Source organism: Streptococcus sp. HMSC034E12 (genome assembly GCF_001835915.1).
GTDB lineage: Bacteria > Bacillota > Bacilli > Lactobacillales > Streptococcaceae > Streptococcus > Streptococcus vaginalis.
In genome coordinates this window covers 10,696-220,560 of sequence record NZ_KV826430.1, presented here as the reverse complement: position 1 = coordinate 220,560, position 209,865 = coordinate 10,696, and the positions used below count along the sequence as shown (strand labels likewise).

The 209,865-nt window shown below is 38.7% G+C and carries 200 protein-coding genes, 3 tRNA genes, 13 pseudogenes and 2 other annotated features; of the genes and pseudogenes, 180 read left to right on the top strand and 36 right to left on the bottom strand.

What is annotated here, in order from left to right:
* Positions 1 to 232: 232 nt before the first annotated feature.
* The 34 genes and pseudogenes from HMPREF2574_RS02205 to HMPREF2574_RS02045 all read left to right on the top strand — a co-directional run bounded on the left by HMPREF2574_RS02205 (position 233) and on the right by HMPREF2574_RS02045 (position 30,930).
* On the top strand, positions 233 to 682 hold the full coding sequence (locus HMPREF2574_RS02205) for a Panacea domain-containing protein (protein WP_070812141.1): 450 nt from the start codon (positions 233 to 235) through the stop codon (positions 680 to 682).
* Between the two features lie 5 nt (positions 683 to 687).
* Complete coding sequence (locus HMPREF2574_RS02200) at positions 688 to 1,065, top strand: MAG6450 family protein (protein ID WP_070812140.1); 378 nt, start codon at positions 688 to 690, stop codon at positions 1,063 to 1,065.
* Between the two features lie 163 nt (positions 1,066 to 1,228).
* Positions 1,229 to 1,360 carry a hypothetical protein gene (locus HMPREF2574_RS10760; RefSeq protein WP_257374128.1) on the top strand — a complete coding sequence of 44 codons (132 nt, stop codon included), beginning with the start codon at positions 1,229 to 1,231 and terminating at the stop codon, positions 1,358 to 1,360.
* Between the two features lie 154 nt (positions 1,361 to 1,514).
* A complete protein-coding gene (locus HMPREF2574_RS02195) occupies positions 1,515 to 1,694 on the top strand; it encodes a hypothetical protein (protein WP_039677487.1) in 180 nt (59 codons plus the stop codon).
* Positions 1,695 to 2,203: 509 nt separating this feature from the next.
* Positions 2,204 to 2,291 (top strand) — tRNA-Ser (locus HMPREF2574_RS02190).
* Positions 2,292 to 2,441: 150 nt separating this feature from the next.
* Entirely contained in the window at positions 2,442 to 2,822 is a 381-nt protein-coding gene (locus HMPREF2574_RS02185) for a CidA/LrgA family protein (protein ID WP_024051884.1), read from the top strand.
* The gene (locus tag HMPREF2574_RS02180; RefSeq protein ID WP_024051883.1) at positions 2,815 to 3,510 is read left to right on the top strand and encodes an LrgB family protein; all 696 of its coding nucleotides are present in this window, start codon (positions 2,815 to 2,817) and stop codon (positions 3,508 to 3,510) included. The genes HMPREF2574_RS02185 and HMPREF2574_RS02180 overlap by 8 nt, the downstream gene beginning before the upstream one ends.
* A gap of 117 nt (positions 3,511 to 3,627) precedes the next feature.
* Positions 3,628 to 4,140 (top strand): adenine phosphoribosyltransferase, encoded by a 513-nt coding sequence (locus tag HMPREF2574_RS02175; RefSeq protein WP_049513622.1) that lies wholly within the window; start codon positions 3,628 to 3,630, stop codon positions 4,138 to 4,140.
* A 99-nt stretch (positions 4,141 to 4,239) separates the two neighbouring features.
* Positions 4,240 to 5,185: pseudogene (gene metA, locus HMPREF2574_RS02170) on the top strand (homoserine O-succinyltransferase).
* An 8-nt stretch (positions 5,186 to 5,193) separates the two neighbouring features.
* Positions 5,194 to 5,868: a DnaD domain-containing protein gene (locus HMPREF2574_RS02165; protein WP_003025231.1), complete on the top strand. Its 675-nt coding sequence runs from the start codon at positions 5,194 to 5,196 to the stop codon at positions 5,866 to 5,868.
* Between the two features lie 93 nt (positions 5,869 to 5,961).
* A complete protein-coding gene (locus HMPREF2574_RS02160) occupies positions 5,962 to 6,651 on the top strand; it encodes a tRNA (adenine(22)-N(1))-methyltransferase (RefSeq protein WP_070811249.1) in 690 nt (229 codons plus the stop codon).
* Positions 6,638 to 7,435, top strand: a complete 798-nt coding sequence (locus HMPREF2574_RS02155; RefSeq protein WP_024051879.1) for a Nif3-like dinuclear metal center hexameric protein — start codon at positions 6,638 to 6,640, stop codon at positions 7,433 to 7,435. The genes HMPREF2574_RS02160 and HMPREF2574_RS02155 overlap by 14 nt, the downstream gene beginning before the upstream one ends.
* A 12-nt stretch (positions 7,436 to 7,447) precedes the next feature.
* Entirely contained in the window at positions 7,448 to 8,545 is a 1,098-nt protein-coding gene (locus tag HMPREF2574_RS02150; RefSeq protein ID WP_070812139.1) for an NAD(P)/FAD-dependent oxidoreductase, read from the top strand.
* A complete protein-coding gene (locus HMPREF2574_RS02145) occupies positions 8,546 to 9,022 on the top strand; it encodes an 8-oxo-dGTP diphosphatase (RefSeq protein ID WP_070812138.1) in 477 nt (158 codons plus the stop codon).
* 18 nt (positions 9,023 to 9,040) lie between these two features.
* A pseudogene (locus HMPREF2574_RS02140) lies at positions 9,041 to 9,812 on the top strand (ZIP family metal transporter).
* Positions 9,813 to 10,014: 202 nt separating this feature from the next.
* The gene (gene rfbA / locus HMPREF2574_RS02135) at positions 10,015 to 10,884 is read left to right on the top strand and encodes a glucose-1-phosphate thymidylyltransferase RfbA (RefSeq protein WP_003025214.1); all 870 of its coding nucleotides are present in this window, start codon (positions 10,015 to 10,017) and stop codon (positions 10,882 to 10,884) included.
* Between the two features lie 3 nt (positions 10,885 to 10,887).
* A complete protein-coding gene (locus tag HMPREF2574_RS02130) occupies positions 10,888 to 11,481 on the top strand; it encodes a dTDP-4-dehydrorhamnose 3,5-epimerase family protein (RefSeq protein ID WP_024051876.1) in 594 nt (197 codons plus the stop codon).
* Positions 11,482 to 11,511: 30 nt separating this feature from the next.
* Positions 11,512 to 12,558 carry a dTDP-glucose 4,6-dehydratase gene (gene rfbB / locus HMPREF2574_RS02125; RefSeq protein WP_070812137.1) on the top strand — a complete coding sequence of 349 codons (1,047 nt, stop codon included), beginning with the start codon at positions 11,512 to 11,514 and terminating at the stop codon, positions 12,556 to 12,558.
* A gap of 36 nt (positions 12,559 to 12,594) precedes the next feature.
* Entirely contained in the window at positions 12,595 to 13,614 is a 1,020-nt protein-coding gene (galE, locus tag HMPREF2574_RS02120; protein ID WP_024051874.1) for a UDP-glucose 4-epimerase GalE, read from the top strand.
* A gap of 320 nt (positions 13,615 to 13,934) precedes the next feature.
* Positions 13,935 to 14,523 (top strand): annotated as a pseudogene (locus HMPREF2574_RS02115) (class I SAM-dependent methyltransferase).
* Between the two features lie 118 nt (positions 14,524 to 14,641).
* Positions 14,642 to 15,337 (top strand): glycosyltransferase family 2 protein, encoded by a 696-nt coding sequence (locus HMPREF2574_RS02110; protein ID WP_003025201.1) that lies wholly within the window; start codon positions 14,642 to 14,644, stop codon positions 15,335 to 15,337.
* A gap of 7 nt (positions 15,338 to 15,344) precedes the next feature.
* Entirely contained in the window at positions 15,345 to 15,686 is a 342-nt protein-coding gene (locus HMPREF2574_RS02105; RefSeq protein ID WP_003025200.1) for a DUF2304 domain-containing protein, read from the top strand.
* Positions 15,670 to 16,938: a lipopolysaccharide biosynthesis protein gene (locus HMPREF2574_RS02100; protein WP_142350179.1), complete on the top strand. Its 1,269-nt coding sequence runs from the start codon at positions 15,670 to 15,672 to the stop codon at positions 16,936 to 16,938. The genes HMPREF2574_RS02105 and HMPREF2574_RS02100 overlap by 17 nt, the downstream gene beginning before the upstream one ends.
* 2 nt (positions 16,939 to 16,940) lie before the next feature.
* The gene (locus HMPREF2574_RS02095) at positions 16,941 to 17,954 is read left to right on the top strand and encodes a glycosyltransferase family 2 protein (RefSeq protein ID WP_070812136.1); all 1,014 of its coding nucleotides are present in this window, start codon (positions 16,941 to 16,943) and stop codon (positions 17,952 to 17,954) included.
* Positions 17,955 to 18,090: 136 nt separating this feature from the next.
* Positions 18,091 to 19,512, top strand: a complete 1,422-nt coding sequence (locus HMPREF2574_RS02090) for a DUF2142 domain-containing protein (protein WP_070812135.1) — start codon at positions 18,091 to 18,093, stop codon at positions 19,510 to 19,512.
* 162 nt (positions 19,513 to 19,674) lie between these two features.
* Positions 19,675 to 20,601 (top strand): glycosyltransferase family 2 protein, encoded by a 927-nt coding sequence (locus HMPREF2574_RS02085; RefSeq protein WP_070584187.1) that lies wholly within the window; start codon positions 19,675 to 19,677, stop codon positions 20,599 to 20,601.
* 75 nt (positions 20,602 to 20,676) lie between these two features.
* The gene (gene rfbD, locus HMPREF2574_RS02080; protein WP_070812134.1) at positions 20,677 to 21,528 is read left to right on the top strand and encodes a dTDP-4-dehydrorhamnose reductase; all 852 of its coding nucleotides are present in this window, start codon (positions 20,677 to 20,679) and stop codon (positions 21,526 to 21,528) included.
* Positions 21,529 to 21,635: 107 nt separating this feature from the next.
* Positions 21,636 to 22,784, top strand: coding sequence for a beta 1-4 rhamnosyltransferase Cps2T (gene cps2T / locus HMPREF2574_RS02075; protein WP_024051867.1), 1,149 nt, complete (start codon positions 21,636 to 21,638; stop codon positions 22,782 to 22,784).
* Positions 22,781 to 23,716 (top strand): glycosyltransferase family 2 protein, encoded by a 936-nt coding sequence (locus tag HMPREF2574_RS02070; protein ID WP_070584181.1) that lies wholly within the window; start codon positions 22,781 to 22,783, stop codon positions 23,714 to 23,716. Before cps2T ends, HMPREF2574_RS02070 begins: the two co-directional genes overlap by 4 nt.
* 2 nt (positions 23,717 to 23,718) lie before the next feature.
* Complete coding sequence (locus tag HMPREF2574_RS02065) at positions 23,719 to 24,525, top strand: ABC transporter permease (RefSeq protein WP_003040405.1); 807 nt, start codon at positions 23,719 to 23,721, stop codon at positions 24,523 to 24,525.
* Positions 24,525 to 25,745 (top strand): ABC transporter ATP-binding protein, encoded by a 1,221-nt coding sequence (locus HMPREF2574_RS02060; RefSeq protein ID WP_003040182.1) that lies wholly within the window; start codon positions 24,525 to 24,527, stop codon positions 25,743 to 25,745. The genes HMPREF2574_RS02065 and HMPREF2574_RS02060 overlap by 1 nt, the downstream gene beginning before the upstream one ends.
* A gap of 24 nt (positions 25,746 to 25,769) precedes the next feature.
* Entirely contained in the window at positions 25,770 to 27,521 is a 1,752-nt protein-coding gene (locus HMPREF2574_RS02055) for a glycosyltransferase family 4 protein (RefSeq protein ID WP_024051865.1), read from the top strand.
* Positions 27,518 to 29,284: a rhamnan synthesis F family protein gene (locus HMPREF2574_RS02050; RefSeq protein ID WP_070241617.1), complete on the top strand. Its 1,767-nt coding sequence runs from the start codon at positions 27,518 to 27,520 to the stop codon at positions 29,282 to 29,284. Before HMPREF2574_RS02055 ends, HMPREF2574_RS02050 begins: the two co-directional genes overlap by 4 nt.
* Entirely contained in the window at positions 29,281 to 30,930 is a 1,650-nt protein-coding gene (locus tag HMPREF2574_RS02045) for an LTA synthase family protein (protein WP_024051863.1), read from the top strand. The genes HMPREF2574_RS02050 and HMPREF2574_RS02045 overlap by 4 nt, the downstream gene beginning before the upstream one ends.
* 457 nt (positions 30,931 to 31,387) lie before the next feature.
* Here the strand turns inward: HMPREF2574_RS02045 and HMPREF2574_RS02040 are convergent, their stop codons facing one another.
* The gene (locus HMPREF2574_RS02040; RefSeq protein WP_070812133.1) at positions 31,388 to 32,470 is read right to left on the bottom strand and encodes a M24 family metallopeptidase; all 1,083 of its coding nucleotides are present in this window, start codon (positions 32,468 to 32,470) and stop codon (positions 31,388 to 31,390) included.
* Between the two features lie 265 nt (positions 32,471 to 32,735).
* On the opposite strand from HMPREF2574_RS02040, the gene ccpA reads away from it, so the two are divergent.
* From ccpA to ftsY, 13 genes and pseudogenes are all read left to right on the top strand, one after another.
* On the top strand, positions 32,736 to 33,740 hold the full coding sequence (gene ccpA / locus HMPREF2574_RS02035) for a catabolite control protein A (RefSeq protein WP_024051861.1): 1,005 nt from the start codon (positions 32,736 to 32,738) through the stop codon (positions 33,738 to 33,740).
* A 92-nt stretch (positions 33,741 to 33,832) separates the two neighbouring features.
* Positions 33,833 to 34,831 carry an LTA glycolipid anchor biosynthesis glycosyltransferase, IagA/BgsA family gene (locus HMPREF2574_RS02030; RefSeq protein ID WP_024051860.1) on the top strand — a complete coding sequence of 333 codons (999 nt, stop codon included), beginning with the start codon at positions 33,833 to 33,835 and terminating at the stop codon, positions 34,829 to 34,831.
* A gap of 1 nt (position 34,832) precedes the next feature.
* Positions 34,833 to 36,146 (top strand): glycosyltransferase family 4 protein, encoded by a 1,314-nt coding sequence (locus HMPREF2574_RS02025; RefSeq protein WP_024051859.1) that lies wholly within the window; start codon positions 34,833 to 34,835, stop codon positions 36,144 to 36,146.
* A 26-nt stretch (positions 36,147 to 36,172) separates the two neighbouring features.
* Entirely contained in the window at positions 36,173 to 36,514 is a 342-nt protein-coding gene (locus HMPREF2574_RS02020; RefSeq protein WP_070812132.1) for a hypothetical protein, read from the top strand.
* Positions 36,515 to 36,794: 280 nt separating this feature from the next.
* Entirely contained in the window at positions 36,795 to 37,496 is a 702-nt protein-coding gene (gene yycF, locus HMPREF2574_RS02015) for a response regulator YycF (RefSeq protein WP_003025150.1), read from the top strand.
* On the top strand, positions 37,489 to 38,841 hold the full coding sequence (vicK, locus tag HMPREF2574_RS02010) for a cell wall metabolism sensor histidine kinase VicK (RefSeq protein WP_003032751.1): 1,353 nt from the start codon (positions 37,489 to 37,491) through the stop codon (positions 38,839 to 38,841). The genes yycF and vicK overlap by 8 nt, the downstream gene beginning before the upstream one ends.
* Before the next feature lies 1 nt (position 38,842).
* On the top strand, positions 38,843 to 39,646 hold the full coding sequence (locus tag HMPREF2574_RS02005; protein WP_024051857.1) for an MBL fold metallo-hydrolase: 804 nt from the start codon (positions 38,843 to 38,845) through the stop codon (positions 39,644 to 39,646).
* Between the two features lie 33 nt (positions 39,647 to 39,679).
* Positions 39,680 to 39,994: pseudogene (locus HMPREF2574_RS02000) on the top strand (YbaN family protein).
* Positions 39,995 to 40,374: 380 nt separating this feature from the next.
* The gene (rnc, locus tag HMPREF2574_RS01995) at positions 40,375 to 41,073 is read left to right on the top strand and encodes a ribonuclease III (RefSeq protein WP_003025140.1); all 699 of its coding nucleotides are present in this window, start codon (positions 40,375 to 40,377) and stop codon (positions 41,071 to 41,073) included.
* Positions 41,064 to 44,597, top strand: coding sequence for a chromosome segregation protein SMC (gene smc, locus HMPREF2574_RS01990; RefSeq protein ID WP_070812131.1), 3,534 nt, complete (start codon positions 41,064 to 41,066; stop codon positions 44,595 to 44,597). Before rnc ends, smc begins: the two co-directional genes overlap by 10 nt.
* Before the next feature lies 1 nt (position 44,598).
* Positions 44,599 to 45,393, top strand: coding sequence for a Cof-type HAD-IIB family hydrolase (locus tag HMPREF2574_RS01985; protein ID WP_070584162.1), 795 nt, complete (start codon positions 44,599 to 44,601; stop codon positions 45,391 to 45,393).
* Positions 45,393 to 46,205 carry a Cof-type HAD-IIB family hydrolase gene (locus HMPREF2574_RS01980; protein ID WP_024051845.1) on the top strand — a complete coding sequence of 271 codons (813 nt, stop codon included), beginning with the start codon at positions 45,393 to 45,395 and terminating at the stop codon, positions 46,203 to 46,205. The genes HMPREF2574_RS01985 and HMPREF2574_RS01980 overlap by 1 nt, the downstream gene beginning before the upstream one ends.
* A gap of 12 nt (positions 46,206 to 46,217) precedes the next feature.
* A complete protein-coding gene (gene ftsY / locus HMPREF2574_RS01975; protein ID WP_070241628.1) occupies positions 46,218 to 47,705 on the top strand; it encodes a signal recognition particle-docking protein FtsY in 1,488 nt (495 codons plus the stop codon).
* 47 nt (positions 47,706 to 47,752) lie between these two features.
* Here the strand turns inward: ftsY and zwf are convergent, their stop codons facing one another.
* The 5 genes from zwf to HMPREF2574_RS10520 all read right to left on the bottom strand — a co-directional run bounded on the left by zwf (position 47,753) and on the right by HMPREF2574_RS10520 (position 52,621).
* Positions 47,753 to 49,240, bottom strand: a complete 1,488-nt coding sequence (gene zwf, locus HMPREF2574_RS01970) for a glucose-6-phosphate dehydrogenase (RefSeq protein WP_024051843.1) — start codon at positions 49,238 to 49,240, stop codon at positions 47,753 to 47,755.
* A gap of 47 nt (positions 49,241 to 49,287) precedes the next feature.
* Positions 49,288 to 50,652, bottom strand: coding sequence for an MFS transporter (locus tag HMPREF2574_RS01965; protein ID WP_024051842.1), 1,365 nt, complete (start codon positions 50,650 to 50,652; stop codon positions 49,288 to 49,290).
* Between the two features lie 114 nt (positions 50,653 to 50,766).
* Entirely contained in the window at positions 50,767 to 51,582 is an 816-nt protein-coding gene (locus HMPREF2574_RS01960; protein WP_070812130.1) for a TIGR03943 family putative permease subunit, read from the bottom strand.
* The gene (locus HMPREF2574_RS01955) at positions 51,579 to 52,484 is read right to left on the bottom strand and encodes a permease (RefSeq protein ID WP_070584158.1); all 906 of its coding nucleotides are present in this window, start codon (positions 52,482 to 52,484) and stop codon (positions 51,579 to 51,581) included. Before HMPREF2574_RS01955 ends, HMPREF2574_RS01960 begins: the two co-directional genes overlap by 4 nt.
* A complete protein-coding gene (locus tag HMPREF2574_RS10520; RefSeq protein WP_006270662.1) occupies positions 52,481 to 52,621 on the bottom strand; it encodes an SPJ_0845 family protein in 141 nt (46 codons plus the stop codon). The genes HMPREF2574_RS01955 and HMPREF2574_RS10520 overlap by 4 nt, the downstream gene beginning before the upstream one ends.
* Positions 52,622 to 52,850: 229 nt before the next feature.
* Here HMPREF2574_RS10520 and HMPREF2574_RS01950 point away from each other — a divergent pair, with 229 nt between their 5' ends.
* From HMPREF2574_RS01950 to HMPREF2574_RS01915, 8 genes are all read left to right on the top strand, one after another.
* A complete protein-coding gene (locus tag HMPREF2574_RS01950; protein WP_070812129.1) occupies positions 52,851 to 54,980 on the top strand; it encodes a Tex family protein in 2,130 nt (709 codons plus the stop codon).
* Positions 54,967 to 55,416, top strand: a complete 450-nt coding sequence (locus HMPREF2574_RS01945; RefSeq protein WP_024051838.1) for a SprT family protein — start codon at positions 54,967 to 54,969, stop codon at positions 55,414 to 55,416. Before HMPREF2574_RS01950 ends, HMPREF2574_RS01945 begins: the two co-directional genes overlap by 14 nt.
* A 104-nt stretch (positions 55,417 to 55,520) precedes the next feature.
* The gene (locus HMPREF2574_RS01940) at positions 55,521 to 55,793 is read left to right on the top strand and encodes a PspC domain-containing protein (protein WP_042754025.1); all 273 of its coding nucleotides are present in this window, start codon (positions 55,521 to 55,523) and stop codon (positions 55,791 to 55,793) included.
* Positions 55,794 to 55,843: 50 nt separating this feature from the next.
* Positions 55,844 to 56,365: an NUDIX hydrolase gene (locus HMPREF2574_RS01935; protein WP_070241633.1), complete on the top strand. Its 522-nt coding sequence runs from the start codon at positions 55,844 to 55,846 to the stop codon at positions 56,363 to 56,365.
* A gap of 117 nt (positions 56,366 to 56,482) precedes the next feature.
* Positions 56,483 to 57,415 carry an HPr(Ser) kinase/phosphatase gene (gene hprK / locus HMPREF2574_RS01930; RefSeq protein ID WP_024051835.1) on the top strand — a complete coding sequence of 311 codons (933 nt, stop codon included), beginning with the start codon at positions 56,483 to 56,485 and terminating at the stop codon, positions 57,413 to 57,415.
* The gene (gene lgt / locus HMPREF2574_RS01925; RefSeq protein WP_024051834.1) at positions 57,408 to 58,181 is read left to right on the top strand and encodes a prolipoprotein diacylglyceryl transferase; all 774 of its coding nucleotides are present in this window, start codon (positions 57,408 to 57,410) and stop codon (positions 58,179 to 58,181) included. Before hprK ends, lgt begins: the two co-directional genes overlap by 8 nt.
* A gap of 18 nt (positions 58,182 to 58,199) precedes the next feature.
* Complete coding sequence (locus HMPREF2574_RS01920; protein WP_024051833.1) at positions 58,200 to 58,583, top strand: DUF948 domain-containing protein; 384 nt, start codon at positions 58,200 to 58,202, stop codon at positions 58,581 to 58,583.
* A gap of 15 nt (positions 58,584 to 58,598) precedes the next feature.
* Positions 58,599 to 59,069 carry a YtxH domain-containing protein gene (locus HMPREF2574_RS01915; protein ID WP_024051832.1) on the top strand — a complete coding sequence of 157 codons (471 nt, stop codon included), beginning with the start codon at positions 58,599 to 58,601 and terminating at the stop codon, positions 59,067 to 59,069.
* A 104-nt stretch (positions 59,070 to 59,173) separates the two neighbouring features.
* Here the strand turns inward: HMPREF2574_RS01915 and HMPREF2574_RS01910 are convergent, their stop codons facing one another.
* Positions 59,174 to 59,467 (bottom strand): DUF3270 domain-containing protein, encoded by a 294-nt coding sequence (locus HMPREF2574_RS01910; protein ID WP_003032701.1) that lies wholly within the window; start codon positions 59,465 to 59,467, stop codon positions 59,174 to 59,176.
* A gap of 138 nt (positions 59,468 to 59,605) precedes the next feature.
* Here HMPREF2574_RS01910 and HMPREF2574_RS01905 point away from each other — a divergent pair, with 138 nt between their 5' ends.
* From HMPREF2574_RS01905 to HMPREF2574_RS01875, 7 genes and pseudogenes are all read left to right on the top strand, one after another.
* Positions 59,606 to 60,535 (top strand): peptidase U32 family protein, encoded by a 930-nt coding sequence (locus HMPREF2574_RS01905; RefSeq protein WP_024051831.1) that lies wholly within the window; start codon positions 59,606 to 59,608, stop codon positions 60,533 to 60,535.
* Between the two features lie 130 nt (positions 60,536 to 60,665).
* Positions 60,666 to 61,952, top strand: a complete 1,287-nt coding sequence (locus tag HMPREF2574_RS01900) for a peptidase U32 family protein (RefSeq protein WP_024051830.1) — start codon at positions 60,666 to 60,668, stop codon at positions 61,950 to 61,952.
* A 698-nt stretch (positions 61,953 to 62,650) separates the two neighbouring features.
* On the top strand, positions 62,651 to 64,312 hold the full coding sequence (locus HMPREF2574_RS01895; RefSeq protein ID WP_024051829.1) for a ribonuclease J: 1,662 nt from the start codon (positions 62,651 to 62,653) through the stop codon (positions 64,310 to 64,312).
* Between the two features lie 96 nt (positions 64,313 to 64,408).
* A complete protein-coding gene (locus tag HMPREF2574_RS01890; RefSeq protein WP_024051828.1) occupies positions 64,409 to 65,200 on the top strand; it encodes an alpha/beta hydrolase in 792 nt (263 codons plus the stop codon).
* A 144-nt stretch (positions 65,201 to 65,344) separates the two neighbouring features.
* A pseudogene (locus tag HMPREF2574_RS01885) lies at positions 65,345 to 66,049 on the top strand (matrixin family metalloprotease).
* 1 nt (position 66,050) lies between these two features.
* Positions 66,051 to 66,416, top strand: a pseudogene (locus HMPREF2574_RS01880) (hypothetical protein).
* 74 nt (positions 66,417 to 66,490) lie between these two features.
* Positions 66,491 to 68,389 carry an ABC-F family ATP-binding cassette domain-containing protein gene (locus HMPREF2574_RS01875; RefSeq protein WP_070584152.1) on the top strand — a complete coding sequence of 633 codons (1,899 nt, stop codon included), beginning with the start codon at positions 66,491 to 66,493 and terminating at the stop codon, positions 68,387 to 68,389.
* A 365-nt stretch (positions 68,390 to 68,754) separates the two neighbouring features.
* On the opposite strand, the gene HMPREF2574_RS01870 is transcribed toward HMPREF2574_RS01875, so the two are convergent.
* Genes HMPREF2574_RS01870 through murT form a run of 3 tightly spaced genes read right to left on the bottom strand, consistent with a single transcriptional unit; the run spans position 68,755 to position 71,160 of the window.
* Positions 68,755 to 69,003: a LapA family protein gene (locus HMPREF2574_RS01870; protein ID WP_070812128.1), complete on the bottom strand. Its 249-nt coding sequence runs from the start codon at positions 69,001 to 69,003 to the stop codon at positions 68,755 to 68,757.
* A 28-nt stretch (positions 69,004 to 69,031) separates the two neighbouring features.
* On the bottom strand, positions 69,032 to 69,817 hold the full coding sequence (gene gatD, locus HMPREF2574_RS01865) for a lipid II isoglutaminyl synthase subunit GatD (RefSeq protein WP_024051821.1): 786 nt from the start codon (positions 69,815 to 69,817) through the stop codon (positions 69,032 to 69,034).
* Positions 69,817 to 71,160 carry a lipid II isoglutaminyl synthase subunit MurT gene (gene murT / locus HMPREF2574_RS01860; RefSeq protein WP_042753988.1) on the bottom strand — a complete coding sequence of 448 codons (1,344 nt, stop codon included), beginning with the start codon at positions 71,158 to 71,160 and terminating at the stop codon, positions 69,817 to 69,819. The genes gatD and murT overlap by 1 nt, the downstream gene beginning before the upstream one ends.
* Before the next feature lie 106 nt (positions 71,161 to 71,266).
* On the opposite strand from murT, the gene cdaA reads away from it, so the two are divergent.
* From cdaA to HMPREF2574_RS01830, 6 genes are all read left to right on the top strand, one after another.
* A complete protein-coding gene (gene cdaA, locus HMPREF2574_RS01855; RefSeq protein WP_024051819.1) occupies positions 71,267 to 72,124 on the top strand; it encodes a diadenylate cyclase CdaA in 858 nt (285 codons plus the stop codon).
* A complete protein-coding gene (locus tag HMPREF2574_RS01850; RefSeq protein WP_070812127.1) occupies positions 72,111 to 72,839 on the top strand; it encodes a CdaR family protein in 729 nt (242 codons plus the stop codon). Before cdaA ends, HMPREF2574_RS01850 begins: the two co-directional genes overlap by 14 nt.
* Before the next feature lie 24 nt (positions 72,840 to 72,863).
* Entirely contained in the window at positions 72,864 to 74,216 is a 1,353-nt protein-coding gene (glmM, locus tag HMPREF2574_RS01845; RefSeq protein WP_070812126.1) for a phosphoglucosamine mutase, read from the top strand.
* 108 nt (positions 74,217 to 74,324) lie between these two features.
* Positions 74,325 to 74,975 carry a phosphoserine phosphatase SerB gene (gene serB, locus HMPREF2574_RS01840; protein ID WP_024051817.1) on the top strand — a complete coding sequence of 217 codons (651 nt, stop codon included), beginning with the start codon at positions 74,325 to 74,327 and terminating at the stop codon, positions 74,973 to 74,975.
* 3 nt (positions 74,976 to 74,978) lie between these two features.
* Positions 74,979 to 76,091, top strand: a complete 1,113-nt coding sequence (locus HMPREF2574_RS01835; protein WP_024051816.1) for a glycerate kinase — start codon at positions 74,979 to 74,981, stop codon at positions 76,089 to 76,091.
* 215 nt (positions 76,092 to 76,306) lie between these two features.
* Positions 76,307 to 76,801 carry an EbsA family protein gene (locus HMPREF2574_RS01830; protein ID WP_070812125.1) on the top strand — a complete coding sequence of 165 codons (495 nt, stop codon included), beginning with the start codon at positions 76,307 to 76,309 and terminating at the stop codon, positions 76,799 to 76,801.
* Here HMPREF2574_RS01830 and HMPREF2574_RS01825 read toward each other — a convergent pair.
* Positions 76,788 to 76,985: a ferredoxin gene (locus HMPREF2574_RS01825; RefSeq protein ID WP_106079221.1), complete on the bottom strand. Its 198-nt coding sequence runs from the start codon at positions 76,983 to 76,985 to the stop codon at positions 76,788 to 76,790. The two genes, HMPREF2574_RS01830 and HMPREF2574_RS01825, sit on opposite strands and share 14 nt — an antisense overlap.
* Before the next feature lie 45 nt (positions 76,986 to 77,030).
* Between HMPREF2574_RS01825 and HMPREF2574_RS01820 the strand changes: the two genes are divergently transcribed.
* The 7 genes from HMPREF2574_RS01820 to HMPREF2574_RS01790 all read left to right on the top strand — a co-directional run bounded on the left by HMPREF2574_RS01820 (position 77,031) and on the right by HMPREF2574_RS01790 (position 81,625).
* Positions 77,031 to 77,480, top strand: coding sequence for an SAG1386/EF1546 family surface-associated protein (locus tag HMPREF2574_RS01820; RefSeq protein ID WP_070812124.1), 450 nt, complete (start codon positions 77,031 to 77,033; stop codon positions 77,478 to 77,480).
* Between the two features lie 9 nt (positions 77,481 to 77,489).
* Complete coding sequence (gene cmk, locus HMPREF2574_RS01815; protein ID WP_024051813.1) at positions 77,490 to 78,167, top strand: (d)CMP kinase; 678 nt, start codon at positions 77,490 to 77,492, stop codon at positions 78,165 to 78,167.
* Positions 78,168 to 78,193: 26 nt separating this feature from the next.
* Positions 78,194 to 78,323: a sequence feature (ribosomal protein L20 leader region), on the top strand.
* Positions 78,324 to 78,338: 15 nt separating this feature from the next.
* The gene (gene infC, locus HMPREF2574_RS01810; RefSeq protein WP_003025051.1) at positions 78,339 to 78,869 is read left to right on the top strand and encodes a translation initiation factor IF-3; all 531 of its coding nucleotides are present in this window, start codon (positions 78,339 to 78,341) and stop codon (positions 78,867 to 78,869) included.
* A gap of 33 nt (positions 78,870 to 78,902) precedes the next feature.
* A complete protein-coding gene (gene rpmI, locus HMPREF2574_RS01805) occupies positions 78,903 to 79,103 on the top strand; it encodes a 50S ribosomal protein L35 (RefSeq protein WP_003025048.1) in 201 nt (66 codons plus the stop codon).
* Between the two features lie 46 nt (positions 79,104 to 79,149).
* On the top strand, positions 79,150 to 79,509 hold the full coding sequence (rplT, locus tag HMPREF2574_RS01800) for a 50S ribosomal protein L20 (protein WP_070812123.1): 360 nt from the start codon (positions 79,150 to 79,152) through the stop codon (positions 79,507 to 79,509).
* A 263-nt stretch (positions 79,510 to 79,772) separates the two neighbouring features.
* On the top strand, positions 79,773 to 80,159 hold the full coding sequence (locus tag HMPREF2574_RS01795) for a lactoylglutathione lyase (RefSeq protein WP_021001558.1): 387 nt from the start codon (positions 79,773 to 79,775) through the stop codon (positions 80,157 to 80,159).
* Between the two features lie 101 nt (positions 80,160 to 80,260).
* Positions 80,261 to 81,625 carry a polysaccharide deacetylase family protein gene (locus HMPREF2574_RS01790; RefSeq protein WP_042753984.1) on the top strand — a complete coding sequence of 455 codons (1,365 nt, stop codon included), beginning with the start codon at positions 80,261 to 80,263 and terminating at the stop codon, positions 81,623 to 81,625.
* A 52-nt stretch (positions 81,626 to 81,677) separates the two neighbouring features.
* On the opposite strand, the gene HMPREF2574_RS01785 is transcribed toward HMPREF2574_RS01790, so the two are convergent.
* Together HMPREF2574_RS01785 and HMPREF2574_RS01780 are read right to left on the bottom strand one after the other, a co-directional pair.
* Positions 81,678 to 82,763, bottom strand: coding sequence for a DEAD/DEAH box helicase (locus HMPREF2574_RS01785; RefSeq protein ID WP_024051810.1), 1,086 nt, complete (start codon positions 82,761 to 82,763; stop codon positions 81,678 to 81,680).
* Positions 82,750 to 83,739: a Gfo/Idh/MocA family protein gene (locus tag HMPREF2574_RS01780; protein ID WP_024051809.1), complete on the bottom strand. Its 990-nt coding sequence runs from the start codon at positions 83,737 to 83,739 to the stop codon at positions 82,750 to 82,752. Before HMPREF2574_RS01780 ends, HMPREF2574_RS01785 begins: the two co-directional genes overlap by 14 nt.
* A 104-nt stretch (positions 83,740 to 83,843) precedes the next feature.
* On the opposite strand from HMPREF2574_RS01780, the gene udk reads away from it, so the two are divergent.
* A complete protein-coding gene (gene udk / locus HMPREF2574_RS01775; RefSeq protein ID WP_003032866.1) occupies positions 83,844 to 84,479 on the top strand; it encodes a uridine kinase in 636 nt (211 codons plus the stop codon).
* Positions 84,480 to 84,518: 39 nt separating this feature from the next.
* Positions 84,519 to 85,199, top strand: a pseudogene (locus HMPREF2574_RS01770) (YoaK family protein).
* 59 nt (positions 85,200 to 85,258) lie between these two features.
* On the opposite strand, the gene pepT reads toward HMPREF2574_RS01770, so the two are convergent.
* Both pepT and HMPREF2574_RS01760 read right to left on the bottom strand, forming a co-directional pair.
* Positions 85,259 to 86,482 (bottom strand): peptidase T, encoded by a 1,224-nt coding sequence (gene pepT / locus HMPREF2574_RS01765; protein WP_024051806.1) that lies wholly within the window; start codon positions 86,480 to 86,482, stop codon positions 85,259 to 85,261.
* A gap of 132 nt (positions 86,483 to 86,614) precedes the next feature.
* Entirely contained in the window at positions 86,615 to 87,430 is an 816-nt protein-coding gene (locus HMPREF2574_RS01760) for a Cof-type HAD-IIB family hydrolase (RefSeq protein WP_070812122.1), read from the bottom strand.
* A gap of 136 nt (positions 87,431 to 87,566) precedes the next feature.
* On the opposite strand from HMPREF2574_RS01760, the gene lepA reads away from it, so the two are divergent.
* The 7 genes and pseudogenes from lepA to HMPREF2574_RS01725 all read left to right on the top strand — a co-directional run bounded on the left by lepA (position 87,567) and on the right by HMPREF2574_RS01725 (position 95,158).
* Positions 87,567 to 89,390 carry a translation elongation factor 4 gene (gene lepA / locus HMPREF2574_RS01755; protein WP_070812121.1) on the top strand — a complete coding sequence of 608 codons (1,824 nt, stop codon included), beginning with the start codon at positions 87,567 to 87,569 and terminating at the stop codon, positions 89,388 to 89,390.
* 109 nt (positions 89,391 to 89,499) lie between these two features.
* Positions 89,500 to 90,129, top strand: a pseudogene (locus tag HMPREF2574_RS01750) (hypothetical protein).
* 247 nt (positions 90,130 to 90,376) lie between these two features.
* Positions 90,377 to 91,279, top strand: a complete 903-nt coding sequence (murB, locus tag HMPREF2574_RS01745) for a UDP-N-acetylmuramate dehydrogenase (protein WP_070812120.1) — start codon at positions 90,377 to 90,379, stop codon at positions 91,277 to 91,279.
* A gap of 97 nt (positions 91,280 to 91,376) precedes the next feature.
* Positions 91,377 to 92,534 (top strand): ABC transporter ATP-binding protein, encoded by a 1,158-nt coding sequence (locus HMPREF2574_RS01740; protein ID WP_021001568.1) that lies wholly within the window; start codon positions 91,377 to 91,379, stop codon positions 92,532 to 92,534.
* Positions 92,515 to 93,321, top strand: coding sequence for an ABC transporter permease (locus HMPREF2574_RS01735; RefSeq protein WP_024051800.1), 807 nt, complete (start codon positions 92,515 to 92,517; stop codon positions 93,319 to 93,321). Before HMPREF2574_RS01740 ends, HMPREF2574_RS01735 begins: the two co-directional genes overlap by 20 nt.
* Positions 93,318 to 94,091, top strand: a complete 774-nt coding sequence (locus tag HMPREF2574_RS01730; protein ID WP_022525953.1) for an ABC transporter permease — start codon at positions 93,318 to 93,320, stop codon at positions 94,089 to 94,091. Before HMPREF2574_RS01735 ends, HMPREF2574_RS01730 begins: the two co-directional genes overlap by 4 nt.
* Complete coding sequence (locus HMPREF2574_RS01725) at positions 94,088 to 95,158, top strand: ABC transporter substrate-binding protein (RefSeq protein ID WP_024051798.1); 1,071 nt, start codon at positions 94,088 to 94,090, stop codon at positions 95,156 to 95,158. Before HMPREF2574_RS01730 ends, HMPREF2574_RS01725 begins: the two co-directional genes overlap by 4 nt.
* A 243-nt stretch (positions 95,159 to 95,401) precedes the next feature.
* On the opposite strand, the gene HMPREF2574_RS01720 is transcribed toward HMPREF2574_RS01725, so the two are convergent.
* Together HMPREF2574_RS01720 and ppdK are read right to left on the bottom strand one after the other, a co-directional pair.
* A complete protein-coding gene (locus tag HMPREF2574_RS01720) occupies positions 95,402 to 95,830 on the bottom strand; it encodes a DUF6556 family protein (protein WP_003034958.1) in 429 nt (142 codons plus the stop codon).
* Positions 95,831 to 96,028: 198 nt separating this feature from the next.
* Positions 96,029 to 98,638: a pyruvate, phosphate dikinase gene (gene ppdK, locus HMPREF2574_RS01715; RefSeq protein WP_070812119.1), complete on the bottom strand. Its 2,610-nt coding sequence runs from the start codon at positions 98,636 to 98,638 to the stop codon at positions 96,029 to 96,031.
* Between the two features lie 181 nt (positions 98,639 to 98,819).
* Between ppdK and HMPREF2574_RS01710 the strand changes: the two genes are divergently transcribed.
* The 14 genes and pseudogenes from HMPREF2574_RS01710 (at position 98,820) to HMPREF2574_RS01655 (ending at position 114,142) form a co-directional block, all read left to right on the top strand.
* Positions 98,820 to 99,449, top strand: a complete 630-nt coding sequence (locus tag HMPREF2574_RS01710; protein WP_070812118.1) for a CBS domain-containing protein — start codon at positions 98,820 to 98,822, stop codon at positions 99,447 to 99,449.
* Between the two features lie 13 nt (positions 99,450 to 99,462).
* The gene (locus HMPREF2574_RS01705) at positions 99,463 to 100,281 is read left to right on the top strand and encodes a pyruvate, water dikinase regulatory protein (RefSeq protein WP_070812117.1); all 819 of its coding nucleotides are present in this window, start codon (positions 99,463 to 99,465) and stop codon (positions 100,279 to 100,281) included.
* A gap of 42 nt (positions 100,282 to 100,323) precedes the next feature.
* Positions 100,324 to 102,243: a fructose-bisphosphatase class III gene (locus tag HMPREF2574_RS01700; RefSeq protein WP_070812116.1), complete on the top strand. Its 1,920-nt coding sequence runs from the start codon at positions 100,324 to 100,326 to the stop codon at positions 102,241 to 102,243.
* Between the two features lie 112 nt (positions 102,244 to 102,355).
* A complete protein-coding gene (locus HMPREF2574_RS01695; RefSeq protein WP_070812115.1) occupies positions 102,356 to 103,498 on the top strand; it encodes a cysteine desulfurase family protein in 1,143 nt (380 codons plus the stop codon).
* Positions 103,499 to 103,501: 3 nt separating this feature from the next.
* Positions 103,502 to 104,716: a tRNA uracil 4-sulfurtransferase ThiI gene (gene thiI, locus HMPREF2574_RS01690; protein ID WP_024051793.1), complete on the top strand. Its 1,215-nt coding sequence runs from the start codon at positions 103,502 to 103,504 to the stop codon at positions 104,714 to 104,716.
* Between the two features lie 135 nt (positions 104,717 to 104,851).
* Positions 104,852 to 104,923: a sequence feature (ribosomal protein L21 leader region), on the top strand.
* A 34-nt stretch (positions 104,924 to 104,957) separates the two neighbouring features.
* Positions 104,958 to 105,272, top strand: coding sequence for a 50S ribosomal protein L21 (gene rplU, locus HMPREF2574_RS01685; RefSeq protein ID WP_003035040.1), 315 nt, complete (start codon positions 104,958 to 104,960; stop codon positions 105,270 to 105,272).
* A gap of 16 nt (positions 105,273 to 105,288) precedes the next feature.
* The gene (locus tag HMPREF2574_RS01680) at positions 105,289 to 105,633 is read left to right on the top strand and encodes a ribosomal-processing cysteine protease Prp (protein WP_003032850.1); all 345 of its coding nucleotides are present in this window, start codon (positions 105,289 to 105,291) and stop codon (positions 105,631 to 105,633) included.
* Positions 105,634 to 105,650: 17 nt separating this feature from the next.
* On the top strand, positions 105,651 to 105,944 hold the full coding sequence (rpmA, locus tag HMPREF2574_RS01675) for a 50S ribosomal protein L27 (protein ID WP_003032879.1): 294 nt from the start codon (positions 105,651 to 105,653) through the stop codon (positions 105,942 to 105,944).
* Between the two features lie 478 nt (positions 105,945 to 106,422).
* Positions 106,423 to 108,750, top strand: a complete 2,328-nt coding sequence (locus tag HMPREF2574_RS11025) for a mucin-binding protein (protein ID WP_306806736.1) — start codon at positions 106,423 to 106,425, stop codon at positions 108,748 to 108,750.
* 3 nt (positions 108,751 to 108,753) lie between these two features.
* Positions 108,754 to 108,942 (top strand): annotated as a pseudogene (locus HMPREF2574_RS10745) (hypothetical protein); the annotation flags it as partial.
* 63 nt (positions 108,943 to 109,005) lie between these two features.
* Positions 109,006 to 111,681: a mucin-binding protein gene (locus HMPREF2574_RS10740; protein ID WP_257374117.1), complete on the top strand. Its 2,676-nt coding sequence runs from the start codon at positions 109,006 to 109,008 to the stop codon at positions 111,679 to 111,681.
* A gap of 191 nt (positions 111,682 to 111,872) precedes the next feature.
* Positions 111,873 to 112,178, top strand: coding sequence for a rhodanese-like domain-containing protein (locus tag HMPREF2574_RS01665; protein ID WP_003024970.1), 306 nt, complete (start codon positions 111,873 to 111,875; stop codon positions 112,176 to 112,178).
* A gap of 22 nt (positions 112,179 to 112,200) precedes the next feature.
* Positions 112,201 to 113,856, top strand: coding sequence for an FAD-dependent oxidoreductase (locus HMPREF2574_RS01660; RefSeq protein WP_070812114.1), 1,656 nt, complete (start codon positions 112,201 to 112,203; stop codon positions 113,854 to 113,856).
* Positions 113,846 to 114,142 (top strand): annotated as a pseudogene (locus tag HMPREF2574_RS01655) (rhodanese-like domain-containing protein). Before HMPREF2574_RS01660 ends, HMPREF2574_RS01655 begins: the two are co-directional and overlap by 11 nt.
* A 135-nt stretch (positions 114,143 to 114,277) precedes the next feature.
* Here HMPREF2574_RS01655 and HMPREF2574_RS01650 read toward each other — a convergent pair.
* Both HMPREF2574_RS01650 and HMPREF2574_RS01645 read right to left on the bottom strand, forming a co-directional pair.
* Positions 114,278 to 114,766, bottom strand: a complete 489-nt coding sequence (locus HMPREF2574_RS01650) for a prolyl-tRNA synthetase associated domain-containing protein (protein WP_024051785.1) — start codon at positions 114,764 to 114,766, stop codon at positions 114,278 to 114,280.
* Positions 114,767 to 115,339: 573 nt separating this feature from the next.
* A complete protein-coding gene (locus tag HMPREF2574_RS01645) occupies positions 115,340 to 115,597 on the bottom strand; it encodes a metal-sensitive transcriptional regulator (RefSeq protein ID WP_024051784.1) in 258 nt (85 codons plus the stop codon).
* A gap of 172 nt (positions 115,598 to 115,769) precedes the next feature.
* On the opposite strand from HMPREF2574_RS01645, the gene HMPREF2574_RS01640 reads away from it, so the two are divergent.
* The 14 genes from HMPREF2574_RS01640 (at position 115,770) to HMPREF2574_RS10720 (ending at position 126,298) form a co-directional block, all read left to right on the top strand.
* Complete coding sequence (locus tag HMPREF2574_RS01640; protein ID WP_024051783.1) at positions 115,770 to 116,210, top strand: hypothetical protein; 441 nt, start codon at positions 115,770 to 115,772, stop codon at positions 116,208 to 116,210.
* 151 nt (positions 116,211 to 116,361) lie between these two features.
* On the top strand, positions 116,362 to 117,270 hold the full coding sequence (locus HMPREF2574_RS01635) for a LysR family transcriptional regulator (RefSeq protein ID WP_024051782.1): 909 nt from the start codon (positions 116,362 to 116,364) through the stop codon (positions 117,268 to 117,270).
* The gene (lspA, locus tag HMPREF2574_RS01630) at positions 117,267 to 117,728 is read left to right on the top strand and encodes a signal peptidase II (RefSeq protein ID WP_024051781.1); all 462 of its coding nucleotides are present in this window, start codon (positions 117,267 to 117,269) and stop codon (positions 117,726 to 117,728) included. The genes HMPREF2574_RS01635 and lspA overlap by 4 nt, the downstream gene beginning before the upstream one ends.
* Entirely contained in the window at positions 117,718 to 118,614 is an 897-nt protein-coding gene (locus HMPREF2574_RS01625; RefSeq protein ID WP_024051780.1) for an RluA family pseudouridine synthase, read from the top strand. The genes lspA and HMPREF2574_RS01625 overlap by 11 nt, the downstream gene beginning before the upstream one ends.
* 154 nt (positions 118,615 to 118,768) lie before the next feature.
* On the top strand, positions 118,769 to 119,632 hold the full coding sequence (locus HMPREF2574_RS01620; protein ID WP_070812113.1) for an IS982 family transposase: 864 nt from the start codon (positions 118,769 to 118,771) through the stop codon (positions 119,630 to 119,632).
* A 32-nt stretch (positions 119,633 to 119,664) separates the two neighbouring features.
* The gene (gene proB / locus HMPREF2574_RS01615; RefSeq protein ID WP_024052296.1) at positions 119,665 to 120,774 is read left to right on the top strand and encodes a glutamate 5-kinase; all 1,110 of its coding nucleotides are present in this window, start codon (positions 119,665 to 119,667) and stop codon (positions 120,772 to 120,774) included.
* Positions 120,775 to 120,787: 13 nt separating this feature from the next.
* Positions 120,788 to 122,050 carry a glutamate-5-semialdehyde dehydrogenase gene (locus HMPREF2574_RS01610; RefSeq protein ID WP_024052295.1) on the top strand — a complete coding sequence of 421 codons (1,263 nt, stop codon included), beginning with the start codon at positions 120,788 to 120,790 and terminating at the stop codon, positions 122,048 to 122,050.
* Positions 122,051 to 122,054: 4 nt separating this feature from the next.
* Complete coding sequence (gene proC / locus HMPREF2574_RS01605; RefSeq protein WP_024052294.1) at positions 122,055 to 122,849, top strand: pyrroline-5-carboxylate reductase; 795 nt, start codon at positions 122,055 to 122,057, stop codon at positions 122,847 to 122,849.
* 324 nt (positions 122,850 to 123,173) lie between these two features.
* Positions 123,174 to 123,509 carry a zinc ribbon domain-containing protein YjdM gene (locus tag HMPREF2574_RS01600; RefSeq protein ID WP_003032271.1) on the top strand — a complete coding sequence of 112 codons (336 nt, stop codon included), beginning with the start codon at positions 123,174 to 123,176 and terminating at the stop codon, positions 123,507 to 123,509.
* 8 nt (positions 123,510 to 123,517) lie between these two features.
* Positions 123,518 to 124,159: a Pr6Pr family membrane protein gene (locus HMPREF2574_RS01595; RefSeq protein WP_070812112.1), complete on the top strand. Its 642-nt coding sequence runs from the start codon at positions 123,518 to 123,520 to the stop codon at positions 124,157 to 124,159.
* Positions 124,160 to 124,303: 144 nt separating this feature from the next.
* A complete protein-coding gene (locus HMPREF2574_RS10735) occupies positions 124,304 to 124,657 on the top strand; it encodes a pneumococcal-type histidine triad protein (RefSeq protein ID WP_224783953.1) in 354 nt (117 codons plus the stop codon).
* A 66-nt stretch (positions 124,658 to 124,723) separates the two neighbouring features.
* Positions 124,724 to 124,999 (top strand): pneumococcal-type histidine triad protein, encoded by a 276-nt coding sequence (locus tag HMPREF2574_RS10730; RefSeq protein WP_224783683.1) that lies wholly within the window; start codon positions 124,724 to 124,726, stop codon positions 124,997 to 124,999.
* A gap of 3 nt (positions 125,000 to 125,002) precedes the next feature.
* Positions 125,003 to 125,317, top strand: a complete 315-nt coding sequence (locus tag HMPREF2574_RS10725) for a hypothetical protein (RefSeq protein WP_024052290.1) — start codon at positions 125,003 to 125,005, stop codon at positions 125,315 to 125,317.
* Positions 125,318 to 125,350: 33 nt separating this feature from the next.
* A complete protein-coding gene (locus HMPREF2574_RS10720; RefSeq protein WP_257374115.1) occupies positions 125,351 to 126,298 on the top strand; it encodes a leucine-rich repeat domain-containing protein in 948 nt (315 codons plus the stop codon).
* 203 nt (positions 126,299 to 126,501) lie between these two features.
* On the opposite strand, the gene HMPREF2574_RS10715 is transcribed toward HMPREF2574_RS10720, so the two are convergent.
* The gene (locus tag HMPREF2574_RS10715) at positions 126,502 to 127,023 is read right to left on the bottom strand and encodes a hypothetical protein (protein ID WP_257374114.1); all 522 of its coding nucleotides are present in this window, start codon (positions 127,021 to 127,023) and stop codon (positions 126,502 to 126,504) included.
* 42 nt (positions 127,024 to 127,065) lie between these two features.
* Here HMPREF2574_RS10715 and HMPREF2574_RS10710 point away from each other — a divergent pair, with 42 nt between their 5' ends.
* Positions 127,066 to 127,251: a hypothetical protein gene (locus tag HMPREF2574_RS10710; protein WP_191620755.1), complete on the top strand. Its 186-nt coding sequence runs from the start codon at positions 127,066 to 127,068 to the stop codon at positions 127,249 to 127,251.
* Between the two features lie 10 nt (positions 127,252 to 127,261).
* On the opposite strand, the gene HMPREF2574_RS10705 is transcribed toward HMPREF2574_RS10710, so the two are convergent.
* Entirely contained in the window at positions 127,262 to 127,960 is a 699-nt protein-coding gene (locus HMPREF2574_RS10705; RefSeq protein WP_224784187.1) for a helix-turn-helix domain-containing protein, read from the bottom strand.
* Positions 127,961 to 128,348: 388 nt separating this feature from the next.
* Between HMPREF2574_RS10705 and HMPREF2574_RS01580 the strand changes: the two genes are divergently transcribed.
* From HMPREF2574_RS01580 to HMPREF2574_RS01540, 10 genes are all read left to right on the top strand, one after another.
* Entirely contained in the window at positions 128,349 to 128,615 is a 267-nt protein-coding gene (locus HMPREF2574_RS01580) for a chorismate mutase (protein WP_024052284.1), read from the top strand.
* 14 nt (positions 128,616 to 128,629) lie between these two features.
* Entirely contained in the window at positions 128,630 to 129,847 is a 1,218-nt protein-coding gene (locus HMPREF2574_RS01575; RefSeq protein ID WP_070812111.1) for a voltage-gated chloride channel family protein, read from the top strand.
* An 85-nt stretch (positions 129,848 to 129,932) separates the two neighbouring features.
* Positions 129,933 to 130,772, top strand: coding sequence for a thymidylate synthase (locus HMPREF2574_RS01570; protein ID WP_024052282.1), 840 nt, complete (start codon positions 129,933 to 129,935; stop codon positions 130,770 to 130,772).
* Positions 130,773 to 130,956: 184 nt separating this feature from the next.
* Positions 130,957 to 131,469 carry a dihydrofolate reductase gene (locus HMPREF2574_RS01565; protein ID WP_070812110.1) on the top strand — a complete coding sequence of 171 codons (513 nt, stop codon included), beginning with the start codon at positions 130,957 to 130,959 and terminating at the stop codon, positions 131,467 to 131,469.
* A complete protein-coding gene (locus HMPREF2574_RS10360) occupies positions 131,469 to 131,642 on the top strand; it encodes a hypothetical protein (RefSeq protein WP_003024903.1) in 174 nt (57 codons plus the stop codon). Before HMPREF2574_RS01565 ends, HMPREF2574_RS10360 begins: the two co-directional genes overlap by 1 nt.
* 38 nt (positions 131,643 to 131,680) lie before the next feature.
* A complete protein-coding gene (gene clpX / locus HMPREF2574_RS01560) occupies positions 131,681 to 132,913 on the top strand; it encodes an ATP-dependent Clp protease ATP-binding subunit ClpX (RefSeq protein ID WP_024052280.1) in 1,233 nt (410 codons plus the stop codon).
* Positions 132,914 to 132,924: 11 nt separating this feature from the next.
* Positions 132,925 to 133,512, top strand: coding sequence for a ribosome biogenesis GTP-binding protein YihA/YsxC (yihA, locus tag HMPREF2574_RS01555; protein WP_003024895.1), 588 nt, complete (start codon positions 132,925 to 132,927; stop codon positions 133,510 to 133,512).
* A gap of 180 nt (positions 133,513 to 133,692) precedes the next feature.
* The gene (locus HMPREF2574_RS01550; protein WP_003024892.1) at positions 133,693 to 134,400 is read left to right on the top strand and encodes a glucosaminidase domain-containing protein; all 708 of its coding nucleotides are present in this window, start codon (positions 133,693 to 133,695) and stop codon (positions 134,398 to 134,400) included.
* Between the two features lie 182 nt (positions 134,401 to 134,582).
* On the top strand, positions 134,583 to 136,328 hold the full coding sequence (locus HMPREF2574_RS01545; protein ID WP_070812109.1) for an ABC transporter ATP-binding protein: 1,746 nt from the start codon (positions 134,583 to 134,585) through the stop codon (positions 136,326 to 136,328).
* A complete protein-coding gene (locus HMPREF2574_RS01540; RefSeq protein ID WP_070812108.1) occupies positions 136,309 to 138,057 on the top strand; it encodes an ABC transporter ATP-binding protein in 1,749 nt (582 codons plus the stop codon). The genes HMPREF2574_RS01545 and HMPREF2574_RS01540 overlap by 20 nt, the downstream gene beginning before the upstream one ends.
* 20 nt (positions 138,058 to 138,077) lie before the next feature.
* Here HMPREF2574_RS01540 and HMPREF2574_RS01535 read toward each other — a convergent pair whose 3' ends face one another.
* The 3 genes from HMPREF2574_RS01535 to HMPREF2574_RS01525 all read right to left on the bottom strand — a co-directional run bounded on the left by HMPREF2574_RS01535 (position 138,078) and on the right by HMPREF2574_RS01525 (position 142,958).
* Complete coding sequence (locus HMPREF2574_RS01535) at positions 138,078 to 139,613, bottom strand: ATP-binding cassette domain-containing protein (RefSeq protein ID WP_070812107.1); 1,536 nt, start codon at positions 139,611 to 139,613, stop codon at positions 138,078 to 138,080.
* Positions 139,614 to 140,034: 421 nt separating this feature from the next.
* Positions 140,035 to 140,775 carry an amino acid ABC transporter ATP-binding protein gene (locus HMPREF2574_RS01530; protein WP_070241651.1) on the bottom strand — a complete coding sequence of 247 codons (741 nt, stop codon included), beginning with the start codon at positions 140,773 to 140,775 and terminating at the stop codon, positions 140,035 to 140,037.
* The gene (locus HMPREF2574_RS01525) at positions 140,775 to 142,958 is read right to left on the bottom strand and encodes an ABC transporter substrate-binding protein/permease (protein ID WP_024052274.1); all 2,184 of its coding nucleotides are present in this window, start codon (positions 142,956 to 142,958) and stop codon (positions 140,775 to 140,777) included. The genes HMPREF2574_RS01530 and HMPREF2574_RS01525 overlap by 1 nt, the downstream gene beginning before the upstream one ends.
* A gap of 162 nt (positions 142,959 to 143,120) precedes the next feature.
* Between HMPREF2574_RS01525 and HMPREF2574_RS01520 the strand changes: the two genes are divergently transcribed.
* From HMPREF2574_RS01520 to HMPREF2574_RS01395, 26 genes are all read left to right on the top strand, one after another.
* Positions 143,121 to 144,080: a CPBP family intramembrane glutamic endopeptidase gene (locus tag HMPREF2574_RS01520; protein WP_070812106.1), complete on the top strand. Its 960-nt coding sequence runs from the start codon at positions 143,121 to 143,123 to the stop codon at positions 144,078 to 144,080.
* 90 nt (positions 144,081 to 144,170) lie between these two features.
* The gene (uvrB, locus tag HMPREF2574_RS01515; protein ID WP_070812105.1) at positions 144,171 to 146,159 is read left to right on the top strand and encodes an excinuclease ABC subunit UvrB; all 1,989 of its coding nucleotides are present in this window, start codon (positions 144,171 to 144,173) and stop codon (positions 146,157 to 146,159) included.
* 30 nt (positions 146,160 to 146,189) lie between these two features.
* Positions 146,190 to 146,735, top strand: coding sequence for a DUF1697 domain-containing protein (locus HMPREF2574_RS01510; RefSeq protein ID WP_070812104.1), 546 nt, complete (start codon positions 146,190 to 146,192; stop codon positions 146,733 to 146,735).
* Positions 146,736 to 146,864: 129 nt separating this feature from the next.
* Positions 146,865 to 147,608: an ABC transporter ATP-binding protein gene (locus HMPREF2574_RS01505; protein WP_070241647.1), complete on the top strand. Its 744-nt coding sequence runs from the start codon at positions 146,865 to 146,867 to the stop codon at positions 147,606 to 147,608.
* Positions 147,598 to 149,238 carry a hypothetical protein gene (locus tag HMPREF2574_RS01500; RefSeq protein WP_070812103.1) on the top strand — a complete coding sequence of 547 codons (1,641 nt, stop codon included), beginning with the start codon at positions 147,598 to 147,600 and terminating at the stop codon, positions 149,236 to 149,238. The genes HMPREF2574_RS01505 and HMPREF2574_RS01500 overlap by 11 nt, the downstream gene beginning before the upstream one ends.
* A 125-nt stretch (positions 149,239 to 149,363) precedes the next feature.
* The gene (gene hemW, locus HMPREF2574_RS01495) at positions 149,364 to 150,494 is read left to right on the top strand and encodes a radical SAM family heme chaperone HemW (RefSeq protein WP_070812102.1); all 1,131 of its coding nucleotides are present in this window, start codon (positions 149,364 to 149,366) and stop codon (positions 150,492 to 150,494) included.
* Positions 150,495 to 150,497: 3 nt separating this feature from the next.
* On the top strand, positions 150,498 to 151,229 hold the full coding sequence (locus HMPREF2574_RS01490) for an acyl-[acyl-carrier-protein] thioesterase (protein ID WP_070812101.1): 732 nt from the start codon (positions 150,498 to 150,500) through the stop codon (positions 151,227 to 151,229).
* 22 nt (positions 151,230 to 151,251) lie between these two features.
* Positions 151,252 to 152,025: a TIGR01457 family HAD-type hydrolase gene (locus HMPREF2574_RS01485; RefSeq protein WP_070812100.1), complete on the top strand. Its 774-nt coding sequence runs from the start codon at positions 151,252 to 151,254 to the stop codon at positions 152,023 to 152,025.
* Entirely contained in the window at positions 152,015 to 152,653 is a 639-nt protein-coding gene (locus HMPREF2574_RS01480; protein ID WP_024052265.1) for a TIGR01906 family membrane protein, read from the top strand. The genes HMPREF2574_RS01485 and HMPREF2574_RS01480 overlap by 11 nt, the downstream gene beginning before the upstream one ends.
* Positions 152,653 to 153,603: a CPBP family intramembrane glutamic endopeptidase gene (locus HMPREF2574_RS01475; RefSeq protein ID WP_083312986.1), complete on the top strand. Its 951-nt coding sequence runs from the start codon at positions 152,653 to 152,655 to the stop codon at positions 153,601 to 153,603. The genes HMPREF2574_RS01480 and HMPREF2574_RS01475 overlap by 1 nt, the downstream gene beginning before the upstream one ends.
* A 78-nt stretch (positions 153,604 to 153,681) precedes the next feature.
* Positions 153,682 to 154,104: a nucleoside-diphosphate kinase gene (gene ndk, locus HMPREF2574_RS01470; protein ID WP_021001604.1), complete on the top strand. Its 423-nt coding sequence runs from the start codon at positions 153,682 to 153,684 to the stop codon at positions 154,102 to 154,104.
* A gap of 151 nt (positions 154,105 to 154,255) precedes the next feature.
* Positions 154,256 to 155,146, top strand: a complete 891-nt coding sequence (gene rapZ / locus HMPREF2574_RS01465) for an RNase adapter RapZ (RefSeq protein ID WP_024052263.1) — start codon at positions 154,256 to 154,258, stop codon at positions 155,144 to 155,146.
* Positions 155,143 to 156,120: a YvcK family protein gene (locus tag HMPREF2574_RS01460; RefSeq protein ID WP_070812098.1), complete on the top strand. Its 978-nt coding sequence runs from the start codon at positions 155,143 to 155,145 to the stop codon at positions 156,118 to 156,120. The genes rapZ and HMPREF2574_RS01460 overlap by 4 nt, the downstream gene beginning before the upstream one ends.
* Positions 156,117 to 157,028, top strand: coding sequence for a DNA-binding protein WhiA (whiA, locus tag HMPREF2574_RS01455; RefSeq protein WP_024052261.1), 912 nt, complete (start codon positions 156,117 to 156,119; stop codon positions 157,026 to 157,028). The genes HMPREF2574_RS01460 and whiA overlap by 4 nt, the downstream gene beginning before the upstream one ends.
* Positions 157,029 to 157,309: 281 nt before the next feature.
* Complete coding sequence (gene pyrR / locus HMPREF2574_RS01450) at positions 157,310 to 157,831, top strand: bifunctional pyr operon transcriptional regulator/uracil phosphoribosyltransferase PyrR (protein WP_024052260.1); 522 nt, start codon at positions 157,310 to 157,312, stop codon at positions 157,829 to 157,831.
* Positions 157,832 to 157,835: 4 nt separating this feature from the next.
* Positions 157,836 to 159,104: a uracil-xanthine permease family protein gene (locus tag HMPREF2574_RS01445; RefSeq protein ID WP_024052259.1), complete on the top strand. Its 1,269-nt coding sequence runs from the start codon at positions 157,836 to 157,838 to the stop codon at positions 159,102 to 159,104.
* A 58-nt stretch (positions 159,105 to 159,162) separates the two neighbouring features.
* Positions 159,163 to 160,086 carry an aspartate carbamoyltransferase catalytic subunit gene (locus HMPREF2574_RS01440; protein ID WP_070812097.1) on the top strand — a complete coding sequence of 308 codons (924 nt, stop codon included), beginning with the start codon at positions 159,163 to 159,165 and terminating at the stop codon, positions 160,084 to 160,086.
* Positions 160,087 to 160,124: 38 nt separating this feature from the next.
* Positions 160,125 to 161,213 carry a carbamoyl phosphate synthase small subunit gene (locus HMPREF2574_RS01435; RefSeq protein WP_024052257.1) on the top strand — a complete coding sequence of 363 codons (1,089 nt, stop codon included), beginning with the start codon at positions 160,125 to 160,127 and terminating at the stop codon, positions 161,211 to 161,213.
* Between the two features lie 28 nt (positions 161,214 to 161,241).
* On the top strand, positions 161,242 to 164,421 hold the full coding sequence (gene carB, locus HMPREF2574_RS01430; protein ID WP_070812096.1) for a carbamoyl-phosphate synthase large subunit: 3,180 nt from the start codon (positions 161,242 to 161,244) through the stop codon (positions 164,419 to 164,421).
* 106 nt (positions 164,422 to 164,527) lie between these two features.
* Positions 164,528 to 165,487: an ROK family glucokinase gene (locus HMPREF2574_RS01425; protein WP_070812095.1), complete on the top strand. Its 960-nt coding sequence runs from the start codon at positions 164,528 to 164,530 to the stop codon at positions 165,485 to 165,487.
* A gap of 151 nt (positions 165,488 to 165,638) precedes the next feature.
* Entirely contained in the window at positions 165,639 to 165,986 is a 348-nt protein-coding gene (gene rplS, locus HMPREF2574_RS01420; RefSeq protein WP_003024326.1) for a 50S ribosomal protein L19, read from the top strand.
* A 39-nt stretch (positions 165,987 to 166,025) separates the two neighbouring features.
* A tRNA-Arg gene (locus HMPREF2574_RS01415) sits at positions 166,026 to 166,097 on the top strand.
* Positions 166,098 to 166,227: 130 nt separating this feature from the next.
* Entirely contained in the window at positions 166,228 to 166,971 is a 744-nt protein-coding gene (locus HMPREF2574_RS01410) for an alpha/beta fold hydrolase (protein ID WP_070812094.1), read from the top strand.
* Between the two features lie 347 nt (positions 166,972 to 167,318).
* Positions 167,319 to 167,777, top strand: coding sequence for a hypothetical protein (locus HMPREF2574_RS01405; RefSeq protein ID WP_070812093.1), 459 nt, complete (start codon positions 167,319 to 167,321; stop codon positions 167,775 to 167,777).
* A 274-nt stretch (positions 167,778 to 168,051) separates the two neighbouring features.
* Entirely contained in the window at positions 168,052 to 168,726 is a 675-nt protein-coding gene (locus HMPREF2574_RS01400) for a response regulator transcription factor (protein WP_003024352.1), read from the top strand.
* Complete coding sequence (locus HMPREF2574_RS01395) at positions 168,716 to 170,062, top strand: sensor histidine kinase (protein WP_070812092.1); 1,347 nt, start codon at positions 168,716 to 168,718, stop codon at positions 170,060 to 170,062. Before HMPREF2574_RS01400 ends, HMPREF2574_RS01395 begins: the two co-directional genes overlap by 11 nt.
* A 433-nt stretch (positions 170,063 to 170,495) precedes the next feature.
* Here the strand turns inward: HMPREF2574_RS01395 and HMPREF2574_RS01390 are convergent, their stop codons facing one another.
* Positions 170,496 to 171,944, bottom strand: a complete 1,449-nt coding sequence (locus HMPREF2574_RS01390) for an alpha-amylase (RefSeq protein WP_070812091.1) — start codon at positions 171,942 to 171,944, stop codon at positions 170,496 to 170,498.
* Positions 171,945 to 172,120: 176 nt separating this feature from the next.
* On the opposite strand from HMPREF2574_RS01390, the gene HMPREF2574_RS01385 reads away from it, so the two are divergent.
* Complete coding sequence (locus HMPREF2574_RS01385; RefSeq protein WP_070583910.1) at positions 172,121 to 173,734, top strand: M20/M25/M40 family metallo-hydrolase; 1,614 nt, start codon at positions 172,121 to 172,123, stop codon at positions 173,732 to 173,734.
* Between the two features lie 48 nt (positions 173,735 to 173,782).
* Here the strand turns inward: HMPREF2574_RS01385 and HMPREF2574_RS01380 are convergent, their stop codons facing one another.
* The 3 genes from HMPREF2574_RS01380 to coaA are packed head-to-tail and all read right to left on the bottom strand — an operon-like array spanning position 173,783 to position 175,581.
* On the bottom strand, positions 173,783 to 174,319 hold the full coding sequence (locus HMPREF2574_RS01380) for a DNA topology modulation protein (RefSeq protein ID WP_070812090.1): 537 nt from the start codon (positions 174,317 to 174,319) through the stop codon (positions 173,783 to 173,785).
* 36 nt (positions 174,320 to 174,355) lie between these two features.
* A complete protein-coding gene (gene rpsT / locus HMPREF2574_RS01375) occupies positions 174,356 to 174,607 on the bottom strand; it encodes a 30S ribosomal protein S20 (protein WP_020999623.1) in 252 nt (83 codons plus the stop codon).
* A 53-nt stretch (positions 174,608 to 174,660) separates the two neighbouring features.
* Entirely contained in the window at positions 174,661 to 175,581 is a 921-nt protein-coding gene (gene coaA, locus HMPREF2574_RS01370) for a type I pantothenate kinase (protein ID WP_070812089.1), read from the bottom strand.
* Positions 175,582 to 175,673: 92 nt separating this feature from the next.
* Between coaA and HMPREF2574_RS01365 the strand changes: the two genes are divergently transcribed.
* The 8 genes from HMPREF2574_RS01365 to HMPREF2574_RS01330 all read left to right on the top strand — a co-directional run bounded on the left by HMPREF2574_RS01365 (position 175,674) and on the right by HMPREF2574_RS01330 (position 183,413).
* Positions 175,674 to 176,267, top strand: coding sequence for a class I SAM-dependent methyltransferase (locus HMPREF2574_RS01365; RefSeq protein WP_024052206.1), 594 nt, complete (start codon positions 175,674 to 175,676; stop codon positions 176,265 to 176,267).
* Positions 176,264 to 177,541 carry a pyrimidine-nucleoside phosphorylase gene (locus HMPREF2574_RS01360; protein WP_070812088.1) on the top strand — a complete coding sequence of 426 codons (1,278 nt, stop codon included), beginning with the start codon at positions 176,264 to 176,266 and terminating at the stop codon, positions 177,539 to 177,541. Before HMPREF2574_RS01365 ends, HMPREF2574_RS01360 begins: the two co-directional genes overlap by 4 nt.
* An 18-nt stretch (positions 177,542 to 177,559) precedes the next feature.
* Positions 177,560 to 178,222 (top strand): deoxyribose-phosphate aldolase, encoded by a 663-nt coding sequence (gene deoC / locus HMPREF2574_RS01355; RefSeq protein WP_070583908.1) that lies wholly within the window; start codon positions 177,560 to 177,562, stop codon positions 178,220 to 178,222.
* Positions 178,209 to 178,598 (top strand): cytidine deaminase, encoded by a 390-nt coding sequence (locus HMPREF2574_RS01350; RefSeq protein ID WP_024052203.1) that lies wholly within the window; start codon positions 178,209 to 178,211, stop codon positions 178,596 to 178,598. Before deoC ends, HMPREF2574_RS01350 begins: the two co-directional genes overlap by 14 nt.
* A 72-nt stretch (positions 178,599 to 178,670) precedes the next feature.
* Positions 178,671 to 179,726, top strand: coding sequence for a BMP family lipoprotein (locus HMPREF2574_RS01345; protein ID WP_070812087.1), 1,056 nt, complete (start codon positions 178,671 to 178,673; stop codon positions 179,724 to 179,726).
* Positions 179,727 to 179,862: 136 nt separating this feature from the next.
* Positions 179,863 to 181,398 (top strand): ABC transporter ATP-binding protein, encoded by a 1,536-nt coding sequence (locus HMPREF2574_RS01340; protein ID WP_003024370.1) that lies wholly within the window; start codon positions 179,863 to 179,865, stop codon positions 181,396 to 181,398.
* Positions 181,391 to 182,455: an ABC transporter permease gene (locus HMPREF2574_RS01335; protein WP_070241643.1), complete on the top strand. Its 1,065-nt coding sequence runs from the start codon at positions 181,391 to 181,393 to the stop codon at positions 182,453 to 182,455. Before HMPREF2574_RS01340 ends, HMPREF2574_RS01335 begins: the two co-directional genes overlap by 8 nt.
* 1 nt (position 182,456) lies before the next feature.
* The gene (locus HMPREF2574_RS01330; protein WP_003024372.1) at positions 182,457 to 183,413 is read left to right on the top strand and encodes an ABC transporter permease; all 957 of its coding nucleotides are present in this window, start codon (positions 182,457 to 182,459) and stop codon (positions 183,411 to 183,413) included.
* A 110-nt stretch (positions 183,414 to 183,523) separates the two neighbouring features.
* Here the strand turns inward: HMPREF2574_RS01330 and HMPREF2574_RS01325 are convergent, their stop codons facing one another.
* Together HMPREF2574_RS01325 and HMPREF2574_RS01320 are read right to left on the bottom strand one after the other, a co-directional pair.
* Positions 183,524 to 184,171 carry a PAQR family membrane homeostasis protein TrhA gene (locus HMPREF2574_RS01325; protein ID WP_024051674.1) on the bottom strand — a complete coding sequence of 216 codons (648 nt, stop codon included), beginning with the start codon at positions 184,169 to 184,171 and terminating at the stop codon, positions 183,524 to 183,526.
* Positions 184,155 to 184,613, bottom strand: a complete 459-nt coding sequence (locus HMPREF2574_RS01320; RefSeq protein ID WP_024051673.1) for a DUF1836 domain-containing protein — start codon at positions 184,611 to 184,613, stop codon at positions 184,155 to 184,157. Before HMPREF2574_RS01320 ends, HMPREF2574_RS01325 begins: the two co-directional genes overlap by 17 nt.
* 113 nt (positions 184,614 to 184,726) lie before the next feature.
* Here HMPREF2574_RS01320 and yaaA point away from each other — a divergent pair, with 113 nt between their 5' ends.
* On the top strand, positions 184,727 to 185,458 hold the full coding sequence (gene yaaA / locus HMPREF2574_RS01315; protein WP_024051672.1) for a peroxide stress protein YaaA: 732 nt from the start codon (positions 184,727 to 184,729) through the stop codon (positions 185,456 to 185,458).
* Between the two features lie 42 nt (positions 185,459 to 185,500).
* On the opposite strand, the gene HMPREF2574_RS01310 is transcribed toward yaaA, so the two are convergent.
* Entirely contained in the window at positions 185,501 to 186,052 is a 552-nt protein-coding gene (locus HMPREF2574_RS01310; RefSeq protein WP_070812086.1) for an NADPH-dependent FMN reductase, read from the bottom strand.
* Positions 186,053 to 186,118: 66 nt separating this feature from the next.
* On the bottom strand, positions 186,119 to 186,565 hold the full coding sequence (locus tag HMPREF2574_RS01305) for a MarR family winged helix-turn-helix transcriptional regulator (protein ID WP_070812085.1): 447 nt from the start codon (positions 186,563 to 186,565) through the stop codon (positions 186,119 to 186,121).
* Positions 186,566 to 186,649: 84 nt separating this feature from the next.
* Here HMPREF2574_RS01305 and HMPREF2574_RS01300 point away from each other — a divergent pair, with 84 nt between their 5' ends.
* From HMPREF2574_RS01300 to HMPREF2574_RS01275, 6 genes and pseudogenes are all read left to right on the top strand, one after another.
* Positions 186,650 to 187,138 (top strand): cell wall elongation regulator TseB-like domain-containing protein, encoded by a 489-nt coding sequence (locus HMPREF2574_RS01300; protein WP_024051669.1) that lies wholly within the window; start codon positions 186,650 to 186,652, stop codon positions 187,136 to 187,138.
* Positions 187,135 to 188,313: a pyridoxal phosphate-dependent aminotransferase gene (locus HMPREF2574_RS01295; RefSeq protein WP_070583904.1), complete on the top strand. Its 1,179-nt coding sequence runs from the start codon at positions 187,135 to 187,137 to the stop codon at positions 188,311 to 188,313. The genes HMPREF2574_RS01300 and HMPREF2574_RS01295 overlap by 4 nt, the downstream gene beginning before the upstream one ends.
* Before the next feature lie 48 nt (positions 188,314 to 188,361).
* Positions 188,362 to 188,508: pseudogene (locus tag HMPREF2574_RS10645) on the top strand (glyoxalase); the annotation flags it as partial.
* A gap of 19 nt (positions 188,509 to 188,527) precedes the next feature.
* Complete coding sequence (gene asnS / locus HMPREF2574_RS01285; protein WP_024051666.1) at positions 188,528 to 189,874, top strand: asparagine--tRNA ligase; 1,347 nt, start codon at positions 188,528 to 188,530, stop codon at positions 189,872 to 189,874.
* A gap of 110 nt (positions 189,875 to 189,984) precedes the next feature.
* Positions 189,985 to 191,178, top strand: coding sequence for an MFS transporter (locus tag HMPREF2574_RS01280; protein WP_024051665.1), 1,194 nt, complete (start codon positions 189,985 to 189,987; stop codon positions 191,176 to 191,178).
* Between the two features lie 237 nt (positions 191,179 to 191,415).
* Entirely contained in the window at positions 191,416 to 192,165 is a 750-nt protein-coding gene (locus tag HMPREF2574_RS01275) for a PHP domain-containing protein (protein ID WP_024051664.1), read from the top strand.
* 85 nt (positions 192,166 to 192,250) lie between these two features.
* Here HMPREF2574_RS01275 and HMPREF2574_RS01270 read toward each other — a convergent pair whose 3' ends face one another.
* Both HMPREF2574_RS01270 and HMPREF2574_RS01265 read right to left on the bottom strand, forming a co-directional pair.
* Positions 192,251 to 192,574 (bottom strand): nuclear transport factor 2 family protein, encoded by a 324-nt coding sequence (locus HMPREF2574_RS01270; RefSeq protein WP_024051663.1) that lies wholly within the window; start codon positions 192,572 to 192,574, stop codon positions 192,251 to 192,253.
* Positions 192,575 to 192,585: 11 nt separating this feature from the next.
* Complete coding sequence (locus HMPREF2574_RS01265; protein WP_042753938.1) at positions 192,586 to 193,038, bottom strand: DUF1694 domain-containing protein; 453 nt, start codon at positions 193,036 to 193,038, stop codon at positions 192,586 to 192,588.
* A gap of 174 nt (positions 193,039 to 193,212) precedes the next feature.
* On the opposite strand from HMPREF2574_RS01265, the gene eno reads away from it, so the two are divergent.
* The 4 genes and pseudogenes from eno to HMPREF2574_RS01245 all read left to right on the top strand — a co-directional run bounded on the left by eno (position 193,213) and on the right by HMPREF2574_RS01245 (position 196,814).
* The gene (gene eno / locus HMPREF2574_RS01260; RefSeq protein ID WP_003029634.1) at positions 193,213 to 194,517 is read left to right on the top strand and encodes a surface-displayed alpha-enolase; all 1,305 of its coding nucleotides are present in this window, start codon (positions 193,213 to 193,215) and stop codon (positions 194,515 to 194,517) included.
* A 78-nt stretch (positions 194,518 to 194,595) separates the two neighbouring features.
* Positions 194,596 to 195,336, top strand: a complete 741-nt coding sequence (locus HMPREF2574_RS01255) for an NAD-dependent protein deacylase (RefSeq protein WP_024051661.1) — start codon at positions 194,596 to 194,598, stop codon at positions 195,334 to 195,336.
* 132 nt (positions 195,337 to 195,468) lie between these two features.
* Positions 195,469 to 196,142: pseudogene (locus HMPREF2574_RS01250) on the top strand (SatD family protein).
* A pseudogene (locus HMPREF2574_RS01245) lies at positions 196,135 to 196,814 on the top strand (DUF3307 domain-containing protein). The pseudogenes HMPREF2574_RS01250 and HMPREF2574_RS01245 overlap by 8 nt, the downstream one beginning before the upstream one ends.
* Positions 196,815 to 196,907: 93 nt before the next feature.
* On the opposite strand, the gene HMPREF2574_RS01240 reads toward HMPREF2574_RS01245, so the two are convergent.
* Positions 196,908 to 197,753, bottom strand: a complete 846-nt coding sequence (locus HMPREF2574_RS01240; RefSeq protein WP_070812083.1) for a DegV family protein — start codon at positions 197,751 to 197,753, stop codon at positions 196,908 to 196,910.
* 133 nt (positions 197,754 to 197,886) lie between these two features.
* Between HMPREF2574_RS01240 and HMPREF2574_RS01235 the strand changes: the two genes are divergently transcribed.
* The 4 genes from HMPREF2574_RS01235 to nt5e all read left to right on the top strand — a co-directional run bounded on the left by HMPREF2574_RS01235 (position 197,887) and on the right by nt5e (position 201,934).
* Positions 197,887 to 198,471 carry a TetR/AcrR family transcriptional regulator gene (locus HMPREF2574_RS01235; RefSeq protein WP_070583900.1) on the top strand — a complete coding sequence of 195 codons (585 nt, stop codon included), beginning with the start codon at positions 197,887 to 197,889 and terminating at the stop codon, positions 198,469 to 198,471.
* Positions 198,472 to 198,488: 17 nt separating this feature from the next.
* The gene (locus tag HMPREF2574_RS01230) at positions 198,489 to 198,956 is read left to right on the top strand and encodes a deoxycytidylate deaminase (RefSeq protein WP_003024408.1); all 468 of its coding nucleotides are present in this window, start codon (positions 198,489 to 198,491) and stop codon (positions 198,954 to 198,956) included.
* A 47-nt stretch (positions 198,957 to 199,003) separates the two neighbouring features.
* Positions 199,004 to 199,639, top strand: a complete 636-nt coding sequence (locus tag HMPREF2574_RS01225) for a tetratricopeptide repeat protein (RefSeq protein WP_070241638.1) — start codon at positions 199,004 to 199,006, stop codon at positions 199,637 to 199,639.
* Between the two features lie 159 nt (positions 199,640 to 199,798).
* Entirely contained in the window at positions 199,799 to 201,934 is a 2,136-nt protein-coding gene (gene nt5e / locus HMPREF2574_RS01220) for a cell surface ecto-5'-nucleotidase Nt5e (protein WP_070812082.1), read from the top strand.
* 37 nt (positions 201,935 to 201,971) lie between these two features.
* Here the strand turns inward: nt5e and plsY are convergent, their stop codons facing one another.
* Positions 201,972 to 202,619, bottom strand: a complete 648-nt coding sequence (gene plsY, locus HMPREF2574_RS01215; RefSeq protein ID WP_024051653.1) for a glycerol-3-phosphate 1-O-acyltransferase PlsY — start codon at positions 202,617 to 202,619, stop codon at positions 201,972 to 201,974.
* Positions 202,620 to 202,801: 182 nt separating this feature from the next.
* Here plsY and parE point away from each other — a divergent pair, with 182 nt between their 5' ends.
* From parE to HMPREF2574_RS01185, 7 genes are all read left to right on the top strand, one after another.
* Positions 202,802 to 204,751, top strand: a complete 1,950-nt coding sequence (parE, locus tag HMPREF2574_RS01210; protein WP_024051652.1) for a DNA topoisomerase IV subunit B — start codon at positions 202,802 to 202,804, stop codon at positions 204,749 to 204,751.
* 11 nt (positions 204,752 to 204,762) lie between these two features.
* Positions 204,763 to 204,921 (top strand): hypothetical protein, encoded by a 159-nt coding sequence (locus HMPREF2574_RS10515; protein WP_024051651.1) that lies wholly within the window; start codon positions 204,763 to 204,765, stop codon positions 204,919 to 204,921.
* Positions 204,905 to 205,279, top strand: coding sequence for a hypothetical protein (locus HMPREF2574_RS01205; protein WP_024051650.1), 375 nt, complete (start codon positions 204,905 to 204,907; stop codon positions 205,277 to 205,279). The genes HMPREF2574_RS10515 and HMPREF2574_RS01205 overlap by 17 nt, the downstream gene beginning before the upstream one ends.
* A 429-nt stretch (positions 205,280 to 205,708) precedes the next feature.
* Positions 205,709 to 208,165, top strand: coding sequence for a DNA topoisomerase IV subunit A (gene parC, locus HMPREF2574_RS01200; protein WP_070812081.1), 2,457 nt, complete (start codon positions 205,709 to 205,711; stop codon positions 208,163 to 208,165).
* A 122-nt stretch (positions 208,166 to 208,287) separates the two neighbouring features.
* Complete coding sequence (locus HMPREF2574_RS01195; RefSeq protein WP_224784207.1) at positions 208,288 to 209,325, top strand: branched-chain amino acid aminotransferase; 1,038 nt, start codon at positions 208,288 to 208,290, stop codon at positions 209,323 to 209,325.
* A gap of 103 nt (positions 209,326 to 209,428) precedes the next feature.
* The gene (locus HMPREF2574_RS01190) at positions 209,429 to 209,659 is read left to right on the top strand and encodes a DUF2969 domain-containing protein (RefSeq protein ID WP_024051647.1); all 231 of its coding nucleotides are present in this window, start codon (positions 209,429 to 209,431) and stop codon (positions 209,657 to 209,659) included.
* A 52-nt stretch (positions 209,660 to 209,711) separates the two neighbouring features.
* Positions 209,712 to 209,792 (top strand) — tRNA-Tyr (locus HMPREF2574_RS01185).
* Positions 209,793 to 209,865 lie beyond the last annotated feature (73 nt).

Here is a 209,865-nt window from a genome sequence, read left to right as displayed (position 1 = left end):
TATTGGCGACACGTTACACTTGCAGCAAGCGGTCGAGTTTGGCTCTCCGTTTGGAGTGTTGACCATTTGTTGCATGGCTAAAATCTCTTTTTAAATAAAACAAGTAACCCCTAGCAAAAAAGCTAGGGGTTTTTATTTGCTCAAAAAAATAAATTTTTTTATATTTTATTTTAAAAATATGTTACAATTCAAATATATAATAAAAATATTATATAAAAGGAGGAGTAATAAAATGAAACGATACAGTATTTTTGATGTTTCTGAATGGTTTTTGTCTAAAGAATCAATGACTCCTAAAAAGTTACAAAAATTATCTTATTATTTCGAAGCATGGTGCCATGCATTATTTAACTGTTCACTTATAAATGACACACACTTCGAAGCATGGGTACACGGTCCTGTATCTCCAGAACTTTATAACAAGTATAAAGAATATGGTTGGAATGATATTGAAAGAATCGAAGATAACTCATCAACATTTGAGCCTAAGGCATTAGACTTATTATGGTCTGTTTGGATGACATATGGTGATAAATCGGCTAATGAATTAGAAGCTTTGACACATAGTGAGACTCCTTGGAGAAACGCTCGAAAAGGCTTGAACGAGACAGAACCTAGCGATAATGAAATTTCAGCCGAAGATATGAGAGAGTACTATCTTTCCATCTATAGTGGAGATTAATTTTTTTGAAAAACTTAACTGATAAAAAGCGGGTTTCATCTGAAAAAGGAACTCGCTTAACTAATTCTAAAAATGAAACACTTTTTAAACTCGCAATTTGCGAACAATTAGACAATAATTTTTGTTTTAAAGACTTAAAAAATCCAGATATTAAACATTTGCATAAATTTATTGATGAGACTATCGGAAAGAATTTAACGATCTCTATTGTTGATAAATTATACCTACGAACTAAAGGTCAGATACAACAAGAAATTAATGGTAGAGATGTGATACATTATGGAAAAGATAATCAACCATTTCGGATATTTGGTTATTATAATTCTGATGGATATTTTAACATTACACGCATTGATCCGAAACATAAAACACATAAGTCCTAGCTATTTAAGCTAGGGCTCTTTTTTATTTTATGTTTATGAAAACTAGCGTCTTATAGCAAGATTTCCTTCTTAAGGGCTATTTTAAAAAAGTTGATTTTTTTGAGAAAAAGTGTTGACACTCACGGTGTACCGTGATATAATATAATCAGAAAGGAGGAAAGATATGAAAATATCAGAGATTGCCGATTTAATGGTAGCAACCGGAACCCTGTTGACAGGGATTGCAAGTGTTATCATGGCAATAAAAAAAGAGCCAAAAGAACGCAAAAGGTCGAAATCTAAGCGGTTCAAGTAGGCTCTGTAGGTCAGGGGCGAAAACCCCTGCTCCTACTTTGATTATATCATATCAAACGAAAAAATGAAATATTTACCAATATTCGTACTCGTGTTCTTTGTATTTATAGTAATCCTAAAGGATAAACGAAAGTGAAATCAGAAAGAATTCCAAAATGAGAGAAGAAATCCAAAAACTACTTGAAAGTAATGAAAGTACAAGCTCAATTGCTAAAGGAGCAGAGATTCCGTGGTCAACTGTAGCTGATTTAAGAAGTGGTAAAACAAGCATGGATAAAATGACGTTATTGACTGCCGAAAAATTGTATAGCTATGCAAGAGAGGTTTTGTCATAAAAACTAAAATATTTTAAGAACTTTTCAATGATGATAGATCGATTTTTTGTGTATAAAAAATCATGAAAATAGAAATAATTACTTTGCAAAAAATAAGGTAGGAAAAACAGTCCGCCCCAAATTCGCCCCAAAATATTTTTAAAGTTAGCCTGATTTAACCTGACGGAAAATCAAAAAAGCCCGATTTTACGGGCTTTTCCTTTGGTTATCATATATATCCTCTCTAAAAGCCTGTATTATCGGCTTTTTGCTTTTTGTCACCCAAAATTTACCCAAAAAGTTAGAAAAACAAGACAGAATATTTTAGAGCCGAGCGACGGCTCTTTTTGTTTAAATGCCTTTGGGAAAGATGTTTTGAAACAGCTTGACGATTTCATCAAATATGATATACTTGTTTTACAAGTAAATGATTAAAATTTTTGTAAGGAGTCAAAAAAGGATACAACAAAGTGGGAGAATACTGATTTTATAATCTTTCAGATTCCCCCACCGGCTCCATTGTTAAATATGGAAGATTACTCAAGAGGCTTAAGAGGCTGTGTTGGAAACGCAGTAGGCGTGTGAAAGCGTGCGTGGGTTCGAATCCCATGTCTTCCGTTTTGTTACAAAACGCTCGTTAGTGGCGTTTTTTCCTTACTAGAAGATAAAATGAGTGAAGAGAACGGATTCACTCATTTATTTTTTTGAAAAATATTGAAATTTTTCTGAAAAGTAGTAGACTGTTACTAGAAAGTTTGGAGGTTTCTTGTGAAATTATACGTACAATTGATGATTATTTTTTCGATTTCTTTGATAGGAGAAGGGATTTCCTATCTTTTTCATTTGCCTATTCCAGGAAGCATTATTGGCCTCATTCTTCTTTTTTCGGCTTTGCAATTTAAAATTTTCAGATTGCGGCATGTGAGTATGGTGGGAAATTTTTTATTAGCCAATATGACGATTCTATTTTTGCCGCCAGCGGTCGGAATTATGGATAAATTTCATGTCATTGCGCCTTATCTGCTGCCGATTGTTTTGATTATTGTTGGAGCGATTGTGATCAATGTGGTTGTCATTGCCGTGGTTGTTCATTTTATCAAAAATCGCTTTGAAGGAGATTACGGAGAAGGAGAAACAAGAAATGTCTAATTTGTGGGGCAATCCTTTATTTGGTTTGGCTTTATCAATCTTTGCTTATCTGGTAGGAATGTTGATTTTTCGCAGATTTCCGCATCCTTTGACAACCCCTTTACTTCTAGCCACCATATTTGTCATTGTATTTTTAAAATTGACAGGAATTTCTTACAAGAATTACTACGTAGGCGGGGCGTATTTGAATAATCTCATTGTGCCGTCAACGGTTGCACTGGGAATTCCTTTGTATAAAACATTTCATCTCATGAAACACCATGCTAGAAGCATTTTGATTGGTACTTTTATAGCGGTAGTAGTGAATACTAGTTTTACGGCCTTGGTCGCCAAGGCTTTTGGAATGGATTTTTTCTTAGCAATTTCACTCTTTCCCAAATCAGTAACAACAGCTATGGCGGTTGGAATTACAGATAAAATGCAAGGGCTGACGATAGTGACGTTGGTAGTTGTAGTTGCAACGGGAATCTTGACAAGTGTGATCGGTCCGACTGTTTTAAAAATCTTAAAAATCAAAGATCCTGTTGCAGTAGGCTTAGCTCTTGGAGGAACGGGACATGCTGTTGGGACAGGGACAGCCTTTAAATACGGACAAGTTGCAGGAGCTATGGCTGGTCTAGCTATTGGGGTGACAGGGATTATGTATGTGATTGTCAGTCCAATTGTTGCAAGTATTATTTTAAAATAGCAAAAGACGAGAATGACTGTGCTGTGACTATTTTTTGAAAGCAAGTATGTTTTCTGCCCCATTTCCTAAAAAACATGATATAATAGAGAGTAAAAACTTTTTGATAGAAAGACAGTTATGGATTTAAAAGATTATATTGCAACCATTGAAAATTACCCACAAGAAGGGATTTTATTTCGTGACATTAGCCCATTAATGGCAGATGGGAATGCCTACAGCTATGCCATTCGTGAAATTGTCCAATATGCTACGGACAAGAAAATTGACATGATTGTCGGTCCAGAAGCGCGTGGATTTATTGTTGGATGTCCGGTAGCTTATGAGCTTGGAGTTGGTTTTGCTCCAGTACGTAAGCCTGGGAAATTGCCTCGTGAGGTTATCTCAGCTAGTTATGAAAAAGAGTATGGTGTAGATACCTTAACAATGCACGCAGACTCTATCAAGCCTGGACAACGCGTACTGATTGTTGATGACCTTCTTGCAACGGGAGGAACGGTTAAAGCAACAATTGAAATGGTTGAACGTTTAGGTGGTATCGTTGCAGGTTGCGCTTTCCTTATTGAATTGGATAAATTGAAGGGACGCGAAGCTATTGGTAACTACGATTACAAAGTTCTCATGCATTATTAAGGTATAAGTAAAAGCTATATCTTGTTGTAAAAAAAGTATAATTGAAAACTATATCTCCTTTCAGTATAATAAAAGCAGAACGTAAAAGGAGATATTTTCATGCCTATTAAAATTGATAAGAAATTACCAGCTGTTGACATTTTAAGGATCTGAGAATATCTTTGTCATGGATGATGAGCGTGCAGAACACCAAGATATTCGTCCTCTGAATATCTTGATTTTGAATTTAATGCCGCAAAAACTAGTAACAGAAACGCAGTTGTTGCGTCATTTAGCAAATATGCCATTGCAACTTCGGATTGAATTTCTTTATATGACTTCTCATACCTTCAAAACGACACATGCGGACTATATGGAGACGTTTTATAAGACTTTTGATGAGATCAAGGGTCGTTATTTTGACGGTTTGATTGTCACTGGAGCGCCAGTCGAGCATTTGCCTTTTGAAGCAGTAGATTATTGGGAAGAATTTCGACAAGTTATTGACTGGTCCAAATCGCATGTTTACTCAACGTTGCATATTTGTTGGGGAGCGCAAGCGGCTCTTTATGCTCGTTATGGCATTGCCAAACACCAGATGAAGCGCAAGTTGTCCGGTATTTATAGTCAATCCACACCAGAAAAACCAAATTTGCTGTTTCGTGGTTTTGATGATGAATACGCAGCTCCTCATTCGCAGTATACAGAAGTTCGCAAAGAGGATATTTTAAATAAGAGTAATTTGGAAATTTTAGCTTGTGGAGAAGAAGTCGATGCCTCCGTTGTGGCAAGTCGTGATCTTCGCGAAGTGTATAGCTTTGGTCATTTGGAATATGACCGCGAGACCTTGGCAAAAGAATATTTGCGTGATGTAGACGAAGGGCTGAATCCGCGTATTCCAGAAAATTATTTCAAAAATGATGACGTTACTTCAGTCCCCTGTTTACGATGGAATCTGGCTGCGGCGCTGTTTTTCAACAATTGGATTAATTATGCTGTTTATCAAGAAACACCATTTGACTGGGAAAATGCAGCAAATGACGCTTCCTTGTTTGCTTATTTATAAGAGGTGCTATGACTTATTTATCAGCGTATAAGACGGGCAATTTAGTATTGCCAACTGAGCTTCTTTTTCATTTTCATGAGATATTTGATAATAGTGATGACTTTTTGGTCTGGCAATTTTTCTATTTGCAAAATACAACGTCGCTAGAAGAGATTTCTCCTGTTCAGATTGCGGAAAGTATTGGGAAATCCGTTGCAGAGGTCAATCGCTCTATGTCAAATTTGACAGAAAAAGGATTGTTGCAATATAAAACAATTGCCCTCAATGGTGAAATTGAGGCAGTTTTTGATGCACTGCCAGCGCTTGAACGATTGGATGAAATTGTAGAGAATCACTCAAGCGTTGCGCAAGCTATTTCTCAGAATGTTTTAAAAGACTTGGTTGAGACTTTTCAGCAAGAATTAGGTCGTCTCTTGACACCGTTTGAAATCGAGGATTTAACAAAGACGATTCAAGATGACAAGACCAGTCCTGAACTTGTTACTGCTGCTCTTCGTGAAGCTGTTTTTAATGGAAAGGCAAACTGGAAATACATCCAAGCTATTTTACGGAATTGGCGCCGTGAAGGCATTACAACAGTAGCACAGGTAGAAGCGAAGCGAGAAGAGCGTGAGGCGACAAATCCACAAAATATCACTGTCTCGGATGATTTTTTGAAGGCTATGGATTTGTGGCGAGATTAAGAAATCGGAGTTTATTCTCTTGGAATAGACTCTTTTTTTAGTTCCTTAAAAATGATATACTAAGTGAAACGATTATTTTAGAAATGAGTTATCATGCAAGTAAAGAATATCTCAAAACGTTTGAGAAAAGTGGCTGGTTTTGTACCACAGGATGCCAAAATCTTGGATGTAGGAAGTGACCACGCTTATTTACCGATTTATCTAATTCAGCAGGGGAGAATTTCCTCAGCCATTGCTGGTGAAGTTGTTGAGGGACCTTATCAGTCTGCGGTGACGAATGTGGCCGATAACCACATGTCCGATAAAATTTCTGTCCGCTTGGCAAATGGTCTGGTAGCTTTTGATAAAAAAGATCAGATTGACGTTATTATCATTGCAGGGATGGGAGGACGATTGATAGCAGATATTTTAGACAATGGCAGTGCGAAATTGGCATCTGTTAAGCGTCTGATTCTTCAGCCTAACAATCGGGAAGATGAACTTCGCAGGTGGTTGTGTGGTCATGATTTTCAAATTACAGAAGAAGCTATTGTGGAAGAAAATGGGAAATTTTACGAGATAATGATAGCTGAACAGGGGCATCAAGTGTTGAATGCTGAACAAGAACGCTTCGGACCTTATCTAATGAGAGAGCAATCAGCTGTTTTTCTAGATAAATGGCAGCGAGAAGTAGACAAGCTGGAAAAAGCTTTGGCTAAAATCCCCGAGAAAAATCTAACGGAACGCTCTGCTATGTCCCAAAGAATCAAGCAAATCAAGGAGGTACTGCATGCTGGCAAGTGATGTTATTAACCGTTATGAAGCATACTGTCCTAAGGATCTGTCCATGACGGGAGATGTCTGTGGACTGCAAATTGGAACTATGAATAAGGAAGTTAAGCGAGTACTGGTAGCTTTGGATATCCGCGAGCAGACAGTTGCAGAGGCGATTGAAAAAGATGTAGATTTGATTTTGGTTAAGCACGCACCGATCTTTCGGCCTATTAAGGATTTAGTGGTAGACCGACCTCAGAATCAGATTTACATCGATCTGATTAAGCACGATATTGCAGTCTATGTCAGCCATACCAATATTGATATTGTGGATGACGGTCTCAATGACTGGTTCTGTGATCTACTAGAAATCACTGATACGGATTATCTTAGCGAAACGGTTCCTGAACACGGCATTGGTCGTATTGGCAAGATTGCACCTCAGACTTTTGGAGAATTTGCAGGCAAGGTTAAGGAAACTTTTGGTCTGGATAGTTTGCGTTTGGTGACTTATTCGGATGTGGATTTGGAGCAAATGATTGAGAAAGTGGCGATCTGTGGTGGCAGTGGTCAGTCCTTTTACAAGGAGGCTTTAGCACAGGGCGCTCAGCTTTATATTACAGGTGATATTTACTACCATACAGCACAGGATATGCTGAGCGAGGGGCTTCTAGCTTTGGATCCGGGTCACCATATAGAAGTGCTCTTTGTAGAAAAATTAGTTGAAAAATTTCAAGACTGGAAAGTAGAAGAGAGTTGGGAAGTTGAATTTTTAGCCAGTCAGGTTTCTACAAATCCGTTTAAACATATCTAAGTAGGAAATTGTATGAAAAAAGTAGCGATTATCGGAGCAGGGATTGTCGGATCGACTGCTGCTTATTATCTATCGAAAAATTCTATCTTTCAGGTGACCATTTTTGATCATGGAATAGGTCAGGCAACCAAGGCAGCAGCTGGTATTATCAGCCCATGGTTTTCCAAACGGCGTAATAAAGCGTGGTATCGTATGGCACGACTGGGAGCAGATTTTTATCTGGATTTGATAGCTGATTTACAGAAGGACGGTTTTGCAACGAAGTTTTATCAGCAAACTGGCGTCTTTTTATTGAAGAAAAAAGAGAAAAGTCTGGAGACGCTCTATGAGTTAGCAAACCAACGGCGGCATGAGTCGCAACTAATTGGTAACTTGCAGTTATTTTCACGAGCGGAAGCAATGGAGTACTTTCCGGGGCTTCAAGGTTTTGACCGGCTGCTCTATGCTTCTGGAGGAGCACGCGTGGACGGTTCTTTATTGACTCAGATTCTGCTTGCGGCTAGTGGTGCAAACCTAATCCAAAAGAAAGTAAATTTGGATATTCGAGATGATGCTTGCTGGATTAATCGTTCTTGTTTTGATCAAGTTATATTAGCAACAGGAGCGTGGTTGCCTGAGCTGTTGAAACCACTAGGTTATCAAGTGGATGTTTGTCCACAAAAAGGTCAATTACGAGATTATCAGACTGGTCTGGTGACAAATGATTATCCAGTGGTCATGCCAGAAGGAGAGCTAGATATTATTCCTTTTCAAAATGGCAAAATCAGTCTGGGCGCTACTCACGAAAATGAAATGGGCTATGATTTAAGAGTGGATCAAGACTTGCTGGATAAAATGGAACAGGAAGCTTTTTACTATTTTCCTAGCTTGTCTCAAGCAAACAGAATGAGCGAACGGGTCGGAATTCGAGCCTATACTAGTGACTTTTCTCCCTTCTTTGGTCAGGTACCAGATCTTCAGCAGGTATTTGCAGCTAGTGGCTTAGGCTCTTCTGGCTTGACGACGGGTCCTCTCATCGGATATCATTTAGCTCAGATGGTTCAGGGAAAAAGTGGCAGTTTAAATCCAGCGGATTATCCTATTGAAAGATATATTAAGAAAGAGAAATAGATGACAGAAAAAATTTTAAATTGGGTTAATATTTGTGTGAAAAAAGGGGACAAAGTTCTTTTGCTTAACCGCCAGCATGATGATTTTAAAGGCTGGATTCAACCAGGTGGGAAAGTTGAGTTTCCAGAATCTTTTTTTGAAGCAGCTGTGCGAGAGTTGAAAGAGGAAACAGGATTGATAGCTTTGAATTTACAGCTTAAAGGCATTTCAGGTTTTACCAATCCGACAAAAGCAGAGCGTTATGTCTATTATGATTTTCTATGTGAGAATTTTGAAGGAGAACTACTAACAAAATCACGAGAAGGTCAGCCAAAATGGTGGTCAATTGATGAACTGGATTCAATATCTATGCAGGCCGACATCAGAGATAGGCTTCCTTTGTACTGGCGAAAAGGCTCCTTTGAGCGGATTCACTATTGGGATGAAGAGAACCATTGCATCAAAGAAACCAAGACGATATTGTATGATGAAAGATAATGAGGAGATGAAGTTGTTATGAACTGGTTGCAGGAGCAGCCTGTGGTGCTGCAGGCTTTTTTTGGCGGGACTCTTTACATGGAGCTGCACCATTGTAGGCTCTGCGGTTGTCTTTTTCTTTAAAACAGTCAGTCGTAAGCTGCTGGATATTATGATGGGATTTGCAGCTGGTGTCATGATTGCAGCTTCATTTTGGTAGCTCTTGCAGCCTTCAATTGAGTATGCAAAAGGTAACTATGGAGTGTGGTCCTGGATGCCAGCCGCCCTTGGTTTTCTGTTGGGTGGTTTCTTCTTGCGCTTTATTGATGCGGTAGTACCTCATTTACACCTTAGCAAGAAGGATGTATCTGAGGCAGAAAGTCTGCCGGAGCACAGCCGGAATAAACTGTCCAAAACGGCCCTGCTTTTTCTGGCTATTACCATACACAATTTTCCAGAAGGCTTGGCAGTAGGAGTGACCTTTGGTGTCTTATCCAGCAATTCCAGCCCAGAAGTCTTTATCGGAGCTGTAGGTCTGGCTCTGGGAATCGGTCTCCAAAATGTGCCGGAAGGAGCAGCCTTGTCCATTCCTATACGGACAGACGGGGAATCGCGTCTTAAAGCTTTTTACTGGGGTTCAATGACGGCTATTCTACCCTATTCCCTGTCTTTTGCGGCGGGAGCTATGATTTTCGTCGTCGTGGAGGAGTTGATACCAGATTCTCAGACAAATGGCAATACAGATGTTGCAACTTTAGGTCTCATGGTGGGCTTTGTACTGATGATGGTATTGGATGTGGCTTTGAGATAGCAGATGCTTTTTTAAAATTAGGCGTCTATTTTATCAGTTTGCCTAGATAACAACAGTTCTATCTTGGCAGATTTTTGGTTCCGTTTTTAATTTTTATTAAGTATGAAAAGCCTTGAATGAAAATGCTCTCTTTCTTGAAGGATGACATCCGCTTTCAAAAATGGTAAAATAAGGAGAATACATTTAAGAGAGGAAACTCATTATGAAAGGTATTATCCTTGCAGGTGGTTCTGGTACACGTTTATATCCTTTGACTAGAGCTGCATCTAAACAACTCATGCCGGTTTATGACAAACCCATGATTTATTATCCATTGTCAACCCTCATGCTAGCTGGTATCAAGGATATCTTGATTATCTCAACACCAACAGATCTTCCTCGCTTTGAGGATTTGTTGGGTGATGGCTCGGAGTTTGGCATCAAACTTTCTTATGCTGAGCAACCAAGTCCAGATGGTTTGGCTCAAGCCTTTATTATTGGTGCCGACTTTATCGGTGATGACCATGTGGCTTTGATTTTAGGTGATAATATTTATCATGGACCAGGCCTTAGCAAAATGCTTCAAAAGGCTGCTTCAAAGGAAAAAGGAGCGACTGTTTTTGGTTACCAAGTGAAAGATCCAGAACGTTTTGGTGTGGTTGAATTTGATGACAATATGAATGCAATCTCTATTGAAGAAAAACCAGAACAACCACGTTCTAACTATGCAGTTACAGGACTTTATTTCTATGACAATGACGTAGTAGAAATTGCTAAAAATATCAAGCCTAGTCCACGTGGAGAGCTGGAAATCACTGATGTCAATAAGGCTTACTTAGACCGCGGCGATTTGTCTGTTGAGCTTATGGGACGTGGTTTTGCTTGGTTGGACACTGGTACACATGAGAGCTTGTTAGAAGCTGCTCAATACATTGAAACCGTTCAACGTATGCAAAATGTGCAAGTAGCAAACTTAGAAGAAATTGCCTACCGTATGGGTTATATTACCAAAGAACAAGTGCATGATTTGGCACAATCACTTAAAAAGAACGAATACGGTCATTACTTATTGCGCTTGATTGGAGAAGAATAAAACATGTCTGAACAATTTTTTGAAAAGAAATTAGTAGCCCGTAAGATTGAAGCCATTCCTGGCATGCTGGAATTTGATATTCCAGTACATGGAGACAATCGTGGCTGGTTCAAGGAAAACTTTCAAAAAGAAAAAATGGTGCCCCTTGGTTTTCCAGAAAGCTTTTTTGCAGAAGGTAAGCTTCAAAACAATGTCAGCTTTTCCCGCAAAAATGTGCTCCGTGGACTCCATGCAGAACCTTGGGACAAGTACATTTCTGTCGCAGATGGCGGAAAAGTTCTCGGTTCTTGGGTTGATTTGCGTGAAGGGGAAACATTCGGAAATACCTACCAAACGGTTATTGATGCCAGCAAAGGGATTTTCGTTCCTCGCGGTGTAGCAAATGGCTTTCAAGTGTTGTCAGATACGGTTTCTTATAGCTATTTGGTCAATGACTACTGGGCATTGGAATTAAAACCTAAGTATGCCTTTGTCAACTATGCTGACCCTGCTCTTGGGATTGAATGGGAAAGTCTTGATCAGGCAGAAGTTTCTGAAGCAGATAAGAATCATCCAATGCTTAAGGATGTTAAACCTTTGACCAAAGATATGTTATAATACCCTCAGAAAATAGGAGAAAATCTTTTCATGACTGAATATAAAAATATTGTAGTGACAGGTGGTGCTGGTTTTATCGGTTCTAACTTTGTTCACTATGTGTACAATAACTTTCCAGATGTGCATATCACAGTTCTGGATAAGCTAACTTATGCTGGTAATCGTGCCAACATTGAAGAAATTCTAGGCGACCGAGTGGAGTTAGTCGTTGGAGATATTGCAGATGCAGCAATTGTTGATCAAGTAGCTAAGAATGCGGATGCAATTGTTCACTATGCAGCCGAAAGTCATAATGACAATTCTCTCAAAGATCCATCCCCATTTATCTTCACCAACTTTGTAGGCACATACACACTCTTAGAAGCAGTTCGTAAATACGACATTCGTTTCCATCATGTGTCGACTGACGAAGTTTACGGAGACCTTCCTCTTCGTGAAGATCTTCCAGGTCACGGTGAAGGACTGGGTGAAAAATTCACACCAGAAACGAAGTACAATCCAAGTTCACCTTATTCTTCAACTAAGGCAGCTTCTGATTTGATTGTCAAGGCTTGGGTGCGCTCTTTCGGTGTTAAGGCCACCATCTCTAACTGTTCAAACAACTACGGACCATATCAACACATCGAAAAATTCATTCCGCGTCAGATTACCAATATCCTTTCAGGCATTCGTCCAAAACTTTATGGTGAAGGAAAGAATGTTCGTGACTGGATTCATACTAATGACCATTCATCAGGGGTTTGGACCATTCTCACAAAAGGGAAGATTGGTGAAACCTACCTAATTGGTGCAGACGGTGAGAAGAATAACAAAGAAGTGCTAGAGCTCATTCTTAAAGAAATGGGACAACCAGCTGACGCTTACGATCGTGTAACAGACCGTGCGGGTCACGACCTGCGCTATGCTATTGATGCTAGTAAGTTGCGTAATGAACTTGGCTGGAAACCTGAATTTACTAACTTTGAAGCTGGTTTGAAAGAAACTATAAAATGGTATACAGACCACCAAGATTGGTGGAAAGCTGAAAAAGAAGCTGTCGAAGCTAACTATGCTAAGACTCAAAAAGTGTTGAAATAAACTCTATTATTGAAGCATTGTCTTTAAAGGAGAATCATGAAACATAAAATTTTAGTAACAGGTGGAGCCGGATTTATCGGAACGCATACCGTTATTGAGTTAATCAATGCTGGACACGAAGTTGTTATTGTTGATAATTTAGTGAACAGCAGCAAAAAAAGTGTAGAAGTTGTAGAACAAATTGTTGGTCAAAAAATTCCATTTTATCAAGTGGACATTCGTGATAAGAAAGCCTTACTTGAAATCTTTAAAGCAGAACAACCAACAGGTGTGATTCATTTTGCAGCGTTGAAAGCAGTTGGTGAATCAACACAAATTCCATTGACTTATTACGAAAACAACATTACAGGAACATTGACATTGCTACGCGTCATGGAAGAAGTCAATTGCAAAAATATCATTTTCAGCTCTTCTGCAACTGTCTATGGAGATCCTCATACCGTTCCAATTTTAGAAGATTTTCCTCTGTCAGTCACCAATCCTTACGGACGTACAAAACTGATGATTGAAGAAATGCTGACGGATATTTACAAATCTGATGCAAACTGGAATGTTGTCTTGCTTCGGTATTTTAATCCAATTGGTGCTCATGAAAGTGGTGATTTGGGTGAAAATCCAAATGGCATTCCAAATAATCTCTTGCCATATGTGACGCAGGTTGCTGTTGGAAAATTAAAAGAAGTGCAAGTATTTGGCAATGACTATCCAACAGTTGACGGTACCGGCGTTCGTGACTATATTCACGTGGTGGATTTGGCAAAAGGACATGTGGCTGCTCTGCAAAAAATTGAAGGAACTGCTGGTCTAAATATCTATAACCTTGGTACCGGTAAAGGATACTCTGTTTTAGAAATTATCCAAAATATGGAAAAAGCAGTCGGCAAACCAATTCCTTACAAGATTGTTGACCGCCGCCCTGGTGACATTGCAACTTGCTATGCTGACTCTACCAAAGCAAAAGAAGAGCTTGGTTGGGAAGCACAATTTGATATTACGCGTATGTGTCAAGATGCTTGGCATTGGCAAAGCAAACACCCAAATGGATTTGATGACTAAATAAAAAATATGTCAAATAGTAGACGAGGCTGGGATAGTAGTTTCTCAGCCTCGCTTATTAAATAGAAATAAGCTTGATGCACAGTAGTTGATTGTTCAAAACATTGCGTTGAAGTTGCGAATAATGCTTGCGAGGTAAGGTTAATTTTGTTTCCTAGTCAAACTCGTAAGAAGTACCTAATCAGCCTTGTGGAAGTTGACCAGAATTCACTGTTCTGAGGTTTTTGCGTGATGACTTGAAAGTAAGCTTACTAAAAAAAGTAGAAAACCAGTTAAGTATTTTTTTTGAAGAATGATTTACTTTCTGTTAAACTAAAAATATGGAACATCATTTTAATCATAAGGCAGAATCATTCGATTCTCCCAAAAATATATTTATTGCTGATCTCATTCGCCAGGAAGTGGAAAAAAATAGTAGATTTTTCTGACAAGCGCATTTTGGATTTTGGCGGTGGTACAGGCTTGGTGACTCTGCCATTAGCGGCACAATCCAAGTCAGTCATGCTTGTTGATATTTCAGATAAAATGCTTGATCAAGCTCGCCTAAAAGTGGAAAAGCAAGCCATTGATAATGTTTATTTGTTACAGCAGGATTTGTTGACAAACCCATTAAATCAATTATTTGACATCATCGTGGTTAGTCGTGTTCTTCATCATATGCCAAATGTTGAGAAGACTCTAGCAATGTTTAGAAATCATCTTGTAGAGGACGGACAGCTTTTTATTGCAGATTTTGTTAAAACAGACGTAAATCATCATGGCTTTCATCTTGATGAATTGGAAGAAAACTTATCTCAGAATGGTTTTCTGCCTGTCAAATCTCAGATAATTTATAGTGCAGAGGAACTCTTTTTAGGAAATTATGCGGAGCTTTTCTTGACATTAGCACAAAATCACTCGTTTGTATGATGAGTGATTTTGGTTTGTCTTTATAGTAAATTTCTTGTTTCTTTTATGGAAATAGTAGAAAATGCCGTGTGGATATAGTATAATGGGGTTATATAATTTTTAAGGAGAATGAGATTAAGTGAAATCTTCGGATTTATTGATTATTATCCCTGCCTACAATGAAGAAGGCTCTATTGAAAATGTTGTAAATAATATTATTCAAAATTATTCACAATATGATTATGTGATTATCAATGACGGTTCAAAAGATAGAACATCAGCCATTTGCCATGCAAACAGTTATAATATTGTGGATTTGCCGGTCAATTTAGGATTGGCAGGCGCATTTCAAACAGGACTTAGATATGCTTATGAGCAAGGCTATAAAAAGGCAGTGCAGTTTGACGCAGATGGTCAACATTTGCCTGAGTATATCTCAGTTTTAGAAGCAAAAATGAACGAAGGCTATGAAATGGTTATCGGATCTCGTTTTGTGACGGAAAAGCGCGAAACGTCTTTGCGGATGATGGGGAATATTCTCATTAGCGCAGCCATTAAATTAACCACAGGAAAGACAATCAATGATCCAACTTCTGGTATGCGGATGTTTTCTGAAGGACTTATCAAAGAATTTGCTCTCAATATCAATTATGGACCTGAGCCAGATACCGTCTCATATCTAATTCGTCATGGTGTAAAAGTAGCAGAAGCCCAAGTGCGAATGGAAGAGAGACAAGCTGGTGAGAGTTATCTGACACTTTCTCGCTCTATTCAATATATGACGCATATGTTTGTATCTATCTTGATTATTCAAAATTTCAGAAAGAGAGGGTAGACATTAAATGACTATTTGGTTTCAAATTGTATTGATTTTTGTCTCTATTATGACTTGTGCCTTTATTTTACGTAGCATTCGAAAATCACAAGTTCAAATCAACGATGCTATATTTTGGGTGTTTTTCTCTTTAATTCTATTAGTATTTAGCATCTTCCCAAGTTTAGCGGAAGCAATTGCAAGTGCATTAGGAATTGTATCAGCAGTCAATTTTATCTTTTTATTTGTCATTTTCTTATTGCTCATCAATCAATTCCAACTTACTATTAAATTATCAAAATTAGATACGAAATTTAAAAATTTAGTTCAAACAATCGCACTGAGGGAGAAAGATGAAAATAAAAACTAATCCTTCTGCTAAAGAGATTTATTTTTGGAATTTATTGGGGAATTTAGCCGCTTCAGGAGTTTCTGTCCTTTATCTACTGATTGTAACAAGATTAACTTCTGCCAAAGTAGCAGACCAATTTAGCTTGGCGAATTCCATTGGGACTCTTTGGATTGTTATCGGACTTTTCCAAGTCAGAAATTATCAAGGAACGGATGTGAATCAAAAGCATTCTTTCATAGGATATTTTCAAACTAGGTTGATAACAATTTTAGCGATGTTGGTTACATTGTATCCCTATTTATATATTGTCGGAGAAGACCGTTATTCTTTTGAAACGATTTTACTGACATTTTTAATGATTTTGTATCGTATGTGGGATGCGGTATCTGATTTATTTCAAGGCTTATTTCAACAAAGAGAACGTATGGATATAGCTGGGAAAACAATGTTTTACCGTTATTCCACTAGTGTAGTTGTCCTGTTTCTTAGTATTTTGCTTTCGAAGTCTGTGATTGTAGGTTTATTTTCTTTAGTCATTTGGAATGGCATAGTTATCATTTTTTATGAAACCAGTTTTCTTAAGTATTTTGAAACGATTCAATGGAAAGAACTCTTCTCTAGGAATTACAAAAAAGATATAAAAGATATTTTTCTGGCTTGTTGGCCATTATTTGTGAATGGATTTATTTTATTATATATTTTAAACGAGCCTAAGATTATTATTGAAAAAGGCCTAAATCAAGGAGTTTTGCAGACTGGCATGCAACGTGATTTTAACATTCTTTTTATGCCTGTTTTTTTTATGAGCCTCATTATTTTAATGGTTAGACCTCTGATAACCCAAATGGCTATTTTGTGGAATCGAGAAAAGTATGCAGAATTTTCTCTAATTGTGAAAAAACTCTTGCTCTATTTATTTATAGGTGGGATAGCCGTTACGATAGTGGCTTACTTCATAGGCACCCCAATTCTTAGTTTAGTATTTGGAGTGGCATTATCACAGTACACTCTTCCTTTTGCAATTCTAATCTTTGCAGGAGTTTTATATGCCTTAGCCATTGTTTTTGAAAATATTCTAACTATTATTCGAAAACAGCACTTATTAGTAGGTTTATATATCGTTTTATTAGTTATCACTAAGTTGGTAACAGAACCATTTATTTATCATTATCATATGTTAGGTGCAGCACTCAGCTTTCTGATTGTTATGACCGCTTATTTAGTCGGTATTTTTGGTATTTATATGGTAGTTGGGAGAAAAAGGAAATAAGAATGAAATATGATTTAACTGTCATTATTCCTGTTTATAATACAGAAAAATATTTAAGAAGATGCTTAGATAGTATTGTTCATCAAGATAATTTAAAAGATTGCTCTTTACGCGTTATTTGCGTCAATGACGGGAGTACTGATCGTTCGGAAGAAATTATTAAGGAGTATGCTGCAAAATATCCATTTATCGAATTGTTTTCAAAGGAAAATGGAGGACTTGCAGATGTTCGTAATTTTGGTCTTGCTCACATTGAAGATAGTTTGTATACTGTTTCACTCGATTCAGATGATTTTTGGGAAGAATCATTTATTACAGAATTTTTAAAGGTTAAAGAGCAAGGAGCAGATATAATATTTTTTGATATTAATTTAGTAGACTTTCAAGGAAAACTTATCAATGTCCTAAGAGTTCATCCTTACTCTGAGAAATATAGTCAAAAAGAAGATTATATGGTTATAAAGCATGCTGCTTGGTCTAAAATTTGTAAAACAAGCTTGTATAATGGGATACAGTTTCCAAAAGGAAAATTATATGAAGATTTGGCAGTAATGCCATACTTAACGTCAAAATCAACTGATATTGCATATATAAAAAAACCACTAATTAATTATGTCATTAATACTCCAGGTTCAATCATGAATTCAAGCAAGTCAAATATTTTTGATATCTATGATGCTTTAGAGTATCTGTTTGCTTTATTTGGTGATGATTTTGATAAATATAAAGAAGAATTACAATATTTGGCCTTAGAACATCTATGTGTTGGTCATACCTACAGATTATTGAAATATCCAGAAGTGAAGAAGCAAGATTTTAAAGATATTATCCTCTTTATGGAAAAGTATTTTGGAAAAAATTGGGAAAAGAATAAATATATCAGACAAGGTGTACAAAAAGTAAATATTCACTCTAAACTAGCTTATGTTGTACCATTGTTTTTAAAAGTATTGAAGAATGAATGGTTTGGGTTATTGTTATTAGTTAAAAAAAAGAGTTCTAGTAATAATCAATAATTATAATAATTCTTCTAGTGTATTATTTAGAATTGGTTATAAAAACCTTAAACAATAATTGTAGATTATTATAGACCAGTAATTACCGGCTTTTTTAAGATTTTTGAATTTATTGGTAGAATAGGATAGAAAGTTAATGAAAAGAATAAAAAGATTTTTAAATATATATAATAATAAATATACCATAGCAGTTGTTGTTTTATTGTTTGCTTCATTTATTATAGGTTTGTCATCGGTTTTTTTCCGTTATCCAATGTCGTGGTTTGACGAACAAGTGCATTATGCTAGGATAATGACTTATGCAGATAACCCTTTGTCTATTACTAGAGGAAAAGTTACAAAAGATGAACAAACTTTTATCCAAAAGCCAATGGAAAAAATTGCTCGTTCATTAGGACAACCTACGACTGAAATTATTAGCTCTGATTGGCAAAAGGAATTTGATGAATTAGGTAAACATCAAGAAAGAATTTCTACTAAAGATGCAACAGCAGCTGCTATTTATACTCCGTTTGTATATGCTCCTTACATTATTGCAGCATGGATTGGAAAAGTACTGCATTTAAATGTTGTAACAACATTTCTTTTGATGAGATTATCAGGTTTTTTACTGGTATTCACAATGCTTGTATTGGCAATTAGGAAGATACCTTTTGGAAAACTTACTTTAGCAATTATAGGAAGTTTACCACCAGTTACTATTTCCTTTGCTGCTATTTCGGCGGATGAATTAAGCTATGGATTTAGTTTTTTGTTTATATCTTATGCTCTATCTCTTTATTTAAGTATAATTAAAGATAAAAAATTGAATGTTAAAGATATTTGGTTATTTATATTACTTTCATTTTGTGTTGTCCTGACTAAAATACCAGCATTTCTAATTTTAGGACTATATCTACCAATTTTATATGCAGGGTTTAAAACGAAAGCGATTAATAAAAAAGGTCTAATTACCTTGTCTGTAGTCTTATGTATTTGCGCTATCATCACTATAAGTTGGTATATGATTGTAAGAAATATGAATGGAAATGTAGAATACTATGGCCGTGAAAATGTTGACCAAGTAAGACAAATTAAATTTATGCTTTCACATCCTTTGAGAACACTGAGAATTTTTGCTGATAATGTTTTGAGCTACCCATATAATAGTATGCAATTAGGGTATTCAGATTATACAAAAACAATGTTTGTTCCAGCAGGTTTGACGTTACTTCCTTTTGCTGGTTTGGTTCTTAGTATTTTTATAAAGGATAAGGATGATGAACTTAACTTTACTGACAATCAGCTAGCAATGCTTTACAATCATGTTTCTAGATTATTATTTGTGGGGGCTATTTTATTAATATTTATCATTTTTTATCTGGAGAACTCAGAAGTAGGTTCAGATACGGTAGTAGGGCTGCAGCCAAGATATTTTTTACCATTCCTATTGTTGTTACTTCCATTTACAAATAAAACTTTGGAATATAATGCACGATTTATGACTGGATTAGTGATTATTTCGGCCTCTCCCTTAATTTATTATAGTGCAATTTTTATCTTCCAATTATTGAATTGATAAGATAATCAATTTTTAATTACCATTTTATTGATGTTGATTTTAGATTTTGTTAGTTTTTACTATTAACATCAAAATGTACAAAACTATTTAAAGTTAGGCTTTGTTCCTAACTTTTTTATTTTTATGTTAGAATATATTTAATGACATAAGGAGGCTAAAATGACAATTTCAATCATCGTTCCTTGTTTTAATGAGGAAGAGTCGCTTCCGTTGTTTTATGCGGAAATGGAAAAAAATAAATTTCAGCTAAATGATCATTTTGAATACATCTTTGTCAATGACGGCTCAAAAGATAGAACCTTAGCTATTTTACGAGAACTCAATCAGAAAAATAATAGTGTTCGTTATCTTTCTTTTTCGAGAAATTTTGGAAAAGAAGCGGCTCTGTATGCAGGTCTCAAACATGCAACTGGTGATTTAGTGACTGTCATGGATGCGGATTTGCAAGATCCTCCGGAACTTTTACTTACAATGAAATCTATGCTGGAGAAGAACCCAGATTTGGATTGTGTGGGCACGCGGCGGACAACGCGTGATGGGGAACCTCCGATTCGTAGCTTTTTTGCTAAGATGTTTTATAAATTAATCAATAGAATTAGTCAAGTTGAAATGGTGGACGGTGCGCGGGATTTTCGTCTCATGCGCCGACAAATGGTAGATGCCATTTTAGAAGTTTCTGAGTACAATCGTTTTTCCAAGGGAATATTTGCATGGGTTGGATTTAGAACGGAATATTTGGAATATAAGAATGTGGAACGAGTTGCAGGAAAAACCAGTTGGAGTTTCTGGCAATTATTGAATTATTCTTTAGAAGGGATTATCAACTTTTCAGATGCTCCTTTGACAATAGCTTTTTGGGGAGGTGCTGTTGCCTGTTTATTGGCATTCTTCCTTATCATGATTGTCATTGTTCGTACGTTGATTTTTGGCGATCCAACATCTGGCTGGCCTTCTATGGTGTCGATTATTCTTTTTCTAGGTGGTTTTCAGTTGTTGACAATTGGCATTATTGGTAAATACATTGGGAAAATTTTCATGGAAACCAAAAAAAGACCAATTTACGTGGTTAAAGAGAAGAGCGAGTAGAAAAAGCAGATTTTTTCTGCTTTTTTTGGTATAATTAAGTTCATTGAATGTTTATTGTTCAGAAAGGAATTTCAAATGATTTTAATTACAGGAGCTAATGGACAGCTTGGAACAGAACTTCGTTATCTTTTAGATGAACGCAATGAAGAGTATGTGGCAGTTGCCGTAGCAGAAATGGATATTACAAATGCCGAAATGGTAGAGAAGGTTTTTGCAGAAGTGAAGCCAAGTCTCGTCTATCACTGTGCGGCCTATACAGCTGTGGACGCAGCAGAAGATGAAGGAAAAGAGCTAGATTATGTAATCAATGTCACAGGAACTGAAAATGTTGCTAAAGCAGCAGAAAAGCATGGTGCAACACTTGTTTACATTTCTACAGACTATGTTTTTGCTGGAGATAAGCCAGTTGGGCAGGAATGGGAAGTAGATGATCAACCAGACCCTCAGACAGAATATGGTCGCACGAAGCGCATGGGAGAGGAATTGGTTGAGAAATATTCTAGCCGTTTCTACATTATCCGCACAGCTTGGGTCTTTGGAAATTATGGAAAGAACTTTGTTTTCACTATGCAGAATTTAGCGAAAACACATAAAACTCTGACTGTTGTCAATGACCAACACGGTCGTCCGACTTGGACGCGTACGTTGGCTGAATTTATGACGTACTTAGCAGAAAATCAAAAAGAATTTGGCTATTATCACTTGTCAAATGATGCCACAGAAGATACGACTTGGTTTGACTTTGCAGTAGAAATTTTAAAAGATACAGATGTCGAAGTTTTGCCAGTGGACTCTAGTAAGTTTCCAGCGAAAGCGAAGCGACCACTCAATTCTACCATGAGTCTAGCTAAAGCTAAGGCAACAGGCTTTGTCATCCCAACTTGGCAAGATGCCCTCAAGGAATTTTATAAACAAGGAAAGAAATAAGGTAGAAGCAGCCGAAAGGTTGCTTTTCTTTTCTATTTTATGTTACACAAACGATTTATAAAGTGATATAATAGATTAGATTGCAAAATCTTGAATTGAGGGAAATCATGAAACATGTATTCATCATCGGAAGTCGTGGGCTTCCTGCTAAATATGGTGGGTTTGAAACCTTTGTTGAGAAATTAGTGGAGAACCGTATATCTCCTCAAATCCAATACCATGTGGCTTGTTTATCAGATGATGAAGCTTATCATCATTTTGATTACAAAGGCGTAGATTGTTTTACGATTAAAGCACCAAAACTTGGTCCAGCTCGCGTTATTGCTTATGATATGATGGCAATTAACTATGCTTTGAAGTTAGTGAACAATCAAAAAATTGCTCAACCGATTTTCTATATTCTAGGAAATACAATCGGCGCTTTTATCGCACCTTTTGCTCGAAAAATTCACCATGCTGGTGGTATCTTTTATATCAATCCTGATGGACTTGAGTGGAAACGCGCTAAGTGGTCTAAGCCCGTTCAAAAGTACCTCAAATATTCTGAGAAAGTGATGACTAAACATGCCGATTTGGTGATTTCGGACAATCAAGGAATTGAAAGTTATATCCAGAAAGCTTATCCGTGGGCTAAAACCACCTTCATTGCCTATGGGACCGATTTGCGCTTGTCATCTTTAACTGCTCAGGATGAAAAAGTTCGACACTTTTTTGACACGTGGGCAAGTAAGGAAAAAGATTATTATTTGATTGTTGGGCGTTTTGTTCCAGAAAATAACTATGAAATCATCATTCACGAGTTTATGAAGTCACAGACGCAACGAGACTTGCTGATTGTCTGCAATCATCAAGGCAATGCTTATTTTGAAGAACTACAACAAAAAACAAATTTTGACCGAGATGAGCGGATTAAGTTTGTCGGTACTGTTTATGATCAAGATTTATTGAAGTATATTCGCAATCAAGCGTTTGCTTATATTCATGGTCATGAGGTCGGCGGCACCAATCCTGGTCTCTTAGAAGCCTTAGCTCAGACAGATTTGAATTTGGTCTTGGGTGTGGACTTTAACCGACAAGTGGCAAAAGAAACAGCTCTTTACTGGGATAAGAAAGAAAACAGCCTAGTTGATTGCATTCATCAGGTAGATAAACAGTCCGACTTTTCAGATCTAGGTCAAGCTGCGAAAGAAAACATGAAAGAACACTACACTTGGGAAAAAATTGTGGGTGAATACGAGGAATTATTTTTATCATGAAAGTGACCATTCTCATGTCCACCTACAATGGTGAACGGTTTTTAGCAGAACAGATTGAAAGTATTCGGCAGCAGACCTATACAGGCTGGCAACTGTTAATCCGAGATGATGGTTCTAAAGACAGGACGCGTGAGATTATTCAAGATTTTTGTCAAAAAGATAATCGCATTCAGTTTGTGAATCCTGATAGCGTCGAAAATCTTGGTGTTATCAAAAGTTTCTTTTATCTTTTGAAATATCAAACATCAGATGTTTACTTTTTTAGCGACCAGGATGATGTCTGGCTGCCTGAAAAAGTAGAAATGCAGCTAGAAGAAGCGATTAAACACGATACCAGTCAGCCTTTGCTGGTTTACACGGATTTAAAAGTTGTAGATCAAGAGTTAAATGTCGTACATGAAAGTATGATTCGTACACAGTCTGACCATGCAAACACGGAACTGCTCCAAGAATTAACAGAAAATACTGTTACAGGCGGCGTTTCGATGATTAACCAAGCTCTGGCTGACTTATGGGCAGGCCAAGAAGCTCATGATCTTCTCATGCATGACTGGTATTTGGCTTTGTTGGCAGCAGCTTTTGGTCATTTAGTCTATATAGACCAACCAAGTGAATTATATCGGCAACATTCCAATAATGTTTTAGGTGCAAGAACCCTCAGAAAAAGAATGCAGAATTGGATTCGCCCGCATATTCTCTTCGCAAAATATTGGAAATTGATTCAAGATAGCCAAGAACAAGCAAGGAATTTATTAGCTTTGCCTTTGGCTACTCAAAATAAAGAACTGATTGAAAATTTTGTGACAATCATGGAAGTCCCGTTTATGGAACGCTTACGTCGTCTTCAAAAATATGGTTATCGAAAGAATCGTGCCTTCCATACTTTTGTCTTTACAACACTCATTCTTACAAAATTTGCTTATAAGGAGTAATGATGGACTTATTTAGTCGAAAAAATATGATTCTCTTACGCGAGATGATTAAAACAGATTTTAAATTACGGTATCAAGGGAGCTTGATTGGGCATTTATGGTCCATTTTGAAGCCCTTGCTCTTATTTACGATTATGTATTTAGTTTTTGTGCGCTTCTTGAGATTTGATGATGGAACGCCACATTATGCTATCGGTCTTTTAATCGGTATGGTAACTTGGAATTTCTTCTCTGAAGCTACAAATATGGGGATGATGTCTATCGTTTCTCGTGGTGATTTGCTTCGGAAACTGAACTTTTCAAAAGAGATTATTGTTATTTCTTCAGTTGTTGGTGCAGCAATTAACTACTCTATTAATTTATTGGTCGTTTTCATCTTTGCTTTGGTTAATGGAGTAGCAGTATCCATTGGCTGGCTTACAGTTATTCCATTATTTGTTGAATTGATTTTATTTTCAACAGGAATCGCTTTTGTGTTGGCGACGTTATTTGTTAAATATAGAGATATTGGTCCGATTTGGGAAGTGGTGATGCAAGCAGGAATGTATGCGACACCTATTATCTACTCTCTTACCTTTATTTTGCAACGTGGTCAGGTAACAATTGCAAAACTCATGATGCTAAATCCTTTGGCACAGATTATTCAAGATTTGCGGCACTATATTGTTTTTTCAGGAAGCATGCGTGGCTGGGATTTAATTGGTCATAAAGGTGTTGCTATGGTACCCTATATTCTTCCTTTCTTTATCTTTGGAATTGGGTATTATATTTTCCACAAAAATGCTAAGAGATTCGCGGAGATTTTATAATGTCAGATAAAAAAATTGCAGTAAAAGTTGATCATGTCAGCAAGTATTTTAAACTTCCTACTGAAGCAACGCAAAGTTTACGTACCAATTTAGTCAATTATTTTAAGGGGATTAAAGGCTATACGGAACAACATGTTTTAAAAGATATTAACTTTGAGGTCGAAGAAGGTGATTTCTTTGGGATTGTTGGCCGTAATGGTTCAGGAAAGTCCACTCTTTTAAAAATCATTTCTCAAATTTATGTCCCTGAGAAAGGAAAAGTCACTGTTAATGGGAAAATGGTTTCTTTTATTGAACTTGGTGTCGGCTTTAACCCAGAATTAACTGGACGTGAAAATGTCTATATGAACGGTGCCATGCTTGGTTTTACAACAGAAGAAATTGATGCTATGTACGATGATATCGTTGATTTTGCTGAGTTACATGAATTTATGAATCAAAAACTGAAGAATTATTCAAGCGGAATGCAAGTTCGTTTGGCGTTTTCGGTCGCGATTAAAGCACAAGGTGATGTTCTCATTCTTGATGAAGTTCTTGCAGTCGGTGATGAAGCTTTCCAGAGAAAATGTAACGATTATTTCTTAGAACGAAAAAAATCTGGGAAAACAACCATTCTTGTTACGCACGACATGGGCGCTGTTAAGAAATATTGCAATAAAGCTGTTTTGATTGAGGACGGATTGATTAAGGCGATTGGAAATCCGGATGATGTTGCGAATCAATATAGCTTTGATAATGCGATTCAACCAACACAAGAAAAAGCTGCTGCTTCAGAGAATAAAACGAAACAAGTTGCATTGGTTGAAAATTTTGAAGTAAAATTGTTATCTCCAAATCAAGTAACACCAGACGATGAATTGAAGTTTGAATTTACTTTTACACAGCTTCAAGATATTGAGACTCATATTGCTATGTCGTTCGTTGATATAAACACTAATTATGGCTATTACAATGATAATTCTATGGATTTAAAAATTAGTGGAACAGGAGAAAAGAAAGTCATCTATACATGCAAACTTCCTTATTTAAATCATGCTCGTTTAAGATTGGAAGCAACCATTCGTGATTCTGACAAACGTGTTTTAGCCTTTGCCGTATCTTCAAAAGCTCCAATCGTCTTTATTGAACGGAATGATATTCCAGAGGATGACGAATCAGCACTAGATTCGGCAACAGGTTTACTTGTTAGAAATGGAAGTTGGCAAGAATCGCACACATAAAACTTTACAAAGCGAGGGCTTAATATGGTAAAGCGTATTTTATTTATCTCTCCAACTGGAACTTTAGATAATGGAGCCGAGAAATCAATAACGAATTTAATGGTTTATTTATCTGAAATAGGCTATGACATTTACAACGTCTATCCTGAAAACGGGCACCCAACTCATGCAAGTTATGAAAGCAAGCTGTCGAATGCCAATGTTCATTTATTTCCACTATCTACGATAAAATGGTGGTGGGAAGAAGCACCAGGCGATCGTCTCTTTTCTAAGGAAGAAAGGGTAATATATTATCAAAAGAATATTAAAGAAATACGAGATATTATTGTTGAGCAAGATATTGATTTAGTTATTTCTAATACAGCAAATGTTTTTCAAGGAGCTGTAGCAGCGGCCTGTGAGGATATCCCACATTTTTGGCTTATCCATGAATTTCCAGAGAGAGAATTTCAATATTATGCAAAAAAAATGAAGTTTATTTTTGAGAATTCGGATAAAGTTTTTTCTGTACGGGGAAATCTAGCCCAAAAATTAGCTGAGTTAAATAACAATCCTGCTAATTTAGAAACATTTATTCCTTATACACAATTTACAACTGAAGCTTTGGCAGAGTCCAATCAAAGAAGAATCATTTCAATTGGTGTAATAAATGAAAATAAAAATCAAATTGAGCTTCTTAAAGCATATAAAAAACTTAGGCGCAATGATATTCCCCTAATTTTTATTGGTGATTGGCAAAAAGAGACAAAAGAAGAGTGTGATGCTTATATTGAAAAATATGAATTAACTAATGTCCAATTTTGGGGTTATAATGATCAACCATGGAAAAAAGTGACAAACTCAGATATTTGTGTATGCACCTCGAAATCTGAATCCTTTTCTCTTGTTTTTGTTGAATCTATTTTAAGAGGAGTTCCTACAATAGTTTCAAATAATGATGGCTATAAATCAGCTAAAGAATATTTTCATAGCGGTACGACATATCAGTTGGGAAATATCGACTCATTGGCTGATAAGATGGCAGACTTTCTTGAAAATTTCGATATAAATAAGAATAATGCAGTTCTTGCAAGCGAGAGAGCTAAACAGCTTTATACGCTTGATAAGTGTTATGATAGTTTACTTGCAAATATAGCATCTCTTTCAACAAGAACAGAGAAATCACTACAAGCTATTAGCTCCTTGCTAGGAGAAACGTTGCCAAATCATTCCATATTGAATATAAAGAAGCAGCCTATTACGATTTTTTATGCACGGGCAGATGAAGAATTTTCGGAAACAAATAGTCTGAAATTCCCATTACAGTATGCAGATGAGCTTTATTTTCAGATTCCACATGAAGCAGCTAGATTGAGAATTGATTTATCTGAGATTCCAAATTATTATAAAAACGTTAGTCTAAAAACTTATCATAAACAAACAGAGTTGAAAATTGCCTTTACAAACGGGCTCTTGCTTTCTAATGAATTACTTTTCGGGAAAAATGATCCTCAGCTTCATTATCAGATTGATGATGTTGAGGATTCAGAATTTCTTTTTTCGTATGAAATGAAAGATATTTTTGACCCTATGAAAGAAGGTTCAGTTTTGACTGAACTTTCAGAGGCGAATGAAGTTAACCAGAAATTGCTGGAGAACATTACGGATTTGGAAGAGCGCATTCACCAGTTAGAATGTAATTATCAAGAATTAGTTCATGAACACAATGCGGTTATAGGGAGCCGACGCTGGATAATTCCGACTAAAATTATTAACTTCTTTAGGAGAAGACAATGAAACGATTATTAATTTATGTTCATTTTAACAAATACGACCATATCAGTCGACATGTATTTTACCAAATTGAACATATGCGACCTTTATTTGAAAAACTTATTTTTATTTCAAATAGTCAGTTAAGCCTATCTGAAGTGGAAAAACTTCGTGACAAAAAGCTGATTGATGAATTTATTCAACGTGAAAATACTGGCTATGATTTTGGAGCTTGGCATGATGGCATGGCTTTAGTCGGTTTTGATAAGTTGAAAGAATATGATTCAATTACCGTAATGAACGATACCTGTTTTGGTCCACTTTGGGATATGGAACCTATTTATCAAAGATATGAGTCTGATCCAGAAGTAGATTTTTGGGGAATGACAAATCATCAAGAAGTAAAACAAAGAAATCTGTTCATTAATGAGCATCTTCAATCTTATTTTATTTCTTTTAAAAAGAGACTCGTTCAGTCAACTGTATTTCAAAACTTCTGGCAATCAATTGAAAATTATATAGATGTACAAAAGGTTATTGATAATTATGAGACCCAGTACACTAAGAAATTTGTAGATGCAGGTTTTAAATACCAGACAATTTTGGATACAGTGCCTTTAAAGGATGACTTCTTCCATAGTAACTTCACAATTCATTATCCGCATGTTTTGTTGGAAAATCACGTTCCTTTTATTAAGATAAAAACGTTTGATTTAACTCAACATTTAGCCCCTTACTTACTGCAAGAGATTGAAAAGGTATCAGATTATCCGACAGAATTTATTTTATCTCACATGTCTGATATGAGTTTACCAACGCCTCCATATTTGCTTGATAGAAAAGTATTAAAAGATAATCAACTTCAGTATTCAAATCAAAAGAAAGTTGCGGTGCATCTCCATACTTATTATGTAGATCTTTTGGAAGTGTTTTTAACGGCTTTTGAAAATTTTCATTTTGATTATGATTTGTTTTTGACAACAGATTCTGAGAAAAAGAAAGCAGAAATTGAGAAGATTCTAACAGAACGTGGTAAGGTAGGCAAAGTTTATATTACTGGAAATCTCGGTCGTGATGTTATTCCGATGTTAAAACTCAAAAATGAACTATCAAAATATGATTATATTGGTCATTTTCATACGAAAAAATCTCCAGAATATCCGCATTGGGTAGGAGATTCATGGAGAAATGAACTTTTTGATATGTTAATCAAACCGGCGGATAAAATTATGGCTAGTTTGGAAAGTGATGAACGGTTAGGTTTAGTTATTGCTGATATTCCAACTTTTTTCCGTTATACAAAGATTGTTGATCCGTGGAATGAGAATAAATTTGCAGATGATATGAATTTACTCTGGGAACGAATGAATATTAAACGGTCTATAGATTTCAATCAATTAAATACATTTATCATGAGTTATGGAACCTTTATTTGGTTCAAATATGATGCTCTAAAGCCTTTATTTGATTTGAATTTGCAAGATGCTGATATTCCAGCAGAACCATTGCCTCAACATACCATTCTACATTCCATTGAGCGAATTTTAGTTTATTTAGCTTGGTCTCAACGTTATGACTATGCAATCTCTAAAAATGAGATTTATATCACTCCTTTTGTGGATAATATCGTTTTAAATATCCGTCCAGATACCCTGCCAAATACATATATAAACTTTGACAATATTGGCGGCATTAAAGGTGCTCTGAAATATATCTATCGTGGACCAGGGAGTGCTGTTAAATATATAGTGAAACGAGTGGTAGGAAAGATTAGGAATTCAAAATGAGTGATAATAAAAAAAGAAAGTCGTTGAATTTTTATTTTAAAAATAAAAGTTATCAACTTATGGTATTTAAATATCTATTTTCTATTGTAATTAGTTTTTTAGTTTTAAAGACTACACATGAATGGTCTTTTGTACTGTTTAATTTATTAGAATTAGCAATTATCTTTTCTATTTCTAATATTCTTTTAAAAAATCATAAAATAATTGGTCAAATAGTAAATAATCTTTTGTTATTACTATTTAATATTGAAGTATTAGTATTACTTTTTGGTAACAGCTTTGTTACTTTGATAATGATTAATAATTTAAGTTCCTGGGAAGCTCTTAAGGGACGAATATGGATATTTGGTTTAGGAATTATACTTTTACTTATCTTTAGCTTTTTGCCTTCTAGATATGTACAATTGAGTAGAGAAGAGAGGTCTAAGTTAGTAAATAATAGAAGTTTCAAACTATTGGTGGTGTTATTTTTAGGAGAATTGATTTGTTTGGGACTAGTTGGAGAGAAATACTCTCCAGCAAGTTCTCTATATAATTTAGGTAAAGCAGAGTATCAATATATGCAGCTTATGAAAGAAGCAAAAGAGAAAAGTGCACATGCGAAAGAAAAATTTCATAAAGATGATATAACTAATTATGTATCGAAACCTCAAGAGCTGCCTGAAAATCCAAATATTATTTTAATCTTTACGGAGGGCCTCTCTCAACATATTATAGATGATACAAGGGGCATAATGCCTAATGTTTCCAAATTACAAAAAGATTCATTAAATTTTTCTAATTATTATAATCATACCTTTGCAACTTATTGTGGAATTATAGGACAATTGTATTCAGGGTACCAGTTGAAAAATCCAGATAGTAATTATTTAGTATCTTTACAAAGTGTTTTGGCTAATAGAGGATATGCTACATCTTTTATTAATACAGAACCCAATAATAGGGAATTTTCAACTTATCTAAATAATATGAAATTTGGAAAGGTTGTAAATGGCACCATAACAAAAGGATATGATGCTACTTTTGATAAAGAGGCGTATAATGACTTGTTAAACCAAATGTCTAATCAATCTAAAGATAAACCATTTTTTATTTCAATGTATACTTTTGGTACTCATATTGGGATGGACTCAACAGCTAAGAAATTTCAAGATGGGAAAGATAGGGTTTTAAATAGATTTTATAATTTAGATGTACAGATTGGTAAGTTTATAGAAAAATTCAATCAAAGTGAGTTTGCAGATAATACTATTTTAGTTTTTACCACAGATCATGCAACTTATGTTGATGATGAATATAAAAAAGCTTTTCCAAATTTCTCTCGGTCATTAGGAAATCTTGATAAAGTTCCTTTATTCATATATCATAAAGGAGTAACTCCTAGCGATATAAATGTGCAAGGAAGAAATTCTATCAATCTTACTCCAACAATATTAGATTATTTAGATATTTCTTCTCCTAATTATTTTTTAGGAAATTCTTTATTTGCTGATAAGAGTCAAATGACTGATTTTGGAGCAACATTTATATCAGAAGTATCCTACTATAGTACAAATGAATCAAAAGTATCTGATTTTTCAAAAGAGGAATATGAAAAAATAAAAGAGAAAGTTACTGATTATTTTGCTGCATCTCGATATCCATAATACAGGAAATGACTTGTTTTTAAGATAAAGTTGATACAAAGATTTTGACTGTCACAATTACGGTAAATTAATTTTCAGATAAAATCTTAAGAGATCGTATAATAAGGGAGTAGTTTCGCGATTGTATGGAAGTGAATTATCATTTCGCTTCATCAATCTAATAGATAAAAACAACAGATAAAAAGAGGAAGAGATATTCGTGTAGGAGTATTCTTTTCCTCTTTTTGTATAAGAGCCAGAAAATTTAGAAATCATAGAATTTGATTGTTTTCGACCGAATTTGTCTATTTATTTTCCTAAGCAAAATTGGCTGAAAAGTTGGCTAATGAGTTCATAAGGAGCGGCGTTGCCTGTTATTTCACCAAGGATTTCCCATGTTCGGGTGAGATCCATTTGAGCCAAAACCAATACAGGCTTCAGTCCTTAAATCAACTATTTTAGCTTCTTTTTCAGTATTTTAATCAAAATAGAGCAGATCTTTACTTGTACTTGTAAAGACTTCAAAACCATCTTTGGTGACATGACCGCAGTCTTCAATACGAACGCCAACTTTTCCTGGAATATAAATTCCAGGCTCAACAGAGAAGCACATACCTTCTTCGATAACCATATCGTTTCCTTCCATGATAGATGGAAATTCATGTACGCTCATACCGATACCATGTCCCAGACGATGATTGAAATATTCACCATAACCGGCTTTTTCGATGACTTCGCGTGCTGCGCGGTCTACTTCATGAGCTGTTACTCCGGGTTTGATGAAGTCAAGAGCTGCCCGTTGAGCTTCAAGCGTTAGATTGTAAATGTCTTTTTTAAACTGATCTGGTTTTCCAACAGCAACTGTCCGTGTCATATCGCTGGCATAACCATTGACCATACAGCCAAGGTCAAATAGAAGCAGGGCATTGTTTTCGACTTTGTTTGCACCCGGAATGCCGTGCGGATTAGCAGCATTATCACCTGTCAAAACCATAGTCTCAAAGCTCATCTCATAGCCGAGTTGTTTGATACCAAAGTCAATTTGAGCAATAATATCTGTTTCTGTTTTATCGAGAGAAATAGTCTCAAAACCAATCTTAACAGCCTTATCTGCATATTCTCCAGCAACAAACATTTTCTTAATTTCATCGGATGATTTGATGAGACGCATACGATTGATACAAGGTGTTAAGTTTGTAAATTCAGCTTGTTCAAAAACAGTACGCAATCCATTGTATTTGGTCAAAATCAAGTTATCAAACTCAACAGCAACTTTGTGGGCACTGTCCGCTGGCAAGGCTGCTTTGATTTTTTCCCATGGATTTTCAGAATCAACATAACCCACAACCTTGAAATCAACAATCGCACTAGCGCGATCTACTTCAAGAGCTGGGACAAAGAGTAGTGGTTCATGATTTGTGAAAATAAAAAGAAACATCTGGCGTTCATGAGGGTCGCTATAAAATCCTGTTAAATAATTAATCGTTACAGGATCAGAAACCACGGCGACATATGTTTTCTCTGTTTCTAGATAAGAAATAATTTGATTTATTTTGGTCATTCTGTTACCTTCTTTCTACTCCTCTATTTTTGCAAAAAAACAAGTAAAAATCAAGAGGACAGTAAGAACTTTTTTGTCGCTTCAAAAATTTCACAGATTGGGTAGATTTTTCTTGTAAAATCATTGATAAAATTGCTAGAAATTTGCCTAAAGAACAAGATTTTTCAAAAAGTTATCAAAATGCTTGAAAGTGTTTCCAATAAGTGATAAAATGATTTTGGTAGGAATGTGAAAACGATATTTTCAATAATAGAAAGGATAATTTATGAACACAGATGATACTGTAACGATTTATGATGTCGCCCGTGAAGCGGGAGTTTCAATGGCAACCGTTAGCCGTGTGGTAAATGGAAATAAAAATGTAAAGGAAAATACAAGAAAAAAAGTTTTGGAAGTGATTGACCGCCTTGATTATCGTCCAAATGCAGTTGCTCGTGGACTTGCCAGTAAGAAAACGACAACAGTAGGAGTTGTCATTCCAAACATTACAAGCAGTTATTTTGCAACGCTTGCAAAAGGAATTGATGATATCGCAGAGATGTACAAATATAATATTGTCTTAGCCAATAGTGATGAAGATGATGACAAAGAAGTTTCTGTTGTCAATACGCTGTTCTCAAAACAAGTAGATGGTATCATTTTTATGGGCTATCATTTAACAGAAAAGATTCGCTCCGAGTTTTCTCGTTCGCGGACGCCAGTTGTGCTTGCAGGCACAGTTGATGTGGAGCATCAATTACCAAGTGTGAATATTGACAATAAGCAAGCAACCATGGATGCAGTTGAACGTCTTACGAAAAATAATCAAAAAATTGCTTTTGTAAGCGGACCTTTGGTGGATGATATCAATGGTAAGATTCGTTTAGCTGGTTACAAAGAAGCTTTGAAGAAAGCTAAACTTACTTATAGTGAAGGATTGGTTTTTGAGTCAAAATACAGCTATGATGATGGTTATCAATTAGCAGAACGGATCATTGCTTCTAAAGCTACAGCAGCTTTTGTGACTGGTGATGAGCTGGCGGCTGGGCTGTTAAATAGTTTATCAGACAAGGGTGTAAATGTACCAGAAGACTTTGAAATCATCACTAGCGATGATTCACAAGTAGCACGCTTTACTCGTCCAAATTTGACAACTATTGGTCAGCCTTTGTATGACCTTGGTGCGATTAGTATGCGCATGCTGACTAAGATTATGCACAAGGAAGAGCTAGAAGAACGCGAAGTGGTATTAGCTCATGGCCTTATTGAGCGCCGTTCAACAAGGAAGTAGGGAAGAGACCGTAAGGTCTTTTTCTTTTGCTTTTATAATGCGATGTCCCTTCTTGGTTTTATTTTTTCTATCTTTTGGGTATAATAGAAGACATGAAAGTATTACTGTATTTAGAAGGTAAAGCGGTTTTAGAAAAATCAGGCATTGGACGAGCTTTGCAACATCAGATGAAAGCCCTAGATTTGGCTGGAATTCCCTACACGACAGATCCTTCAGGAGATTATGATGTGGTTCATATCAATACCTATGGACCTAGAAGTTTGCGACTTTTGCACAAAGCAAAAAAGCAAGGAAAAAAAGTGATTATGCATGGGCATTCGACTAAAGAAGATTTTCGAAATTCTTTTATCGGGTCAAACTTTTTTGCGGAAGCCTTTGGAAAATATCTGGCTCACATGTACCAAATGGCGGATTTTATCATTACACCGTCTGAGTATTCCAAAAAGTTGATTCAGGGCTATGGCGTTACAACACCAATTGTGGCGGTTTCTAATGGGATTGACCTTCATAAATATCAAAAAGATCCACATAAAGAAGAAGTGTTTAGAAAACATTTTCATACCCAAGAAGGAGATAAGGTGGTTGTCTGTGCGGGACTTTATTTCAGACGCAAGGGAATAGAAGACTTTGTAGAGGTAGCACGCAGAATGCCAGATGTTCGCTTTATTTGGCTGGGTAGTATTAACAAGTGGATCATTCCTCGGAAAATCAGAAATCTTGTACTTTTTAATCATCCTAAAAATGTTGAATTCCCGGGTTATTTTAAAGGTGCCGTTTTTGAGGGAGCTATGAGTGGTAGCAGTCTTTTCTTTTTCCCAAGTTATGAGGAGACAGAAGGGATTGTAGTGCTAGAGGCGTTGGCTAGTCATCAACATGTCGTTTTACGGGATATTCCTGTATATGAGGGCTGGATTGATGAGCAATCAGCTGAATTGGGGCATAATGTAGATGAATTTGTAGATTCTATCCAAAAGATTTTGGATGGTAAAGTAGATAAGCGAGAAGCTGGCTATAAGGTGGCGCAGAGTCGTTCAATTGATGATGTGGCTTATAAACTTGTGGATGCTTATCAAGAAGTATTGGAGATGTAGCATGCGAATTGGTCTTTTTACGGATACGTATTTCCCTCAGGTTTCAGGGGTGGCAACTAGTATTCGCACTTTAAAAACAGAATTAGAAAAGCTTGGACATACTGTTTTTATTTTTACAACGACAGATAAAGATGTCAATCGTTATGAGGATTGGCAGATTATTCGAATTCCCAGCGTGCCGTTTTTTGCCTTTAAAGATCGGCGAATTGCTTATCGCGGTTTTTCAACGGCTTTAGAGATTGCTCGCCAATATCAATTGGATATTATTCATACCCAGACTGAATTTTCTTTGGGTTTATTAGGTGTTTGGATTGCAAAGGAGCTGCGAATTCCAGTTGTTCATACTTATCATACACAGTATGAGGATTATGTACGTTATATTGCTAAAGGCATGGTCATTCGTCCTAGCATGGTCAAATACATTGTTCGCGGTTTTATGAGTGATTTAGACGGTGTGATTTGTCCGAGCGAGATTGTTTATGACTTGCTCATGAAATACAAAGTAAAAGTAGAAAAACGTGTTATTCCTACTGGAATTGAATTGGCTAAATTTGAACGTCCAGAAATTACTAGTGAGAACATTGCTGATTTACGGGGAAAATTAGGAATTTCAAATCAAGAAACCATGTTGCTTAGCCTATCACGTGTTTCGTATGAAAAAAATATTCAGGCAGTTTTAGCTGCTCTACCGGCTGTTTTAGAAGAAAATCCAGATGTGAAATTGGTAGTGGCAGGAGATGGACCTTATTTGTCTGACTTAAAAGCGCAAGCCAAACGGTTGAATATTACGGATGCAGTGATTTTCACAGGAATGATTGCACCCAGTGAGACAGCCTTGTATTATAAAGCAGCGGATTTCTTTATTTCCGCTTCAACGAGTGAGACGCAGGGCTTGACGTATTTAGAAAGTCTAGCGAGTGGCACTCCGATTATTGCGCATGGAAATCCTTATCTAGACAATGTTATCAATGATAAAATGTTTGGAACGCTTTATTATGAAGAACGTGATTTGGCAGGAGCGATTTTGGAAGCTGTTATTGCAACACCGGATTTGGATGAGAAAAGTCTCGCTGCAAAATTATACGAAATCTCTGCTGAAAACTTTGGACGTCGTGTCTATGAATTTTATTTGGATTTAACCATTTCAAAAGATTTCAACAATGATTTATATCCGGAGGAGTCTGTTAGTAAGCGATTAGCGAAATCTGTCATTTATCTTCCCAAAAAAGCGATAGCCCTTCCTGTAAATGGATCAGCGCGAATGTTTAAAGCATCTAAACGACAAATCAAAAATATACAGAAATACCTGAAATAAAATTCCAAAACTAGCGAGGTGGGAAAATGAAATGCGATATTCCTTTTTTAGCCGTACTACTCTTTTTCTATTTGTTATTTTATGGAATTGTTTACGTGATACCGATGGACGAATTGTTACGAAAGGGGTTGGTGGTGAATAATGTTTTGATATATTCACCGCTGGCAACATTCCTTGTGGGAGCTGTCTATGCTGGACTATATGGTTTTTCTTGCCGTTTTTTGCTTTTAGCAACGCTTATGTTCTTTGTGACGATTATGATCTTTGGTGAATGGATTTTACTGTATCATGTGGCCTATTTTATCTGTTTATTGTTGGGGACGCTGTTAGGTTATAGCGTATTTCGCTGGAGAAAGACAAGTAAATGAACATCAAGCAGCTCGAACATTTGCTTCTTTAGGAAATTACTACAGTAGCAGTGAAAAGTTAAGACAGGTGTATTGCGTTTCATAGTTTTTCCTAAGAATTCAATGAATGGTCTAAGGCTTTTGTCTGGACTATTTTTTGATATAAAAGACTGTCTTTGCTGTCATATTTTTAACATATTTGTTTTAAATTTGTAAAGTAAAGAAATGATGTGTTATGAGTTGAATTGGTAAATTTTAAGAAAAATTTGGTATAATAAAAAGATAGAAAAAGGTAAATAAAATGAAAAAAATATTAGTTGTAGATGATGAGAAGCCAATCTCAGATATTATAAAGTTTAACATGGTAAAAGAAGGTTATGAAGTAGTGACAGCCTTTGACGGTCGCGAAGCGTTAGAGATGTTTGAAGCAGAACGTCCAGATATTTTGATTTTGGACTTGATGTTGCCTGAAATGGACGGCTTAGAGGTGGCGCGAACGATTCGGAAAACGAGTAATGTGCCAATCATCGTTCTTTCTGCCAAAGACAGCGAATTTGACAAAGTTATTGGTCTTGAAATCGGTGCGGATGACTATATGACAAAGCCTTTCTCTAATCGTGAGTTGCAGGCGCGTGTCAAAGCCATTTTGCGGCGGACAGATTTGACAATTGAAAATCAAGAAGCAGAAGCTGCTCCGACAGAAATTGTGATTGGAGATTTGCAGATTTTGACCGATGCTTTTGTCGTGAAAAAGCATGGCGAAGAATTGGATTTAACACACCGTGAGTTTGAATTGCTCCACCATTTGGCAACGCATATCGGACAAGTGATGACGCGTGAACATCTGCTAGAAACGGTGTGGGGTTATGATTATTTTGGAGATGTGCGGACTGTTGATGTGACAATTCGTCGTTTGAGAGAAAAGATAGAGGATATTCCTAGCCGACCAGAGTACATTTTAACGCGGCGCGGCGTTGGATATTACATGAGAAACAATGATTGATAATATTAGACAATTTATTGTATCAAAAGACTTTGTATTTGTTTTACTTATTTTAGGGTTCATCTTGGTGATTACCTTGCTTTCCTTGGAAAATAGGCGAGACAATATTCGTATTCGCCAATTGAATCAAAAAGTAAAAGATTTAATTGCAGGCAATTACTCAGAAATTTTAGATGTACAAGGTGGTCCAGAAATTACGGATATTACCAATAGTATCAATGATTTATCTGAGGTAATCCGTCTAACGCATGAAAATTTAGAGCAAGAAACTAAGCGCCTGTCGAGTATTTTATCCTATATGACAGACGGTGTTCTTGCGACCAATCGTCGTGGGCAGATTATCATGATCAATGATATGGCGACCAAGCAGTTGGGGGTCAAAGAGTCTGAAGCACGAAAGATGAATATCTTAAAACTGTTGGATATCGAAGACGAATATGACTTACGAGACTTGATTACGAAAGTTCCAGAGTTGACCATTGATTCGCAGGATGAAAATGGAGAGTTTTTAAGTTTACGTGTCCGATTTGCTTTGATTCGGCGAGAATCAGGCTTTATTTCAGGGCTGGTTGCAGTGCTACACGATACAACGGAGCAGGAAAAAGAAGAGCGTGAGCGGAGACTGTTTGTTTCGAATGTCAGTCACGAATTACGTACTCCCTTGACCAGTGTCAAGTCTTATCTGGAAGCACTAGATGAAGGTGCCTTATCAGAACCAGTCGCACCGGATTTCATCAAGGTTTCATTAGACGAGACCAATCGGATGATGCGCATGGTTTCGGACTTGCTGAGTTTGTCACGTATTGACAATGCAACCAGTCATTTGGATATTGAATTGACGAATTTTACAGCTTTTATCACCTTTATTTTGAACCGTTTTGATAAAATCAGAAGCCAGAATGATGATAAAAAGTATGAAATTATACGAGATTATCCGATTAACTCTATTTGGGTCGAAATTGATACAGATAAGATGACACAGGTGATTGATAATATTATCAACAATGCCATTAAATATTCTCCTGACGGTGGCAAGATTACGGTCAGTATGAAAACGACGGATACCCAAATGATTTTGTCGATTTCAGATGAAGGCTTAGGAATTCCTAAAAAAGATTTACCGAAAATTTTTGATAGATTTTATCGTGTAGATAAAGCGAGAAGTCGTGCACAAGGTGGGTCCGGACTGGGCTTAGCCATTGCCAAAGAGATTATCAAGCAGCATAACGGCTTTATCTGGGCAAAGAGCGAGTACGGCAAAGGTTCAACCTTTACTATTGTCCTGCCTTATGATAAGGAAGCTGTCAAAGATGATGATTGGGAAGAAGATGAATTAGAAGGGTAGCATGAACGAGAAGGGATTTAAGTACAGTATTTTAGCGTCAGGTTCTACCGGTAACTGTTTTTATTTAGAAACTCCAAAGAAGAAGTTGTTGATTGATGCGGGCTTATCTGGGAAGAAAATTACCAGCTTATTGAGTGAAATTGACCGTAAACCAGAGGAGTTGGATGCCATTTTGGTAACGCATGAGCATAAGGATCATATCCATGGTGTGGGCATTTTGGCACGGAAATATCATTTAGACATTTATGCCAATCAAGCAACATGGAATGCTATGGAAGTAGCGCTTGGGAAGATTGATGTCAGTCAGAAGCACATTTTTGAAATGGGAAAAACCAAGACATTTGGCGATATTGACATTGAAAGTTTTGGTGTTAGTCATGATGCGGTTGCACCGCAATTTTACCGACTGATGAAAGACGATAAAAGTTTTGTTCTACTGACGGATACTGGCTATGTTAGCGATCGTATGGCAGGGATTATTGAAAATGCGGACGGGTATTTGATTGAGTCCAACCATGATATTGAAATCCTTCGTAGTGGAGCTTATCCTTGGAGCCTGAAGCAGCGGATTTTATCTGACCAAGGACATTTGTCGAATGATGACGGGGCAGAAACCATGATTCGTACGTTGGGTTATCGCACTAAGAAAATCTATCTAGGGCATCTTAGCAAAGAAAATAATACCAAAGAATTAGCTCATATCACAATGGTTAATCAATTGGAACAGACTGATTTGGCGGTTGAGCATGATTTTCATATTTGTGATACATCTCCAGATACGGCAACTCCATTGACTGATATTTAGGAGAGTCAATGTGAATTTTTATTTAATCATTTCATTGCTTTCACTGCTTTGGGGGCTGCTCTTGTTGAAGCTTTCCTTTTACTGCTGTCTGTTACTTGTTTTTTATGCAGTTCTAAGCGGTTTGAATAATGGTTGTACCACACTAAGTTGTATCAAATCTATGTGGCGGACTTTCACGAAACAGGTGCCATTGCTCGGGAGCGTAAGAGAAAAATTCTTATTTCCATTTATATTCTAATGGGAATTTCTATCTTCTTTGCACCTCTTATCTGGGTGAAGTTTGCTTTAGCTACCTTAACCCTTTTTATGACGTATTATTTATTCAAAGTCATTCTAGATAAAGAATGAAAATTCATTTCATCTCTGGTGAACTTTTCCTATCAAATTCTTGGTATCGTTGGAGTATCAAGTATTTTTTGATATAATAATAGAGAATTTGTTTTCATTTTATACTCTGTGAAGATCTCTTCAAACTTCGTCGGATTTCACAGTTCGGGTGACTGTGAGAGGTGGCAAAGAAGGAAAGCGAAACTTTTGCCAACCTTGCTGTACTCTTTGTTGCTGACTTCGTTGATTACACCTGCAACTTCAAAAGCTCTACTTGAACTTTTGCTCCCCCGCAGCTTGCTTTCTAGTTCCAATTGTCTGGGAGACAGCTGGAGGTGATTGTCAAATTTTTGATGTTCATTAAGTATTAAAAGAAAAAGTTCTTCTTGAAAGGAGAAAAAATGAGAGATTTACATAAAGTTTTGAGTCAGCAATTTGGAATTGTCTTCCAAGATGAAAAGTTGCTGGAGACAGCTTTTACACACACTAGCTATGCCAATGAGCACCGCCTCTTAAACATTTCACACAATGAGCGCTTGGAATTTTTAGGAGACGCTGTTCTGCAATTATTGATTTCAGAATATCTGTATAAAAAATATCCGAAAAAACCAGAAGGGGACTTGTCAAAACTTCGCTCAACCATTGTACGTGAAGAGAGTTTGGCTGGTTTTAGTCGAGATTGCCAGTTTGATCAATTTATCAAATTAGGTCGTGGCGAAGAAAAGTCAGGTGGGCGTAATCGGGATACCATTCTTGGGGATTTATTTGAAGCCTTTTTAGGAGCTTTGTTGCTAGATAAGGGAGTGGAAGCGGTCAAAAACTTCCTGTATCAAGTCATGATTCCAAAGGTAGAAGTTGGAGACTTTGAGCAGGTGGTTGATTACAAGACCAAGCTACAAGAACTGCTCCAAGTCAATGGTGATGTCGAGATTGTCTATCAAGTCATCTCTGAGTCCGGTCCAGCTCATGCTAAAGAATTTGCTGTAGCGGTATCTGTTGATGGCAGAACGGTTGGACAAGGTCAAGGACGCTCGAAAAAATTAGCAGAGCAGGAAGCTGCTAAAAATGCATTTGAAAAGGAAAGTCATTCATGTATTTAAAAGAAATTGAAATTCAAGGTTTCAAATCTTTTGCAGATAAGACCAAGGTAATATTTGATCAGGGAGTGACAGCAGTCGTTGGACCAAATGGCTCAGGAAAGAGTAACATTACTGAAAGCCTGCGTTGGGCACTGGGAGAGTCCAGTGTTAAAAGTCTTCGTGGCGGGAAAATGCCAGATGTTATTTTTGCGGGGACTGAAACTCGCAAACCACTGAATTATGCTTCTGTTGTTGTCGTTTTGGACAATAAAGACCGTTTTATCCAGCAAGCTGCAGATGAGATTCGTGTGGAGCGTCATATTTATCGCAGTGGGGATAGCGAGTATAAAATAGACGGCAAGAAGGTACGTTTACGAGATATTCATGATTTGTTTATGGATACAGGGCTTGGGCGAGATAGTTTTTCCATTATTTCTCAAGGAAAGGTGGAAGAAATTTTCAATAGCAAGCCAGAGGAGCGCCGTGCCATTTTTGAAGAAGCGGCTGGCGTACTGAAATACAAGACGCGGCGCAAGGAGACTGAAAGTAAGCTCAGCCAAACACAAGATAATCTAGATCGGCTGGAAGACATTATTTATGAGCTCGATAGTCAAGTGAAGCCTCTTGAAAAGCAAGCTACGACAGCTAAGCAGTTTTTGAAATTGGATGAGGAACGCCGTGCTCTTTATTTGGATGTATTGATTGCTCAAATAAAGGGAAATAAAACACAGCTGAATGATACTGAAGAACGGCTTGTGGGGATTCAGCAATCTTTGTCTGCTTATTACAGCAAACGTGACCAGCTAGAGCAAGAAAATGCTCTTCTGAAAGAAAAACGCCATGATTTGCAAAAACAAATGGCAGATAACCAAGTGAGTTTGCTTGAACTAACCCGCCTCATCAGTGACTTAGAACGCCAAATCGAAGTTTCCAAATTAGAATCTAGTCAAGCTGCCAACAGTCGGAAGGAAAATGAGGAACGCCTGAAAGGATTGACAGAAAAATTAGAGGCGGTTCAAACAGAATGGCAGGGGAAAGACGAGCAGTTGATTGATTTTGATGTAAAATTGGAACGAAATCAACAAGCGATTCATAAATTAGAAGCTGAAATTGAGGCATTTTCGGATGATCCTGACCAGATGATTGAAAAATTACGTGCTGAATTTGTCCAATTGATGCAGGAAGAAGCGGACTTATCCAATGACTTAACTGCTTTAGAAAGTCGCTTAGCCAACGAATTACAATTATCTGAAAGCAAACAAGTAGAATTTGCTAAGTTAAAAGAAAATTTAAAGAATCTTCAAATCAACGAGCAAAGTCAACTGGAAGATTTAGCAACAGCTCGGCAGTCGGTTCAGCAGTTACTGACAGATTATCAGGCACAGCTAAAGCAAGTGCAAACTGTAAAAACGAATTATCAGCAAAACCAAACGGCAATGTTTGATTTAATGGATGATGTAAAAAATAAAAAGGCGCGTGTTGGTAGTTTAGAAGCTATTCTGAAAAATCACAGTCATTTCTATGCTGGGGTTAAAAGCGTTCTTCAAGAAGCAGAGTGTCTGGGCGGTATTATCGGTGCTGTTAGTGAAAAATTGAGCTTTGATTCGCATTACCAGACAGCACTTGAAATTGCACTTGGAGCAAGTAGCCAGCATATTATCGTAGAGGACGAACAAGCTGCGACACGAGCAATTGAATTTCTGAAACGCAATCGAACAGGACGGGCAACTTTTCTGCCACTGACAACGATTAAAGCGCGGCATTTACCAGATCATCATCAAGGAAGCATTGAAAAAAGCACTGGTTTTCTTGGTTTGGCTTCGTCTTTGGTGCGCTATGATAAGAGTTTGGAGCATATTTTCCAAAATTTGCTAGGTACAACAGCCATTTTTGATACGGTAGAAAATGCGCGAGCAGCCGCTCGCAAAGTTCGGTATCAAGTACGAATTGTCACGCTGGATGGAACAGAACTGCGGACAGGCGGTTCTTATGCAGGTGGCGCTAATCGAAATAACAATACGATTTTCATCAAGCCGGAGCTAGACGCTTTACAAATGGAACTTTCTGAGAAGAATGCGACTTTAGCAGAGCAAGAAAAACAAGTGGAAGATTTGCACACGCAGCTAAGCCAAGCCAACAGTCTGTTAGAAGAAATAAAAGTAAGTGGTGAGGAAGCACGATTAGCAGAGCAAAAGGCTCAAATAGCTTATGAGCAAACGCACAAACAGGTTGAAGACTTATCTGAGCTCTTAGTGCTGCAAGAAAGAGAGTTATCTCGTGAAGTTCTTCCTGATATGGCGGAGCAAAAAGAAAAGTTAGTCAATCGCCTTGCAGAAATTGAGCAAGATAAATCCGAAACAGAAGCCGAGATTGAGCAGATTAAGTCGGATAAAGATGCTGTTCAAGCACGTTTAGACAAGCTAACAGCCCGCTTATCTGAGCTTCGTTTGGCTCGTACCGAGCTGACGGGGCATCAGCGTTACGTTCAGACGGATCTCACGCGTTTGTCCAATGAAAAATCTGAATTGGACAAAGGGATTTCAACTTTACAATTTCTAATGGAGCAAAAGGAAGAAAACGCTTCAAAAGTGGATATTGCTGTTTTAGAAGAGCAATTAACACAGGCTATACAGGAAAAGACAACTTTGAACCAAGCTACCATTCGTCGTCAGTTTGAACTGGACGATTTGGAAGGGCAAGCAGAGGATCTTACTAGTCATCTGGAACAAGCCCGCCAGCAAAATGAGGATCTGATTCGCAAACAGGCAAAAGCAGAAGCTGAAAAAGATAAGATTGCAGATGTCTTGCGTCGCCTTTTGACGAATTTGACAGATGACTATCAAATATCTTTTGATGAAGCTAGTAAACAGGCTCGTCCACTAGAAAATCTTACGGTTTCTGAAACTAAGGTTAAGGACTTAGAAAAGGTTATTCGGGCTTTAGGACCAGTCAATCTTGATGCGGTAGAGCAATTTGAAGAAGTCAGTCAACGACTGCATTTCCTCAATACTCAAAGAGATGACGTACTCTCTGCGAAAAATTTGCTTTTGGAAACCATTGAAGAAATGAATGACGAAGTAAAAGAACGCTTCAAATCAACCTTTGAAGCGATTCGTGAGAGCTTCAAAGTGACTTTCAGACAGATGTTTGGTGGCGGTTCAGCGGACTTGATTTTGACCGAAGGCGACCTGTTGACTGCGGGGGTAGAAATTTCGGTTCAACCGCCCGGCAAAAAAATCCAATCACTCAATCTGATGAGCGGAGGAGAAAAGGCGCTATCAGCCTTAGCATTACTCTTCTCCATTATTCGTGTCAAGACGATACCATTTGTCATTTTGGACGAGGTGGAAGCTGCACTTGACGAAGCTAATGTCAAACGTTTTGGCGACTATCTTAATCGCTTTGACAAGGACAGCCAGTTTATTGTGGTAACACACCGTAAAGGAACGATGTCCGCAGCAGACTCTATCTATGGGGTAACCATGCAAGAGTCCGGTGTATCAAAGATTGTCTCCGTAAAATTAAAAGATTTAGAAAGTATGTAAAATGAATATAAAATTAGTTGCAACAGATATGGACGGCACCTTTTTAGATGACAAAGGGCAGTTTGATATGGTTCGACTGAAGCAGTTGTTGCTCCGTTTTAAAGAAAAGGGCATCTATTTTGCAGTAGCCAGTGGACGCAGTTTGCTGTCATTAGAAAAGCTATTTGAGGATGTGCGAGATGAGATAATTTTTATTGCTGAAAATGGCAGTCTGGTAAAATTTCACGGAGAAGATCTCTATGAAGCAACCATGTCCAAAGATTTTTATCTGTCAGCTTTTGAGAAATTGAAGACATCTCCTTTCATCAATACCAGTGAATTGCTTCTAACAGGTAAAAAGGGCTGCTATGTTTTAGAAACGGTTGATCCAGCTTATTTAGCTTTTAGTACGCATTATAATGAAAATATCCAAAAAGTAGCTCGCTTGGAGGATATTACAGATGAAATTTTCAAATTTACAACCAATTTTTCTGAAGAAACAGTAGCTGTTGGTGAGGCCTGGGTCAATGAACACGTTCCCGGTGTCAAAGCTATGACGACAGGTTATAAGTCAATTGATATTGTCCTAGACTATGTAGACAAGGGCGTTGCCATTGTCGAATTGGCGAAGAAATTAAATCTTGAAATGGATCAGGTCATGACATTTGGTGACAATTTGAATGATCTACACATGATGCAAGTAGCAGGTTATCCCATTGCCCCTGAAAATGCTCGTCCAGAGATTTTGGAAGTAGCCAAAGAGGTCATTGGGCATCATGCGGCGCATTCAGTTATGACGTATATGGAGGGCTTATAATGGCAGAGATAAAATTGATTGCCCTAGATTTAGATGGGACTTTACTGACTTCTGAGAAAAAAATTTCTGCTCGAAATTTAGCGGCGCTTAAAGCCGCTCAAGAGCAGGGAATTAAGATTGTTTTGACGACCGGTCGCCCTCTAAAAGCAATGGAGCTTTTCTTAAACGAACTGGGCGTAGCCAATCAAGAGGACGAATACACCGTTACTTTTAATGGTGGTTTGGTGCAACGCAATACAGGTGAAATTCTTGATAAAACAGTTTTTGCCTATGACGATGTGGCTCGCATTTTTGAGGAAACAGAAAAGTTAGGCTTGCCACTAGATGCGATTTGCGAAGGAACTGTCTACCAAATCCAGTCAGACCATGAATCGCTTTACCAAACTTGCAATCCTGCTTTAACATTTGAGTCGGTTTCATTTGCAGACTTATCTAGCCAACAGACTTATAATAAATGTGTAACAGCTTATGCACCAGATCCGCTTGATCGTGGCATCGCTCAACTTTCGTCCGATTTATTTGACAAATATGAAATTTTTAAGTCGCGCGATATGCTGTTAGAATGGTCTCCGAAGAATGTCCATAAAGCAAATGGCTTAGAAAAATTGATTGCTCATTTAGGAATTGAACAAAGTCAAGTCATGACTTGCGGAGATGAAGCAAATGACCTGTCTATGATAAAATGGGCAGGGCTTGGTGTAGCTATGCAAAATGCAGTAGCAGCAGTCAAAGAAGTCGCCAATGTAGTGACGCCGATGACGAATGACGAAGATGCTGTTGCTTGGGCTATAGAAAAATATGCACTGAAATAAAGGAGGGATTTAATGGGTTTATTTGATCGCCTTTTTGGTCGCCAAAAAGAAGAAAAACCAGTTGAAAATATTCCTGAAGAAGCTGTAGAAATAGTATCAGAGGATGATCAAGGCAAGAATCTAGAAAAAGTAGAAACAGCTCCTGTAGAGAATACGCAATCTGAGAATCTAGATGAACAAACATTCCAAACAGAATTGAAAGAACGTTTTGCTGAGGATGAGGCACGTCTTGAAACCATTCAAGAAAAAGTAGAAGAAATGGAGCCAAGGTTGGCTGATATAGTGGCAGATGCAGAGTCAGCTGAAAATGATTCGCAAGCTCCAGAAAATCATACATTGCAGAATGAAATGGGAACTCCACAACCTGACGAGACAGCAGCTTTTTCGCAATATACGACTCATCCAGCTGCCACAGATTTACAGTCACGTTTAGCAGAAGCTAGAAGACAGCAGGCAGAACAAGAAAATATGAGGCAGCTGAACGAAGCGAACGCATGGTCAAGCTCAGCAGAGTCAACTACGGTAGAGAAGACTATTAGCGAACCAATTGAAGCAAGTTCATTTATTCAAGAAGAAACGGTTCAGGAAAAGTATGACCGCAGTCTCAAGAAGACACGGACAGGTTTTGGAGCGCGGCTTAATGCTTTCTTTGCTAATTTTCGCTCGGTAGATGAGGAGTTTTTTGAAGAGTTAGAAGAACTCTTGATTACGAGTGACGTGGGAGTGCAAGTCGCTTCTAATCTGACAGAAGCCTTACGCCAAGAAGCTCGCCTTGAAAATGCCAAAAAGCCAGATGTCCTTCGTCGGGTCATCATTGAAAAGTTAGTAGACATCTATGAGAAAGATGGTCAATTTAACGAAAAAATCAATTTACAAGACGGTTTGACAGTCATGCTTTTTGTGGGTGTAAACGGAGTTGGGAAAACCACTTCGATTGGGAAATTGGCTTATAAATATAAGCAGGCTGGCAAGAAAGTCATGTTAGTTGCAGCAGATACTTTCCGTGCAGGAGCTGTTGCTCAGTTGGTGGAATGGGGACGTCGAGTAGATGTTCCGGTTGTGACAGGTCCAGAAAAGAGTGATCCAGCTAGCGTTGTTTATGACGGTATGGAGCGTGCAAAGGCTGAAAATGTGGATATTCTAATGATTGATACGGCCGGACGCTTGCAAAACAAAGATAACCTAATGGCAGAGTTGGAAAAAATTGGACGGATTATCAAACGGGTAGATCCAGCTGCGCCACATGAAACGTTCTTGGCACTGGATGCATCAACTGGTCAAAACGCCCTTGTTCAAGCTAAGGAATTTTCAAAAATTACGCCAGTAACAGGAATTGTCTTGACGAAAATTGATGGAACAGCGCGTGGTGGTGTTGTTCTTGCAATCCGTCAAGAGCTGGATATTCCAGTTAAACTGATTGGATTCGGAGAAAAAATTGACGATATTGGAGTATTTAACTCTGAAAACTTTATGAAAGGGCTCTTAGAGGGCTTGGTATAAGAAAAAAGACTTGCAAATGAATTGCAAGTCTTTTGTATATATTTACTTTACCCCAATCGTCCTTCTTTGCGATAGGCTTCATCTGGACGCCAGTTCCAATCAGCTTCAAATTGGTTAAGGAGTTCAAAGCTGGCTTCGGGTCCCATAGTACCTGATTTGTAATGATGAAGGGGAACTTCGTTATTTGCCCACAAGGCTTCAATACGGTCAATCAATTCCCAACTAGAGCGAACTTCGTCCCAGTGGCTAAAATTGGTTGAGTCATTGTTTAGCACATCGTAGATGAGCTTCTCATAAGGTTCTGGTGACGCACCAGAAGCTGTTGCATCTGTACGATAATCAAGTGTCAATGGAGCTAAGTTAAATTGCTCGCCCAGTTCTTTGCCATTCATACTAAGAGAAAATCCTTCAGTTGGTTGAATGTAAATCGTCAGCACATTTGGTTGAAGCGAGGAGCCGAAAATGGATTCCATTTGCTTGAAGACAATGTTGACATGGGTTCCTTTGGCAGTGAGACGTTTTCCAGTACGGAAGAAAAATGGCACCCCGCGAAATCGGTCACTATCTACAAAGAATGCACCAGAAGCAAAGGTTTCTGTGGTAGATTCTGGGGCAACATTTGGTTCACTACGATAGGAAATGTACTTTTTCCCGTCCACTTTGCCAGAAGTGTATTGACCACGAATGAAGAGCTTTTTCAAATCATTATCGGACGGCTTGTGTAAGTGCTTGAAAGCCTTAATTTTTTCAGCACGAATATCATCTTTGGTAAAAGTTTTGGGTTTGTCCATAGCAAGCAAAGACAGGAGTTGAAGTGTGTGATTTTGCACCATATCGCGCAGTGCACCTGAATGGTCGTAATAACCACCACGTTCTTCCACACCTAACTTTTCAGCAAAGGTAATCTGTACATTGTCAATATAATCACGATTCCAGACATTTTCAAAAAGAAGATTGGCAAAGCGAATGGCAAAAATACTTTGAATCATTTCTTTGCCGAGATAATGGTCAATCCGGAAAATCTGCTCTTCGTCAAATGTTGCCAACAAATCGTTGTTCAGTTTGCTAGCAGAAGCTAGGTCTGTGCCAAAAGGTTTTTCTACAATTAAGCGTTCAAATCCCTTCCCGTCCACAATTTGTTCTGATTTGAGATGTTTGGCAATCGTACCAAAAAACTGAGGAGCCATAGATAGGAAGAAAAGTTTATTGTGTTCTGCTTGATAGTGCTCATTGAGATGATTTTGTAGTTTTCTCAATTCAATATAATGCTCGGTATCTTGGACATCGTGACTTTGATAATAGAAATGGCTAGCAAATTCTTGCGCTTGTTCAGGGCTGTCTGCAAGTTCTGTGATAGACTCGACCACGACAGATTCAAAATATTCCTTGCTCCAAGGTCTGCGAGCTGTACCGATAACGGCAAAATGCTTAGACAGATTGCCAGATTTATACAATCTAAAAAGAGAAGGATAGAGTTTTCTTTTTGCCAAATCTCCACTGGCACCAAAAATTGTAATAATCACTTTTGAAGACATTTTGAACACCCATTTTCTAATATTTTATTTATTTTACCATAAATTGATTAAAATTTCTGATTTTTGATAGCTCGAAATAAAGAGTAAAAGAGATAAAAAATAAGGATAACGAGGAAGAAAAGGAGTAGAAAGACAAGATGCACACCTGTCGTAGTATCAGGAGCTTGATTGACCATGATAGCAGCAATCGCCGTTCCTAAAGCTCCAGCAAATGTTTGAGCCATTTGAAAAAGTGCTGTGGCATCTGGCGACTTCTCACGACTAATTTGTGAAACAGATAAGGCCATCGTGTTGTTGAAAGCCAGATTGCGCCCAATCGTAAAGAAAATATAAAAAAGGATGATGAGCGGTAATGTTAAGGCTTTTGTAAAGAATGCAAAAACGAAAACGGCTAAGAAAAAGAGGAGATTCCCACCATATAGAGAAAGTTTGGGTCCCTTGGTGTCATATAATTTTCCAAAGAAAGGTGCCGAAAAAGCTCCTAACATTGTTCCAGGAAGCAATGCAAAGCCAGCGGCAGAAGTAGCCTCGTGTTTTACTAAAACTAAGAAATTAGGAATCAGAAAATTGGCTGATAAATTTGAAAATTGGTAGAGAAAGAAAGGAATAATTCCTAGTAAAATAACTGGATTTTTCAAAATACGAATATCTAAAAAAGGATGCACTACCGTTAAACTTCGCCAAACGAAAAGGACAAGTGATAATAAAAAGATGATGACAAAAGTCCAATTAAAGCTACCTTCTTCTAAGCTAGAAATCATCATGATAGAAAAAGTCAGTGAAAGTGTAAGAAGCAAGAAAGAAATCCACTCAAAAGGACGTTTTTGTTTATTGGGGGTATTTTCTAAAAATAAAAATCCTAATATGAAGGAGATAATCGGAACGGGCATGATGAGTGTGTAAATCATGTGCCAGTCAAACAAGCCAATCATAAAGCCGCCATAAGTGGGACCAATCGCAGGAGCTAGGCTTATAACGAGTCCAGACAGTCCCATGTAAAATCCGATTTGGCTGCGTGGGATTCGTTCCACGATAAGGTTAAACATGAGAGGGGTAGCAATTCCTGTGGATGCTCCTTGCAGAATGCGTCCTAACATAAGTAGGGCAAAATTAGGGGCAATCATCGCAACGCCATTACCCAGCGTAAACATAGCTAGACTGGTGAATAGAATTTTACGCTCAGACCAATTGTGTGCTAGAGTGGCTCCAAGTGTAATCGTGATAGCGACAACTAGCAGATAACCTGTTGTAATCCATTGCAATGTGCCAAGGTCTGTATGAAAAACTTTCATAAGGTGCGGAAAGGTGACATTCATACTGGTTTCAGATAGAATTCCAGCAAAAGCAATGAGTGCTGTAGCGAGAATAGAGAGCAAGGTTTTCCTTGAAACGGGTTGGTTTGGATGTGACATAATACCTCCTAAAAATATAAATTTCTCTTATTTTATCATAATTACTTATAAAAGAGCATAATAGGAGACCTAGAGAAATACTTATCAGGTCTTCTTTTGCTTATTTAATGTGGTTTAAAATACGCGGTAAACATAAGGATTGCTGGGTTTTTCAACTTTCTTGAAACTATCCACTTCAAGCGTTGGCAAGCTTTGTCCTAGTTGCTTATGGTAGCGAATAGTGATTTTTCCACTCGCTCTTATCCAAGTATTATTTTCAAAATGCTCTGTATTACTAGTTGTCAGAAGTCCATAAACCCCTGAATCTGCGATACAGTGGATAATACCGAAACGGAAAAGAAACTGGCTGTTTTTATCACTTGGGTCGTTGTAGACAAAGCCAGTAAATTCTAACCGTTTCCCTGCAAATTCATCTGGATAATCATAGAGGACTTCCATGACTTCCATATAATTTTCCGTCGTAACGGAGATGACATCTTTTTTCAGATATTTTTTTGCAGCTGCCCGCATTTCCTTCTCGTAAGCACTTTTAGTAAAATAGGTACTGGTATCAGGCTTCAGGTATTGATTGGTAGTACCTTCATCAGCCTGAATGCTCTTTGAACTACCATCAGCTAGAGGAAAATGGTAGCCCTTAGCAGAAACGGTTGTAGAGTCCAAATTGACCGTTGGAAAGAAGAGAGCAACGATAAGTGGTACAACAAGAAAAGCAATGCTAGCAAATTTTGCTGAGTGGCTCGTCAAATGGCTGTGTACTTTCATTTTTTTCATCCAGACGATGAGCTGCACAATAGCTAGCACAAAAGAAAGTATCATGGAAATATATGCCAAATAAGAAAAATGCATATTGATGTATTGATTGAGCTTGCCAGAAAGTTGCAAATACATGGTGGTTTCAAAGTAACCAGCTAAAATTAGAAAACGAATCATAGCACCACCCCCACAAGCCAAGAGTAAATGACAACAACTAAACTAACAATTCCAATGAATTGCCAGATGAATCGTCCTTTGAGGTAATTTTTCATCATGAGGATATTTTTCACATCTAGCATTGGTCCAATGACGAGAAAAGCCAGAACTGGCGCTAAACCAAAGCTAGAAATGAGCGAACTGCCGATAAAGGCATCTGCTTCACTGCAAAGTGAGAGAAGAAATGCAAGCAGCATCAATAGCAAAATAGCCATAAGCGGTGTTGCACTAATGGAAGTCAGGATGCGTGTAGGCACGTAGACTTGCACTAGACTGGCAAAGAGACAACCAAAGACTAAGTAACGACCTGTATCAAAAAATTCGTCAATAGACTGCACAAACACTTGAAATACTTTCTTTGGCTGACTTAAATGGGAGAAGTCGTGTTCATGCTGAATGACTCGATTCTCTTTTTGAATAGTTGCTGTGTTGAGAAAGCCAAAGAAAATTCCTAGAATAATTGCTACAACAATAGAGCCAAGAGCTCTGAGCAAAGCCATTTTAAAGGAATTCCCGAAAGCAGAGTAAGTCGCAAAAAGAACAATGGGATTGATAACCGGCGCTGTCACCATAAAAGGTACAGCTGTGTAACTCGGTACTTTCTTTTCCAAAAAGCGATTGATAATAGGGACAATTCCACATTCGCAAGAAGGGAAAATGAAGCCAATAAAAGTACCAAAGAAAATTCGACACCATTTATTTTTAGGCAGATAGCGATAAACTTTGTCTGGTGTGATATAAACCTCTATAAAACCTGAAATAATACTCCCAATCAGCACAAAAGGTAGTGCTTCAATAATAATGGAGAGGAAAATCGCACCAGCTTGCAAAACGCTAGGTGGTAGTTGATTAAAAAAACTCATAACTTTTTAGCCTTTTGTTCTTTTTTAATCTTTTTTTCTTTTTCATCAGGAAATTCTATTTTTTCGATTTTAGGTAACGTTGCAAATTCTTCAAACATTTTATCTAAATCATCTGAACGCGTAAATTTAATAGCCATAACAGCCTCCTTTTCCTTTTTAACTATTATACTATCATTTTGAAAATTCTGGTGAAATAAAGTCAGCAGAATAAAGATTAGCTTGTGAAAGAAGGAGAGGAATGTGGTATAATGAAGAAACTATGTGTATAAGGAAAAAAATTTTTTGATAAAGTAAAATAGCCATAAACCAAGAATGAAGTAGTAATTGGATTTGGACGACTGGAAAAGGTATGATATAATATTTTTTATGGAAACAAATATTATCGAACTATCGCAAAGTTTAAAGATTAGTCAGAAGCAAATTGAAAAAGTATTGGAACTGACAGCAGAGGGCAACACGATTCCGTTTATCGCTCGTTATCGGAAAGAAATGACAGGTAATTTGGATGAGGTAGAGATTAAGGCTATTCTTGATTTGGATAAAAGTCTGACGAACCTCAGAGAGCGTAAGGCAACGGTGCTGGCAAAGATTGAAGAACAAGGAAAGCTGACGGACAAATTGCGTGCGGCCATTGAAGCAGCTGAAAAGTTGGCTGATGTGGAAGAACTTTATCTTCCTTACAAAGAAAAACGTCGGACAAAAGCTACGATTGCACGTGAAGCAGGACTTTTTCCTTTGGCACGACTCATATTACAAAATGCTGCCACTCTTCAAGAGGAAGCAACTGCCTTAACTAACGAAACATTTCCGACGGCAGAAGCAGCTCTAGCTGGAGCTGTAGATATTTTAGTGGAAGCCATTTCAGAAGATGTACAACTGCGTGCTTGGACTTATCATGAAATGCTGACAAATTCAAGCATTGTTTCAACTTTAAAAGATCAAGATTTGGACGAAAAGCAAGTGTTTCAAATCTATTATGACTTTTCCGAAAAAATCGCGGATATGCAGGGGTATCGCACCTTAGCACTGAATCGTGGTGAAAAGCTAGGTGTTCTCAAAGTTAGTTTTGAGAATAATGTAGATAAGATTATCCGCTTCTTTGAAGTGCGCTTTAAGGTCAAAAATGACTACATTCATGAAGCAATCCAGCAAGCTGTGAAAAAGAAAATCATTCCAGCTATGGAACGTCGGATTAGGGCAGAATTGACCGAGACTGCAGAAGACGGAGCCATTCAGCTCTTTTCAGATAATCTGCGAAATCTGCTCTTGATTGCGCCACTCAAAGGACGCGTGGTACTAGGATTTGACCCAGCTTTTCGGACAGGAGCAAAATTAGCAGTCGTAGATGCAACTGGAAAAATGCTGACAACTCAGGTTATCTATCCTGTTCCACCGGCAAAAGCAGCGCAAATTGAAGCTTCTAAGCAAGATTTGTCAGACTTGATTGACCAATTTGGTGTTGAAATCATTGCTATTGGGAATGGAACAGCTAGTCGTGAAAGTGAAGCATTTGTCGCTGAAGTATTGAAAACTCATCCAAACGTCAGCTATGTTATTGTCAATGAAAGCGGTGCGTCTGTTTATTCTGCTAGCGAATTGGCGCGGCATGAGTTCCCTGATTTGACCGTTGAGAAACGTTCGGCTATCTCTATCGCACGTCGACTGCAAGACCCTCTTGCAGAGCTAGTTAAAATTGACCCAAAATCAATCGGTGTCGGTCAATACCAACATGATGTGAGCCAGAAGAAATTATCTGAAAGCTTGGATTTTGTCGTAGATACCGTTGTTAACCAAGTCGGCGTTAATATCAATACCGCAAGCCCATCTCTTCTATCGCATGTGGCAGGGTTAAACAAAACGATTTCTGAAAATATTGTCAAATATCGTGAAGAAGAAGGCATGATTCGCTCGCGCGATGCCATCAAAAAAGTTCCTCGTCTGGGTGCTAAAGCATTTGAACAGGCGGCAGGGTTCTTACGAATTCCCGAAAGTGATAATGTTTTGGATAATACAGGTGTTCACCCAGAGAGTTATCCAGCTGTTGAGAAATTGTTCCAAACGCTTGCAATTACGGACTTAGATCAAGCCGCTCAAGAAAAATTGCAGTCTTTAGATGTCAAAAAAGTTGCTGCAGATTTGAACTTGGGAGAAGCTACCCTCAAGGATATCATTGCAGACTTGCTCAAGCCAGGTCGTGATATGCGTGATTCATTTGATGCACCGGTTCTGCGTCAAGATGTCCTTGATATGAAGGATTTACAAATTGGGCAAAAGTTAGAAGGCGTTGTCCGCAATGTTGTTGACTTTGGTGCTTTTGTCGATATTGGCATTCACGAAGACGGCTTGATTCACATTTCTAAGCTCAGCAACAGCTATGTCAAACATCCAAGCCAAGTAGTTTCTGTTGGTGATTTGGTAACCGTGTGGGTGGATAAGCTGGATATAGAAAGAGAAAAGGTCAATCTTTCCTTGGTGGCACCGCGTGAATCTAACTAACTATGTCAGACAAGTCTCTTTGGAAGATTTTGGCAAAGAATTTCGACATATGGCTTCTTGGAATAAGCGTCTTCGCTCAACAGGTGGACGCTTTTTTCCAAAGGATGGTCATCTTGATTTTAATCCTAGAATCTATGAACAGTTTGGTTTAGAAACTTTCCGAAAAATTGTGCGGCATGAGTTGTGCCATTATCATCTTTACTTTGAAAAGAAAGGTTATCGACATAAGGATCGAGATTTCAAGCAATTATTGAAAGCCGTGGACGGTTTGCGCTATGCCCCTACTTTATCAAGCCAATCAACTTCAAAAACGCTTGTTTATCAATGCTTGCATTGTCGTGCACAATATCATAGAAAAAGACGAATCAATACTGAGCGGTATTGCTGCGGACGTTGCCAAGGGAAGCTCATTTTTGTCAGACAATTGCAGTCTTAATGATTATTTTGACGAAACAATCAGAAATCCGCCTAAGGACGGATGGCATGATGACTGAAATGTGTTACACTAGATTCAGTATCAATGAAAGAGGCTAAATGATGATGAAAACAACATTTTATAAATTACGTCGAAATAGAGCTGTATCGGGAGTGTTAGCAGGTTTATCTGATAAATTTGGTCTAGATGTAGGGCTTGTTCGCTTTCTATTCGTTTTATTTACTGTCTCTAATTTCGGATTAGGTATTATCATTTACATCATCTTATCATCTGTAATGCCTTACAAGGAAGATGTAGAAGAAGAAATGTATGGAACAGGACCTCGTAAGCGCAAAGAAGCAGAAGCTATCAAAGAAGAAGATGGTTGGTTTTGGTGAGTGTGATGGAGCAAGCGTTTGGTTAAATATGCTAGAAAGGAGTTCGGACAATGAACTCCTTTATTTTAGGAGGAGAAGAAATGGAATATTGGGATGCATATGATGAGCAAAGAGAGCGACAAGGAGATTTTCTAAAGAGAGGTCAACCAATTGCGGAAGGGCAGTATCACCTTTGTGTCAATGTCTTCGTTCGCCATCTAGATGGGGAATTTCTCCTGATGCACCGCAGTCCAGAAAAAGAAATTCATCCTAATTATTATGAGTTTGGTGCAGGAGGAAGTGTGTTGGCTGGTGAAGATAGCATGACCGCAGCCTATCGTGAATTGCGGGAAGAAACTGGGCTAATTCCTAGAGAAATACAACTGATTGAGCAGACGACTTCACCTAAAGATCACTGTCATTTTGATTTTTATGAGGCAACCGTTACAGAAAAAGATGTGAAATATCAAGAGGGTGAAACGGATGGTCACATCTGGCTGAAACCTAGTGAACTCCGATATTTTATGAATCGTTATCCTTTATTTCAAAATCAAAAACAAATTGTAGAAAAAATGCTCCAGTCAGAGAAGTAGTAAATGCTATATATTATATATGGTTGCATCCATTTTCTTTGCAAAATCAAGGATGAAACTCTCCTTTAATCTCAAAATTTGCTATAATAGAAAAAGAAACTATCAAAGGGGAAGAATATGACTGTAAAGATCAAAGATCTATTAAAAAAAGTCAGGTTAAATGTGGTTTATGGCGACGAGAAAATGTTGGAAAGAGAAATTACGACCTCTGATATTTCCCGCCCAGGACTTGAAATGACAGGTTATTTTGACTATTACACCCCAGAGCGTATCCAGCTAATGGGCATGAAAGAATGGTCTTACTTGATGAAGATGACGTCACATAATCGCTATCAGGTTTTACGGAAAATGTTTGAACACGATACAGTTATGATTGTGGCGCGTGATTTGAAAATTCCTGATGAGATGTTAAAGGCTGCAAAGGAAAATGAAATTGTTGTTCTCAGCAGTCACACCCCAACGAGTCGTTTATCCGGTGAGATTTCAAGTTATTTGGATTCGCGTTTGGCTGAGCGAACCAGTATTCATGGGGTTTTAATGGATATTTACGGAATGGGTGTCTTGATTCAAGGAGATAGTGGAATCGGAAAAAGCGAAACTGGTTTAGAACTGGTGAAACGGGGACATCGTTTAGTTGCGGATGACCGCGTAGATATCTACGCAAAAGATGAAATGACTCTCTGGGGCGAGCCAGCGGAAATTTTGCGCCATTTACTTGAAATACGCGGTGTTGGGATTATTGATGTCATGAGCCTTTATGGAGCTAGTGCTGTCAAGGATTCATCACAGGTTCAATTGGCTGTTTATCTGGAAAATTATGATGTCAATAAAACATTTGACCGTTTGGGAAATAATGGTGAAGAGTTTGAAGTATCAGGTGTGTCCATTCCAAGGATTCGTATTCCTGTGAAAACGGGTCGCAACATTTCGGTGGTGATTGAAGCAGCAGCGATGAATTACCGTGCTAAAGAGATGGGCTTTGATGCCACGAAGACTTTTGAGGAACGCTTGACCAATCTCATTAGTGAGAATGAGGTGTCTCATGATTAATCCAATTGCATTTAAAATAGGACCTCTAAGTATTCGCTGGTATGCGATTTGTATTGTAACAGGTTTAGTTTTAGCTGTTTATCTGGCTATGCGTGAAGCGCCGCGAAAGAAAATCATTCCAGATGACATTCTTGATTTTATCCTCATTGCGTTTCCCTTAGCAATCGTTGGAGCTCGCATTTATTATGTCATTTTTGATTGGGGCTATTATGCTAAAAATTCTGCTGAGATTTTTGCCATTTGGCACGGAGGAATTGCTATCTATGGCGGTTTAATCACCGGAGCGATTGTCTTTTATTTTTTCTCACAAAGAAAGCTTATCAATACGCTAGACTTTTTAGATATTGCGGTTCCAGGAGTGATGATTGCCCAAAGTATTGGACGCTGGGGAAATTTCTTCAATCAAGAGGCTTACGGAGCGGTTGTTAAAAGTCTAAATTACTTACCAAGTTTTATGCGCAACCAAATGTACATTGATGGTCATTACCGACAACCAACTTTTCTTTATGAGTCGGTTTGGAATTTGTTAGGATTTGCTTTAGTGATGGTTGCGAGAAGAAAGAAAAATTTCCTCAAACGTGGGGAAATGACTGGATTTTATCTTATTTGGTATGGAATAGGTCGCATGGTGATTGAAGGTATGCGAACAGATAGTCTCATGTTTGCGGGCTTGCGTGTGTCGCAATGGTTGTCTGCTGTTCTAGTGGTTGCAGGAATCATTCTCGTCATTTACCAACGCAGAAAAAAAGATACCCCTTATTATTAAAAAGTTAGGAGAAGAAAAATGCTTGAAATTGCTTATAGTCTAGTTGCCCTCGCTTTGATTGCTTTGATTGTTTATACGATTTTTTTGGTTAGGAAAATCTCAAATGTCGTTGACGAAACAGAAAAAACAATTCAGGTGTTGACGACAGATGTCAATGTGACACTCTATCAAACCAATGAATTGTTAACGAAAGTGAATGTTTTAGCAGATGATATTAACGGGAAAATGACAACAATTGATCCACTTTTCACTGCAGTTGCAGATTTGTCAGAGTCAGTTTCAGATTTAAATGATTCTGCTCGTCATTTGAGTAAAAAAGCTGCTACAGCAGGTAAAAATGGAGTGAAAGCTGGTGCAACTTTATCGGCCTTACGGATGATTACAAAACTATTTAAAAAATAAGAAAGAAGGTTTATTATGGGTAAATTTTCATCTATCCTTTTAGGAACAATCTCTGGTGCGGCTGCAGCGGTATTTCTCACAAGTAAAAAAGGAAAAGAAGTGACAGCTAAGGTTTCTGATTTTATGAATGACGTCAAAGAAAATCCAGATGATTTTAAAGATCAAGTAGTACAAAAAGCCAATCATTTCTCTAATCAAGCTGCAGAAGCAGTCAACCAAGCCAAAGAAAAGGTTGAGAGCGGAGAAATTATAGGTGAAACAATTCTTGACTCTGTGAAAGAAGCAACGAAACAAGTAGTTGACTTCTCACAAGAGAAATTTCAAGAATGGAAAGAAAAAATGGAGTCAGAAGGGATTTCACCAGAAGAATTTAAAAAATCTGCTCCTGAATCATCAGAAAATGAGCCTACTTCCGAGGATATTGTCATTGATTTGACAGAAGAAAACCAAGAATCGGAAAATGAAGACAAAAAAATTGAGGACTAGCACCTCAATTTTTTTAACTTTTTAACATCGATTTTACATCACAACGAATCACAACAATTCACGACAAAAATAGTGCCTGTTTGCAAGGCGCTTTAATTTCAAAACTATTTATTTCTTTTCTGACGAATAAATGCTTGCTGCATTTTAATGCAAACTAAACTAACACCAATTGCTAAAGCAAAAGCTAAGAAAGTGTTTATTTTAATAGACAAGAATAAAAAGCTAAACAAAGCTGTCAAGATACAAAATGTAGCAATATTCACGAAAAATAGTAATTCTTTCAGATTTGGATTCGTTTTTGCTTCAGGAATGTAATCTTGATAAAGGGGATATTGTTCTTGTTCTAATTCTGGATAGGTGTAGTCCTCTTGATAGGGCTGATATTTTCTTGCAGTCATGTTCTCTCTCCTTACAGTACTCTCTTATTTTATCATGATTTTAATTAGATAAATATTACATAACAGTTACAAAAAGGCTAAAAATGCTTTTCAAATTAAAAAATAGAAGAGAAATCAAAAATATGTTATAATTTTGCTATGAAAAAGATTATCATTACAGCGACAGCTGAGAGCGTTGAACAAGTAAAAGAGCTTTTAGAAGCAGGCGTAGATCGCATTTATGTAGGTGAAAAGGAGTATGGTCTTCGGTTACCCCATACTTTTTCTTATGATGAATTGCGGCAGATTGCAGCCCTTGTACATGAGGCGGACAAAAAGTTGACAGTTGCTGTCAATGCTTTGATACATCAGGAAATGATGAATAAAATCAAGCCATTTCTTGATTTTTTAGTGGATATTCAGGCGGATTATATTACTGTGGGAGATGCCGGTGTCTTTTATGTGTTAAAACGCGATGGTTATCCGTTTAAGACGATTTATGATGCCTCGACTATGGTTGCTAGCAGTCGTCAAGTGAACTTCTGGGGGCAAAAAGCTGGCGCTTCTGAGGCTGTTTTAGCACGGGAAATTCCATCGGCAGAATTGTTTAAAATGCAGGAAGTGTTAGAAATTCCTGTTGAGATTTTGGTTTATGGTGCTAGCGTCATTCATCACTCCAAGCGTCCGCTTTTGCAAAATTATTATAATTTCACTCATATTGATGACGAAAAGAGTCGTGAGCGTGATTTATTCCTTGCAGAGCCGAGTGACCCAGATAGCCATTATTCTATTTTTGAGGACAATCATGGGACGCATATTTTTGCAAATAATGATTTGGATATGATGACGAAACTTGGAGAGTTGGTAGAACATGGCTTTACACATTGGAAATTAGAAGGGATTTATACGCCAGGACACAATTTTGTTGAAATTGCCAAACTCTTTGTGCAAGCGCGTGAGCTGATTGAGACCAATCAATTTACACATGATCAGGCTTTCCTTTTGGATGAGCAGATTCATCAATTGCATCCCCAAAATCGTTTCTTGGATACTGGATTTTATGAATATGATCCAGACCAGGTGAAATAAGGAATACAGGTGGTCGCGAGTTGTGACTGCTTGTTTAACATTCACAATCTGCTACCTTTAGTTTGCTTTCAAGCCTTTTTTGCTATAAAATAAAAAGGCTAAGTATTAGAATATGGAAAAGAGCGAGAATATGACAAAAACTTTGAAAAGACCAGAAGTTCTGGCGCCTGCTGGAACGTTGGAAAAATTAAAAGTCGCCATTCGCTATGGAGCGGATGCTGTCTACATTGGCGGACAAGCCTATGGTTTGCGCAGTCGTGCTGGAAATTTTACGTTTGAAGAAATGGAAGAGGGCGTTCAATTTGCTCGTGAACATGGCGCAAAAGTCTATGTGGCTGCGAACATGGTAACCCACGAAGGAAATGAAGAAGGAGCTGGGGAATGGTTCCGCACTTTGCGAGATATTGGCATTTCTGCCGTTATCGTATCTGACCCAGCATTGATTGCCATTGCTTGTACAGAAGCGCCAGGTTTGGAAGTACACTTGTCAACACAAGCTAGCGCAACAAACTATGAAACCTTAGAATTTTGGAAAGATTTGGGGTTGACACGTGTCGTTTTGGCGCGTGAGGTTTCTATGGAAGAACTAGCAGAAATCCGCAAACACACCGATGTGGAGATTGAAGCTTTTGTTCATGGTGCTATGTGCATTTCTTACTCAGGGCGCTGTACTTTATCTAATCATATGAGCATGCGGGATGCCAATCGTGGGGGCTGCTCTCAATCTTGCCGCTGGAAATATGATCTCTACGATATGCCCTTTGGACAAGAGCGCAAGAGCTTAAAAGGCGAAATTCCAGAAGAATTTTCTATGTCGGCTGTGGATATGTCCATGATTGACCATATTCCAGATATGATTGAAAATGGAGTAGACAGCTTGAAAATTGAAGGGCGCATGAAGTCTATTCACTATGTATCTACTGTTTCAAATTGTTACAAGGCGGCAGTAGATGCTTATCTTGAAAGTCCTGAAAAGTTTGAAGCAATCAAGCAAGATTTAGTAGATGAAATGTGGAAAGTTGCGCAACGTGAGTTGGCAACGGGATTTTACTATCATACACCAACTGAAAATGAGCAGCTTTTTGGAGCACGCCGCAAAATTCCGCAATATAAATTTGTGGCAGAAGTGGTGGCTTATGACCCTGATACGCAAACAGCGACTATTCGGCAACGAAATGTCATCAATGAGGGCGACCCAGTTGAGTTTTATGGTCCTGGTTTCCGTCATTTTGATGCAGTCATTACAGATTTATATGATTCAGATGGAAATAAAATTGATCGGGCTCCAAATCCGATGGAACTATTGACGATTTCCTTGCCATATCCGGTTTATCCAGGTGATATGGTACGCAGTCGTAAAGAAGGTTTGATAAATCTTTATAAAGAAGACGGCACAAGTGTCACAGTACGAGCATAAAAATCTACATTGAGAAGAGGTTTGAATGGTTAATTCTGCCTCTTTTCATTTGCAAAAAATATTTTAAAAATTTGGATGTAAACGCTTGCTTTTTTAAAAAAGAAGGTGTACAATATAATTAAAGAAAGATAAGAAAGGGCTGATTCCAATGGGTATCGGAACGTTCATATTTTAAATCGTTTATGATGTATTAGTTTCTATTTGCTAATTGTTTTTCTTAATTGGAGGTATTTGATAAATATTTCTGAAGATGTCATGTAGTGGTTTGTAGAATTGCATCGCGTATAAAGAACGCAAAGTAAGAATAAATAAGAATGTTATTTGATGCAGTCGGTAGAAGCTTTTTAATGATTTTCACGCTTTGGTATAAAACCGCTATTGTTTTAGATGAAAAAACTTGTTTTTGATATGTTGTGGACAAGAAAATCATTCTTTATTAAAATAACGATGGAAACATCATAAGAATCTCTTTTCAGATAATTACTTTCTGAAAGTCTATCTATCACTTATTAGCAAATAGAGACGGCTCCTAGCTTTCTGTAGGTAAACAGTAACTAGGAGTTTTTTGTATGCTCTGTTCTTTGAAAAAAATCATGAAAAGTAGTATAATAAATTGGATATGCAAAAGATTTGCAAAACTGTAATTCGACTTGGGATTCCAAGGACCGTTAGTAAGAAAAATTTGAAAAGGAGAATCAATGAGCAATATTAAATTGATTGCTTTGGGCGGTGTACGTGAAAATGGAAAAAATCTTTACATCGCTGAAGTGGATGAATCTATTTTCGTCCTGGATGTCGGATTAAAATATCCAGAAAATGAACAGCTTGGTGTGGATTTTGTTATTCCAAATATGGACTATTTGTTTGAAAATAAGGACCGTATTGCAGGGGTCTTTTTGACACACGGGCATGCAGATGCAATTGGTGCCTTGCCTTATTTACTTGCTGAAACGAAAGTTCCTGTATTTGGCTCAGAATTGACGATTGAGTTGGCTAAGTTATTTGTCAAAGGAAATGATACGGTCAAAAAGTTCAATGATTTTCATGTGATTGATGAAGACACAGAGATTGATTTTGGTGGTACGGTTGTATCTTTCTTTAAAACAACGCACTCTATTCCAGAGAGTTTAGGGATTGTTTTGAAAACGTCTGAAGGCAATATTGTTTACACAGGTGATTTCAAGTTCGACCAAACGGCTAGTCAGTCTTATGCAACAGATTTTGCTCGCTTGGCGGAAATTGGTCGTGAAGGCGTTCTAGCTCTTCTTAGTGATTCTGCAAATGCGGATAGTACGATTCAAGTGGCAAGTGAGAGCGAAGTTGCAAAAGAAATTAGCAATACGATTGGTGATTGGGAAGGGCGCGTGATTGTTGCGGCGGTTGCAAGCAATCTTTCTCGTATTCAACAGGTTTTTGAAGCTGCTGCTAGGACAGGTCGTCGTGTTGTGTTGACGGGGTTTGACATTGAAAATATCGTTCGGACGGCTATTCGCTTGAAGAAATTATCACTTGTGGATGAACGTCTGTTGATTAAACCTAAAGAAATGTCCAAGTTTGAAGATTATGAATTGATTATTTTGGAAACTGGGCGTATGGGTGAACCAATCAATGGCTTGCGCAAGATGTCTATTGGTCGTCACCGTTATGTAGAAATCAAAGAAGGCGATTTGGTTTATATTGTTACAACACCGTCTATCGCAAAAGAAGCTTTGGTGGCGCGTGTAGAAAACATGATTTACCAAGCAGGTGGTGTTGTCAAACTAATTACGCAAGATTTACGAGTGTCTGGACATGGAAATGAGCGCGATTTGCAATTGATGTTAAACCTCTTGCAGCCGAAATTCTTGTTCCCAATTCAAGGAGAATATCGTGAATTGGCAGCACATGCTAAAGCTGCAATGGCAATTGGTATGTTGCCAGAGAACATTTTTATTCCAAAACGTGGTAGCATTATGGAATATGAAAAGGGTGATTTTGTACCTTCTGGTGCGGTATCTTCTGGTGATGTCATGATTGATGGAAATGCGATTGGTGATGTCGGAAATATCGTTCTTCGTGACCGTAAAGTTCTGTCTGAAGACGGTATCTTTATCGTCGCCATTACAGTAAACCGTCGTGACAAGAAGATTATTTCCAAAGCCAAGGTTCATACGCGTGGATTTGTTTATGTCAAGAAAAGCCGTGATATTTTGCGTGAAAGTTCTGACTTAATCAATAAAACAGTGGAAGATTATCTTGCAAAAGATAACTTTGACTGGGGTGAACTGAAAGGAGCTGTACGTGATAATCTTGCGAAATACCTCTTTGAGCAAACTAAACGTCGTCCAGCGATTTTACCCGTTGTAATGGAAGTGCGTTAAGCAGGTTAAATTAGCACATTTTATATAGTGACAAAATAGTGGGGTCAGGACATTTGTTCCAACCCCTTTCTTACATTTATATGAAAAGGAGACAAAATGGCATTTTTTGAAATAGAATATCATTCAGCAGTACTAGAAATGGAGCGTCGTGTCAATGTCATCTATCCCGATGCGGATACAGTAGCTCCCAGTCAGGTAGTAGATACGGATATTCCCGTTCTTTACCTTTTGCACGGTATGGGAGGCAATGAAAATTCGTGGCGAAAACGGACGAATATTGAGCGTTTACTGCGCCATACAAATTTAATTGTCATTATGCCATCAACAGATCTTGCTTGGTACACCAACACTGCTTATGGGTTGAATTATTATGATGCCATAGCAAAAGAATTGCCTGAGGTTATGCAGCGATTCTTCCCCAATATGAGTCGGAAACGGGAGAAAACATTTATTGCAGGCCTGTCGATGGGAGGTTATGGAGCTTATAAAATAGCCTTGACGACAGATCGATTCTCTTATGCAGGGTCATTTTCAGGTGCTATTGGGCTCGGTTTGGATGATGTGGATATAGAGGAACTTCCAGGCGGAACGCTTAACTATTGGCAAGGTGTGTTTGGCGATTTGAAAGCAGCTGATGTTAAGCGACATTTTTTGACGACAATGGCAAAGAAGTCAGATAAAAAGACTAAATTTTACGCTTGGTGTGGGGAGCAAGATTTTCTCTATCAAGCAAATGAAGTAGCTGTTAAACAATTGCGCGAATGTAGCTTAGATATCACCTATCATCATAATCTGGGAAAGCACGAGTGGTATTACTGGGAAAAACAATTAGAGGAATTCCTGAAATGGCTGCCGATTGATTTTGAAGTAGAAGAGCGCTTGTCCTAAAGTTGCTTGAGAGATGCCCTTTTTGATAGGAAATTACATTTTCCTATCAGTGATTTGTTATTTCTTTTACAAGCACCCATTTTAAGAATTTTTTAAGCGAATCTCATTATACTTACTCTTTATATTTTAGATTAGGAGGAGAGTATGAGATTTCTATTTCGATTGATTTCTGGGTTATTTCGATTGCTCTGGCGATTGGTTTACACAGTTGCATTAACAGCACTCTTTTTAGTGGGAATCTTGTATATCATGAGTCCTTCTAAAAGCAATTTTTCGACAACACTTCAGTAAGATGTCAGTCAAATTTATCGATATGTAAGTGGTCAAGATAGTCAACTAGGCCTTGGACAAAATGTAAAAGACCTGACCAAACAGCTATCGGACAATCATGTTCACCAAACTTCTGGTGCACGCTGGGATAAAGCGAGTGCTACGGTTTATATTGATACACAAGATGAGATATTTCGCTCAGCTTATCAGGAAGCCATTCGTACTTGGAATCAGACAGGTGCTTTTACTTTTCAGATTGTAAATGATAAAAGTCAAGCCAATATTGTGGCTACAGAGATGAATGATGGTACGGTGAGTGCGGCAGGTGAGGCAGAATTACAAACTAATTTATTGACAAAACGCTTCACAAATGTAACGGTTCGACTAAATCGTTATTATCTATTGAATAGTCAATATGGCTACTCTTATGAGCGAATCGTAAACACAGCAGAGCATGAACTGGGACATGCGATTGGATTGGAGCACAATGAAGAAAAATCCGTCATGCAGTCCGCTGGATCGTTTTATGGTATTCAAGCAGTAGATGTTCAAGCAGTAAAGGAGTTGTATCAAGCATAAAATGATAAGAAATATGTTTAAAATCATCAGACGTTTCCCAGAGCAAGTTTTCTTGTTTGTCTTTAATTCCAGCATTTTTGCCTGGCTTTGGCAAAGTGGTTCTGATATTGCCGATCGTATCGGTGTGACAGCTGCATGACAAGAACATGTTCCGACACCCATTCAGAATTTCTTTGGTCAAAGCAGTCAAGCTGTTCAAGGATTTTTCAATCATTCAGCCGTGATGTGGCTGATTGGTTCGATGATGATTCTTTGGGTCATTCGTTTTGTAAAAGGAATCATCAAATGAGGGCTTTTTGCTTTGATTATTCTATTAGGTGTTTACCTTGTGATGCAAAATCAAGAAATTTTAAATAGTTTTAAATGAAAATGCGGTCAAAATGAACCGTATTTTTGTTTTCTAAGATAGCCGTTGGGATAGGAATCTGCTATAATAGGGTTATGATTATTTTACAAGCAAATAAGATTGAACGCTCTTTTGCAGGGGAGGTTCTTTTTGATAATATCAACCTGCAAGTGGATGAACGAGATAGAATTGCCTTAGTCGGGAAAAATGGAGCTGGGAAGTCAACCCTGCTCAAGATTTTAGTGGGTGAGGAAGAGCCTACTTCTGGTCAAATCAATAAAAAACGAGATCTTTCCCTGTCCTATCTGGCTCAGGACAGCCGCTTTGAGTCGGAGAATACCATCTATGACGAGATGTTGCATGTTTTTGATGATTTACGTCAGCAGGAGCAGCGATTACGACAGATGGAGCTGTCTATGGGGGATTTGACTGGGACGGATCTGGAAAAACTGATGACAGATTATGACCGCTTGTCAGAGAATTTCCGTCAGGCAGGCGGATTTACCTATGAAGCAGATATTCGTGCCATTCTCAATGGTTTCAAGTTTGATGAGTCCATGTGGCAGATGAAGATAGAAGAGCTTTCGGGCGGGCAGAATACTCGGCTGGCTCTAGCGAAAATGCTGTTGGAAAAGCCAGATTTATTGGTACTGGATGAGCCTACTAACCACTTGGATATAGAGACGATTGCTTGGCTAGAGAACTACTTGAGCAACTACAGTGGAGCTCTCATCATCGTCAGTCACGACCGTTATTTCCTAGACAAGGTAGCCACTGTGACGCTGGACTTGACCCAGCATTCGTTGGATCGCTATGTGGGAAATTACTCTAGTTTTGTTCAGCAAAAGGAGCAGAAGCTCTTGACAGAGGCCAAGAATTATGAAAAGCAGCAGAAGGAAATTGCTGCTTTGGAGGATTTTGTCAATCGCAATCTGGTTCGGGCATCTACAACCAAACGCGCTCAATCCAGACGCAAACAGCTGGAAAAAATGGAGTGTCTTGACAAGCCAGACAGAGGCAACCGTTCTGCTAATATGACCTTTCGCTCAGCTAAACCTTCTGGAAATGTCGTTCTGACGCTGGAAGATGCGGCTATCGGTTATGATCATCAAGTGTTGGCCGAGCCTATCAATCTGGATATTCGTAAATTTAACGCAGTAGCTATTGTCGGACCAAATGGTATTGGCAAAACAACTCTTATCAAGTCCATTGTGGGACAAATTCCTTTTATCCGTGGTCAGGAGCATCTGGGAGCAAATGTGGAGCTGGGCTACTATGACCAGACCCAAAGCCGATTGACACCGAGCAATTCAGTCTTGGACGAGCTTTGGAATGATTTTAAACTAATACCAGAAGTGGAAATCCGCAATTGTCTGGGCGCTTTCCTCTTTTCAGGTGATGATGTCAAAAAGTCTGTCAGTATGCTGTCAGGTGGGGAACGAGCGCGGCTTTTACTGGCTAAGTTGTCTATGGAAAACAAGAATTTTCTGGTGCTGGACGAGCCAACCAACCACCTAGATATTGATAGCAAAGAGGTGCTGGAGAATGCCTTGATTGACTTTGACGGTACTTTGCTCTTTGTCAGCCATGATCGCTACTTTATCAACCGGGTTGCCACGCAGATTATCGAGCTTTCTGATACTGGATCTACTCTTTATCTGGGCGATTATGACTATTATCTGGAGAAAAAAGCAGAGCTGGAAGCTTTGAGAGAGGAGAAAGCTACTGCGGCAGAGCCCGCTCAGTCTCAGCCAGTCACCAACTATCAACTCCAGAAAGAAACACAGAAAGAAGCTCGGAAATTAGCTCGCCGTTTGGAGCAGTTAGAAGCTGAAATCGAAGAGCTGGAGATGCAAACTACCGAGTTGACAACAGCTATGCAGGCAACCAATGACGCAAGCGAACTCATGGAGCTTCAGCAAAAGCTAGACCAGCTGACTGAACGACAGGAAGCTGCCATGACAGAGTGGGAAGAAGTGGCAGAACAGGTGTGAGCGAGCTATTTTTAAGTCAAGAAAGTTTGTTCGAGACGGAGAAATTCCTCCCCAAGAGTAAATACCGAACGTTTAAAATGGGAATGAGAGTTTTTTTGAGCAAAAAACCTCATCCTTCATGAAGGATGAGGTGACTTTTAAGTAATTTGCCATTTTTTACATTTCGGACGAGGAGTTTTAGGGTAAAATGGCTTTGTCCAGTTTTCGGAAGGAAGTTTTTGGAGCAAATTCCGAATATTCTCGTTTCGGACAAAGCTTTTTTGAAAAAATAATGTCGTCCGATTTTTGGACAAGAAGATTTTGATAAAAAAAGACGTATCCGAAAGTAAAATCCGAACTTTAAAAAACCAGGCTGGATTTCCAGCCTAGTTTTTATTTTTGAGTTCTTTTTTTGCTTTGGCTAATTCATTTCTGAGAGAGAAATTCTTCGGCATACTAATGAGGATAGTAGTGATAGCTCCAAGTAAGACAGAGAGTAAAATTAAGAAAATCAGTGGAATTTTAAAGCGAAAGAGAATAAAACTGACGGTGACGCTTTGCATATTAGCTAAGGACAATCCAGCGGTTAGGAGGATTGCGAGCAACAGTAAAATGTAGTTCATTCTTTCTTTCATCATTAGTCTCCTTTTGTATTTTATATCTCTATTCAAACTCTGCCTTGCTCTTGACGTCTCCGTATTCTTCTGGGACTTCTTGAGCTAGAATGTCCTCGTAGTTGGCGAGTGGAGTATCTTGGCCATATTTATTCTTCAGGGCGGTTGTCACTAGGCGATAAGCTAGATTGGCATTGCGGGATAGGATAGGACCGTGGAAGTAAGAGCCAAAGACATTCTTGTAGTGCACGCCTTCGCTTTGGTCTTCCTTGTTGTTTCCATTCCCATAAATAATTCTGCCGAGCGGTTTTTCGTCTTCAGATAGGAATGTCCGTCCTTGGTGATTTTCAAAACCATAATAGGTTTCGTCAAATTCATCGTTATGAATCTTGATGTCGCCGATGTAGCGGTTATTTTTTTGATTGAGAGTATAATGTCCCATAATTCCAAGTCCCTCAATCCGCCGACCAGAAGCTTCAATGTAGTATTGACCTAGAAGCTGAAAGCCACCACAAATAGCTAGCACTACGCCGTTATGATTGATAAATTCTTCCAAGCTATCTTTTTTTGCAGGCAGATCTCGTGCCACAATGGTCTGCTCGTAGTCTTGCCCTCCGCCGAAAAACGCCAAATCATAGTAATCTTTATCAAACTCATCTTCAAGTGATACAATATCAATCTGAACGCGAGCGCCTAGCTTTTCAGCTACATATTTGAGCATGAGAATATTACCATTATCACCATAGGTATTCATGAGATTGCCATAGAGATGGGCAATTTTTAAATAATAAGTATAATCCCGATTTTCAGGAGAAGTTAGTGATGTATAAACCATTAGTTCATCTCCTTTCTGACGACTTGATGAGAAGCCAGCAATTCGCGAAACTCTAGCATGGCGGTGTAAGTAGCTAGGATATAGGCATGCTTGGTTTCTTGGTTTTTAATTTTTTCAAAGACCTGGCTTAAATCAGCTACTTCACTGATTTGTTCAGCATTATAGCCAGTCACCCGCAAGCGTCGGGCAATCTCAGAATGACGAACCCCGCCAGCAATCATATGCGGGATATCCATGTTTAAAATCTGCTCAAAATCTGCATCCCAGATCCAGCTCGTATCGATACCGTCCGCATAATTAGCATTGAGCAGAACTGACAAGCTAAATGGATAAGGAGCTAGTTTAATCATTTCTAGAGCTTGCGTGGCTCCAACAGGATTTTTAATGAGAACTAGCGTACACTCCTTGTCGCCAATCTTGAAAGTTTCCTGACGTCCGAAAACAGCTCTGCTCTTGTCAAAACCAGTCTTGATAGTAGTCGGCTCAACTTCAAAGAATTGAGCAACGGAAACGGCAGCTAAAGCGTTGTAGATATTGTAGAGACCACCGATATTGATGTGATAGCTTTGACCGTCAATGACAAAATCCGAACTGTTGTGACGAAGACTGGTCAATTGGGTTAGTTTGTAGTCTAATTCAGGGCGCCTAAAGCCACAGTGCTCACAAATATAATCACCTAGATTGGCATAAGTGTTGAGCTTGTATTTTAGAATGTGCTGACATTTAGGACAGAGAATACCCTCCGTATTGTAATGAGCTAGTTTTGGCTCTCCTTTTTCTGTATCAAAACCATAATATTGAACCGGATTTTTGAGAGTAACAGAGTTAAACAGCGGACTGTCTCCATTTAGCAAGACGGTTGCCGTAGGAACCTTTTGAGCAGCATCCAAAATCATTTGGTAGGTCGTGTAAATTTCTCCGTAACGATCCATTTGGTCGCGGAAAATATTGGTAAAGACGAAAAGGCTCGGTTTAATGTAGTCGCAAATGCGTGAGAGGCTAGCTTCATCAATTTCCAGTACAGCGATATTCTTGCCAGATTTTCCTTTTTTTGCGGTTAGGAAAGTGGTTGTAATGCCGCTAATCATATTGGCTCCGCTGGGATTGGTCACTACTTCGTCAAAAGCGTCTTTGAGGATTCCAACTGTCAGAGCAGTAGTCAAGGTTTTCCCGTTTGTCCCTGTAATCACCACTACTTCGTAATCACGTGCTAGTGTATTTAAAATGTCGTTGTCAAATTTCAGGGCAAGTTTTCCAGGCAGAGTTGAACCACGTCCCAGTTTGCTTAAAACAAAATGGGAGGATTTCCCTGCAAGAGTGCCCAACATAGTATTTATCTTCATAAGAAATATTTTATCATAAAAAGTAAAGAAGGTTACAGAAAAATATCTTGAAAAGTGATATAATAATTAAGAATGTTTTTAGGTTGAGAAAGAGAGGACACTGGAAATGAATTTTCAGCAATTGTCCAATCTCCAATATTGGTCTAGTTTATTTTCTAGTCCTTGGAGTATTGTCATCAATATTATCGATATTGCACTAGTTGCTTGGATTTTATTTTATTTTACAAAAGCAATCGCTGGCACTAAGATTATGATTCTCGTTCGAGGGGTTTTAATTTTTGTACTGGCTCAGATTCTTGCCAATGCAATTGGTTTAACAACGGTTTCTTGGTTAATCAATCAAGTCATTACCTATGGAGTTATTGCGGCTGTTGTGATTTTTACACCTGAGATTCGTACAGGTCTGGAAAGGCTGGGGCGTGCTACCAATTTGTTTTCGACAGCACCCATTAGCTCAGAAGAAAGAATGGTGCAGGCATTTGTCAAAGCAGTGGATTATATGAGTCCGCGGAAAATTGGGGCTCTCGTTGCTATCCAAGGTAGCAGAACCTTGCAAGAATACATTGCAACAGGGATTCCTTTAGATGCCGATGTATCAGGTGAGTTGTTAATCAATATCTTCATTCCTAATACACCGCTACATGACGGAGCTGTCATTGTAAGAGACAATAAAATAGCCGTTTCTTGCGCTTATCTTCCGCTCACAGAAAACACAGGGATTTCTAAGGAATTTGGAACGCGTCATCGTGCAGCAATCGGTCTTTCAGAAGTGTCAGACGCTCTTACTTTTGTAGTGTCGGAGGAAACGGGAGGGATTTCAATTACACATAATGGAGTTTTCAAACACGATTTGACCTTAGAAGAATTTGAAGCAGAATTGCGGAAAGTGCTGATTTCAGATGAACAACCAAAATCACCATTTAGAAATCGTGTGCTAGGAGGTCGGAAACATGAAAAATCGTAAACAGATTTGGTATATCGTTTCTTCCATTTTTTTTGCTGCTGTTTTATTTATTTATGCAACAACGACAAATTATCAAAATAATTCAAGTGCTAGACAAACTACGTCTGAAACGTACACTAATACCTTGCCTAGTGTTCCAATTGACATTAAATACGATAGTGAAAAGTATTTTATTAGTGGTTTTTCATCTGAAGTATCAGTGGTGTTAACTGGTTCTAATCGTGTGACTCTTGCTAGTGAAATGCAAGAAAGTACACGAAAATTCAAGGTTGTGGCAGATTTGACAAAATCTACAGAAGGAATGAGAGAAGTACCTTTAGCAATTAAAAATTTACCAAGTGGGTTAACTGCGACTGTCACACCAGCTAAGATTACAGTGAAAGTTGGCAAGAAAGCAAGCAAGACAGTTGAAGTGAAAACAACTATCAGTTCAGCCCAGTTAGCAGATGGGTTGATGGTTGATCGCGTGACGGTTGGTGACAGTAAGGTAACTGTTACAAGTGACGAAGATACGCTGGCTAAGGTCGATCATGTAGAAGCGGTAGTGCCAACTAGTGAAAAAATATCCGCTAACTATTCAGGAAATGCCCCACTACAAGCAGTTGATGCAAATGGCACAGTTTTGCCAAGTGTGATTACTCCTTATGAGACAACCATAAAAATTACTGTTAAATCATCAAGTTCGTCTTCGAGTTCTACGAGCTCATCCAAATAAAAGTATTGAAAGGATTTTATAAAAATGGGAAAATATTTCGGAACGGACGGAGTTCGTGGAGAAGCAAATGTGGAGTTAACACCAGAGTTAGCTTTTAAATTAGGGCGTTTTGGTGGTTATGTATTAAGCCAGCATGAGAAAGATGTACCCCGTGTCTTTGTAGGACGTGACACACGTATTTCAGGAGAAATGCTGGAAAGTGCTTTAGTAGCTGGACTTCTGTCTGTTGGGATTCGTGTTTATAAGCTCGGAGTTATTGCTACACCAGGCGTTGCTTATCTGGTGAAATCTGAGAGAGCAAGTGCTGGTGTCATGATTTCAGCTAGCCACAATCCAGCACTTGACAACGGTATTAAATTCTTTGGTGGCGATGGCTATAAATTGGACGATGAGCGTGAATTGGAAATTGAAGCTCTTCTTGATGCCAAAGAAGACGATTTACCGCGTCCAAGTGCGGAAGGTTTAGGAACTCTTATGGATTATCCAGAAGGATTGCGCAAATATCAACAATATCTCGTATCTACTGGTCTTGATTTAGACGGAATGAAAGTTGCTCTTGATACAGCAAATGGTGCTGCTTCAACCAGTGCTCGTCAGGTATTTGCGGATTTGGGAGCTAGATTGACGGTCATCGGGGAAAATCCAGATGGGCTAAATATCAACTTGAATGTTGGCTCTACACATCCTGAAAAATTGCAAGAAACAGTCCGTGAATCAGGTTCAGCACTTGGTCTGGCATTTGACGGCGATAGCGATCGCTTGATTGCAGTTGATGAGAACGGTGAGATTGTCGATGGCGATAAAATCATGTATATCATTGGGAAATACCTCTCTGAAAAAGGTTTGCTTGCTCAAAATACAATTGTAACAACTGTTATGTCAAATCTTGGTTTCCATAAAGCTTTGGATCGTGAAGGCATTAACAAGGTGATTACAGCTGTTGGTGACCGCTATGTTGTAGAAGAAATGCGCAAATCTGGTTACAATTTGGGCGGTGAGCAATCTGGTCACGTAATCATCATGGATTATAATACGACGGGTGACGGTCAGCTGACAGCCGTTCAATTGACAAAAGTGATGAAAGAAACAGGTAAACCTTTGTCTGAATTAGCGTCAGAAGTAACGATTTATCCACAAAAATTGGTCAATATCCGTGTTGAAAACAGCATGAAGCACAAGGCCATGGAAGTACCTGATATTAAAGCGGTGATTGAAAAAATGGAAGCGGAAATGGCTGGCAATGGTCGTATTCTTGTTCGTCCAAGCGGAACAGAACCACTTTTACGGGTCATGGCAGAAGCACCAAGCCACGAAGAAGTAGACTATTACGTTGGTACAATTGCAGATATTGTGCGCGCTGAAATTGGTATTGAATAAAGTAAAGAAGCTCTTGTTTGTACGGCAAACGAGGCTTTTTTCTTTCTATTGCAACTTGTTTTGTCAATCAATTTTTTATATAATACAAGCAATATATGAGGTGATGATGTGAAAACAAGAGGATTATTGGTACTGGATGTAGACAGTACCTTGATTAGAGAAGAAGGAATCGATTTGCTAGGTGCTGCAGCAGGAGTTGGTGAGCAAGTCGCAGCTATTACAGAACGGGCTATGCAAGGGGAATATGATTTTGAAACGGCTCTGATAGAACGTGTGACTTTGCTCAAAGGACTTCCTGAAACAATTTTTAAACGAGTTTCTAAGAAAATTCATTTTAGCAAAGGTGCTCAAGAGTTGATAGAGGAAATGCATCAGCGTGGATACAAGGTTGGCATTGTATCAGGCGGATTTCATGAAATGGTAGACGAATTAGCCACGAAATTGAACGTAGATTATGTAAAAGCTAATCGTTTAGAAGTGAAAGATGGTAAGCTAACCGGCAAAGTTTTAGGAACAATTGTCACAAAAGAAGTCAAAAAAGCAATACTAAGACAATGGGCGGGGGAAAATAATTTGACTCTTGCTCAAACCATTGCTGTAGGAGACGGTGCCAATGACCTACCGATGATATTGACGGCAGGAATCGGGATTGCTTTTAATGCCAAGCCTTTTGTGAGAGAACAAGCGCCGTATCAAATCAATCAAACGGACTTGTATCAGGTCATAAAACTTTTGGAAGAGATAGAAAGTGAGGACTAAGCCATGCATATTTTAATTGTACCGGATTCTTTTAAAGAAAGTTTATCAGCCCAAAGTGTTGCAGAGGCTATAAAAGCAGGTTTTTCCAAGGCACTCCCTGAAGCAACATTTGACTTGCTACCCATTGGAGATGGTGGTGAGGGAACAATGGCAGCTCTAACTGCAGCCTTGCAGTTAGACACTTATACTCACATCGTAACTGGGCCTTTCGGAGAACCTGTTTCGATGAAATATGCTCGTAAAGGCGATGTGGCTCTCTTTGAAATGGCTGACTTGATTGGGTTGGCGAGTATCTCATCAGAAAAAAGAAACCCTTTGACTCTTGATACCAGAGGATTAGGAGAGTTAATTTTGTATCTAGCCAAGGAAGGTGTGCGGCAGATTTATATTGGTGTAGGGGGCTCAGCTACCAATGATGGTGGAATTGGAATGGCAGCTGGACTGGGTTATGAATTTTTTGATAAAGACAATCACCTGCTTCAAGCAAAGGGTATCTCTTTAGACCGTGTGGCTCGCATTTCAGCTGATAATGTTCCTGCAATTTTGGAAAATCTGGACATTCAGATTTTGACAGATGTCACGAATCCTCTCTGTGGTGAAAACGGCGCCACATACGTCTTTGGAGGACAAAAAGGTTTACCCGCTCTGCTATTTTCTCAAGTGGATCAGGCAATGGCAACCTTTTATAAACAAGCTAATCCAACAATCTTTTCACTGGCTGGTGCAGGTGCCGGAGGAGGAATGGCGGCTGGTCTGGTGACATTTGCGCATGGAAAAATCGTTTCAGGAATTGACACTTGTCTTAACTTGCTTGATTTTGATAATCGTGTCAAAAAGGTTGATTTAGTCATCGTGGGTGAAGGACGAATGGATCAGCAAAGTCTGGCAGGCAAAGCTCCGATTGGAGTGGCAAGAAGAACACCAAGGAATGTCCCCGTTATTGCTATTTGTGGTAGTTTAAGCGATGACTTACCTTATTTTCCGGCAGAAAACATTCAAGCTGCTTTTCCAATCATTTCTCAAGTCGAACCTCTAGCTATTACTTTAGCCAAGGCAGAAGAAAATCTCATCCGAACAGCTCAAAATATTGGAAATCTATTAAAAATGAAAATATAAGATTTAACTCTATCGGCTGAATCTTGAGAAAGTGGAATTTGACCTATTTTCATTTTCGTTGAGGCGATTATCTCTATCACATCTGCCATTTTCGACTAATTTAATAAGGGATTAGAGCTAGTATTCTTTCACTTCCTTAATTTTTTCTTTTGTTGTCCAATCTCACTCCCATTTTTCTTTTTTTTATGATAAACTATATAAGAGGGGGTGTAGACATGATAAAGATATTTGGTCAGTTGCGCTATCATTGGCAACCAGATCTTTCTCTTCTAATCATTTATTGGTCTTTATCGGTCATTCCGATTTTTATAGGTTTTGCATTTTTATTTGAGAGTTCAGAAGTTCCGTTTTTAGTTCTTTTATCTTTCTTTTTGTTCATGGTATTATTGGGGATTGGTGTACATAGATATTTTACGATATATGACAACGGGATTTTAAGAATTACTACGGCAAATCCATTTACACCTTCGAAGATTGAAATTTCAACAATTCGTAAAGTAGAAGTGACAAAAACTTCTATTACTCTTTTATTTGATGGCAAAGAAAAAGGCCGTACGTTTTGTATGCGTAAGTGGCCTAAGAAGTATTTTGTAAACGCTTTGGCTTTGAATGATCATTTTAAAGGTGAAGTTGAACTAATGGACAACTTCACCCACGTAGACTATTTTGAAACCTATTATGCTCATCCTAAAAAAACTACTCTTTCTTAAGAGCTTTTGTAGGACAGTTTTTGATAGCTTCAATAACATCAGGTGTTTCAGGAATTTCTTTTTCCAGAAGTTCATCGTCTTGATGAAATTTAACAATGCCATTGTCATGATAATCAAATAGTTCAGAATAGGTTTGGCAAAGCCCGCAGGCAATGCATCGTTCAGGAATGAGTGTCACTTTCATACTCATATTGTAATCGGAATTTGGAAAAAATACAAGGAGGAAGTCATGGCAAAGGATCCATGGGAAGAAGATATTTACGACAAGGGAGAAAAAGAATTGACGAGAAGTAAAAAAACGAGCGATGTAGCGGCCAATCGTGTGTTGACAATTTTAGCGGTTATTTTTTTCATCATGGTGATTACCATTGTAGGTATGATGATTTATTTATCAACTGGCGGAAGCAGCAAAAAAGCAGCAACACAGGGCTTTTATAATACTAAGGCTACCAGCAAACCAAGTGAAAGTTCTAGCGTTCCAGAGTCTTCTAAGGCAACAAGTGATAGCAGTCAAACGCAATCATCTGAAGGAACGCTTACTGTTCAAGCTGGAGAAGGTGAGGCGGCCATTGCTGTGCGTGCAGGGATTTCGATTGCTGAATTGGAGCGTTTGAATCCTTCTCATATGACAACAGGCGCTTGGTATGCCAATCCAGGTGATGTGGTGAAAATTCGATAGGAGTGTAGAATGAAACAAATTCAAATTGCCATTGATGGTCCGGCTTCAAGCGGAAAGTCAACGGTTGCTAAGATTATTGCGAAAGATTTCGACTACACTTACTTGGATACAGGCGCTATGTATCGTGCGGCGACGTACTTAGCTTTACAAAATGATTTATCTGCAGAAAAGTGGTCTGAAATTGTCGCATTATTAGACACTTATCCAGTTAGTTTTGGGCGTGATAAAAATGGGGAGCAGCTTGTTTTTGTTGGAGATGTAGATGTGACGCATCCGATTCGTGAAAACGAAGTGACCAACAATGTCTCTTGGGTATCTGCAATTCCAGAAGTACGAGAAAAGTTGGTGGATTTACAGCGAGAAATTGCATCTCAAGGTGGTATTGTCATGGACGGCCGTGACATTGGAACGGTTGTGCTACCTCATGCGGAATTAAAAATTTTTCTCGTAGCCTCAGTTGACGAAAGAGCTGAGCGCCGTTATAAAGAAAATCTTGAAAAAGGCATTCCGACGGACTTGGAAACTTTGAAAAAAGAAATTGCAGAGCGGGACTATAAAGACAGTCACCGAGCGGTTTCTCCTTTAAAACCAGCAGTTGATGCCATTCATTTTGATACAACGGGTATCGGAATTGCTGAAGTTGTGGCTTTTATCGAAGAAAAAGCTAAAAAAATCCTTGACAAATAATCTGAAACTTGATATTATATAAAAGTTGAGAAAAGCAGAAGTGAGAGCTTCTCGCCTTGCGACTAACGTTGTCTGGCTCTACGGATTAAGTTTCAGAGATGAAATACTATCATGTAGTGCGGGCTTGCGTTAGCAAGTCCGCTCTTGTTTTTCTCTAAAAATAAAAAAGAGGTGAAAACCATAGCAAAACAAGACTTATTCATCAATGATGAAATTCGTGTGCGTGAAGTTCGTTTGATCGGTCTTGATGGTGAGCAATTGGGCATTAAACCACTTAGCGAAGCACAAGCAATTGCTGACGATGCAAATGTGGACCTTGTTCTAATTCAACCACAAGCTAAACCGCCTGTTGCGAAAATTATGGACTACGGAAAGTTCAAATTTGAGTATCAGAAAAAACAAAAAGAACAACGCAAAAAGCAAAGTGTTGTTACCGTGAAAGAAGTTCGTCTCAGTCCAACGATTGACAAAGGTGATTTTGATACAAAACTTCGCAACGCACGCAAGTTCCTTGAAAAAGGAAATAAAGTGAAGGTTTCTATTCGCTTTAAAGGGCGGATGATTACTCACAAAGAAATCGGAGCTAAAGTATTAGCCGACTTTGCTCAAGCAACGCAAGACATTGCGATTATTGAACAAAGAGCTAAAATGGATGGACGTCAAATGTTCATGCAATTAGCACCAATCCCTGACAAAAAGTAATCTGTCAGAAGTTAGAAAAAGGAGAAAAATATCATGCCAAAACAAAAAACACACCGCGCATCAGCTAAACGTTTCAAACGTACAGGTTCTGGTGGCTTGAAACGTTTCCGTGCTTACACTTCTCACCGTTTCCACGGAAAAACTAAAAAACAACGTCGTCATCTTCGTAAAGCAGCAATGGTGCATTCAGGAGATTTCAAACGTATCAAAGCAATGCTGACAGGTCTTAAATAAGAGATTTTGTAGCAGATTATTCTAGGAAATATTGGAGGAAATATAAATGGCACGTGTTAAAGGTGGCGTTGTATCACGCAAACGTCGTAAACGTATTTTAAAATTAGCTAAAGGTTACTATGGTGCAAAACATATCTTGTTCCGTACTGCAAAAGAACAAGTAATGAATTCTTACTACTATGCATACCGTGACCGTCGTCAAAAGAAACGTGATTTCCGCAAATTGTGGATTACACGTATCAATGCGGCAGCTCGTATGAATGGTTTGTCATACTCACAATTGATGCACGGTTTGAAATTGGCTGAAATTGAAGTAAACCGTAAAATGCTGGCTGACTTGGCTATCAACGATGCAGCAGCTTTCACAGCTCTTGCAGATGCAGCTAAAGCAAAATTAGGTAAATAATGAAAATAGGCTGGGAGAATGTTTTCAGCCTTAAATCATACTGTGTCATAAAATAACGATGCAGTGGTTGATTGTTCAAAGTATAGCTTTGAAGTTGCAAGATAGAATTTGCGAAACAAGTCTCAAGACTGTTCGTTTTTCAAACTCAGCAACTTTACAGGAGTGGGATGGAACTAAATGCTATCTCACTCCTTATTTTTTTAGCTAAAACTGGAGAAAATTCGTGATTTAGGATATAATGGAAAAAAGCAAAGGAGGATGCTATGGCTTCTAAAATGTTGCATACGTGCTTGCGAGTGGAAGATCTAGAAAAATCTATTGCATTTTATGCAGATGCATTTGAATTTAAAGAATTACGGCGCAAGGACTTCCCAGAACATCAATTTACAATTGTTTATTTGGGACTTGAAGGTGATGATTATGAGTTGGAATTAACTTATAATTATGGACACGGACCTTATGTGATTGGCGATGGTTTTGCTCATGTGGCTTTGAGTACGGCTGATTTGCTACAGCTTCACGCTGAACACACTGCTAAAGGATATGAGGTTACACAGCCAAATGGACTTCCTGGAACAAAGCCGAATTATTACTTTATTAAGGATCCGGATGGTTATAAAGTTGAAGTGATTCAAGAAAAAACTTTATAAGTTTGTAAATAATTGAAAATGAAAGGCTTGAAATTATTTTAGCCTTTTTTAGTAGGTAAAGTCTTTTTTAAACGAAAGAGACGAGGTAGAAAGGTAGTGTAGTGAAAAAAATACTTCTCATTGTCCTAAATGTCGCTTTTTTAATGATTATTATTTTTGGGAGTTTTCGGATTAGAAAATTGCTACAAGAAAGAAAATTAAATCGACAAATTTCACAAGTTCTGAAAAGGACAGATACAAAATATCATTATGGTTCAGTACGAAAGCAGACAGGACGTGTAGGAAGTCAGCTCATTACGTCTTACTATCCATTAACAGAGAGCAAGCAAGATATTGGTGTTATTAAAGAGAAAATCAATGCCGATATTCAGAAATTTTCAGATAAACAAAGTCAAGTATCGCAATACGATAACCTTATTTTTTATGTGAGTCATTTTACAGAGACAAATTTTTCTGGAGTAAAGCAAGTTGACATCAAGCGAATCTCTTATCCAGTGTTAACTACGAAAGTTGGAAAGGCTAGAGAAGAGGTTTTGGACTCGCTTTACATGTCGTCTGACAATAAATTGTTTAGCTTAAATCGACTTTTTAAAAATGTTGAGCAAGCCAAAAAGTTATTGCTAGAAGAAATGCAGCAGAAAATCACCGCTCTCCATAAAACAGAAGGACAGAAGATTCTACAAGCATTTCAAACAAGAGATATCTCCCAATGGACATTCAGTTATGAAAAAGGAAAACTCAATCTATTTTATAAAAACAATGAGCGAGTTTCAAAGGTGGAAATCGCCTTACCAGCCTTATATGAGGTAATTGATGAGCATTATTTAAAGGGAGAGGATTTGGCAGCTTATCAGTCCTATCAAGCTAAAAAACAGCAAAAATTAGTAGCTTTGACGTTTGACGATGGTCCCAATGCAGCAACGACACCGCAGGCTTTGGATATTTTAGCCAAATACCATGTCAAAGGAACTTTTTTCATGTTGGGGAAAAATGTAGCTGGAAATGAGCAACTTGTCAAACGTGTTCATGATGAGGGGCATGAGATTGGCAATCATAGTTGGAGTCATCCACAATTACCAACTCTTGCTCTTGAGCAAGCAAAAAAACAGATTGAGGATACACAAGCAGCACTTCGGGCTGTTATCGGAGAGAGTCCAAAAATGATGCGTCCACCCTATGGAGCTAGCAACGATGCAATCCGAAATGCTGTTGATATGTCTTTTATCATGTGGAATGTGGATAGCTTGGATTGGAAAAATCGCAATACTGGGTCTATCATGGAGCAAGTGAAAAAGCAGACTTGTCCAGGATCAATCATTTTAATGCATGATATTCATCAAACAACCATTAATGCCTTGCCGAGTGTGATTGAATATTTGCAAAAGAATGGGTACACTTTGGTTACAGTTAGTGAACTTCTGAATCATCAATTGGAAGGACATCGGCTGTATTACGGTGCAAATTAGATAGAAAAAAAGGATAGAAATGGTTACTTCCTATCCTTTTTCTATACTCTTTTTATTTCACATAGAGTTCACGATTTTTTAAGATAATTTCTTGAACGTGGGCATATTTTTTTAGTGTTTTTAATTCTTCTGGGTGGCTGATGAATGTAATGACATAGCCCTCTTTGCCCATACGACCGGTTCGTCCGGCGCGGTGGGTATAGGTTTCAAAATCGCGAGGCAGGTCATAGTTGATGACACATTCGAGAGAATCAATGTCAATTCCTCTAGCTACCAAGTCAGTAGCAAGTAAGAGTGTAAGTTCGTCGTTTTTAAATTGCCCCAAGATGACTTTGCGGAATTTGACATTGACATCACTTGCCAGAGACACAGCTTGAATGTGACGATATTGTAGTTTTTCCTCAGCATTTCCTAAGTCTGAGAGGGCATTGAAAAAGATAAGCGCACGAAATTCTGAGACATAAGCGAGCTTTCGCAAATATTCAACTTTGTCGCGCTGTTTAACTTGCATATAAAAATGACGAATATTATCAAGTTGTTGATTTTCTGTTTTGATTTGGATTGTATTTTCAACAATTTTATCCTGCTCAAATTTAGCAGTAGCACTCATATAAATCAATTGATGTTCACGAGGTACATAGTGAATAATTTTGTCAACAAAGTGATATTGTGAATCACTAAGCAATTGATCAAATTCATCCAGAATGATTGTATCAACATTCATCATTTTGATTTTTCTTAGTTTGATGAGTTCAAAAATGCGTCCTGGCGTCCCGATGAGAATTTCAGGGCCTTTTTTTAACCGTTCAATTTGTCGTTTTTGGCTGGAGCCAGATAGAAAGAGCTGAGCTGTTAAGCCAAGTAGTTCAGCCCATGTTTTGGTGACGTCGAAAATTTGTCCAGCTAGCTCAGTATTGGGAGCCAAGATAAGTAATTGCTGGGATTTCTTAGGCTTTAGTTTTAGAAGACTAGGAAAAAGATAGGCAAGTGTTTTTCCAGTTCCGGTAGGGCTTATTCCAAGGACATTTTCACCCTCTGTAATAGGTTGAAAGAGTTGTTCTTGAATGGGAGTTAAATACTCAAAGCCAAGTTTGGTAAGTTGGTCTTGCCAACTTTGAGGGAAATTAGTTGTTGTCATGATCAGCCTCAAATCTAATACCAGCATCTTGCCGCATGCTAAACAGAGTTTTATGCACGGCAGCAGCAGCGTCTAGCCAGTTTTGGTAAATTTCTTGTTTTATCTCACCGCTCAATACTTGAGCGAATCGTTTGGCTTCTTCTGCCATGGTGTGAGAAGAGCGCACAATTTCAAGAGTCTTTTTCTCTTTATTTAAATCTTGAAAAACAGCCGAAGTAATGAATTCAATCGAATTTAAGGTCAGTGTACCGTCTGTTGTATAAATTTCAGCAGGGAAAAAACTATTGATATTTTTTCCGGTTTGGATAGTTACTTGAAATTCTGGATAGATTAAGCTTCCTACTCCATTTAGATCAACAGTATTTGGTAACTGCTGAGCGGTGTAACAGGCATTTTCTGGTGCTCCAAAAAGTCGTATGGCTGTATAGACAGGATAAATGCCTAAGTCCATTAGAGCACCGCCTGAAAATTTCGCCGAAAAGACGTTTGGCTTTTGTCCAGCTAACAGAGCTGGCATTTTGGAAGAATACTTCGCATAGGTGAAATGCGCTCCAAGAATGGTTTTGTTTTTGAGAAACTCTGAAATGACGTCAAATGATTGCTCATGATAGTTTCGAGCCGCTTCAAAAATGTACACATGTTGTTCTTGAGCTAATGCTACCAATTCAGCCCATTCTTCTGGGCGTGAGACAGCAGGCTTTTCCACAATCACATGTTTGCCTGCTAAAATAGCAGCTTTTGCTTGTGGGAAATGCAGAGAGTTGGGGCTTGCAATATAAATAATGTCTACATCACTAGTTAAAAAATCAGCCATATCTGTGTAGCAATCTACATTTTCATAATGACTGGCAAATGCTTGAGCAGCTTGTATCGTCCGTGAATACACCGTAGTCAATTGGTACTCTTTTGTAGCATGAGCAGCCTTGACAAATTGGTGAACAATGTCTCCAGTTCCAATCGTTCCGAGTTTTAACATCGTTTTCTCCTTATTTTTTATCTTGTCATTTATTTTGATTTACCTCTTTCATTATATCATGATTTGTTGTAAAATAGATAAGATGAGAAAAAATGGAGTGAATAATGCAAAATAGACCGATTATTATTGGCGTGACTGGTGGATCTGGTGGTGGAAAAACCAGTGTTTCGAGAGCTATTCTATCAAATTTTCCAAATGAAAAGATTGCTATGATTGAGCATGATTCTTATTATAAGGACCAATCTCATTTGACATTTGAAGAACGAATCAAGACCAACTATGACCATCCTTTTGCTTTTGATACAGATTTGATGATTGCGCAAATCAAGGAATTATTGGCAGGACGTCCGGTAGATATTCCGACGTATGACTATACAGCTCATACACGCAGTGATAAAACGTATCGTCAAGACCCACAGGATGTCTTTATTGTAGAAGGAATTATGGTTTTAGAGGACAAACGCTTACGTGATTTAATGGACATTAAGATTTTTGTGGATACAGATGATGATGTTCGGATCATTCGCAGGATTAAGCGAGATATGGATGAGCGTGGACGTAGTTTAGATAGTGTCATTGAGCAATATTTAGGTGTGGTAAAACCCATGTATCATCAATTTATTGAGCCTACCAAGCGCTATGCGGATGTGATTATTCCAGAAGGAGCTTCTAATACAGTGGCGATTGATTTGATTACAACGAAAATTGAAAAAATCTTGCAAGAAGCAAGAGAGCAATAGAAAGGAAGTCTAGTGAGGGAGTGCTAGACTTTTTAGGTGATGATGATAAATAATGTAAAAAGAAAAAGAGAGTTTCATTCGCACTCGAAATTTTTTGCCTGTCTGCTGACTTTTTGTGCGGGATTTATTGATGCTTATACATTTATTGAAAGAGGCGGTATATTGGTTGCGGGCCAAACAGGAAATGTTGTTTTCTTGTCAGTTGAATTGATTCATCATGAGACAAGGGAAATAGAAGTGAAGTTGGCAACGATGCTGGCTTTTATGCTAGGCATTTTTGTGCTAACTATTTTCAAAAATAACTTTGAAAATTCTTTATGGCGCTTATCCAGCATTCTCCACTGATTTTGTTTTGTGGGCTTACAGGATTTCTACCAGCAACCGTGTCTAATCTTTTCATTGTTCCGCCGATTGGTTTTTGTATGGGGTTGGTGGCAACAGCTTTTGGTGAAGTGGACGGCATTGTCTACAATAATTCTTTTATGACAGGCAATATCAAAAAAAACAATGGTAGCTTTTGGTACTTATGTGCGGACAAAAGAAAAAACTTGCTTAGCAGAAGGCATTTTCTTCGTTGCTTTATTAGGAAGTTTTGTGACAGGAGCGATTGTTTCCACTTATTTGATACAATTTTATTTGTTGAAAACAATCTGGCTCGTAGCTATTATTTTACTAGCATTTTTAACTTTTAGAATGGTGCAATACATTCGCAGAAGATAAATTAAAATTGCAACTCAGCTTTGATGAGAGTTGCAATTTTTTGATAGAGTTATGGAATGTTAGTCTTTGTAAGAAACGATACCAATAATAGTATCAACGGCGTGTTCCATTGTTTGCAGACTGACATATTCAAAGCGTCCATGCATATTTTCACCACCAGCAAAGATATTTGGTGTCGGAATGCCCATAAAGGAAATCTTTGAGCCGTCTGTTCCGCCACGAATAGGTTCGATAATCGGTTTGATGTCCAATTTTTCCATAACAGCCTTTGCAATATTGATAGGTGTCATGTCTTTTTCAATGACTTGGCGCATATTGTAGTATTGATCTTTAAGCTCTAACTGAACACGTTCGCCTCCAAGCGTTGCATTCATCTTATCGGCAATAGAGCGCATCAGTTCTTTGCGTTGCTCAAAAGTTGCTGTGTCGAAGTCACGAATGATATAACTTGCTTTTGCTTCTTCGACAGTTCCTTCTACATTCATAAGGTGGTAGAAGCCCTCGTAGCCGTCTGTCAGCTCTGGTCGAGCACCTTCTGGCAATTGATTATGAAAGTCAATGGCTAATTGCAGAGCGTTAATCATTTGTCCTTTGGCAGTGCCTGGGTGGACATTGCGTCCTTGGAAAGTAATGTCAGCTGCGGCTGCGCTAAAGGTTTCAAATTGAAGTTCTCCGAGCGGTCCACCGTCAATCGTATAAGCAAAATCCACATCGAAATCTGCCGCATCAAACTTGTCAGCTCCGATACCGATTTCTTCATCTGGACCAAAGCCAACTCGAATTTCGCAGTGTTTGATGTCAGGATGAGCTGCTAGATATTCAATTGCTGTCATAATTTCAGCAATACCTGATTTATCATCAGATCCAAGAAGAGTCGTTCCATCGGTTGTAATCAAGGTTTGTCCTTTGTATTTTTTCAAACTAGCAAAATCAGCAGGGTCAAGATTAAAACCAGACTGCCCAAGCGGAATCACTTCACCATCATAATTTTCAATAATTTGTGCATTGACACCTTCTGCGTTGAAATCTGCGGTGTCCATGTGGGAAATGAGACCAATCTTGTGTGTGAAACTTGAGTCATTTGCAGGAAGAGTACCGATAGCGTAGCCATTTGGTAAGTAGTAGACATTTTCCAAGCCGACCCGCTTCATCTCAGGGATAAGGATATTAGTCGCAAAGTCCACCTGACTCTGGGTGCTGGGAGTAGTAGCGGAGGTCTCGTCTGAGCGCGTATTTACTTTTACATAAGTCAAAAAACGTTCTAAAAGAGTAGGGTAGTTCATAAGTTCTCCTTTTTGCATAGATGTAATTAGTGTATCATATTTTGAGAGGGAAGGCTATTTACAAATAGTGAAAGAATGACAATATTCTCAATAAAAATCATGAACTTGAAAAGAATCTCATGATTCATCCTATTAGTTATTTAAAATGAGTTTTTCAATAGCTGTGGCAACACCGTTTTCATCATTGCTATCTGTAACGTAATCAGCGAGTTTTTTGACATAGTCGCTAGAATTTCCCATAGCTACACCAAAACCTGCAAACTCTAACATTTCGATGTCATTATTGGCGTCACCAAGTGCCATAATTTCTTGGGGCTTGATATCTAATCGTTGAGCTAATTCCCTAAGAGCAGTCGCTTTAGTAGTGCCTTTGGGCATGGCTTCGTAAATGACTGGTTGGGAACGAACGCCACTGAAATGCTGGCAAATCTGGCTTGCAAATTGCTTTTCAAAGGTATCTAACTCATCAGGCTGTGCTAGAAACATAGCTTGAAACATGATATTCTTGCCATTGATAGCTTCTTTGAGGCTGATTTCTGTGGGGGTTGTAAAAACAAGGCTAGCGTCATAAGTGACTAACTCACTTGGCTTTTCGTCTACTACTAAATAACGTTCTTCATCAAAAAGAGTCAATTGGGCAGGAGTTTGCTTGGAAATTTTATCCAAGTAAAGAATGTCTTCCACACTCAACTCTTTCCAAGCAACAAGCTTCCAATCCTTTGTTTGATGAGTGGAGCAGCCGTTATTGATAATGACATATTCATTATCTCCACTCAGTCCTAATTGTTCATAATAAGGTTTCACTCCGACTAGAGGGCGACCTGTACAAAGAACCAGCTTTACTCCATGTTCGACAGCTTGATGAATTGCTTGAATATGTGCCTTGGGAATTTCTTTTTGACTATTTAAAAGCGTACCGTCCATATCTAATGCGATTAGTTTAATCATAGCATTCTCGTTTCTGTAAATATATTTATTTCTATTATAGCACAAATGAAACGGGATATGGAATGCTTTTTCAAGACTGGTAAAAGTCACCTTTCTTATGTTATAATAAATAGAATACCCGAAAAGGATGAGAAAAATGAACTTAGATGAATTAAAAAAGCGGCAGGAGAAAATTCGAAATTTCTCCATTATCGCGCATATTGATCACGGTAAATCAACTTTGGCAGACAGAATCTTGGAAGCAACGGATACGGTTTCGAGTCGAGAAATGCAGGATCAGCTTTTGGATAGCATGGATTTGGAGCGGGAGCGGGGCATTACCATTAAGCTCAATGCGATTGAACTCAACTATACTGCTAAGGACGGCGAAACTTATATTTTCCACTTGATTGACACACCAGGGCATGTGGACTTTACTTATGAGGTCTCTCGTTCTTTGGCAGCTTGTGAAGGAGCTGTTTTGGTGGTTGATGCAGCACAAGGCATTGAAGCACAAACTTTAGCCAATGTCTACCTCGCCTTGGATAATGATTTAGAAATTTTGCCGGTTATCAATAAAATTGACTTGCCTGCTGCTGATCCAGAGCGAGTACGGACTGAGATTGAAGATGTCATTGGTTTGGACGCAAGCGAAGCTGTGTTGGCTTCGGCTAAAGCTGGTATCGGGATTGAAGAGATTCTAGAGCAAATCGTGGAGAAAGTTCCTGCGCCGACAGGAGATGTGACCGCTCCACTCAAAGCCCTTATTTTTGACTCGGTTTATGATGCTTATCGTGGAGTTATTCTGCAAGTACGCGTGATGGACGGAGTTGTGAAGCCAGGTGATACCATTCAGCTCATGAGCAATGGCAAGACCTTTGATGTGACTGAAGTTGGTATTTTTACTCCAAAAGCTGTTGGACGAGATTTCCTCGCAACAGGTGATGTTGGTTATATCGCAGCTTCGATCAAGACCGTTCAAGATACTCGGGTTGGCGATACGGTGACCTTAGTGGACAATCCAGCAGATGAACCACTTCATGGCTACAAGCAGATGAACCCGATGGTTTTTGCTGGACTTTATCCGATTGAGTCCAATAAATATAATGATTTGCGGGAAGCTTTGGAAAAACTTCAGCTTAATGATGCTAGTCTTCAATTTGAGCCCGAAACTTCTCAAGCTTTAGGTTTTGGCTTCCGCTGTGGCTTCTTGGGCTTGTTGCACATGGACGTCATTCAGGAGCGTTTGGAGCGTGAGTTTAATATTGATCTGATTATGACGGCACCGTCGGTTATCTACAAGGTTAATATGACAGACGGCGAATCCCTTGATGTTTCCAATCCGAGCGAATTTCCAGAACCGACCAAGATTGATTCCATTGAAGAGCCTTATGTCAAAGCACAGATTATGGTGCCGCAGGAATTTGTCGGAGCGGTGATGGAATTGGCTCAGCGTAAACGCGGTGACTTTGTGACTATGGACTATATCGATGAAAATCGAGTCAATGTCATCTACCAAATCCCGTTGGCAGAAATTGTCTTTGATTTCTTTGACAAACTAAAATCCTCAACTCGTGGTTATGCTAGCTTTGACTATGAAATCTCAGAATACCGCAAGTCGAGTCTCGTTAAAATGGATATTCTCCTTAATGGTGACAAAGTAGATGCTCTTAGCTTCATTGTTCACAAGGAATTTGCCTATGAACGCGGAAAATTGATTGTTGAAAAATTAAAGAAAATTATTCCGCGTCAGCAATTTGAAGTGCCGATTCAGGCAGCAATTGGTCAGAAAATTGTGGCACGGACAGATATCAAAGCTTTGCGCAAGAATGTCTTGGCAAAATGTTATGGTGGAGATGTTTCCCGTAAACGTAAGCTCTTGGAAAAACAAAAGGCTGGTAAGAAGCGGATGAAAGCCATCGGATCTGTTGAAGTGCCACAAGAAGCGTTCCTCAGCGTCCTCAGCATGGATGATGAGTGATATTGTACCAAAGCTATAAAGAGAGTGGAATGCTCGCTTTTCTTGTGCCGTAAAATAGTTGTGAACTTCAAATAAATATGCTGAAATAAAAATATAGAAGGAATTGGTTATGAAGAAGAAAAAGAGCTGGCTGATTTTATTTTTAGCAGTACTCCTTATCTTTACACTAGAGGCATGTAGTTCAAGCGGAGGGAATAAACCAAAATCATCACAACAGTCATCTTCGTCAAGTAAAGTATCTGCAAAAGAAAGCAGTAGCTCAAGTTCATCAAATGTTATGAAAAAAGATGTGAAGATGGAAGAAATGCAACGTGTAGGCTCAGATGATTATGGCTATATTGACATTCCAAAAAATTGGTTGAAATTTAGGGATGTTGATGGTGGCGACAGTATTCAATATACGGATGGTTCTGGCTACAATATTGTAACTATGAATGCTTACACGAAAGAAAAAGCTAAGATTCAAGAAAGAGAAGAGTTTACAGCTCAGACAATTGCCAATCGTATTTATTATAATTGGCAAAACAATAAAAATGTAAATAGAGTTTGGGGCTCAAAAGGAGCGGTTGCAGGTAACGAAGCCTATCAAGTAAATATCATCATGAAATCAGGGCAGTATCTGGTTAGTTGAATTTTCAAAAAGGACGAGAAAGTTTATCTTATTGCACTTGAAGGTAATCGAGAAACCCTAATAAAGCTTCCTCCTTATATTGAAAAGACATGGAGTTTACGTAAATAGAAAGTTTAAAAGAAACCTTTAAGAACTGAGAGAATGTGATATTCAAACTTAAATTGAAAAGAGTGAGAAGAAGTTGGTTTCTATGCAATGACAGCTTCCCCGCTCTTTTTTCATAGCTCATAAAAATCACGAATAAGGACGTACAAGCATTTTTCGGATTCGTAAGGGAAATATTTTTCTTTATTCTATCGTAAATATTTGCTAAATTTGGTATAATAGATTGAATTTTGTTTAAGAGAGAGAAAAAATGTCAACTTTAGAAATTTTAAAATCAGAATTGAACGGAATTGATATCCGTTTTGATGAACCTTTGAAACAATACACTTATACAAAAGTAGGTGGAGCTGCCGATTATCTGGTTTTTCCGCGAAATCGTTATGAATTGGCACGAGTGGTGAAATTTGCTAATCGGGAGCAGATTCCTTGGATGGTACTAGGAAATGCTAGCAATATCATCGTTCGTGATGGTGGTATTCGTGGTTTTGTGATTATGTTTGATAAATTAAATGGTGTTGCAGTGGATGGCTACACCATTGAAGCAGAAGCAGGTGCTAATCTCATCGAAACGACACACATTGCACTTCATCATAGCTTAACAGGTTTTGAGTTTGCTTGCGGGATTCCAGGGAGCATTGGCGGAGCTGTCTTTATGAATGCTGGTGCTTATGGTGGCGAAATTGCTCATATTTTACTTTCTTGTAAGGTGCTGACACGTGATGGAGAAATCAAAAATATCAGTGCACAAGATATGAAATTTGGTTATCGCCGTTCATATGTTCAACAGACAGGTGATGTGGTGATTTCTGCCAATTTTGCCTTAGCACCAGGTATGCACCGTGTGATTCGTCAAGAAATGGAACGTTTGACCCACCTTCGTCAATTGAAGCAGCCTTTAGAGTATCCTTCTTGTGGCTCTGTTTTTAAACGTCCGGTGGGGTATTTCGCAGGGCAATTGATTAGTGAAGCAAATTTAAAAGGGTACCGCATTGGTGGGGTAGAAGTTTCGACAAAACATGCAGGTTTTATGGTCAATGTTGATAATGGAACTGCAGCAGATTATGAAAATTTGATTGCACATGTGATTGAGACAGTGAAAGTTCATTCTGGTGTGACTTTGGAAAGAGAAGTCCGCATTATTGGCGAGAAATGAGTGTCTCTAGCGGCAACATTCATATTATTCTCTAAAAAAATCAGTCAGGACAAGACTTTAATCTGTCAATCTATGAAAAAGAAGGAATTTATGGCAATTGAACAAACCAATCATTGAATTTAAAAACGTATCAAAAGTTTTTGAGGATAATAATACAGTCGTCTTAAAAGACATCAATTTTGAATTAGAAGAAGGGAAGTTTTACACTCTTTTAGGTGCTTCTGGATCAGGAAAATCAACCATTCTAAATATCATCGCTGGCTTGTTGGATGCGTCCAGCGGTGATGTTTTTCTTGACGGCGTCCGAATCAACGATATTCCGACCAACAAACGTGATGTGCATACGGTGTTTCAGTCCTATGCCCTTTTTCCGCACATGACTGTTTTTGAAAATGTGGCATTTCCGTTGCGTTTGCGTAAAGTTGAAAAACAAGAAATAGAGCGACGGGTTGCAGAAGTCCTGAAAATGGTGCGTTTGGATGGTTTTGAGAAACGCTCTATTCGTAAATTGTCCGGTGGACAACGCCAACGGGTTGCTATTGCGCGTGCTATTGTCAATGAACCGCGTGTCGTTTTGCTAGATGAGCCTTTATCTGCACTGGATTTGAAGTTGCGAACAGACATGCAGTATGAATTGCGGGAATTACAGCAGCGTCTAGGGATTACTTTTGTCTTTGTCACCCATGACCAAGAAGAAGCACTGGCCATGAGCGACTGGATTTTTGTGATGAATGACGGGGAGATTGTGCAGTCAGGGACACCTGTTGATATATATGATGAACCTATCAATCACTTTGTAGCAACGTTTATCGGGGAATCCAATATTCTTCCTGGAAAGATGATTGAAGACTATTTGGTTGAATTTAATGGCAAACGATTTGAAGCCGTTGACGGAGGAATGCGTCCTAATGAGCAGGTGGAAGTCGTCATTCGTCCAGAAGATTTGCGGATTACACTTCCGGAAGAAGGAAAACTGCAAGTTAAGGTTGATACGCAGCTTTTCCGTGGCGTGCATTATGAGATTATCGCTTATGATGAATTGGGCAATGAGTGGATGATTCATTCGACTCGCAAGGCCATTGTCGGAGAAGAGATTGGGCTGGACTTTGAACCAGAAGACATTCATATCATGCGGCTTAATGAAACAGAGGAAGAGTTCGATGCTCGAATTGAAGAATATGTGGAAATGGAAGAGCAAGAAGCTGGCTTAATCAATGCCATTGAGGAGGAGCGCGATGAAGAAAACAACCTCTAATCTTTTTGTTGCTCCTTATATTCTTTGGATTTTATTATTTGTATTGGCGCCTGTTGCCATGATTGTTTGGCAGTCGTTTTTCAATATCGAAGGTCATTTCACCCTTGAAAACTACAAGACTTACTTCACTTCGCAAAATCTGACTTATCTCAAAATGAGTTTGAACTCTGTTTTATATGCGGGGATTATCACAGTTGTCACTTTAGTAATCAGTTACCCAACTGCATTTTTATTGACGCAACTAAAGCACAGACAGCTTTGGTTGATGCTCATCATCTTGCCGACCTGGGTCAATCTGCTTCTCAAAGCTTATGCTTTTATTGGGATTTTCGGACAAAATGGCTCTGTCAATCAATTTTTAAGTTTTATTGGGATAGGTGCTCAACAAATCCTGTTTACAGATTTCTCTTTTATTTTTGTAGCCAGCTATATTGAGCTGCCCTTTATGATATTGCCGATTTTTAATGTTTTAGAGGATATGGATCAAAATCTGATCAATGCTAGCTATGACCTTGGTGCCAATCGTTGGGAAACCTTCCGTCGTGTCGTTTTTCCTTTATCTATGAATGGCGTGAGAAGTGGTGTGCAGTCTGTCTTTATTCCCAGTCTCAGTCTTTTTATGCTGACGCGTTTGATCGGTGGCAATCGCGTTATTACGCTAGGTACAGCCATTGAGCAGCACTTTCTGACTACACAAAATTGGGGCATGGGCTCAACCATTGGTGTTGTCTTGATTGTAGCCATGCTCGTTATCATGTGGGCAACGAAAGAAAGGGGAGAACGATGAAAAAAACTGCTAGTATTTATTTAACAGTCGTCTTCTTAATTCTTTATTTGCCGATTTTTTATTTGATTGGCTATGCGTTTAATGCTGGCGATGATATGAGCAAGTTTACAGGCTTTAGTCTGACGCATTTTCAAAATATGTTTAGTGATACTCGCCTGATGCTCATTTTGGCACAAACTTTTTTTCTAGCTTTTCTATCTTCTTTGATTGCAACAGCAATCGGAACGTTTGGTGCCATTTATATTTATCAAGCCAAAAAGAAATACCAAGATGCCTTTTTATCGGTTAATAATATCCTTATGGTAGCGCCAGATGTCATGATTGGGGCTAGTTTCTTAATTCTTTTTACAACTATCAAATTTCAATTAGGTTTTCTATCTGTTCTGGCGAGTCATATTGCCTTTTCAATTCCTATCGTCGTCTTGATGATATTGCCACGGCTAAAAGAGATGAATGATGACATGATTAAGGCAGCCTATGATTTAGGGGCAAGCCAAGTTCAGATGTTAAAAGAAATCATGTTGCCCTATTTGACACCAGCCATTATTGCAGGGTATTTTATGGCTTTTACCTATTCCTTGGATGATTTTGCAGTAACTTTCTTTGTGACAGGAAATGGCTTCTCAACCTTGTCTGTTGAAATTTACTCGCGGGCTCGGCAAGGAATTTCGCTAGAAATCAATGCTCTTTCTGCTTTGGTATTTCTGTTTAGTATTCTTTTAGTGATTGGCTATTACTTTATTTCTCGTGAGAAGGAGGATGCGGTATGAAAAAGCTCTATTCATTTTTAATGGGCATTGTTGCCATTATCCTTGTTCTCTGGGGAGTGAGTTATCACATTGAAAGTCGGACAAAAAGTGGCTCTGGTGACAAATTGGTCATCTACAATTGGGGAGACTATATTGATCCAGAGTTGCTGACGAAGTTCACCAAGGAAACGGGCGTCCAAGTCCAATATGAAACTTTTGATTCCAACGAATCCATGTACACCAAGATTAAGCAAGGCGGGACAACTTACGATATTGCCATTCCTAGTGAATACATGATTTCTAAAATGATGTCGGAACACTTACTAGAAAAGTTGGATCATTCTCAGATTAAAGGACTAGAAAATATTGGCAAACGGTTCTTAAATCAATCATTTGATCCTAAAAATCAATACTCTATTCCTTACTTTTGGGGAACGCTAGGCATTGTCTACAACACAGAATTAGTCAAAACAGCTCCTAAGCATTGGAGTGATTTGTGGCGACCTGAATATAAAAACTCTATCATGATGATTGATGGAGCGCGCGAGGTAATGGGTGTTGGGTTAAATGCTTTAGGTTATAGCCTCAATTCTAAAAATACTAAGCAATTACAAGAAGCAGTTGATAAGCTTTATACGTTGACACCAAATATCAAAGCAATTGTAGCAGACGAAATGAAAGGCTATATGATTCAAAACAATGCGGCGATTGGCGTTAGTTTTTCAGGTGAAGCACGGCAAATGTTGGAAAAGAATGACAAGCTTCGCTATGTTGTCCCAACAGAAGCCAGCAATCTTTGGTTTGATAATATTGTCATTCCTAAAACGGTCAAAAATAAAAAAGCTGCTTATCAATTTATTAACTTTATGTTAAGACCTGAAAATGCCTATAAAAATGCTTTGTATGTTGGTTACTCAACACCTAACATGCCTGCTAAGGCGATGTTGCCAAAAGAAATTCAAGAGGACAAAGCCTTTTACCCAGATGAAGAAACAATGAAGCACTTAGAGGTCTATCAACAACTCGGCGCTAAGTGGTTGGGAATTTATAATGACTTGTATCTTCAAGTGAAAATGTATCGGAAATAATGCTCCGTGAAAATTGTTTCGAGCCTTGTTAGCCACCGGACTGTTAAAGTCTGCGGATAAAGAAACTGAGGTTTCCATCAAAAACCTTCTGGAAGCCAGTTGGAGTTGTAGGACAGGATTCACGCAGTGAATCTTATTCAGACTTTTTGATTTTCATTGAGAGTATAAAATTAAATATAAAAAATAACGGAAGTTGAGCAACTCCTAGACCTTAGTCTGATTGGTTGTCTCGCTTCCGCTTTTTTAATTGCTAGAGCTTGAAGTAGTTGTATTTGTGTCGTTGTCAGTCGTTGTGCTGCTTGTCTGGCTAGAGCTAGTGTCGCTTGATGTATTACTAGACTGCGTGGTGTCAGAACTAGCGCTACTCGTTTCTGTCTCGCCTTGACTTGCAGCTGTTGTGTCGCTAGATTTAGCCCCGTCTGTTGTTGTTTCTTTCTGAATTTCTTTGATAATAGTTGTTTGTGTCGTCTGGCTACTTTTTGTCTTGGTATCAGATTTATTATTGTTCATGAAAGTCAAGATTGTAATTGTTGCAGTGATAATCCCAAGAATACTCCCAATCGTAGCAAGGGTCTTCTGAAAAGCAGAAAGTCCTTTTTTGATATGATGACGAGTAGGCGTTTTTTCTTCTTTTGTATTTGAAGTTTTGTTTTTTCGAGAATAATTTTCCATTGTGAGTTGCTAATCTCCTTTCTCATCTCCATTATACCCTCTTTATTTAAAATTGTCTTAAAAAAATTCAAAATGTTGAAAATTCCATGTAAAGCAATTGAAAATTGATTGAAAAAATTACCTTTTACAAAAAATCAGCTCCATCCTTGTCTGTCCTGTTAGCAGATAGAAAGAGCTGATTCACTCATAAGGAAGGAACTAGAAAAGATGTGCTTGCGCAACAGCTAATCGTGCAGCAGGAACGCGATAAGGTGAGCAAGAAACATAAGTAATGCCAATCTCTTGGAAGAAAGGAATAGAAGCTGGATCTCCTCCGACTTCACCACAAATGCCAATGGGAAGTTCTGGCTTCACTTGATGAGCTTTAGAAATAGCTATTTTCATGAGCTCGCCCACTCCAGCTCGGTCAATGGTTTGGAATGGATCAAATGACATGATTTCTCCCTCTTTGTAATGCTGGATAAATTTTCCAATATCATCACGAGAAAAACCATAGGTCATTTGCGTCAAATCATTGGTACCAAAACTAAAGAAGTCTGCTTCCTCGGCTAATTGATCTGCGATGAAACAAGCGCGTGGCAGTTCAATCATTGTACCGATTTCATAAGGGAATGGCTGCATGTGATGTTTTTTGAAAATGTTATCAATATGCTGACAAAGAGATGTTTTGATTGAAACCAACTCTGCCTTTTCTGCGATTAAAGGAATCATGATTTCTGGTTTAATGACCATGCCTTCTTTTGCTAGTCTTATAGCGCTATTAAAAACGGCTTCTACCTGCATTTTATAAATTTCAGGCTGTGTAATTCCCAAGCGGCAACCACGATGTCCCAGCATTGGATTCGTTTCTTGTAGAGAAGTGATTTTCTGCGTTAGTGTATCAAGAGGTACTTGCAATTTCCCGGATAATTGCTCAATTTCCTGTTGTGTTTTTGGCAAAAATTCGTGCATAGGCGGATCTAGTAAACGGACAATCATCGGTTTATCTTGAATGGTTTGATACATCTGATAGAAATCTTCTTCTTGGAAAGCTAAAAGTGTCATTAAAGCAGACTTAGTTTCGATTTCATTCGTTGATAAAATCAATCTGCGCATTTCTAAAATCCGTTCCTCACCAAAGAACATGTGCTCTGTACGAGCCAGACCAATTCCCTTGGCACCAAATTGAACAGCTGTTTTCAAATCTTGAATGGTTTCAGCATTCGCTCGAACGGTTAGCTGTGCAATTTCATCTGCCCAAGAAAGGAACATCTGTAATTCGTCATTATTATCAATCATAGTGGTTGGAATGCTTCCAATGTAGAGTTTGCCGGAAGTGCCGTCTACAGAAAGGATGTCTCCCTCTTTTAAGGTTACCTTACTGCATACAAGTGTTTTTCCGTCTTCATTGATAGATAATTCTCCGCATCCTGCGACACAACAAGTGCCCATGCCACGAGCTACAACAGCTGCATGAGAAGTCATGCCACCGTGACTGGTCACGATTGCTTGACTAACTACCATTCCTTCAATGTCTTCGGGAGAAGTTTCTTGGCGAACCAAAATCACTTTCTTTCCAAGTGCATGAAATTCTTTGGCGCGCTCGGCAGTAAAGACAATTTCTCCTGTTGCGGCACCTGGACTAGCAGGAAGTCCCTGAGTTAAGTGATGAGCTGATGTTAAAGCTTTTTCTTCAAAAACAGGGTGAATCAGTTGGTCAATGGTAGAAGGACTGACTCGTAGGAGAGCTTCTTGCTTTGAAATCATTTTTTCGTTCACTAAATCCAAAGCAATTTTTAAGCTTGCTTTAGCCGTCCGTTTTCCGTTTCGCGTTTGCAGAATATAAAGCTTTTCTTTTTCAATGGTAAATTCAATATCCTGCATATCTTTGTAGTGTTTTTCAAGAATCTTGGCGTAGTTGCAAAAATCTTCATAGGCCTGTGGTAAGATTCGTTTAAGAGAGTCAATCGGTTCTGGAGTCCGAATACCAGCTACGACATCTTCTCCTTGGGCATTGAGGAGAAATTCCCCAAACAGATGAGGTTCACCAGTAGCAGGATTTCTGGTGAAAACAACGCCTGTGCCACTTTTTTGATCGCTATTGCCAAACACCATACTCTGAACATTGACGGCCGTACCTAAATCATGTGGAATTTGGTTCAATTCGCGGTAAACTTTAGCGCGTGGGTTGTTCCATGATTTGAATACCGCTTTGATAGCAGCGTAAAGTTGCTCTTTAGGGCTTTGTGGGAAATTTTGATAGTGTTCCTGATAGACTTCTTTATATTGTTGAATAAGTGATTGGTGTTCTTCTTTTGAAAAGTCATTGACCTTCTTATTCAATTGTTTTTCGGTTTTTTCTAAACATTGGTTGAATTCTTCTTTGGGGATGCCGTAAACGACATCAGCAAACATCTGCAATAAACGCCGATAACAATTGTAAGCGAAATTGGCATTTGTCGCATCTGCTAAAGTCTGAACACGCAAGTCATTTAGTCCAAGATTGAGAATCGTGTCCATCATACCAGGCATAGAAATTTTAGCTCCGCTACGGACAGAAACCAGTAGTAGTGAGGGTTCATTCCCCATGAAAAATTTATTTGTTTTGGTTTCTAGTTTAGTAACCGCTTTCAAAACTTCCTCTTTTAAAATAGATTCGAAAAAGGAAGGAGTTTCTAAATAACGTAGACAACTTTGAGTTGTAATTGTGAATCCCTCAGGTACAGGCAGCTCCAAATGGGTCATTTCTGCCAAATTGGCACCCTTACCACCTAGTAGTGCCTTGTCTTCAGCGCGTCCTTCTTCAAAAGAATAAATCCATTTATCCATTTTTGCCTCCAATTTATTAAATATATGTCATAATAAAAGACAAATACATTGTAATATACATCATATATATTTGTCAACAGAAAAGAATCAGTCATAAATCATTGACAATCAGAATCTATTTGTTATAATATGACACATAATGATGATTATTAAAGATTGAAGTTTTTAAAAGGAGTAACAGTTGAAATTAACAAAACGACAAAAAGAGATCGTTGAGATTGTAAAGAAAGATCAACCGATTAGCGGTGAAAAAATCTCAGAACTGTTAGATGTGTCTAGGGCAACTTTGCGCTCAGATTTATCCTTTCTAACCTTAGTAGGGATTTTAAAAGCAAGTCCGAAAGTTGGCTACACTTATGCTGGTTCGGATTTGGAAATGCTCTTTTTCTTTGATACTTTTCAGAAGAAAGTTGAAGATGTCATGACATCACCAGTATTGGTGGCGCACGATTCGTTTATTCAAGATGCCATTATTACTTTATTTATGTATGATGCAGATGTTCTCTATGTGATAGATGAAAAAAAGCAGCTACTAGGTATTTTGTCGCGAAAGGATTTGTTAAGAGCGGCGCTCAATGCCAATATTGATGTGACACCGGTAGCCGTTTGCATGACCAGAATGCCACATATAAAAACCTGCCATAAAGATTTGAATATCCTTGAAGCTGCGGCACTTTTGCAGGATTTTGCCATTGATTCCTTGCCTGTTGTGGAGGAGCAAAATGAAGGTCATATTATCGGAACAATTACGAAGTCAGCCTTGTTGGACTTTATTATCCAAGAAGCTAGAAATACAGAAGTGAATAGATAAAAAAGGAGTTTTCATGAAACAAGAGATTACCATTTACGCTATTTCTGATTCTTTGGGAGGAACATCCCAAAAATTACTGTCAGCCGTTATGGCTCAATACCCAGATTTGATTTTTAATAATAGCTATCGTTTCCCTTTTATAAATAAGGAGTCTGAATTGTTGGATATTTTGCAGGACGCTATCAAAGATGACGCAGTTGTGATTAGTACCTTAGTAGACAGTCATTTGGCAGCAACTGCGAGGGAATTTAGCAGAGTCAATCATTTGTCTTATCTGGATTTGATGAATCCATTTTTTGAAATCATCAAAGAAAAAACAGGCACGCAACCGATTGAAGTTCCGGGAGTTCTGCACAGTTTGGACACGGAATATTTCAATAAAATTTCAGCTATTGAATTTGCTGTTAAATATGATGATGGCAAGAACCCGCAAGGATTTTTGGAGTCAGATCTTGTGATTCTAGGAGTTTCTCGAACTTCCAAGACTCCGCTCAGTATCTATTTAGCTAATAAAGGTTACAAAGTGTCCAATCTTCCCTTGATTCCAGAGGTTCCGCTACCGCAAATCTTGGATAAAGTAGATAGAAGAAGAATGATTGGGCTGGTTTGTGAACCGGATAAATTGGTCAAAGTAAGAAGTAACCGTTTGGATGCGCTCGGTTTGACACAAGCTACAAGCTATACAGATGTAGAAAAAATTTATGAAGAATTGGATTATTCTAAAAAAGTATTTCAAAAATATCAAGCACATGTTATCAATATGACAGATAAATCTATTGAAGAAACGGCTTGCATCATTGAAGAACATTTAAAATCTCTGGCTTCAAAATAAGAATTAAAACCCTAAGGTGCTGTATTTAAACGAGGTGAACGAATGGAACAATACAAACGAATTTTATTAAAAGAGTTTGATTCCAAGCAAAAAGTCATTACAGAGTTAATCAATCTGGAAGCTATTTTAAATTTGCCAAAAGGGACAGAATTGTATCTTAGCGATATTCACGGTGAGTTTGAGGCTTTTGACTACATCTTAAGAACCTGTGCGGGGAATCTGAATGAAAAAATCAATGACTGCTTTAGAGAGGATTTATCAAAATCGGAAAAAGACAAGCTGACCTTGTTAATTGCTTACCCTCAGGAAGTTTTGAGTGATGGTTTTCTTTATCCTTTGCAAGACAAGAGCTGGTATGGAGAAATTATTCAAAACTTGTTGACTTTGCTAACTTTTGTGGCAGCAAAATACACTCGTTCCAAAGTGAGAAAGGCGTTGCCACCACAATATGCTTATGTGATTGAAGAATTGCTCTATACAGATCGCAATCTGCCGGATAGCAATATTTATTTTGAAACGATTCAGAACTATTTGATTGATCTAGGCGAGGCAAGTCAGTTTATTTCGGCATTAGCAAAGGTCATTCGGCAGTTAATCATTGATCATCTTCACATAGTTGGTGATATTTTTGACCGTGGGGCAGCCGCAGATAAAGTAATGAATGAAATCATAGCTTATCATTCTGTTGATATTCAGTGGGGTAACCACGACATTATCTGGATGGGGGCTTTCTTCGGCTCAAAAGAATGTCTACTCATTCTCTTACGAATAGCTGCTAGGTACGGGTATCTTTACGATATTGAGCGAGCTTATGGTCTTAATCTAAGACCACTCGTCCTCTTTGCTGAAAAGACTTATTCGGAAAATGCAAAGTTCAAACCAAAATTAGGAAAAAGAAGCGATAGCTATTCTCCTAAAGAAATCCTCCAGTTGGAAAAGGTTCACCAAGCACTAGCAATCATTCAGTTTAAATTGGAAAATCAACTGATTAAAAGGCGACCGGAGTTTGATATGGCTCAACATCTTACTCTTGATAAGATTGATTATTGGGAAGAAAGTATTCTAGTTGGAGAAAAGAAGTATTTTTTAGCTAATACTTGCTTTCAAACAATCAATCCTCAACATCCAGATCAGCTGATAGCCGAGGAAGAAGAAGTGGTTGCTAGCTTGCTGGATTCTTTCCAACATTCTCTTCAGCTCAAGAACCACATCTCTTTTCTGATGAAGAAGGGCTCCATGTATAAGATTTATAATAATCATCTCCTATTTCATGGCTGTATTCCTCTAGAAGCGTCAGGAGAATTTCAACCCTTACAGATCAATGAAATCCGCTATGCTGGTAAAGAATTGCTCGACTTTTTTGAATACCATATTCGGGAAAGTTCTAAAAATCCAGAAATTCAGAACGATTTCTCAACGGATCTTATCTGGTACTGTTGGAATGGAAAACTATCTCCCTTGTTTGGCAAGGACAAGATGACCACCCTAGAACGTTATTTTATTGAGGATAAGGAAACGCACGTTGAAAAGGAAAATCCCTATTTCTCCTATCGGAATTCTGCTAAGATTTGCAAGTTGATTTTGGAAGAATTCGGTCTCTTTTCTGAAGATTCTAGGATTGTAAATGGGCATACACCTGTAAAAAAATTGAAAGGCGAATCTCCAATCCGAGGAGAAGGCATGCTATTTGTCATTGACGGTGGGTTGTGTGAAGCCTATCAAAAGAAAACGGGTATTGCTGGTTATTCCTTGCTCAATAATTCATATGGTTTTCAAATTGTCACACACCAACCTTTTCAAAATGTGCAAAAAATGATTGAGAAGGCTGTGGATCTCTCATCCTTGAAGAAAGTGATTGAGCATGTCCGTGAGCGAACTTTGATAAAATCAACGACAATCGGGCAAAGCCTCATCGAACAACAACAGGAACTATCTGCTCTCTTGCATGAATTTTATGATTAACCTTTACGGTTCTCCAAGCCAAAACTTGGAGGGCCTTTTCATTTCAAGTTTTGCTGTTGTCCCCATTTCTTTTTCGTGTTACAATAGGAGTATCGAAATGGAGAGGTTTAAGATGATTTATTTTGACAATTCAGCAACAACCAAGCCTTACCCAGAGGCTTTGGCTAGCTATACAGAAGTTGCTTCTAAAATTTGGGGAAATCCTTCTAGTCTCCACAGTTTGGGCAATCAGGCGACCCGCTTGTTAGATGCATCTCGCAGGCAAATTGCGGGGCTTCTCGGTAAATCCTCTCAAGAGATTTTCTTTACGTCTGGCGGGACGGAAGGCGATAATTGGGTTATCAAGGGTGTGGCTTTTGAAAAAGCGCGTTATGGCAAGCATATCATTGTGTCTGCTATTGAGCATCCAGCAGTGAAAGAATCCGCTCTCTGGCTGATGCAGCAAGGCTTTGAAGTGGACTTTGCGCCTGTTGATAAAAAAGGTTTTGTAGATGTTGAAAAATTAGCTACCCTTATCCGATCGGATACGACTTTAATTTCAGTTATGGCGGTCAACAATGAAATCGGCTCTGTTCAACCAATTGCAGCTATTTCAGAACTTTTAGCGGACAAGCCAACTATTTCTTTTCATGTGGATGCGGTTCAAGCCATGGCCAAGATTCCAACGGAAAATTATTTAACTGATCGCGTAGACTTTGCAACATTTTCCAGTCATAAATTTCATGGCTTACGGGGTGTTGGTTTTGTCTATATCAAGTCTGGTAAGAAAATCAGTCCGCTGTTGAATGGTGGCGGTCAAGAATCAGACAAGCGTTCTACGACTGAAAATTTGGCGGGTATTGCAGCAACTGCAAAAGCCTTGCGCATATCTATGGAAAATTTGGAAACTTTCACCACACGAACCGCAAAAATGAAAGAGATTATCCTAGAAGAGCTAGCGAAATACCCTGATGTGACGATTTTTTCAGGAATCGATGAGTTTGCGCCCCATATCCTGACTTTTGGAATTAAAGGTGTACGAGGTGAAGTAGTGGTTCATGCTTTTGAAGAGTATGACATTTATATATCTACTACGAGTGCTTGTTCCTCTAAAGCTGGCAAACCAGCTGGAACATTAATAGCTATGGGTGTTGAAAAATCCCTAGCTCAAACGGCTGTGCGAATTAGTCTGGATGCCGATAATGACATGAGTCAGATTGAGCAATTCCTGACAACGTTTAAACTCATTTATGAAAAAACTAGAAAAGTAAGGTAAACAATGCAATATTCAGAAATTATGGTTCGTTACGGCGAGCTTTCAACCAAAGGAAAAAATCGCATGCGTTTTATTAACAAATTGAAACGCAATATGCAAGCAGTCCTCTCTGTTTACCCAGATGTGCATGTGAAAGCAGACCGAGATCGTGCACATGTCTATCTTCACGGAACGGACTATCAACCTGTTGCAGAATCGCTTAAACAAATTTTTGGGATTCAAAATTTCTCTCCGTCTTATAAGATTGAAAAATCAGTTCCTTCTTTGGTTGAAGCGGTGCAGACAATTATGAAAGAAATTTATAAAGAGGGGATGACTTTCAAGATTGCCAGCAAACGCAGTGACCACAATTTTGAATTGGATAGTCGTGAATTGAACCAGGCCTTGGGGAATGCGGTCTTTGATGCGATTCCACATGTTCAAGTCAAGATGAAAGCGCCAGATATTACACTGCAAGTAGAAATCCGCGAAGAAGCAGCCTATCTGTCCTATGAAACGATTCGTGGAGCAGGTGGTCTTCCTGTCGGAACATCTGGAAAAGGCATGCTGATGTTGTCGGGTGGGATTGATTCACCCGTTGCAGGCTATCTAGCTCTAAAACGCGGGGTGGATATTGAAGCGGTGCATTTTGCTAGCCCCCCTTATACAAGTCCCGGTGCTCTCAAAAAGGCGCAAGATTTGACGCGCAAATTAACCAAATTTGGTGGCAGTATTCAATTTATTGAAGTGCCATTCACGGAAATTCAAGAAGAAATTAAAGCAAAAGCACCAGAAGCTTATCTGATGACCCTAACTCGACGCTTTATGATGCGCATTACAGATCGCATTCGTGAAGAACGTGGTGGGCTCGTTATCATCAACGGAGAAAGTCTTGGTCAAGTTGCTAGCCAAACGCTAGAGAGTATGCAAGCGATTAATGCTGTCACCAACACTCCCATTATTCGCCCAGTTGTGACCATGGATAAGCTGGAAATCATTGACATTGCTGAAAAGATTGATACCTTTAATATCTCAATTCAGCCCTTTGAAGATTGCTGTACCATTTTTGCCCCAGATCGTCCGAAAACCAATCCAAAGATAAAAAATGCAGAGCAATACGAAGCACGTATGGATGTAGATGCTTTAGTGGAACGTGCTGTTGCTGGTATCATCATTACTGAAATTACACCAGAAGCAGAAACAGACGAGGTGGATGAAATGATTGAGGGATTGTTGTAATAAGAACGGATTTTGAGATTGGAAGTTATTCTGGGAAATTATTAAAAATTACTAAAAGCTACTGAGTTAGTCTTTTGATAAAAAATACTTGTCAAATAATTCTAGAAATGCTATACTTAGAGAGTTGACTATGCACAGCCTGTGCAACCGCTCGAACATCGTCATAAGTGGTTCGTCCCACGATGCTAGGCGAGTCTTCACAAAATTAGGGGAAACCCGTAAAATTCATAGGAGGTGCATAATGAGCACATACGCAATCATTAAAACTGGCGGCAAACAAGTTAAAGTTGAAGTTGGTCAAGCAATTTACGTTGAAAAATTAGACGTTGAAGCTGGTCAAGATGTAACATTTGACGAAGTTGTTCTTGTTGGTGGTGAAAACACTGTTGTCGGAACTCCGCTTGTTTCTGGAGCTACTGTTGTTGGAACTGTTGAAAAACAAGGAAAACAAAAGAAAGTTGTTACTTACAAGTACAAACCTAAAAAAGGTAGCCATCGTAAACAAGGTCACCGTCAACCATATACTAAGGTTGTCATCAATGCAATCAACGCTTAATTTTTAAGGAGAGCACATGATACAAGCAGTCTTTGAACGAGCCGAGGATGGTGAGCTGAGGAGTGCAGAAATTACTGGACACGCCGAAAGTGGCGAATACGGCTTTGATGTCGTGTGTGCGTCGGTTTCTACGCTTGCCATAAATTTCATCAATTCGATTGAAAAATTCGCAGGCTATGAACCAATCTTAGAATTAAACGAAGAAGAAGGTGGATTCTTACGGGTAGAGATTCCTACAGATATTCCATCTCACCAAAGAGAAATGACTCAACTTTTCTTTGAATCATTCTTCTTGGGTATGGCAAACTTATCGGAGGACTCAGCTGAGTTCGTCCAGACAAGAGTTATCACAGAAAACTAACACGGAGGAAAAACATTATGTTGAAAATGAATCTTGCGAACCTGCAACTTTTCGCTCATAAAAAAGGTGGAGGTTCTACATCTAACGGACGTGATTCACAAGCAAAACGTCTTGGAGCTAAAGCAGCTGACGGACAAACTGTAACTGGTGGATCTATTCTTTACCGTCAACGCGGTACTCACATCTATCCAGGTGTCAACGTTGGACGCGGTGGAGATGACACTTTGTTTGCAAAAGTTGAAGGCGTTGTACGCTTTGAACGCAAAGGTCGCGATAAAAAACAAGTTTCTGTTTACCCAATTGCGAAATAAGAATTGAAAGTCCCTACCTCATGGTACGGGTCTTTCTTTTGGAAATGATAATTTGAAAACAACAAAAGAAATGTATATAAAACGAACAATCTTCATCTCATTATAAGATAGCTGTAAACAATTTTGCAGCTATCTTTATTTTAAGTACATTTCACATGTGTTTTTTATGTATTTTAGTATCATATTAGTTGAATAATTACAGTTATCAAAGTATAATATATATTGTAGGTTTATTCAATTTTTAGGAATGGGTAATGGTTTTTTATTCTCAACTTTACCCATCAGATAAAAATTATATAGATATTTTACTATGGAAGGAATATACTAAGTTAAAAGTTTTAAACTTTATAATGGAAAACGTGATAAATTTTCTTTACGGAAGAAAAGCGTGGGTCTTGTTTCCGTTGCGATAGCCACTTTAGCAATTTATGGAATTGTGGGAGGAAGTCAGACGGTTCAAGCTGATGAGCAGAGTAGTATGAACAGTCAAGTTACTAGTGTTTCAGATTCATCAGAGAAAACGGAAACTGAAAAAGCTGTTGTTCCAACTCCAATATCAGAAGATGCTTCTTCAGTCAGTAGTTCTTCAGTATCAGAAAATGAAATAATGGATGCGGCTCAATCTGTTTCAGGACTTCAAAGCTCAAGTACAGAAAGCACGTCATCAGAAGATTCATCTCCATCAAGCAGCAATAGCTCATCAACGGAAGAAGAATCTTCTAAACCATCTCCAACTCCGTCTCAATCAGAAACAACTCCGAAGACAGAAGAAACGAATACAGCACCTCAAACAAGAGCAGCTCGCAGTCGCAGAAGTGTGACAGAAGCTCTTTCTCAGATTTCAGATTTCAAAGTGACTGTTACAACAAAAGATGGAACAACTATGAGTTCTGGGGATGAAAAAACTTTATCCAATCAAGAAATAGCATTTGAGCAAATTCATATGAAATTTACTCTGACTCAAGATGGGACTCTAAAGGCTGGTACAAAGATTCGCATTCGAGTTAAATTGGTAAACAATGCTTATAGAGCGTACTACTCTAATCTTGGTTCAGGAACAGAGGAACCAATAAACGGTGTTGGAACAATTAAATTTGAACATTCTGATCCAAATAATCTTGCTTATGTGATTACTTTAAATAATCAATTTGAAGGACAAAAAATTGTTGAAATTACTCAAAAAGCAGCAACTATTGGAAAATTTACAGCAAAATCAAGTTATGAAAATATTGTTTTAGAAATAAATGGGAATACATTTACGTTTAAACCTCAGCCTAGGACGTTTGAAAAAGCACAGGCTCCTTTTGCAGTTTATAATAGAGCTAGTAGTGATAAAGCTGATTCAATAAAATTAGGTACTTCAACTGGTGATGCTAACTATTATAATAATCTATTATCTAGCGATGGCAAAAATCCTGGACAAACAGGGATTCCTCAAGGAGATATCATTTCTATTTACCGTATAAAACCAGGTAATGGATCGAAAATTATTAGTATCAAACCTGATCCGAAAAGATATACTTCTACCTTAGCTATTAGCGAAGATGGGAAGTATCTTGTTAAAGGAGATACTCCTAGCTCTATTAGTATACAGTCAGATCCAGATAATAAGTTAATAGATCTACCTGCAAATTCAACAAATGATACTCTTCTTAAAGCATTAAAGCAAGCAGGCAAAAATTCTTCAGTTGTTATTGATAATGGAGATGGAACTTATACAGTTGCCATCAATTTAGGGAAAATGATAGGTGAGGGTGCAACTACCTATCATGAAATTTGGCCAACTGATGATTATGCTCAAATGGGAGATAAGTATCAGGAAATCAACAGAACAGAAGAAGTCAATAAAAAAGTTAGTGCTATTTTAAAGGATGCTAGTGTCATTCAAGGAACTGGACATTCAACACGAATTACTTTTGCAGATTCCTCAATTAAGAATACTATAACGAATGAGTCAAGAAGTTATAGTTATAACATTGATGACAATGGTAATGTAACTAAGCTTAAAGAAGAAACGATTTCTGCCACAACAACTCCATCAAATGCACGTGCAGAAGGTCAAAAAAAGATTACAATACACTATGTAGATACTACAGGTAAAGAAATAGAAACACAAGATTATCAATTTGGTTTCCCAGCAGGGGGGAGTGTTCCTAAATCACCAGATTATAAGGCTACTCCGAAAACGATTGCAGGATATACTCTTGTAACGACACAGAATCCTATTACTTCAATATCAGGAAAACAGCTTACTACTAGTCAGTCCATAGCTTTTGAAAATAACGATCAAGATTTTTACTATGTATACGCTGTAAATAAATCTAATGCAAAAGTAACGTATATTGATGATACTGATGGAAATAAAGTTCTTGAAACAAAAGAATTGACTGGCGACTACAACACTACTGATTCATATAGAACAACCGAAACTATTAAAAAGTATACAGATCAAAATTATGAACTGGTTAAAGATGAGTATCCACCAACAGGTGTAAAATATAATGATAAACTTCAAACATTTGAGGTTCATTTAAAACATAAGACAAAAACTGAAACTCAAAAGAGAACTGTCAAAGAGACTATCAGATATGTCTATGAAAATGGTACAGAAGCAAAACCAACCTATGTTGCTACATTAGATTTCACTAGAACAGCAACAACTGACCTTGTTACAAATGTTACAACTGGTGATTGGACAGCGGAAAATGGAACAAGTTTTGTGGCCGTAACATCACCAACAATCAAAGGTTACACTCCAGATTTGGCGGAGGTTCCAGCAGTTGACAATATTACGGCTAACAGTTAAAATATCGAAAAGACAGTTGTTTACAAAGCTAATCCAGCTAGTGCAAAGGTAACTTATATCGATGACACAACAGGAGAAACGCTTGAAACGAAGAATCTGAATGGACGTTATGGGCAGACTGATCCTTATCGAACAGCTGAAACCATTAAGACGTATACTGATCGAAATTATGAACTCATTTCAGATGGTTATCCAGCAACTGGTGTAACCTATAATGAAAATCTTCAAACCTTTGAAGTTCATCTACGTCATAAGATGGATTTAGTTGAAGACAGAAGGACTGTCTATGAGACCATCAAGTATGTTTACGAAGATAACACAGAGGCAGCGGATACGACGGTTCAGATTCTGGACTTTGTCCGGCTTATCAAAAAGGATCTGGTGACTAATAAGATTGTCCGTAAGTATTCTTGGATCCCGTCTACCAGAACCTTCCCAGAGGTAGTTTCTCCAAAGGTTGATGGTTATACACCAGATAAGGCAACTGTAGCAGCCGTTGAACAGATTACGGGAGATAGCGCAGATATTGAAGAAACGGTTACCTATAAAGCAGATAAGCAAAAAGTAACCTATACCATCATTGACGACACTGCTCAAAAAACGCTGAAAGATAAGGAAGTACTTACCAGCGGAGGCTCTGATACTCCTCTTTCAGCTAGTGCCCGAGAAAAATATGATTTAATGGTGAATGCTTATCTAGCTCAAGGTTATGAATTGGTTTCGAAAGACCAGCTTCCAGCTAAGTTTGACCTTGACAGTAGCCACGATCAAAATGTAGTTGTTCACTTGAAGCATGGTATCACTGATATCCAAGAAAGCAAGGATGTAAACTTGACTGTTCGTTACCACGGTGCCGGTGACCAGACACCAGAAGACAAGGTGCAAACAGCGACTTGGACTCGTACAGTAACCAAAGATAAAATCACAGGCACAGAAGTTTTTGCCACAGCTTGGACAAGCGATAAAGCCAACTATGATGCTGTGCCATCACCAGTGATTCCGGGCTACAGTGTTGACATTGAGACGGTTCCATCAGAAGCCGTTACTCAAGAAAACATTGTTAAGGATGTACATTACACAATCCAAACGCAAAAAGTTACTTACACAGTTGTAGATGAGACAACCGGTCAGACTTTAGAAAATCAGGTTGAATTGACAACAGGCGAGTCTGGTACTGCTCTTCCAGCTGCTGCGAAAACGAAATACGACACCGTAGTCGCAGGTTATTTAGCACAAGGTTACGAAGTGGCTTCTAAGGATGAATTGACAGCTCAATTTGACACCGATAGTAGTGTGGACCAAAACGTGGTGATTCGCTTGAAACACAAAGTGTCAACTTCTACAGAAACCAAAACCGTTACCCAAACGATTAACTACGTTTACGAGGATGATAATACACCAGCAGCTCCAGAGAAGAAAACGACCTTGACTTTCACTAGAGAAGTGAAAACAGATGAAGTGACGAAGGATGTTACACCAGGGGCATGGGGACCATCTACTGGCACCTTCCCAGAGGTAGTCTCTCCAACTGTTGATGGCTACACACCAGATAAGGCTAAAGTTGACGCAGAAACCATAACTGCTGATCAGGCGGATATCAAGGTTACGGTTAAATACAAGGCCGACAAGCAAAAAGTCACTTACACTATTATTGATGATACAACCCACACTACTTTAAAGAACAAGGTAGAGTTGACAACAGGTGATTCTGGTGCAAATCTTCCTGATGATGCGCAGACGAAGTATGATAAAGCCGTTGATGATTATCTTGCTAAAGGTTATGAATTGGTATCTAAGGACAATCTTCCTACTCAGTTTGACACAGATAGTAGCGTAGACCAAAATGTCGTTGTTCACTTGAAACATAAAGTGACAGCATCTACGGAAAATACAACTGTTACTGAAACAATTCATTATGTTTATAAGGATGGTAGCCAAGCAGCAGAAAGTCATAAAGCTACACTAGACTTTGCTAGAGAAGTGAGGACTGATGAAGTAACAAAAGCTATTACAAAAGGTGCATGGTCTCCAAGTACAAGTACTTTTGTGGCAGTCACTTCTCTAATAATTGCAGGTTACACAGCTGACAAACCAGTTGTTGAAGCTGTTGATGGTATCATAGGTGATAGTAAAGATGTGGTTGTAAAAGTCACATATACAGCTGATAAGCAAAAAGTCACTTATACAGTCATTGATGAAACGACACAAAAAACTTCGGAAAACCAAGTAGAATTAACGACTGGTGATTCGGATTCTGCCCTTCCAACAACTGCTAAAACGAAGTATGAACAAATTGTCAAAGGATATACAGATAAAGGCTATGAGTTAATCTCTAAAGATGATTTACCAGCCAAGTTTGACAAGGATAGCACGAAAGATCAAAACGTTGTCATTCGTCTGAAACATAGTACAACAGATAGCAAAGAAACCAAGAAAGTGAGCTTGACAGTTCGTTATCATGGAGCGGGTAGTCAAACGCCAGCTAATAATGTACAAACAGCAACGTGGACACGCACAGTAACGAAAGATAAGATCACAGGGACTGAAGTTTCGGCTACAGCTTGGATCAGTGACAAAGCTAATTATGACGCTGTGCCATCCCCAGTGATTCCAGGTTATAGGGTAGATGTTGCGACTGTTCCATCAGAAACAGTCACTCAAGAGGATATTGTCAAAGATGTGCATTACACTGCGAATCCAGTGACTCCAGACAAGCCAACACCTCCAGTAGTTCCGTCAGTCTCGGACAAACCAGCACCTCCAACTTTGACGGTTGTACAAACACCTCCGACCAAACTAGCTCCAGCGAAAGAAAAGTTTTTGCCAAGCACAGGTGATGTACAAGATGGTTCAACTTTTACAATGCTGACAGGTATCGGTTTACTTTTATCAGCTTTAGGTTTAGTTGGTCGTTGTAAAAAAGAGGATTGATGAACCTTTTGTAAACATATAAAAGTGATCTAAAGGTTGAATCATTCGATAGAAAGGATAAGCTTCACAAGCAACCTAATGTGGTTGATTTGTGGGGCTTCTTTTTTTATAAAAATATTGAAACAAGATTCTTGACAAAAGAAAAGCTTCATGGTTTAATATACCCCGCAAGGGTATAAACGGAGGTGCTTATGTTTCACTTATTTACGAAAATAGATAGTATTTCTACAAGTGAATTGGAACAAAAATTAAAAGAGAAGATTCAACTGCTAGATGTACGAACACCGTCTGAATATCGGCGTGGTCATATCAAAGGCGCAAAGAATGTCCCACTCAATGAAATCGCAAGATACACGCCAGCAACAAATGAAACACTGTATGTCATTTGCCATTCCGGTGTGCGGAGCAAAATGGCAGCCAAAAAGCTAAAGAAAAAAGGCTACGATGTTGTCAATGTTCAAGGCGGTATGAGTGCTTGGACCGGAAAAGTTGTTTAAAAGTGATAAAGGAGGAAGTTGAATGAAAATTATCATTGTTGGTGGAGTTGCAGGTGGAATGTCTGCAGCGACGCGTTTAAGACGGCTAAAAGAAGACGCTGAGATTATTATTTTTGAAAAGGGACCATTCGTTTCCTTTGCGAACTGTGGTCTGCCTTACTATGTTTCTGGAGAAATTGCTAATCGGGAAGATTTGTTAGTGCAAACGCCTGAGAGTTTAAAGGCACGCTTTCATCTAGATGTTCGTCCTTTTCATGAAGTGACGGCTATCTCACCAGATCAACATACAGTGACGGTTCGGCATGACGGAAAAGAGTTTACAGAGAGTTACGACAGGCTGATTTTGTCTCCGGGAGCAAAGCCTTTTGTGCCTCCGATTGACGGTTTGGAAACAGCCGAAAACACCTATACTTTGCGCAATGTTCCTGACCTAGATGAGATTATGTTAGCTTTGGAGGAACAGCCAAAAGAAGCTGTGGTGATTGGGGCCGGATTCATTGGTCTTGAAATGGCAGAAAATCTTCGGAGGCGCGGTTTGAAGGTGACGATTGTTGAAAAAGCACCGCATGTTTTGCCACCGCTTGATGAAGAAATGGCTGCTTTTGTTCAAGCTGAATTGTTGAAAAACGGTATTCACGTAATTACTTCTCAGTCTGCTACGCGGTTTGAGGACAAGGGAAAGGTCATTGTACTGGAGAATGGGCAAAAAATTGTTTCTGATGTGACCATTTTATCTGTCGGGGTGCAACCGGAGAATGCTTTGGCACAGGCGGCAGGTATTGAACTGGGACTGCGTGGCGGTATCTTAGTCAATGAGCGTTACGAAACCAATCAACCTGATATTTATGCAGTCGGTGATGCGATTGTGGTTAAGCAAGAGATTACAGGAGAAGACGCGCTGATTTCATTGGCTTCGCTTGCCAATCGTCAAGGTCGCCAAGTGGCGGACGTGATTGCTGGGGTAGCTCGCAAGAATAAAGGTAGCATTGGTACAGCTATCGTTCGGGCATTTGACATGACGGCTGCTTCGACAGGGTTGAGCGAGCGCATTCTTCGTATGAATGGCCTGCCTTATCAAGTTATTCATGTCAGTGGTAAGGATCATGCTGGCTACTATCCGGGTGCGACTGATGTGACCTTGAAACTCCTCTTTGAGCCAACAAGTGGCAAAATTTATGGTGCACAAGGTGTTGGGAAAAAAGGCGTTGATAAGCGGATTGATATTTTGGCAACGGCTATCAAAGGTAATCTAACCATTTTTGACTTGCCAGAGTTGGAATTTACCTATGCGCCACCGTTTGGCTCTGCTAAAGATCCGGTCAATATGCTGGGATATGCAGCCTTAAACTTAGTAGAAGGTTTGAGCGACAATATCCAGTGGTATGAATTGGAAGATGAACTAGCTGCTGGTAAGAAGTTCCTAGATGTGCGGACGGCCAGTGAGCTTCAACAAGGTCGTTTGAAAGTGGATACGGTTCACATTCCTTTAAATGAATTGCGTGAGCGTTTAGGAGAGCTAGACAAGTCGCAGGACTACATCGTGAGCTGTCATAGTGGACTTCGCAGCTATATTGCCGAGCGCATTCTTAAACAAGCAGGATTTTCTGTTAAGAACCTAGACGGCGCTTTTGCCTTGTATAAAATGGTGAAACCAGAGGGAGTAGAATATGGAAATTAATATCACTATGTCTGAATTTTATAAGAAATACCAAGCAGAAAAGCTGTCCATTATTGATGTGCGAGAGGTTTATGAGTTCGTGTCAGGGCACGTTCCGACAGCACAAAATCTGCCATTAAGCACTTTTGAGACGGGCTACAAACAACTGAGCCAGCAGGAGAAATACTATGTCATCTGTTAATCTGGTGCACGTTCTGCGGCTGCGTGTCAGTTTTTAAGTGCGCAAGGATTTGATGTAACCAATGTAGCTGGGGGCATGAATTTCTGGCATGGCGAGGTGGAATAAGGAAAGAGAAAATAAACTGAATAAAAACCTTTCAAAAATAGTAAAAAGCTTAAAATCAAGTTATCAAAAACGTTGATTTTAAGCTTTTTCTTGTTCATTGCTTCATTTTGACTAGAAATTGAGTTTTTGTCCAACCTATAACTCAATAATATGTGGATCATAACCAATAGCTTCTAGGAATTTGAGTAAGTCCGTTGTGTCTAAAAAGAGTGTTTTTTCATTGGTATTGGGGTGAAAACTCATTCGTTTTTCCGACATGATTTCTTTGTCAAAATAAACTTGAATGTCTTTATCGGCATTGTTTAACAATCCAAATGGAGAAACAACACCTGCTGGCAACATCATTTTTTCAAACAGACTGTCAGCGGATGCCATGCGGATTCTATTGGCTTTTACCAGTTCTTTAAACAAGTCCATGTCCAAGCGTTTTTTGTCGTCCATAATGAGCAAGTAGTAGGCGGTTTTCTTCTTGTTAGTGAGAAACATCGTTTTGGTGCGGACGCCTTCAATGCCTTCGATAAAGCTGTCTGCCTGCTCGGTCGTAAGTGCCGGTTCGTGTTCCACGATTTCAAATGGAATGTTTAACTTGTTTAAGGTTTCTTCTACTTTTGCGTATAAGTCCATTTTACTTGCCTCCTTTGATTTGTTTTATTACTCTTATTATACCATATTGAGGAGGACTTTTCTTTCAATGGTTGGCAACCTGCCCCCAAAAGCAGTTCATTCCGTCGACTGGGTCGCTAGTCTGTCCCAAAAGCAGTCCACTCCGTCGACCGGGTCGCTAGTCTGTCCTAAAAGCAGTTCACCTCGTCGACCGGGTCGATAATCTGTCCTAAAAGTAATTCACTCCGTCCGCCGGGCTGACAGCTTGCCTAGAAACAAGTTTGCTCTGTCCGTCGGGCTGACGACTTGCCTAGAAATAAGTTCACTCCGTCCGCCGAGCGGATGGTTTGCTTAGAAACAAGTTTGCTCTGTCCGCCGGGCTGACAGCTTGCCTAGAAACAAGTTTGCTCTGTCCGTCGGGCTGACGACTTGCCTAGAAACAGGTTCACTTTGTCCGCTGGGCGACCACTCCTTTAAGAGCTGCTTTTGCCCATTATGCAGTTCTATTTTTCTAAAAAAGTAATAGTTGGAATCATCTCTTATATTGTGTACCGTAAATAAACAAACCTCAGCAGTTTTCGTCGCCTGCTGAGGTTATTTTCGTTTGATAAGGTATTGGACGGCTTTTTCTAGTCGCTCTTTTTGAGCTTCGGGATCGTCTAAAGGGTGGTCGAGACATTCGGTGAGATTTTCGGTAATCATCAACTCAATGACCCGCTCGACACTAGAGCGCACAGCGGTTAATTGGGTGATAATGTCCGAACAGTCACGCTCTTCTCCTATCATTTTTTGAATGCCGCGCAGTTGTCCTTCAGAGCGTTTCAGCCGCGTAATAAGCTTTGAATTTGCCATGTCCTTGTCCTCTGTTTATTTTTTTACATTATATCTTGAATAGACCTCTTTGTCAAAGTTCTCGCTCTTTCTTTATGATATAATGGGGAGGTATGATGTGAATGGTTTGTGTCGAACTTGGATGTTCACCATGATCGAAGCCGTCTATGTCGGTCAGTAACAGGAGGGAAACATGTGTCAAGAATGTTATTCTAGGGAAAGTAGAAGAACGCCTTTACTGAATCCTTTGGATTGTTTGCAACACCACAGGCAGTATATTTGCGGAACATGTGGGCGGTGTATCTGCATTGAAAAAGACCCAAAGAGAGGATTGCAAAGGTGGCATTTTCCGTTTAAATCCTTAGAAATCTCAAAGCTATACTTGCGAACCGCTGATTATACGATGAAAAAGCCATGCGGTATTTATGAAATAGAAAATAGCAAAGGAAGGCTGTCTTATAAAATTTTTGCGGCAAAAGAAGATTTACAAATATTTTTAAAAAAGAATAAGGATAAAACATGCCCATTGCTGACACCTGTTTTTACCGTTCATGAATACAAAGAGTATCCCAATACAGAAGTGCGAAAATTGACAGCTGATGAGATAAGCCACTACATGAGTGAAAGAACTTGAATGTCACTTGTAGCAGCCAAAAACAACTTGTTTTATCTGCTTTATTAGGAAGATATGAAAGAAGCGACGACTGGATTTCATGGGTGTATGAAGGTTTAGTTATGCCTTGATTTATGGTATAATGATAAAACACTTGAAAGAGGATAAAAGGATGAATATTCAACAACTGCGCTATGTTGTAGCCATTGCCAATAGTGGCACCTTTCGTGAAGCCGCTGAGAAAATGTATGTCAGCCAGCCTAGTTTGTCCATTGCGGTTCGAGAATTAGAAAAAGAACTGGGTTTTAAAGTATTTCGCAGAACGAGTAGCGGTACATTTCTGACACGTCGAGGGATGGAATTTTACGAAAAAGCTCAAGAATTGGTTAAAGGATTTGATGTCTTTCAAAATCAGTATGCCAATCCAGAGGAAGAAAAAGCAGAATTTTCCATTGCGAGCCAGCATTATGATTTCTTGCCGCCTCTGATAACAGAATTTGCTAAACGCTATCCAAAAGGTAAGAATTTCCGAATTTTTGAATCTACAACGGTGCAGATTTTAAACGAAGTTGCACAAGGACACAGCGAGATTGGCATTATCTATCTGAACAATCAAAATACCAAGGGAATGATGCAGCGGATGGATAAATTGGGGCTGGAAGTGGTAGATTTGATTCCTTTTCAGACACACATTTATCTGCGGGCGGATCACCCCTTAGCTGGGAAAGAGGAGCTTACTATGGAAGATTTGGCAGATTTGCCGACGGTTCGTTTTACACAGGAAAAGGACGAATATCTCTATTATTCAGAGAATTTCGTGGACACCAGCGCCAGTTCGCAGATGTTTAATGTGATGGATCGTGCCACTTTAAATGGTATTTTAGAGCGGACAGATGCTTATGCAACAGGATCTGGATTTTTGGATAGTAATAGCGTAAACGGCATTACGGTGATTCGATTACAAGACAACTTGGAAAATCGCATGGTTTATGTTAAACGCGAAGAAGTAGAGCTTTCACCAGTCGGTGCAGCTTTTGTTGCTGTTATGGAAGAATATTTTGCAAAAAGAGGTAAAAAATGAAACGAAAAGTGACCGTGCCGATTGTGATTGTGGCTTTGATTGCGCTGGATCAATGGGTCAAGTTTGAAATTGTCAAAAACATTCAATTAGGCGGAGTGAAGCCTTTCATTCCAAAGATTTTGAGTTTGACTTATTTGCGAAATACAGGAGCGGCATTTTCAATTCTGGAGAACCAGCAATGGTTGTTTGCGGTAATTACTTTAGTGGTGATTGGCGCTGCTATCTGGTATTTGAGCAAGCACATCAAAGGTTCTGTCTGGCTGCTGTCTGCTTTGAGTTTAATTATTGCAGGTGGAATTGGAAATTTTATTGACCGCATGCGCCAAGGTTTTGTTGTGGATATGTTTCAGCTTGATTTTATCAATTTTGCAATTTTTAATGTTGCGGATAGTTATCTGACGATTGGTGTGCTTGTACTGATAGTGATGATGTTAAAGGAAGAGGGCAATGCAAGTTAAAGTAGAGATTGGCGGTGTACGGTTGGACAAGGCGGTTGCTGATTTGACACCATTATCCCGCAGCCATGCCAATGAACAAATCAAAAATGGGCAAATCTTAGTCAACGGGCAAGTCAAGAAAGCAAAGTATGCTGTCAAGGCAGGTGATGTGATTACTTATGAATTGTCCGAACCAGAAGCGCTGGAGTATGTTGCAGAAAATCTGCCGCTAGATATTGTTTATCAGGATGAAGATGTCGCAGTGGTGAACAAGGCTCAAGGTATGGTGGTGCATCCAAGTGCGGGGCATACGAGCGGAACACTGGTCAATGCGCTGATGTACCATATCAAGGATTTGTCCGGTATCAATGGTGTTTTGCGCCCTGGAATTGTCCATCGGATTGACAAAGATACATCAGGATTGTTGATGATTGCCAAGAACGATGATGCGCATATCAAGCTTGCTAAGGAATTAAAAGATAAAAAATCCCTGCGGAAGTATTGGGCTATTGTGCATGGTAATCTGCCGAATGACAGAGGCGTTATTGAAGCACCGATTGGACGCAGTGAAAAAGATAGAAAAAAACAAGCTGTAACGGCAAAAGGAAAGCCAGCTGTTACACGTTTCCATGTTTTAGAACGTTTTGGCAATTATACGCTGGTGGAGTTGCAACTGGAAACAGGTCGTACACATCAAATTCGTGTGCACATGGCTTATATTGGTCACCCAGTGGCAGGTGATGAAGTATATGGACCACGTAAAACGCTAAAAGGGCACGGTCAATTTTTACATGCCAGAACGCTTGGATTTACTCATCCTAAGACGGCAGAAGTCATGGAATTTACAGCAGAAGCGCCAGCTATTTTCCAAGAAACACTAGAGAAATTGAGAAAAGGAATGGAGTGAGAGAATATCTCTTTCTGCTTCATTTCTTTTTTATTTTGCTCGAAATTTTGATATAATAATGTTATATTACCCGTGGTGCTATTTAATTTCAAAATACTATAAAAGCCCAAAAGGACTATACTGTAAGTAACGAAAGAAACAGGAGGTAGTCCTAATGAGCCACTTACATTATACCGATAAATCCCATCATTTACAATGGAATATGAAACAATTATCCCAAATCAGTTCTCAATTTTATCGAACTTACTGCCCTGATTTGTTGAAACATCGTCGCAATATCGGTTTAGCCAAAGTTTCAGATGAGTCTCTTCTTGTTTTATTGCTGCTTCAAGCTGAGTTAGGGATAACATCTCAACGCCGTTTTTACAGGATTTGTCAACTTTTCTTTGGGGACAACTTGCTAGAAAGAAGTCGATTTAACAGACGGACAAAACACTTGATTTGGTTGGTTCAACTCATTCGACAAGCCTTGAGTGGGGCACTCTCGCCAAATAGCATTGTGATTATGGACAGTTTTCCATTGCCACTTTGCCAGCCTATTCGCAATCATAGAGCCAAGATTTTCAGTGATTTCGCTGATATTGGGTATAATGCTGCTAAAAACCTTTGGTTCTATGGTTTTAAAGTCCATATGTTGGTCACTTTGTCGGGTTATATCCTCAACTATGTTGTGACACCAGCTTCTGTACACGACATCAAAGTCGTTGACGAGCTCCTAGAAGGATGGAAACAATCTATAGTTCTTGCCGATTTAGGCTATCTCAGTCAAGAGCTAAAAGATACGTTAGAACAGAAAGGATATCACTTATGGACACCTTTACCTCAAAACATGGTCGGTGCAGAACAACATAATCACTGGCAGTTACTTGTCATGATAAGAACGATTGAAAATCGCTTTTCTGAACTTTGTGCGCTATTTGATATTGAGCACACGTTGACTAGAAGTATCATGGGACTACAATTGAGAATGGAACAAATCATACTAGATTATAATTTGAGATATTTTGAAATTAAATAGCACCACGGGTTATATTAGCTTTGGAGAGGGTTATGAAATATAAACGAATTGTATGTAAAGTCGGCACCAGTTCTTTAACAAATGAGGATGGAAGTTTATCGAGAACGAAAGTGAGAGTGATTACCCAGCAGTTAGCCATGCTACATGAAGCAGGGCACGAGGTGATTTTAGTCTCATCAGGAGCAATAGCGGCAGGCTTCTCATCTTTGGGCTTTAAGAAACGCCCGACAAAAATTGCAGACAAGCAAGCGTCCGCAGCGGTGGGTCAGGGCTTGCTGTTAGAAGAATACACGACGAATCTGTTATTGAAAAAGATTGTCTCGGCTCAGATTTTATTAACACAAGATGATTTTGCGGATAAACGGCGCTATAAAAATACACATCAGGCGATTTCTGTTTTGCTCAACCGAGGAGCCATTCCAATTATCAATGAAAATGATACGGTTTCCATTGCTGAGTTGAAAGTCGGTGACAATGATACGTTGAGCGCTCAGGTTGCGTCTATGGTGCAAGCAGATTTGTTAGTTTTATTAACGGATGTTGACGGGCTTTATACGGCAAATCCAGTCAATCATCCTGATGCCAAGCGCCTTGATTTGGTAGAGGAGATTACGACGGATTTGCTTGAAATGGCAGGTGGAGCAGGCTCTTCTAATGGAACAGGTGGTATGCTGACCAAGCTAAAAGCAGCAACGATTGCCACTATGGCAGGGGTTCCTGTTTATATTTGTTCCTCTTTGAAAGAGCAAGCCCTCATCGAAGCCGCAGAAAATCAGGGAAATGGCACATTTTTTACTGCTTCAGCCAAAAATATGAAAACGCAAAAACAATGGTTGGCTTTTTACGCTGCCAGTCAAGGCTCTATCTGGGTGGATAGAGGTGCAAGTACAGCATTGAGTGAGCAAGGCAAGAGCTTACTTGTTTCAGGAATTTCAAAAATGTCAGGACACTTTTCTTATGATGATATTGTGACCGTCTATGAAAAGGATACAGAGCGCATTTTAGGAAAAGGACGTGTTCGTTTTGGGCAGTCAGCTTTGCAAGATATGCTGAAAGCCAATAAACCAAAGGGAGTGGTAATTCACCGAGATCATTGGATTTCACTAACGCCTGAATTGGAATTATTATTGTCAGAATTTTAAGAGGAAGTAGGATATGAATAGTACACAAGGCTTACTAGAGAAAATCAAGCAAGCAAAAAAATCAATTAACACAGCTTCAACAGCTGAGAAAAATAAAGCTCTGTCTTTGATGGCTGATTATTTAGAAGCAGCTACGGACGCAATTTTGACAGCCAATGCGGAAGACATGAAAGCGGCAAAAGGTCATATTTCAGATGTCATGTTGGATCGTCTGTATTTAGATGTCAATCGCATCAAAGACATGGCAACTGGCATTCGTCAAGTGATTGCGTTGCCAGATCCCGTTGGAGACATCTTAGAAGTCTCTCATTTGGAAAATGGACTAGAAATCATTAAAAAGCGGGTAGCTCTTGGAGTGATTGGAATTATCTATGAAAGTCGTCCAAATGTGACATCTGATGCAGCTGCTTTAGCCATTAAAAGCGGGAATGCAGTTGTTCTTCGCAGCGGAAAAGAAGCGCATAAAACAGCTACTGCCATTATTTCCGCGCTAAAAGCTGCACTTTGTCAAACCGCGATTTCAGATGATTGTTTGCAGTTGGTGTCAGATACCAGTCGTGAAAGTGCTCAAATCTTGATGAAAGCAAAAGGCTATTTGGATTTGCTAATTCCTCGTGGGGGTGCGGGGCTGATTCAAGCGGTCGTTGAAAATGCGACCGTTCCTGTTATTGAGACTGGTACGGGGATTGTTCATATCTATGTTGATAAGGACGCCAATCAAGAAATGGCACTAGATATCATTGATAACGCTAAAACCAGTCGTCCTTCGGTCTGCAATGCAATGGAAGTTTGTCTGGTTCATAAAGAAATTGCTTCTCAGTTTCTCCCAACATTAGAAGAACGCTTAGTAACTGTTCGTAAAGCGCGTGGGGTAGTACCTGTTCAACTTCGATTGGATGAAATAGCTCGCTCTTTCATCTCAGGGGAAATAGCAGAGCCTAGCGACTTTGATAGCGAATTTTCAGATTACATCATGGCTGTAAAGGTAGTGGCTTCTTTGGAAGAAGCTATCACACATATTGAGCAACACAGCACACATCATTCAGATGCCATTATTACCAACAATGCCACCAGCGCAGCGACTTTTACAGAGCAGGTTGATAGTGCAGCAGTCTATGTCAATACTTCCACACGTTTCACAGACGGTGGAGAATTTGGTTTGGGCTGTGAAATGGGGATTTCTACTCAGAAATTACACGCACGCGGTCCGATGGGCTTAAAAGAATTAACGAGTTATAAATATGTTGTGCAAGGTTCAGGACAAATTAGGGAGTAAAAACATGAAAATTGGATTTATCGGCTTAGGAAATATGGGAGGGAGCTTAGCGCGTGTAGTGGCGAGGCAAAAAAATCATCAAGCTCTACTAGCAAATCGAAGCCCAGAAAAAGCAAAACAGATCGCGAATGAAGTGGGTGGCGAACCTGTCACGAACGAAGTCGTCTTTGAGCAAGCAGATGTTATTTTCTTAGGTGTTAAACCCGCCCAATTTGCGGATTTGTTGCAAGAGTACCATGCTATTTTGGAAAAACGCAGCTCTGTTTTACTGATTTCTATGGCTGCCGGCTTGACCTTGCAGCAGTTAGAAGCTCTTGTTCCTACACAACATCGGTTGATCCGGATAATGCCCAATACGCCTGTTGCAGTTGGTGACGGTGTTATCAGCTATGTTTTATCAGATAAAGCAACAGAGCAGGATGAAGACTTGTTGTGTGAACTATTGGATTCTGCCGGTTTGCTGGTTCATTTAAAGGAGCAGCAATTAGATGCCGCTACTGCTGTGGCAGGCTGTGGTCCTGCTTTTGTGTATCTTTTTTTAGAAGCATTAGCTGACGCAGGAGTACAAACTGGCTTACCACGAGACTTAGCTCTGCAATTAGCAAATCAGACCCTTTTAGGAGCAGCAGCATTAGCCAAAGAAAGTGGTCAACACCCTGCTGTTCTCAAAGATCAGGTTTGCAGCCCAGCAGGCTCAACGATTGCGGGAGTAGCAAGTCTTGAAGAAGATGCTTTCAGAGGGAACATTATCAAAGCCGTTGCTGCGTCTTATAAACGCACTCAGGAACTAGGCAAATGACATAGATGGTTTGCAATGATTGAAGCATTTTATGACATCAAAAAAATTTATAATAGAAAATCAAATGATTTTTTATACTTTGTAAAAATCTCCAACTTCAAAGTGTATGGCGCAATAAATCAACAACATGGTAGTTGATTGCTCAAGGTACTAGCAGATAGAAGTGAAGGTCGTTAAATCTTGTAATTTTCATTAAGTATTGAGTCAAAAAGTCTTTTAAAAATTAGTCATTTTATCTCATTTGTCAAATTTTTTATCTTATAGTAAAATAGAAAAGCATGATAAATTCTAGGTGTGATGTCTAGAGATTAGTGAAGGAGAAGTATGAATCAATTACCAAATTGTCCACAATGCAACTCAGAATATGTTTACGAAGACGGTTTGCTGTTAGTTTGCCCTGAATGTGCCTACGAATGGAATCCGACAGAAGTCGTTGAAGAAGAGCGTATCAGAGCAATTGATGCAAATGGGAATCAGCTTGCGGACGGAGATACCGTCACTCTCATCAAAGATTTAAAGGTCAAAGGTGCTCCAAAGGATTTGAAACAAGGGACGCGTGTGAAAAATATTCGGATTGTAGAAGGAGACCACAATATTGACTGCAAGATTGATGGTTTTGGTGCGATGAAGCTCAAATCGGAGTTTGTCAAGAAAATCTGAGGTTGGTGATGAAGCGAAATGTGATTTTTTATAGCCGCATGGTATTGTTTATGTTAGGATTTATAGGAGTCTACCTTGAAATCATAAAGCATGGTGGCTTAGGAATGCTGATGTACTACACAGTTTTATCTAACATGATTGTCACAGCTTTTACGGCCTATTTGCTCTATCTAATGGCGCGTTCTGAACATCGCTGGCAAACGCAGTCGCTGTTTCGATTAAAAAGCGGAGTGACCATGTGTATCATGATTACATGCGTCATTTATCATTTTATGTTGGCACCGCTCGCGACTGATTTTTATCGACTGGAAAATTTCCTCTGTCATTACATTGTACCACTATGGTTTTTAGCGGATACCTTGTTGTTTGATAAACGCTCACAATATCGTTGGTTTGACCCGATTGTTTGGACAAGTGTGCCTTTGATTTATTTGGCTTTTGCCTTGTTTAATGGTTTAGTCATCAAATGGCCTATTCCAGGCGCAAAAGATAGTCCTTTTGCTTATTTTTTCTTAAATATTCCAAAGTACGGTTGGCCGTATGTGTTGCAATGGTCACTTAAAATCTTTATCGGCTATTTGCTTGCCGGTTATAGTTTTTATGGAGTGATGTCTTTTTCAAGACGTCAGAAACGAAAACAGCCCTCTTAAAGTTTACAAAAAACAGATGTTGTCTGTTTTTTTCTATATTTTGCTAAAAACTCTCTATTTGACTTATTTTTTCTTGTCAAGATGTGTTTTCTGTGTTATGTTTAACTAGTTAAATATTAACTAGTTAAATAAAAGGGGAGCTATATGAAATATAAGAAGCTTTGGGCATTGGCGGGAATTGCTTTATCTTGCAATCTTTTACTGACTGCTTGCTATTCTAACTCGTCGTCAAAAAGCAGGGATAAGGTGACGGCGAAACAAGGAGTGAAAAAGAAACATTCTAACGCTAAAAAAGGTCAAGTACCAGGTGTAGATAAGCCGACAGATGATAGTTTTCTATTCACAAGTGAATCACAGATTAAGGCTAGAACAAGTGACGGTTTGATTTTAGACCATGATGGTCACACACACTTTATTTTTTATTCCGATTTAAAAAACAGCAAATGGGCTTATTTGATTCCGAAAAATGGTCAAGCTCCGTCAACCGCCGCTGCGTAGCCAAATTACACAAATCCACCTGTTAATCCGCAACATCCAGGTTCAAACAAACATCAGTTTGCTGGTATAGATTATCCGACAAGTGATGGATTTTTATTTGATGGAACAGGGATTCAAGAAAAGAAATCCTATGGCTTATTAGTGAACCATAACGGTCATACGCACGTTATCTCTTATGAACAACTCATTCAGTCCAAATGGGAATATTTAATCCCAGCAGAGTATAAAAAAGCTGCTGAGGACGCTTACTATGCTCGAAAAGGTCAAACTCCGTCCACTCCAGCACAAGATTCTTCAAAAGAAAATGAAGAAATCACTAAGAAAAAGACCTATCTGGCATAACAGTTGGGAATTGATGAAAGTTTGATCCAAGTGATTGACAATGAAAAAGGGAAGGCTTTTGTTTATCCACATGGCGATCACAAACATTCAACTTTAATTAGTGACATTGATACGACCAAACCATTCGATCCACACGGTGATCCGCATGCTCATGATAAGGTAGGCATGGCAACATTGAAAGCCTTAGGATTTGATGATGAGATTATCGAAGATATTTTACATGCAACTGCGGATACAGAATTTCCGTCAAATGAAACGGACTTGGAAAAGATGAAAGCCTGGTTGGCAACGGTGAAATACCTAAATATTGGGCAATGAAAAGATCCGCTGGAACGTAAAGGTCTTAATTTGATGCCAAATATTGAAGTGCTAGGAATTGGTTTTACCAAAATTAAAGACATTCGTCCGCTGGCTCAGTTGAAGAATTTAGAATCCTTAAATTTGGACTATAATGAAATTTCAGATATTTCAGCTCTGTCAAATCTTTCAAATTTACAAGCGGTTAGTCTGGAGCACAATCAACTCCAAGATGTATCAGCATTGGCTCAAAAAGCGCACCTAACACGTCTGTTCTTGTCAAATAATCCTAACTTGGATATCAATAGTTTGAAAACCTCAGCGCTTGCAGAACTGACAGTGAATGAGTCAAATATTCAAAATTTGAATTTCTTGAAAAACAATCCTGCTTTGACAAGTATTACAATGAGTGGTAATCGCCTGACTTCGTTGGCAGGGATTGAAGCAGCAAAGAATCTGACCAGCTTTACAGCAGCTCAAGATCAAATTCAGAGCTTAAATACCTCTGGAGCTCAATCATCTTTGAAGGAATTGAGTTTAAGCGGCAATGCCTTGAAGAATTTGGAAGGTGTGAATCAATTTAAAGCACTTGAAAATTTAGATGTATCTAAGAATAAGATCACAAGCGTGGCGATTAGTACCCCTAACAATACCATTACCTATATTGATCTTAGTCATAATTTTATTCCAAAGTTAGAACTGGAGTTAAATGAAAATCGAATTCCAAAAGCATTGGCTCAGCATTTCCCAGCCGTTAAGGGAGAAAGCATTGAAAACAATCCATTGAGAGAGGAAAAGAAAGAAGAAAAAGAGGTTTCTAAAAAAGAAGGTACTGCAAAGAAAGTAGATACTAGTGAAGCTAAATCGTCTCCAGTAGAGGAACGAACTGCTGACTCAATAGACAAGGGTTCTGAGACTAAAAAAGAAGAAAAAGTGCAGCCGGATTCGAGGAAAGGATTAGATGAAGAAGGAAATAAGGTAAACAATTCTGAGAAAGAATAAGTTCCGTCAGACTTGAAAGGGGCTGAAAATGAAACAAAATCAACAGCTGAAAAGACAACTTCGTCTAATGAGCAGGAGTCTGTCTCAAAACAATAATAAAATTTTATTTTGAATTTCCTGAAAAGGCTGTTCAATTGAGATTTTTAGATAAAAAATAGCCTGAAAATTGTTACCTAAAGGAACTTTTTCAGGCTTTATTGCTTTTAACTGAAGAAAAGTATTTTTTGACTTTCAGGCACTGTACAGATAACCATTTTCCGGATTTTAACGATTTTGATTTGTTCTACATCAACTTCTCCAAGCCCTTGACATACTCCCGATACCGCTTCTCTCAGTTTATAAATAGCTTCATAGATATGCTGGTAATGAATGTCATAAAAGTTCATAGAAAAGTTGATGAGAATGTGTTCTGCCTCTGGAAATAAGGCTTCGAGATAAGTCGAAAGGTGCTGGTCGGATACGATAATGCTTGTTTCCTCGTGCGTCTGCAAATCCAAGGAGGTATTCAAAAAGTCAACACCAGATATTCGTGCAATAGCAGGTGGAATATGCATGGAGAAGGCATTCTTTAAAGTTGTCAAATCCGCATTGTTACTCGTAAAAATGTAAAGCGGAATAGGAGCCATGCGGGAATAAATCAGCTCTCGTAGCTGAATGCTCACATGATAAATGTGGTACTTGTAAACCTCGACTGTTAAGCCCATCTCTTGCATCCATTCTCTCACAAGCACCTTTAAAATCCGATAAAGTGGGTCGCACAGACCCCGATGGTCGTATTGAAAAATGTAGGAATTAGGCACCAAGCTTTGCAAATTGCAGAAAAAAGGCTTCAGAAAGAAAAGTATGACAATGCGAAAGGTCTGAGAATTCGTCATCTCCTCGCCAAACAAGTGTTGCAATTTCTGAATAAATGGAAGCAAAATCCCTTGATTGGTCACCATATCAACCGCTAAACGCTGGTCTTCATCGGACCATTTGTCTTTGAAAAAAGGATTGGGAGTCCGTACAATAAGCTAGAAAGAGATAATCATAGTCTGCTTGAGTAAATGTTATTTCTAACGCAGATTCCATGATGTTCTTGGTCAAGGACAACAGTTTTGGATAGACAAATAGTGTTTTGAGCCGAGTCAGTTCAGGAGATTCCGGAATATCCGCTGCAAAATCCTTTCGTTTCCACATTAAAACCATTAAAATGCAAAAGAAGCGACTTTCTTCTGTAGCTTCCTCAAAAGCTTCTATAGAGAGGTGAGCGTTGGAAGCGCTAATCAAGTCAAAAACAATCTCTAATTCTTTCTCTGTGATCGCATACAGATGAATGCCAAACTTGTACTCCAACAAAGCAATCAGAAATCGAATGCGGTATTCTGGCCCAATCACTTGGTATTTGTCTAAAGAAAGTCTAATTCCTTTTAGAAAATCCAAACACTTATCGCAGAGCCGATAACCCGTAGCTCGTGAGAGATATTCTTTTTGGATAAAACAGGCAAAACTTTCTTTTTCTTCCCGCAAGAAATAACACAAAAGACGAAGAAAAATAGAACCTTGATAAATCCGATGAAAACAGACTAGCGGATTGAGCTTTGTATAAATATCCAAATGAACCGTACGTCTAATGACTCGCAAACAGAACAAATCTTGAAATTCTTCCTTCAGCTCTGCCAAGTATTGATAAATGTTTTTCTCACTAAAACTGGTAATTTGTGTTTATCTGCTCAATCTCTAAAGTTTGAAATTCCAGCAAAATTTGTAACACTTCTGCCTTGTTTAAAATAACTTTTTCCAAATAGTAATCTAACATCGTTCCCCCTTATTTTTCAAAATTACCACAGAAGGAAAGGGATTGTCAAGCCGGATTTTAGGGCGAGTAGAAGCAAAGTAGAAGGTTAGAAGCTGCTTAGCTCTGAAAGAATAAGCTTTATTTGAACTTGTCTCAATTTGAGTGTTATTTTTCTGCTAAAATTGAGAAAATTAGGACTGAGATTCAAAATCTGACGATTACTAGCATATTGTGAAAAATTTTGTTAAGATAGAAAGTAATTAGGAGGAAATTATGGATTTAGTAGAAATTAGAAAAGAAATCGATCAAATAGATGCAGATTTGACTGCCTTACTAGAAAAAAGAATGGCTTTGGTGAGTCAAGTTGCTCTTTATAAACGTCAGACTGGAAAAGCTGTCTTGGATATCCAACGTGAACAAGTTATTCTAGAGAAAGTTGCAAATAGTGTACATGAAAAACAGTACAAAGAAACTATTGTTCAGACTTTTTCTGATATTTTGAAACATTCGCGTGCTTATCAAGACCAACACGTCAAATAATAAAGGAAGTTAAAATGAAACATTCGCGTGATATAGAATGGCTTGATAGTGGAAAGCGAGCAGTGGCTATTACAGTGTTATCCATTTTTATAGGTCTAGTAGTTGGGATTATTGATGTGATATTTGGGCGAACCCTTATCTTTTTAAGCGATATTCGTTTTATGTATCCACTCTATTTGATTCCTTTTTTAGCTGTTGCGGGATTAGGAATTGTATTTCTTTATCAAAAGTATGGTGGAAGCAGTAGCAAAGGGATGACCTTGATTTTTGATGTAGGACATGGTGTAGAGGAACATATCCCAAAGCGCTTGATTCCTTTGGTTATATTTACAACTTGGATGACGCACCTTTTTGGTGGCTCAGCTGGTCGAGAAGGAGTAGCAGTACAATTAGGAGCAACAGTTTCTCATTGGTTTGGCAAGAAATTTTCTATCCCCAACACTTCAAAAATCTTTTTAGTCGCAGGAATGGCTGCTGGTTTTGCTGGACTGTTTCAAACACCGCTGGCGGCAATTTTGTTTGCAATGGAAGTCTTGGTTGTAGGAACCATGCAACTGACGGCTCTGTATCCTGCAATGATTGCTTCCTTTGTTGCTTCTTGGACATCGCATGCGTTAGGGCTTGAAAAGTTTGTACAACCAATTTCTGTGCATCTGGTATTGTCACCGACGCTTCTTATCAAATTAGTGTTTCTTGGAGTTCTATTTGGACTTTGCGGCAATTTATTTGCTTATGCTCTCTCATGGAGCAAAAAGAAAGCAGCAATTATTTTTCCAAATTCCTACAAACGGATTGTCGTTATGGGAATATTTTTAAGTATTGTCTTTCTGCTGTTAGATAAAGGTCGCTACTCAGGGCTTGGAACAAATTTGATTGCAGCTAGTTTTGCTGGTCAGCCCGTCTATGTATATGATTGGCTCTTCAAATTACTTCTAACAGTTTTGACTTTATCAGCAGGTTTTCAAGGTGGAGAAGTAACACCGCTTTTTGCAATTGGGGCAAGTCTAGGCGTTCTACTGGCAGGTTTATTTGGTCTTCCAGTTAGCTTGGTTGCGGCGCTAGGCTATGCTGCAGTTTTCGGAAGTGCGACCTCTACTTTCTTAGGTCCGATTTTAATTGGCTGTGAAGTATTTGGCTTTACTAATTTCCCCTATTTTTTCATAGTGTGTTCGGTGGCGTTTTCTCTACATCGTCAGCATTCGATTTATGGAGCTCAAAAAATTCGATATTAAAGCATGTTCTCTTGCAAGGTTTTGACTTGTAGGAGATTTTTATTTTGTGTTATACTAGAAAAAGTAATATTAGAAAAGGGAAATCATGACAAAAGCAGATACTATTTTTAAAGAAAATATTCGAAAAATCTTGACTGAAGGTGTTTTTTCTGAAAATGCACGCCCTCGTTATAAAAACGGGAAAGTGGCTAACTCTAAGTATATTACAGGTTCTTTTGCTGAATACGACTTGAGCAAGGGAGAATTTCCTATTACAACGCTTCGGCCGATTGCTATCAAGTCAGCTATCAAAGAGGTGCTCTGGATTTACCAAGACCAATCCAATAGCTTAGATATTTTAGAAGAAAAGTACAATGTTCATTATTGGAATGATTGGGAAGTAGGAGATACTCGCACGATTGGCTTGCGCTATGGCGCTGTTGTTAAGAAACATGATATTATCAATAAAATCTTGAAACAGCTAGAAATCAATCCTTGGAATCGACGAAATATTATCTCACTTTGGGATTATGAAGCATTTGAAGAAACAGAAGGTCTACTACCGTGTGCCTTTCAGACCATGTTTGATGTACGTCGTGTAGACGGTGACATTTATCTGGATGCAACTCTGACACAACGCTCAAATGATATGCTGGTAGCTCATCACATCAATGCCATGCAGTATGTAGCATTGCAAATGATGATTGCCAAGCATTTTGGCTGGAAAGTTGGTAAATTCTTTTATTTTGTCAATAATTTGCACATTTATGATAATCAATTTGAACAGGCTGAAGAATTACTTCAACGTGAACCAACTAACTGTACGCCACGCTTGGTTTTAAATGTTCCAGACGGAACCAACTTTTTTGACATTAAAGCAGAAGATTTTGAATTAGTTGATTATATCCCTGTTAAGCCACAGTTGAAATTTGATTTAGCCATTTGAGAATGAATTGATTTTCAGATTTTCAAAATCTAAAAAATAAAGGGCTGTATCTAACTATTTTCACAAGACATCATAAAAGAACGGATTTCTTGTGCAATATAAATTAGTATTGATTTGATAGTTAAAGTCAGCCTTTTTTTGTAAAATTTGATAAAATAGAAATATCAATTCAAAGGATTAGGAAATGACAAAGAAAATTGTAGCTATTTGGGCGCAAGATGAGAATGGCTTGATTGGGCGAGACAACACATTGCCCTGGCATTTACCAGCTGATCTCAAGCATTTTAAAGAAATGACAACTGGACAGGCTATTTTAATGGGGCGAGTGACATTTGATGGGATGAACCGCAGAGTATTACCCAATCGCACGACAATTATTTTGACGAGAGACAAATCATATCAAGCAGAGAATGAGAAAGTTCTAGTGTTTCATGATGTTGATTCTGTCATGAAATGGTATGAGACTCAGGAAAAAACTCTTTATATTATTGGCGGCGGTCAGATTTTTTCTGCGTTCGAGCCCTTAATAGATGAATTAGTTATTACCCGTATTCATGCTCGTTTACAAGGAGATACCTATTTCCCGAAAGATTTTAATATGACGAAATTTCAGGATCTGTCTCATCAGTTTCATGCCAAAGATGAAAAGAATGAGTATGACTTTACTGTCACAACCTTTCAGAGAAAGGAGTCGTAATGGAACGTAGTATTTTCGGATTTTTTACGGCTCTTTTATGTGTCGTTTGTGTTATGGCGGCAACGCAAGCTTTTCGTAAAAAACGGTATGGATTGTCAGTGCTCTTTTGGCTGAATGCTTTTACAAATTTGGTGAATAGTATTCATGCTTTTTATATGACCTTATTTAAATGAGAAAATAGAATAAACAACGAATAGAATTGGAGTGAAAAATGCCTACAAATCGTACGAATGAAATGATGGTTTATTGCTCTTTTTGTGGTAAAAGCCAAGAAGAAGTCCAAAAAATTATCGCAGGAAATAATGCCTTTATTTGTAATGAATGCGTGGAATTAGCGCAAGAAATCATCAGAGAGGAACTAGCAGAAGAAGTACTAGCGGACTTGTCAGAAGTGCCAAAACCGCAAGAACTACTCAATATTTTGAATCATTATGTGATTGGGCAAGACCGTGCTAAGCGAGCATTGGCTGTTGCTGTATACAATCACTATAAACGTATCAATTTTCACGATAATCGTGAAGAAGAGGATGATGTCGAATTACAAAAATCCAATATTCTTATGATTGGGCCAACTGGTTCTGGTAAGACTTTTCTTGCTCAAACCTTGGCGAAAAGTCTGAATGTTCCTTTTGCGATTGCAGATGCGACAGCTTTGACAGAAGCTGGGTATGTCGGAGAAGATGTTGAAAATATTCTCTTGAAACTCTTGCAAGCAGCAGATTTCAATATTGAGCGTGCAGAACGTGGTATCATCTATGTAGATGAGATTGACAAAATTGCGAAGAAAAGCGAAAACGTGTCTATTACTCGCGATGTGTCTGGTGAAGGCGTTCAGCAAGCGCTCCTCAAGATTATTGAAGGAACTGTAGCCAGCGTACCTCCGCAAGGCGGTCGCAAGCACCCTCAACAAGAAATGATTCAAGTAGATACCAAGAATATTCTCTTTATCGTTGGTGGTGCATTTGACAGTATTGAAGAAATTGTCAAACAACGTCTAGGCGAAAAAATTATCGGTTTTGGTCAAAATAATAAAGCCATTGATGAAACTGGTTCTTATATGCAAGAAATCATCTCTGAAGATATTCAAAAATTTGGTTTGATTCCGGAATTGATTGGTCGTTTGCCTGTGTTTGCAGCGCTTGAGCCTTTGACAGTTGATGATTTGGTGCGAATCCTGCGCGAACCAAAGAATGCTTTAGTGAAGCAATATCAGACTCTCCTTTCTTATGACGATGTTAAACTAGAGTTTGATGATGATGCTCTTCAGGAAATTGCTAACAAGGCCATTGAACGCAAGACAGGTGCGCGTGGATTACGTTCAATCATTGAGGAAACTATGATGGATGTTATGTTTGAAGTTCCAAGTCAAGAAAATGTGAAGCTGGTACGGATTACCAAGGAAGCAGTTGATGGAACGGATAAGCCGATTTTAGAAACAGCATAAAGAGGTGTGCAATGGAAATTAACACACACAATGCAGAAATTTTGCTAAGTGCAGCAAATAAATCTCATTATCCCCAAGATGAGATTCCTGAAATCGCTCTTGCTGGACGATCAAATGTTGGTAAATCTTCCTTTATCAATACATTGTTAAATCGAAAAAATCTAGCTCGAACTTCTGGCAAGCCAGGAAAAACGCAATTGCTGAATTTCTTCAATATTGATGACAAACTTCGTTTTGTGGATGTCCCAGGATATGGCTATGCTAAAGTTTCTAAGACAGAACGAGCGAAGTGGGGCAAGATGATTGAGGAATATCTGACGAGCAGGGAAAATCTCAGAGCAGTTGTCAGTCTAGTGGACTTTCGGCATGAGCCAAGTGCAGACGATGTACAAATGTACGAATTTCTTAAATATTATGAAATACCAGTCATTGTCGTAGCCACGAAAGCTGACAAAATTCCACGCGGCAAATGGAACAAGCACGAATCAGTCATTAAGAAAAAGTTGGATTTTGATAAAAATGATGATTTTATTGTTTTTTCATCTGTTGATAAAGATGGTTTAGATGCAGCTTGGGATGCGATTTTGGAAAAAATTTAGGAATTGAATAAAAAACTGAGAATCATTGTACTGACCCCCAAAAGTTGGACAAGAAAAATCTAACTCTTGGGGGTCAGTACACATTTTCTCTGTTTTTTATAATGAATCTGTCACCAAATTGTAACTAAGGGCTGGAAATTTTATGTTATAATCAAAATATATTATACTGGAGAATAAGCTATGAGAAAGAAAAAATTGAAAAAAAGAATTTTAACAGTTCTAGCTTTGGCGGTCGCCGCTTTATTGGTTAGTGCAGTTTTGTCCAAGCAAGTTCACCCAGCTAGTGCCAATGATGAGACTTACCAACGTCCGTTAACTCAAACAGAGGTGTTCATTTCACAAATTGGTGAAACTGCTCGTCAATTGGGACAAGAAAATGATTTATATGCTTCGATTATGATCGCACAGGCCATTCTGGAAAGCAATTCTGGACGTTCTGCTTTATCAGCCGCTCCTCATCATAATTTATTTGGCATCAAAGGACAATATGCTGGGCAATCAGCAACAATGGCTACACTAGAAGATGATGGGCAAGGAAATACTTATAATGTCAATGCAGAATTTAGATCCTATCCAAGTTATGTTGAATCTTTACAAGACTATGTGACGATTTTAAAACATAGCCGCTACACTTATGCTTGGAAGAGTAATACGACCAGCTATATGAATGCAACTGCTGCTTTAACAGGTGTCTATGCAACGGATACAAGCTATAATGTTAAGTTGAACAATTTGATTCAACAATATAATTTGACACAATATGATGTACCAAATGTGCAAGCAACCAATGTTGCAACAACTAACAAAGTCTACAATCCTTATCGCCAACAATACACAACACAAGAAGTGTTAGATTTGGATGTTGCTTGGGCAAATCGTCATCAATAAATATTTTATTTGAAAGAAATTTAGTAGGAGAGAACGAAATTGTTCTTCTCCTTTTTATCTGGAATTCATCTAGCAAAAATTCTCCTATAAAAATAATTGTATCCGCCAACAAATCACAGAGAAGGCTAGATTATGATAAATATGATAAAATAGAACTAGTTTTGTATGAGAAAAGAGATTTCATGAAAGATTTATTGAAATATTTTAAGGGCTATATCAAGGAATCCTTGTTGGGTCCGCTTTTTAAATTGTTAGAAGCTAGTTTTGAACTATTGGTGCCAATTTTGATTGCAACAATTGTGGACCAAACAATCCCTAAAAAAGACAGTGCGCATCTTTATGCTATGATCTTTTTATTGGTTGTCCTTGCATCGTTTGGTGTTGTTGTGGCGATTATTGCTCAATATTATTCCTCAAAAGCAGCGGTAGGTTTTACACGTCAATTAACTAAAGATTTATATCAAAAAATCATGCGTTTGCCAAAAGCTAGTCGAGATAGCTTGACGACATCTAGTCTGGTCACTCGTTTAACAAGTGATACTTATCAAATTCAGACCGGTATCAATCAATTTCTTCGTCTTTTTTTGCGCGCGCCGATTATTGTTTTTGGCTCGATTATCATGGCATTTTTGATTAGTCCAAGTATTACACTGTGGTTCTTACTCATGGTTGTCATCCTAACGGGTATTATCTATATCATGTCACGCTTGGTAAATCCGCTGTACGCTAAAATTCGCCAGATTACAGATAAAATTGTCAATATGACACGCCAACAACTGCAAGGTATGCGTGTTATCCGTGCCTTTGGGCAAACAAATAAAGAAATCCATGAGTTTAGAGATACCAACGAAATCTATAAGACCTGGCAGATAAAAACAGGAGTTTGGTCTAGCTTGATTAGCCCGTTGACTTTTTTAGTGGTAAATAGCACTTTGGTCATGGTTATTTGGCATGGGAATCTAGCTATTGGACAGGATTTGCTGACGCAAGGGAAATTAGTCGCTTTAGTCAATTACCTTTTGCAAATTTTGATAGAACTGTTGAAATTAGCTATGCTCGTCACTTCTTTGAATCAAAGTTACATCAGCGCTGGACGAATTCAAGAGGTCTTTGAACAGGAAGAGGAAGATGTACTAGCAGAACTGCCAATACGGCATTCTATTGGTGCTCAGTCTATTTCTGCTGAAAATGTTACCTTTACCTATCCACAAGCTGCTAGTCCAGCCTTGGAAAATATTTCGTTTGACGTACTATCTGGTCAGACTTTGGGAGTGATTGGCGGAACAGGCTCAGGAAAATCAACTTTGGTGCAACTCTTGGCGCACTTGTATACGATTGATGCTGGTCAGTTGGTTATTTTCAAAAATGGCCGAAGTCCTAGAAACCTTGAAGAGTGGCGCACTTGGATGAGTTTGGTGCCACAAAAAGCAGAATTGTTCCGTGGAACTATTCGCTCGAATTTATTGCTGGGTTTGGAAGACAAGGTGACGGATGAACAACTTTGGTGGGCTCTTGATATTGCGCAGGCTAGTGACTTTGTACAGGAAAAAGAAGGTCAGCTAGATGCAGTAGTAGAAGCTTTTGGTCGGAATTTTTCCGGTGGTCAACGCCAACGGTTGACAATTGCGCGCGCTATTTTACAAAAAGCACCTTTTCTGGTGCTGGATGATTCCACTTCGGCACTTGATTATTTAACAGAAGCTAAACTATTGCAAGCTATCAAAGAGCAGTTAAAGAACACGAGTTTGATTTTAATTTCACAGCGAACCAATAGCTTGTGTGCAGCTGATCAGATACTTGTCTTGGATAAAGGTCATCAGGTCGCTCTTGGTGCACATGAAGATTTGCTTCAAACGAGCGCTATTTATCGAGAAATTCATCTCTCACAACATAGTAAGGAGGAAAAGCATGAAAATGAGGTATTCTAAAAGTAGTTTAAAACGCCTTGCAAGTGATTTATTGCAGCAGCGCTGGCTTTTCCTACTAGCTACAATTGGAACGATTGTTCAGGTTGCCTTGACCATTTATTTGCCGATTTTGATTGGAAATGCAGTTGATAGTGTTTTACTTTCCGATGCAAGTCAGCATTTGCTGCCAATTCTCTCGAAAATGGGGATGGTGATTGTTGCCAATACAGCGATTCAATGGCTCAATCCTTTAATCTATAATCAGTTGATTTATAGTTATAGTCAGAAACTTCGGGACGCAGTTATTCAAAAAATTCATCGACTTCCCTTAGCTTATCTTGATTGTCAAGGGAGTGGTGATTTAGTGAGTCGCTTGACGACGGATGTGGAGCAGTTAATTAATGGTCTGATCATGGTTTTCAATCAGTTTTTTGTAGGCGTGTTAACTATTCTTGTAACGATTGTGACAATGGCAAGGATTGACTTTTTCATGATGATGTTAGTCTTTCTTTTAACTCCCTTATCTATGCTGATTGCACGTTTTATAGCCCGTAAAAGCTACAAGCTGTTTCAAAAACAAACGACGACACGAGGGCTTCAGACACAGCTCATTGAAGAAAGTCTCTCTCAAGAAAGTTTGATTCAAAGTTTTAATGCCCAAGAGCAATTCATTACGGATTTTACAAAAGGCAATGAGAGCTATGCAGATTATTCTCAGGATGCTATCTTTTATTGCTCTACTGTCAATCCAGCGACTCGCTTCGTGAATGCTCTTATTTATGCTATTGTTGTTGGATTTGGTGCGGTTCGTATCATTAACGGCTCTAGTTTCACAGTTGGACAATTAGTGACATTCTTAAATTATGTCAACCAATACACCAAGCCTTTCAACGATATTTCGTCTGTTATGGCTGAATTACAAAGCGCCCTTGCTTGTGCAGAGCGCTTGTACATGATTTTAGATGAAAAAGAAGTTGTAGAAACTGGAAAAGAAGAACTCACGAGTGAAGCAGTACGGGGTGCGATTTGTTTTGAGCACGTCCGTTTTGGTTATGAAAAAGATAAACCTTTGATTCACGATTTAAACATGACCGTTCCAGCAGGAAGCAAAGTTGCTATTGTTGGACCAACTGGTTCTGGAAAATCCACTTTAATCAATCTCCTCATGCGTTTTTATAATGTAGATGCGGGTAAGATTAAGTTAGACGATAGAGATATTACAGATTATACCAGAGTCTCATTTCGCCAGCAGTTTGGTATGGTTTTACAAGAAACATGGCTGAAGACAGCGACGATTCATGAAAATATTGCTTTTGGGCGACCAGAGTCTAGCCGAGAAGAAGTAATTGCAGCAGCTAAAGCTGCTAATGCTCATTTCTTTATCCAGCAATTGCCGCATGGCTATGATACTTATCTAGCAGATGCAGGAGATTCTTTGTCACAAGGACAACGCCAGCTATTGACCATTGCGCGTGTTTTTCTAGCGGTTCCTAAAATCCTGATTTTGGATGAAGCAACCTCCTCTATTGATACGCGGACTGAAGTACTCATTCAAGAGGCTTTTAATAAGCTCATGGTAGGGCGAACCAGTTTGATCATTGCTCATCGCTTGTCTACCATTCAGAATGCAGATATCATTTTAGTGTTGGTTGACGGAGATATTGTGGAATATGGCAGTTATCAAGAGCTGATGCAAGCAAAAGGCGTTTATTACCAAATGCAGACAGCTCAAGGAAGTTTGGCTGTTTAAGATTGACTAGTAGAACAAACTTATAGCTGTTCTTTGCTGACTAGCTCTATTCCTGTCTTAGTCAAGCGGTAGATTTTCTGACAAACTTCTTTGAGAAAGGTGCGGTCGTGTGAAATGGTAATGACAGCGCCGTTATAATCTGTAAAAAGTTTTCGTACTTGTGGCTGCGAAGTAGGAGAAAAGTTACGTGTTGGCTCGTCTAATATCAAGACATTTGCTTGATCTAATACCATTTTTAGAAGCAGTAATTTAGCTTTTTGTCCACCAGATAGCTGGGAAATAGAATGTTGCACTTCATTACGCGTGAATTGCAGACTGGCTAGGTGGGTGAGGATTTTTTCTCGCTCAATAGCTTCTCCTGTGGATGTTAGAAAATCTATTGGAGAATCGACTTCGTTTAAACTATCAGGATAGATTTGAGGCATATACCCTAGCGTAATGCCTTTTTTCTTTTGCAATAGATTTCGAAGTTCTTTGATAAAAGTAGATTTTCCGACACCATTTTCACCAATAATCCCAATCTTTTCCTGCCCTAAGAGTTCAAAATTTATATTTTTGGCTAAGGTGCGTTCCTCTACCTTCAAATACATCTGTTTGAGAGTGACTACTCTTTTTGTAGATGGCAGAGGAGTAATAGTAGAAAATTGTAGATTGATAGCATCTGCCTGTGTTGGTAACTCTGTCATTTTAGTGGCTTCTCGATTAAAACGTTTTTCTTGTGAGAGAATATTTTTCATTTTTTTGGCTAGTAATCTACCAGCTGTGCTGTCATAAGTATGACGCAAGACATGCTCCACACTTTGTTTGACTCGCTGGTGTTTTGCCATTGCTTTTTGATATTCTTCTCGTTCTTTTTTTGCGTCTTTAGTTTGCTTTTCAAATGAGGTCTGTCTTTGCTGGCTGTAATTTTCATAATCAAGATTCCTAACAGTTGTTCTAGCTTCTTGCTTTTTCTTAACCAATTCCAAATGCACGATTTTTGTTGCTGCATGACTTAAAAGACTTTCATCATGTGAAACAAACATAACTGTTTGAGGTGTATTTTGAAGAAAATTTTCCAGCCAAATCAGAGTGTTTGTGTCTAAATCATTGGAGGGCTCATCTAAAAAGAGAATGTCCCAATTTGTAGAGAGGATTTTTAAAAGCTGTACTTTTAATGTTTCACCGCCAGATAGAGTCGCTAATGTTTGCTGACTAGTAAAACGTTCGCTATCAAAATGTAATTCTTGGGCAAAGCGGTAAAGTTTGCTGTAATCTAAGTCTATGTCCAAATCGCCAAAGAAGTAGTCGTTGAGGGAGAGCCTTCTTTCATTTTCAGGTAAAGTTTGCGGCAAATAAGCATAACAATTATAGCTTTTCTGAATCCCTCCCCTATAACTAACATAGTCTGAAACAAGTGTGTCATTCATAAGTAGCTTGAGAAGAGTAGATTTTCCATTCCCTTCTTCTCCGATAATACCGACTTTATCGCCTGCATTGACAGTAAGTGATAAATCATTGACTAAGTCTTTCAAATCTTTTAAATGGGTAATAGTTAAATGTCGAATTTGTAGCATATATATCTCCTTATGATGTTCATTGTCATTTTAGAGCTAAGAAAAACAGCCCTATTTACCTAGTAGAGCTGTTCTTGTTTTTGGATTGCCAACAAACATTGCAAAACGGAGTAGTTTGCAACGAATAGATTATCATTGAGAAGTTTGAAAAAAATTTCTTTTATGAAAAATAGGCAAGAGCATAACAAAAAATCTACTAGATAAAGTTTCCTTTAAGCAATAGATTTCTTGTACATAGACTCCTTACCTCCGAATTTTACTGATTTTAGTGTAGCAAAAAAGATATAAAATGTCAAAAGAGTACGAGATAAAAGTTTGTCACTAAGAATAAATGTAATGAAAGTGCAACTGTTGTGTTATTAAGTTTTCTTCTAAAAAGTAAACGAGTCTGGAACATTTTTGTACCAGACTCGAAGTCATATTACACGTTCAAGACTTTATCTAGGAAGTCTTTGAGGCGTGGGTGCTGCGGATTATCAAAGATTTGGTCGGGTTTACCGTCTTCTAAAAACTCTCCGTCAGCCGTAAAGATAACACGGTTTGCCACTTGGCGAGCAAATCCCATTTCATGAGTTACGATAATCATAGTCATGCCTTGCTTGGCCAATTCTTTCATAACATTGAGAACATCTCCAACCATTTCGGGATCAAGAGCAGAAGTAGGTTCGTCAAAGAGCATAATATCAGGATTCATAGCAAGTCCCCGTGCAATTGCAACACGTTGTTTTTGTCCACCTGAGAGGCTATCTGGCATGGCATCAGCTTTATCAGAGAGACCGACTTTTTCTAATAATTCCATACCAAGTTTATCTGCTTCAGCTTGTGTCATTCGCTTGTGCTCGACAGGAGCAAAGGTGATATTTTCCAAAACTGTCATGTGAGGGAAGAGATTGAAGTGTTGGAAAACCATACCAATATTTTCACGAACTAAGTCGACATCTGTTTTTTTATCGGTTAAGTCGAAACCGTCCACGGTAATAGATCCACTTGTAACTTCTTCCAGCAGGTTGAGACTGCGAAGAAAGGTTGATTTTCCCGAACCTGAAGGTCCGATGATACAAACGACATCCCCTTCATAGAATTTGGTTGTGATTCCTTTTAGAACTTCATTTTCTCCGTAGTATTTATGTAAATCATTGACAGCAATTTTTAATTTAGCCATTATTTAATCCTCTTTTCTAAGCGTTTTGCAAGTCTCGTTAAAAGAGTGATGATAATCAAGTAAAAGACTGCTAGGATAGCATACATTTTGAAGCTTTGATAGTTACGAGCAATGATGATTTTACCCGTTTGGAAAAGTTCGACGAGACCGATAGCAGAGACGATTGTAGTATCTTTCAAAGCGATAACAAACTGATTGACGAAGTTTGGTAACATGATTTTTGTCGCTTGCGGCAAAATAATCTTTCTCATGGTTTTTGAGTAAGAAATACCAAGACTTCGACTGGCTTCCATTTGTCCAGCTGGAACAGCTTGAATTCCACCACGGACGATTTCTGCAATATAAGCGCCAGCGTTGAGAGAAAGAGCAATTGTACCAGCCACAAAATCGTTAATCGGACTTTGGTGCCCTGTCATTGATTCAATGAGATTTGGAATGCCCCAGAAGATAAAGGCTGCGAGAATCATAAGCGGGATTCCACGAATGACATCCACGAAGATTTCTGAGATAATGCGGAGGGCTTTGACGGGACTCACGCTAAACATACCAAAGATGATTCCGATGACCATAGCGATTGCAAATGACAGAAGCGCGAGTGCCAAAGTAATTCCAAGACCACTTAACAATTGCTTGTAGTTATTTTGGAGGAGCCCCCAAATGGTTGTTTCATCAACTGTACTGTCTGAAGAGCCAGTATTTGAGTTTGATTTTTTTAAATACTTATCAAGAATTTTTTGATACTGACCATTTTTCTTGATATTTGCTAAACCATTATTAAACATTTGGATCAATTCAGGATTACTACCCTTTTTTACGGCAAAAGCAGTATCTCCAATAGGAGTTCCTTTGATTGGTGTTTTCAGTTTTTGGCCTTGGCTAATGGAGTATTTAACAACAGGTTCGTCATCCATAACGGCATCCACAGAGCTAGAGTTTAAGCTATCATACATTGAAGAAGCATCAGCGAATGTTTTGATTTTGTAATCATATTTACTTTGATTTTTTGTTAAGAAAGTTTGTGAAGCAGTTCCGTTTTTAACCCCGATTGTTTTACCTTTCAAGTCTTTATAAGAAGCAATTGTACTTGATCCTTTGACAGCAAGGATTGCGTTTGCTGTGTAATAAGGCTCTGAGAAATCAAAGGTTTCTTTACGAGCGTCTGTCACAGACATCCCTGCAATCATTCCGTCAGCTTGTCCAGATTGTACAGCATTTAAAGCGGCATCAAATCCGGGATTTGTAATTTCAATCGTGAAACCTTGGTCTTTGGCGATAGCTTTTATCAAATCCATGTCAATCCCAGTATATTTGTTATTACTATCCTGAAAAACGAATGGTGCAAAGGAAGAGTCACTCGCAATGGTATATGTTGATTTTACGGGAGTAGCTTTTTGACCAGCAGGAGTAGTGGTTTCTGGAGTAGAACTAGTTGTTTTCGTGGCTGTAGAACTTGTCCATTTTGTGATAATTTTCTCAAGAGAACCATCTTTTTTCATTTGAGCAAGCGCTTCGTTAAATTCTGTTACCAGATATTCATACTTGCTTCCCTTTTTGACACCAAAAGCAAAACTACCAACAGCTTCTCCTTTTATAGAGATTTTTAAATTTTGGCCTTGTTTAATAGCATACTCAATGACTGGTTGGTCGTCCATCATTGCGTCAATTGAACCAGAATTCAAGCTGTTGTAAGTCAAATCAGTTGTGTCAAATGTTTTGATAGTAAATTTGTATTTGTTTTTGATTTTTTCTAGAAAGCGTTGAGAGGCAGTTCCGTTTTTAACCCCAACAGTTTTTCCTTTTAATTGTGAATAACTACTGATTGTATTGGCTTTAGTCGTTGCGATGACAACTTTTGTATCATAATAAGTATCAGACATGGTGAAGACTTTTTCACGGTCTTTAGTTTTTGTCATTCCAGCCATGATAGCATCTGCCTGACCAGATTGAACAGCATTGACTGCTGCATCAAATCCAGGGAAAGTCATATTGATGTCCCAACCTTTTAGTTCAGCAACTTTATTGATGATATCTACATCAATACCTTTATAAGTTTGATCGGAATCTTTAAATTCAAAAGGTGCGTAAGCTGTATCAGATACCACTTTGATTGTATCGGCATGAATGGCTGTTACTGCAAAGAGTGGTAGTAAAGCTAACAAAAAAGTTATAATTTTTTTCTTCATGAGTCTCTCCTTTAAAGAATATTTTTAAATTATACCAGAAATATCTTCGAAAGGCAAATATTTCGCATTTTTATGTTAGATTTTATAACATGGACGAAAATTTCTTTTTTGATTTGCGTAAAATAAATATGATATAATAATAAAAAATAGAAAGGGAATTTTATGTTTAAATCTCGTATGCTTGATAATGTGAAACAGTCCCGTTACATTCCGCCTATTTGGTTGGCCGTTATCCTCTCGATTGTTTTTGTTTATGGAGGTGAAATTGTCGGTGGGCTTGCATTGGTTCCAATTTCGATACTGCTGGGTCTTGTGCTTGGCCTTGTTCATTCTGGGGCGGGCTTTGTAATGATACAAGAACTGATATCACATTATATGATTTTCATCCAACTCTTCCTCTTTTCCTTTATTTCTTTGGCTCTCTTTCTTTGGGTGAAATGCGTTGAAAAAAGACCTTTTTCAAGTCTTGGTTTTTTTAAGGAAAATTGGTTTAAAGAACTAACAAAAGGATTTTTGATTGGAGCGGCACAGTTTTCTCTCATAGTTGTCTTGCTTTTGCTGACAGGTCTAGGTAGGTTAGAACTCAACCATCTTAGTTTGGAGCCCTTGCTCTTTATCATCGCCTTGATTCCGTTTTGGATTTTACAAGGAGGAACAGAAGAATTGGTGACGCGTGGTTGGCTATTTCCTACAGTTACTGCCAAGTCAAATATTTTAGTCGGTATCTTAATTTCTGCTGGTCTATTTGGTGCTCTCCATTTATTGAATCCCGGTGTAACGCTTCTTTCGATTATCAACATTATTCTTGATGGTATTTTCGCTTGTTTTTACATGCTAAAAACGGACAATATGTGGGGTCTGGCTGGTATCCACGGGGCTTGGAATTTTGTTCAAGGTAATATTTATGGTATTCAGGTCAGCGGTCAGGGAGCAGAAGCTTCCGTCTTTGCCTATAATACGAAATCTAGTGTTGATTGGCTTTCGGGTGGGGCTTTTGGAGCAGAAGGTTCTATTTTTACCAGTCTGGTGTTAATTCTCAGTATTGCCTATCTGTATTGGTCTCTTAAAAAAGAAGAAAAATTGCCTACAGCATTGCAATTTAGAAAATCAAATCTCACTTAGTTTTACTAGGTGAGATTCTTTATATCCTAAGTCAGTGATATTTTAAGAATTGTGATAAAATAAGAGAAGATTGTATAGAGGAAAAGAATAATGATAAATAGAATTACGGACAATAAATTTAAATTAGTTTCCAAGTATGAGCCTTCAGGAGATCAACCACAGGCGATTGAGCAATTAGTGGATAATATAGAGGGTGGTGAGAAAGCTCAGATTCTCATGGGAGCGACAGGAACTGGGAAGACCTACACTATGAGTCAGGTCATCCAAAAGGTCAATAAACCGACTCTAGTTATCGCTCATAATAAAACCCTGGCTGGTCAGCTCTATGGTGAGTTTAAGGAGTTTTTTCCTGACAATGCGGTTGAATACTTCGTGTCTTACTATGACTATTACCAACCGGAAGCCTATGTGCCTTCTAGTGATACCTATATTGAGAAGGACAGCTCGGTCAATGATGAGATTGACAAACTTCGTCACTCAGCAACCTCGGCTCTCTTGGAGCGCAACGATGTGATTGTTGTGGCATCAGTCAGCTGCATTTATGGTTTGGGCTCGCCTAAGGAATACTCCGATAGCGTGGTCAGTCTGCGACCTGGTTTAGAGATTTCACGGGATCAACTTCTCAATGATTTGGTTGATATTCAATTTGAGCGCAATGATATTGACTTTCAGCGGGGAAAATTTCGTGTGCGTGGCGATGTTGTGGAAATCTTCCCAGCTTCTCGCGATGAACATGCCTTTCGGGTGGAATTTTTCGGGGATGAAATTGACCGCATTCGAGAAGTGGAAGCATTGACAGGTCAAGTGTTGGGCGAAGTAGACCATTTAGCTATTTTTCCTGCCACTCACTTTATGACCAATGACGAAAATATGGAAATTGCTATTAGTAAAATTCAAGCGGAATTAGAAGATCAGCTAGGCTTTTTTGAAAGAGAAGGGAAGCTTTTAGAAGCTCAGCGGTTGAAGCAAAGAACGGACTATGATATTGAAATGCTGCGCGAAATGGGCTACACGAATGGTGTAGAGAATTATTCTCGCCACATGGACGGACGGAGTGAAGGTGAGCCACCTTACACTTTATTAGATTTCTTTCCTGATGATTTTTTAATCATGGTAGACGAAAGTCATATGACGATGGGGCAGATTAAAGGGATGTACAATGGTGACCGCTCGCGGAAGGAAATGCTGGTCAATTATGGTTTCCGCCTGCCGTCTGCCTTGGACAATCGTCCGCTGCGTCGGGAAGAATTTGAAAGTCATGTGCACCAGATTGTTTACGTGTCTGCTACACCAGGGGATTATGAGCGAGAGCAGACGGATACAGTAATTGAGCAAATTATTCGACCAACTGGACTGCTGGATCCAGAAGTTGAAGTGCGTCCGACTATGGGGCAAATAGATGATCTTTTAGGGGAAATCAACGTACGTACTGAAAAGAATGAGCGGACTTTTATCACGACGTTGACTAAAAAGATGGCAGAAGATCTGACGGATTACTTTAAAGAAATGGGTGTCAAGGTCAAGTACATGCACTCAGACATCAAGACTTTGGAGCGTACCGAGATTATCCGAGACCTGCGCTTGGGTGTTTTTGACGTTCTGGTTGGGATTAACCTGCTACGCGAGGGAATTGACGTTCCTGAAGTAAGCTTGGTTGCCATTCTCGATGCCGATAAGGAAGGTTTCCTACGTAACGAACGTGGCTTAATCCAGACCATTGGTCGCGCTGCCCGTAATAGTGAAGGCCACGTCATCATGTATGCTGACACGATCACAGATTCCATGCAAAAAGCTATGGATGAAACCGCCCGTCGTCGTCAGATTCAAATGGCTTATAATGAAGAACATGGTATTGTACCGCAAACAATCCAGAAAGAAATCCGTGACCTAATCAGTGTGACAAAATCTGCTCTACCAGACAAGGAAGAAGTGGTAGATATTGAAAGTCTTAACAAGCAGGAACGTAAAGATATGATTAAGAAACTAGAGGGACAAATGCAAGAAGCGGCTGGTCTTTTGGATTTCGAACTTGCCGCTCAAATTCGCGATATGATTTTGGAGATTAAGGCGGTGGATTAGAAAGATAAACAAAGCAAAAAGGGAAGAAGAATGCGTTACATTCTCTTACTCCGTGGCATCAATGTCGGTGGAAAAAACAAGGTCATTGTGTCTGACCTGAAGGTCGATTTGGCGGAGCTGAGCTTTGATAATCCGGTTTCCTACATCAACAGTGGCGCTCTCTTTTTTGACAGTCAGGAGCACGAGGAGAAGATTAGGGAGATTCTGACGGCTTATTTCAGTCAATCCTATGACTTTCCAATCCCTTTTGTCCTGCTCAGCTCTGCTATTCTTCAAGAAGAAGTGGCAAAACTGCCTGCTTGGTGGCAGGATGAGGCAGCTTATCGGCGCGATGTCCTCTTTTTCCTGCCAGAGGCTAATCGCGAGCAGATAGAGGTAGAAGCGGGGAACTGGGCAAATGACAGGGATCTGCTGCATTTCGGTCAGACAGCCTTTTTTTACAGAAATAGCGACCAGGCTGGCTATCTCAAGTCTAACTACCACAAGAAGCTACTCAAATCTAGCTTTTACAAGTCTTTGACTATTCGCAATGGGAAAACCTTTCAGAAAATTTTGGAGTTGGCAGATACTAGTTAAAGAGGCATTATTTTGTTTTTTGGGAAAACTAATAATAAATTGTTAATGAATATATATGTTTGAATAAAGAGAAAGAATTTTTACTTTTATTTCTATCATGCTGAAAACATTCAATAGATAGGAGAATTTATGATTGAATTTAAGGATGTTACAAAAGTGTACGATGACAAGATAGCGTTGAATCATCTGAATTTAACGCTTCAGAGTGGAGAAATTGTAGGATTAATTGGACACAATGGTGCTGGAAAATCAACAACGATTAAATCATTGGTTAGTGTGATTAATCCAACGCATGGTCAGATTTTTGTGGATGGCAAGGAATTAGCAGCTAATCGGTTGGAAATCAAGAAGAAAATTGGTTATGTAGCTGATTCGCCGGACTTGTTTTTACGCCTGACGGCAAATGAATTCTGGGAATTGGTTGGAACTTCTTATGATATGAGTCTTTCAGATTATGAGAAACGTTTAACAGAGCTACTGGAATTATTTGATTTTACAGCTCATCGCTATGAAGTTATTGAATCGTTTTCACATGGAATGCGACAAAAAGTGTTTATCATTGGTGCTCTTTTGTCTGATCCAGATATCTGGGTGTTGGATGAGCCTTTAACTGGTTTGGATCCGCAGGCGGCTTTTGACCTCAAACAAATGATGCGAGAGCATGCAGATAAAGGAAATACTGTTTTGTTCTCAACTCATGTTTTAGAAGTGGCAGAGCAATTGTGTGACCGTATTGCCATTCTCAAAAAGGGAGAATTGTTGTTTTACGGTACGATTGAGGAATTGAAAAGTCAACATCCTGAAAAATCCTTAGAAAGTATTTACCTCAGTTTGGCAGGTCGTAGAGAAGAGGTGAGTCCTGATGCGTCTTAAAGCGATTCGCTCCCTCATTCATGCAAATATCATTTATACGACGCAATCAACTAGGCTTTCTAGTTATCGTAAAAAACAGCAAAAAAATCCAAAGAAAAAAGGAAATGTTGCTAGAAATCTAGTGATGAACTATCTCTATGCTGGAATTTTGTATGCTTGTATATTTGGTGTACAGGGTGCTTTTTTACCGCTTGCTCAGAATCCAGGGCTATTTTCGAATTTTGTCAGCGTCTTTTATCTTTTCATCTTTGCACAGGGATTTCTTTCCTTTTACAATGTTTTTTATGAAAGTAAAGACTTGCAAGCTTACCGACCTTATGCCTTTAGTGAGAGTGAAATTATGGTTGGGAAAGGATTTTCTGTTCTTTTAACTACTTTAATGGGAGTGTTTCCCATTGTTATTTACTTTATTGGTTTGCAAATGCAATCAGGTCAACCAATCTGGCTTGCAATCCCTATTCTGCTTATTTCGTTAGGAATACTATTTTCGACACTTATTTTCCTTCTTTTAGTTGGTGTTCATTTTATTACGAAAACGACTATTTTTAGGAAATATAAAAAGCTTGCCTCTAATATTTTACTGGCTCTTGCTACAATAATGGCTTTTGGTGCGATTTTATTGGTGAATTTGCAAAATAACTCTAACGTTAAAAACGCAATATTGCAAGATCAACCTGCTTATTTTCCGCCAATGACGGTTTTTCATGCTTTCAGTATGCAACCTTTTGCTTTGAATTCCTTGCTTGGAATGGGAATATGGATAGTCGTAGCTGTTATATTATTTATAATTGTTAAGCGAAAGGTTTTACCAGAATTTTATGAAGCTGCAATGACCACAACAGCAACGGTCAATAGACAAAAACGAACGAAAATTTTTAAGATGAATGGACTTAGGAACTTTCCGCAGTTTGTGTTGCGCTATCAATTAAACCTAATCAGTGATGGCTCCGTCTTATTACAAACTCTTTTGATGCCTAGTGTGTTACCTTATTTTATTCTAATTCCGTTAATGGCTAGTTTTATGCAGAATAGTGAAATGATTTCTCCTTATTTGACAACAAGATTTGCTTTTCCACTGATGTTGATAGCAACATTTGTAGCAAGTTTAAATACGGGTGGAGCAAATTTAACAGGAATTGGCATTTCACTTGAACGTGAAAATTATGATTATTTGAAAGTATTACCCTTTGACATGGCACGTTATCTTAAACTTAAGTTTTGGAATTTATTTGTCCTTCAATCCATTTTACCATTCATTTTATTGACAATTTTTTCCTTTATTGTCGGCGTGCAACCAGTTGCTATTGTCTTGATGATTATAGCTTGGACATTGACCTGCTTAGCATGGAGTGCTTGGGGATATCATCGTGACAAACGCCTACAAGTTACTAACTGGTCGAACGTGACGGAATTATTTAATCGTGAAAATAATTTACTAAAGATGATTTTGGGCATTGTTGCTATGATTATTTACATAATCATTATTGCAATGAGCGCTTATTTCATTTTGGTATCACCAGATTTAGTGGGCTATTTGTTAGCAGGTACTTTTCTGATTGCTCTTGCAATGATGGCATTTTTACTGACAAATCATTATTTGAAAAAAGTTCAAGCTGAAGTAGAAAATTAAGCTGAAAGTTTTTGAATATTTATTATGTTTTTATTGCTTAGCAAGAATATATTGATAAGAGACCTATGTATTTTAGTGTGAACTTTGAAACATCTATATACTAAATTTATGCTATAATAAATACTATGTACACCAAACCAACTTCTGCTTATGTACACATTCCATTTTGTACTCAAATTTGTTATTATTGTGACTTTTCCAAAGTTTTTATCAAAAATCAGCCTGTTGATGCTTACTTAGAGCATTTGATTCAGGAGTATAGAGCTTATGATATAAAAAAGTTGCGGACGCTCTATATTGGTGGTGGGACGCCAACGTCTCTGTCCCCCACTCAATTAGAATTTTTGCTAGCAGAGCTGACGAAAAGTTTGGATTTATCATGTTTAGAAGAGTTGACGATTGAGGCCAATCCAGGTGATTTGGATCCAGATAAGATTGCTGTTTTAAAGGCTTCGGCTGTTAACCGAGTGTCTTTGGGTGTTCAAACGTTTGATAATCGCATGCTCAAGCAAATTGGGCGCAGCCATTTAGAGAAAGATATTTATGAAAATATCACCAATCTGAAGCAAGCTGGGTTTGACAATATCTCTATTGACTTGATCTACGCATTGCCCAAGCAGACCATGGACAACATGCGGGAAAATGTAGCCAAGGCTATTGCACTAGACATCCCTCATATGAGTCTTTATAGCTTAATTCTAGAGAATCACACGGTCTTTATGAACCGGATGAGGCGAGGAAAGCTGCCTTTGCCTAAAGAAGACTTGGAAGCGGAGATGTTTGAGTATATCATTGAGGAGTTGGAAAAAGCTGGGTTTGAACACTATGAGATTTCCAACTTTTCTAAGCCAGGCTTTGAGAGTCGACACAATCTCATGTACTGGAACAATGCAGAATATTTTGGTATTGGGGCTGGAGCTTCCGGCTATGTTGACGGAATCCGCTACAAAAATCATGGTCCGATTCGTCATTATTTAGAGGCTGTGGAAAAAGGCAATGCGCGTGTGAATGAGGAACATCTGAGTAAGCAAGAGATGATGGAAGAAGAAATGTTTCTGGGCTTGCGCAAAAGGTCAGGTGTTTCTAAAAAGCGTTTTGAGGAAAAGTTTGGCATTTCTTTTGAGCAGCAGTATGGTCATATAGTAACAGAATTAACTGAGCAAGGGCTTTTAGTACCTGATAAAGAAGTTGTCCGTATGACTAAAAAAGGTCTATTTTTGGGTGATACGGTCGCAGAGAAATTTATATTGGAGTAAATTATGGGTTTAACTTATCAAATGAAAATGAAAATTCCGTTTGACATGGCGGATATGAACGGTCATATCAAGTTGCATGATGTCATTTTGCTGTCCTTACAGGTATCAGGTTTGCAGTCTATTGACTTGGGGATTAGCGACAAGGATATGCTGGAGAGATACAATCTGGTCTGGATTATTACTGACTATGATATCGATGTGGTACGGCTGCCTAAATTTGGTGAAGAAATGACGATTGAAACAGAAGCACTTTCCTATAATCGTCTCTTTTGTTATCGTCGTTTTACCGTTTTTGATGAAAATGATGTTGCTGTGATTGAAATGATGGCTACTTTTGTCCTTATGGACAGAGACAGTCGAAAAGTGCACGCTGTAGAGCCAAAGATTGTTGCGCCTTACGAGGCAGAATTTTCTAAAAAGTTGATTCGTGGACCAAAATATCCAGAACTGAAAGATTCGACTAGTAAAGATTATCATGTTCGATTTTATGATTTAGACATGAATGGTCATGTCAATAATAGCAAGTATTTGGACTGGATTTTTGAGGTTATGGGAGCGGATTTTCTTATGAAACACGTTCCCAAAAAAGTTCACCTCAAGTATGTCAAGGAAGTGCGACCTGGTGGGCAGATTACCTCTAGCTATGATTTGAATGGATTAGAGAGCAATCATCAGATTTCCAGCAATGGTGATACCAATGCACAAGCTATGGTAACTTGGCAAGAAATTTCATAAGAGAAACAATAGAAAGAGAAGTATGACCTACAAAGGATATTTAATTGATTTAGACGGAACGATTTATAAAGGAAAAGACCGAATCCCGGCGGGAGAAGCTTTTGTCCATGAATTGCAGCGGCGTAATATTCCATATTTATTTGTGACAAATAATACAACACGTACTCCTGAGACTGTTCAAACAATGCTAGCGGAACAATTCAATGTTGAAACGCCGATTGAAACGATTTATACAGCGACTTTAGCAACGGTTGACTACTTAAATGATAAAAATCTAGGCAAGAAAGTCTATGTTATCGGTGATGTCGGACTTAAGCAAGCCATTGCAGAAGCTGGCTATATCGAAGATACTGATAACCCAGATTATGTAGTTGTTGGATTAGACTGGGAAGTGGACTATGAAAAATTGTCAATTGCTACTTTAGCTATTCAAAAAGGAGCTCATTTCGTAGGAACCAATCCAGATCTTAATATTCCAACGGAGCGCGGTCTCATGCCTGGAGCAGGATCGATTATTACTCTCATTGAAGTAGCAACTCGTGTGAAACCTGTTTATATCGGGAAGCCAAATGCAATTATCATGGAAAAGGCGGTTGAGCATCTAGGACTACCGCGGCAAGAGGTGATAATGGTTGGGGATAATTACCTGACGGACATTCGGGCTGGGATTGACAATGGTATCCCTACGCTTCTGGTGACAACTGGCTTTACGAAACCAGAAGAAGTGCCAGGCTTGCCAAACCAACCAGATTATGTACTTTCTAGCCTAGCGGAGTGGGATTTTAATGCGCACTAAACTGACCTTTTGGCTGAGTATGCTCTGCTTTTTAGCAACAGCCATTTTGTTGACCATTTATCTGACTTGGCTGTTTTATCCTTTGGAAATTTCTTGGTTGCATTTAGAAAATCAAGTTTACCTCAAATCTGCAACCATTCAGCATAATTTCAATGTTTTGATGAATTACTTAACCAATCCATTTCAGCAAAAGCTCTTCATGCCTGATTTTCGCTCATCAGCAGCAGGTCTGCACCATTTTCAAGTCGTGAAATATCTTTTTCATCTGGCGCAAGTTGCTTTTCTAGTAACCTTACCAGCGGTTTGTTTGTTTGTAAAAAGCATTATAAAAAAAAGATACCTATCTGTCTTTTCCAAAGTGATTTTAGCTATTATTTGGTTACCTATTGTAATTGCTGGTGTGGCGCTGGGGATTGGCTTTGATGCGTTTTTTACTCTCTTTCATCAGATTTTATTTGTTGGGGATAATACTTGGTTATTTGACCCTGCTAAAGATCCTGTCATTTGGATATTACCAGAAGAATTTTTCCTCCACGCCTTTCTTTTGTTTTTTGTTCTTTATGAAGGCTTTGCTGTGGGGTTATACTTGTGGAGTCGAAAAATCTATTTGAAGAAGGAGGAAAAATGATGTCAGCCAATCAGCAAGTGCGAAAAGATGTTAGTTTATTTTCTGCTTTGTGTCTGATTTATGTCTTCGTCATGACAATGATTAGCTTAATCTATCAGACGATTGTAACCTTGTTTCAAGCGATTCGTTATCCCGGAAATCTTGAGAGAATCCAAAAAGCCACGGAAAGTTTTATGTCACGCGATGGCAGCTATTATCTAATTGCTGTTTGTTCAGGAGTATTTATCTTTTGGTTGTATCGGGACGGAAAATTATTTAAGTCTGATTTACGAACGCAGAAAAGGGTCATGACTCCCAAAACGTTTGGAATAGTTTTATCATTCTTACTTCTGGGTCAATTAGGTTTTGTACTCTTTAATCAAATATTTGAGGCAGTATTGAATATCTTTGGATTTAGCTTATTTAAAGCCATTGAATCAGCTTCCGCAGGCTCAGATAGTGTAACGATGTTTTTGTATGCAGGTTTTTTCGGTCCTGTTTCAGAAGAATTGATTTTTCGCGGGGCAGGCTTACGAACATTTGAAAAATATGGAAAAGTCTTTGCGATTTTGATGTCTTCCCTCATATTTGGTTTATTTCATGGAAATATCCCGCAGTTCTTTTTTGCGACTTTTGTTGGAATTATCTTCTCTTATGTGACCTTGGAGTATTCAATTCTCTGGGCAATGGTTTTCCACGTTTTTAATAATTTGGTCATTGGAGATGGTTTAACTTATTTGTATTCGTTTTTGCCGGACGATATAGGTGGTCTCTTACACTTATTTATCCTGTTAGTCGGTGCAAGTGTCGCAGTAATTTTCCTGATTAAAAACAAAGCAGACATAAAAATGTATGTACAAGAAAATCGTTCATTTCCAGGGGCCTATAGGCAAGCTTTTCGTTCTGTTTGGTTCTGGATTTTTACAATCTTCATGTTTTTAACATCTTTGACCTTGATAAGTCATTTGTGAAAGAAGATTTTTGAAAGGACTTTCAACTTTCTTTCATTTATGATAAAATAAAGGTAACAAAAGAGGAGCGTGTCAATCATGGAACAAACATTTTTTATTATAAAACCAGACGGCGTAAAACGTGGCTTGGTTGGAGAAGTACTGAAGCGCGTAGAACAACGTGGTTACAAAATCGAACGTTTGGAAATGAGAACCAATGTTTCAAATGAGTTAATTGATCAGCATTATGAAGCCCTGTTAGCGAAAGATTTTTATCCTTCAATCCGTGATTATATGACAAGCGGATCTGTGATTATCGGTGTTTTATCGGGAAGCCAAGTGATTTCAGGTTGGCGTCACATGATGGGCGCTACTCGTCCGGAAGAAGCTCTACCGGGAACTATTCGCGGAGATTTTGCACAAGCAGCTGAAGCTGGTGAAACGATTCGAAATGTTGTTCACGGTTCAGATTCTGAAGAGTCTGCCAAACGGGAAATTGCGCTTTGGTTTGGTAATCATTAAAACATAGTAGTATAAATTCTAGAGAGTACAGATAGTGATTGCTTTTGTTCTCTCTTTTTTACTATCCGAATTGTACTGGGTGTGTTATAATAAAAAGGAATTGGAAATGTTTTAATATACTGGAAATTGATTGTTTTATCAAGGAGGAAATATGTCAGACAAACAAATTCATTTGGTTATCGTGACGGGAATGAGTGGAGCGGGAAAGACCGTGGTCATCCAGTCTTTTGAAGATTTAGGCTATTTTACGATTGACAATATGCCTCCTACACTTGTTCCTAAATTTTTGCAGTTGATCGAAACAACGCAAGACAATGACAAGATTGCTATGGTTGTAGATATGCGCAGTCGTTCCTTCTTTTCTGAGATTCAGAAAGTTCTAGATGAGATTGAAAGTAACGCTGGACTTGATTTTAAGATTTTGTTTTTAGATGCGGCAGATACGGAATTGGTTGCTCGTTATAAAGAAACGCGTCGCAGCCACCCCTTAGCAGCAGACGGTCGTATTTTAGACGGGATTAAGCTAGAACGTGAGTTACTGGCACCGTTGAAAAACATGAGTCAAAATGTAGTAGATACGACCGAATTAACACCGCGTGCACTGCGTAAAACCATTTCTGAACATTTTTCAGATCAGACAAAGCTTCAATCGTTTCGCATTGAAGTGGTGAGTTTCGGCTTTAAATATGGTATTCCGCTAGATGCCGACCTTGTATTTGATGTGCGTTTTTTACCAAATCCATATTACCAACCAGAACTTCGCAATCAAACAGGACTTGATAAACCAGTTTATGATTATGTGATGAATCATATGGAGTCAGAAGAATTTTATCAGCACTTAGTGGATCTTATCAAACCGATTTTACCGGGCTACAAAAAAGAGGGGAAATCTGTTTTAACAATTGCGGTTGGTTGTACAGGCGGTCAACACAGAAGCGTAGCTTTTGCACAACGTCTAGCAGATGATTTGGCAAGCGAATGGACCGTTCACTCATCACATCGAGACAAAGACCGCAGAAAGGAAACGGTGAATCGTTCATGAGGAGACCAAAGATTGCTGTTATTGGTGGTGGCACAGGGATTTCAGTCATTTTGGATAGTTTGCGTAAGAAAGACGTAGACATTGCTGCTATTGTGACGGTCGCTGATGACGGTGGAAGTTCAGGGGAATTGCGAAAAAACATTCAACAATTAACACCACCTGGTGATTTGCGAAATGTTTTGGTAGCTTTATCGGACATGCCGCGCTTTTATGAAAAAGTTTTTCAATATCGCTTTGCGGAAGAAGATGGTGCTTTATCTGGACATCCTCTTGGAAACTTGATTATTGCAGGTATTTCAGAAATGCAAGGGTCGACTTACAATGCTATGCAGCTACTGACTAAGTTTTTCCATACAACTGGCAAAATTTATCCGTCTTGTGATACACCTTTAACGCTTCATGCTGTATTTACTGATGGAAGCGAAGTCGCTGGAGAAAGTCATCTCGCAGAACACCAAGGTATGATTGAGCGGGTTTATGTGACCAATACCTATAATGACCAGAAGCCGGTGGCTAGTCGCAAAGTGGTACAAACAATTTTAGAAAGTGATATGGTAGTTTTGGGACCGGGATCATTGTTTACCTCTATCTTACCCAATATGGTGATAGAAGAAATTGGGCAAGCGCTCTTGGAAACCCAAGCAGAGATTGCTTATGTTTGTAATATTATGACGCAGCGTGGTGAAACCGAGCATTTCACAGATAGTGACCACGTAGCTGTTTTGCATCGTCATCTTGGGAAAGCATTTATTGACACGGTTTTAGTGAACATTGATCAAGTTCCTCAAGAATATATGAATTCTAATAAATTTGATGAATATTTAGTGCAAGTTGAACATGATTTTCAAGGCCTGAAAAAACAAGTTCCTCGTGTCATTTCGTCTAATTTTCTTCGCTTGGAAAATGGCGGAGCTTTTCATGATGGTGAATCAGTCGTAGATGAACTCATGCAGATTATACAGGTGCGCAAATGAGTTTTACCATTAAAGTGAAAGAAGAACTGCTTGGTCTAGGCAAAAAAGATAAAACGGAATTATCTGCTATTATTAAGATATCAGGCAGTTTAGGAATTTCTAGTCAAGGCTTAACATTATCTGTTACGACAGAAAATGCAAAAATTGCTCGTCATATTTATGAATTGTTGGCAGCTTTTTATAAAGTCAAGTCGGATATTCGTCATCATCAAAAAGCGAATCTTCGGAAAAACCGTGTTTATACTGTTTTTTTAGATGAAGGTGTTGAACAAATTTTAGCTGATTTGCACTTGGCAGACTCTTTTTTTGGAATTGAAGCAGGTATTGATCAAGCTATTTTATCAGACGATGAGGCTAGCCGATCGTATTTACGAGGAGCATTTTTATCAACGGGCAGTATGCGTGATCCAGATTCTGGGAAATATCAGCTGGAAATCTTGTCGGTCTATTTTGACCATGCGGAGGATTTAGCAGCTTTGATGCGAAAGTTTTTATTGGACGCCAAGACAATTGAGCGCAAAAAAGGCTCAGTAACCTATCTGCAGCGAGCTGAGGACATTATGGACTTTTTGATTGTGATTGGGGCTATGGAAGCGATGACTGAGTTTGAGTCGGTCAAACTTTTGCGGGAGGCTAGAAATGATCTGAATCGGACGAATAATGCAGAAACAGCGAATATTGCTCGAACGGTGACAGCTAGCATGAAAACCATTCACAACATTAGCAAAATCATTGACACAGTTGGTTTAGAAAGCTTGCCGGTTGATTTGCAAGAGGTAGCTTATCTGCGTGTCAATCATCCGGATTATTCTATCCAGCAATTGGCAGAAAGTCTTAGTAAGCCTTTGACGAAAAGTGGTGTCAATCATCGCTTGAGGAAAATCAATAAAATCGCAAATGAGTTGTAGAAAATGCAAAGAAATGTGGCTTATATATTATAGTCGGAATCAATTTGAGAATTTCCATTAAAACTTTACGGTTTTCTCTTGAAGATTTTCAAAAAGTGTGATATAGTAATAAAAATTAAATAATCCTTTAAATCTGTCCTGTGAGGCAGACAAGGAGTCAAAGTATAAGATGGTGTAGCACAGTGAGGCTGTTAGTAGTTTCTCTGTGCTTACCTAGATTTTCTGAAGTCTCCTTGTGAAGGAGACTTTTTCTTTTATCTTTTTTATGCAGGAGGTTTTCCATGAAAACAAAAGAAGTTGTTGATGGTTTGACAATGAAACGTGCCATTACACGGATCACTTATGAAATCATTGAGCGCAACAAAGAGCTAGACAAGATTATCTTGATTGGTATAAAAACACGGGGTGTTTACATTGCACAGCGGATTCAAGAACGATTAGCGCAACTTGAAAAGATTGATGTACCCATCGGTGAGTTGGATACCAAGCCATTCCGCGATGATTTTAAAGTGGAAGAAGATACAACACATGTTCCTGTTGATATTACAGACCGCGAAGTCATCTTGGTAGATGATGTCCTCTATACAGGACGCACCATTCGTGCTGCTATTGATAATCTAGTTAGCTTGGGACGTCCATCACGCGTGAGCTTGGCTGTTTTAGTAGACCGTGGGCATCGTGAGTTGCCGATTCGAGCAGATTATGTTGGAAAAAATATTCCGACAAGCCGAACAGAAGAGATTATTGTAGAAATGGTAGAACAGGATGGTCAAGACCGTGTCTTGATTGCGGAGGAGTTATAAGAAAATGAGTCAAGATGTGAAATATGATGTGCACGATATGCCAAAACCTGGTTTGCTTGTAGGATTGTCCTTTCAGCATTTGTTCGCTATGTTTGGAGCAACGGTTCTTGTTCCCATTCTAGTCGGAATTGATCCAGCAGTTGCCTTGTTTTCAAGCGGTCTAGGAACCTTAGCACATTTAACGGTTACCAAGTACAAAGTGCCAGCTTATATGGGGTCTAGTTTCGCTTATATCGCAGCTATGCAAATGTTGATGAAAACAGACGGTATCGCAGCAGTCGCTCAAGGTGCCATTACAGGTGGTTTGGTTTACTTCATTGTAGCTCTTATTGTGAAGTTCGCTGGGAATGCTTGGATTGATAAGATTTTGCCGCCAGTTTTGGTAGGACCAATCATTATGGTTATCGGACTAAGCCTAGCAAGCACAGCTGTAAATGATGTCATGTTAAAAGATGGTAAATACAATTTAACTTATTTCATCATTGGAATTGTCACTCTCTTTGCAGTCATCCTCTTTAATATCTATGGTAAAAAGATTGTTGGAATTATTCCAGTGCTGTTAGGCTTGATTGTCGGATATGTCTTCGCGCTCATTCTTGGAGCGGTAACAGGAGAAGAAATTATTTCCTTTGCAAAAGTCTCTCAAGCTTCATGGTTCCATGTCCCACCTATGCATCTTCCTTTCTTAGACTACAATTTAAAATTTTATCCAAGTGCGATTTTAACAATGGCTCCAATTGCCTTTGTGACGATGACAGAGCACTTTGGTCATGTCATGGTACTGAATAGCTTGACCGGAAAAGATTTCTTTAAAGACCCAGGATTGGATAAAACTCTTGCCGGAGATGGCCTTTCACAAGTTATCGCTGGGATTTTCGGTGCGCCTCCAGTAACGAGTTACGGTGAAAATATCGGTGTGATGGCTCTGAACAAAATCTATAGCGTTTATGTGATTGCAGGTGCGGCAGTACTTGCGATTGTGATGAGTTTTGTTGGGAAAGTTTCTGCCCTCTTGCAATCCATTCCAAGTCCCGTTCTTGGAGGAATCTCCATTGCACTCTTTGGAGTCATTGCCTCTAGCGGCTTGAAAATTTTGATTGAAAAGCAAACAGACTTTGATAATAAGAAAAACCTGTTAATTGCCAGTGTAATTTTAGTTGCAGGGATTGGCGGCTTAACGCTTCAACTTTTAGGTCTGCAAATTTCAGGGGTTGCCTTGTCAACCGTTCTTGGTATTGTACTCTATCTTATTTTGCCTGAACCTAAAAATTAGTTTGAATTCTTAATTTTATTGAAAGAAACGCTGTATCTAATAAAAGGAGAAATACACCATGTCATCTAATCAAATCGCTCTTAAAAACGTTGTCTCTATGGAAACTCTTACCAATGAGGAAGTCTTAAGTTTAATCAAACGTGGCATTGAATTTAAAAATGGAGCAAAAGCTCATTATGATGAACAGCATATTATCGCTAATCTCTTTTTTGAGCCCTCTACGCGAACACATAAAGCCTTTGAAGTAGCGGAATTAAAGCTAGGTTGTGACCTGTTGGATTTTGATTCAAAGACCAGCTCTATCAACAAAGGAGAGACCTTATATGATACGATTTTAACCTTGTCAGCGCTCGGAGTGGATGTCTGTGTCATTCGTCATCCAGAAGTGGACTATTACAAGGAATTAGTCGAAAGTCCAACGATTACAACTTCAATTGTGAATGGTGGTGATGGCTCTGGACAACATCCGAGTCAAAGTTTGCTAGATTTGATGACCATTTATCAAGAGTTTGGGCATTTTGACGGCTTGAAGATTGTGATTGCAGGCGACTTAGATCACTCGCGCGTGGCCAAGTCAAATATGCAAATATTGAAGCGTCTGGGTGCAGAACTTTATTTTGCAGGTCCAGAGGTATGGAGAAGTGAAGAATTTGCAGATTATGGGCAATTTGTCACACTTGATGAAGTCGTTGACCAAGTGGATGTCTTAATGCTTCTGCGCGTGCAGCACGAGCGTCATGATGACGATTCACTCTTTTCAAAAGAAAATTATCATAGATTGCACGGCTTAACTCAGGAACGATATGACAGACTGAAGGATACAGCCATCATCATGCATCCAGCTCCAGTCAATCGCGATGTTGAAATTGCAGATCATCTGGTAGAAGCTCCAAAATCGCGGATTGTAGAGCAAATGACAAATGGTGTATTTGTCCGTATGGCAATTATTGAGTCTGTTTTAAATGGACGAAAAGAGCAATAGACACTAAGGTATTGCTGTAAGGACAAACGGAGGGGAAAATGGAAAAACGCTTGTTAATTCTGGAAGATGGGACAGTATTTGAAGGAGAGGCATTCGGGGCTGATATGGATGTGACCGGAGAAATCGTCTTTAATACAGGTATGACCGGTTATCAAGAATCTATTACAGATCAATCATACAATGGGCAAATTTTGACCTTTACCTACCCGTTAATCGGAAATTATGGAATTAACCGTGATGACTACGAATCGATCACTCCTACTTGTAAAGGGGTGGTTGTTTATGAGTGGGCACGAAGGGCAAGCAATTGGCGCAATCAGATGACCCTAGACGAGTTTTTAAAGTTCAAGAAAATTCCAGGAATTGCTGGTATTGATACGCGGGCATTGACGAAAATCATTCGGCAGCATGGAACGATGAAAGCAACAATAGCCAATGTAGGCGACCAAATGGTGCATCTGCAAGATCAGTTGAAGGCGACCGTTTTGCCGACTGACAATATCAAACAAGTCTCAACGAAAACGCCATATCCAGCACCGGGTTCAGGTCCTAGTATTGTGTTAGTTGATTTTGGATTGAAACATTCGATTCTTCGTGAATTGGCGGCACGCAATTGTAATGTGACAGTTGTTCCCTATGATACAAGTGCAGCAGATATTCTTCACCTTCACCCTGACGGTGTCATGTTATCCAACGGTCCAGGTAATCCAGATGATGTACCGCAAGTGCTAGAAATGATTCGAGGGATTCAAGGGGAAATTCCTCTTTTTGGTATCTGTATGGGACATCAACTTTTTTGTAAGGCTAATGGAGCTCAGACCTATAAAATGAAATTCGGTCATCGCGGTTTTAATCATGCTGTCAGAGAGATTGCGACAGGGCGGATTGATTTTACCAGCCAAAATCATGGTTATGCTGTTAGTCGGGAAAATTTTCCGAGCGAGTTGTTGATTACACATGAGGAAATCAACGATAAGTCTATTGAAGGTGTGCGGCATCGATTTTTCCCTGCTTTTTCAGTGCAATTTCATCCTGATGCTGCAGCAGGACCGCATGATGCCAGTTATCTCTTTGATGAGTTTATGGAAATGATTGATGCTTTTAAACAACGGCATAGTTCATTTTAATCAATGGATTAGGAAATAGGAGAAAGACATGCCAAAACGTACAGATATTCAGAAAATTATGGTGATTGGCTCTGGTCCCATTGTCATTGGACAGGCTGCTGAGTTTGATTATGCAGGAACGCAGGCTTGCTTGTCTTTGAAAGAAGAAGGCTACACAGTCGTTTTAGTTAATTCCAATCCTGCAACGATTATGACAGACAAGGAAATTGCTGATAAGGTTTATATTGAGCCAATTACGCTGGAATTTGTCACCAGAATTTTACGGAAAGAGCGACCAGATGCACTTCTACCGACTTTGGGTGGGCAAACAGGTCTCAATATGGCAATGGAATTATCTAAAGAAGGCATCTTGGATGAACTGGGTGTCGAACTTTTGGGAACCAAGCTGTCGGCTATTGACCAAGCTGAGGATCGTGATTTGTTCAAGCAGCTCATGGAAGAGCTGAAACAGCCTATTCCGGAATCTGAAATTGTTAATAGCGTTGACGAAGCTGTTGCATTTGCTGCTAAGATTGGCTATCCAGTCATTGTTCGTCCGGCATTTACTCTTGGCGGCACAGGCGGCGGTATGTGTGCAGATGAGAAAGAACTTCGTGAAATTGCTGAAAATGGTCTCAAACTGTCACCTGTAACGCAATGTCTGATTGAGCGTTCTATTGCTGGCTTTAAGGAAATTGAATATGAAGTTATGAGAGATAGTGCAGATAATGCTCTAGTTGTCTGTAACATGGAAAATTTTGATCCAGTTGGTATTCATACAGGGGATTCTATCGTTTTTGCGCCAACGCAGACACTTTCAGATATCGAAAATCAAATGCTGCGTGATGCTAGTTTAAAAATTATTCGTGCCCTTAAGATTGAAGGTGGTTGTAATGTACAGCTGGCTCTGGATCCGCATAGCTTTAAATACTATGTCATTGAGGTTAATCCACGTGTCTCACGTTCATCAGCTCTAGCTTCTAAAGCAACTGGCTACCCTATCGCTAAATTAGCTGCCAAAATCGCTGTTGGTTTAACTCTGGATGAGATGATTAATCCAGTTACGGGGACAACTTATGCCATGTTTGAACCAGCTTTGGACTATGTAGTGGCTAAGATTCCGCGTTTTCCATTTGATAAATTTGAACATGGTGAACGTCGTCTTGGAACACAGATGAAGGCGACTGGTGAAGTCATGGCTATTGGACGTAATATAGAAGAAAGTTTGCTCAAAGCCTGTCGTTCTCTGGAAATTGGTGTTGACCATAATGAAATGCCAGAACTAAATCTAGTGGCAGATGATGATTTACTGGAAAAGGTCGTCAAAGCTCAGGATGATCGTCTTTTCTATATATCTGAAGCAATCCGCCGTGGCTATGATATCGAAGAAATTGCAAAACTAACCAAGATCGATTTGTTCTTTCTGGATAAATTACTTCACATCCATGAATTAGAGCAGGAGTTAATGACTCATATTGGAGATGCAAATCTGCTTAGACAGGCTAAGCAAAACGGCTTTGCAGATACTAAATTAGCTCGGCTTTGGAAAATGACAGCAGAAGAAATACGTCAATTTCGTAAAGAGGAGCGAATTCTTCCAGTCTATAAAATGGTTGACACCTGTGCAGCTGAGTTTGAATCAAGCACACCATATTTTTATTCTACTTATGCTTTGGAAAATGAATCAATCAAGTCAGACAAAGAATCTGTTCTGGTGCTAGGCTCTGGACCTATTCGGATTGGTCAAGGAGTAGAATTTGACTATGCGACCGTGCACTCGGTCAAGGCTATTCAAGCAACTGGCTATGAAGCAATCATTATGAATAGTAATCCTGAAACGGTCTCAACAGATTTTTCGGTTTCTGATAAGCTTTACTTTGAACCCTTGACTTTTGAAGATGTCATGAATGTCGTTGAACTGGAAAAACCTAAGGGAGTTATCGTTCAGTTCGGTGGACAAACCGCTATCAATCTAGCTGAGCCATTGTCAAAAGCTGGCGTGAAAATTTTAGGTACTCAGGTAGCTGACCTTGACCGTGCAGAAGACCGTGACCTTTTTGAACAGGCTCTTAAGGATTTGGATATTCCGCAGCCACTAGGTCAGACAGCGACGAATGAAGAAGAAGCGGTAGCAGCTGCTCGTAAGATTGGTTTTTCTGTTTTGGTTCGTCCGTCTTACGTTCTGGGCGGTCGGGCTATGGAGATTGTCGAGAATGAAGCAGATCTTCGTTCTTATATGCGAACTGCTGTCAAGGCTAGCCCTGATCATCCGGTGTTGGTGGACTCTTACATTGTTGGCAAAGAATGTGAGGTAGATGCTATTTCAGACGGTCGTCAGGTCTTGATTCCAGGAATTATGGAGCATATTGAACGGGCTGGAGTTCACTCAGGTGATTCTATGGCTGTCTATCCTCCGCAAACCTTATCTGCTCAAGTGCAGCAGACTATCGCCGATTATACTAAGAAATTGGCTATCGGACTTCACTGTATCGGTATGATGAACATTCAGTTTGTCATCAAAGATGAGAAGGTTTATGTCATTGAGGTCAATCCTCGTGCTAGCCGGACGGTGCCATTCTTGTCGAAAGTGACAAATATTCCTATGGCACAGGTGGCAACTCAACTGATTTTAGGTCAAACTTTGGCGGAGCTAGGGTATGAAGACGGTCTTTATCCAGAAAGCAAACAAGTACATGTAAAAGCGCCAGTTTTTTCCTTTACCAAGTTAGCCAAGGTAGATAGCCTTCTTGGTCCTGAAATGAAATCGACAGGTGAGGTTATGGGAACAGATGCAACTCTTGAAAAAGCTTTATACAAGGCTTTTGAAGCTTCTTATCTACATCTTCCAAACTTTGGCAATGTTGTCTTTACGATTGCAGATGAAAATAAGGAAGAAGCCCTCACATTAGCGAAGCGTTTTGCAGCGATCGGATATAGCATTCTAGCAACACAAGGCACAGCGAAATTCTTTGAGGAAAATGGTGTTTTGACGCAATTAGTTGAAAAAATCGGTACAGATGATCATAATGACATTCCTGCATTTGTTCGCAAAGGTAAGGTTCAGGCGATTATCAATACAGTCGGAACGAAACGAACAGCAGATGAACACGGTCAGGCTATCCGTCAATCAGCCATTGAGCATGGAGTGCCGCTATTTACAGCACTTGATACAGCTGATGCCATGCTAAAGGTCTTAGAAATTCGTAGCTTTATGACAGAAGCAATTTAAAGCAGTATTCTTTTTGTCATGATATATTAATTTCTATGCAAACCTTTTCAATTCGTAAAAAATCTGATATAATGAGAATGAAAAAAAGTTATTAGAGGAGAGTAGCATGTCTAAAAAAATTATTGGGATTGACCTAGGTGGTACATCTGTGAAGTTTGCGATTCTGACCCAAGAGGGAGAAGTTCAAGAAAAATGGTCTATTAAGACAAACATTTTAGATGAAGGTAGTCATATTGTTGATGATATGATTGAATCTATCAATCATCGCTTGCGACTATTGGGACTTGGGGCAGAAGATTTCATTGGAATTGGCATGGGTTCACCTGGTGTTGTGGATCGTGAAAAAGGAACGGTTATTGGGGCTTATAATCTCAATTGGAAAACTTTACAACCTGTAAAAGAAAAGATTGAGAAAGCAACTGGTATTTCTTTCTTTATTGATAATGACGCAAATGTAGCTGCTCTTGGCGAACGTTGGAAAGGTGCTGGTGAAAATCAGCCTGATGTCGTGTTTATGACTCTTGGAACAGGTGTCGGTGGCGGTATTGTTGCGGAAGGAAAATTACTGCACGGTGTAGCTGGAGCAGCTGGAGAGCTGGGACATATCACAGTTGATTTTGATCAGCCGATTCTCTGTACTTGTGGTAAAAAAGGTTGCCTAGAAACAGTAGCTTCTGCAACGGGAATTGTCAATTTAACGCGCCGCTACGCTGATGAATATGCTGGTGATGCAGAGCTGAAACAATTGATTGACAACGGCGAAGACGTTAATGCAAAAATTGTCTTTGATTTGGCTAAAGCTGGTGATGAGCTAGCTCTCATTGTTTATCGAAATTTTGCACGTTATCTTGGTATTGCTTGTGCGAATATCGGCTCAATCTTAAATCCGTCAACAATTGTCATCGGTGGTGGCGTCTCTGCAGCAGGTGAATTTTTACTAGACGGTGTTCGTAAGTTCTATGAAGAAAATTCTTTCCCCCAAGTGCGTACATCCACAAAAATTGCACTTGCAACTCTTGGAAATGATGCAGGAGTCATTGGAGCAGCTTCATTGGTTCTTCAATAATTCTACTAAAATGGAAAAAATAATCCAAATAAGGCATTTACAATTATTACAAAATTTGTTATGATATTAGTTAGTGTGTAATGGAAGCACTAGAAAACGACTAATCCGCTGTGGTCTTGAACTGTAAGATTAGTAAGATAGGAGAAGAAAAATGAATCCATTAATCCAAAGTTTGACTGAAGGTCAACTTCGTACTGATATTCCTGCATTTCGTCCTGGTGACACTGTTCGTGTTCACGCGAAAGTTGTCGAAGGAAATCGCGAACGTATCCAAATTTTCGAAGGTGTGGTTATCGCTCGTAAGGGTGCAGGTATTTCAGAAAACTATACTGTTCGTAAAATTTCTAACGGTGTAGGTGTTGAACGTATCTTCCCACTTCACACACCCCGTGTTGAAAAGATTGAAGTAGTACGTTACGGTAAAGTACGTCGTGCGAAATTGTATTACCTCCGTGCATTACAAGGTAAAGCTGCGCGTATTAAAGAAATTCGCCGTTAATGTAGAAATAACTCTGTCTGTCGGCAGAGTTTTTCTCTAGTCCCCTTAGTTCAATGGATATAACAACTCCCTCCTAAGGAGTAGTTGCTGGTTCGATTCCGGCAGGGGACATAATGTTCCCTCAAAAGTCCTTATTGTTGAAGGGCTTTTGTGTTTTTTGGGTTCAATATTTGCTTGTTATTCTCAATAAAATATAAAAGTAAAGTTTGTTTTGGAAACATCTGACTGAAAGGATAAGAATATGAAGGCTTATTTTATTGGAGGACTAGGTTGCAATTGCTATTATCCCCAGGACTTTTTTAATGTCCTGTCTTTTCCAGTTACTTATCTAGATATGTATGATTCTAGGTTGGAAGAGCAACTGATTTCATTACAGGCGTTGAAAGATTGGTTTATGGCACAAGTTGATATGGATGACGATATTCTGTTAATAGCCCATTCTTTGGGAGCAGATTTAGCAGTTTATCTAACAAGTGTCTATGATAAAATTACGCATCTCGTCTTATTAGATGGTGGATACATTAATATGGATAAAATTTGCCCTTTGAATATAGAAATTGAAGATTCTCTGAATTATCTTCAAACGAATGTTTATGAGAGCCTAAAGAAAGTTGTTATAACTGAAAAACAAAGCTCTGTTATATGGTCAGAAAATTTGGAGAGGGCGGCAAAAGAAAGTTTTGTTTTTGATAAAGTTCAAAAACATTGGCATTTAAGCTTATCTGAAAAGTTAATGACTCACTTATTGACAATAAGACGGCAAGCTTTTAGAAATTTGTCCTTTTTGAAAAATAAAAATGTAATTTTGTTCATTCCAGAAATAAACAAGGAAACACCAATTTGGAAAAAGAGGGCTATACAGACCATCCCGAACTTTCTAAACCTCATAGAAATGACTAGCTGTAGTCATTCATTGTATATGGAAAAACCGAAAGAAATAGCAGCATTACTTGAAGATAAAATGGAAATTAGGTCACTCTTTTGAGAAAAGAGACTTTACTTTGCTCTTTGCCTTTTCTAGGACAAATTTGATGAGATAATCTTCTAAACTAAATTGGAACAATCTGATTTAGTTTTTTTATTTCTATAATTTCTGTATTGTTTTACTACTTATTTTCTTTATTTTTAGTTTCTTTTAAGAAAAAATTCAGTCACTTTTAAGAAAAAGTAGATATGATAGTTCCATTCAAAAGAAAGGACGTAATGAGATGAAAAACTTAAAGTTAAATTTGTTTGTCTGATAAATCTTGGCATTAAAGGAGTTATTGTGGCAATACTCTTTGGAATGCAATCTCTGATCGCTTAAAAATAGAAAGAAAGAATTTGACAAAAATGAAACAAGAGAACACAAGTAAGAAAGAGAAGATGATCATGGTTGAAAGAAGTACCAAATGGTGGATGACTGTTGTATCAAGCGGGGCACTCGCTGTTGGTCTTCTCAGTGGGCTAGGCATTGGCTCTTTAGCGACAAATGCACTCACTCAGCAGGCAAGAGTACAGACAAGCACAACAACTCAGGCACAAAATAATCAACAACAGGGAAATTCGCAGCCAAATCAAGGTGGTCCGGGAATGCGCCCAGGTGGACAAAATGGAAATAATCAAGGCGGTCCAAACGGAATGCCACCCAAACAAAATGACGATCAAAGTGACAATAGTAACAGCCAAAATGGCTCAGGAAACAGTAATAACTCAAAGAAAAAAGCTCCATCAAATGCTGACGGTTCAACCAAATCAGATAAGAATAGTGGCACGACAGAAAATAATGATTCAAATACAACAAATTCTTAATATTTCAGAGGAAGTCATGATATAATAGAATCAGAACGTCAGTAGATTGGTTTTCAAAAAGGTGAAGTGAGAAGAAGTCTTTACTTATACTTAGTTCACGATTAAGGGAATGGGGGCAGAACTGAACATTAAAAATATTTAGTTCGTGTTCTCATCCCCTCAAGCCTCAAAGTACTGTTTTGAGCAATCAGCTACTGCATCGTTAGTTTAGTGCATAACGAATTTTGAAACTGGAGACTTTTGTCCCAAACTCGTATTTTAGAAGGAAAAGCATATGATTAAGATTCTATTAGTGGAAGACGACCTCGGTCTATCTAATTCGGTATTTGATTTTTTGGATGATTTTGCAGATGTCATGCAAGTTTTTGACGGTGAGGAAGGATTGTACGAGGCTGAGAGTGGCGTGTACGACCTTATCTTGCTTGATTTGATGTTGCCAGAAAAAGACGGTTTCCAAGTATTGAAAGAATTGCGTGAAAAAGGCGTTACCACACCTGTTTTGATTATGACAGCCAAAGAAAGTTTGAATGATAAAGGACATGGTTTTGAACTGGGAGCTGACGATTATTTGACCAAACCATTTTATTTGGAAGAGTTAAAAATGCGGATTCAAGCTCTCTTGAAGCGTTCTGGCAAGTTCAATGAAAACACCCTTTCTTATGGCGATGTCACTGTTAATTTATCAACAAACACTACACTTGTAGACGGAAATGAAGTAGAATTGCTCGGAAAAGAATTTGACTTGCTGGTGTATTTCTTGCAAAATCAAAATGTTATTCTACCGAAGACGCAGATTTTCGATCGATTATGGGGGTTTGATAGTGATACAACCATTTCAGTCGTAGAAGTCTATGTTTCAAAAATCCGGAAAAAATTGAAAGGGACGACCTTTGCGAACAATCTTCAAACGCTTCGCAGCGTCGGATATATTTTAAAAGATGCTGAATAAACTTAAAAAAACATGGTATGCGGATGATTTTTCTTATTTCATTCGCAATTTTGGTATTTTTACTCTCATTTTCTCAGCCATGACTTTGATTATCATTCAGGTGATGCGCTCAAGCCTTTATACAACGGTCGATAATAACTTGAAAAGTCTCAGTCAGGATTCCGCTTCTGTCATCAATTTGGCGCTCGCTCGGAGAGTGGGGATGGAACAGAAGTCAGACAACGGAGAGCCTAAAACCGACACGGGTGACAAAGAGCTTACTGATAAACCAAATGTCAGTGCCAATACGGAAGTTATTTTATTTGATAAGAATTATAAGCCAATCATTACAAGCAATAATTTTCTGGGACTTAATAAACTTTCCTTTAATAGCAAGCAATTGGATCGCATTCGGCAAGTCCAGGTTAAAAGCAATTATGGTCGACAAGAAACCTATCGGATGATTTTATTTGAAGTGAAAATCCCAAATTTGGAAACCAATGTCAAATATGCAGCGGCCTTTATCAATATCAGTCAGTTGGAACAAACTAGTCAAAATCATGAGCAGCTGATTGTAGTTGTGATGATTAGTTTCTGGGGAATTTCCTTGATTGCCAGTGTCTATCTGGCTCGAGTTAGTGTTAAACCTTTGTTGGAAAGCGTTCAAAAGCAAAAGAGTTTTGTCGAAAATGCCAGTCATGAGTTGCGCACGCCTCTAGCTGTTTTACAAAATCGTTTGGAGACTTTGTTTAGAAAACCAGAAGCCACCATTATGGAATCAAGCGAAAGCATTGCTTCTAGTTTGGATGAAGTGCGGAACATGAAAATGTTGACGACAAATCTGCTTAATCTAGCACGGCGTGACGACGGGATTAAACCAGAAATTGGCGATGTCGAGCCAAATTTCTTTAATACGACCTTTACCAACTATGAAATGGTTGCCGCAGAAAATGGGAAAACTTTCCGATTTGACAATAGGATTCACCGCATGATTAAAACAGACAAGACCTTGCTGAAGCAATTAATGACGATTCTGTTTGACAATGCTCTGAAATATACAGATGAAGACGGTGTGATTGAATTGACAATCTCTGCAAATGATCGAAATTTGTTTTTAAAGGTTTCAGATAATGGTCCGGGGATTAGTACGGCAGATAAGAAAAAGATTTTTGATCGTTTTTATCGGGTTGATAAAGCACGGACTCGGCAGACAGGTGGTTTTGGTCTAGGCTTGTCGCTTGCAAAGCAAATCACAGAAGCTCTTAAAGGAACTATTACGGTGAAAGATAATAAGCCGAAAGGAACTATTTTTGAGGTGAAGATTGCCATTAGAACGGACAATAGAAAGAAAAAATAAGTCAGGAATAACCTGTATTCATAGGGAAGGTTGTTTCGGAAGATGAGAAAAAACACGAACAAAGTCAGGATTAGTTGTTAGCTATCTTGATCTGTTCGTGTTTTTATCTTGTTTAAAAGCAGAGTTGAATGGTTGAGGCTGGGGAATGTCAACATCATTTTTTTAACTTCCGTCTGCCGGGCGGATGAGTTGTCTGACTTTTGGTTTATGCTGTCAGCTGGGCGGACGAGTTGCCTGACTTTTAGTTTATGCTGTCAGCTGGGCGGACGAGTCGCCTGAGTTTTAGTTTATACTGTCAGCCTGGCGAACAAACTGCCTAAGTTTTAGTTTATGCTGTCAGCTGAGCGGACAGGACTCCCAACTTTCGGTTTGCTTCATCGCCCTAATCGACAGAGAGAAGAATTTGGGTTCCAATCTCGCTATGTTCTTTATTTTATTGCGCAGACCAGACACTAACTGACTTTTCTGCAACTGGGAAATCTGCCCAGCCGTCTTTTTTGATTGTCACGGTTGATGAGCTGTTTCCTAAGTAATCTTTGAATTTCTTACCAGCCCAATTTTTACCGACATACATGCGTTTTGAACTGGCTTGATCGTTTGTTAAGATGACAGCAATCGGCTGTCCGTTGTCTTTTCCTGAACGGGTCCAAGCAATGCAATGCTCGTCGTCAAAATAATCTTTCTGTTTTCCATAGGCTAAGTTGAGACGAATATCTAATAATTTATCAAGAACTGTTTGGAAGCTGTCTTGAGCGAATTCGCCTTTGATACCATAGTAATCTCCATAGAAAACGCAAGGCAGACCTGCTTCACGCAACAAAATGAGAGCGTAAGCAGCAGGTTTAAACCATTCTTCAACAGTTGATTCCAGCGCTTGTCCACGTTGTGTGTCATGATTATCGACAAAAGTAACAGCCGATTTAGGGTGGTTTTTGACAAGCGTTTGTTCAAAAATATTTCTCAAATCATAGTCCGCCCCAGCGCGGCTAGCATCAAATAAGTTGTGGTGCAGTTTGACATCTACTAGATCAAAACGATAGTCAATACTTCCTAAATAATCGTTATTTGCAGTTTCATCACCATTCCAAAACTCTCCAAAGACATAGAAATCTTCTCCATACTTTGCCATAATGTCGCGTATAAAATTTCCCATAAAGAAAGAGTCAATATGCTTAATAGCGTCCAACCTAAAGCCATGAATGCCGGTTATTTCGATAAACCAATCTGCCCAATCATAAAGGTTTTGAATGACTTCTGGGTGCTTAAAATCAAGGTCAGCGTACATGAGATAGTCGAAATTTCCATTTTCATTGTCCACTAAATCATCGTCAGCCCAACCTTTGTTGTCCCCTTGAATGAGGTAAATCCCTGATTTATTTCGCTTAGCGTCATAATCCGTTCCTGTGAAGTGGTACCAATGCCATTCAAAATCATTGTATTTTTTATGGCGACCGGGGAATGTGAACTTGGTCCAGCCTTTTATTTCAAAAGGCTCAGAGAGGGCGACTGTACGATCATTTGGGTCAACTTCAATAACAGTAAATCTCTCTTTGTAATCCGCTGCCGCCTTGTGATTTAAAACGATATCTGCAATGGGTTCAATTCCATTTTCTTTGAGTGCCTTGATTGCGTTCAAATAGTCTTCCTTAAAGCCATACTTTGTCCGAACCGTTCCTTTTTGGTCAAACTCGCCTAAGTCAAATAAATCATAAATGCCGTAGCCGACATCGTTGGAACTAGTGGCTTTAAAAGCAGGTGGCATCCAAACCTTGCGAATGCCTTTAGAAGCCAGATGTGGAGCGTCTGTTGCCAAACGATTCCAATGTTGTCCGTCATTTGGTAGATACCATTCAAAATATTGCATTAATGTTTGATTTTCCATACGAGATACCTCTTTCTGGTCTTGTTGGCTATTATTTTATCAAAATAATCTTAACAGCGCAAACGATTGCGTAAATTTTATAGAGTCAAAGGATGAAAAATAGATTGAAACGATGATTGTTGAGGTATATAATAAGGTCAGCGAGCTATTTTTATAAAAAGTTGAAGGAGCCATTGATGAAAAATAGGATTCAAGATATTTTTGACAAGAGCATGGCGATTGAGAGTTTCACGCATACGAGTTCAGAAAGAAATATTGAAAATTTTCTCAATCACTATATTGGCGGTTTGCCGTATTTTCAGGAGCATTCAGATTATTTTGGCACCTATCAGATTCCGGATGATATTTACCAGCGTAGTGTTAATTGGGCTTTGGTAAAAGGTCATTGTGCAGATACAGTGATTTTGTTTCATCACCATGATACGGTGGATATTGAGGATTTTGGAAATTTAAAGGAATTTGCTTTTGATAATGTTGCTTTGAAAAAGGCTTTAGCGAGTGCTTCACTGGGTCAAGATGTGTTAGACGATATAGCTGCTAACGAATGGCAGTTTGGCCGTGGGTCATGTGATATGAAAGCTGCATTGGCTTTGCAATTGGGAGTGGTAGCAGAATATGCGAGCAAAGCAGAAGGAGAAGTGAATCTTCTTTATTTATCAGTTGGAGATGAGGAATCTTATTCTCAGGGAATGCGTGCTGCTGTAGGTTTGCTTGCTAATCTGAAAAAGAAATTTCATCTGAATTATATCTTGGCGATTGATTCAGAACCATTTGAAAGTCCTTCAGCTCAAGAAAAAGTACTGCATGTTGGAACAGTTGGAAAGATGATGCCTGTCGTGGTTACGCAGGGTATTCTTTCCCACATGAAAGAGCCTCTCAAAGGTATCAATGCTGTTTCACTCCTCGCAAAAGTGGTGGAAAAAATTGACCTTAATCCCCGCTTGTCGGATTCGATTTATGGAGAGCAGGCTCCTTTGCCTTCGTGGTCTTACATGCGTGATTTGAAGGAAAATTATGATGTGTCAACTGTTCTCAGAGCAGCAGGCTATTTTAGTGTTCTTTATTTAGATAAAAGCCCAAAAGAGCTGATGACGACGATTCAACAACTCTGCCAAGAAGCCATTGATGAGTTTTATGAGCGTTATCAGGCTTTGCAGGTAACTTATAAAGAGGATAAAAAAGTCACAAAACCTCATGTATTGACTTATGAAGAGTTAATACAGTTATGTCAAAAGAAGGCTGGATTTGAAGAATTTATGCACAAGGCAAACCAATCTGCTCATGAAGCATTTCAAGCGGGTTCAAGCTATCAAGAAATAACCATTGCAACTGTTCAAAAGGTGTTAGATTTCTATGATAAAAAGGAAGCATTTGTTGTGCTAGCTATTGCACCGCCTTATTATCCTTCTATGAATTGTCGACATCTGAAAAATAGCGTGGTTGATATTGAAAAACTCATTGCACTTTATAGTGGATACTTATCTGACACAGCGGCTGGTCGTCTCGCAGTAGAAGAGTTCTTTATGGGAATCTGTGACATTAGTTACTGTGCTTTAGAAAAATCTGTTAAAGAGTATCAAAAAATTATCGAGAGTATGGCTGTTCCTGAACATTTATATTCGATTGATTTTGAGAAAATTCAGGACATCAATGTTCCTGGCATCAATCTGGGACCTTGGGGAAAAGATTTACATCAGTTAACAGAACGCGTCTATGAAAAGGATATGTTGGAGACGATTCCTCAATTTCTGTTATATTTGCTAGAACATATTGACAGTATTAAAAAATAAAAAAACAAGAGCTATATTCATAACTGAGCTGAATATAGCTTTTGATGTTTATGAAAATTGCGCTAAAAAGTTATCTAGTTCTTTTTGGTTATGAAGAACTATAAATTTGTAGGGATACATTTTTTGAAGTTTCTCATATCGTTTCCGAATATTAGTAGTTCGTCCGTCAAGTAAGATCCAGCGGATAAATTCCCAGTCAAACTTTTCAGGACAGCCTTGTGCCATACTGCCTCTGACCTTACCTCTGTTCTTGGAATAACGCTTTGCAGCCCGTAAAAGACAATCCCAACGCGAGAAATTTAAAAAGATAATTTGGTCTGCTTGCTCCATTCTCTCTTCATAGCAGCAGGAGCTGTAGTTTCCGTCTATCACCCAAGACAGATTCTCGTTTAAGAAAGTCTTGACTTGCTCTTGCATCCAGCTGCGGTCACTCATTTCCCAATTGGGTAGAAACTGCAGCGTGTCTAAATGCAATTTGGGAATAGAGTAATACTGGGCTAATTTGGTCGTTAAAGTAGATTTTCCCGATCCAGAATAACCAATGATTATAATTTTCGTGTCTAGCCTTTCTGTTTTCAGCAACAAAAAAAGCTCCTTTGAGCTCTTTTTACGTTATGCAGATTATTTTGCAAGTTTGCTAGCAAGGCGTGCTTTATCGCGGCTCGCTTTGTTTTTGTGAATCAAACCTTTAGTTTCTGCTTTATCGATAGCTGAGCTTGCAGCACGGAAAAGTTCTTCAGAAGGATTTGCTTCAAATGCTTTAATTGCAGAACGCATAGCTGATTTTTGAGCTGAGTTTTTTTCGTTTTGTTTAACGTTTAATTCAGCGCGTTTGATAGCTGATTTAATATTTGCCAATGTTTTCACCTCCAATGATATACTAACTATCTAATTATATATGAAAACTTGAGATTTGACAAGCCTTTTTATTTTTTTAAGTAAATTTCATCAATTTCATGATTTTCTGTTTTATGAAGAATAATTTCAGCTCGGTTGCGTGTGGGTTCGATATAATCCTGTAAATTGACAAGATTAATAGATTTCCAGACATTTTGAGCAAATTCCATAACTTTGTTTTCTGGCTGAGAAGTGAAAGGATGATAATAGTTATTTGGATCTTCTTTTGCTAACGTGAGCAATTTTTTAAAGCGGTCCAGATACCAAGTTTCGATATTTTCAACTTCCGCATCCACGTAAATCGAAAAATCAAAGAAATCCGTCATATAAAGGCGTTCATTTTGTGGATTTTGGAAAACGTTGATACCTTCAACAATGACAAAATCTGCAGCTGTAACAGACTGTTTTTTATCAGGAACAATATCATAAATTTCATGTGAATAAACAGGGATTTGGTAGTTCTGTCCATTTTTGATATTGTCAAGAAAATCAAGCAGCAGCTCCATGTTATAACTTTCTGGAAAGCCTTTGCGCTTGAGGAGATTTTGCTCCTGCAAGTGAGTATTTGGATAAAGAAATCCGTCCGTCGTCACCAATTCAACAGTAGCATTTGAAAATGTTCTAGATAAAAGGATTTGCAAGAGCCGACTGGTAGTAGATTTTCCGACAGCGACACTTCCAGATACACCTATGATAAATGGTTGGCGCTTGCTCGCTTTTTGTAAAAAAATCCCTTTTGAAAATGCTAAATCTTCTTTTGAGCGCTTATAAATTTGGATGAGGCTGGTCAAGGGCAGATAAACATCTGTCACATCTTGAAGGCTAATCTTATCATTGAAACTTTTGATAGAATTCAATTCTTTTTGCGTCAAAGGCGGGGTTGTTTTACGATGCAGATTTTGCCAAGCTTTTCGACTAATCTTTTCAAAATGGATAAATTCGTTCGTCATATTCACTCCTATAGTTGAAAAATAGTATAACATAATTTCAAACAAATTGTAAACGGTTTACAAATAAAAGGTCTTTATGTTAAAATAGTTTTATGGCTAAAATGTATTTCGCAGAAAATCCAGATGCAGAACATGATATTCACAAATTGAAGGTTCAACTTCTGGGGCAAAATGTGACTTTCTTGACTGATGCAGGAGTATTTAGTAAGAAAATGATTGATTATGGCAGTCAAGCTCTTTTAAAGTGTCTTGATTTTCATAATCAAGAAAGCGTATTAGATGTCGGTTGTGGCTATGGAACATTAGGACTTACTTTGGTCAAAGCTAAAGAAGTCGAAGCAACGCTTGTTGATATAAATCAGCGCGCTCTTGATTTGGCGCGTCAAAATGCTGAGCGCAATCAAGTCCTAGCTACGATTTTTAAATCTAATCTTTATCAAAATGTAGAAGGGAGATTTCATCATATTATCAGTAATCCACCGATTCGAGCAGGGAAACAGGTCGTTCATGAGGTGATTACAGGAAGTTATACGCACTTACTAGACGGGGGCGACTTGACGATTGTGATTCAAAAAAAACAAGGGGCACCAAGCGCAAAAGCTAAGATGGAAGAGGTTTTTGGAAACTGCGAAATTCTAAAAAAAGATAAGGGATATTATATCCTTAGAAGTAGGAAGGAAATATGAGAGTAGTTGATGTTATTCAGAAAAAGCGAGACGGCTTAGAATTAACTAGTGATGAAATCAAGTGGTTAATTGAAGGCTATGTTGCCGGAACTGTGCCAGATTATCAAATGTCAGCTTTTGCAATGGCAGTGTATTTTAAAGGCATGACCACTCGTGAAATATCTGATTTGACCATGACCATGGTAGGGACAGGTCAGCAAATTGATTTGTCAGCTATTTCTGGAATCAAGGTTGATAAGCATTCAACCGGAGGCGTAGGAGACAAGGTAACGCTTGTACTGGTGCCTTTGGTAGCTAGTTTTGGAATTCCCGTTGCTAAAATGAGTGGTCGTGGACTCGGTCACACAGGGGGAACGCTTGATAAATTAGAATCCATTAAAGGATTTCAAATTGAGCGTAGCCAAGAAGAATTTATTAAGCAAGTACAGGATATTGGACTATCCGTCATTGGTCAGTCTGATCAGTTGGTGAAAGCGGATAAATTGCTGTATGCTTTGCGTGATGTGACCGCGACCGTTGATACTATTCCTTTAATTGCAAGTTCTGTTATGAGCAAGAAAATTGCAGCTGGTGCAGATAGTATTTTGCTAGATGTGACAGTTGGTGAAGGTGCATTTATGAAGAACTTGGATGATGCGCGTGCTCTAGCTCGTACTATGGTTGATTTAGGAAAGGCAGTTGGGCGTAAGACGACAGCAGTTATTACTGATATGAGCCAACCTCTGGGAACTAGCATTGGTAATCGTTTGGAAATCCTTGAAGCTTTGGATATCCTGCAAGGAAAAGGACGAGAAGATGTAACAGAATTTATTTGTGAATTAGGTCAAATTATGCTCAGCTTAGCAAATGTCGAAAAAACTGTAGACGAGGTTCGAGAACATCTATTTAATGGTGCAGCTCTTCAAAAATTTGAAGCTATGGTTGCAGCGCAAGGTGGCGATTTAGAAGATTTGTACAGCCCTTCATCAGCAAAATACGTTGTAGAAGTGACTGCAGATGAAGCGGGTTATATTTCTGAATTGCCAGCTATGGAATTTGGTTTATTTGCCATGCGGCTAGGTGCAGGCCGAGCGGTGAAAACGGATGCCTTAGACTTTGAAACAGGAATTGTTTTTGAAAAGAAAGTCGGAGAATCAATCAAAATTGGTGAAATTGTTGCAAAAATTTATGCAAATGCAAAAATTTCACAAGAACTAGTTACAGAATTCAAAAAAAATGTTAAAATAAGTAATGAGCCGAAAAAAGTTCAAGAGATTATTGAAGTAATCGCTTAACTTACAGGAGAACCGAAAATGAAGTTAAATAAATACATCGATCATACGCTTTTGAAACCAGATGCTCAACAAGAGCAAATTGAAAAATTGATTGAAGAAGCAAGAGAATATGATTTTGCAAGTGTCTGTGTCAACCCAACTTGGGTCAGCTTTGCAGCAGAAGGATTACGAGATACAGATGTTAAAGTTTGTACCGTTATTGGATTCCCACTGGGAGCAAATACGCCTGCTGTGAAAGCATTTGAAGCAAGAGATGCTATCAAGAATGGTGCAGACGAAGTGGATATGGTGCTCAACATTGGTGCTTTGAAATCACAAAATCTTGTTTTGGTAGAAGAAGATATTGCAGCAGTAGTAGAAGCTAGTGGTGACACGCTTGTAAAAGTAATTATTGAAGCTTGTTTGCTGACAGATGAAGAGAAAGTAATCGCTTGTCAATTAGCTAAGAAAGCTGGTGCAGACTTTGTGAAGACTTCAACTGGTTTTTCAACTGGAGGCGCTACTGTTCATGATGTGGCTTTGATGAGAAAAGCAGTTGGTCCGAATATGGGGGTCAAAGCTTCAGGAGGCGCTCGCTCATACGAAGATGCAGTCGCATTTATTGAAGCAGGCGCAACGCGTATTGGAGCTTCTTCTGGTGTAGCCATTATGAAAGGAGAAAAAGCTAGTGGCGACTACTGAGTTGATTAATCTAGCTATTGAGACAAGTAAAAAGGCCTACGTTCCTTATTCTCATTTTCCAATTGGTGCTGTACTAGTAGCAAAAAATGGTCAGATTTTTACAGGTGTGAACATTGAAAATGCTAGTTTTGGTCTGACGAACTGCGGTGAGCGGACAGCCATATTTAAGGCTATTTCAGAAGGTGTTACGGAGTTTGAGGAACTAATCGTTTATGGTGAAACTCAAAAGCCCGTTTCTCCGTGTGGAGCTTGTCGTCAAGTAATGGCAGAATTTTTTCCGCAGAATTTAAAGGTAACACTTGTTGCCAAAGATAAATCGACGGTCGTGATGACGGTCAAGGAATTACTTCCATATTCTTTTACTAACTTAGACTAGTTAGTAAAAAAGGTCATTTGACCATAGTTAATCTTGCAACGTTGTTGCACATCTTATTTAGGAGGTTCAGAGATGAACAAGAAACAATGGCTAGGCCTTGGTCTAGTAGCTGTCGCAGCAATTGGACTTGCTGCATGTGGTAATCGTGCATCTAAATCAGATAATAAAGATGCAAAGACGGATTTGAAAGCTGCAATTGTTACAGATACAGGTGGTGTAGATGATAAATCATTTAACCAATCTGCTTGGGAAGGTTTGCAAGCTTGGGGTAAAGAAAATGGATTGACAAAAGACCATGGCTTTACTTACTTCCAATCTACAAACGAATCTGAATTCGCTACAAACCTTGAGCAAGCTGCTTCTAGCAATTACAAATTAGTATTTGGTATTGGATTTGCTCTTCGTAATGCAGTAGAATCTGTTGCAAAGGATCACTCTGATATTAACTATGTTATTATTGATGATGAAATTAAAGGTCAAAAGAATGTAGCTTCTGTACTCTTTGCAGATAACGAAGCTGCTTACCTTGCTGGTGTGGCTGCAGCCAAAACAACTAAAACAAAAATGATTGGTTTTGTTGGTGGTATCAAAGGTGCTGTATTAACTCGTTTTGAAAAAGGTTTTGAAGCAGGTGTGAAATCTGTTGATCCTTCTATTAAGATTGATGTGAAATACGCTGAAAGCTTTGGAGATGCTTCTAAAGGGAAGACAATTGCAGCAGCTCAATATGCAGCTGGTGCAGACGTTGTTTATCAAGTAGCCGGTGGTACTGGTGCTGGTGTATTCAACGAAGCAAAATCTATCAACGAAACTAGAAATGAATCTGACAAAGTTTGGGTCATCGGTGTTGACCGCGACCAAAACGATGAAGGTAAATACAAATCTAAAGACGGCAAAGAATCTAACTTTGTTTTGGTATCTAGCTTGAAAAAAGTTGGTGGTACTGTAAAAGATATTGCTAACAAAACAGCAAAAGATAAATTTCCAGGAGGAAAAACTACAACTTATGGTCTGAAAGACGGTGGAGTAGATTTGACAACTAAGAACTTATCAGATGATGCTAAAAAAGCTGTTGAAGATGCAAAAGCAAAAATCCTTGACGGAAGTATTAAAGTTCCTACAGAATAAATAATAACCTGACACTCAAGAAGCGACCTTCGTGGGTCGCTTTTTTGAGATTGAGCCAGCTTTTGTCTCAGTAAAGCTGGCTAATCTTTTAGTGAGTTTTACTGAAATAAAATAATTTCTGAAAGGAATCAATCATATGGCACATGAGAATGTCATTGAAATGCATGAAATAACCAAGATTTTTGGTGAATTTGTCGCAAATGATAAAATCAATTTAAATCTAAGACGCGGTGAAATTCATGCACTTTTAGGAGAAAACGGAGCGGGCAAGTCCACTCTGATGAATATGTTAGCTGGCTTGCTTGAGCCAACAAGTGGTGAGATTACTGTGAATGGAAAATCAGTAACAATTGATTCTCCATCGAAATCAGCATCTTTAGGAATTGGAATGGTTCACCAGCATTTCATGCTGGTAGAGGCTTTTACGGTTGCTGAAAATATCATTTTGGGTAGTGAAACGACCAAAAATGGTGTTTTAGATATTCGAAAGGCAATCAAAGACATCAAGGAACTATCCGAAAAATATGGTTTAGCTGTGGATCCGACTGCAAAAGTTGAAGATATTTCAGTTGGTGCGCAACAACGTGTTGAAATCTTGAAAACATTGTATCGTGGCGCAGATATCTTGATTTTTGACGAACCAACAGCAGTATTAACTCCTTCAGAAATTGAAGAACTAGAACATATCATGAAAAATCTAGTCAAAGAAGGAAAATCCATTATTTTGATTACACATAAATTGGATGAAATCCGTGCTGTTTCTGATCGTGTAACTGTCATCCGTCGCGGTAAGAGTATTCAAACCGTTGAAATTGGTGGCGCAACGAATAAAGATCTTGCTGAAATGATGGTGGGACGTTCGGTATCCTTTACAACGGAAAAAGAAGCTTCAAATCCAAAAGAAGTTGTTCTATCTATTAAGGATTTGGTTGTGAATGAGAATCGTGGTGTGCCTGCTGTTAAAAATTTATCTTTGGATGTACGAGCTGGTGAAATTGTTGGGATTGCCGGGATTGATGGCAATGGACAAAGCGAGCTAGTTCAAGCAATCACAGGTCTTCGGAAGGTGAAATCAGGTAGCATTACCATTAAGGGGAAAGAAGTCGTTGGCTTATCTCCGCGGAAAATTACCGAAATGCAAGTTAGTCATGTGCCGGAAGACCGTCATCGTGATGGCTTGGTTTTAGATATGATGTTGTCTGAGAATATGGCTCTGCAAACTTATTACAAGGAGCCATTAAGCAAAAATGGAATTTTGAATTACAATAATATCACTTCTTATGCACGAAAGTTAATGGATGAATTTGATGTTCGGGCTGCAAGTGAAAGTGTTCCAGCATCTGCTCTTTCAGGAGGAAATCAACAAAAAGCCATTATTGCTCGTGAAATAGACCGCAATCCTGACCTTCTAATCGTTAGTCAGCCAACTCGTGGATTAGACGTTGGAGCGATTGAATACATTCATAAACGTTTGATTGAAGAACGTGACAAGGGTAAAGCAGTGCTTGTGGTCAGCTTTGAATTAGATGAAATCCTGAATGTTTCAGACCGTATTGCTGTTATTCATGATGGTAAGATTCAAGGTATTGTAACTCCAGCAGAAACTAATAAACAAGAGTTGGGTATCTTGATGGCTGGTGGTGAAATTAAGAAGGGAGATTCAAATGACTAAGAAAACGCAGCAAATTGCGGTGCCTTTGATTTCCGTTGTTCTTGGAATTTTACTTGGTGCCATTATCATGTGGATTTTTGGCTATGATGCTATCTGGGGTTATGAAGAGCTATTCAAAGCTGCTTTTGGTACTATCCGTAGTATTGGTGAAATTTTCCGTGCAATGGGTCCACTTATTTTAATTGCTCTTGGGTTTGCAGTAGCAAGTCGGGCTGGATTCTTTAATGTCGGTTTGCCAGGGCAAGCTTTAGCTGGTTGGATTTTGAGTGGCTGGTTTGCACTTTCGTTTCCTAATCTTCCTCGTCCAATTATGATTCTTGCTACAGTTGTCATTGCAGCAGTAGCTGGTGGGATTATCGGTGCTATTCCTGGTATTCTTCGTGCTTATTTGGGAACAAGTGAAGTTATCGTTACGATTATGATGAACTACATCGTTCTCTATGTTGGAAATGCAATGATTCATAGTTTCCCAAAAAGTGTTATGCAAAGTATTGACTCAAGTGTTAAGGTTGGATCTAATGCAACCTATCAAACAGAATGGCTGCGGGCATTGACCAATAATTCACGGATGAATATCGGAATCTTCTTTGCGGTCATTGCAGTTGTCCTTATCTGGTTTATGCTGAAAAAAACAACGCTTGGATTTGAAATCCGTTCTGTCGGGTTAAATCCAAATGCGAGTGAATATGCAGGGATGTCTGCTAAACGGACGATTATTCTTTCAATGATTATCTCAGGTGCCCTTGCCGGTGTCGGAGGTGTTGTTGAAGGACTTGGAACTTTCCAAAATGTCTATGTACAAGGAAGTTCCCTAGCTGTCGGCTTTAATGGTATGGCCGTTAGCTTGCTGGCAAATAATTCACCAATTGGTATTCTCTTTGCAGCATTCTTATTTGCCGTGCTTCAAGTCGGAGCTCCAGGTATGAACACCGCAACGATTCCAGCGGAACTGGTAAATATTGTAACAGCATCAATTATTTTCTTTGTAAGTATTCATTACATCATTGAACACTTTATCAAACCAAGAAAACAAGCGAAAGTAAAGGGAGGAAAATAAGATGAATTTTGTAACAATGTTAAGTCTGTTAGTTTCCTCTATGCTGATTTATGCAGCACCTTTAATCTTTACTAGTATCGGTGGTGCCTTCTCAGAGCATGCTGGGATTGTCAATGTCGGACTTGAAGGTATTATGGTTATGGGGGCTTTCTCAGGCGTTGTCTTTAACCTTACTTTTGTGAATACCTTTGGAAGTTTAACGCCTTGGTTAGCACTTTTAGTTGGTGGTATTGTGGGACTAATTTTCTCACTCATTCACGCTGTAGCGACTATCAATTTCCGTGCGGATCACGTTGTTAGTGGTACAGTACTTAATTTGATGGCGCCTGCGTTAGCGATTTTCTTGGTAAAAGCTTTCTATAATAAAGGGCAAACAGATAATATTCAAGTATCATTTGGTAAATTTAATTTTCCACTATTATCAGATATTCCTGTCATTGGAGATATCTTCTTTAAACACACCAGTCTAATGGGGTATATTGCAGTTGCGTTTGCTTTCCTAGCATGGTTCATTATGTTTAAGACGAAATTTGGGCTTCGTTTGCGCTCCGTAGGTGAACACCCACAAGCGGCAGACACCCTCGGTATCAATGTTTATCTCATGCGTTATTACGGTGTGATGATTTCAGGTTTTCTTGGCGGTGTTGGTGGAGCGATTTATGCACAATCTATTTCCGTAAATTTCGCTGCTACAACCATTATCGGACCAGGATTCATCTCACTGGCTGCTATGATTTTTGGTAAATGGAATCCAATTGGCGCTATGCTTTCAAGTCTATTCTTTGGGCTATCTCAAAGTTTAGCCGTTATCGGAAGTCAATTACCATTCCTATCACATGTACCAGCTGTGTACCTACAAATTGCACCTTATGTATTGACTATTGTTGTGTTGGCAGCATTCTTCGGAAAAGCTGTTGCACCAAAAGCAGACGGTGTCAATTATATTAAATCAAAATAAACTATTGCAAAAAGCCAAGTTACTTTTCAAAGTAGCCTGGCTTTTTTGATAAAAAAAACAATCATTCTGCTAAGAAGAGCGACTTAGAGAATGATTGTTTTTAAAATGTTTTACATACAATAGACAATAGCAAGATATTGAAGTGCAGAAGCAGCTAGGATAAAGAGGTGCCAAATCATGTGGAAATATGGTTTTTTCTTAGCATAAAATCCTGCACCAACAGTATAACAGAGTCCTCCAGCTAACATCAATCCCCAGAAAATAGGTCCCGTTTGACCAATGATTTGCGGAATAATCAGAATCACTAACCAGCCCATAATAAGATAAAGTGCTAAGCTAAATTTTTCATTAACTTTTTTAGCAAATATTTTATACAAAATACCAAAAATGGTCGTTCCCCATTGAATTGTGATAATAAGATAACCCAACCAATTGTTCATAAGGGATAGTACGACTGGCGTATAACTTCCCGCAATAGCAATGTAAATCATTGAATGATCGATGATCCGTAGAATATACTTATGCGTAGAACCATAGCTCATTGAATGGTAAATCGTTGAAGAAAGAAACATCAGAAATAAACTGATGACAAAAATTGAAACTCCGACAGCAGCAAGCATACCATGTTCTTCATAGCTATAAATGGCTGAGATAGGAAGCAGTACTAACATAACCACAGCCCCGACAGCGTGAGTGACAGCATTGGCAATTTCTTCCCCGAAGCTGAGTTGTTTGCTGAGTTTAAGCGTTTGATTCATTTGTTTTACCTCCTTCTAAGGCTAGAGCTAATTTCTTTGTTTGATGAAATAATTTCACCGTTTGGCAAGCTGCTTCAATAGCAGGTGCGACTGTGTCAGCTTTTTCTTCTCGCATGCAATTAACGAATTCATTATAAAGAGTAGCCGAATCTTTTTCGTCTACCAGAAGTTGAATCGTCTTGATAATATCTGGTATTGGAAAGACAGGTTTTAACGTCGTCAGTACAATCAGACGAGCAATCTGTACGCGATTGTATTTTTTCTTAATTGGCTTTGGAATGTGGGTGTGTTTCACATAATTATTGACCATAGCAGCCGTTAAAGGCTTATCTGTGCTATGAAATGCTTGTTCGTTGACACCATTCACATAGAGGAGAACCTGGTCAAGATAAAGATCTAACTCTGGTAGTTCTTCCCAAGTTGGGAATTTTGTGATTTTCAAAATATCCACCTCTTCCTTATCTAGTCTCGATAACTAGATTATATGATAATGATTGTCTGTTGTCAAGAGAAAAATCATTTGTTCTGCAAAATAACTTTTGATACAATAAGATTATGAAAATTTTAATTCCAACTGCAAAAGAAATGAATCTTAGCCTTAAGCCTCATGGCAAGTGTTTTCTTTCAGAGCAAACAAAAACAATTGTAGCTAGTCTATCACAGTATTCTATTGAAGAATTAGCAGATTTCTATCATATTAGTCTGGAACGTGCAGAAGAAGAGTATATTCATCTTCAACAATTAAAAAATGGGCAAGCCTTGACTTACCCAGCTTTGCATTTATTTGATGGTCTTATGTATCGAAACATCAAAAGAAGTCACTTAACGGAGCAAGAGTTGAGGTATGTAGACAAGCATTTGTTCATCACTTCTAGTCTATATGGTGTTATACCAGTTATGGCGTTGATTTCACCTCATCGCTTGGATTTTTTAGTAAAATGTACTATTTTTGGCAAAAGCTTGAAAAATTATTGGTGCAATGATTATGACGTAGCTATTTCAGATGAGGAAATGATTTTATCTCTGCTATCAAGTGAGTTTGAGACAGTGTTTTCCAAATCTGTGCGTGATAAGATGCTTCGGTTTAAATTTTTAGAAGATAGAGAAGGAAGTTTGAAAGTTCACTCAACTATTTCTAAAAAGGCTCGTGGTCAATTTTTAACTGCCTTAATTGAAAATCAGATAACAAGCAAAGAAGAAATCAAGCAATTGCAATTTGCAGGTTTTGCTTTCCGAGAGGATTTGTCTACGATAAATACCTATGTCTTTGTTAAGGAGAATAAATAAAAACGGAATGATGTAAAAATATCATTCCGTTTTGGGTTGTTTTTAGTCAATAGCTGCTAATAATGCTTCAGCTTGAGCTGCGAGTTCAGCTTGTTTTTCTTCGGAAACTGTCAGTTGACCTGTTCCCCAGGCTTCCGGGTTAACGGCAACACCAGTAAATGGTTCAACAACTTTCATACGAATAAATGGAAGAAGGCTGCGATAATGTTTGAAAACTTCATCTGGAGAAGTTCCATTGGCTACAGAGGAAACTGTTACAAGTTTTTCATTAAGAGCAGAAGGTCCTGATGGGTTTGAAAGGTCAAGCGCACGTGATAGCCAATCTAAGAGATTTTTAACAACTCCTGGAATTGCCCAGTTATAGGTTGGTGAGAAGAGCCAGATAGCATCAGCAGCGAGAATTTCTTCACGAGCTTTGGCAACAGCCGCAGGAGCTGGGCTTTCAATATCTTGATTGAAAAATGGAACATTTTTGAAATCAAGATAAGAAACTTCAGCTTTGCCAGCAAGAATGTTTTCAGCTTGAGAAGCTAACTGATGGTTGAATGAGCCTTGGCGAAGAGACCCGACGATAAATAGCGCTTTTTTAGACATATAAGTCACTCTCCTTTTCTTTTGTACCTGTTTATGTTACAACAAATACCACTAGTTAGTAAGAAATTAGCTCAACTTTTTAAATTTCTTTAAAATCCGAATCAAATCTTCTTTATCTTGCTCTGTTAAAATGTTAAATACTTGTTGAATATTTTGAATATGATCTGGAAGTACCGCTTCAATTTTACTACGTCCTTCTGGAGTCAGTCCGACTAAAAAAGAACGTCGATCAGATGGGCCACAGGTACGAAAAATCCAACCGTCCCGTATCATATTTTTAATGACAACGGTCATATTTCCAGATGTAGCAAGCATTTTATCAATTAAATCTTGAATGCGTAAGTTCCCTTTGCTATAAAGGGTTTCTAAGACTGAAAATTGAGTGGGAGTCAGATTGTGTTGTTTTGCCGCCTGATTTTCAAAAGTTCGAATCGTGCGAATAGCTTTATTTAAAATAATCATGGTTTTTAAATCTAAATGATTTTCTTGAAAAAGTTTTGTAAGTTTGTCCATAACTGTATTTTATCAATAAGTAGTAATAAAATCAAATTTTAGAAAAAGATAGAAAAAAATCATTATTTATAGTATAATGGACGAGTGAAAAATAGAAGAAAAAATGATAGAAATTTCATTATTTGGCAATATATTATTGGAAGTGTGATAGTTTTGGTTGTTCTCACTTTTTCTTTTCTTTACATTTTAAATCTATCTATAGATCCTTACCAATCAGCTAAGGTAACGGCTAGTAAAATTGCTCGTCAATATGCGGATTTGGATAAAGTGGATCGCTTTGCTATTTATAACGGTGAAAAAAGTTATTATAGTCTTTTGGGGAAAAATCGTAAAAAGACGCAGCTTGCTGTTTTAATAGAAGCAGATAGTGATAAAATCTATACTTATGAGTTGTCCAAAGGGATTAGTCAAGAAAAAGCAAAACAAATCGCTAAAGAGATTGGTGCCAAACAAATTGATAAAGTGACATTTGGCTATGTAAAAGAGCAACCAATCTGGGAAGTCAAGTCTGGAACAATTTATTATAATGTTGGATTTGAAACAGGAACATTGCTCAGCAAGGAGGGGCTATGATATTATCAAATCGTGTTTTAGATATGGAAGAAAGTGTAACCTTAGCAGCAGCAGCGCGCGCAAAAGCTTTAAAAGCACAAGGGCGTGACATCCTTTCGCTGACTTTGGGAGAGCCAGATTTTCCAACTCCGAAGAATATTCAAAATGCTGCTATCTCTGCAATAAAAGACGGTAGAGCTAGCTTTTATACGGTTACCAGTGGTCTGCCTGAATTAAAGGAAGCAATTGTAGCATATTTTGCAAAATACTATGGTTATACGATTAAACCAAATCAAGTGACCGTTGCGACGGGTGCAAAGTTTTCCCTTTATACCTTTTTTATGAGTGTCATCAATCCAGGTGATGAAGCGATTATTCCGGCACCGTGTTGGGTTAGTTATGGCGACCAGATTAAGATGGCAGAAGGGATACCAGTTTTTGTTCAAGCGACGGAAGCAAATCATTTCAAAGTGACCGTTGAGCAATTAGAGGCTGCTCGGACAGAGAAAACGAAAGTTTTGGTGTTCAATTCTCCTTCCAATCCAACGGGAATGATTTATACTGCTGAGGAGTTATTAGCGATAGGTAATTGGGCTGTAGAGCATGATATTCTCATTTTGGCAGATGATATTTATGGCCGCTTGGTTTACAATGGAAATGAATTTACACCGATTTCGAGTCTTTCTGAAGCTATTCGCAAGCAAACAATTGTTATTAATGGTGTATCTAAGTCGTATTCGATGACTGGTTGGAGACTTGGTTATGCTGTTGGAGAGTCTGAAATCATTGCAGCGATGAGTAAAGTGGCTGGACAAACGACTTCTAATCCAACTGCTGCTTCCCAATATGCGGCGATTGAAGCTCTAAAGGGTCCTCAAGATACTGTTGAAATCATGCGTCAGGCTTTTGAAGAACGTCTCAATACCATTTATCCTTTGCTTGCAGAAGTTACTGGCTTTGAAGTGGTGAAACCACAAGGAGCGTTTTACCTCTTTCCAAATGTTAAAAAAGCAATGGAGCTGAAAGGCTATTCAGATGTGACAGAGTTTACAACAGCAATCCTAGAAGAAGTAGGTGTCGCTCTTGTAACGGGTGCTGGCTTCGGTGCGCCAGAGAATGTTCGCCTGAGCTATGCGACGGATATGGATACCTTGATAGAGGCCGTTCATCGTATCAAGGCGTTTATGGAGGATTAAAAAATGATCGATCATTTTACCCTTAAGGTAAAGAATTTAGAAGTTTCTAAAGCTTTCTATCAAGCAGCTTTGGCTGCTGGAGGAAAGGATAATGGTGCACCTAGCTAACGTAAAAATTACCATGTGGGATACTATGCGGCCTTTGTGATAGATCCAGACAGGAACAACATTGAGGCTGTTTATCATAAAAAATAAAATAGAAAAGAGAAAAAACATGTCAACAAAATATACTTCAATTATGGATGTTAAAAATCATGTCGGAGAAGAAGTGACGATTGGTGCTTGGGTTGCCAATAAATCAGGAAAAGGAAAGATTGCTTTTCTGCAATTACGCGATGGGACAGCTTTTTTTCAAGCTGTGGCTTTCAAGCCAAATTTCCTTGAAAAATTTGGTGAAGAAGAGGGTTTGAATAAATTTAATATCATCAAACACTTGAACCAAGAAACAGCTGTTTTGGTAAAAGGAATCGTCAAAGAAGATGAGCGCTCAAAATTTGGATATGAATTAGACGTGACGGATATTGAAATCGTTGGAGAGTCTAATGATTATCCTATCACACCAAAAGAGCACGGAACAGACTTTTTGATGGATCATCGTCACTTATGGTTGCGTTCACGCAAGCAAATGGCAATTATGCAGATTCGCAACGCAATTATCTATGCTTCCTATGAATTTTTTGATCGCAACGGCTTTATCAAATTTGATAGTCCGATTTTATCGGGAAATGCAGCAGAAGATTCCACAGAGCTTTTTGAAACAGATTATTTTGGAACTCCTGCCTTTCTAAGTCAATCTGGGCAACTTTACTTAGAAGCAGGTGCTATGGCACTTGGTCGTGTATTTGACTTTGGTCCTGTTTTCCGTGCCGAAAAATCCAAAACACGCCGCCATTTGACAGAATTCTGGATGATGGATGCAGAATATCCATTTGTTACTCATGATGAGTCGCTTGATCTTCAGGAGGCTTATGTGAAGGCTTTGATTCAAGGAGTTTTGGATCGTGCACCACATGCGCTTGAAGTGTTGGAACGTGATACTGATCTTCTTAAAAAATACGTGACAGAACCCTTCAAACGTATTTCTTACGATGAAGTAATTGACCTCTTACAAGAACACGAAAATGATGAAGAAGCTGAGTATGAGCATATCGAACGAGGTGATGATTTCGGGTCACCACACGAAACTTGGATTTCAAACTATTTTGGTGTGCCAACTTTCGTTGTGAACTACCCTGCTAGCTTTAAGGCTTTCTATATGAAACCTGTTCCTGGTAACGAAGAACGTGTGCTTTGTGCAGACCTTTTAGCACCAGAGGGCTATGGAGAAATCATAGGTGGATCAGCTCGTGAAGAAAGCTACGAAAAATTATTAGCGAAGATTGAAGAAAATGGTCTGAACTCTGATGACTACGCTTTCTATCTTGATCTTCGTAAATACGGTTCTGTTCCTCATGCTGGATTTGGACTTGGTTTAGAACGTATGGTGACGTTTGTTGCAGGAACGAAACACATCCGTGAAGCCATTCCATTCCCACGTATGCTCCACAGAATTGAGCCTTAGGAAATGTAAAAACGCCGATTGGCGTTTTTTTTAAATTAAAAGAATATGAAAAATGAATAAGTTAGAAAACTGAACGGAAAGTTCGGTTTCTTCTTAGTAAAGGAAAAAGTATGTCTAGGAGAAGTTACAAAAGAAATATTCCTCTTATGGCAGGAGTGGAATTCTTAGGATTTTTAGGTATTACGAGTTTTTGGATTTTATTCCTCAGTCAAAATGGTATGTCTTTACTGCAAATTGGGCTGTTAGAGAGTATTTTTCATGCAACAGGCATTGTTTTTGAAATTCCGTCAGGCATGTTGGCAGATCGATTTTCTTATAAGACCAATCTGTACGTAAGCCGCTTGACTAGCATTTTATCATCTATTTTAATGTTGACAGGGCAAGGGAATTTTTGGATATATACAATGGCAATGATAATCAATGCTTTGTCTTATAACTTTGATTCAGGAACGAGCTCTGCACTGCTATATGACTCTGCTGTTGAAGCTGGTTTAAAAGACCGTTATTTGAAAATATCAAGTTTGATGTCAGGTGTTTCTGAGGCAGCAATCTCTTTAGGAACGGTACTAGCGGGGTTATTTGTACATGGATATTTGTATATTACTTATTATATCATGATTGCGGTTTCTATTATTGTTTTAATTCTGATTTGGTTGATAAAAGAACCGACAATGAAAAAGAAAAATGACGAAGTGGTCACGATGAAGAAAATAATCCTGACGGTAAAAGAAGAAATGAAAAGTAATCCCAGTCTTTTTACATGGATGATGATTTTTCAATTTGTTGGAACAATAATGTGCATGTTTTACTTTTACTATCAAAAGCAATTGCCAGACTTGGCAGAATGGCAGATTTCGACAGTTATGTTGATTGGCAGCGTCTTAAATATTTTGGCAGTTTCTCTTGCCAGTAAGATTGGGAAAACATGGCATTCTTTTCGGATTTTTCCAGTAGTTGTCAGCTTAACAGGAGCAGCTTATGTACTGTCATTTTTGGGAACACCATTCATGTATATTATGATTTATTTGGCAACAAATGCTCTGTATGCCATGTATCAACCAATATTTTACAATGATTTGCAACAGTATTTACCAAGTTCAGCCAGAGCGACCATGTTAAGTGTTGCTTCAATGATGTTCAGTTTAAGCATGATTATCATTTTTCCGATTGTTGGTTGGCTGATTGACAGTTTTGGTTTTGATCAGACTTTTATTGGATTAGGGCTAGTTCTTATCTTGCTAACGCCACTTTTAGTGATTGTTTTTCAAATGATTCGTAAACAATTGAAATCAATCAAAAATTAGCTCATTATTTATTATCTGCAGTAGTGATTTGTATCTAATTTTTAATTAATGCAACCAGTTGTTGCTGCTTATGATAAAAACAGTAAATATAAGGAAAATTATATACTTATTTTTTACACAACTACAAAATATAATTATCAAATTTAGGAAACTCTTGTTTAAAAATACTATATATTGTAGTTAGTATAAACTGCTATATAATTCCTTAGTGTTATAGATATGATAGGAGGAAAACTTATGCGCGATAATCATCTTCATACTTACTTTTCTTATGATTCAGATGCTGATTTCAGAGATTATTTGGAACATTACGATGGTGAAATCGTGACGACTGAACATCTGGATTTATCTAATCCCTATCCGTATGATGCAGGCTCTCCTCACGATGATATTCCTGATTATGAGTCTTATTCTAGAAAAATAGCTACTCTCAATCGGAAATATGGAAATCGAATCAAAAAAGGAATTGAGATTGGCTATTACAGACCACGAAAGAAAGATATTTTAGCTTTCTTAGAAAATAAAAATTATGATTTAAAACTGTTGTCTGTTCACCATAATGGGAAGTTCGATTACTTAGAAGAACCTGCTTTACAATCTGATAAAATGAAGGTGATTCCAACTTATTTTAAAGAAATGGAAGAAGCTATTGAAAGTATTCCAGCTGATGTTTTGGCTCATTTTGACTATGGTTTTCGTAAATTTAATGTGACGGTTGAAGAACTGAAAAACTTTGAACCCCAACTTCGTACCCTCTTTCAGAAAATGATAGAATACAACTTGGCTTTTGAACTAAATTGCAAGTCTATGTATCTCTATAATCACGAAGATATTTATATCTATGCTCTATCTTTGGTGAAAGAATTAGGCGGGACAAAGTATTCTGTTGGCTCTGATGCCCATACGTTAGAACATTTTCGCTTGAATTTCGACCGAATCCAGCAAATCCTAACGGAATTTGACATAGACGAAGGAATGTTGCTATAAAAAAGGGGTTAGAACAAAAAGTTCTTAACCTCCCATTATATTTGTTTTAGATTACAAGGTGTAGTAGTTGTCGGACATGGAAACATCATAATAAATATTCATATTCTCTGATAATTAAACCATTTTCAAACTCAAAAATATCACAGGATAGTTGACCAAAATCGTTTTTGAAAATAGTAACAATCCGATTTTCATTAGTTGAAAAAGTATGCAAGCAGGAAAATTGAACGTTGCTCTGATGATAGGCTTGCTGAATCTTCAGAAGATAGTCATCTATTCCATGAATGACTGAAACTTCTTGCCCGTGCAATTCCCAAGTAATATCAGAATGTAAAAAACTTTGGTACATTTCCCAATCTTTTTGATTTTCTGCTTGAAAGAATAAGGTTAGTTTTTCTGAATTTGGCATCAATCGCCCCTTTAATGAAACAACTTTTTCCAAAAAGAAGTTTTCTTTTCTGTTTTTTGAGTTGAATCTGTTTGGAAAAACTCAGAAAATTGTTTAGCAATTTCTTTTTCAGCTATTTCTACTGGATGATCACTATGAATGACCAAGCCAAACGGAGAATTCTTGCAGTTACTAGACACGATTGTTGCTTTGCAGCCAAGGTCTTTTGCTATTTTTAAGTAAAAAATTTGATACTGATTGGTAACCTCGGGAGATATTTTCACAGTTACAGGCTGATAGTCCAAGATAATCTTTTGTAACATTTCTTTAAAGTGGTCGTGGATAGGAGCACTATTAGCCTCATCAATGCTACATTCTGCTACGACCCGTTCTTCAAATGTTCCTAAAAATTTTCTTTGCTCATCAGGATTTAATTTTAATCCCCCTTGAGCTTTTTCGATTATTGCTTTGTTTATATCTGTCATAAAGTTAGTATAACATACTTTTTTGAAATTTATCCAAGAAACATTCGGAAATATAAAACGCTTACACAGAAAATTATCGCAAATTTCATAGAAAGGCACGATTTTTCCTTGAAAAAAACTGATTTTTAAGGTATGATAGGAATGTAAATAAAATAACTCAAAGGAGAGTAAAAAATGTCAATTATTACTGATGTTTACGCTCGCGAAGTCCTAGACTCACGCGGTAACCCAACACTTGAAGTAGAAGTTTATACTGAATCAGGTGCTTTCGGACGTGGTATGGTTCCATCTGGAGCTTCTACTGGTGAACACGAAGCAGTTGAACTTCGTGATGGTGACAAATCTCGTTACGGCGGTCTTGGTACACAAAAAGCTGTTGACAACGTAAACAATATCATTGCTGAAGCAGTTATTGGTTATGACGTTCGCGATCAACAAGCTATTGACCGTGCAATGATTGCACTTGACGGTACTCCAAATAAAGGTAAATTGGGTGCAAACGCAATTCTTGGTGTATCTATTGCTGTAGCGCGTGCTGCTGCTGATTATCTTGAAATCCCACTTTACAGCTACCTTGGTGGATTCAATACTAAAGTTCTTCCAACTCCAATGATGAACATCGTCAACGGTGGTTCTCACTCAGATGCTCCAATCGCTTTCCAAGAATTTATGATTGTGCCTGCTGGTGCACCTACATTCAAAGAAGCTCTTCGTTGGGGTGCTGAAATTTTCCACGCTCTTAAGAAAATCCTTAAATCTCGTGGTCTTGAAACAGCTGTTGGTGACGAAGGTGGATTTGCTCCTCGTTTTGATGGAACTGAAGATGGTGTAGAAACTATCCTTGCTGCTATCGAAGCTGCTGGTTATGTTCCTGGTAAAGATGTATTCCTTGGATTTGACTGTGCATCATCAGAATTCTACGACAAAGAACGTAAAGTTTATGATTACACTAAATTCGAAGGTGAAGGAGCTGCAGTTCGTACAGCTGACGAACAAATAGAATATCTTGAACAATTAGTTGACAAATACCCAATCATCACTATCGAAGATGGTATGGATGAAAATGACTGGGAAGGTTGGAAGAAACTTACTGAACGCCTTGGTAAGAAAGTACAACTTGTTGGTGATGACTTCTTCGTAACAAACACTTCTTATCTTGAAAGAGGTATTAACGAAGGATGTGCTAACTCAATCCTTATTAAAGTTAACCAAATCGGTACTCTTACTGAAACATTTGATGCTATTGAAATGGCAAAAGAAGCTGGTTACACTGCCGTTGTATCACACCGTTCTGGTGAAACTGAAGATTCAACAATTGCTGACATCGCAGTTGCAACTAACGCTGGACAAATTAAGACTGGTTCATTGTCACGTACTGACCGTATTGCTAAATACAATCAATTACTTCGCATCGAAGATCAACTTGGTGAAGTAGCTGAATACCGTGGTTTGAAATCTTTCTATAACTTGTCAAAATAATTCAGTTATAATATGAATCGGCTAGTTCTGCTAGCCGATTTTTTCTTTAATAATATTGGTAACTTTTAGGAGGGCGATATGGACAAGATTGAAGAACTGGCTCAGAACATTCAAAGTAGCCAAAATATTGTATTCTTCGGTGGTGCAGGTGTTTCAACTGAATCTGGTATTCCGGATTTTCGCAGCTCAAATGGTATCTACAATATTGAGTTAAACCAGCATTTTTCAGCAGAACAATTAGTTTCGCATACGATGTTTGAACGTTATCCAGAACAGTTTTTTGACTTTTACAAGAAATATCTTATTTATCCTAACGCTAAGCCAAATGTAGCCCATGAATATTTAGCTTATCTAGAAAAGCTAGGGAAATTAAAAGCAATTGTTACCCAGAATATTGATAGTTTACACGAGATGGCAGGAAGCAGGAACGTATTAAAAATTCATGGTAGTGTGGACCGAAATTTTTGTACCAATTGTCATCGTTTTTATGACTTAGAGGATTTTTTGAAATTGCCGGGAATCATTCCTTATTGCGAGGCTTGTGGTTGTGTAGTTAAGCCAGATGTGACTCTTTATGAGGAACCGTTAAATATGGAAGTTTTTTCTCAAGCTATTCAGGTTATCAGTCAAGCTGACCTACTCATCATTGGCGGAACATCGCTAGTTGTTTATCCAGCTGCTAATTTGGTTCATTATTTTCAAGGACGGCACTTAGTTGTTATCAATAAATACAATGTACTACAAGATAGTCAAGCTGACTTAGTCATCAAGGGCAAGATTGGAGAAGTGCTGGATAAGGCATGGAAAGTAATGGGGTAGTCATTTTCAAATCAAATGATGGTTTCAATCATGTGCTTAGCTGTATTTTTTAGAGATAGTAGATTGAAAAATGTCCTCCATGACGGAAATTTTTTAAAATTTCCATTATAATAGACAAAAAGAGGTGAGAAGATGATGTACATTGCTCTTATTGGAGACGTTATTGAATCAAAAAAATACAAGACCGAGCGCAGGCGCAACAGAAATTGTTGCAATTGATGAAAGAGTTGAATCAGCAATATCAGAAATATTTAGTTTCTCCCTTTACAGTCACAGCTGGCGATGAATTTCAAGCTTTGTTTTTACCAAATTCGGATATGTTTCAAATCATAGAACAGCTTTCTATAGCATTTGCTCCTTATGAAATTCGATTTGGGATTGGTGCTGGAGACATGATTACAGAAATTAACAAAGAACAAAGCATTGGTTCTGACGGTCCGGCGTATTGGCTCGCGAGAGAAGCGATTAATTATGTTCATGATAAGAATGACTATGGCATCAATCACATTTCGGTTTCTTTGGCAGACTAAGAAGTCGGTCAGACAATCAATGCTATTTTAGCTGCGTGCTCTTTTATTCAGTCCAAGTGGACAGATGTCCAATATGATGTCCTCAAACAATTACTAGCTGAAAATATATACGATGAAACATTTTCGCATAAAGAAATGGCAAAACTACTTGGTATCACTCCAAGTGCTTTCAACAAACGTATCAAGGCGAGTGGGTTAAAAATTTATCTCAGAAATAAACGAGTTGCTATGAACTTGATGTTAAATGCGATAGAGAAGGAGGAGAAACATGTCTAATTTGTGGGGATTTTCAGACTATTTTGTAAACATCCAATCTTGTTGTTAACCTTATTAGCGCATGTTTTAGCTGATTTTCAATGGCAAAGTCAAAAAATGGCAGATTTAAAATGTCGAAAATTGCCTTATTTATTGCTGCATTTAGCCATTGTTTTTCTTCCGTTGCTGATTTTGAGTACCTTTTTCCCGAAAAATATTATTTACTTTATCGCTGTTTGGCTTAGTCATGTAGTTATTGATTTCCTGAAATACAGGCTCAACACGTTTATAGAAATAAAGAAACTCACAAAGCACGTTTTCATCATTGACCAACTCCTTCATTTGATTTATATTTTTCTATTTTATGCTTTATTAGCTAATAAAATCAACCCACAATGGCTGAAAAATGGAGCGTCAGTTGCTCAACCCCTCCTTTTCTTAGCAATCGTTGGCAAGCCTGTTAATATTTTATTTAAGCTTTTCTTCAGTAGGTATCAGTCAAAGGGAGATAACCAAGACACTATAGCAGGTGCAGGGGCGATGATTGGGATTTTAGAGCGTTTTATTATGGCTTTGTCTCTTATATTTGGGCAGTTCGCTTCCGTTGGCTTAGTCTTTACTGGTAAGTCAATCGCACGGTATAACAAAATTTCTGAAAGTCAGTCCTTTGCAGAATACTATCTCATTGGCTAACTTTTTAGCATGATTAGTGTGTTAATTGTTTTTGGTTTGCTTTATTTGTAATATAAAAACTGTAGTTTAGTGATTGACTACAGTTTCGTTATATTATTGAATTTCATAGCCCATGAGGAGACCATTTTCTTCAGCATAAAAGCTACAAAGTCCAGAAGTCGGGATGACTTCAATAACAGCTTGTGGGAATCTTTTACGAACCATTTCGGAAAATTGCTGGCAAAACTTGGGATTATTTCGATGAGCAATAATGATTTGTCCACCGGCACAGCCTTCTTTGATGAGTTCATCAAAAGCTGCGACTAGTGATTTTTTAGCACCACGCGCCTTTTGAAGCAACTCCAACTTGCCGTCTTGACTGGCTTCGCCGACCATACGAATATTCAGTAATCCTACAACGGCTCCAAGTAATTTGCTCAGCCGTCCGTTTTTGACTAAATTGTCAACTTTTGCAAGAACGAAAAGCAATTTTGTCTTGGTTTGATAGGTTGTAATTTCTTTTATGACTTCTTCATAACTTAAACCTTGACCGATAAGAAGATTAAGCTTTTTGATAATCAAATCATTTTCACCGCCAGCAGAAAGAGTATCAATAATGTGGATATTCACGTCAGGATGGTCTTCAAGATAGAGTCTTTTAGCCACTTGTGCGCTATTATAGCTTCCTGATAGGGTTCCTGTAATGGTGACCACAAAAATATTTGAAGCTCCATCAAAAGCTTTCATATAGTCATCTGGACTAGGGCAAGCAGACTTTGAAGCCGAAGAAGTGGTATACATTTTTTCCATCATATTATCAATATTGAGCTGAGCATTATCTATAAAGATTTCATTGCCCACTTGAATGGTCAGAGGAACACTTTCAAATAAGGTGTCAACAGCAAGGTTTTCGATAGTTCTATAATCACAGCCTGAATCAGCTACAATTTTCCAAGTCATTCAATTCTCCTTTAGTGGGATGATCCCTTAATTAGACATTGACAAAAGGTTTGCCTTTTTTTACAATTATATCATGGAAACATCGCTTTAGAAAGCCTTTACAGTCGGTTGTTACATGTAGAAAGAAAATGTTATGTCGGAACGTAAAATATCGAAAAAATCTTTAGAAAATCTAAAAATATCAAATCGGGAATCTAACCGAATTACAAAAGAATCCTTAGAAATCTCGCTATTGCAATTGTTAGAAAAGAAAGAGTTGACCAAAATTACCATTTCTGAATTAGTAGAGAGAGCGGGTGTCTCGCGAGCAGCTTTTTATCGAAATTATGATTCAAAAGAAGCAATTTTACAAGAGATTTTCCAACGAACAGTACAAAAGATTACCGATAAATTGGAACAATTCAATATGAGAACCGAGCTTTATCAAGTGTGGCTGTTCTTGTTTAAAGAAGTCAAAAAAGAAGCACAAATCCTTAGCTTAGCAGTGGATTATAATTTAGAAAAACTGTTGACAAGTGCTGTGTTTGATATGTTAGAGCAACAAAATTATTCCAGAAAAGAGGCTTCAACGTACATGAATTCTTTTTGGAGTTCGGCAGTGGTTTCTGTTTTGATTAAATGGATAAAAGACGGTATGAGGATTCCAGCAGAGAAGATTGCATCGCTCGGACTTCCGCTTTTTCCACATCGAAAAAATGATAAACTGAGTGATAAGTAAGAAAAGAAGGTGACAATATGGCGACAAAAAGATTGGCTTGGGACGAATATTTTGCAGCACAAGCGCTCTTGATTGCAAATCGCTCAACCTGCAAGCGAGCAAGTGTTGGTGCAGTTATTGTAAAGGATAATAAAGTTATATCAACAGGATATAATGGATCTGTTTCAGGAACGGAGCACTGCATCGATCATGAATGCCTGATAGTTGACGGGCATTGTGTGAGGACTTTGCATGCAGAAGTAAATGCAATTTTGCAAGGTGCAGAGCGTGGAATCCCAAAAGGATTTACTGTTTATGTCACACATTTCCCTTGTCTCAATTGTACAAAGCAGCTCTTACAAGTTGGTTGCAAGCGAGTGGTTTATATCAATCAATACCGTATGGATGATTATGCGCGCTATTTATATAGCGAAAAGAAAGTTGAGCTAGTACATTTGCCAATTGAAAAAGTAAAAGAAGCAATCTCGGAGACTGATTTGATATAACTTTTAAAGTGTGACTTTTGTTTTCTATGAATAAAAGGAAAGAAATTATGACAGAAGAACAACTTCAAAAAGCCTGGCAAGCATTGTTTGACGGGCAATATCAGCTTGCCAAGCAATTCGTTTATCAAATAGACCAAGATAGTTATAGTACACTGAATTTAAAAGCTTATATTGCTTTGGAAGAAAATGATTTTCAGTTGGCTCGTCAGTTTTTAAAAGACTATTATGCTCAAGCTGTGTCTGAAAAGAATCTGGAAGAACAGCATGTAGGCTTACATCAATTAGCGATGGTCGAACGAGAAGAAGAGCATTTTCAAAAGGCTTATGACTTGATAATGGCAGAAGCTGCAATTATTACAGAGAATTTCCCTGATGATGTCCTAAAGACATCGGTCAATTTGTACGAACAGGGGTATTTAAAATTCAAACTTGGAAATATTCACCTTGCAGAAGAACCTTTGCAAGAAACATTAAATTTAGCGTTGCAGACAGATGATTTAGTCAACCATGCTTGTGCTTATCGCGCCTTGGCTGAGGTAAGATTAGCTAAGGGAGATATAAAAATGGCTAAATCTGATTCTCAAAAAGCATTGGCGTGTTTTGAAAAAGCAGGTGATACCGTTGGAGCAGCAGGACTGAAGGACTTAATGACACAGATAAACTCACAAGATAGAAGTTTATAAATAATGTTTGTGAAATAAGATATTCTAATGTAAAAGTTAGAATATTTTTCTTTTTAGAACAATTTTAGCGAACGATAAGATAAAGTTTGCTTAATAAAGTTTTATTTTACCAAAAAATCTTGTATAATAGAATCAAAAAAGAATAAAAGAGGATTGATTATGAAAAAGAAAAAATTCATTATCCCCATTTTGTCAGCATTGCTAATTGCTCCAGCAATTTTAGCACATCAGGTTTCTGCTGATGCTGTAGATCCAACTGCTTCAACAGCACCTGTAGAGCAAGTAGAAGTTCCTAAAGAAAATCAGTCGGTTGCCCCTACGATCGCTCAAGGAGATTCAGCAGTTTCGCCTGCTACTGAAGCTTCCACGGAGAAAGTAACAGAAAAGAGTGAGAACAAACAAGTTGAAACTTCTGTAACTCCAGCCGCTCAAGCGGTTGCTGCACCTACAACTCAATCTGAAAAAGATACGGTTATTCTTCATACAAATGATGTACACGGTCGTATTGTGGAAGAAAAAGGAGTCATTGGCGATGCTAAATTAGCAGCAGTCATTGAGCAAGAACGTGCAAATACTAATCAAACAACACTTGTTGTGGATGCAGGCGATGCTTTTCAAGGGCTTCCGATTTCCAATAGCTCAAAAGGAGAAGAGCGCGCGAATATTTTAAATAAGATTGGCTATGACGCAATGGCGGTCGGAAATCATGAATTTGACTTTGGTTTGGATGAGGTGAAAAAATACAAAGAAATTTTGAAATTCCCTCTTCTTAGTGCCAACACTTATGTCAATGGAGCACGTCTTTTCCAAGCTTCTACGATTGTTGATAAAGACAAGAATGTTGTGGGAGATGAATTTGTGGTTATTGGGGTGACAACGCCAGAAACTGCAACAAAAACACACCCACGCAATGTTCAAGGGGTTACGTTTACAGATCCAATTTCAGAAGTCAATAAAGTCATTGAAGAAGTGGAATCTCGTGCGAAAGCGGAAGGTAAAACTTACAAACATTATGTCGTTTTGGCGCATTTGGGTGTAGATACGACGACACCAGTTGAATGGCGCGGTTCTACCTTGGCAGAAGCATTATCAAAAAATCCTTTGCTAAAAGGAAAACGTGTGACGGTGATTGACGGGCATTCACATACTGTAGAATCAGTAACCTATGGAGACAATGTTACTTATAATCAAACAGGTAGTTACTTGCATAATATCGGAAAAGTAACATACAAATCTGGTCAACTTCTAGGAAATCCTCAACAAATCTCAGCTGATTCAGTGAAAGGAATTACTCCAGATCCAGCTATTCAGCAATTAGTAAACAAAATCAAAGAGAAATATGACCAAGAAAACGCAAAAGTGGTCGTTGCTAATAGCCCAGTTGAGTTAAATGGCAATCGGGAAAATGTGCGTGTGCGGGAAACCAATCTTGGAAATGTCGTAGCAGATGCGCTCTATGAGTACGGGCAAACAGGATTCAGTCATAAGACAGACCTTGCTGTAACTAACGGCGGCGGACTTCGTGAAACAATTGCGAAAGGAAAACCAATCACCAAAGGAGATATCATTGCTGTTCTACCATTTGGTAATACCATTACTCAAATAAAAGTAACTGGGCAAAACATCGCAGACATGTTTGCTAAGTCTTTAGGTTCTATTGTACAAGAAAAAGACGGCAAACCAGTCCTAGATGAAAATGGGCAACCGTTACTTGAACCAAGCGGCGGTTTCCTACAAGTTTCTGGAGCAAAAGTTTATTATGACACTACCTTGCCAGCCGATAAGCGTATTCTTGGCATTGAAATCAAAAATCCTGAAACAGGAAAATACGAAAAATTAAATCTCGCAAAAACTTACTATCTTACAACCAACGATTTCTTGGCTGCAGGTGGTGATGGTTATAGTATGTTGGGCGGGGCTCGCGAAGAAGGTCCTTCAATGGATGTGGCTTTTGCGGACTATTTAGCAAAAACAGACTTAACAGCTTATGCGGTTGTCAATCCTAATTCACGAACTATCTCAATCTCAACTGCACAATACAAGAAACTTCAGGATCAAGCTGCTAACCAAGTGAAGCCAAATGAAACTGGAGAAAAAGAACTTGTGCCAGCAGTCCAAACAAATACAGCTCAAAGAACGGCAACGATTCCAGTCAATGTACATAAACAATTTATGCCTTCAAGTCAAAAGAGCTTGCCAGAAACAGGTACAACAGATACTACCTTTATCAGTTTATTTGGCTTTGTTGTTGGACTTTTAGGATTATCCAGATTTAAAAAAGCTCACAAAGAATAGAATAAAAGGAAGCTAAGATTTTTTATCCTAGCTTCTTTTATTTCTGTTTAGGTTGTTGTTTTGTGATATTCAATCCGAAGGGAATGAGGTTTTCTTGTTTCATCCGAATTCGCTGGATATTATCTTTGTGTCGAACGATAATGATAAGCGCTAGTGCGAGCACAATCACGGTAAAGAGTACATCATAACGTGGCAAAAGAAAGCCAAATAGTGGGAAAATTAAGACTCCCAGAATAGCGGAGGCAGCAGCTGTCACACTTGAAAAGGAAATCATACTAGTCAGATACAAGCAGCTGAAAAAGATGACAGCTAAATAAGTGAAGAAAGTCGGTGAGAAGCCCAGAATGGCACCTGCACTGGTTGCCACGGCTTTACCGCCTTTAAATTCAGCAAAAATGGGGAAGGTATGCCCAAGAACGGCTAAAAGTCCAAAAACGAGAGGAGAAATACCGTTGATATGAAGGAAAAATGGCAATAGTGTCGCAAATGTCCCTTTAAAAAAGTCAAAAATAAAGGTGATGATGCCTGCTTTTTTTCCAAGGACACGAAAGGTATTGGTCGTCCCTGTATTTCCGCTGCCGTATTCTCGGAGATTTTTCTTGTAAAATACTTGTCCAATCCAAAGCCCGGCAGGGATTGAACCAATCAAATAAGCTACTATCAATGTAAAAACTATCTTTATCATGTTTTTATTATACCATGAATTTTGATTTTGATAGTTGAACGACCAGAAATATTTTATAAAATTTGTCTAGGCTGAAAAAATAGCGGTGAGAAGCAGAAAGAATACACTATTTTCTAAAAATCTTTGCAAAATTCACTAAAAACTTGTAAGATAGAAAGGATGAATGATTCAGGAGGTTCCTTGTGGCAAAAAAGGAAATCAATATTAACAATTACAATGATGATGCCATTCAAGTATTAGAAGGATTGGACGCGGTTCGTAAACGTCCTGGTATGTATATCGGCTCAACCGATGCAACTGGGCTTCACCATTTGGTCTGGGAAATTGTTGACAATGCAGTTGACGAGGCTCTGTCTGGCTTTGGCGATAAGATTGACGTGACGATTAACAAAGACGGGAGTTTGACTGTAGCAGACCACGGTCGGGGAATGCCGGTCGGTATGCACGCTATGGGAATCCCGACAGTGGAAGTCATCTTTACAGTGCTCCACGCTGGGGGTAAATTCGGTCAGGGGGGTTACAAGACCTCTGGGGGGCTGCACGGTGTGGGTTCTTCTGTGGTCAATGCACTGTCTAGTTGGCTGGAAGTTGAAATCACACGTGGCGGAACGGTTTATCGGCAACGATTTGAGCAGGGTGGCAAACCTGTTACCAGTCTGGAAAAGATTAGCAAAGCTCCTAAATCAAAAACGGGCACAAAAGTGACCTTTATGCCAGACGATACGATTTTCTCAACGACAGATTTCAAATACAATACCATTTCGGAGCGGCTCAATGAATCAGCCTTTCTCTTGAAAAACGTTCACCTTTCTCTGACAGATGAGCGAACGGGCGAGTCTGTTGATTTTCATTATGAAAATGGGGTGCAGGACTTTGTCAGCTACTTGAACGAGGACAAGGAAACTTTGACACCAGTTCTTTATTTTGAAGGAGAAGAGGGTGGTTTTCAAGTGGAAGTGGCTCTCCAGTACAATGACGGTTACTCAGACAATATCCTATCGTTTGTAAATAACGTCCGCACCAAGGACGGCGGAACGCACGAGACGGGGCTTAAATCAGCTATTACCAAGGTCATGAATGACTATGCAAGAAAGACTGGATTGCTGAAAGAAAAGGATAAAAATCTGGAAGGTTCTGACTACCGTGAGGGCTTAGCGGCTGTTCTTTCTATCTTAGTTCCAGAAGAGCATTTGCAGTTTGAAGGACAGACCAAGGACAAGCTGGGCAGTCCGCTTGCTCGTCCTGCGGTGGATTCGATTGTGTCAGACAAGTTGACTTTCTTCCTCTTGGAAAATGGGGAATTGGCATCTAATCTCATCCGCAAGGCGATTAAGGCGAGAGATGCGCGCGAGGCAGCCCGCAAGGCGAGAGATGAAAGCCGAAGTGGCAAGAAAAACAAAAAAGACAAGGGGCTTTTATCTGGAAAGCTAACGCCAGCTCAATCCAAAAACCCAGCTAAAAACGAACTCTATCTAGTCGAAGGCGATTCGGCAGGTGGCTCTGCTAAGCAAGGACGCGACCGCAAGTTTCAGGCGATTCTGCCCCTACGTGGTAAAGTCATCAATACTGCCAAGGCTAAAATGGCAGATATTCTTAAAAATGAAGAAATCAACACCATGATTTACACCATTGGTGCGGGTGTTGGTTCGGACTTCTCTCTCGAAGATGCCAACTATGACAAGATTATCATCATGACCGATGCCGATACGGACGGCGCCCATATCCAAACGCTCTTGCTGACCTTCTTTTACCGCTATATGCGCCCACTCGTAGAAGCGGGGCATGTCTATATCGCTCTGCCTCCTCTTTATAAAATGTCCAAAGGCAAAGGCAAGAACGAGGTTGTCGAGTATGCTTGGACGGACGGTGAGCTAGAAGACCTGCGCAAGAAATTTGGCAAAGGTGCCACGTTGCAGCGCTACAAAGGGCTTGGGGAAATGAACGCCGACCAGCTCTGGGAAACCACCATGAATCCTGAAAACCGCACCCTCATTCGCGTCACCATTGACGACTTGGCCCGTGCCGAGCGCCGCGTCAATGTCCTCATGGGTGACAAAGTCCCACCTCGCCGTAAATGGATTGAAGATAATGTCAAGTTTACGTTGGAGGAGAGTGGAGAGATGGTGTTTTAGGAGAAGAATATATGGATATACAAAAATTTATTTCTGCTTTAGTTGGAACTGCTGGGTTGGATTTAGATAAGTTTTTAGCGGGATTGGGAATAGACGAAAAACTTGAATATCGGAAAATTCAAACCGCAGTAGAATATTTTAAAGAATTATATATTGAAGAGACATGGTGAGAATCCGAGTTATGATGGTATAGCCAAATTTTGGAAAGAAAATCAAGTTTTTGAAGAACTTGTGAAGATTCGCTATTTATTGAATAGTAAGTATGACAGTTATGAAGGGTTTAAAAATCACCTCAAAACAGAGAATAGTAACCAAGATTTTAATAGTTCTCTGTTATTTGAATTGATGGATGAATTGGACAAATACTTATCTGATACAGTAAAGGATACTTCCAATCTTACGCAAGCTGATATTGCAGTACATAACGAAATGCATGGGCAAACTAGGGATAGAATTGATCACTTGTCAGAAAAAATTGACAGCCTTACTCAGAGAGTTACAGAAAATAACAAGACTCTCGACAACTAGAACAAGAAAAAACAAAAAGTCTTTCCCTCAATAGTGATTTTAATGCCGAGACGGAAGTAGATATAATAAAAAGAATATTGCAAGAAGATTTTCCTATCGGAAATTATAAAACGAATCTTCAAAATTTTTTTCTGATGGGTATAAAAATTATTATCCGGTGAAGAAAAAAGAACAAGATTTTACGTTTGACGAAAAATTTACTTCCATTGAGCAACATTATAATGGCGTTGCTCATTCATAAGAGATGCCTCTTACATCAGGGAGCATTAAAAAAGAAAATTACAGAAAGGATAGTTTGGTTGTATAGCAACTGAACACGGGACTAAGACTTAGAAAAAAGATAAATCGATTGGAGTTCATCGAACCCTGCATCGATTTCCTATTTTTCTACAGAAATTTTCGGCAAGCCGAAACGTCCCTTTGTATTTTATGAGTAACATTCAAAATATGTCCTTGGAGGACATCATGGGAGAGCGTTTTGGACGCTACTCCAAATACATCATTCAAGAGCGGGCTTTGCCCGACATTCGTGACGGACTCAAGCCTGTGCAGCGTCGGATTCTTTATTCGATGAACAAGGACGGCAATACCTTTGACAAGGGCTACCGCAAGTCAGCAAAGTCTGTCGGAAATATCATGGGGAATTTCCACCCGCACGGTGATAGCTCCATTTACGACGCCATGGTACGTATGTCTCAGGACTGGAAGAACCGTGAGATTTTAGTGGAGATGCACGGAAATAACGGTTCTATGGACGGCGATCCGCCAGCCGCTATGCGGTACACCGAAGCTCGCCTGTCTGAGATTGCGGGCTACTTGCTCCAAGACATCGCAAAGGACACCGTGCCCTTTGCTTGGAACTTTGACGATACGGAGAAAGAACCGACCGTATTGCCTGCTGCCTTTCCCAATCTTTTGGTGAATGGGGCGACGGGGATTTCTGCTGGGTATGCGACGGACATTCCGCCTCACAATCTGGCAGAAGTCATAGATGCGGTGGTGTATATGATTGATCACCCCAAAGCCAAGGTTGACAAACTCATGGAGTTTCTGCCGGGGCCTGACTTCCCAACGGGGGCCATTGTGCAAGGGCGAGATGAGATTAAGAAAGCCTATGAGACTGGAAAGGGTCGCGTTGTCGTGCGTTCTCGGACGGAGATTGAAAAGCTCAAAGGCGGCAAAGAGCAGATTGTTGTCACTGAGATTCCTTACGAGATTAACAAGGCTGTTCTGGTCAAGAAGATTGATGACGTTCGGGTCAATAATAAGGTAGCTGGTATTGCGGAAGTACGGGATGAGTCTGACCGTGACGGGCTTCGTATTGCCATTGAACTGAAAAAGGATGCCAATACCGAGCTGATTTTGAATTATCTCTTTAAATATACGGATTTGCAGGTCAATTACAATTTTAACATGGTGGCGATTGATCATTTTACACCGCGTTTGGTAGGGATTGTGCCGATTCTGACTAGTTACATCGCCCACCGAAAAGAGATTATTCTGGCGCGTAGTCGATTTGACAAGGCAAAAGCAGAAAAACGCCTGCATATCGTAGAAGGCTTGATTCGAGTGATTTCTATCTTGGATGAAGTGATTGCGCTCATTCGTGCGTCGGAAAATAAAGCTGACGCCAAGGAAAATCTCAAAGTCAGCTATGATTTCACCGAGGAGCAGGCAGAGGCTATCGTCACTCTCCAACTTTATCGTTTGACCAATACAGACGTGGTGATTCTGGAGGAAGAGCAGGCGGAATTGCGCGAGAAAATTGCCATGCTCTCAGCCATTATCGGTGATGAGCGGACCATGTACAATCTCATGAAGCGTGAACTTCGCGAGGTCAAAAAGAAATTTGGCAATCCTCGTCTTAGTGAATTGCAAGATACGGCTAACGCCATTGAGATTGATACGGCTAGTCTGATTGTGGAAGAAGAAACCTATGTCAGCGTCACTCGTGGGGGCTACCTCAAACGCACCAGTCCACGTTCTTTCAATTCATCAACGGTTGACGAGGTCGGCAAGCGCGAGGACGACCGTCTGATTTTTGTCAGCTCGGCGAAAACCACTCAGCACCTTTTGATTTTTACCAATCTTGGAAATGTCATCTATCGACCGGTACATGAATTGGCAGACATTCGCTGGAAAGAAATCGGGGAACACCTCAGCCAGACCATTACCAATTTTGAGACGAATGAAGAAGTCATCTACACTGAGTTAGTAGATAATTTTGACGAAGGCACTTATTTTGCGGTAACAAAACTAGGGCAAATCAAGCGCGTAGAGCGAAAAGAATTCAGTCCTTGGCGCACCTATAAGTCCAAGTCTGTTAAATTTGCTAAATTAAAAAATGAAGACGACCAAATTATCACACTTTCTCCAATCAAGCTAGACGATGTTATGCTAGTGACCCAGAACGGCTATGCCTTGCGGTTCAATATCGAAGAAGTACCAGTTGTGGGCGCTAAGGCAGCAGGTGTCAAAGCTATCAATCTCAAAAAAGATGATGTCTTAGCAGCAGCTTTTATTGCCAATACTGATTCATTTTATATCTTGACCCAGCGCGGAGCACTCAAGCGAATGGCAGTTGCAGATATTCCTGTGACCAGTCGAGCAAATCGTGGCTTGCAAGTGTTGCGCGAGCTGAAGTCCAAGCCACATCGTATTTTCCAAGCAGGTCCTGTCTTTGGAGAGCAACCTGCAGAACTAGACCTCTTTAGTTCAGATCATCCAACGGCAGAAGAAGAGCAGATTCTTTCTATTGTTTCTAACAAAGGAACGACTTACCAAGTGAATCTTGCTGACCTCGGTTTGTCTGAAAGAACCAGCAACGGTAGCTTTATCTCTGATACTATTTCTGATGAAGAAGTGTTCTCTGCGAATATTAAATAAGTGAAAATCAGTCCAAGCGGCTGATTTTTTGTTCAGGTATAAACTGAAATTAAAAAATTTTCAGAATTTTGCAAAAAAACTATTGAAAATATCTAAAAATAGTGTAAAATAAAAATCATAAAATTAAAAAGGAGAATGTTATGTCAGTAAATCTTGATTGGGAAAATCTTGGTTTTTCCTATATGAAATTGCCTTATCGCTATCTTGCTTATTATAAAAATGGTCAGTGGGAAAAAGGAGAATTGACCGAAGATGCTACTTTGCATATGTCCGAATCTTCTCCTTGCCTTCATTATGGGCAACAAGCCTTTGAGGGAATGAAAGCCTATCGCACGAAAGACGGTAGTGTACAGCTATTTCGTCCAGATCAAAATGCAAAACGTCTGCAACGCACCTCAGACCGTCTCTTGATGCCGCAAGTTCCGACTGATATGTTTGTTGATGCTGTAAAGCAAGTGGTTCGTGCAAATGAAGAATACGTCCCGCCGTACGGAACGGGAGGAACCCTTTATATTCGTCCGCTATTGTTAGGTGTTGGTGACATCATCGGTGTTAAACCAGCAGATGAATACATTTTCACCGTGTTTGCCATGCCTGTTGGAAATTACTTTAAAGGGGGCTTGATTCCAACAAACTTTATCGTTTCTGACAAGTATGACCGTGCTGCTCCTTATGGAACAGGTGCTGCTAAAGTCGGCGGTAACTACGCAGCAAGCTTGCTTCCAGGACAAATGGCGCATGAAAGGAAATTCTCTGATGTTATTTATCTAGACCCAGCTACTCACACGAAGATTGAAGAAGTGGGATCTGCAAACTTCTTTGGAATTACCAAAGACAACGAATTTGTAACGCCGTACAGCCCATCTATCCTTCCTTCTATCACAAAATATTCTCTTCTATACCTAGCAGAACATCGTTTGGGCTTGAAAGCTATCGAAGGAGATGTGCCAATTGATGATTTGGATCGTTTTGCTGAAGCAGGGGCTTGCGGTACAGCAGCGGTCATCTCTCCAATTGGTGGTATTCAGCACGGTGACGATTTCCATGTCTTTTATAGCGAAACAGAAGTTGGACCTGTCACTCGAAAACTCTATAATGAATTAACCGGTATTCAATTTGGCGATGTTGAAGCACCAGAAGGTTGGATTGTAAAAGTTTAAAAATTTTTGAAGCTATCTCTCGATTGAGGTAGCTTTTATTTTCACGTAGCACTTGCTAGTTTTTCTATTTTTTTGTAAAATAGAAACTTGAAAGAGGTATATGATGAGTAAAAAAGATAAAAAGATTGAAATCCAATTGGCAGATAGCAAAGTTAAAATAGGAACTGACCAGTACGAAGGTTATGTTTTATCTATTGGTAAAAAAGTCATTGGTCAAATTGCTGAGTTAGACGGGCAATTTGCTATTATAAAAAACGAAAATGTTGATAGTTTTTATAAAAAAATTGAAAATGCCGTGGAAAAATTGATTGAAACCTATAATTTGGGGAAATAAATGCTTGTGTTTTCTCTTCATCAATGGTATAATAAATACTGTTGATTATGCAGGAGAGGTAGCGAAGAGGCTAAACGCGGCGGACTGTAAATCCGCTCCTTCGGGTTCGGGGGTTCGAATCCCTCCCTCTCCATGAGCGTACTTAGTTTTTAATGGTATGACCACGTTCTTTTTGGGGTATAGCCAAGCGGTAAGGCAAGGGACTT

Excerpts from the sequence above, each read along its gene's own strand:
- cdaA (WP_024051819.1), top strand. The coding sequence starts at position 71,267 with ATGAATTTTCAGCAATTGTCCAATCTCCAATATTGGTCTAGTTTATTT.
- HMPREF2574_RS01645 (WP_024051784.1), bottom strand. The coding sequence starts at position 115,597 with ATGGCAAATTCAAAGCTTATTACGCGGCTGAAACGCTCTGAAGGACAA.
- HMPREF2574_RS01985 (WP_070584162.1), top strand. The coding sequence starts at position 44,599 with ATGAATATAAAATTAGTTGCAACAGATATGGACGGCACCTTTTTAGAT.
- HMPREF2574_RS01440 (WP_070812097.1), top strand. The coding sequence starts at position 159,163 with ATGTCATCTAATCAAATCGCTCTTAAAAACGTTGTCTCTATGGAAACT.
- HMPREF2574_RS01915 (WP_024051832.1), top strand. The coding sequence starts at position 58,599 with ATGGGTAAATTTTCATCTATCCTTTTAGGAACAATCTCTGGTGCGGCT.
- HMPREF2574_RS02065 (WP_003040405.1), top strand. The coding sequence starts at position 23,719 with ATGGACTTATTTAGTCGAAAAAATATGATTCTCTTACGCGAGATGATT.
- HMPREF2574_RS01780 (WP_024051809.1), bottom strand. The coding sequence starts at position 83,739 with ATGTTAAAACTCGGAACGATTGGAACTGGAGACATTGTTCACCAATTT.
- proB (WP_024052296.1), top strand. The coding sequence starts at position 119,665 with ATGAAATATAAACGAATTGTATGTAAAGTCGGCACCAGTTCTTTAACA.
- HMPREF2574_RS01900 (WP_024051830.1), top strand. The coding sequence starts at position 60,666 with ATGACAAAAACTTTGAAAAGACCAGAAGTTCTGGCGCCTGCTGGAACG.
- HMPREF2574_RS02130 (WP_024051876.1), top strand. The coding sequence starts at position 10,888 with ATGTCTGAACAATTTTTTGAAAAGAAATTAGTAGCCCGTAAGATTGAA.
- HMPREF2574_RS01960 (WP_070812130.1), bottom strand. The coding sequence starts at position 51,582 with ATGATTCGTTTTCTAATTTTAGCTGGTTACTTTGAAACCACCATGTAT.
- HMPREF2574_RS01475 (WP_083312986.1), top strand. The coding sequence starts at position 152,653 with ATGTCAGCCAATCAGCAAGTGCGAAAAGATGTTAGTTTATTTTCTGCT.
- HMPREF2574_RS10740 (WP_257374117.1), top strand. The coding sequence starts at position 109,006 with ATGGATTTAGTTGAAGACAGAAGGACTGTCTATGAGACCATCAAGTAT.
- HMPREF2574_RS02195 (WP_039677487.1), top strand. The coding sequence starts at position 1,515 with ATGAGAGAAGAAATCCAAAAACTACTTGAAAGTAATGAAAGTACAAGC.
- HMPREF2574_RS01225 (WP_070241638.1), top strand. The coding sequence starts at position 199,004 with ATGACAGAAGAACAACTTCAAAAAGCCTGGCAAGCATTGTTTGACGGG.
- HMPREF2574_RS01240 (WP_070812083.1), bottom strand. The coding sequence starts at position 197,753 with ATGACTTGGAAAATTGTAGCTGATTCAGGCTGTGATTATAGAACTATC.
- HMPREF2574_RS01405 (WP_070812093.1), top strand. The coding sequence starts at position 167,319 with ATGAAACAAGAGAACACAAGTAAGAAAGAGAAGATGATCATGGTTGAA.
- HMPREF2574_RS01490 (WP_070812101.1), top strand. The coding sequence starts at position 150,498 with ATGGGTTTAACTTATCAAATGAAAATGAAAATTCCGTTTGACATGGCG.
- HMPREF2574_RS02105 (WP_003025200.1), top strand. The coding sequence starts at position 15,345 with ATGACTATTTGGTTTCAAATTGTATTGATTTTTGTCTCTATTATGACT.
- HMPREF2574_RS01510 (WP_070812104.1), top strand. The coding sequence starts at position 146,190 with ATGCGTTACATTCTCTTACTCCGTGGCATCAATGTCGGTGGAAAAAAC.
- lepA (WP_070812121.1), top strand. The coding sequence starts at position 87,567 with ATGAACTTAGATGAATTAAAAAAGCGGCAGGAGAAAATTCGAAATTTC.
- HMPREF2574_RS01305 (WP_070812085.1), bottom strand. The coding sequence starts at position 186,565 with ATGGACAAACTTACAAAACTTTTTCAAGAAAATCATTTAGATTTAAAA.
- HMPREF2574_RS02045 (WP_024051863.1), top strand. The coding sequence starts at position 29,281 with ATGAGTGATAATAAAAAAAGAAAGTCGTTGAATTTTTATTTTAAAAAT.
- gatD (WP_024051821.1), bottom strand. The coding sequence starts at position 69,817 with ATGGTTTATACATCACTAACTTCTCCTGAAAATCGGGATTATACTTAT.
- deoC (WP_070583908.1), top strand. The coding sequence starts at position 177,560 with ATGAAGTTAAATAAATACATCGATCATACGCTTTTGAAACCAGATGCT.
- rapZ (WP_024052263.1), top strand. The coding sequence starts at position 154,256 with ATGTCAGACAAACAAATTCATTTGGTTATCGTGACGGGAATGAGTGGA.
- rpmA (WP_003032879.1), top strand. The coding sequence starts at position 105,651 with ATGTTGAAAATGAATCTTGCGAACCTGCAACTTTTCGCTCATAAAAAA.
- rfbD (WP_070812134.1), top strand. The coding sequence starts at position 20,677 with ATGATTTTAATTACAGGAGCTAATGGACAGCTTGGAACAGAACTTCGT.
- HMPREF2574_RS01920 (WP_024051833.1), top strand. The coding sequence starts at position 58,200 with ATGCTTGAAATTGCTTATAGTCTAGTTGCCCTCGCTTTGATTGCTTTG.
- cmk (WP_024051813.1), top strand. The coding sequence starts at position 77,490 with ATGAAACAAATTCAAATTGCCATTGATGGTCCGGCTTCAAGCGGAAAG.
- galE (WP_024051874.1), top strand. The coding sequence starts at position 12,595 with ATGAAACATAAAATTTTAGTAACAGGTGGAGCCGGATTTATCGGAACG.
- HMPREF2574_RS02155 (WP_024051879.1), top strand. The coding sequence starts at position 6,638 with ATGCTGGCAAGTGATGTTATTAACCGTTATGAAGCATACTGTCCTAAG.
- yaaA (WP_024051672.1), top strand. The coding sequence starts at position 184,727 with ATGAAAATTTTAATTCCAACTGCAAAAGAAATGAATCTTAGCCTTAAG.
- rplU (WP_003035040.1), top strand. The coding sequence starts at position 104,958 with ATGAGCACATACGCAATCATTAAAACTGGCGGCAAACAAGTTAAAGTT.
- HMPREF2574_RS01540 (WP_070812108.1), top strand. The coding sequence starts at position 136,309 with ATGAAAATGAGGTATTCTAAAAGTAGTTTAAAACGCCTTGCAAGTGAT.
- HMPREF2574_RS01270 (WP_024051663.1), bottom strand. The coding sequence starts at position 192,574 with ATGCCAAATTCAGAAAAACTAACCTTATTCTTTCAAGCAGAAAATCAA.
- HMPREF2574_RS01940 (WP_042754025.1), top strand. The coding sequence starts at position 55,521 with ATGAAAACAACATTTTATAAATTACGTCGAAATAGAGCTGTATCGGGA.
- uvrB (WP_070812105.1), top strand. The coding sequence starts at position 144,171 with ATGATAAATAGAATTACGGACAATAAATTTAAATTAGTTTCCAAGTAT.
- murT (WP_042753988.1), bottom strand. The coding sequence starts at position 71,160 with ATGAAGATAAATACTATGTTGGGCACTCTTGCAGGGAAATCCTCCCAT.
- eno (WP_003029634.1), top strand. The coding sequence starts at position 193,213 with ATGTCAATTATTACTGATGTTTACGCTCGCGAAGTCCTAGACTCACGC.
- HMPREF2574_RS01520 (WP_070812106.1), top strand. The coding sequence starts at position 143,121 with ATGTTTAAATCTCGTATGCTTGATAATGTGAAACAGTCCCGTTACATT.
- HMPREF2574_RS01480 (WP_024052265.1), top strand. The coding sequence starts at position 152,015 with ATGCGCACTAAACTGACCTTTTGGCTGAGTATGCTCTGCTTTTTAGCA.
- HMPREF2574_RS10735 (WP_224783953.1), top strand. The coding sequence starts at position 124,304 with ATGAAATATAAGAAGCTTTGGGCATTGGCGGGAATTGCTTTATCTTGC.
- yihA (WP_003024895.1), top strand. The coding sequence starts at position 132,925 with ATGGAAATTAACACACACAATGCAGAAATTTTGCTAAGTGCAGCAAAT.
- rplS (WP_003024326.1), top strand. The coding sequence starts at position 165,639 with ATGAATCCATTAATCCAAAGTTTGACTGAAGGTCAACTTCGTACTGAT.
- yycF (WP_003025150.1), top strand. The coding sequence starts at position 36,795 with ATGAAAAAAATATTAGTTGTAGATGATGAGAAGCCAATCTCAGATATT.
- HMPREF2574_RS01895 (WP_024051829.1), top strand. The coding sequence starts at position 62,651 with ATGAGCAATATTAAATTGATTGCTTTGGGCGGTGTACGTGAAAATGGA.
- lspA (WP_024051781.1), top strand. The coding sequence starts at position 117,267 with ATGAAACGAAAAGTGACCGTGCCGATTGTGATTGTGGCTTTGATTGCG.
- ppdK (WP_070812119.1), bottom strand. The coding sequence starts at position 98,638 with ATGGATAAATGGATTTATTCTTTTGAAGAAGGACGCGCTGAAGACAAG.
- HMPREF2574_RS01965 (WP_024051842.1), bottom strand. The coding sequence starts at position 50,652 with ATGTCACATCCAAACCAACCCGTTTCAAGGAAAACCTTGCTCTCTATT.
- HMPREF2574_RS01935 (WP_070241633.1), top strand. The coding sequence starts at position 55,844 with ATGAACTCCTTTATTTTAGGAGGAGAAGAAATGGAATATTGGGATGCA.
- HMPREF2574_RS01680 (WP_003032850.1), top strand. The coding sequence starts at position 105,289 with ATGATACAAGCAGTCTTTGAACGAGCCGAGGATGGTGAGCTGAGGAGT.
- HMPREF2574_RS02100 (WP_142350179.1), top strand. The coding sequence starts at position 15,670 with ATGAAAATAAAAACTAATCCTTCTGCTAAAGAGATTTATTTTTGGAAT.
- HMPREF2574_RS01570 (WP_024052282.1), top strand. The coding sequence starts at position 129,933 with ATGACAAAAGCAGATACTATTTTTAAAGAAAATATTCGAAAAATCTTG.
- pepT (WP_024051806.1), bottom strand. The coding sequence starts at position 86,482 with ATGAACTACCCTACTCTTTTAGAACGTTTTTTGACTTATGTAAAAGTA.
- HMPREF2574_RS01485 (WP_070812100.1), top strand. The coding sequence starts at position 151,252 with ATGACCTACAAAGGATATTTAATTGATTTAGACGGAACGATTTATAAA.
- HMPREF2574_RS02085 (WP_070584187.1), top strand. The coding sequence starts at position 19,675 with ATGACAATTTCAATCATCGTTCCTTGTTTTAATGAGGAAGAGTCGCTT.
- HMPREF2574_RS01735 (WP_024051800.1), top strand. The coding sequence starts at position 92,515 with ATGAAGAAAACAACCTCTAATCTTTTTGTTGCTCCTTATATTCTTTGG.
- hprK (WP_024051835.1), top strand. The coding sequence starts at position 56,483 with ATGACTGTAAAGATCAAAGATCTATTAAAAAAAGTCAGGTTAAATGTG.
- HMPREF2574_RS01980 (WP_024051845.1), top strand. The coding sequence starts at position 45,393 with ATGGCAGAGATAAAATTGATTGCCCTAGATTTAGATGGGACTTTACTG.
- HMPREF2574_RS11025 (WP_306806736.1), top strand. The coding sequence starts at position 106,423 with ATGAACAGTCAAGTTACTAGTGTTTCAGATTCATCAGAGAAAACGGAA.
- carB (WP_070812096.1), top strand. The coding sequence starts at position 161,242 with ATGCCAAAACGTACAGATATTCAGAAAATTATGGTGATTGGCTCTGGT.
- HMPREF2574_RS01345 (WP_070812087.1), top strand. The coding sequence starts at position 178,671 with ATGAACAAGAAACAATGGCTAGGCCTTGGTCTAGTAGCTGTCGCAGCA.
- smc (WP_070812131.1), top strand. The coding sequence starts at position 41,064 with ATGTATTTAAAAGAAATTGAAATTCAAGGTTTCAAATCTTTTGCAGAT.
- HMPREF2574_RS01875 (WP_070584152.1), top strand. The coding sequence starts at position 66,491 with ATGATTATTTTACAAGCAAATAAGATTGAACGCTCTTTTGCAGGGGAG.
- HMPREF2574_RS01730 (WP_022525953.1), top strand. The coding sequence starts at position 93,318 with ATGAAAAAAACTGCTAGTATTTATTTAACAGTCGTCTTCTTAATTCTT.
- HMPREF2574_RS02020 (WP_070812132.1), top strand. The coding sequence starts at position 36,173 with ATGAAATGCGATATTCCTTTTTTAGCCGTACTACTCTTTTTCTATTTG.
- HMPREF2574_RS01830 (WP_070812125.1), top strand. The coding sequence starts at position 76,307 with ATGATAAAGATATTTGGTCAGTTGCGCTATCATTGGCAACCAGATCTT.
- HMPREF2574_RS01785 (WP_024051810.1), bottom strand. The coding sequence starts at position 82,763 with ATGACAACAACTAATTTCCCTCAAAGTTGGCAAGACCAACTTACCAAA.
- HMPREF2574_RS01500 (WP_070812103.1), top strand. The coding sequence starts at position 147,598 with ATGCGTCTTAAAGCGATTCGCTCCCTCATTCATGCAAATATCATTTAT.
- HMPREF2574_RS01950 (WP_070812129.1), top strand. The coding sequence starts at position 52,851 with ATGGAAACAAATATTATCGAACTATCGCAAAGTTTAAAGATTAGTCAG.
- vicK (WP_003032751.1), top strand. The coding sequence starts at position 37,489 with ATGATTGATAATATTAGACAATTTATTGTATCAAAAGACTTTGTATTT.
- HMPREF2574_RS01600 (WP_003032271.1), top strand. The coding sequence starts at position 123,174 with ATGAATCAATTACCAAATTGTCCACAATGCAACTCAGAATATGTTTAC.
- HMPREF2574_RS01870 (WP_070812128.1), bottom strand. The coding sequence starts at position 69,003 with ATGAAAGAAAGAATGAACTACATTTTACTGTTGCTCGCAATCCTCCTA.
- lgt (WP_024051834.1), top strand. The coding sequence starts at position 57,408 with ATGATTAATCCAATTGCATTTAAAATAGGACCTCTAAGTATTCGCTGG.
- HMPREF2574_RS10760 (WP_257374128.1), top strand. The coding sequence starts at position 1,229 with ATGAAAATATCAGAGATTGCCGATTTAATGGTAGCAACCGGAACCCTG.
- ccpA (WP_024051861.1), top strand. The coding sequence starts at position 32,736 with ATGAACACAGATGATACTGTAACGATTTATGATGTCGCCCGTGAAGCG.
- rnc (WP_003025140.1), top strand. The coding sequence starts at position 40,375 with ATGAGAGATTTACATAAAGTTTTGAGTCAGCAATTTGGAATTGTCTTC.
- asnS (WP_024051666.1), top strand. The coding sequence starts at position 188,528 with ATGTCAACAAAATATACTTCAATTATGGATGTTAAAAATCATGTCGGA.
- HMPREF2574_RS01425 (WP_070812095.1), top strand. The coding sequence starts at position 164,528 with ATGTCTAAAAAAATTATTGGGATTGACCTAGGTGGTACATCTGTGAAG.
- whiA (WP_024052261.1), top strand. The coding sequence starts at position 156,117 with ATGAGTTTTACCATTAAAGTGAAAGAAGAACTGCTTGGTCTAGGCAAA.
- HMPREF2574_RS01535 (WP_070812107.1), bottom strand. The coding sequence starts at position 139,613 with ATGCTACAAATTCGACATTTAACTATTACCCATTTAAAAGATTTGAAA.
- HMPREF2574_RS01255 (WP_024051661.1), top strand. The coding sequence starts at position 194,596 with ATGGACAAGATTGAAGAACTGGCTCAGAACATTCAAAGTAGCCAAAAT.
- HMPREF2574_RS01235 (WP_070583900.1), top strand. The coding sequence starts at position 197,887 with ATGTCGGAACGTAAAATATCGAAAAAATCTTTAGAAAATCTAAAAATA.
- HMPREF2574_RS01705 (WP_070812117.1), top strand. The coding sequence starts at position 99,463 with ATGAAACAAGAGATTACCATTTACGCTATTTCTGATTCTTTGGGAGGA.
- HMPREF2574_RS01720 (WP_003034958.1), bottom strand. The coding sequence starts at position 95,830 with ATGGAAAATTATTCTCGAAAAAACAAAACTTCAAATACAAAAGAAGAA.
- cps2T (WP_024051867.1), top strand. The coding sequence starts at position 21,636 with ATGAAACATGTATTCATCATCGGAAGTCGTGGGCTTCCTGCTAAATAT.
- HMPREF2574_RS01190 (WP_024051647.1), top strand. The coding sequence starts at position 209,429 with ATGAGTAAAAAAGATAAAAAGATTGAAATCCAATTGGCAGATAGCAAA.
- HMPREF2574_RS02090 (WP_070812135.1), top strand. The coding sequence starts at position 18,091 with ATGAAAAGAATAAAAAGATTTTTAAATATATATAATAATAAATATACC.
- udk (WP_003032866.1), top strand. The coding sequence starts at position 83,844 with ATGCAAAATAGACCGATTATTATTGGCGTGACTGGTGGATCTGGTGGT.
- HMPREF2574_RS02165 (WP_003025231.1), top strand. The coding sequence starts at position 5,194 with ATGACTTATTTATCAGCGTATAAGACGGGCAATTTAGTATTGCCAACT.
- HMPREF2574_RS01565 (WP_070812110.1), top strand. The coding sequence starts at position 130,957 with ATGACAAAGAAAATTGTAGCTATTTGGGCGCAAGATGAGAATGGCTTG.
- HMPREF2574_RS10720 (WP_257374115.1), top strand. The coding sequence starts at position 125,351 with ATGCCAAATATTGAAGTGCTAGGAATTGGTTTTACCAAAATTAAAGAC.
- murB (WP_070812120.1), top strand. The coding sequence starts at position 90,377 with ATGTCAACTTTAGAAATTTTAAAATCAGAATTGAACGGAATTGATATC.
- HMPREF2574_RS02005 (WP_024051857.1), top strand. The coding sequence starts at position 38,843 with ATGAACGAGAAGGGATTTAAGTACAGTATTTTAGCGTCAGGTTCTACC.
- ftsY (WP_070241628.1), top strand. The coding sequence starts at position 46,218 with ATGGGTTTATTTGATCGCCTTTTTGGTCGCCAAAAAGAAGAAAAACCA.
- HMPREF2574_RS01330 (WP_003024372.1), top strand. The coding sequence starts at position 182,457 with ATGAATTTTGTAACAATGTTAAGTCTGTTAGTTTCCTCTATGCTGATT.
- HMPREF2574_RS10360 (WP_003024903.1), top strand. The coding sequence starts at position 131,469 with ATGGAACGTAGTATTTTCGGATTTTTTACGGCTCTTTTATGTGTCGTT.
- rfbB (WP_070812137.1), top strand. The coding sequence starts at position 11,512 with ATGACTGAATATAAAAATATTGTAGTGACAGGTGGTGCTGGTTTTATC.
- HMPREF2574_RS02145 (WP_070812138.1), top strand. The coding sequence starts at position 8,546 with ATGACAGAAAAAATTTTAAATTGGGTTAATATTTGTGTGAAAAAAGGG.
- HMPREF2574_RS01525 (WP_024052274.1), bottom strand. The coding sequence starts at position 142,958 with ATGAAGAAAAAAATTATAACTTTTTTGTTAGCTTTACTACCACTCTTT.
- HMPREF2574_RS10520 (WP_006270662.1), bottom strand. The coding sequence starts at position 52,621 with ATGGCTATTAAATTTACGCGTTCAGATGATTTAGATAAAATGTTTGAA.
- HMPREF2574_RS01230 (WP_003024408.1), top strand. The coding sequence starts at position 198,489 with ATGGCGACAAAAAGATTGGCTTGGGACGAATATTTTGCAGCACAAGCG.
- HMPREF2574_RS10515 (WP_024051651.1), top strand. The coding sequence starts at position 204,763 with ATGGATATACAAAAATTTATTTCTGCTTTAGTTGGAACTGCTGGGTTG.
- zwf (WP_024051843.1), bottom strand. The coding sequence starts at position 49,240 with ATGTCTTCAAAAGTGATTATTACAATTTTTGGTGCCAGTGGAGATTTG.
- rfbA (WP_003025214.1), top strand. The coding sequence starts at position 10,015 with ATGAAAGGTATTATCCTTGCAGGTGGTTCTGGTACACGTTTATATCCT.
- HMPREF2574_RS01400 (WP_003024352.1), top strand. The coding sequence starts at position 168,052 with ATGATTAAGATTCTATTAGTGGAAGACGACCTCGGTCTATCTAATTCG.
- HMPREF2574_RS01550 (WP_003024892.1), top strand. The coding sequence starts at position 133,693 with ATGAGAAAGAAAAAATTGAAAAAAAGAATTTTAACAGTTCTAGCTTTG.
- HMPREF2574_RS01265 (WP_042753938.1), bottom strand. The coding sequence starts at position 193,038 with ATGACAGATATAAACAAAGCAATAATCGAAAAAGCTCAAGGGGGATTA.
- HMPREF2574_RS01825 (WP_106079221.1), bottom strand. The coding sequence starts at position 76,985 with ATGAAAGTGACACTCATTCCTGAACGATGCATTGCCTGCGGGCTTTGC.
- HMPREF2574_RS02180 (WP_024051883.1), top strand. The coding sequence starts at position 2,815 with ATGTCTAATTTGTGGGGCAATCCTTTATTTGGTTTGGCTTTATCAATC.
- HMPREF2574_RS01310 (WP_070812086.1), bottom strand. The coding sequence starts at position 186,052 with ATGTCTAAAAAAGCGCTATTTATCGTCGGGTCTCTTCGCCAAGGCTCA.
- HMPREF2574_RS01280 (WP_024051665.1), top strand. The coding sequence starts at position 189,985 with ATGTCTAGGAGAAGTTACAAAAGAAATATTCCTCTTATGGCAGGAGTG.
- HMPREF2574_RS01910 (WP_003032701.1), bottom strand. The coding sequence starts at position 59,467 with ATGACTGCAAGAAAATATCAGCCCTATCAAGAGGACTACACCTATCCA.
- HMPREF2574_RS02055 (WP_024051865.1), top strand. The coding sequence starts at position 25,770 with ATGGTAAAGCGTATTTTATTTATCTCTCCAACTGGAACTTTAGATAAT.
- HMPREF2574_RS02030 (WP_024051860.1), top strand. The coding sequence starts at position 33,833 with ATGAAAGTATTACTGTATTTAGAAGGTAAAGCGGTTTTAGAAAAATCA.
- HMPREF2574_RS01335 (WP_070241643.1), top strand. The coding sequence starts at position 181,391 with ATGACTAAGAAAACGCAGCAAATTGCGGTGCCTTTGATTTCCGTTGTT.
- HMPREF2574_RS01460 (WP_070812098.1), top strand. The coding sequence starts at position 155,143 with ATGAGGAGACCAAAGATTGCTGTTATTGGTGGTGGCACAGGGATTTCA.
- HMPREF2574_RS01620 (WP_070812113.1), top strand. The coding sequence starts at position 118,769 with ATGAGCCACTTACATTATACCGATAAATCCCATCATTTACAATGGAAT.
- HMPREF2574_RS01275 (WP_024051664.1), top strand. The coding sequence starts at position 191,416 with ATGCGCGATAATCATCTTCATACTTACTTTTCTTATGATTCAGATGCT.
- HMPREF2574_RS01295 (WP_070583904.1), top strand. The coding sequence starts at position 187,135 with ATGATATTATCAAATCGTGTTTTAGATATGGAAGAAAGTGTAACCTTA.
- HMPREF2574_RS01905 (WP_024051831.1), top strand. The coding sequence starts at position 59,606 with ATGAAAAAGATTATCATTACAGCGACAGCTGAGAGCGTTGAACAAGTA.
- HMPREF2574_RS01390 (WP_070812091.1), bottom strand. The coding sequence starts at position 171,944 with ATGGAAAATCAAACATTAATGCAATATTTTGAATGGTATCTACCAAAT.
- HMPREF2574_RS01850 (WP_070812127.1), top strand. The coding sequence starts at position 72,111 with ATGAAAAATCGTAAACAGATTTGGTATATCGTTTCTTCCATTTTTTTT.
- HMPREF2574_RS01545 (WP_070812109.1), top strand. The coding sequence starts at position 134,583 with ATGAAAGATTTATTGAAATATTTTAAGGGCTATATCAAGGAATCCTTG.
- HMPREF2574_RS01580 (WP_024052284.1), top strand. The coding sequence starts at position 128,349 with ATGGATTTAGTAGAAATTAGAAAAGAAATCGATCAAATAGATGCAGAT.
- HMPREF2574_RS01890 (WP_024051828.1), top strand. The coding sequence starts at position 64,409 with ATGGCATTTTTTGAAATAGAATATCATTCAGCAGTACTAGAAATGGAG.
- HMPREF2574_RS01635 (WP_024051782.1), top strand. The coding sequence starts at position 116,362 with ATGAATATTCAACAACTGCGCTATGTTGTAGCCATTGCCAATAGTGGC.
- proC (WP_024052294.1), top strand. The coding sequence starts at position 122,055 with ATGAAAATTGGATTTATCGGCTTAGGAAATATGGGAGGGAGCTTAGCG.
- HMPREF2574_RS01360 (WP_070812088.1), top strand. The coding sequence starts at position 176,264 with ATGAGAGTAGTTGATGTTATTCAGAAAAAGCGAGACGGCTTAGAATTA.
- HMPREF2574_RS01665 (WP_003024970.1), top strand. The coding sequence starts at position 111,873 with ATGTTTCACTTATTTACGAAAATAGATAGTATTTCTACAAGTGAATTG.
- HMPREF2574_RS01760 (WP_070812122.1), bottom strand. The coding sequence starts at position 87,430 with ATGATTAAACTAATCGCATTAGATATGGACGGTACGCTTTTAAATAGT.
- parC (WP_070812081.1), top strand. The coding sequence starts at position 205,709 with ATGAGTAACATTCAAAATATGTCCTTGGAGGACATCATGGGAGAGCGT.
- HMPREF2574_RS02095 (WP_070812136.1), top strand. The coding sequence starts at position 16,941 with ATGAAATATGATTTAACTGTCATTATTCCTGTTTATAATACAGAAAAA.
- HMPREF2574_RS01325 (WP_024051674.1), bottom strand. The coding sequence starts at position 184,171 with ATGAATCAAACGCTTAAACTCAGCAAACAACTCAGCTTCGGGGAAGAA.
- clpX (WP_024052280.1), top strand. The coding sequence starts at position 131,681 with ATGCCTACAAATCGTACGAATGAAATGATGGTTTATTGCTCTTTTTGT.
- HMPREF2574_RS01385 (WP_070583910.1), top strand. The coding sequence starts at position 172,121 with ATGAAAAATAGGATTCAAGATATTTTTGACAAGAGCATGGCGATTGAG.
- HMPREF2574_RS01530 (WP_070241651.1), bottom strand. The coding sequence starts at position 140,775 with ATGGCTAAATTAAAAATTGCTGTCAATGATTTACATAAATACTACGGA.
- HMPREF2574_RS01955 (WP_070584158.1), bottom strand. The coding sequence starts at position 52,484 with ATGAGTTTTTTTAATCAACTACCACCTAGCGTTTTGCAAGCTGGTGCG.
- rpmI (WP_003025048.1), top strand. The coding sequence starts at position 78,903 with ATGCCAAAACAAAAAACACACCGCGCATCAGCTAAACGTTTCAAACGT.
- HMPREF2574_RS01365 (WP_024052206.1), top strand. The coding sequence starts at position 175,674 with ATGGCTAAAATGTATTTCGCAGAAAATCCAGATGCAGAACATGATATT.
- HMPREF2574_RS02175 (WP_049513622.1), top strand. The coding sequence starts at position 3,628 with ATGGATTTAAAAGATTATATTGCAACCATTGAAAATTACCCACAAGAA.
- HMPREF2574_RS01725 (WP_024051798.1), top strand. The coding sequence starts at position 94,088 with ATGAAAAAGCTCTATTCATTTTTAATGGGCATTGTTGCCATTATCCTT.
- HMPREF2574_RS01640 (WP_024051783.1), top strand. The coding sequence starts at position 115,770 with ATGTGTCAAGAATGTTATTCTAGGGAAAGTAGAAGAACGCCTTTACTG.
- HMPREF2574_RS01625 (WP_024051780.1), top strand. The coding sequence starts at position 117,718 with ATGCAAGTTAAAGTAGAGATTGGCGGTGTACGGTTGGACAAGGCGGTT.
- HMPREF2574_RS02050 (WP_070241617.1), top strand. The coding sequence starts at position 27,518 with ATGAAACGATTATTAATTTATGTTCATTTTAACAAATACGACCATATC.
- HMPREF2574_RS01505 (WP_070241647.1), top strand. The coding sequence starts at position 146,865 with ATGATTGAATTTAAGGATGTTACAAAAGTGTACGATGACAAGATAGCG.
- HMPREF2574_RS01610 (WP_024052295.1), top strand. The coding sequence starts at position 120,788 with ATGAATAGTACACAAGGCTTACTAGAGAAAATCAAGCAAGCAAAAAAA.
- HMPREF2574_RS01340 (WP_003024370.1), top strand. The coding sequence starts at position 179,863 with ATGGCACATGAGAATGTCATTGAAATGCATGAAATAACCAAGATTTTT.
- HMPREF2574_RS02150 (WP_070812139.1), top strand. The coding sequence starts at position 7,448 with ATGAAAAAAGTAGCGATTATCGGAGCAGGGATTGTCGGATCGACTGCT.
- HMPREF2574_RS01445 (WP_024052259.1), top strand. The coding sequence starts at position 157,836 with ATGAGTCAAGATGTGAAATATGATGTGCACGATATGCCAAAACCTGGT.
- rplT (WP_070812123.1), top strand. The coding sequence starts at position 79,150 with ATGGCACGTGTTAAAGGTGGCGTTGTATCACGCAAACGTCGTAAACGT.
- thiI (WP_024051793.1), top strand. The coding sequence starts at position 103,502 with ATGCAATATTCAGAAATTATGGTTCGTTACGGCGAGCTTTCAACCAAA.
- plsY (WP_024051653.1), bottom strand. The coding sequence starts at position 202,619 with ATGATAAAGATAGTTTTTACATTGATAGTAGCTTATTTGATTGGTTCA.
- HMPREF2574_RS01595 (WP_070812112.1), top strand. The coding sequence starts at position 123,518 with ATGAAGCGAAATGTGATTTTTTATAGCCGCATGGTATTGTTTATGTTA.
- HMPREF2574_RS01650 (WP_024051785.1), bottom strand. The coding sequence starts at position 114,766 with ATGGACTTATACGCAAAAGTAGAAGAAACCTTAAACAAGTTAAACATT.
- HMPREF2574_RS01435 (WP_024052257.1), top strand. The coding sequence starts at position 160,125 with ATGGAAAAACGCTTGTTAATTCTGGAAGATGGGACAGTATTTGAAGGA.
- HMPREF2574_RS02060 (WP_003040182.1), top strand. The coding sequence starts at position 24,525 with ATGTCAGATAAAAAAATTGCAGTAAAAGTTGATCATGTCAGCAAGTAT.
- HMPREF2574_RS01410 (WP_070812094.1), top strand. The coding sequence starts at position 166,228 with ATGAAGGCTTATTTTATTGGAGGACTAGGTTGCAATTGCTATTATCCC.
- pyrR (WP_024052260.1), top strand. The coding sequence starts at position 157,310 with ATGAAAACAAAAGAAGTTGTTGATGGTTTGACAATGAAACGTGCCATT.
- HMPREF2574_RS02040 (WP_070812133.1), bottom strand. The coding sequence starts at position 32,470 with ATGACCAAAATAAATCAAATTATTTCTTATCTAGAAACAGAGAAAACA.
- glmM (WP_070812126.1), top strand. The coding sequence starts at position 72,864 with ATGGGAAAATATTTCGGAACGGACGGAGTTCGTGGAGAAGCAAATGTG.
- HMPREF2574_RS01575 (WP_070812111.1), top strand. The coding sequence starts at position 128,630 with ATGAAACATTCGCGTGATATAGAATGGCTTGATAGTGGAAAGCGAGCA.
- HMPREF2574_RS02160 (WP_070811249.1), top strand. The coding sequence starts at position 5,962 with ATGCAAGTAAAGAATATCTCAAAACGTTTGAGAAAAGTGGCTGGTTTT.
- ndk (WP_021001604.1), top strand. The coding sequence starts at position 153,682 with ATGGAACAAACATTTTTTATTATAAAACCAGACGGCGTAAAACGTGGC.
- HMPREF2574_RS02205 (WP_070812141.1), top strand. The coding sequence starts at position 233 with ATGAAACGATACAGTATTTTTGATGTTTCTGAATGGTTTTTGTCTAAA.
- HMPREF2574_RS10710 (WP_191620755.1), top strand. The coding sequence starts at position 127,066 with ATGGTCGTATTGAAAAATGTAGGAATTAGGCACCAAGCTTTGCAAATT.
- HMPREF2574_RS01835 (WP_024051816.1), top strand. The coding sequence starts at position 74,979 with ATGCATATTTTAATTGTACCGGATTCTTTTAAAGAAAGTTTATCAGCC.
- HMPREF2574_RS01795 (WP_021001558.1), top strand. The coding sequence starts at position 79,773 with ATGGCTTCTAAAATGTTGCATACGTGCTTGCGAGTGGAAGATCTAGAA.
- HMPREF2574_RS01820 (WP_070812124.1), top strand. The coding sequence starts at position 77,031 with ATGGCAAAGGATCCATGGGAAGAAGATATTTACGACAAGGGAGAAAAA.
- HMPREF2574_RS02070 (WP_070584181.1), top strand. The coding sequence starts at position 22,781 with ATGAAAGTGACCATTCTCATGTCCACCTACAATGGTGAACGGTTTTTA.
- HMPREF2574_RS01395 (WP_070812092.1), top strand. The coding sequence starts at position 168,716 with ATGCTGAATAAACTTAAAAAAACATGGTATGCGGATGATTTTTCTTAT.
- HMPREF2574_RS01695 (WP_070812115.1), top strand. The coding sequence starts at position 102,356 with ATGATTTATTTTGACAATTCAGCAACAACCAAGCCTTACCCAGAGGCT.
- HMPREF2574_RS02025 (WP_024051859.1), top strand. The coding sequence starts at position 34,833 with ATGCGAATTGGTCTTTTTACGGATACGTATTTCCCTCAGGTTTCAGGG.
- nt5e (WP_070812082.1), top strand. The coding sequence starts at position 199,799 with ATGAAAAAGAAAAAATTCATTATCCCCATTTTGTCAGCATTGCTAATT.
- HMPREF2574_RS01660 (WP_070812114.1), top strand. The coding sequence starts at position 112,201 with ATGAAAATTATCATTGTTGGTGGAGTTGCAGGTGGAATGTCTGCAGCG.
- HMPREF2574_RS01700 (WP_070812116.1), top strand. The coding sequence starts at position 100,324 with ATGGAACAATACAAACGAATTTTATTAAAAGAGTTTGATTCCAAGCAA.
- hemW (WP_070812102.1), top strand. The coding sequence starts at position 149,364 with ATGTACACCAAACCAACTTCTGCTTATGTACACATTCCATTTTGTACT.
- coaA (WP_070812089.1), bottom strand. The coding sequence starts at position 175,581 with ATGACGAACGAATTTATCCATTTTGAAAAGATTAGTCGAAAAGCTTGG.